This window comes from Mucilaginibacter sp. BGA-UO-ETr-C110 (assembly GCF_059567985.1).
In genome coordinates, this window is the sequence record NZ_JCAQPB010000002.1 from 6,226,873 (window position 1) to 6,457,558 (window position 230,686).

At 42.7% G+C, this 230,686-nt stretch carries 183 protein-coding genes, 3 tRNA genes, 1 pseudogene and 2 riboswitches (2 of these 189 running past the window's edge); of the genes and pseudogenes, 112 read left to right on the forward strand and 75 right to left on the reverse strand.

What is annotated here, in order from left to right; all coding sequences use genetic code 11:
* From AC57BQ_RS26875 to AC57BQ_RS26960, 18 genes are all read left to right on the forward strand, one after another.
* Positions 1-1,539, forward strand: the 3' portion of a protein-coding gene (locus AC57BQ_RS26875; protein WP_496409173.1) for a TAT-variant-translocated molybdopterin oxidoreductase. 1,524 nt of this gene lie to the left of the window's left edge; 1,539 of the gene's 3,063 nt are visible here — the last part of the coding sequence; its start codon lies off the left edge, out of view; it ends in the stop codon at positions 1,537-1,539.
* A 27-nt stretch (positions 1,540-1,566) separates the two neighbouring features.
* A complete protein-coding gene (gene nrfD / locus AC57BQ_RS26880) occupies positions 1,567-3,039 on the forward strand; it encodes an NrfD/PsrC family molybdoenzyme membrane anchor subunit (protein ID WP_090471148.1) in 1,473 nt (490 codons plus the stop codon).
* A 5-nt stretch (positions 3,040-3,044) separates the two neighbouring features.
* A complete protein-coding gene (locus AC57BQ_RS26885) occupies positions 3,045-3,581 on the forward strand; it encodes a DUF3341 domain-containing protein (protein ID WP_090471150.1) in 537 nt (178 codons plus the stop codon).
* Positions 3,565-4,149, forward strand: coding sequence for a c-type cytochrome (locus AC57BQ_RS26890; RefSeq protein ID WP_496409174.1), 585 nt, complete (start codon positions 3,565-3,567; stop codon positions 4,147-4,149). The genes AC57BQ_RS26885 and AC57BQ_RS26890 overlap by 17 nt, the downstream gene beginning before the upstream one ends.
* Positions 4,150-4,162: 13 nt before the next feature.
* Positions 4,163-5,416: a quinol:cytochrome C oxidoreductase gene (locus AC57BQ_RS26895; RefSeq protein WP_496409175.1), complete on the forward strand. Its 1,254-nt coding sequence runs from the start codon at positions 4,163-4,165 to the stop codon at positions 5,414-5,416.
* Between the two features lie 48 nt (positions 5,417-5,464).
* Positions 5,465-6,652, forward strand: a complete 1,188-nt coding sequence (locus AC57BQ_RS26900; RefSeq protein ID WP_496409176.1) for a cytochrome c oxidase subunit II — start codon at positions 5,465-5,467, stop codon at positions 6,650-6,652.
* Between the two features lie 18 nt (positions 6,653-6,670).
* Entirely contained in the window at positions 6,671-8,560 is a 1,890-nt protein-coding gene (locus AC57BQ_RS26905; protein ID WP_496409177.1) for a cytochrome c oxidase subunit I, read from the forward strand.
* 94 nt (positions 8,561-8,654) lie between these two features.
* Positions 8,655-9,716, forward strand: coding sequence for a COX15/CtaA family protein (locus AC57BQ_RS26910; protein WP_496409178.1), 1,062 nt, complete (start codon positions 8,655-8,657; stop codon positions 9,714-9,716).
* A complete protein-coding gene (cyoE, locus tag AC57BQ_RS26915) occupies positions 9,713-10,576 on the forward strand; it encodes a heme o synthase (RefSeq protein ID WP_369829187.1) in 864 nt (287 codons plus the stop codon). The genes AC57BQ_RS26910 and cyoE overlap by 4 nt, the downstream gene beginning before the upstream one ends.
* Positions 10,573-11,157 carry a cytochrome c oxidase subunit 3 gene (locus AC57BQ_RS26920; RefSeq protein ID WP_496409179.1) on the forward strand — a complete coding sequence of 195 codons (585 nt, stop codon included), beginning with the start codon at positions 10,573-10,575 and terminating at the stop codon, positions 11,155-11,157. The genes cyoE and AC57BQ_RS26920 overlap by 4 nt, the downstream gene beginning before the upstream one ends.
* A 21-nt stretch (positions 11,158-11,178) precedes the next feature.
* On the forward strand, positions 11,179-11,904 hold the full coding sequence (locus AC57BQ_RS26925; RefSeq protein ID WP_496409180.1) for a cytochrome c oxidase subunit 3: 726 nt from the start codon (positions 11,179-11,181) through the stop codon (positions 11,902-11,904).
* An 11-nt stretch (positions 11,905-11,915) separates the two neighbouring features.
* Positions 11,916-12,260 (forward strand): cytochrome C oxidase subunit IV family protein, encoded by a 345-nt coding sequence (locus tag AC57BQ_RS26930; protein ID WP_496409181.1) that lies wholly within the window; start codon positions 11,916-11,918, stop codon positions 12,258-12,260.
* Positions 12,260-12,955, forward strand: coding sequence for an SCO family protein (locus AC57BQ_RS26935; RefSeq protein ID WP_496409182.1), 696 nt, complete (start codon positions 12,260-12,262; stop codon positions 12,953-12,955). Before AC57BQ_RS26930 ends, AC57BQ_RS26935 begins: the two co-directional genes overlap by 1 nt.
* 113 nt (positions 12,956-13,068) lie before the next feature.
* On the forward strand, positions 13,069-13,644 hold the full coding sequence (locus AC57BQ_RS26940) for a DUF420 domain-containing protein (RefSeq protein ID WP_496409183.1): 576 nt from the start codon (positions 13,069-13,071) through the stop codon (positions 13,642-13,644).
* Positions 13,645-13,713: 69 nt separating this feature from the next.
* Positions 13,714-13,992: a hypothetical protein gene (locus AC57BQ_RS26945; RefSeq protein ID WP_166091289.1), complete on the forward strand. Its 279-nt coding sequence runs from the start codon at positions 13,714-13,716 to the stop codon at positions 13,990-13,992.
* A gap of 137 nt (positions 13,993-14,129) precedes the next feature.
* Positions 14,130-14,534 (forward strand): DUF983 domain-containing protein, encoded by a 405-nt coding sequence (locus AC57BQ_RS26950; RefSeq protein WP_496409184.1) that lies wholly within the window; start codon positions 14,130-14,132, stop codon positions 14,532-14,534.
* Positions 14,512-15,177, forward strand: a complete 666-nt coding sequence (locus AC57BQ_RS26955; RefSeq protein ID WP_496409185.1) for a DUF2461 domain-containing protein — start codon at positions 14,512-14,514, stop codon at positions 15,175-15,177. Before AC57BQ_RS26950 ends, AC57BQ_RS26955 begins: the two co-directional genes overlap by 23 nt.
* Before the next feature lie 106 nt (positions 15,178-15,283).
* Positions 15,284-16,093 (forward strand): OmpA/MotB family protein, encoded by an 810-nt coding sequence (locus AC57BQ_RS26960; RefSeq protein WP_496409186.1) that lies wholly within the window; start codon positions 15,284-15,286, stop codon positions 16,091-16,093.
* Between the two features lie 483 nt (positions 16,094-16,576).
* Here AC57BQ_RS26960 and AC57BQ_RS26965 read toward each other — a convergent pair whose 3' ends face one another.
* Positions 16,577-16,879: a DUF4286 family protein gene (locus tag AC57BQ_RS26965; RefSeq protein ID WP_090471174.1), complete on the reverse strand. Its 303-nt coding sequence runs from the start codon at positions 16,877-16,879 to the stop codon at positions 16,577-16,579.
* Positions 16,880-17,254: 375 nt separating this feature from the next.
* Positions 17,255-19,060, reverse strand: coding sequence for a tetratricopeptide repeat protein (locus AC57BQ_RS26970; RefSeq protein WP_496409187.1), 1,806 nt, complete (start codon positions 19,058-19,060; stop codon positions 17,255-17,257).
* Positions 19,061-19,213: 153 nt separating this feature from the next.
* Between AC57BQ_RS26970 and AC57BQ_RS26975 the strand changes: the two genes are divergently transcribed.
* The 4 genes from AC57BQ_RS26975 to AC57BQ_RS26990 all read left to right on the forward strand — a co-directional run bounded on the left by AC57BQ_RS26975 (position 19,214) and on the right by AC57BQ_RS26990 (position 23,914).
* Entirely contained in the window at positions 19,214-21,112 is a 1,899-nt protein-coding gene (locus AC57BQ_RS26975) for an alpha/beta hydrolase family protein (protein WP_496409188.1), read from the forward strand.
* Positions 21,113-21,120: 8 nt separating this feature from the next.
* Positions 21,121-22,764: a sensor histidine kinase gene (locus tag AC57BQ_RS26980; RefSeq protein ID WP_496409189.1), complete on the forward strand. Its 1,644-nt coding sequence runs from the start codon at positions 21,121-21,123 to the stop codon at positions 22,762-22,764.
* 3 nt (positions 22,765-22,767) lie between these two features.
* The gene (locus AC57BQ_RS26985; RefSeq protein WP_370997271.1) at positions 22,768-23,460 is read left to right on the forward strand and encodes a response regulator transcription factor; all 693 of its coding nucleotides are present in this window, start codon (positions 22,768-22,770) and stop codon (positions 23,458-23,460) included.
* Between the two features lie 157 nt (positions 23,461-23,617).
* Complete coding sequence (locus AC57BQ_RS26990) at positions 23,618-23,914, forward strand: GIY-YIG nuclease family protein (RefSeq protein WP_496409190.1); 297 nt, start codon at positions 23,618-23,620, stop codon at positions 23,912-23,914.
* Here AC57BQ_RS26990 and AC57BQ_RS26995 read toward each other — a convergent pair.
* The 7 genes from AC57BQ_RS26995 to AC57BQ_RS27025 form a co-directional block, all read right to left on the reverse strand.
* Positions 23,911-24,537, reverse strand: a complete 627-nt coding sequence (locus AC57BQ_RS26995; protein ID WP_496409191.1) for a class I SAM-dependent methyltransferase — start codon at positions 24,535-24,537, stop codon at positions 23,911-23,913. The two genes, AC57BQ_RS26990 and AC57BQ_RS26995, sit on opposite strands and share 4 nt — an antisense overlap.
* Positions 24,538-24,541: 4 nt before the next feature.
* Positions 24,542-25,426, reverse strand: coding sequence for a UbiA prenyltransferase family protein (locus AC57BQ_RS27000; RefSeq protein WP_496409192.1), 885 nt, complete (start codon positions 25,424-25,426; stop codon positions 24,542-24,544).
* A 32-nt stretch (positions 25,427-25,458) separates the two neighbouring features.
* Positions 25,459-26,736 (reverse strand): metallophosphoesterase, encoded by a 1,278-nt coding sequence (locus tag AC57BQ_RS27005; RefSeq protein WP_496409193.1) that lies wholly within the window; start codon positions 26,734-26,736, stop codon positions 25,459-25,461.
* 59 nt (positions 26,737-26,795) lie between these two features.
* Positions 26,796-28,304, reverse strand: coding sequence for a sigma 54-interacting transcriptional regulator (locus AC57BQ_RS27010; protein ID WP_496409194.1), 1,509 nt, complete (start codon positions 28,302-28,304; stop codon positions 26,796-26,798).
* Positions 28,305-28,316: 12 nt separating this feature from the next.
* Positions 28,317-28,694: a VOC family protein gene (locus tag AC57BQ_RS27015; protein ID WP_496409195.1), complete on the reverse strand. Its 378-nt coding sequence runs from the start codon at positions 28,692-28,694 to the stop codon at positions 28,317-28,319.
* Positions 28,695-28,776: 82 nt separating this feature from the next.
* Entirely contained in the window at positions 28,777-29,874 is a 1,098-nt protein-coding gene (locus tag AC57BQ_RS27020; protein ID WP_496409196.1) for a vWA domain-containing protein, read from the reverse strand.
* Between the two features lie 468 nt (positions 29,875-30,342).
* Complete coding sequence (locus AC57BQ_RS27025; protein ID WP_496409197.1) at positions 30,343-31,221, reverse strand: carbohydrate kinase family protein; 879 nt, start codon at positions 31,219-31,221, stop codon at positions 30,343-30,345.
* A gap of 171 nt (positions 31,222-31,392) precedes the next feature.
* Between AC57BQ_RS27025 and AC57BQ_RS27030 the strand changes: the two genes are divergently transcribed.
* Complete coding sequence (locus AC57BQ_RS27030) at positions 31,393-31,812, forward strand: YybH family protein (RefSeq protein ID WP_496409198.1); 420 nt, start codon at positions 31,393-31,395, stop codon at positions 31,810-31,812.
* A gap of 118 nt (positions 31,813-31,930) precedes the next feature.
* Here AC57BQ_RS27030 and AC57BQ_RS27035 read toward each other — a convergent pair whose 3' ends face one another.
* The 3 genes from AC57BQ_RS27035 to hemW form a co-directional block, all read right to left on the reverse strand.
* Positions 31,931-32,812, reverse strand: coding sequence for a cupin-like domain-containing protein (locus tag AC57BQ_RS27035; protein WP_496409199.1), 882 nt, complete (start codon positions 32,810-32,812; stop codon positions 31,931-31,933).
* 300 nt (positions 32,813-33,112) lie between these two features.
* Positions 33,113-33,661, reverse strand: a complete 549-nt coding sequence (locus AC57BQ_RS27040) for a fasciclin domain-containing protein (protein WP_496409200.1) — start codon at positions 33,659-33,661, stop codon at positions 33,113-33,115.
* 211 nt (positions 33,662-33,872) lie between these two features.
* A complete protein-coding gene (gene hemW / locus AC57BQ_RS27045) occupies positions 33,873-34,994 on the reverse strand; it encodes a radical SAM family heme chaperone HemW (RefSeq protein WP_496409201.1) in 1,122 nt (373 codons plus the stop codon).
* Positions 34,995-35,216: 222 nt separating this feature from the next.
* Here hemW and AC57BQ_RS27050 point away from each other — a divergent pair, with 222 nt between their 5' ends.
* Entirely contained in the window at positions 35,217-36,725 is a 1,509-nt protein-coding gene (locus tag AC57BQ_RS27050) for a M60 family metallopeptidase (RefSeq protein ID WP_496409202.1), read from the forward strand.
* Positions 36,726-36,818: 93 nt separating this feature from the next.
* Here the strand turns inward: AC57BQ_RS27050 and AC57BQ_RS27055 are convergent, their stop codons facing one another.
* The 4 genes from AC57BQ_RS27055 to AC57BQ_RS27070 are packed head-to-tail and all read right to left on the reverse strand — an operon-like array spanning position 36,819 to position 41,767.
* Positions 36,819-38,105: a cation:proton antiporter gene (locus tag AC57BQ_RS27055; RefSeq protein ID WP_496409203.1), complete on the reverse strand. Its 1,287-nt coding sequence runs from the start codon at positions 38,103-38,105 to the stop codon at positions 36,819-36,821.
* A gap of 9 nt (positions 38,106-38,114) precedes the next feature.
* Positions 38,115-38,933 (reverse strand): serine O-acetyltransferase, encoded by an 819-nt coding sequence (locus tag AC57BQ_RS27060; RefSeq protein WP_496409204.1) that lies wholly within the window; start codon positions 38,931-38,933, stop codon positions 38,115-38,117.
* 7 nt (positions 38,934-38,940) lie between these two features.
* The gene (locus tag AC57BQ_RS27065) at positions 38,941-40,863 is read right to left on the reverse strand and encodes a family 2A encapsulin nanocompartment cargo protein cysteine desulfurase (RefSeq protein WP_496409205.1); all 1,923 of its coding nucleotides are present in this window, start codon (positions 40,861-40,863) and stop codon (positions 38,941-38,943) included.
* Complete coding sequence (locus AC57BQ_RS27070; RefSeq protein ID WP_090471241.1) at positions 40,847-41,767, reverse strand: family 2A encapsulin nanocompartment shell protein; 921 nt, start codon at positions 41,765-41,767, stop codon at positions 40,847-40,849. The genes AC57BQ_RS27065 and AC57BQ_RS27070 overlap by 17 nt, the downstream gene beginning before the upstream one ends.
* 149 nt (positions 41,768-41,916) lie before the next feature.
* Positions 41,917-42,033, forward strand: a riboswitch (SAM riboswitch).
* Between the two features lie 611 nt (positions 42,034-42,644).
* Positions 42,645-42,748: riboswitch (SAM riboswitch) on the forward strand.
* Between the two features lie 228 nt (positions 42,749-42,976).
* Here AC57BQ_RS27070 and AC57BQ_RS27075 point away from each other — a divergent pair.
* From AC57BQ_RS27075 to AC57BQ_RS27160, 18 genes are all read left to right on the forward strand, one after another.
* The gene (locus AC57BQ_RS27075) at positions 42,977-44,293 is read left to right on the forward strand and encodes a peroxiredoxin family protein (protein WP_496409206.1); all 1,317 of its coding nucleotides are present in this window, start codon (positions 42,977-42,979) and stop codon (positions 44,291-44,293) included.
* A 26-nt stretch (positions 44,294-44,319) separates the two neighbouring features.
* Positions 44,320-45,642, forward strand: a complete 1,323-nt coding sequence (locus AC57BQ_RS27080) for a peroxiredoxin family protein (protein WP_496409207.1) — start codon at positions 44,320-44,322, stop codon at positions 45,640-45,642.
* Positions 45,643-45,725: 83 nt separating this feature from the next.
* Positions 45,726-46,388: a YceI family protein gene (locus AC57BQ_RS27085; protein WP_496409208.1), complete on the forward strand. Its 663-nt coding sequence runs from the start codon at positions 45,726-45,728 to the stop codon at positions 46,386-46,388.
* Between the two features lie 181 nt (positions 46,389-46,569).
* A complete protein-coding gene (locus tag AC57BQ_RS27090; protein ID WP_496409209.1) occupies positions 46,570-47,532 on the forward strand; it encodes a cytochrome-c peroxidase in 963 nt (320 codons plus the stop codon).
* A gap of 108 nt (positions 47,533-47,640) precedes the next feature.
* On the forward strand, positions 47,641-50,403 hold the full coding sequence (locus tag AC57BQ_RS27095) for a TonB-dependent receptor (RefSeq protein WP_496409210.1): 2,763 nt from the start codon (positions 47,641-47,643) through the stop codon (positions 50,401-50,403).
* 51 nt (positions 50,404-50,454) lie between these two features.
* Entirely contained in the window at positions 50,455-51,261 is an 807-nt protein-coding gene (locus AC57BQ_RS27100) for a DUF4397 domain-containing protein (protein WP_496409211.1), read from the forward strand.
* Positions 51,262-51,365: 104 nt separating this feature from the next.
* The gene (locus AC57BQ_RS27105) at positions 51,366-52,103 is read left to right on the forward strand and encodes a superoxide dismutase (RefSeq protein ID WP_496409212.1); all 738 of its coding nucleotides are present in this window, start codon (positions 51,366-51,368) and stop codon (positions 52,101-52,103) included.
* Position 52,104: 1 nt separating this feature from the next.
* Positions 52,105-53,415: a hypothetical protein gene (locus AC57BQ_RS27110; protein WP_496409213.1), complete on the forward strand. Its 1,311-nt coding sequence runs from the start codon at positions 52,105-52,107 to the stop codon at positions 53,413-53,415.
* A 549-nt stretch (positions 53,416-53,964) separates the two neighbouring features.
* Complete coding sequence (locus tag AC57BQ_RS27115; RefSeq protein ID WP_496409214.1) at positions 53,965-57,072, forward strand: SusC/RagA family TonB-linked outer membrane protein; 3,108 nt, start codon at positions 53,965-53,967, stop codon at positions 57,070-57,072.
* A 17-nt stretch (positions 57,073-57,089) separates the two neighbouring features.
* Positions 57,090-58,433 (forward strand): RagB/SusD family nutrient uptake outer membrane protein, encoded by a 1,344-nt coding sequence (locus AC57BQ_RS27120; RefSeq protein WP_496409215.1) that lies wholly within the window; start codon positions 57,090-57,092, stop codon positions 58,431-58,433.
* A gap of 18 nt (positions 58,434-58,451) precedes the next feature.
* A complete protein-coding gene (locus AC57BQ_RS27125; protein ID WP_496409216.1) occupies positions 58,452-59,342 on the forward strand; it encodes a cyanophycinase in 891 nt (296 codons plus the stop codon).
* A 12-nt stretch (positions 59,343-59,354) separates the two neighbouring features.
* Positions 59,355-59,425, forward strand: a tRNA-Cys gene (locus AC57BQ_RS27130).
* A gap of 29 nt (positions 59,426-59,454) precedes the next feature.
* Entirely contained in the window at positions 59,455-60,816 is a 1,362-nt protein-coding gene (locus tag AC57BQ_RS27135) for a DoxX family protein (RefSeq protein ID WP_496409217.1), read from the forward strand.
* 24 nt (positions 60,817-60,840) lie between these two features.
* A complete protein-coding gene (locus tag AC57BQ_RS27140; RefSeq protein WP_496409218.1) occupies positions 60,841-62,460 on the forward strand; it encodes a hypothetical protein in 1,620 nt (539 codons plus the stop codon).
* A 42-nt stretch (positions 62,461-62,502) separates the two neighbouring features.
* Positions 62,503-63,756: a YeiH family protein gene (locus AC57BQ_RS27145; RefSeq protein ID WP_496409219.1), complete on the forward strand. Its 1,254-nt coding sequence runs from the start codon at positions 62,503-62,505 to the stop codon at positions 63,754-63,756.
* A 47-nt stretch (positions 63,757-63,803) separates the two neighbouring features.
* Positions 63,804-64,388 (forward strand): c-type cytochrome, encoded by a 585-nt coding sequence (locus AC57BQ_RS27150; protein ID WP_496409220.1) that lies wholly within the window; start codon positions 63,804-63,806, stop codon positions 64,386-64,388.
* Positions 64,366-65,652: a sulfite dehydrogenase gene (gene soxC, locus AC57BQ_RS27155; protein WP_496409221.1), complete on the forward strand. Its 1,287-nt coding sequence runs from the start codon at positions 64,366-64,368 to the stop codon at positions 65,650-65,652. The genes AC57BQ_RS27150 and soxC overlap by 23 nt, the downstream gene beginning before the upstream one ends.
* 124 nt (positions 65,653-65,776) lie before the next feature.
* The gene (locus tag AC57BQ_RS27160) at positions 65,777-66,517 is read left to right on the forward strand and encodes a superoxide dismutase (RefSeq protein ID WP_496409222.1); all 741 of its coding nucleotides are present in this window, start codon (positions 65,777-65,779) and stop codon (positions 66,515-66,517) included.
* Positions 66,518-66,748: 231 nt separating this feature from the next.
* Here the strand turns inward: AC57BQ_RS27160 and AC57BQ_RS27165 are convergent, their stop codons facing one another.
* The 7 genes from AC57BQ_RS27165 to AC57BQ_RS27195 form a co-directional block, all read right to left on the reverse strand.
* Positions 66,749-68,095, reverse strand: a complete 1,347-nt coding sequence (locus AC57BQ_RS27165) for an MATE family efflux transporter (RefSeq protein WP_496409223.1) — start codon at positions 68,093-68,095, stop codon at positions 66,749-66,751.
* An 11-nt stretch (positions 68,096-68,106) separates the two neighbouring features.
* A complete protein-coding gene (locus tag AC57BQ_RS27170; protein WP_496409224.1) occupies positions 68,107-69,396 on the reverse strand; it encodes a lysine N(6)-hydroxylase/L-ornithine N(5)-oxygenase family protein in 1,290 nt (429 codons plus the stop codon).
* A gap of 111 nt (positions 69,397-69,507) precedes the next feature.
* Positions 69,508-71,949: a GNAT family N-acetyltransferase gene (locus AC57BQ_RS27175; RefSeq protein ID WP_496409225.1), complete on the reverse strand. Its 2,442-nt coding sequence runs from the start codon at positions 71,947-71,949 to the stop codon at positions 69,508-69,510.
* Positions 71,921-73,450: a pyridoxal phosphate-dependent decarboxylase family protein gene (locus AC57BQ_RS27180; protein ID WP_496409226.1), complete on the reverse strand. Its 1,530-nt coding sequence runs from the start codon at positions 73,448-73,450 to the stop codon at positions 71,921-71,923. Before AC57BQ_RS27180 ends, AC57BQ_RS27175 begins: the two co-directional genes overlap by 29 nt.
* 128 nt (positions 73,451-73,578) lie before the next feature.
* On the reverse strand, positions 73,579-76,173 hold the full coding sequence (locus AC57BQ_RS27185) for a TonB-dependent receptor (RefSeq protein ID WP_496409227.1): 2,595 nt from the start codon (positions 76,171-76,173) through the stop codon (positions 73,579-73,581).
* 126 nt (positions 76,174-76,299) lie between these two features.
* On the reverse strand, positions 76,300-77,256 hold the full coding sequence (locus tag AC57BQ_RS27190) for a FecR family protein (RefSeq protein WP_496409228.1): 957 nt from the start codon (positions 77,254-77,256) through the stop codon (positions 76,300-76,302).
* Between the two features lie 160 nt (positions 77,257-77,416).
* The gene (locus AC57BQ_RS27195) at positions 77,417-77,953 is read right to left on the reverse strand and encodes an RNA polymerase sigma-70 factor (RefSeq protein ID WP_496409229.1); all 537 of its coding nucleotides are present in this window, start codon (positions 77,951-77,953) and stop codon (positions 77,417-77,419) included.
* A 464-nt stretch (positions 77,954-78,417) separates the two neighbouring features.
* Between AC57BQ_RS27195 and katG the strand changes: the two genes are divergently transcribed.
* Positions 78,418-80,685: a catalase/peroxidase HPI gene (katG, locus tag AC57BQ_RS27200; RefSeq protein WP_496409230.1), complete on the forward strand. Its 2,268-nt coding sequence runs from the start codon at positions 78,418-78,420 to the stop codon at positions 80,683-80,685.
* A 130-nt stretch (positions 80,686-80,815) separates the two neighbouring features.
* Here the strand turns inward: katG and AC57BQ_RS27205 are convergent.
* Positions 80,816-80,903, reverse strand: a tRNA-Ser gene (locus AC57BQ_RS27205).
* A gap of 265 nt (positions 80,904-81,168) precedes the next feature.
* Between AC57BQ_RS27205 and AC57BQ_RS27210 the strand changes: the two genes are divergently transcribed.
* The 3 genes from AC57BQ_RS27210 to cdaA all read left to right on the forward strand — a co-directional run bounded on the left by AC57BQ_RS27210 (position 81,169) and on the right by cdaA (position 83,606).
* Positions 81,169-82,140 carry a polyprenyl synthetase family protein gene (locus tag AC57BQ_RS27210; protein ID WP_496409231.1) on the forward strand — a complete coding sequence of 324 codons (972 nt, stop codon included), beginning with the start codon at positions 81,169-81,171 and terminating at the stop codon, positions 82,138-82,140.
* A gap of 91 nt (positions 82,141-82,231) precedes the next feature.
* Positions 82,232-82,714, forward strand: coding sequence for a group II truncated hemoglobin (locus AC57BQ_RS27215; protein ID WP_496409232.1), 483 nt, complete (start codon positions 82,232-82,234; stop codon positions 82,712-82,714).
* A 100-nt stretch (positions 82,715-82,814) separates the two neighbouring features.
* A complete protein-coding gene (gene cdaA / locus AC57BQ_RS27220) occupies positions 82,815-83,606 on the forward strand; it encodes a diadenylate cyclase CdaA (protein WP_076375400.1) in 792 nt (263 codons plus the stop codon).
* Between the two features lie 11 nt (positions 83,607-83,617).
* Here cdaA and AC57BQ_RS27225 read toward each other — a convergent pair whose 3' ends face one another.
* Positions 83,618-83,989 carry a hypothetical protein gene (locus AC57BQ_RS27225; protein ID WP_496409233.1) on the reverse strand — a complete coding sequence of 124 codons (372 nt, stop codon included), beginning with the start codon at positions 83,987-83,989 and terminating at the stop codon, positions 83,618-83,620.
* Positions 83,990-84,750: 761 nt separating this feature from the next.
* Between AC57BQ_RS27225 and frr the strand changes: the two genes are divergently transcribed.
* A complete protein-coding gene (frr, locus tag AC57BQ_RS27230; RefSeq protein WP_496409234.1) occupies positions 84,751-85,314 on the forward strand; it encodes a ribosome recycling factor in 564 nt (187 codons plus the stop codon).
* A gap of 74 nt (positions 85,315-85,388) precedes the next feature.
* Positions 85,389-87,155, forward strand: a complete 1,767-nt coding sequence (locus tag AC57BQ_RS27235) for an ABC transporter ATP-binding protein (RefSeq protein ID WP_090471295.1) — start codon at positions 85,389-85,391, stop codon at positions 87,153-87,155.
* A 638-nt stretch (positions 87,156-87,793) separates the two neighbouring features.
* On the opposite strand, the gene AC57BQ_RS27240 is transcribed toward AC57BQ_RS27235, so the two are convergent.
* Both AC57BQ_RS27240 and AC57BQ_RS27245 read right to left on the reverse strand, forming a co-directional pair.
* On the reverse strand, positions 87,794-88,519 hold the full coding sequence (locus AC57BQ_RS27240) for a LytR/AlgR family response regulator transcription factor (RefSeq protein WP_496409235.1): 726 nt from the start codon (positions 88,517-88,519) through the stop codon (positions 87,794-87,796).
* 125 nt (positions 88,520-88,644) lie between these two features.
* Positions 88,645-89,685, reverse strand: coding sequence for a sensor histidine kinase (locus AC57BQ_RS27245; RefSeq protein WP_496409236.1), 1,041 nt, complete (start codon positions 89,683-89,685; stop codon positions 88,645-88,647).
* Positions 89,686-89,994: 309 nt separating this feature from the next.
* Between AC57BQ_RS27245 and AC57BQ_RS27250 the strand changes: the two genes are divergently transcribed.
* Genes AC57BQ_RS27250 through AC57BQ_RS27260 form a run of 3 tightly spaced genes read left to right on the forward strand, consistent with a single transcriptional unit; the run spans position 89,995 to position 91,903 of the window.
* Positions 89,995-90,204 (forward strand): hypothetical protein, encoded by a 210-nt coding sequence (locus AC57BQ_RS27250; protein WP_090471301.1) that lies wholly within the window; start codon positions 89,995-89,997, stop codon positions 90,202-90,204.
* Positions 90,198-91,097 (forward strand): ABC transporter ATP-binding protein, encoded by a 900-nt coding sequence (locus AC57BQ_RS27255; RefSeq protein WP_496409237.1) that lies wholly within the window; start codon positions 90,198-90,200, stop codon positions 91,095-91,097. The genes AC57BQ_RS27250 and AC57BQ_RS27255 overlap by 7 nt, the downstream gene beginning before the upstream one ends.
* A gap of 5 nt (positions 91,098-91,102) precedes the next feature.
* Positions 91,103-91,903 carry an ABC transporter permease gene (locus AC57BQ_RS27260; RefSeq protein ID WP_496409238.1) on the forward strand — a complete coding sequence of 267 codons (801 nt, stop codon included), beginning with the start codon at positions 91,103-91,105 and terminating at the stop codon, positions 91,901-91,903.
* A 41-nt stretch (positions 91,904-91,944) separates the two neighbouring features.
* On the opposite strand, the gene AC57BQ_RS27265 is transcribed toward AC57BQ_RS27260, so the two are convergent.
* The 3 genes from AC57BQ_RS27265 to AC57BQ_RS27275 form a co-directional block, all read right to left on the reverse strand.
* The gene (locus AC57BQ_RS27265) at positions 91,945-94,413 is read right to left on the reverse strand and encodes a TonB-dependent receptor (protein ID WP_496409239.1); all 2,469 of its coding nucleotides are present in this window, start codon (positions 94,411-94,413) and stop codon (positions 91,945-91,947) included.
* 80 nt (positions 94,414-94,493) lie between these two features.
* Positions 94,494-95,312 carry an AraC family transcriptional regulator gene (locus AC57BQ_RS27270; protein ID WP_496409240.1) on the reverse strand — a complete coding sequence of 273 codons (819 nt, stop codon included), beginning with the start codon at positions 95,310-95,312 and terminating at the stop codon, positions 94,494-94,496.
* Positions 95,313-95,458: 146 nt separating this feature from the next.
* Positions 95,459-96,829 (reverse strand): OmpA family protein, encoded by a 1,371-nt coding sequence (locus AC57BQ_RS27275; RefSeq protein WP_496409241.1) that lies wholly within the window; start codon positions 96,827-96,829, stop codon positions 95,459-95,461.
* 138 nt (positions 96,830-96,967) lie between these two features.
* On the opposite strand from AC57BQ_RS27275, the gene AC57BQ_RS27280 reads away from it, so the two are divergent.
* Entirely contained in the window at positions 96,968-98,257 is a 1,290-nt protein-coding gene (locus tag AC57BQ_RS27280) for an aminopeptidase P N-terminal domain-containing protein (RefSeq protein ID WP_496409242.1), read from the forward strand.
* An 84-nt stretch (positions 98,258-98,341) separates the two neighbouring features.
* Here AC57BQ_RS27280 and meaB read toward each other — a convergent pair whose 3' ends face one another.
* Positions 98,342-99,226 (reverse strand): methylmalonyl Co-A mutase-associated GTPase MeaB, encoded by an 885-nt coding sequence (gene meaB, locus AC57BQ_RS27285; RefSeq protein ID WP_496409243.1) that lies wholly within the window; start codon positions 99,224-99,226, stop codon positions 98,342-98,344.
* A gap of 176 nt (positions 99,227-99,402) precedes the next feature.
* Here meaB and AC57BQ_RS27290 point away from each other — a divergent pair, with 176 nt between their 5' ends.
* Together AC57BQ_RS27290 and AC57BQ_RS27295 are read left to right on the forward strand one after the other, a co-directional pair.
* Positions 99,403-100,458 carry a glycosyltransferase family 4 protein gene (locus AC57BQ_RS27290; protein WP_496409244.1) on the forward strand — a complete coding sequence of 352 codons (1,056 nt, stop codon included), beginning with the start codon at positions 99,403-99,405 and terminating at the stop codon, positions 100,456-100,458.
* Positions 100,459-100,505: 47 nt separating this feature from the next.
* Complete coding sequence (locus tag AC57BQ_RS27295) at positions 100,506-101,567, forward strand: glycosyltransferase family 4 protein (protein WP_496409245.1); 1,062 nt, start codon at positions 100,506-100,508, stop codon at positions 101,565-101,567.
* Here the strand turns inward: AC57BQ_RS27295 and AC57BQ_RS27300 are convergent, their stop codons facing one another.
* Positions 101,568-102,278 (reverse strand): glycosyltransferase family 2 protein, encoded by a 711-nt coding sequence (locus tag AC57BQ_RS27300; RefSeq protein WP_496409246.1) that lies wholly within the window; start codon positions 102,276-102,278, stop codon positions 101,568-101,570.
* Positions 102,279-102,479: 201 nt separating this feature from the next.
* On the opposite strand from AC57BQ_RS27300, the gene AC57BQ_RS27305 reads away from it, so the two are divergent.
* Positions 102,480-104,348 (forward strand): ABC transporter ATP-binding protein, encoded by a 1,869-nt coding sequence (locus AC57BQ_RS27305; RefSeq protein ID WP_496409247.1) that lies wholly within the window; start codon positions 102,480-102,482, stop codon positions 104,346-104,348.
* 40 nt (positions 104,349-104,388) lie between these two features.
* Positions 104,389-105,198: a DUF5672 family protein gene (locus tag AC57BQ_RS27310; protein ID WP_496409248.1), complete on the forward strand. Its 810-nt coding sequence runs from the start codon at positions 104,389-104,391 to the stop codon at positions 105,196-105,198.
* Here the strand turns inward: AC57BQ_RS27310 and AC57BQ_RS27315 are convergent.
* A complete protein-coding gene (locus AC57BQ_RS27315; protein ID WP_496409249.1) occupies positions 105,195-106,112 on the reverse strand; it encodes a glycosyltransferase in 918 nt (305 codons plus the stop codon). The genes AC57BQ_RS27310 and AC57BQ_RS27315 overlap by 4 nt on opposite strands.
* A gap of 361 nt (positions 106,113-106,473) precedes the next feature.
* Between AC57BQ_RS27315 and AC57BQ_RS27320 the strand changes: the two genes are divergently transcribed.
* The gene (locus AC57BQ_RS27320; protein ID WP_496409250.1) at positions 106,474-107,709 is read left to right on the forward strand and encodes a M57 family metalloprotease; all 1,236 of its coding nucleotides are present in this window, start codon (positions 106,474-106,476) and stop codon (positions 107,707-107,709) included.
* A gap of 75 nt (positions 107,710-107,784) precedes the next feature.
* Here the strand turns inward: AC57BQ_RS27320 and AC57BQ_RS27325 are convergent, their stop codons facing one another.
* Positions 107,785-108,450: a porin family protein gene (locus tag AC57BQ_RS27325; RefSeq protein WP_496409251.1), complete on the reverse strand. Its 666-nt coding sequence runs from the start codon at positions 108,448-108,450 to the stop codon at positions 107,785-107,787.
* A 232-nt stretch (positions 108,451-108,682) separates the two neighbouring features.
* Between AC57BQ_RS27325 and AC57BQ_RS27330 the strand changes: the two genes are divergently transcribed.
* The gene (locus AC57BQ_RS27330; RefSeq protein ID WP_496409252.1) at positions 108,683-110,410 is read left to right on the forward strand and encodes a glycoside hydrolase family 3 protein; all 1,728 of its coding nucleotides are present in this window, start codon (positions 108,683-108,685) and stop codon (positions 110,408-110,410) included.
* A gap of 13 nt (positions 110,411-110,423) precedes the next feature.
* Here AC57BQ_RS27330 and AC57BQ_RS27335 read toward each other — a convergent pair whose 3' ends face one another.
* On the reverse strand, positions 110,424-110,990 hold the full coding sequence (locus AC57BQ_RS27335; protein ID WP_496409253.1) for a hypothetical protein: 567 nt from the start codon (positions 110,988-110,990) through the stop codon (positions 110,424-110,426).
* An 88-nt stretch (positions 110,991-111,078) separates the two neighbouring features.
* Here AC57BQ_RS27335 and AC57BQ_RS27340 point away from each other — a divergent pair, with 88 nt between their 5' ends.
* The 9 genes from AC57BQ_RS27340 to AC57BQ_RS27380 all read left to right on the forward strand — a co-directional run bounded on the left by AC57BQ_RS27340 (position 111,079) and on the right by AC57BQ_RS27380 (position 124,923).
* Entirely contained in the window at positions 111,079-114,249 is a 3,171-nt protein-coding gene (locus tag AC57BQ_RS27340) for an ATP-dependent helicase (RefSeq protein WP_496409254.1), read from the forward strand.
* 231 nt (positions 114,250-114,480) lie between these two features.
* The gene (locus AC57BQ_RS27345; protein ID WP_496409255.1) at positions 114,481-115,827 is read left to right on the forward strand and encodes a M28 family peptidase; all 1,347 of its coding nucleotides are present in this window, start codon (positions 114,481-114,483) and stop codon (positions 115,825-115,827) included.
* A 33-nt stretch (positions 115,828-115,860) separates the two neighbouring features.
* On the forward strand, positions 115,861-116,421 hold the full coding sequence (locus AC57BQ_RS27350) for a hypothetical protein (RefSeq protein ID WP_496409256.1): 561 nt from the start codon (positions 115,861-115,863) through the stop codon (positions 116,419-116,421).
* A 113-nt stretch (positions 116,422-116,534) separates the two neighbouring features.
* Positions 116,535-116,678, forward strand: a complete 144-nt coding sequence (locus AC57BQ_RS27355) for a DUF6728 family protein (RefSeq protein ID WP_317042954.1) — start codon at positions 116,535-116,537, stop codon at positions 116,676-116,678.
* Positions 116,675-117,052, forward strand: a complete 378-nt coding sequence (locus tag AC57BQ_RS27360; RefSeq protein ID WP_496409257.1) for a RidA family protein — start codon at positions 116,675-116,677, stop codon at positions 117,050-117,052. The genes AC57BQ_RS27355 and AC57BQ_RS27360 overlap by 4 nt, the downstream gene beginning before the upstream one ends.
* Positions 117,053-117,255: 203 nt before the next feature.
* Positions 117,256-119,355 carry an ATP-dependent DNA helicase RecG gene (gene recG / locus AC57BQ_RS27365; RefSeq protein WP_496409258.1) on the forward strand — a complete coding sequence of 700 codons (2,100 nt, stop codon included), beginning with the start codon at positions 117,256-117,258 and terminating at the stop codon, positions 119,353-119,355.
* A gap of 329 nt (positions 119,356-119,684) precedes the next feature.
* Entirely contained in the window at positions 119,685-121,064 is a 1,380-nt protein-coding gene (locus tag AC57BQ_RS27370; protein ID WP_496409259.1) for a M20/M25/M40 family metallo-hydrolase, read from the forward strand.
* Between the two features lie 396 nt (positions 121,065-121,460).
* The gene (locus AC57BQ_RS27375) at positions 121,461-122,786 is read left to right on the forward strand and encodes an MFS transporter (protein WP_496409260.1); all 1,326 of its coding nucleotides are present in this window, start codon (positions 121,461-121,463) and stop codon (positions 122,784-122,786) included.
* A gap of 85 nt (positions 122,787-122,871) precedes the next feature.
* Complete coding sequence (locus tag AC57BQ_RS27380) at positions 122,872-124,923, forward strand: M13 family metallopeptidase (RefSeq protein ID WP_496409261.1); 2,052 nt, start codon at positions 122,872-122,874, stop codon at positions 124,921-124,923.
* Positions 124,924-125,291: 368 nt separating this feature from the next.
* Here the strand turns inward: AC57BQ_RS27380 and AC57BQ_RS27385 are convergent, their stop codons facing one another.
* A complete protein-coding gene (locus AC57BQ_RS27385; RefSeq protein ID WP_496409262.1) occupies positions 125,292-126,239 on the reverse strand; it encodes a tryptophan 2,3-dioxygenase family protein in 948 nt (315 codons plus the stop codon).
* 138 nt (positions 126,240-126,377) lie between these two features.
* On the opposite strand from AC57BQ_RS27385, the gene AC57BQ_RS27390 reads away from it, so the two are divergent.
* A complete protein-coding gene (locus AC57BQ_RS27390) occupies positions 126,378-126,848 on the forward strand; it encodes a universal stress protein (RefSeq protein ID WP_496409263.1) in 471 nt (156 codons plus the stop codon).
* Between the two features lie 91 nt (positions 126,849-126,939).
* On the opposite strand, the gene AC57BQ_RS27395 is transcribed toward AC57BQ_RS27390, so the two are convergent.
* Both AC57BQ_RS27395 and AC57BQ_RS27400 read right to left on the reverse strand, forming a co-directional pair.
* Positions 126,940-128,229, reverse strand: coding sequence for an HAD-IB family phosphatase (locus AC57BQ_RS27395; protein WP_496409264.1), 1,290 nt, complete (start codon positions 128,227-128,229; stop codon positions 126,940-126,942).
* 227 nt (positions 128,230-128,456) lie between these two features.
* Positions 128,457-129,422: an NAD-dependent epimerase/dehydratase family protein gene (locus tag AC57BQ_RS27400; RefSeq protein WP_496409265.1), complete on the reverse strand. Its 966-nt coding sequence runs from the start codon at positions 129,420-129,422 to the stop codon at positions 128,457-128,459.
* Positions 129,423-129,583: 161 nt separating this feature from the next.
* Here AC57BQ_RS27400 and AC57BQ_RS27405 point away from each other — a divergent pair, with 161 nt between their 5' ends.
* The 3 genes from AC57BQ_RS27405 to AC57BQ_RS27415 all read left to right on the forward strand — a co-directional run bounded on the left by AC57BQ_RS27405 (position 129,584) and on the right by AC57BQ_RS27415 (position 133,226).
* Complete coding sequence (locus tag AC57BQ_RS27405; RefSeq protein WP_496409266.1) at positions 129,584-130,765, forward strand: formimidoylglutamase; 1,182 nt, start codon at positions 129,584-129,586, stop codon at positions 130,763-130,765.
* A gap of 57 nt (positions 130,766-130,822) precedes the next feature.
* The gene (locus tag AC57BQ_RS27410) at positions 130,823-131,995 is read left to right on the forward strand and encodes a redoxin domain-containing protein (protein ID WP_496409267.1); all 1,173 of its coding nucleotides are present in this window, start codon (positions 130,823-130,825) and stop codon (positions 131,993-131,995) included.
* Positions 131,996-132,080: 85 nt separating this feature from the next.
* Positions 132,081-133,226: a redoxin domain-containing protein gene (locus AC57BQ_RS27415; RefSeq protein WP_496409268.1), complete on the forward strand. Its 1,146-nt coding sequence runs from the start codon at positions 132,081-132,083 to the stop codon at positions 133,224-133,226.
* A gap of 148 nt (positions 133,227-133,374) precedes the next feature.
* On the opposite strand, the gene purD is transcribed toward AC57BQ_RS27415, so the two are convergent.
* The 7 genes from purD to AC57BQ_RS27450 all read right to left on the reverse strand — a co-directional run bounded on the left by purD (position 133,375) and on the right by AC57BQ_RS27450 (position 140,123).
* Positions 133,375-134,649 carry a phosphoribosylamine--glycine ligase gene (gene purD / locus AC57BQ_RS27420; protein ID WP_496409269.1) on the reverse strand — a complete coding sequence of 425 codons (1,275 nt, stop codon included), beginning with the start codon at positions 134,647-134,649 and terminating at the stop codon, positions 133,375-133,377.
* Between the two features lie 105 nt (positions 134,650-134,754).
* Positions 134,755-135,171, reverse strand: a complete 417-nt coding sequence (locus tag AC57BQ_RS27425; protein WP_496409270.1) for an acyl-CoA thioesterase — start codon at positions 135,169-135,171, stop codon at positions 134,755-134,757.
* Between the two features lie 102 nt (positions 135,172-135,273).
* Positions 135,274-136,308, reverse strand: coding sequence for an alpha/beta hydrolase (locus AC57BQ_RS27430; protein ID WP_496409271.1), 1,035 nt, complete (start codon positions 136,306-136,308; stop codon positions 135,274-135,276).
* 132 nt (positions 136,309-136,440) lie between these two features.
* Positions 136,441-136,920 (reverse strand): hypothetical protein, encoded by a 480-nt coding sequence (locus tag AC57BQ_RS27435; RefSeq protein ID WP_496409272.1) that lies wholly within the window; start codon positions 136,918-136,920, stop codon positions 136,441-136,443.
* 1 nt (position 136,921) lies between these two features.
* Positions 136,922-138,190, reverse strand: coding sequence for a DUF6973 domain-containing protein (locus AC57BQ_RS27440; RefSeq protein ID WP_496409273.1), 1,269 nt, complete (start codon positions 138,188-138,190; stop codon positions 136,922-136,924).
* Between the two features lie 192 nt (positions 138,191-138,382).
* Positions 138,383-139,225, reverse strand: a complete 843-nt coding sequence (locus AC57BQ_RS27445) for a helix-turn-helix domain-containing protein (protein WP_496409274.1) — start codon at positions 139,223-139,225, stop codon at positions 138,383-138,385.
* A gap of 16 nt (positions 139,226-139,241) precedes the next feature.
* Positions 139,242-140,123, reverse strand: coding sequence for an AraC family transcriptional regulator (locus AC57BQ_RS27450; RefSeq protein ID WP_496409275.1), 882 nt, complete (start codon positions 140,121-140,123; stop codon positions 139,242-139,244).
* An 89-nt stretch (positions 140,124-140,212) separates the two neighbouring features.
* On the opposite strand from AC57BQ_RS27450, the gene AC57BQ_RS27455 reads away from it, so the two are divergent.
* On the forward strand, positions 140,213-141,163 hold the full coding sequence (locus tag AC57BQ_RS27455; RefSeq protein ID WP_496409276.1) for an NADP-dependent oxidoreductase: 951 nt from the start codon (positions 140,213-140,215) through the stop codon (positions 141,161-141,163).
* Between the two features lie 270 nt (positions 141,164-141,433).
* Positions 141,434-142,318 carry a DUF3078 domain-containing protein gene (locus AC57BQ_RS27460; RefSeq protein WP_496409277.1) on the forward strand — a complete coding sequence of 295 codons (885 nt, stop codon included), beginning with the start codon at positions 141,434-141,436 and terminating at the stop codon, positions 142,316-142,318.
* Between the two features lie 69 nt (positions 142,319-142,387).
* Here the strand turns inward: AC57BQ_RS27460 and AC57BQ_RS27465 are convergent.
* Positions 142,388-142,843, reverse strand: a pseudogene (locus AC57BQ_RS27465) (DUF1349 domain-containing protein); the annotation flags it as partial.
* 32 nt (positions 142,844-142,875) lie between these two features.
* The gene (locus AC57BQ_RS27470) at positions 142,876-143,025 is read right to left on the reverse strand and encodes a hypothetical protein (protein ID WP_496409278.1); all 150 of its coding nucleotides are present in this window, start codon (positions 143,023-143,025) and stop codon (positions 142,876-142,878) included.
* A 183-nt stretch (positions 143,026-143,208) separates the two neighbouring features.
* Between AC57BQ_RS27470 and AC57BQ_RS27475 the strand changes: the two genes are divergently transcribed.
* Entirely contained in the window at positions 143,209-144,084 is an 876-nt protein-coding gene (locus tag AC57BQ_RS27475) for an OmpA/MotB family protein (protein WP_496409279.1), read from the forward strand.
* Between the two features lie 77 nt (positions 144,085-144,161).
* On the opposite strand, the gene AC57BQ_RS27480 is transcribed toward AC57BQ_RS27475, so the two are convergent.
* A complete protein-coding gene (locus AC57BQ_RS27480) occupies positions 144,162-145,376 on the reverse strand; it encodes an NHL repeat-containing protein (RefSeq protein WP_496409280.1) in 1,215 nt (404 codons plus the stop codon).
* Positions 145,377-145,621: 245 nt separating this feature from the next.
* Here AC57BQ_RS27480 and AC57BQ_RS27485 point away from each other — a divergent pair, with 245 nt between their 5' ends.
* The 3 genes from AC57BQ_RS27485 (at position 145,622) to AC57BQ_RS27495 (ending at position 149,781) form a co-directional block, all read left to right on the forward strand.
* Positions 145,622-146,977 (forward strand): Gfo/Idh/MocA family protein, encoded by a 1,356-nt coding sequence (locus tag AC57BQ_RS27485; RefSeq protein ID WP_496409281.1) that lies wholly within the window; start codon positions 145,622-145,624, stop codon positions 146,975-146,977.
* A gap of 191 nt (positions 146,978-147,168) precedes the next feature.
* Positions 147,169-148,209 carry a DUF6807 domain-containing protein gene (locus tag AC57BQ_RS27490; protein ID WP_496409282.1) on the forward strand — a complete coding sequence of 347 codons (1,041 nt, stop codon included), beginning with the start codon at positions 147,169-147,171 and terminating at the stop codon, positions 148,207-148,209.
* Between the two features lie 117 nt (positions 148,210-148,326).
* Complete coding sequence (locus AC57BQ_RS27495; RefSeq protein WP_496409283.1) at positions 148,327-149,781, forward strand: serine hydrolase; 1,455 nt, start codon at positions 148,327-148,329, stop codon at positions 149,779-149,781.
* Positions 149,782-149,788: 7 nt separating this feature from the next.
* Here AC57BQ_RS27495 and AC57BQ_RS27500 read toward each other — a convergent pair whose 3' ends face one another.
* Positions 149,789-151,090, reverse strand: coding sequence for a hypothetical protein (locus AC57BQ_RS27500; RefSeq protein WP_496409284.1), 1,302 nt, complete (start codon positions 151,088-151,090; stop codon positions 149,789-149,791).
* Positions 151,091-151,257: 167 nt separating this feature from the next.
* Between AC57BQ_RS27500 and AC57BQ_RS27505 the strand changes: the two genes are divergently transcribed.
* Positions 151,258-152,781 (forward strand): M20/M25/M40 family metallo-hydrolase, encoded by a 1,524-nt coding sequence (locus AC57BQ_RS27505; RefSeq protein ID WP_496409285.1) that lies wholly within the window; start codon positions 151,258-151,260, stop codon positions 152,779-152,781.
* Between the two features lie 238 nt (positions 152,782-153,019).
* Here AC57BQ_RS27505 and AC57BQ_RS27510 read toward each other — a convergent pair whose 3' ends face one another.
* Both AC57BQ_RS27510 and AC57BQ_RS27515 read right to left on the reverse strand, forming a co-directional pair.
* Positions 153,020-154,576, reverse strand: coding sequence for an alginate lyase family protein (locus AC57BQ_RS27510; RefSeq protein WP_496409286.1), 1,557 nt, complete (start codon positions 154,574-154,576; stop codon positions 153,020-153,022).
* 869 nt (positions 154,577-155,445) lie between these two features.
* Positions 155,446-156,072, reverse strand: coding sequence for a LysE family translocator (locus tag AC57BQ_RS27515; protein WP_496409287.1), 627 nt, complete (start codon positions 156,070-156,072; stop codon positions 155,446-155,448).
* A gap of 160 nt (positions 156,073-156,232) precedes the next feature.
* On the opposite strand from AC57BQ_RS27515, the gene AC57BQ_RS27520 reads away from it, so the two are divergent.
* Both AC57BQ_RS27520 and AC57BQ_RS27525 read left to right on the forward strand, forming a co-directional pair.
* Positions 156,233-158,521 carry a glycosyl hydrolase family 95 catalytic domain-containing protein gene (locus tag AC57BQ_RS27520; RefSeq protein ID WP_496409288.1) on the forward strand — a complete coding sequence of 763 codons (2,289 nt, stop codon included), beginning with the start codon at positions 156,233-156,235 and terminating at the stop codon, positions 158,519-158,521.
* 383 nt (positions 158,522-158,904) lie between these two features.
* Positions 158,905-160,839 (forward strand): tetratricopeptide repeat-containing sensor histidine kinase, encoded by a 1,935-nt coding sequence (locus AC57BQ_RS27525; protein WP_496409289.1) that lies wholly within the window; start codon positions 158,905-158,907, stop codon positions 160,837-160,839.
* 391 nt (positions 160,840-161,230) lie between these two features.
* Here the strand turns inward: AC57BQ_RS27525 and AC57BQ_RS27530 are convergent, their stop codons facing one another.
* On the reverse strand, positions 161,231-163,702 hold the full coding sequence (locus AC57BQ_RS27530) for a TonB-dependent receptor (protein WP_496409496.1): 2,472 nt from the start codon (positions 163,700-163,702) through the stop codon (positions 161,231-161,233).
* A 23-nt stretch (positions 163,703-163,725) separates the two neighbouring features.
* Entirely contained in the window at positions 163,726-164,241 is a 516-nt protein-coding gene (locus AC57BQ_RS27535) for a DUF2911 domain-containing protein (RefSeq protein WP_496409290.1), read from the reverse strand.
* Between the two features lie 221 nt (positions 164,242-164,462).
* Here AC57BQ_RS27535 and AC57BQ_RS27540 point away from each other — a divergent pair, with 221 nt between their 5' ends.
* The 8 genes from AC57BQ_RS27540 (at position 164,463) to AC57BQ_RS27575 (ending at position 176,070) form a co-directional block, all read left to right on the forward strand.
* On the forward strand, positions 164,463-165,476 hold the full coding sequence (locus AC57BQ_RS27540) for a sensor histidine kinase (protein WP_496409291.1): 1,014 nt from the start codon (positions 164,463-164,465) through the stop codon (positions 165,474-165,476).
* Positions 165,473-166,183: a LytR/AlgR family response regulator transcription factor gene (locus AC57BQ_RS27545; RefSeq protein WP_496409292.1), complete on the forward strand. Its 711-nt coding sequence runs from the start codon at positions 165,473-165,475 to the stop codon at positions 166,181-166,183. Before AC57BQ_RS27540 ends, AC57BQ_RS27545 begins: the two co-directional genes overlap by 4 nt.
* A gap of 155 nt (positions 166,184-166,338) precedes the next feature.
* Positions 166,339-166,932, forward strand: coding sequence for an RNA polymerase sigma factor (locus AC57BQ_RS27550; protein ID WP_496409293.1), 594 nt, complete (start codon positions 166,339-166,341; stop codon positions 166,930-166,932).
* Positions 166,933-166,999: 67 nt separating this feature from the next.
* Positions 167,000-167,950, forward strand: coding sequence for a FecR family protein (locus tag AC57BQ_RS27555; protein WP_496409294.1), 951 nt, complete (start codon positions 167,000-167,002; stop codon positions 167,948-167,950).
* Between the two features lie 126 nt (positions 167,951-168,076).
* Positions 168,077-171,469, forward strand: a complete 3,393-nt coding sequence (locus AC57BQ_RS27560; protein WP_496409295.1) for a SusC/RagA family TonB-linked outer membrane protein — start codon at positions 168,077-168,079, stop codon at positions 171,467-171,469.
* 29 nt (positions 171,470-171,498) lie between these two features.
* The gene (locus AC57BQ_RS27565; protein ID WP_496409296.1) at positions 171,499-173,037 is read left to right on the forward strand and encodes a RagB/SusD family nutrient uptake outer membrane protein; all 1,539 of its coding nucleotides are present in this window, start codon (positions 171,499-171,501) and stop codon (positions 173,035-173,037) included.
* Between the two features lie 70 nt (positions 173,038-173,107).
* Complete coding sequence (locus AC57BQ_RS27570) at positions 173,108-174,160, forward strand: metallophosphoesterase (protein WP_496409297.1); 1,053 nt, start codon at positions 173,108-173,110, stop codon at positions 174,158-174,160.
* Positions 174,161-174,213: 53 nt separating this feature from the next.
* Positions 174,214-176,070 carry an FG-GAP-like repeat-containing protein gene (locus tag AC57BQ_RS27575; RefSeq protein ID WP_496409298.1) on the forward strand — a complete coding sequence of 619 codons (1,857 nt, stop codon included), beginning with the start codon at positions 174,214-174,216 and terminating at the stop codon, positions 176,068-176,070.
* 105 nt (positions 176,071-176,175) lie between these two features.
* Here AC57BQ_RS27575 and AC57BQ_RS27580 read toward each other — a convergent pair whose 3' ends face one another.
* The 4 genes from AC57BQ_RS27580 to AC57BQ_RS27595 all read right to left on the reverse strand — a co-directional run bounded on the left by AC57BQ_RS27580 (position 176,176) and on the right by AC57BQ_RS27595 (position 178,636).
* Positions 176,176-176,856 (reverse strand): adenylate/guanylate cyclase domain-containing protein, encoded by a 681-nt coding sequence (locus tag AC57BQ_RS27580; RefSeq protein ID WP_496409299.1) that lies wholly within the window; start codon positions 176,854-176,856, stop codon positions 176,176-176,178.
* 176 nt (positions 176,857-177,032) lie between these two features.
* Positions 177,033-177,740 (reverse strand): alpha/beta fold hydrolase, encoded by a 708-nt coding sequence (locus tag AC57BQ_RS27585; protein WP_496409300.1) that lies wholly within the window; start codon positions 177,738-177,740, stop codon positions 177,033-177,035.
* A gap of 101 nt (positions 177,741-177,841) precedes the next feature.
* Entirely contained in the window at positions 177,842-178,423 is a 582-nt protein-coding gene (locus AC57BQ_RS27590; protein ID WP_496409301.1) for a Crp/Fnr family transcriptional regulator, read from the reverse strand.
* Positions 178,424-178,562: 139 nt separating this feature from the next.
* Positions 178,563-178,636: transfer RNA gene (locus AC57BQ_RS27595), tRNA-Met, on the reverse strand.
* Between the two features lie 160 nt (positions 178,637-178,796).
* Between AC57BQ_RS27595 and AC57BQ_RS27600 the strand changes: the two genes are divergently transcribed.
* The 3 genes from AC57BQ_RS27600 (at position 178,797) to AC57BQ_RS27610 (ending at position 182,073) form a co-directional block, all read left to right on the forward strand.
* Positions 178,797-179,177 carry an START-like domain-containing protein gene (locus AC57BQ_RS27600; RefSeq protein WP_090471465.1) on the forward strand — a complete coding sequence of 127 codons (381 nt, stop codon included), beginning with the start codon at positions 178,797-178,799 and terminating at the stop codon, positions 179,175-179,177.
* A 104-nt stretch (positions 179,178-179,281) separates the two neighbouring features.
* The gene (locus AC57BQ_RS27605; protein ID WP_496409302.1) at positions 179,282-180,703 is read left to right on the forward strand and encodes an LptF/LptG family permease; all 1,422 of its coding nucleotides are present in this window, start codon (positions 179,282-179,284) and stop codon (positions 180,701-180,703) included.
* Positions 180,704-180,867: 164 nt separating this feature from the next.
* Positions 180,868-182,073 carry a bifunctional 3,4-dihydroxy-2-butanone-4-phosphate synthase/GTP cyclohydrolase II gene (locus tag AC57BQ_RS27610; protein ID WP_496409303.1) on the forward strand — a complete coding sequence of 402 codons (1,206 nt, stop codon included), beginning with the start codon at positions 180,868-180,870 and terminating at the stop codon, positions 182,071-182,073.
* Here the strand turns inward: AC57BQ_RS27610 and AC57BQ_RS27615 are convergent.
* Entirely contained in the window at positions 182,070-186,518 is a 4,449-nt protein-coding gene (locus AC57BQ_RS27615) for a translocation/assembly module TamB domain-containing protein (protein ID WP_496409304.1), read from the reverse strand. The two genes, AC57BQ_RS27610 and AC57BQ_RS27615, sit on opposite strands and share 4 nt — an antisense overlap.
* A 175-nt stretch (positions 186,519-186,693) precedes the next feature.
* Between AC57BQ_RS27615 and tsaD the strand changes: the two genes are divergently transcribed.
* Genes tsaD through AC57BQ_RS27630 form a run of 3 tightly spaced genes read left to right on the forward strand, consistent with a single transcriptional unit; the run spans position 186,694 to position 188,340 of the window.
* Positions 186,694-187,695: a tRNA (adenosine(37)-N6)-threonylcarbamoyltransferase complex transferase subunit TsaD gene (gene tsaD, locus AC57BQ_RS27620; protein ID WP_496409305.1), complete on the forward strand. Its 1,002-nt coding sequence runs from the start codon at positions 186,694-186,696 to the stop codon at positions 187,693-187,695.
* 24 nt (positions 187,696-187,719) lie between these two features.
* The gene (locus AC57BQ_RS27625) at positions 187,720-187,890 is read left to right on the forward strand and encodes a hypothetical protein (RefSeq protein WP_172337557.1); all 171 of its coding nucleotides are present in this window, start codon (positions 187,720-187,722) and stop codon (positions 187,888-187,890) included.
* Positions 187,891-187,941: 51 nt separating this feature from the next.
* On the forward strand, positions 187,942-188,340 hold the full coding sequence (locus AC57BQ_RS27630; RefSeq protein WP_496409306.1) for a contact-dependent growth inhibition system immunity protein: 399 nt from the start codon (positions 187,942-187,944) through the stop codon (positions 188,338-188,340).
* A 68-nt stretch (positions 188,341-188,408) separates the two neighbouring features.
* Here the strand turns inward: AC57BQ_RS27630 and AC57BQ_RS27635 are convergent, their stop codons facing one another.
* The 3 genes from AC57BQ_RS27635 to uvrA form a co-directional block, all read right to left on the reverse strand.
* Positions 188,409-190,475: an IPT/TIG domain-containing protein gene (locus AC57BQ_RS27635; RefSeq protein WP_496409307.1), complete on the reverse strand. Its 2,067-nt coding sequence runs from the start codon at positions 190,473-190,475 to the stop codon at positions 188,409-188,411.
* Positions 190,476-190,778: 303 nt separating this feature from the next.
* The gene (locus AC57BQ_RS27640; protein ID WP_496409308.1) at positions 190,779-191,360 is read right to left on the reverse strand and encodes a glycoside hydrolase family 19 protein; all 582 of its coding nucleotides are present in this window, start codon (positions 191,358-191,360) and stop codon (positions 190,779-190,781) included.
* Between the two features lie 417 nt (positions 191,361-191,777).
* Positions 191,778-194,690, reverse strand: a complete 2,913-nt coding sequence (uvrA, locus tag AC57BQ_RS27645) for an excinuclease ABC subunit UvrA (RefSeq protein WP_496409497.1) — start codon at positions 194,688-194,690, stop codon at positions 191,778-191,780.
* Between the two features lie 482 nt (positions 194,691-195,172).
* Between uvrA and AC57BQ_RS27650 the strand changes: the two genes are divergently transcribed.
* The 7 genes from AC57BQ_RS27650 (at position 195,173) to AC57BQ_RS27680 (ending at position 201,519) form a co-directional block, all read left to right on the forward strand.
* Positions 195,173-195,757, forward strand: coding sequence for an RNA polymerase sigma factor (locus AC57BQ_RS27650; RefSeq protein WP_496409309.1), 585 nt, complete (start codon positions 195,173-195,175; stop codon positions 195,755-195,757).
* Between the two features lie 212 nt (positions 195,758-195,969).
* Entirely contained in the window at positions 195,970-196,164 is a 195-nt protein-coding gene (locus AC57BQ_RS27655) for a hypothetical protein (RefSeq protein WP_090471482.1), read from the forward strand.
* Positions 196,165-196,371: 207 nt separating this feature from the next.
* A complete protein-coding gene (nth, locus tag AC57BQ_RS27660; RefSeq protein WP_496409310.1) occupies positions 196,372-197,133 on the forward strand; it encodes an endonuclease III in 762 nt (253 codons plus the stop codon).
* A gap of 122 nt (positions 197,134-197,255) precedes the next feature.
* On the forward strand, positions 197,256-198,275 hold the full coding sequence (gene recA / locus AC57BQ_RS27665; RefSeq protein WP_076375560.1) for a recombinase RecA: 1,020 nt from the start codon (positions 197,256-197,258) through the stop codon (positions 198,273-198,275).
* A 288-nt stretch (positions 198,276-198,563) separates the two neighbouring features.
* Entirely contained in the window at positions 198,564-200,195 is a 1,632-nt protein-coding gene (locus AC57BQ_RS27670; RefSeq protein WP_496409311.1) for an ABC transporter substrate-binding protein, read from the forward strand.
* Between the two features lie 39 nt (positions 200,196-200,234).
* On the forward strand, positions 200,235-200,723 hold the full coding sequence (locus AC57BQ_RS27675) for a cupin domain-containing protein (RefSeq protein WP_496409312.1): 489 nt from the start codon (positions 200,235-200,237) through the stop codon (positions 200,721-200,723).
* 34 nt (positions 200,724-200,757) lie between these two features.
* Positions 200,758-201,519 carry a 5'-methylthioadenosine/adenosylhomocysteine nucleosidase gene (locus AC57BQ_RS27680; protein ID WP_496409313.1) on the forward strand — a complete coding sequence of 254 codons (762 nt, stop codon included), beginning with the start codon at positions 200,758-200,760 and terminating at the stop codon, positions 201,517-201,519.
* A gap of 205 nt (positions 201,520-201,724) precedes the next feature.
* On the opposite strand, the gene AC57BQ_RS27685 is transcribed toward AC57BQ_RS27680, so the two are convergent.
* Complete coding sequence (locus tag AC57BQ_RS27685; protein WP_496409314.1) at positions 201,725-203,992, reverse strand: aconitate hydratase; 2,268 nt, start codon at positions 203,990-203,992, stop codon at positions 201,725-201,727.
* Positions 203,993-204,274: 282 nt separating this feature from the next.
* Between AC57BQ_RS27685 and AC57BQ_RS27690 the strand changes: the two genes are divergently transcribed.
* Positions 204,275-204,853 (forward strand): GrpB family protein, encoded by a 579-nt coding sequence (locus AC57BQ_RS27690; protein ID WP_496409315.1) that lies wholly within the window; start codon positions 204,275-204,277, stop codon positions 204,851-204,853.
* Positions 204,854-204,863: 10 nt separating this feature from the next.
* On the opposite strand, the gene AC57BQ_RS27695 is transcribed toward AC57BQ_RS27690, so the two are convergent.
* Together AC57BQ_RS27695 and AC57BQ_RS27700 are read right to left on the reverse strand one after the other, a co-directional pair.
* A complete protein-coding gene (locus AC57BQ_RS27695; RefSeq protein ID WP_496409316.1) occupies positions 204,864-205,142 on the reverse strand; it encodes a hypothetical protein in 279 nt (92 codons plus the stop codon).
* Between the two features lie 184 nt (positions 205,143-205,326).
* Positions 205,327-205,950: a polysaccharide deacetylase family protein gene (locus AC57BQ_RS27700; protein WP_496409317.1), complete on the reverse strand. Its 624-nt coding sequence runs from the start codon at positions 205,948-205,950 to the stop codon at positions 205,327-205,329.
* Positions 205,951-206,044: 94 nt separating this feature from the next.
* Between AC57BQ_RS27700 and AC57BQ_RS27705 the strand changes: the two genes are divergently transcribed.
* On the forward strand, positions 206,045-207,490 hold the full coding sequence (locus AC57BQ_RS27705) for a TolC family protein (protein ID WP_496409318.1): 1,446 nt from the start codon (positions 206,045-206,047) through the stop codon (positions 207,488-207,490).
* Positions 207,491-207,527: 37 nt separating this feature from the next.
* Entirely contained in the window at positions 207,528-208,865 is a 1,338-nt protein-coding gene (locus AC57BQ_RS27710) for an efflux RND transporter periplasmic adaptor subunit (protein ID WP_496409319.1), read from the forward strand.
* A 79-nt stretch (positions 208,866-208,944) separates the two neighbouring features.
* Here AC57BQ_RS27710 and AC57BQ_RS27715 read toward each other — a convergent pair whose 3' ends face one another.
* The 8 genes from AC57BQ_RS27715 to AC57BQ_RS27750 all read right to left on the reverse strand — a co-directional run bounded on the left by AC57BQ_RS27715 (position 208,945) and on the right by AC57BQ_RS27750 (position 217,076).
* Entirely contained in the window at positions 208,945-209,346 is a 402-nt protein-coding gene (locus AC57BQ_RS27715; protein ID WP_496409320.1) for a DUF1634 domain-containing protein, read from the reverse strand.
* 11 nt (positions 209,347-209,357) lie between these two features.
* Positions 209,358-210,191 (reverse strand): sulfite exporter TauE/SafE family protein, encoded by an 834-nt coding sequence (locus tag AC57BQ_RS27720; protein WP_496409321.1) that lies wholly within the window; start codon positions 210,189-210,191, stop codon positions 209,358-209,360.
* Positions 210,192-210,202: 11 nt separating this feature from the next.
* Positions 210,203-210,856 (reverse strand): FadR/GntR family transcriptional regulator, encoded by a 654-nt coding sequence (locus AC57BQ_RS27725; RefSeq protein ID WP_496409322.1) that lies wholly within the window; start codon positions 210,854-210,856, stop codon positions 210,203-210,205.
* Positions 210,857-211,099: 243 nt separating this feature from the next.
* Positions 211,100-211,933, reverse strand: a complete 834-nt coding sequence (locus tag AC57BQ_RS27730) for a type 1 glutamine amidotransferase (RefSeq protein ID WP_496409323.1) — start codon at positions 211,931-211,933, stop codon at positions 211,100-211,102.
* A 265-nt stretch (positions 211,934-212,198) separates the two neighbouring features.
* Positions 212,199-213,296 (reverse strand): carboxylate-amine ligase, encoded by a 1,098-nt coding sequence (locus AC57BQ_RS27735; protein WP_496409324.1) that lies wholly within the window; start codon positions 213,294-213,296, stop codon positions 212,199-212,201.
* A gap of 259 nt (positions 213,297-213,555) precedes the next feature.
* A complete protein-coding gene (locus AC57BQ_RS27740) occupies positions 213,556-214,716 on the reverse strand; it encodes an ATP-grasp domain-containing protein (protein ID WP_496409325.1) in 1,161 nt (386 codons plus the stop codon).
* Positions 214,717-214,986: 270 nt separating this feature from the next.
* The gene (locus tag AC57BQ_RS27745; RefSeq protein WP_496409326.1) at positions 214,987-216,270 is read right to left on the reverse strand and encodes a C10 family peptidase; all 1,284 of its coding nucleotides are present in this window, start codon (positions 216,268-216,270) and stop codon (positions 214,987-214,989) included.
* A 98-nt stretch (positions 216,271-216,368) separates the two neighbouring features.
* The gene (locus tag AC57BQ_RS27750; protein ID WP_496409327.1) at positions 216,369-217,076 is read right to left on the reverse strand and encodes an esterase family protein; all 708 of its coding nucleotides are present in this window, start codon (positions 217,074-217,076) and stop codon (positions 216,369-216,371) included.
* Between the two features lie 158 nt (positions 217,077-217,234).
* Here AC57BQ_RS27750 and AC57BQ_RS27755 point away from each other — a divergent pair, with 158 nt between their 5' ends.
* On the forward strand, positions 217,235-218,023 hold the full coding sequence (locus tag AC57BQ_RS27755; RefSeq protein WP_496409328.1) for an alpha/beta hydrolase: 789 nt from the start codon (positions 217,235-217,237) through the stop codon (positions 218,021-218,023).
* A 3-nt stretch (positions 218,024-218,026) separates the two neighbouring features.
* On the opposite strand, the gene AC57BQ_RS27760 is transcribed toward AC57BQ_RS27755, so the two are convergent.
* Positions 218,027-218,776 carry an ankyrin repeat domain-containing protein gene (locus AC57BQ_RS27760; RefSeq protein WP_496409329.1) on the reverse strand — a complete coding sequence of 250 codons (750 nt, stop codon included), beginning with the start codon at positions 218,774-218,776 and terminating at the stop codon, positions 218,027-218,029.
* 177 nt (positions 218,777-218,953) lie between these two features.
* On the opposite strand from AC57BQ_RS27760, the gene typA reads away from it, so the two are divergent.
* Together typA and AC57BQ_RS27770 are read left to right on the forward strand one after the other, a co-directional pair.
* Positions 218,954-220,765, forward strand: coding sequence for a translational GTPase TypA (gene typA / locus AC57BQ_RS27765; protein ID WP_496409330.1), 1,812 nt, complete (start codon positions 218,954-218,956; stop codon positions 220,763-220,765).
* A 320-nt stretch (positions 220,766-221,085) separates the two neighbouring features.
* Complete coding sequence (locus tag AC57BQ_RS27770; protein WP_496409331.1) at positions 221,086-222,063, forward strand: PLL family lectin; 978 nt, start codon at positions 221,086-221,088, stop codon at positions 222,061-222,063.
* A 61-nt stretch (positions 222,064-222,124) separates the two neighbouring features.
* Here the strand turns inward: AC57BQ_RS27770 and AC57BQ_RS27775 are convergent, their stop codons facing one another.
* Positions 222,125-223,621 (reverse strand): lipopolysaccharide biosynthesis protein, encoded by a 1,497-nt coding sequence (locus tag AC57BQ_RS27775; RefSeq protein WP_496409332.1) that lies wholly within the window; start codon positions 223,619-223,621, stop codon positions 222,125-222,127.
* A gap of 54 nt (positions 223,622-223,675) precedes the next feature.
* On the opposite strand from AC57BQ_RS27775, the gene AC57BQ_RS27780 reads away from it, so the two are divergent.
* The 5 genes from AC57BQ_RS27780 to AC57BQ_RS27800 all read left to right on the forward strand — a co-directional run bounded on the left by AC57BQ_RS27780 (position 223,676) and on the right by AC57BQ_RS27800 (position 229,299).
* A complete protein-coding gene (locus tag AC57BQ_RS27780; protein WP_496409333.1) occupies positions 223,676-224,686 on the forward strand; it encodes a glycosyltransferase in 1,011 nt (336 codons plus the stop codon).
* A gap of 204 nt (positions 224,687-224,890) precedes the next feature.
* Positions 224,891-225,664 carry a class I SAM-dependent methyltransferase gene (locus AC57BQ_RS27785; protein ID WP_496409334.1) on the forward strand — a complete coding sequence of 258 codons (774 nt, stop codon included), beginning with the start codon at positions 224,891-224,893 and terminating at the stop codon, positions 225,662-225,664.
* Between the two features lie 119 nt (positions 225,665-225,783).
* Positions 225,784-226,695 carry a glycosyltransferase family protein gene (locus AC57BQ_RS27790; RefSeq protein WP_496409335.1) on the forward strand — a complete coding sequence of 304 codons (912 nt, stop codon included), beginning with the start codon at positions 225,784-225,786 and terminating at the stop codon, positions 226,693-226,695.
* A 575-nt stretch (positions 226,696-227,270) separates the two neighbouring features.
* Entirely contained in the window at positions 227,271-228,554 is a 1,284-nt protein-coding gene (locus AC57BQ_RS27795; protein WP_496409336.1) for a glycosyltransferase, read from the forward strand.
* Positions 228,547-229,299, forward strand: a complete 753-nt coding sequence (locus AC57BQ_RS27800) for a glycosyltransferase family 2 protein (protein ID WP_496409337.1) — start codon at positions 228,547-228,549, stop codon at positions 229,297-229,299. The genes AC57BQ_RS27795 and AC57BQ_RS27800 overlap by 8 nt, the downstream gene beginning before the upstream one ends.
* 68 nt (positions 229,300-229,367) lie before the next feature.
* Here AC57BQ_RS27800 and AC57BQ_RS27805 read toward each other — a convergent pair whose 3' ends face one another.
* Positions 229,368-230,686 carry the 3' portion of a hypothetical protein gene (locus tag AC57BQ_RS27805; protein WP_496409338.1) on the reverse strand. The gene runs 1,159 nt beyond the window's last position, so only the last 1,319 of its 2,478 coding nucleotides appear in the window; its start codon lies beyond the right edge, outside the window; it ends in the stop codon at positions 229,368-229,370.

Sequence of the window (230,686 nt, forward strand, 5' to 3'; positions counted from 1 at the left end):
CGTAACACCTGGAACGAAAGCCTGCTTGCTAAAGGTGGTTTATCTGGCCAAAAAGGTTGGGAAACCCTGTTGCAAACCGGTATGATCAAAACTACGCCAAACACTGCAGGTACTTACACCTTTAACCGTGACCTGAACGCTGTAGCGCAAACTATTTTAACACACAGCGCTTCAATTACAGCTGGCGAAGGCAAGTTTGAATTACAAGTTTACCAGTCACCTGCAATAGGCGATGGTAAACGTGCCAACAACCCTTGGTTACAGGAATTGCCAGATCCGGTTTCGAAAGTTACCTGGGATAACTTTGTGGCTGTTTCTGTTGCCGATATCAAAAAACTGAAACTGAGCGAAGGTGACGTGATCAAAGTAACCGCCAATGGTTACACTGTTGAGCTTCCTGTACTGGCACAACCAGGTCAGGCACAAGGCACTTTATCTATAGCCGTTGGTTACGGTCGTACAAATGCGGGGCCGGTAGGTGATAACGTAGGTAAAAACGCGTTCCCTTTCTACAGCTTCCGTAACGGAACTTTCCAGACTACTGCTGTAGTTACCGGGTTTGATCCAACAGGTATCAAATCGCCACTTGCGCAAACACAAACGCACCACTCTTACGAGGGGCGTAGTGTAATCCGCGAAGCTAAATTTGCCGAATACAAAAAGAATCCTGCTGTACACAGCGGAAACGAAAAAGGCCATAAGAACTACGACGAAGAAAGCTTATGGGATGTGCCAAGCCACGATCGCCCGGTTTATGACTGGGTTATGGCTATCGACTTAAACGCTTGTACCGGTTGTGGTGCCTGTGTGGTAGCTTGTAACGCAGAAAATAACATTCCTGTAGTTGGTAAAGACGAAGTACGCCGCCGTCGCGAAATGCACTGGATCCGTATCGACCGTTATTACAGCTACGAAGAAAAAGGCGAAAGCATTACTGAAGAGTACGAAATTGATAAATTAAAGGATGATGCTTTTGATAACGTAACCGTTGTGCATCAGCCAATGCTTTGCCAGCACTGTGACCACGCTCCTTGCGAAACAGTTTGCCCGGTATTAGCAACCGTTCACTCATCAGAAGGTTTAAACCAGATGGCATACAACCGTTGTGTAGGTACCCGTTATTGCGCAAATAACTGCCCTTACAAAGTACGCCGCTTTAACTGGTTTAACTACTGGAACGATTCACGTTTTGATAACTACCTGAACAATGAGCATACTCAACTGGTGTTAAACCCGGATGTTGTTACCCGTTTCCGCGGTGTAATGGAAAAATGCTCTATGTGCGTTCAACGTATACAAGCTGGTAAACTAAAAGCTAAAATTGAAAAACGTCCGTTGAAAGATGGCGAGATCAAAATGGCTTGTCAGCAAACATGTTCTGCAAACGCTATTGTTTTTGGTAACAGGAACGATCCTAATTCAGAAGTTTCAAAAGCACTGAAGAGCGAAAGAACTTACTACGTGCTGGAAGAATTAAACGTACAACCAGGTATTGGTTACCAGGTAAAAGTTAGAAACGCAGTTGAATTAGAGGCTTAAAATTTTTATATACAGAGATTAAAATATATGGCATCTCATAGTGAATCAATAATAAGGGAACCGTTAATAACGGGTAAAGACATTACCTATGGTCAGATCACTGACGATATATTACGTCCCGTAGAAAATATGCCAAGTAAAGCTTGGTGGATCGGTTTTACGGTAGCCTCGCTCGGAGCATTACTTTGGGTTGTTTCTATCAGCTACACCTTCTGGTACGGAATTGGATCATGGGGACTAAACAAAACAGTAGGATGGGCCTGGGATATCACCGGTTTCGTGTGGTGGGTAGGTATCGGTCACGCCGGTACGCTGATCTCGGCCGTATTGTTACTGTTCCGTCAAAACTGGCGTAACTCCATTAACCGCTCGGCCGAGGCGATGACCATCTTCGCGGTAATTTGCGCGGCCACCTATATCGGCGCTCACATGGGTCGCCCGTGGATGGCTGTTTATTCATTGCCTTTACCAAACCAGTACGGCTCATTATGGGTTAACTTTAACTCACCGCTGATCTGGGACGTATTCGCGATATCAACTTACTTCTCGGTTTCACTGGTGTTCTGGTACACAGGTTTATTGCCAGATATGGCTTCTATCCGTGACCGTGCAACAGGCTTACGCCGCCGCATTTATTCGGTAGCTTCATTCGGCTGGACAGGTTCAGTTAAAACCTGGCAGCGTTTTGAAACCGTATCATTAATATTAGCAGGTTTATCAACACCATTGGTACTTTCGGTACACACCATTGTATCCATGGACTTTGCAACCTCGCTTGAACCGGGATGGCACACTACCATTTTCCCTCCTTACTTCGTTGCGGGAGCTATCTTCTCGGGTTTTGCCATGGTGCAAACACTATTGCTGGTAACCCGTAAAGTATTAGGTCTGGAAAACTACATTACCATGTTCCACATCGAATCGATGAACAAGATTATCCTGGTAACAGGTTCGGTTGTAGGTGTGGCGTACATTACAGAGTTCTTTATCGCTTACTACTCTGGTGGCGAGTACGAACAATATACCTTCTTAAACAGGTTTATCGGTCCGTACTGGTGGGCTGCCTGTATGATGTACGGCTGTAACGTATTGATGACCCAGATGATGTGGTCGAAAAAAGTTAGAACCAATATCCCAATTTCATGGGTACTATCTATCATTGTAAATATAGGTATGTGGTTTGAGCGTTTTGTGATCATCGTTGTTTCCTTACACCGCGATTACATTCCTTCAAGCTGGGCCATGTTTTACCCAACCTGGGTTGACGTAGGTGTGTTTGTTGGATCTATCGGTATATTCTTTACCATGTTCCTGTTGTTCATCAGGGTAATGCCTTCTGTAGCTATTGCCGAAGTAAAATTACTGTTGAAGAGCGCGAGTGAGCAGGCTAAGAAGAAACAAATTGCCGAAGGTCACTTTGATCCGTCTCACGTAGAGTTCTACAAAGAGAACCTGATCAAGTTTGATAGTATTGACCATTCTGAATACGAAAAAGCATAATAAAGATGAGTAGCACCAAATATATATTAGGCATTTTTGATGATCCCGATGATCTGATGCACGGGATTGACAAACTACAAAAAAATAGTGTTCCTATTTACGATGTTTACACGCCAATGCCTATCCACGGTATCGACGCTAAACTGGGTATCAAGGACTCGAGATTAGGTTACGCGGCCTTCATGTTCGGCTGTATGGGTGGTACAACCATTTTTACAATGGTTTATTATTTCCTGGTACATGACTGGCCAATGGACATCGGTGGTAAAAACTTTTTTGCCATCCCCGATTTTATCCCGGTAACTTTTGAGTGGACGGTATTATTCGCGTCATACGGTATGGCATTTACCTTCTTTTTCGCTACGCACCTTTTCCCGGGTCGTGCGCCAAGAGTAATGGACCTGAGAGCTACAAATGACAAGTTTGTGATCGCCATTGACGCCAAAGGAAATATACCACACGAGGATATCAACACAATATTAAAAGAAGCAGGGGCAAGTGAAGTTAAGCATAACGACAGAAAATATGTTAGCTATGAATAAATTTAGAATATTAGGAACAATAGTTATCATTATCGCTGCTTCGATTGTAGTAACGTCGTGCAAGGATAAAAGGAGTACCGGATGGGAGTACGCCCCTAATATGTATGAGCATATCGCATACGATCCGGATCAAAAGAACCCGAATTTTAAGGATGGCAAAACCGCGCAGGTACCACCAGCCGGAACTATACCGGTAGGTTTTACCAAGTTTGATTATCCAAACACAAAAGATGGATATGAACTGGCAAGCGTAGAGGTTAAAACCGTATTGGCTCAAACCCAGGCAAACTATAAAGAAGGCAAAATTTTGTTTGAACACTTTTGCTCTCCATGCCACGGTGTTAATGGTCAGGGTGATGGTTTGGTAACACAACATGGTTATCCGCCGCCGCCATCATATTCAAAAGGCCAGTCATCACGTGGTGGTGCCATGAAAGACTTAACAGACGGTAAAATATATCATACCATTACTTACGGTGTAAATGCAATGGGTTCATACGCTTCACAGCTGGCCCCGGAAGAACGCTGGAAAGTGATCATGTATGTTCACCATTTACAAACTTTATAAGAATTAGAACTGAATGAATACTCATAATAGTTTAGACGAGCAATTTGTTTTTACCGGTAAGGCAAAAACATGGAGTTTAGCTGCCATAGCCCTGGGAGTTCTGGCCATAGCCCTTGGTTTTTTAACTAATCAGGGTGAGCGTACATTTGCCAATTTATTGCTCATGGGTTATTATTTTACCTGTGTTTGTACGGCCGGTGTATTTTTCTGCGCTTTGCAGTATGTAGCTCAGGCGGGCTGGTCGGCTTCATTGCTGCGTGTACCTCAGGCATTTGCCAGGGTATTACCTATAGCAGCTCTTATATTACTGGTTATTATCATAGCTGGTTTAAATTTAACACATCATACCGAAATTGAGGGTAAAGATGTAGTAGCCCCATATTTATACAAAGTATGGCACCAGGCTGGTGTTACCACACCCGGCAGCGAAAATTACGATCCTGTTTTGGCAGGCAAATCGGGATTTTTGAACATGCCGTTCTTCCTGATCCGTATCATATTATTTTTAGGCGCTTATATGACATTTGGCTGGTTACTGGCTAAATATTCTGAAACTGAAGACGAACTGGGTGGATTATTCTACTACAAAAAGAGCTTTACCATTTCGGCAGCGTTCCTGGTGATCTTCGGATTTACTCAACCAGTGTTTTCTTTTGATGTGATCATGTCCTTAGAGGCGCACTGGTTCTCAACCATGTTTGGTTGGTACAACTTCGCGGCCATGTGGGTAAGCTGTTTATCAGTGATCACCTTAACCATTATACTATTAAGGTCTGCAGGTTACATGCAATGGGTTACACAAGATCACCTGCATAACCTGGGCCAGTTAATGTTTGGTTTCTCTATATTCTGGACTTACGTATGGTTTGCACAATTCCTGCTGATCTATTACGCTAACATCCCTGAGGAAAGTGTTTACTTCCTGAAAAGATGGGAGCCTGAATTTAAGCCATGGTTCTGGTTAAATATTGTGATCAACTTTTTAGCTCCTTTATTGATCATCATGGCCCGTGATTCAAAACGTAGCACAAGCATATTGAAGGCAACCTGTATCATCCTGATCCTGGGCCACTGGCTTGACTACTTTATCATGATCATGCCAGGTACCGTTGGTGATAAAGTTGGATTTTTCTATATCGAAGTAGGTGTAGCCATAGGATTTGCCGGATTGTTTACTTATTTGATGTTGAATGCTTTAAGCAAATTCAAATCGCTTATTCCTAAAAAACATCCGTTCCTGCAGGAGAGCCTTCATCATCACATATAATAATTGTTATTTTTGCAACAAAGTACAGAATACCAAACTGACATTAAAATGGGATTCAGAAAATTTATAAATTCTAAAACATTACTATCGTTTATCACAGCGTTTATGCTTTTGGGCACAAACCTGCTGATGGCGCAAACAGAAGCAGCGGCAACTACCGGTGGGCAAACTGATGCCCCCCAGGTTGATTGGACTGGTGTTGCATACTATTTGCTTTTATTTTTCCTGGTATGCCTTGGCGTAGCTGTAATAGGTAAAATTCTGAAGATATACGATCTTACACTTAAAATACAAGGTAAAAAAGGAATGAAATGGAACACAGTGATGGCAGTAGTTTGCCTGGTGTTCCTGATAGCAGGTTTATACGGCGCTTACTGGTCGTTCACAGTACAAGGTAGCATGACCTTGCCTGAGGCCGCATCTGTACATGGTGTTAAAATTGATGAGATGTTTACCGTCACTACGGTTTTAACCATGATCGTGTTTTTTATTACCCAGATATTGTTGTTTGGTTTCTTATTCCAATACAGGCATTCTGACAAGCGCAGGGCTCACTTCCTGCCGCATAACAATACTATTGAAAAGATCTGGACAATTGCTCCAGCCATCGTTTTAACTGTATTGGTTGTGTTTGGCTTTTTCACCTGGCAAACAATAATGAATACCACAGATATTAAAGGCGATATCAATATTGATATTACCGGTCACCAGTTTGCATGGGAGCTTCGCTACCCGGGTAAAGACGGTGTGTTGGGCCCTAAAGATTTCAGAATGGTATCTGCTGCTAACAAATTAGGTGTTAACTTTAAAAAACGCAGCAGCTTTGATGATTTGCAGGTTGATACCATGTACCTGCCGGTAAACAAATCGATCAGGTTAAATATCCAGGCATTAGATGTGATTCACTCTGTTTACATGCCTCACTTCAGGGTTCAGCTTAACGCGGTTCCGGGATTACCGACCTTCTTTAAATTTACCCCAACAATTACTACCGCGCAAATGCGCACCCAGCTTGACGATCCTAAATTTGAATACTTGGTTTATTGCAACAAAATATGCGGTGGCGGTCACTATAACATGCAAAAAGTTGTACGTGTGGTTTCCGAAGCCGAATACCAGGCCTGGCTGTCAAGGCAAAAACCTTACTTAAGCGATGCTTTAAGAAAGGAATTGCATTTTGCCGCTGCGGATCAGCCAAAAACAGAGTCACAAAATAGGTTAGCGTTAAATAATTAATATAGAAAGAGAAGCGATATGTCAACATTAGCAGTTCACGACCACGGAGTAGCACATCACGACGATCACGGTCACGAACATCATCATAACCAATCGTTCCTGTCTAAATACGTATTTAGTATGGATCATAAAATGATTGCCAAGCAATTCCTGATCACAGGGATCACCATGGCAGTTATTGCAATGATATTGTCTATTTTGTTCAGGATCCAATTAGCTTATCCTGATAAAACTTTCCCATTGTTAACCACATTGTTAGGTCGTTTTGCACCTAACGGTCGTATCAGTGCCGATTTTTATCTGTCGCTGGTTACCATTCACGGTACCATCATGGTATTCTTTGTGTTAACAGCCGGCTTGAGCGGTACTTTTGCCAACTTGCTCATACCTCTTCAGGTAGGTGCACGTGATATGGCATCTCCGTTCATGAACATGTTATCTTACTGGTTCTTCTTTATGGCCAGTGTGGTTATGTTATCATCATTCCTGGTTCAAAAAGGCCCTGCCAGCGGTGGCTGGACAATCTACCCGCCATTATCCGCATTGCCAAAAGCGATGCCGGGATCAGGTGAGGGTATGACCCTTTGGCTCATCAGTATGGTGATGTTCGTAGCATCCTCATTAATGGGTGGTATCAACTATGTAAGTACTGTGTTAAACATGCGTACAAAAGGTATGGACCTTTGGAAAATGCCTTTAACTATCTGGGCTTTATTCCTGACCGCTATATTAGGTATCCTGGCATTCCCTGTGTTAGTAGCAGGTGTGGTGTTATTGATATTTGACCGTAGCTTTGGTACCAGTTTCTACCTGTCAGACATCGTGTTGAACGGTGTACAACAGCCTTATGAAGGTGGTAGCCCGATCCTGTTCCAGCACTTGTTCTGGTTCCTGGGTCACCCGGAGGTGTATATCGTAATTATGCCGGCGATGGGTATCTCATCAGAAGTAATGTCTGTAAACTCACGTAAACCGATCTTCGGTTACCACGCGATGGTTTACTCCTTAATAGGTATTACCGTATTATCATTTATCGTATGGGGTCACCACATGTTTGTTACGGGTATGAATCCGTTCCTGGGTGGTGTGTTCATGATCACTACACTGATCATCGCGGTACCATCGGCGGTAAAAACATTCAACTGGCTGGCCACTTTATGGCGCGGTAACATCAGGTTTACGCCTGCTATGCTGTTCGCTATTGGTATGGTGTCATTCTTTATATCAGGTGGTTTAACAGGTATATTCCTGGGTAATGCTGCATTGGATATTAACTTGCATGATACTTACTTTGTGGTTGCTCACTTCCACCTGGTAATGGGTTCGGCAGCTATATTTGGTATGCTTGCCGGTGTTTACCACTGGTTCCCTAAAATGTTCGGAAAAATGATGGACGAGAAATTGGGCTATCTGCACTTCTGGTTAACCTTTATTGGTGCTTACCTGGTGTTTTTCCCAATGCACTTTATGGGTCTGGATGGTGTACCACGTCGTTACTATGCCTTTACCGAATTTGTAAGCATGCAACGCTGGTTAACCGTAAATACCTTTATTACATGGGCAGCTATCATGGCAGCTTGTGCTCAGGTAGCATTCCTGTATAACTTCATCTCTTCTATATTCATTGGTAAAAAAGCTACACAGAACCCATGGGAGTCAAATACCCTGGAATGGACAACACCTGTTGAACATTTACACGGTAACTGGCCTGGCGAAATACCAACTGTTTACCGTTGGCCATATGATTACAGCAAGCCAGGTGCCGAAGAGGATTACATCCCTCAAACTGTTCCTTTCTCACAAACCATGAGCTCAAACTTACCTCATGACTTTGAAGATAACCCTAAAGGTTTAGAAGAACTGAATAAGTTTAACAGTACGCTGAAAGCAAACGAACAAGTAAAGTAATTTTAAGATAAGAGTGGTGAGTGATGAGTGGTGAGTAAGTTCTCGGTTAGAAAACTTATAACTCACTGCTCATTATTCACCACTCATCATTTCAATGAGCATATCCGCATCAAAAATCCGGTTCCAGAAAGTCACTCTCATAACAATAATCATACTTTTTGTTTTGATACTGGCCGGTGGAGTTGTGCGTAGCTCAGGCTCAGGAATGGGTTGCCCCGACTGGCCCAAATGCTTCGGTAGGTATATCCCACCCACCAGCAGTGCCGATCTGCCAAAAGATTACAAGCAAAAATATGTAGACCAGCGTTTAGCCAAAAATCAGCGCTTTGCCAAAACATTGGATGTATTCGGTTATAGCGATTTGGCTAAAAGGATCCGTGAAGACAGATCCATCTTAGTTCCCGAAGAATTCAACGCCGAAAAAACCTGGACAGAATACATTAACCGTCTTATTGGCGCCATATCCGGTTTATTCTTGTTTTTATCAGCTGTATATGCTTTCAGTTACTGGAGTAGCAGCAAGCGGATAGCTCTTTTAAGCCTGTTTAATTTTGTATTGGTGGGCTTTCAGGCCTGGTTAGGCTCCATCGTGGTATCAACCAACCTGGTAGCCTGGATAGTTACCGTACATATGTTGCTGGCACTAGCCATATTAGCCATATTGATATATACTTATCACCGGGCTAAAGTGTTAGATAATGCTAAATTAAATACTGGTACGCTGATATACATTATTACGATCCTTGCTTTATTGGCCAGTATTTTCCAGATAGCTTTTGGTACCGAGGTACGTGAAGAAGTTGATGCTGTAGCTGCTCATTTTCAGGGTGGATACCGTAATAATTGGATCAGCAGTGTAGGTGAAATATTTACGCATCACCGCGATATGGCCGTATTGGTATTGGTGCTCAACATCATGCTGTATGCTTTAATACGCAAAAACTTTGGTCGTCATTCTGTACATCAGCAATTGATGAGCTTTACTTTTTTAATGATCATGCTGCAGATAGTAACCGGTATATTATTATCATACTGGGCCTTGCCTCCAGCAGCACAGGCCTCGCACATTGTGTTGGCGAGCCTTATTTTTGGGGCACAGTTTTATTTGCTTTTAAATTTATACAAACCGGTTAGTGTTAGGGGGATAAGCAAATGAACATGAAAGATTTTTCAAAGCTGATCAAAACACGGCTCACCTTCCTGGTGGTGTTTTCGGCTTCTATATCCTTTTTAATAGGAAGTAAAGTTAACGGTCATATCGACTGGCTAAACTGGGTAAAACTCATAGTAGGCGGCTTTTTGGTAACAGCTGCAGCAAATAGCTTTAATGAGATCATCGAGAAGGACCTGGATAAGCTCATGAAACGTACGATGGATCGTCCAATCCCTTCGGGGAAGATGAATACCGGTCAGGCGCTTGTTCTGGGTTTGGGTATGGGTATGGCGGGCACCTATTTATTGGGTAGCCTTAACCTGCTAACAGGCCTGCTATCCGTATTTTCGATCTTATTATACGCTTTCGCTTATACACCGTTAAAACGTAAATCGCCAGTAGCGGTATTTGTTGGCGCAATACCGGGCGCATTGCCTCCGCTTATTGGCTATGTAGCTGCTCACGAAAGGATTGACGAGATCGCTCTGATCCTGTTCGCTATACAGTTTGTATGGCAGTTCCCGCATTTTTGGGCCATTGCCTGGGTGCTGGATGATGATTATAAATTGGCTGGCTTCAGACTGCTGCCAACCGGCAATCGTAATGCAGGAAGTGCCGTAATTACCTTTATATTTACACTGATATTGCTGCCAGTAAGTTTACTGCCAACCATTTACGGTTACGGTGGTTATTATGTAGGTGGTGTATCCTTAGTTTGCAGTTTAATATTCTTATACCAGGCTTTTGGCCTGTTACGCGCACAGTCGATAGAGACAGCCCGCAAATTAATGTTCGGCTCCTTTATGTATTTGCCTGTAGTGCAGTTAATGTTTTTATTTGATTTTATAGGAAAAGTGAAATGATGGCTCAGATTCAAAAAAATAACGACAGGCTTGATCTGGCTCCCAAAAAATTCAACATGTGGATATTTATATTCACCTCGTTCATGTTTTTTGCGGCTTTAACCAGTGGGTTTATCGTTTATAGTGGTGGGAAGGGGCATGGCCTTAATGTAATTATGCCCGATGCGTTTAAATACAGCACCGCCGTAATTATTATCAGCAGTATTACCTTGTTTTTGGCCTCCAAAGCCGCCAAACAGTTACAGTTTGCCAAACAGCGACTATTTTTATGGCTTACGTTTGCGCTGGGCGTAGCGTTTTTTGCTATACAGGTTTATGCCTGGTATGTATTAACCTACAAAATGAATGTGTATCTTACAGATCCAAACGCGTCCCGCTCATTTGTTTATATATTTACAGGGATGCACTTATTGCACATAATTGCAGCTATATTGTTACTATTGAATACCCTTACAGGTACATACAAGAACATTCCGCAGGTGCGTAACCTGTTTAAAATGGAAATGACCTCTATTTTTTGGCATTTTCTCGGAATTATATGGATTTATCTGTATGTTTTTTTACTTTTGAACCAAAATTAATACACCCATATTTAAGTACAAATGAGTACAGCAGTATCACAAATTGATGAAATAAAAACAACTCCATGGTCTGGAGGGAGATCACCCTTCAATGTGGAGTACGGAAAAATAATGATGTGGTTCTTCCTCCTTTCGGATGCGTTTACCTTTTCGTCATTATTGATTTCTTATGGTGCATTACGTTTCAGCGCAAGCGTATGGCCGGCGGCTGATAAGGTTTTCCAATCGGTACCAGGTATGATAGACCATGGCGCGCCGCTGGTTTTCGTAGGTATCATGACCTTTATCCTCATCCTGAGCTCTGTTACCATGGTATTAGCTGTGGAAGCAGGTCACCGTAACGCTAAAAAAGAAGTGATCTGGTGGATGATAGCTACTGTTATAGGTGGTTTTATGTTCCTGGGTTGCCAGGCTTTAGAGTGGGCTCACTTACACCATGAAGGTTTCTGGTGGGGAAGTACGCCAAGCTTACATGAATTAAAAGAGTTTTTTGCTGAAGGTGTGGGTACAGATGCAACGCGCCATTTAACCGCGCAGGAATTTGCAAACTTATTCTTTACCATCACCGGTTTCCATGGTTTCCACGTATTTACCGGGGTTATCATCAATATCATCATTACCGTTAACGTACTGTTGGGTACTTACGAAAAACGCGGTAGCTATTTAATGGTTGAAAAAGTAGGCCTTTACTGGCACTTTGTAGACCTGGTATGGGTATTCGTATTTACATTCTTTTACTTAGTATAAAAAATATTTATATGTCATCAGATTCACAAGAAGTTCACCACGAAGAAGGCGAGCACGCAACAATGACCAGAGGGAGAATTGTTAAAGTGGCTCTTATCTTGTCGGCTATTACTGCGGTAGAGTTTATTATAGCGCTGCTACTGGTTCCACATGGTTATTTGAATATAAAATATGCAAACCCGGTATACATTGTTTTAACCTTGTTTAAAGCATTTTATATTGTTGCTTTCTTTATGCACTTAAAGTTCGAAAAGCTGGGTTTAGCCCTGTCTATCATCGTGCCGATACTATTCATTATAGGTTTGATCCTGGTATTGACTAACGAAAGCCATCACTGGATTACACTGAGGGGATAATGGCCGCAATAGCGAAAAAAATTCTAATCCTGGTGCTCATATTAGCAGTGCCAGGATTTTTGTATTATTTACTCACCGCTAAAGGTAAAAACAGGTATAAGCCATTGGCTATTTACGGCCAAAAAATAGTGGCCAAAACCGGGCATAAATTTCACGGTAAATATATACCCGATACCATCTATCATCAGCTGCCTGCCTTTAAACTTACAGCGCAGGATGGCAAAGCAGTAAGTGACTCAACCTTTAAGGGTAAAATAATGGTAACCGGATTTTTTTATACCCATTGTCCTACGGTATGTAGTACCATTAACCGTAACATGAGTTATCTGGTGGATACCTACCGCAAAAACAAGATGGTGTATTTTACATCCATTACAGTCGACCCGCAGCGCGATTCAGTATCGGTATTGAAAAAATATGCCGACAGCTTTAAGCCGGCCTCCAATCGCTGGTTGTTTTTAACCGGTGATACTACCTCTATCTATAGCCTGGCCCGCAAAGGGTTCCTGGTTAACGCCATAAAGGAGAGTGACGACGATTTTATTTACAGCGATAACCTGGTACTGATTGATTCCGAAAAACGCATCCGCGGCTATTACAAAGGCGCTAATACCAATGATATCAATCGCCTTACCGACGAGATCAAAGTACTAATTGCCGAGGAGCTGCGCAAAGTGGATAAACCGCTGTATTAGACGTAAGAAACAAGATGTAAGAATCAAGAATCTGTATAAAGGATACCTTACATTAACGATAAAATAAAAAATGAATCTTGACTCTTGTGTCTTGATTCCTGACTCTTAAAAGAATGACTGATAAATTTATATTCCGTTTTGTGACGGTTATTACCATAGTAGTGATAGGACTGGTAATTTTGCTCAACAGGCACCTGATACCAGGGCCAGCTGTCGCGCCATCGTTTACACCTTATTTACCCATGCTTAATGCCATATTGAATGGTACCTGTACCATACTGTTACTGGTGTCGCTATACTTTATCAGGCAGGGCAATATCAAGGTGCATAAAAATCTGAATATCCTTACTTTTAGCTTATCGGCATTGTTCCTGGTATCATACGTGTTGTTTCATTACCTCATGCGTAACGAGATCTTATACGGTGATATCAATGGCGATGGCTTGCTGTCCGATTCAGAAAGGCTCGCTGCCGGTGGCATGCGTACTTTGTACCTGTGTATCCTTACCCCGCACATTATACTGGCGGCAGGTGTATTGCCGCTTATTTTGCTCAGCTTTCACCGCGGCTTGCAAATGCAGGTGGCCAAACACAAAAAGCTGGTACGCTGGACATTCCCGATATGGCTTTACGTAACCGCATCCGGCGTTATTGTTTATTTAATGATACGGCCTTATTATCATTTTTGATTGGATACTAACTACTTGATACTGATAAACCACTTGCTACGACATTAATAATTAGTTAAATTTGCCCATATGAAAACAGGTTTTAAGATTATATTATTTGTATTTGCCCTGGGCCTTATGGTTTGCAGCAGGCAACCTGTAAAAGCCCAATGCGCACAATGCGCCGCCACGGTTGAAACCAATGCCAAAAGTGGTGGTAATGCTGCCAAGGGATTAAACAATGGTATTTTGTTTTTATTAGGCGCGCCTTACCTGGCAGCCGGCGTTGTTGGCTTTATCTGGTACAAAAAATATCGCCGTAAAAACGTCGATCTTAACATACGCAAAGAAAAACTTCATCTGAATTAAAAACCTTTAACAGGTTGTACGTTTGACGTGATACGTTTTACGTACAACACTGAATATCATGTTTTAAGAAAACGCAGAATACTGCGCTACCAAAAAACGTACTACGTATCACGTACAACGTAAAACATAAAATCATCATGCCGCCAACTCCCAAGTCATGGGCTATGCTTCACTGTAAATGTCCGCGTTGCCGCAGGGGGGATATGTTCCAGGGAGGTGCCTACAGCTTTTCTAATAAAATAAACCTCAATTGTCCGCATTGTAATTTACACTTTGAAATTGAGCCGGGGTATTTTTATGCCGCCATGTATGTAAGCTATGCCTTAAATGTCGGCGAAGCGCTGGGCCTGGCCTGGCTCACCTTTCTCATCACCCATAATGCCGATTCGCCCTGGTTGTATCTAAGTGTCATAATTTTGGGCTGTTTTGCTTTGGCTCCTATAAATTTCAGATATTCGCGGGTACTATTGTTATATTGGTTATCACCCAAAATACATTACCAGCTATATTTAGATACCGATGATAAACCAGGAAAGTCTTGAATTTTTAAAGGATCTCGCAGCAAACAATAACCGGGAGTGGTTTTTAGAGAACAAAGGACGTTATGAAAAAGCCCGCGAAAATGTAATTGAGTTTACAGTGGAGCTATTGAGTGAAATGCACCGGGTAGATCCGGGAATTGACGAAACACTCGATCCCAAAAAATGCGTGATGCGTATTTACCGCGACATCCGTTTCCGGAAAGATAAAACACCTTATAAAATTAACTTTGGCATAAGCCTGCCCACACAAGGTACAAAGCTTGGCGGTGCCGAATATTATTTGCAGATACAGCCCGGCGGTGACTCCTTTATCGCCGGCGGATACTGGATGCCCGAAGCCGCGCATTTAAAATCCATACGCCAGGAAATTGATTATAACGCGCATGATCTGAAACAGATCATTGATGCACCGGAATTTGTTAAGCTATTTGGCGATTTCAGGGCGCAGGAGCAATTAAAAACCGCTCCGCAGGGATATAGTCCCGATAACGAAAATATCGACCTGTTGAAGCTTAAAAGTTTTATAGCCTGGCATAAGATAAGTGATAAAGATATCGTTAAAAAGAACGCGGCGGCGCAAATTGCCCAGGACTGCAAGCTCATTTATCCGCTCAACGTATTTTTAAGGAATGCACTTGGATAATTAATTTGAAAATGTGTCAATTTGAAGATTTGAGAATGAGCGGGTTTTTATTTTCAAATTTTCAAATCACCAAATTTTCAAATGCTTTAAAATAAACATAATCACAATGAAGATCACCTACTACCTGTTGGCCCTGGCTCTGAGTCTTACCTTTTATTCCTCCTGTAAGATCATGTCGCCAAAGGCTTACAAAGCTTTGATTGCCGAGCGCGATTCCTTAACCACCCGTACCGAAACACTGGAAACCCAGGTTTTTCAGCTCAAGGCCGATACCATGCGCCTGCACCGTGAGCTGGCCAACCTGAGCAATAACAACAGCGCCTTAAACAGTAACCTGAACACCAGCTCGTCAAAATTAAAACGTTTGGCAGCTGATCTGGAAAAACGTGAGGCTCGTTTAAAAGAGGTGGAGGACATCTTACGCAAACGCGATGAAGCCGCCAACGCGCTTAAAAATAAATTGCAGCAGGCCTTACTGGGCTTTCAACAGAGTGGCTTAACAGTTGATATTCGCAACGGCAAAGTATATGTGTCGCTGGCAGATAAGCTGCTGTTCCCATCGGGTAGTATCGTTATTGACGATAAAGGTAAAGCCGCCCTGAAACAACTGGCTGTAGTGCTGAATAAAGAACCCGATATTAACATGGCTATTGAAGGTCATACCGATGATAAAAAGGTAATTAACCTGGGCCAGATCAAAGATAACTGGGACCTGAGCGTACTGCGTGCCACCTCGGTAACCCGCTACCTGACTGAAGTTGAAAAAGTTGATCCGCACCGCTTAACAGCTACAGGCAAAAGCGAGTTCCAGCCCATCGACCCGGCGCCAACCAACGAGGCCCGTGCGAAAAACCGTCGAATCGAAATTGTGCTCACCCCACGATTGGATGAGCTGTATAACCTGATCACCAAATAGCCCCTGAAGTGGGAACGAAAGTTGAAGTCTCTCAGCCTTACGAAGTTTTTAAAACTTCGTAAGGCTTGAAAATAATATTGGATCAATAAAACCATGTCATTGCGAGGAGGAACGACGAAGCAATCGCATGCTGTACAGAGACTCTGTATAGTTCGCGATTGCCACGCTTCGCTCGCAATGACATGATTTTTCATTTGATAAGGCCGCGAAAATTTCGTATATTTATAAAACAGAACAGCCCGACGCTCTAAGATAAGAGTGTCGGGCTGTTTTGTTAAGAGGAAAACTGGCCTAAAAATTGGCTATTTTTTATGTAGTTATTTGATAGTCAATAAATTAATACTTTTTAAAGTTTCAAAAACACGTTAAGAACAGCGTTGAAATTTGTTAAAAAGTGTTAAAATGAGAGTTTTTTGAGCAATTTTCGATCGATTTTACCCCATTTTCGGGCCGAAAAGTGTTAAAATTTAAGGTTTAAAAAGTTTATTCTACCTCTTTCATCAGGGTATTGAACATCACAAACTTTTCATCAAACTGCTGCTGATGGATAGCCTGGAACTTGTGCAGGTGGTTCATATAATATTGCTGAAACTGCTCGATGTTATCGGCATTGTACTGGATGCAATAGGTAACCCCTTCGTTGGGCGAATCAATAACCGTTAGTATCTTGTAGGATTGGAAACAGCCTGTAGCCATTATAGCGGGTATATGAACAGTCTTGATCCAGTTAAGCCACTCATCGTGAATGGTTTCTTCAATTATTATGGTGTCGTTGTATACAATCATGGTGCTGCAAAAGTAATTAATTGGTTCATTAGTTCATTGGTTCAATGTTCATTAGTTGAATGCGTCCTGCCCGATGAACTATTTAACGTGAGCCCTGGATAAGCAGTTCAGGTTATTTAAAGGCTCCCTGAATACTTTGCTTAAAGCTGATCAATGTAAACCCCATTATTTATGGTTTACACTGTAAACCGTTTTTTTGATATAAAATAAGTTAATTAATTGATTATCAGTAATTTGAAATGATGTAAACCATAAAAAGTGTAAACCATGTAAACCCAATTTTAACATAACGGACATCGGCATCAGGTTTGCATTTCTTATCCCGAACTCACGTTATTTACTAATAAACCCATGAACATTGAACCAATGAACTGTCTAAGAATCCGCCTTATCGCCCCGCAATAGCCTGAAACGCTTGCGGGCTTCGTTGATCCAGAGGCTGCCAGGGTAGTTTTTAACGATCTTTTCATACCAGACTTTGGCGCTGGCTTTGTCGTCGAGGCGGTTCTCATAAATATCACCCAGCATAAAAACGGCGTCGTCAGCCCACAGGTCATTTGGATGGTCGTCGGCTATTTTTTTGAGGAGGGGTACGGCAGCGGCATAATTCCTCTGCTGTATCAATATCCTTGATTTCGACATCAGAATATCATCGCTCAGGCTGTTGTTCGGAAATTTTTTGTCGATACTGTCCAGCGTCATCACGGCCTTGTCTGGCTGTTCGGCAAATATCAGGAGGTCGGCCCGGGCATATATTTTCAGGGCATTGCCTACACTGTCGGTTGCCGTATTATCGTCAATCAACAGCTGTAAGTTAAGGGCATCGTTGGCAATTAATTGTGATGTGGCGGCTTTTAACACATTAAGCTGTCCTTTGGCCCAGGTAAAATCGCCAGTGTAGTAAGCCAGTTTGGCATTCCTGAATTTGGCATCCTGGTTAATATCGGTATTAGGGAAATCTTTTTCAACCTGACTGTACAACAGGGTTGCTTCCCAGGGCTGTTTGTTGATCAGGTATATATCGCCAAGGTCAAGCTTGCAGGAAGCCAGCAACTCGGGCCTGATGTTGGGGATATTTGTTGCGTCCTCGAGCAACTTTTGGGCTTCGTTAAGTTTATGCAGTTTAAAGGCCTGGAGGTTAGCCAGTTTCTGCATAGCAAAAACGGTACTGTTATTACGACCGAACTCAGTGAGCAGATCGGTATAATCCTGCTCCAGGCCTGTCAGATCGGTCGGCAGGTATTTACCCGAGGTTACTTTTAAATTTTTAGTATTGATGAGCTCAATTTTAGCGGGGATGTACATGGGCGATGTTTTACCCTTGCTAATGATATACTCATACCCACGAATAGCGGCATCATAAGCTTCGTTGGAGTTTAGGGTACGGCAAAGCTCAAAAATGTTGGTACCATCGTCATTTTGTCTTCGGCTTAAAGCCAGGGCTTGGTTCAGGGCCTGGTCAAACTCCTTTTGCTGCATAAATTGCCAGGTAAGCAGCTCGGCATATATCGTTTGCTGCGGGTCTTTTTGTATGCGTCGCAGCAGATTCGATTTCAGCATATTATAATCGGGATCACCCTCATAAATGGTCGAGAATGCGTTTTCGGCCTGGGAAATAAAATTAGGGTTCGCCGGTAAAAAGTTCAGGTACTCTTCGGTAAGGTTTACCTTATCTCTTTTAAAACGGTAAAGATTGATAAGCTCATAGGTAAACGCCTCATTACTGTTGAGCGTTTTGCGACCCTGTTGGAATATTTTTATAGCATAATCCAAATTCGAACTCTGGTAAAACTGACCGGCCAGCATCGCTATTTCATTACGGTCGGCAGGTAAATTCTTGATCAGGTCGTCATAAATGGCGTCAGCTTTGCTTAGGTTACCTTGCTGGGTATAAACTGTACCCAGGGTAATTTGGTACTGATTTTCGTTAGGATGTTTACGTACCAGCTTTTTTACCACACTTTCGGCCTCATCAAATTTTTTGAGGCTGAGCAGGGTGTTCACATAGTAGGAGTAATAACCTTCGTTGTTCTGTTTGTATAATTTCTGGTATATTTCAAGGGCTTTTTGGGGTTCGCCATTGGTGGTATATTGTTTAGCTAATTGCAGGTCATTATCCTGTGCAAAAAGCCGGGTAGCCATCATCAAAACAATAATAACAGTATTTAATAAAGCCCTCATCTGCTCAAAAATAGTCAATTAATAATTACTACGTTTCTGGGAATTTATTTTAATATTATATAACGTTACAGGTGGGTAAAATTGTAGTGACATTTTGATAACATTAAGTTATTTAACTAATTTGACCAGAATAATAAAATTGGGGTGATTACCATGTTGGGTCGAGTAAGACATTTACTGTTAATTGTTTTTGTACTAACCTTATATTCCTGCAAGAATAAAGTAAGGCCAATTCCTATTGCCGATTTTTTTAAGGCTCCGGAAAAGATGTTTTATAAACTATCGCCCGATGGTAAGTATGTATCTTATCTGAAATCATATAAAGAGAAGAGGAATCTTTTTGTACAATCATTGAGTGATGGTAAAGAGCATATGGTGACCTCTTTTGATGATTTTTCTGTACGCCCCGATTATTTCTGGACCTATAATGATCAATTGGTTTTTAGTCATGAAGCAATTGATTTTGACACCTTTGAGATGTATGCTATCGATGTGGAATCACTTAAGCTGCGTACTGTGCTGACATTGAACAGGGTAAAGGTGGGTATGCTTAACCGCAGCAAGAGCGAACCTGATGTGATCACCATTAAAATGAACAAGCGCGATCCTGCGAACTTTGACATCTATCGTCTCAACATAAAAACAGGTGAACTGAAACCTTATCTTATCAATCCGGGTAATATAACGGAATGGTTCCCTGATGCCGATGGTAAAATACGCCTGGTTAAATCATCAGATGGTGTAAATGAAACTATATCATACCGGCCCGGTGATGATGCCCCGTTTAAGCCTATTATTGAAAATAACTTTAAAAACTCGGTGAAGCCAATCGCCTTTACGGGTGTGAAAAACTATTTCTATGCCCTGTCAAACGTTAACCGCGACAAAACAGCGCTGGTTGAGATCAATGCCGAAGATGGTAAAGAGCAGAAAACTATTTTTAGCTGCAATAGGGCCGACATATTGAATGTGGAATATTCCAGGAACAAGCACCGGGCTGAGTTTGCCTCGTGGGAGGATTCCATACCGCATAAGCATTTTCTGGCATCCGATGTAGAGCAAATATATAATAGCCTGCTGCAACGACCCGAGCTGAAGGGTAATGAAATAAGGGTAATGGATCGGGACAGCGCCGAAAACAAATTTATCCTGAATACTTATACCGATCGTAACCCCGGTTCCTTTTATCTGTATGAAAAAAATACAGATAAACTAACTAAACTGGGCGATGTTAATCCGGCTTTAACACCTGATAAGCTTTGCTCTATGCAAGCTATCTCCTACAAAGCGCATGATGGCTTGCTGTTAAACGGTTATTTAACATTACCGCAGGGTAGTAAACATACTAATTTACCTGTAGTAGTGATACCACATGACGAGCTGTGGCGTAACCGCGACTCCTGGGGATATGATGAGCGCGTGCAGTTTTTAGCTAACAGGGGATATGCTGTTTTCCAGGTGAATTATCGCGGCTCAACCGGATATGGTAAAGCTTTCAGGAGTGCCGGATTTAAGCAGGTGGGCGGTAAAATACAGGACGATATAACCGATGGTGTACACTGGCTTATAGCGCAAAAGATAGCCAACCCCAAAAAGATAGCCATTTTTGGTAATGGCTTTGGCGGTTTTTCGGCACTTTATGGTATCTCATTTCATCCGGAGCTTTATAACTGTGCCGTTGTACAAAACGGGCTCATTAACTTTTTTACTTTTATTAAGGATGCGCCGCCATTTTTAAAGCCTTATTTAAAAATGATATATGAAATGGTGGGCAATCCCGAAACAGATGCTGATCAACTCAGGGCTATTTCCCCGGTGTTTCATACGGATAAGATAAAAGCACCGTTAATTATTTTCCAGGGAGCCAAAGATCAGCGGGCGAATATCAGCGAGCTTAACCAGTTTGTGGGCGAACTACGTAAGCATAATGTTGATGTAAAATATTTTTTAAAACCCAATGAACGGGCTTTTTTCAGAAATGAGCATAACCGCATGGAAATGTACGCCGAGATAGAAAAATTCCTGGATTATAACATGCGGGTTAAACCATAATACCCCTTATGCCTGTACATAAAAATGCTTACCGCAAAAGCTTTTTGCTGATCATCATATTTTTGGTGCTCATATCGGTAACTTTTGTGGTGGCGCTTTTTGTATCCTACAACCTTACGGCAAAATATGTGGAGAATGAGTTTGGTTCAAAAAAAATTGAAGTATTGGAGCAAACTATAAAGCCGTATTATGATTTTTTTCAGAATAAAATACCTGAGATCACCTCGTATCAGGGTTTTTTAGACTCTGCTTCGGCAGCCAAATATGCAGCATCGGTTTTTCATGATTATGCATTTGTAAGAAGTATCGTTTTTTATGACGTACTGATAGGCAGTAAAGCTCCTATCACCATCCGCAGAAACAACCTGGATATATCTGTTAGAGGGATATATCAATATTGGTATAAAAGAGGGAAGGTGTTTGGAGCCAAAAGGATCAGTCCCTCTGATGAGTCTGATTTTAAAGAAATGGCGGTTAAGCTCGATAACTATATCGCTTTTTCTGATACAAGCCGGGTATCCAGCCAGGATGAGTTGTTCAAGACATTTTGGGATGTAAAACCCAATAAGATCAGTTACACTAATATATTAAGGCGTGAGGATATTAGAATATACCGTGATCTGCAGCAACGAAATACCGTTAAGGCATCGTACAAACAAAACATGATGACCTTTCATCTCGACCCGTACCGGTTAAAGATAAAAAACACAAGACATGAGCTGTACCAGAGTGTATCCATACAACCTGTTGTTTATGATCCTGTTGATAGCGAAGGTAATAAGTTGATAACCGAAGTTTCGCTCCCTATTTCATTTTCTGATTATAAATTATTTTTTAGCTCAGAGCGGGGTTACCTGGCTAACGAAATTAACCGGCGTTTTATGCCTATTGGCGCAGTGGTGCTATTGATATCGCTTTTTTTAGTACTTATTGGCTGGCTTATTTACCGCAACCTTAATGTCAACATCAAGCTGTTTAAGCTGCAGTACGACTTTATTAATAATTTTACCCATGAGTTTAAAACACCTGTAAGCGTTATAAAAATCGCGGGATCAAACCTGCGCGGCGACGGAGAGCTTACCGAAAGACAACGTAAGCATTATGGCAAAATACTGGATGAAGAAGCCGATAAGCTTAATGATCTGATGAATAAGTTGTTGTCATTTACCCAACTTGAAAATAAATCCATCACGCTTAAAAAGGAAGAAATAGTGGTAGATGATTTTGTAAGCCGGTATACCGATACGTTTAAAATAAAATATCCCGACTTTAAATTGAATTGTAAAATAAACGGTGTTGACACATTTTATACCGATCCGGTGTTATTGGGTAGTGTATTCCAGAATCTGATCGAAAACGCTTACAAATATTCCCATCCGCAAAAAAAGGAGCTGAATATAAATATTACGCACAAAAAGGGTGATATTGTATTTTCGTTTGTTGACAGGGGCATAGGTATACCTAAAGAGGAGTTAAATAATATATTTAAGAAATTTTACAGGATAGAAAATCAGTATAACCAAAACGGAAGCGTGGGCTTGGGTTTGGCTTTTTGTAAAGAACTGGTTAATTTTATGGATGGCGATATAGTTGTTCACAGTAAAGTTAATGAGGGTTCGGAATTTATAGTCACGCTTCCATATGAAAATTAAAATATGAACAAGGAAATTAAAATTGCGCTGGTTGAAGATGATGAAAACCTGCGTTTTCTGGTGGCAGAACGCTTACAGTCAGAAGGATATAAAGTATTGGAAGCTGATAACGGCGACGATGCCGAAAGCATTATACTGGATGAACAACCGGATATTGTATTGCTCGACTGGATGTTGCCCGGCAAACCGGGATCACAGGTATGCAGCAGCATTAGGGAAAAAGGGTATGATAAGCTGATCATTATGATGACGGCAAAGGCCCAGGATGTAGATAAGATTGAGGCTTATAACTTTGGTGTATCCGACTATATTACCAAGCCATTTAATATGGATGTGCTGGTAGCGATGATCGACAATAAGATCAAATTCTCGCTTAATAGCGAAAAATCAGAGTCGTATCGCTTTGCCAATATGGAGCATTTACCCAATACGCACTTACTGATCAGGGATAACCGCAAAATTGAACTGACCATATTGGAGAACCGGATATTGCTTTATTTCCTGAAGAATAAAAATAAAGTGATTAACCGCGAAGAGCTGATGATGGAGGTTTGGGGTTACAATGCCGATGTAAATACACGTACCCTGGATATGCACATTGTACGTTTGCGTAAAAAGATCGAAACTAATGCCGATTCACCGCAATACCTGCAAACGGTAAGGGGAATAGGGTATAAGTTTGTATATAACCAGTAGGGGGAATATTGACTTGATAATAAGCCATCTCACTATGTCATTGCGAGGAACGAAGCAATCTCATCAGGATAAGCAAACCTGAATAGCATGAGTAATTTGCATAATGAGATTGCCACGCTACGCTCGCAATGACAAATTTTAGATTGTTTGTCACGTTATGAAAGTTCACGAATACTATGTCTATATTATAACCAACAGATCAAATGATGTGTTATATGTAGGGGTTACAAGTGATTTGCAAAGTAGAATAAACGAGCATAAACTAAAGATATATAAAGGATTTTCTGCAAAGTATGGATGTAATAAACTGGTTTATTATGAAGAATATCAGTGGATTCAGGACGCTATTGCTAGAGAAAAACAACTAAAAGCCGGTTCACCACAAAGGAAAGTTGATTTAGTTATTGCAAGTAATCCATTATGGATTGATCTAAGTGTTGATTGGTATGATTAGGCCACATTATTCCGATATACACCTGCCACAATAAAATCATTAAAAAAGGTCTTTTCATCTACCATGGCACAGCTGTTAGCAGTGAAACGCGTCTTTATCCCGGGTAATTTACTGGCCTCGATACCACAGATCAACCTGAAAAAAACAAACATGCTTTTTAATAAAAACCGTTGCCACCACCTGCCAGTAAGTTGAAAATCTGCATTGAGCCAGAAGCCCTGTGGTTTTAGTAAAGCATGGATATGGGTAAATACTATATGTAGCGTTTGCTCCGTAAAATTATCAAACAAGAAGGGGGTGATCACTGCGTCAAAATCGGGTGTTAGGTTTACTTGTTCAATGGCACTTTGAATATAAACTACCTCGTTGCTGCCACTATCTCTTTTTTTTGATAGATCCATCATGGCTGCTGCAATTTCAACATAAGTAATGCATAGACCAGAAGGGTGTATTTTTGTAAGCTCTTCCAATATCCAGCCGGTACCGCCTCCCACAATAAGTACCCGGGAACCAGGTGCGATAAAACCAAGCAGGTATAATTGAGCATTTATCAACGCACGACCATATACCAGGCGGGAAAGACCATCATAAAACCAGGCTGAATTGTTGAAGTTAGCCGCCATTGTTCTAATGGCCAAAAAGGAACCGGAATGCCATCAGTATCACATATTGTAATATGAGCACCCCATCCATATAAAAGAAATAGTAATACTCATTCTTTTCCCAGGCCGATTTGAATATGAGCCAGCCTGTTAAAATAACGGTAGCAGTTAAGGCCCAAAAATCAGTACTAAAGCCATTAGCTCTGAACAGAAATAATAAAACAACATAGCCAGCGAGCAGAACCTGGCAAAACAGGTAGGCATTTTTTTCGCCCCATGCAACCGGGATGGTTTTTAAACCTTGTTTGCGGTCATCAAACAAGTCGCGGATATCAAAGGGAATGGTGAGGGCGCCGATAAACAGAAAGCGTTTGGCTATCAGGATGGTAATATCGTGCATGGAGATATCATTGATATGCAGATGTAATATCTCCAATACCGGGAACAGTACACAACTCAGTGTCCATACCAGCGTGATCAGGAATGGTTTTAAGCCGGGTATGTTACGAAGACCGAATTTATGATCACCAATAGTGAACAAGGGCAAGCCATAGGTAAATGATAAGCAACCCAGGAAAATGAGTAATATTTTTGATTCGGTAGTGATTAAAAAGAACAGGGGTACAAGGGATAGTAAAGACACAATAGTAAAGGTTACCATGAGCCTGTAGTGTGCAAAAAACCAGCGCACCCGTTTATATGGTGATGATTCGGGCTGTTTGGGGCGTGCAATAAGGATGCAAAAATTGTAAATGCCCAGGGTTGATGTAAATAGCAATGCTAAAACAGGAAACATCGGTTTTTCACCGACCAATTGAAAGGTGAGCAGGGCCTGGGCAACGGCGCAAAGCGACATGAAAATATTACTGAAGAGCAGAAAGTCAAAAACAGGTTGAAATATTTTTTTCATTTGTTATGAATATCCGCCTGCATTTTGATCTGTTAAGATCGGTTTCCCAAAGGGTCCTGGCCGGCTTTTAATGTAAATATCGTAATCTCCGGTAATATTCCAACCCTTCCTGCCAAACCAACAAAACCGTAGCCCACGTTCACGTATAATTGCTGTTTACCTTCCTGGTACAGGCCGGCCCACTCTTTGTAAACGTATTCAATAGGGCTCCATTGAAAGTAATCGGTACGAACGCCAAACTGCATGCCGTGGGTATGGCCCGAAAACATGGCATCTATTTGTGGGTATTGAGACAATATTTCTCCGCGCCAATGTGAGGGATCATGTGATAACAATAGTTTTACCGGGAGGTCATCCGTATTTTTGGTAGTCAGATCCATGCGGCCATATTTGGGAAACATACTCAATTCACCCCAGTTTTCAACTCCCAGTATGCCTATCTCTTCGCCATTTACTTTTAAACGTTTGTGTTCGTTAAGCAACAAATTCCAGCCCATATTTTTATGAGTGGCTATCAGATTCTCATGATCTTTCTTTTTATCGGCCAATGAATCCCATTTTCCGTAATCGCCATAATCATGATTGCCCAATGAACTATAAACACCCAACGGAGCTTTTACCTTAGAGAAAATGTCTTGATAATCGCTCATTTCATTGGCCTGCCCATTTACCAGATCACCGGTGAAAAATATGAGATCTGGTTTCTCCTTCAACAGCATCTCAACGCCGCCAAGTACTGCCTTTTTATTAAAAAAACTGCCCGAGTGTATATCTGATATTTGGCCCAGTTTAATACCATCAAAGGCTTTTGGCAAATTGGGCAGGTACATGGTTTGATATTTTACATGATAGTCATACAAACCTTTAGGCATGCTGATCTTGATGGCAGCCAGGGGTATGGCACCCGCAAGTAAGCCGGCTTTCATCAAAAATTCCGAACGGGGTATGGCGTGTTCCTGAGGGGGGATACTGATATCTTCGGGTTTTCTTTTTAACCTGTTACGTCGCAATACCAGCATCCGCCTCAGATCATCGATCATGAGAAAAGGCAAAAAGGATATTTTCCCTAAAAAGATCAGGAAAAAAGCCATCAATGCTGCTGCTCTTGGACCTACACCCAGGTTGATATAAACAGCCGATAGCAAAGAGGCTATTAAAAAAACAGAAATAAACCAGTAAAAAAAAGTAAAGTCGCCCGAGTGGGGCAACTTCCATTTTTTAAACGCGCCGCGTATACCGTGCAATACGTACAGGTCAATCAGCAGCAGTATAGTAACAATCAGTGTTATGTTGAGTGCCTGTTCCCTCATTAACTTTTATGCGTTTTCTTGGTATCAAGTAGCTACTTGATACCTAACCTTTGTTCAAATTAATAACGATCGTCGTCTAAATCAAGATCGTCTTCGTCATCGGGCTGCAAATTAAACAAACTGTTGAACATATCTGAAAACGCGAAGCCATTATCTAAGAAACCTTTGTTGAGTTGTGAAAACTCCGACAGGCCATGCAATACAAACTCCATCAGCAGTAGCTGTTGATTTTCGGTGAGGCGTGGATGTGTTTTTTTAACCAGGTCTTTTAATCCGGCCACCTCATTAAGGGCTTTTTTATAGTCCTGCAGCGGCATATCATCAACCAGTGCCAGGTTATTGCCTTCGCCAAACCAGTTTATAATGCTGGCATAAGGGTTTACACCTTTGGTCTTTTTAGCTTTTTCAGGGTCAGGGAAAAACTCTAGTAAAGAAGATTTAATGGCTTTGCCTATCAAAATGTTGGCCACTTTACCAGGGCCTTCCAGTTCGCCTTCATATACCAGTTCAATTTTGCCGGTGATGGCCGGTATCACCCCTAAAAAGTCGGTAATACGTACAAAAGTGCTGGTTTCGTTATTGATGATCATGCGGCGCTCGGCATTGCTGATCAGGTTTTCAAATGCAGAGATGGTTAAACGTGCTGATACACCCGATTTTTTATCGATATATTCAGAATTACGGGCTTCAAAAGCGATCTGCTCCACCAGGTTTTTTACCAGGCTATCGGCCTCAATATTGGCACGCTGCTCATCGGTAAGGGATGCTTCCTGCTGGGTGATCTTTCGGGAAATTTCAACCGTGCGGGGGTAATGCGTTAATATCTGACTTTCGATACGGTCTTTTAGAGGCGTAACAATGGAGCCGCGGTTGGTATAATCTTCCGGGTTGGCGGTAAATACAAACTGGATATCCAGTGGTAAACGCAGTTTAAAACCGCGAATCTGGATATCTCTTTCCTGGAGTATATTAAATAATGACACCTGGATACGGGCCTGCAGATCCGGAAGTTCATTGATCACAAAGATACCACGGTGTGCACGGGGGATCAATCCAAAGTGGATAACCCGTTCGTCTGAGTAGGTTAGTTTTAAAGTGGCAGCCTTGATAGGATCGACATCACCGATCAGGTCGGCAACGGTCACATCAGGTGTAGCCAGTTTTTCGGTATAACGCTCTGAACGGTGGATCCAGCCGATGGGGGTAGCATCACCTAATTGAGTTACCGCGTTATGGCCGTACCAGGAGATGGGGTTATACGGATCATCAAACAGGTCTGAGCCTTCAATATAAGGTATATATTCGTCCAGCAGGTTAACCAGCAGGCGCGCGATACGCGTTTTAGCCTGACCACGTAAGCCTAGCAGTAATATGTTGTGCCTTGATAGAATAGCGGTTTGCAGGTCGGGGATAACCGTGTCTTCAAAACCAACAATACCTTCAAAACCACCTTCGCGTTTTTTTAATTGAGTGATCAGGTTGGCACGTAATTCATCTTTTACCGATCGGCTTTTGTAATCCGTTTTTTTTAACTCACCAAGGGTTTTTATATCCAGTAGTTTATTCATCTAAATGCTTTGTTATAGGTAATTACTAACCTCGATCAGATTTTGATCGGGGTCGCGGAAATAGATAGATCGTATTTTGCCGGTTGCACCAGTACGTTCAAATATTCCCTGTGTTTGTATGTTCTTATTTTTGAGTTCTGCTTTAAGCTGTTCAATAGTGTCTGTTATGATAAAACAAATATCAATAGCACCGGGTGTAGGATGATCAGCTTTTGGCTCAAACTCCTTTCCTTTTTGATGCAGGTTGAGTTTTTGATTACCAAACTTCAGGGCTTTTCTATTCTCCCCAAATGTTTCAACCTCCATACCTAACACGTTTGTATAAAATGCGCAGGTTGTCTCTATATCATTTACGGTTAAAACCAGGTGATCTATACGGTCAATCTTCATTGCTTTGATTTCACTGATGCTTTTTTGATTTCACCGATTTTCTTCTGTCCTGATTCTTGACTCTAACTTCTTGTATCTGATCTTACCTTACCGATTTTCTTCTGTTTCTGGCATAATCCTCAAAAATGTACTCCCCTAAATTATTTAAAGAACTGTAAAAAGCCTTGCCGCCGTTGGTTTCCGTAAATTTACGAACAAACTGCTGCAGATAAGGGTCCTTAGCGATCATAAAGGTGGTAATAGGTATTTTTAAGCGTTTGCATTGGGCCGCCATATTCAGCGTTTTGTTTACCACTTTTCTGTCGAGCCCGATGCTGTTTTTATAGTACCGGGTGCCTTCCTTTAAGCAGGTAGGCTTACCATCGGTGATCATAAAGATCTGTTTGTTGTGTGTTTTACGCCTGCGGAGCAGGTCGGTAGCCAGTTCCAAGCCTGCATAGGTATTGGTATGGTATGGGCCAACCTGTAAATAAGGCAGGTCCTGTAAGGTAATGGGCCAGGCATCGTTACCAAAAACTACAATATCCAGGGTGTCTTTAGGGTATTTGGTGCGGATCAGTTCGGCCAAAGCCATAGCCACTTTTTTGGCAGGGGTTATCCTGTCTTCCCCATATAAGATCATGGAGTGTGAAATATCGATCATCAGCACAGTAGAAGTGAGGGTCTTATAATCCATTTCCTCTACTTCCAGGTCGCGTTCGGTCATCATAAAATCGCCAATGCCATGGTTAACCTGTGCGTTATGGATAGATTGGGTCATATCTATCTGATCCAAACTGTCGCCAAACTCAAACTCGCGGCGTTCGGCATTTTTTTCATCTCCCTGCCCTGATTGCGGACTGCGGTGATTGCCTTTACCTGATTTTTTGAGCTTGCCGAATATTTCTTCCAGTGCTGATTGCCTGATGCTTTGTTCTGTTTTGGCGGTGATGTTAAAACCACCGTTCTGACGGTCCTCGTCCAGGTAGCCTTTTTGTTTTAGTTCGTCAATAAAATCACCCATACCATAATCATCATTGGTAAGGTTGTATTGTTTATCGAGTTCATTAAGCCAGGCTAAAGCTTCGCCTGCATCGCCCGAAGTATAGTTGAGCAATTCCAGGAATAATTTTAATAATTCTTCAAATCCGCCTTTGGGGATCTGGTTTGGCTTAAATTTGGAAAATCCAAAACCGCGCATATCGTGTCCTTTCTTACATAAAGAAACGGATAATTATTCTTAAAAGTTTGGTTTGACAGGTACTAAAGCAAATTGTTAGGTAAGTATGACAATCTGATAGATGTGCAGATTTCAGATGTGCGGATTAAAAACTAAAAAACACGTCATTGCGAGCGTAGCGTGGCAATCCCCATTATACAGGGCGAGAATGTATGCCGTATAGCGCTCAATTGCCGCTAGGGCTGTTACTTTGTCTTGATACAAAGTAACCAAAAATCAAGTCAGCAGAAATGCTTCTTTGCGTTCATGGCCTTTGCCCCGCAAACCGGACAGAACCAGGGCTGCATTTATTTTGCGCTACTTCGTTCGCCCTGTCCATCGCTTCAGCAAAAACTTGCTATGTCCCGCATCTGCACAGGCCACCATTGTTCTGCCCGCTTTCGTCCGAAGCTGTTCTGCTGACTGGGGGGAGGGAAAGTTTTGAATTTTTTACAAATATGCTAAGCTATTCAGCAATTCCGATGGGTAAACTGGATTGGCACCACGCTGGCTGGCCACAAAAGCCCCTACAGAACATGCTTTATCAACAATGGTTTGCATAGGGTGATTGGCCAGTAAACCAGCTACAAAAGTAGCCAGGAAAGCATCTCCGGCACCTACTGAATCGCTTACTTTTACAGGGCAACCCGGGCTTTCATAAAATTCATGGTCGTGCCATACAATGGCACCGTTTTCGCCACGGGTTACGCAAATGGTTTGATTATGATATTTGGAACGGAACTCAGTGATCTGATCGCGCAGTGAATCGCTGCTGCCACCTATCAAAAGGGTAGCTTCCTCCTCGTTCATCTTTACAACATGGGCACGTGCCGCAAGTGTTTCGATGGTAGATAATGTATAGTGCGGCGGCCTGAGGTTTACATCAAAAATTTTCAGCGCGGGTGTTTCATCAAGCAGGTTAAGCAGTGTTTCGCGGGTGGTGGTATCGCGGCAGGCCAGGCTTCCATACACAATCGCTGATACTTTTTTGCCGGCTGCGGTTAATTCATCAGTGGTTTGGATATTATCCCAGGACACAGGGGTGGGTATAATATAGGTTGCCTGGTTGTTTTCGTCAAGCTGCACCGTTACCTCACAGGTTGGTAACTCATCATCGCGCTGTATAAGGGGGGAGTTAAGACCGCTTTTTTGTAAAAAATTGACCAGACCATCGCCACTACTATCTATACCAACTGAGCTTGCAAAAGCAACACTAACGCCCTGCTGCACCAAATGTCTTGCCACATTCATGGGAGCGCCACCGGCTTTTTTACCATCGCCAAAAGTATCCCATAAAACTTCGCCGAAGCTTAATACTTGATTGTTCATAAAGTTGATGTAAAGTTTGGTGTAGTATAGCTCAAATATAACAGGATTTTTAACAGGATTTACCGATTGGAAGGATTAAACGAATTTTTGACATTGCCCGGAAATTAAAAATCTGCAGGATCTTTTTCATCCAGATCGTATTCATCCGCTAAATCCTGTTTATATTAGGGTATGAAAAAATACATATTATCCTGTTTCCTAATCTTGATCTCCTATTTCGCGCAAGCCCAGGACAGGCAGGCCATACTCAAAGTGATGCATGACCAGGAACTGGCCTGGAACAAGGGCGACATTGATGGTTTTATGCAGGGTTACTGGAAATCAGATTCGTTGTTGTTTGTAAGTAAAGCAGTGCCCAATTATGGATGGCAAACAGCGCTTGATCATTATAAAAAAGGCTATCCGGATAAGGCAGCTATGGGGCAGCTTAAATTTACCATATTACAGGTAAAAGTGCTGGATGCCACCAATGCCTTTTTGTTTGGTGGCTGGAAATTAACGCGTGCAAAAGATGCGCCTGGTGGATTTTATACTTTATGGTTCAGAAAAATAAATGGGGAGTGGAAGATCGTGTGTGATCATACATCGTAAGGATATGAGATGTTAGATATGAGATTTGAGACGGAAAAGCTTCAACAAAAATAGCGATGAGTGAAATCATCGCTATTGCATATTTTAAACGTATAACGTAATACGTCCAACTTACAACTTAAAAAGGTTTCCCGGCAGCCAATTCGCGGTTAGCCCATTTTACGGCCAGTTCTTCGCGGAATTTGGCATATTTTTCTTTGAAGGCCATTTTCAATACGCTGTCAACTCCACCTTTGATGGCCAGGTTATACAAACTGGCAGCTTTGCGACTGATAGAAGCATCCCAGGCACGCAGGCTCAGAGAATATGATCCGTCGATATATTTCATCCAATGCCAGTAACCGGTAGGCATAAACAAGGTATCGCCATGCTCTAAAAATACTTCAATACCCTCTACGCCATCCAGCGCGGGGAATTTTTTGACATCCGGATTTGCCACATCATAGTCCTCCAAAGCGTAGGTAGCGTTCGGGATGCAGTATAAGCGACGTTTCCATTTGTTTTCAAACAGGATCACGTGCTTACGGCCGCCAAAATGCGTATGAAAAATGTGCGGCAGATCAATATCGTAATGTAAAAAAGTAACGGAATTGGAACCGCCGAAAAACATAGCGGGCATACTTTCTAAAAAACCACCCATCAGGTCTTTTGGCAATACGATGTCATCCAAAAGTTGAGGAGCTTGTTTGAAAATATTAAAGAAGAAGATCCTGAGCTCGGTAGGCTGGCTGCGAATCATATCGATATAATCATCAAAAGGCATTTCGGTTGCCGATGAGTTGATGGGTTTTGAAGGATCGGCTTTTGAATTGTCGTATAAGGGCACCACCTTTTTGCCTACAACCTGCTTTAAATATTCCGGTGTCCATTTTTCGCGGGCGGGCCAGCTTTTGGTCAAGCCTTTTATAACCAGCGGACGGCGGGGATCTAAATAGTTCTTCTTAAAATCTTCAGGAGAAATATTTTCAACAGTATCAATCGGGTGGAGGATAAAACTCATATTGTAATTGCTTTTCGGCTGTTTTATTTAAACTAATTTAACTTAAATACCGAAAAGCAAACAAAATAACGAAATAAAACCCCAAAAGGTATAAGCTTTTATGTTAAAAAATATAATTGACCCTAAGATTTGCCAGCCATTAATGCATTTTGTGCACGCTTAATAGCCAGTTTTTCTTTCCAGTCCATGTAGTCTTTTTTAAAGCGAGCCTTCATCAGGTTATCAAATTTGCGCTAACGCATAAAAAAGCCCGATGCTTTCGCATCAGGGCTTTGTATTAATTTTATTAGGATGTTTAACTTAATTTGGCATGAGTACAGTGTTAACTACATGTATTACGCCATTGCTCTGATTAACATCGGCAATGCTGATCCATGATTTGCCGCCTTTCTCATCCACCAGGTATAACTTTTTGCCTTGTTCCATAACTGTTAAAGTTCCACCACTTAGGGTACTCAGTTCGGCTTTGCCATTTCCGTCTTTTACCTTTGCCAAAAGATCGGCCGCGCTTAGTTTACCGGCGATTACGTGATAGGTTAAAATTTTTATTAAAGTAGCCTTGTTTGCGGGTTTAACCAGGTTATCGACAGTGCCGGCTGGCAATTTGTTAAATGCTTCATTAGTCGGTGCAAACACAGTGAATGGGCCTGCTGATGATAATGTAGGCACTAAACCTGCAGCTTTAACAGCAGCTACCAGTGTGGTATGATCTTTTGAGTTAACAGCATTTTGAATGATATTTTTTGTAGGGTACATGGCCGCGCCACCTACCATTTTTGTTTGGGCGTTGGCTTTAAGTGTTATTGCAGAAGTTGCCAATACTAACGCCGCTATGATCAGTTTTTTCATGATGTGATTAGTTTATCAAATTGTTTTTAAATGACACCTAAAGGTGCTGGTTTGTTTTGTTTTTCAATGTAACAAAACTATCACGAGCTCTTGATGGTTTTGTTAAGTTTTATAATAAGCGCTATTTGAAAGAAGATACGGGGAGCATTACACAACGGTTTTATTGATCCCATTAATTCTTACAACCTGCCGATCTAAATACTATAATCAATTAGAAAAATAGGCCAGCAGCAATATTATCAGCATAAAGTTTACCGGTAGGGCTAAGGTATAAAATGTTATCCTGTTGATTTATCCAGCCATTATCAAAATACTGCCGGGCAGCAATAAGCAATGGAGTTGCAGATGCTTTGGCTATCGCATTCAATTTATCCAGATTGAGGCCCCACATGGTACGTATGGAGGTCATGATATATTCATTCAGGCGATTCTCTTCCGTGAGCGTTTCGGTTTCGGCCGGGAGCTTACCGGTTTCAATGCTTTGTATGTATTTGGCATTATTGGCTATATTCCATTGCCGGGCTTCGCTGTTAAAGGAATGAGCCGATGGACCTATGCCCAGATATTTTACTCCCTGCCAGTAGTTGGAGTTATGCCTGGAATAATGCCCGGGTTTGCAAAAGTTTGATATTTCATAATGCTCAAAACCATGATCGGTCATCGCGTCCATCAATACGGTGAACTGGGCTGCACTCTGCTGATCATTCATGGGCGGTTGCTTTTTTTTGCTGATGAAGGCCGCCAGAGCGGTTTGCGGCTCAACGGTCATGGAGTAGGAAGATATATGAGGGATTGATAGATCAAATATCTTATCCAGGTTTTGCTTCCACTTGGTATCCGTCAGCAAAGGATAGCCGTAGATCAGATCGGCAGTGATATTTTCAAAGCCTGCATCCTGAACCCTTTTAACAGAAGCCTCGGCATGCCTGCTGCGATGCGCCCGGTTCATCCAAAGCAGATCTTCGTCAAAAAATGATTGGATCCCAATGCTAAAGCGGTTTACATCGGTTTGGCGAAGTGCTTTTACTTTGGCATCAATCAGGTCGTCGGGATTAGCTTCCAATGTTATCTCGGCGCCGGATGATACCGTGTGCAGTTCTGTAATCGCATTGATCAACTGGTTGATATCATCAGCTTCCAGTAGCGAGGGGGTGCCACCACCAAAGTAAATGGTTTCTACAGTTTCATTATCCAGATAGTTTTTTTGCAGTTTAATTTCTTTTACCAGCGCATGCAACAGCTCGTCTTTGTATTTAAGCGAGGTACTAAAATGAAAATCACAGTAATGACATGCCTGCTTGCAAAAAGGAATATGTATGTAGATACCCGCCATGTGGCAAAGTTCATAAATATATTTAGTAAATGATATTAAGTTAAGCGTAGTTTCAATGAAGAGAATTTAATTTAAATAACTTATCAAACGTTTGTGCGGTATTTTATTACGATTGTTATTATCCGCACTCTATATTTAGGACACCAAGATCTAATGATTATTGCTAACAAGATCAGAAATAACCTTGTACTAAAATTTATCACACACGCATACAATCAATTCATGAAGAAATTATTAGCCATTGTGTTTTTAGCCGCCGGGCTTTCTGCCTTTGCTCAAACTGCCAAAAAAGATCCGGCAACAGTTCTTATTTCTCCTCAGCAACCCCTTTCTAAAAACGATACCGATTTTAGAAAGGCAATAGCCAAATGGAGCGATGAAACATTGAAAAGTACCAATTATAAAAGCGTCAAAGCACAACCTTCATCAGCAATTTTTCCGGGCGCGGTAAAACCAGGTTATCAATTGGTAAGCCAAACTGTAAGTATCTCGCACAAAAAAATAGCTGATAGCCTGGTAGGCATTGTCTCCACTTTAGGCTATTCGGGTTATGATCATGATATTATGTATAGTACCGGCTTGTATGCCGTAGCCGGGCAATATATTGAGATAGACGTACCCAAAAATACCAATACCGATAATTTGGAAGTGCAAATTGGCGCTCATAGCGATAGGCTGAATTATTGGGTAGCAGGCACTGAGGATTGGCGCCGTATGCCCATCATTACCAAAACACAAAAATTGGTGGTTGGTGTAAACAAACTGGCTTCGCCTTTTGGTGGTTTGATCTATATTAACCTAAACCCGAAAAGCGAAAGCAGAAAAATTGATCTTAAAATTAGCCATGCCGTAGCCGCCCCGCTTTTTGTGTTGGGCAAAACCACGCAAAGCGATTGGGAGAACCAACTCAAAAATAACAAAGCGCCCTGGGGTGAAATGGCTACCGAAAATGTAATTTTAACCTTGCCCGATAGTGTTTTGCAAACCGTTAAAAATCCACAGGAAGTAATGAAGCTTTGGGACCTGATTATTGGGGGCGAAATGGACCTTGCCCAAATGCCTTTACCATTTTACAGGGCGCAACGTTTGGTTCCCGATGAGCATATTGGCGGTGGCTATATGCATAGTGGTTATCCAATAATGATACATCACTCCCCTACAAAACACATGTTATCCAACGAAATTATGGCCAACCCAGAGCTTTTGATGAAGCCCAGCGGTGGTGGGGCCAATTGGGGCTTTTTTCACGAAATAGGTCACAATATGCAAAACCTGAACTGGGTATTTGGCGGTACAACAGAGGTAAGTAACAACTTTTTTTCGGTGTACATGTTTGACAGGTTGATGGGTGGGCGAGACAACGCGCATACAGCAATTTCAAACGCCAATACACAAAAGCAGATGAAGAAATATTTTGCCGAAGGTGCTAATTACGGAAAATGGAAAAAAGACCCGTTTTTGGGTTTAATCATGTTCCGTCAAATGCAGGAAGGCTTTGGTTGGGAAAGCTTTAAAGCTTTTTTTAGAGAATACCAAAAAATTGGACCAGGCATCGGTGAGTTAAATGATCAGCAAAAACGAGATCTATGGGTGAAAACCTACTCAAACATTGTAAAAAGAAACCTGGCGCCATTTTGGAATACCTGGGGTGTAACCATCAGCGATAGTGTAAACAAAGAGCTTTCTGTTTACCCGCAATGGATGCCTTATAATTTCCCACCGCAAAACTAAAATGGTGAGGTGCTCTATCAAATAAAAACAAACGTTTGTGTGGACAATACCGAGCCCTTGACCATTTGATTCGGGAATAAAGACTATTCTGATTTATTCATCCGCGTTAACCAGATGTGTTAAAGGCGACGTAGATACTTGTAAATCTTGTTCTTTTAAAAAGTAGTATTTCATAATCGGGCCGGAGATGATCATGGTCACCACGGTCATCACCACCAAGCCCTCAAATACTGGCTCGCTGATTATCTTTGCCTGTAAGGCCAGTAAGCCCAAAACAATTTCTTGGGAGCCTCTGGCATTCATGCCGAAGGCCACCGCTATTGACTCGTTTTTGGTCATGCCGCTCAAGGCGCTGCCAATTCCGGCACCTATGAGCTTTGCAAGGCAAGCAATGATCAGGATGATGACCACAACCTCCAGATTAAAATTGGCGATAAAGTTGAGCCTTAATCCAACCGAAGCAAAGAATAATGGCGCGAGCACGTTGATGGTAAACTGGTGCAGCACATGCTTATGTTTTTCGGTAAAGTATTCCGAATCATTAATACCTACGCCAACTAAAAAAGCGCCAAAAACGCCACGAACACCAAGACCCTCTGTGATGCAGGCGCTAATGAGACATAAGCAAACGGCTACGGTAAGTACTCTGCCCGGTTTATTTTTCTTGCCCGCAAATGCCAGTAGTTTATGCATGAGCCAACGCCCTGCGGTTAACATAAAAATGGCATAAACTATAACGGTGCTCACCTTCCAAAAAGAAGCCTCCTGTTTACCGGCGTTCATGAGTTGAATGATCACCGAAAACAGTATCCAACCCAAAAAATCATCAACCATAGCGGCGGTAAGTACAATGTTGCCTATGCGGGTATTCAGAATATCCAGGTCAAGCAGGATCTTGGTTATGACCGAAAGCGCGGTAATGGATAAGGCCGTGCCAAAAAACAGCGAGGTTACCAGCTGATTGTTAAAGCCATTGGCAAAATGACTTTGGTACAGAAACCAAACGGAGGCAAACCCGATAGCAAACGGAAATATAATGCCGGTGAGACTTATACTGATAGCTTGCTTGCCATTTTGGCGGATCTGTTTCAGATCTACCTCAAAGCCGGCAATGAACATGAGCAGGATGATACCGATATTAGCTATCCCGTCAAATGCTTCAAAGGCGTGAGGGGCCGAAATGAAAATGCCTTTGAACAGATCCGGAAAAAGTAATCCCAGAAGGGTTGGTCCTACAATGATACCTGCAAAAATTTCGCCTATGATGGCCGGCAATTTATACCTGCGGCAAAGCTCGCCAAGTAAACGCGCCGGTACAAGGATGATTAAAAGTATGAGTAAAAAATGTACGATCTCTGCCGAACTGAGTTTGGAAACCATGATAAAATATTATTGCAAACTTTCTTTTACTTCTATCCTAAGCTGATGCGTGTTAAACACATGCGAGTAAGGTTGAACGCTTTTTGTTAAAAACACACTCCCGCCAATTACGCTATGGTGGCCAATCACCGTTCGGCCACCCAATATGGTGCTGCGTGCGTAAATGATCACATTATCCTCCACTGTGGGATGACGTTTGACATCTGATAATACCTTGCTAACCTGCGATGCTCCCAATGTTACCCCCTGGTAAATGGTAACATTTTTGCCTATGATACTGGTTGCTCCAATGACAATACCTGTACCATGATCAATACAAAACGGAACGCCAATAACTGCCTTGGGATGAATATCAACCCCGGTTTTACCATGTGCATGTTCGCTCAATATTCTTGGTAAAATCGGGATGGAAGCCTGCGTTAATTTATGAGCTATACGATAAACCGCTATTGCATAAAAACCTGGATAGGAAACGATAACCTCATGTACGCTGATAGCTGCCGGATCATTTTCATAGATCATAGATGCATCATGCCGCAGATCTTGGTAAATTTCATTGAGCGAATCATAAAAAAGATTTACTGCTTTTTGTATATCGATATCCCTTGGATCAAGATAGCTGAGCAGAATGTTCTCCAGATCAATCTGGTTCTTTTTCAAGTGCCCGCCATAAATGGACAGTTTGTTTGACCGGTTATTCGGGAACAGGAACTCAAACAGATCAAATAACCAGCCGACACAATCGCGGATGGATGGTGTAGCTTCCCACTCTGCTTTATGGGTTTGATAAAGCAGCTCTATGAAATTGTCGAATTTATCGTCCTTCATATAGCGGTTATCGTTTAAGGTTGTGAAGCGTGTTCACCAGTAGGTCAATTTCGGCACAGGTATTATAAAAGGCCAATGATGGTCGCACCGAGCTTTCCACACCAAAACGACGTAATATGGGTTGCGCACAATGATGACCCGAACGTACCGCTATGCCTTCTTTATTTAATGCCGCGCCAACATCTTCGGTTTTATAACCATCCAATACAAACGATATTACGCTTGCTTTGTCGGGTGCCGTACCGATCAAACGTAATCCTTTAACCTCTTTTAAAAGCTGGGTAGCGTATACAAGCAGATAATGCTCATACTTTGCTATAACAGGCATACCTATTTTAGTAACATAGTCGATAGCTGCACCAAGGCCAACGGCGTCGGCAATATTGCCGGTTCCGGCCTCAAATCTGCCGGGAGCATCATGATATTGGGTATGCTCAAAAGTTACATCCTTTATCATATTGCCGCCGCCTTGCCATGGTTGCGTCTCGTTAAGCAGATCCTCTTTGCCATACAACACCCCGATACCTGTTGGGCCAAAAACTTTATGTCCCGAAAAAACAAACCAATCGGCATCAAGTGCCTGTACATTGACTGGCATATGCGATACTGATTGAGCGCCGTCAACCAGCACTTTAGCACCGGCAAGGTGTGCCAGCTGTATGATCTGCGCGGCTGGGGTAACGGTACCCAGGGCATTTGATACCTGCGTAAATGAAACCAGTTTGGTTTTAGGGCCAAGCAGTTTCACATACTCGTCAAGCAATACCTGCCCGTCATCGTCAACCGGGATTACTTTTATTTTCAGTCCTTTCTTGGTTGCCAGTTGTTGCCAGGGCACAATGTTGGCATGGTGTTCCAGGTGGCTTACTATAATTTCATCACCGGGATGCAGGTTTTGTTCACCCCAACTTTTGGCTACCAGGTTTATAGCTTCGGTAGCTCCACGCACAAAAATGATCTCATTTATGGAACCTGCATTCAGGAAGGCCTGTACTTTTCTGCGTGCGCTTTCGTAAGCATCAGTAGCCCTTGCGGCAAGTTCGTGAGCCGCCCGATGAATGTTAGAGTTTTCGTGTTCGTAAAAATAGCTGATACGGTCAATTACCTGTTTTGGCTTTTGCGTAGTGGCAGCATTATCAAGCCATACTAATTGTTTGCCGTTAACACGCTCCTGTAATATTGGGAAATCGCGGCGGATAATATTTACGTCAAAAGGGAGATCTATAATACTACTGATCCCTGCTTTGGATGTTTTATCGGGGTTCTGTTTTACACTTGGTAAACCATGGTTGCCATTCAAAAAGTAAAATGGGATCTCGGGTGTTAATGGCGCCCCATTAAAAGGAACAGAAGTACCGGGGCTGGATGTGTTTATACCAGTAAGCACCTTTCGTAGCTCAATTTCAAAATGCTGATTCTGTTGATACGGGAGCTGTGTCAGATTATCGGGCACTACGGATAGCTGTTCAATAGGGAATTGCTGCTTTGTCGGAGTATGTGGGATCAAGTCTGTTTTCTCTAAATAAGAATCATAACTAAAGCCTTGTGGTGTAGGTAATTGTCCACCAAAAACAGGTGTACTGTACACAGATACAGGGGGCAAAGCTTGTTCGTTACTTTTTAAATTAGGATCGGCAAAGCTGGTTTGCGGATCTTTCAGATTTACGGCATTTCCCTGGTTTATGGCTGATGGCGAGATTCCGCCACCTCCAATCGTACTCGGTGGAATGGGTTGATCAGGTGCGGCGTGCGGTGTTGGCGTGTCAAATGAGCCACTACCTGGCAGTTCGCCAGGCAGTGCTGAACCCTGTTGTGTAAAAACTGGTGAATGACTAAAGAAACCCGTTGGCCCGGCTTTAAAAAGCTGATTGGCCAACTGTTCCAGTTCCTGTGCACTGGGTAGGTTGTCTGGATTAATATTTGTACTCATGATAATTACCTAAATCAACATCTTCTAAAACAGCAATAGCATCATCAACTAAAACAGCCAGGGAGCAGTAAAGCGAAACCAGGTAAGAGGCGATGGCTTTGTTGTTGATACCCATAAAGCGTACTGATAAACCAGGTGACTGTTCTCCGGGAAGACCGGGTTGATACAACCCTACCACACCCTGACGGCTTTCGCCTGTGCGTAAAAGAATGATCTTTGATTTGTTGTTTACTATAGGTAATTTATCAGAAGGAATAAGCGGGATACCTCTCCAAGTAATAAATTGCGAGCCAAAAAGTGATACTGTTGGCGGCGGTACGCCCCGGCGGGTACATTCGCGACCAAAAGCCGCAATGGCCAGCGGGTGCAGCAAGAAAAATCCAGGTTCTTTCCAAACTTTGGTTATGAGCTCATCCAGATCATCAGGGGTAGGGGGGCCGAGCCTTGTCTTAATTTTCTGAGATGGGGCGATACTGCTCAGTAAACCATATTCAGTATTGTTGATCAATTCGCTCTCCTGTCTTTCCTTAACTATTTCAATGGTAAGGCGCAGTTGCTCGCTGATTTGATTATAAGGTTTGCTGTACAGGTCAGAAACACGGGTATGTACATCCAAAACGGTGTTAACAGCGCTCAGGTTATACTCGCGTGGATTTTCTTCATAGTCAACAAAAGTAGAAGGTAGTTCGCGTTCATCGCGCGATGAGCAGTCAACTTCTACATTGTTGGCGTCAACAACTTTATTTAGTCTGTAAACACCAGATTCAACAGGGATCCAGTTTAACAAATGAGTTAACCATCGTGGTGTAATGGTTGATAATTGCGGAACAGTACGTGTTGCTACGGCTAACTGTCTGGCTGCTACATCGCCAAGGGCTGTTTGTTTTGCTTTTTGATCGGGCATTTTTTTGATAGTAAATAGTTGTTTTAAAGAGTGATTTGTGAGGAGCTGTTCAATCAATGGCTACCTGCTTTGCAATGATAAGAAATAAAATATATTAAATCTATAGGATTTATAGATTTAATTATATATTTGCCACATCAGTTCTTTAATGCTTATCGAGATAAGACGGAGGGAAAGGCCCCATGAAGTCTTGGCAACCTGTACAAATTTTATATGATGTAAAAGGTGCTAATTCCTGCTCCTGCTGAAAAGGAGAAAGATAAGAAGCTACAGGTTTATATAAATATCTCTACAGCTCTTTTCCCGGTAAGTTTTATAGAATACAAATTGATAACTGAAAGATAAAAACCAGGTACATGAAATCCTATAAAACCTTAATCACTGATCATGCAGGTATGTGTTGTTGCTAACCATTTAATTGTTCAGCAATAAAAACAGCATAATACTTTAATTAATATAGATTAACAGATCAATCGCCACCACTTGAACTGTTAAATGGATCGCAAAGCCGAAGGTCATCTAAACCGCATGCTTTGGATCCAACTTATCAACAAATACCATGAATCTGAAATTGAATTTTATCACTAAAGCCCGCATACAGAATGGTGGCATCCTTTTCTGTTGTTACCAGTATTGTTAATTCGCACAGTTCATTCCGGAAATTGATCCTGAAATAAGATCAACATCCTGGCTGTACTAAGTGCGTTGCTTTGCTATGGTGGTAAAACAGGCGTGTGCTGTACAGTCCAGGATGTTGATTATACTATAAAATATGAACTAATTATAAAATATACTACTAAATCTATAGATTTACTTGTAATTATAAATATTCTTGTTATCTTTACAGCATTCTAATTAACCCCACCATTAATTAGTTGATTTATAAAGACGAAGGGAGAGGAAGTCTCGATGATCTTCAGCAACTTTTCAGTTTGAAATAAGTGCTAAACTTTTTTCTAAATTTTTTTAGAAATATAAATTAACTATCATCATGAAAACAGTAAATTATCTACAATCTTATGTGCAGCCGGCATCGGGCTTACGATGTTGCAGCATTCAGTTTGCCTTTTGGTTTTAAGCATCAATCGCTAAAGTTTTTTGCGTATTTCTTTTTCCGGCCTTTGCAATAGGCCTAGGGAATTCTTATGCCCAAATTTCAAATCAGGCAATTATCACACTAAACTTCCAATAACTAAATTTTATAAAAATATGAACATTCACAATTATTTAACTAAAGCAAAATACCTGTCGTTAGGTTTGCTGATTAGTGGCGCAACCTTAGCTGCCGACAAAAATCCCCCCTCAAAATTTATTAAAGAAGGTGTATGGCGAGGTGTGTTTACCGTAAGTGAATCACAAGTGCCATTCAATTTTGAACTAAAAGGCAAAGATGCTGAACACGCTGTATTTACCCTGATCAATGGTTCGCGCCGTGATAACTTCCATGTAAAAGCAATAGGTAAAGATTCTGTTTACATTAAAATGAACACCTATGACGCTGCTTTGGTAGCTAAAATTGAAGATGATGGTAAAATAAGCGGCGAATACCGAAGCTTAGTACCCGGATTTAGAGGCAACTCACTCCCGTTTACCGCCGAATATGGTAAAAGCTATCGTTTTGTGGAACCAGGTAAAGACGTTGCCCCAAAAGCAGATCTTTCCGGTAAATGGGAGATCAAGACCTATAGTAAAGAAGCCGTCCCTGCATCTATCGCCATCTTAAAACAAAAAGGTAATAAACTTACCGGGGTTGTTATGACCGTAGTAGGTGACACCCGCGAACTGGAAGGTACCATTCAAGGCGACGAGTTTGCCCTGAGCGGCTTTACCGGCCCAAGTCCGTTTATCATCAAAGGAAAGATCAATGCCGATGGTTCGATCAGCGGTGAGGAGGGTTTTGGCATCTACAAAAACCTGAAATTTGATGCCGCCAAAAACGAAACAGTTGAATTGCCGGATCCTTACAAGCTTACATTTTTAAAAGAGGGTTATAAAAAACTTGATTTTTCCTTCCCTGGTATTGATGGTAAACCGGTTTCGCTGAGCGACAATAAGTACAAAGGTAAGGTGGTTATTGTAGAAATTATAGGTACCTGGTGCCCCAACTGCACCGACCAGACGGTGTTTCTTTCTCCCTGGTTCAATAAAAATCACCATCGTGGCGTAGAAGCTATTGCACTTGGTTTTGAGCAAAAAGACAGTCTTGACTATGCCAAATATACTTTAGGCAAGCTCAAAGAAAAATATGCTATCAACTATGATATAGCTTTTGGCGGCCTTGCCGATAAAAAACTGGTTGCTCAAAAACTTCCCGCACTTAATAAGTTCATTGCATTCCCTACAACTATTATTATCGACAGAAATGGCGATGTGCGCGAAATATATACCGGCTACACAGGTACGGTAACGGGTAAATATCACAAGGATTATGAAAAGAAATTTAACCAGTTGCTGGATAAATTGATAGCTGAGCCTGCACCTGAAAGTGCCGCGGTAAAAGATTTGGCCGTACACCCATCAAACTAACTATTAACCTATCTATAATTGATCAAATGAAAACACTCAATCTGATTACCTCATTCAAATGCCTGACAATAGGCCTGTTGTTTAGCGGAGCTGCCATAGCTGCAGATACGCCTCCGTCTGCAAAATTTATAAAGGAAGGCGTATGGCGTGGCGTATTTACTGTAGCCGAGTCAAAAGTACCATTCAACTTTGAGTTTAAAGGTAAAGATGCCCAACATGCCGTATTTACCTTGCTTAATGGAACCCGTCGTGATGATTTTCATGTGCAGCGGATCGGGAAAGATTCGGTATTTATAAAAATGAATACCTATGATGCTGCCCTGGTTGCCAAAATAGAAGATAACGGAACCCTGAGCGGCGAGTACCGTAGCCTGGTGCCGGGTTTCAGGGGCAATTCCTTGCCTTTTACTGCGGAGTATGGCAAAAGCTACCGCTTTGTTGAACCTGGTAAGGATGTAGCGCCCGCGGCCAACCTAACTGGTAAATGGGAGCTTAAAGTTTATTCAAAAGAACAGGTGCCTAATAAGATCGCTATACTCAAACAAACAGGTAATAAACTTACTGGTGTTATTTTGCAGGTAACCGGCGACAGCCGCGAATTGGAAGGTACTGTTCAGGGTGATGAGTTTGAGCTATCAGGTTTTACCGGACCAAGCCCTAAGATCTATAAAGGAAAGATCAATCCGGATGGTACCCTAAGCGGCGAAATAGGACAGGGTATTTATGATAATACCAAGTTTGATGCCGTGAAGGATGATAAAGCCGAATTACCCGATCCCTACAAGCTTACCTATTTGAAAGAGGGCTACAAAAAACTCGATTTTACTTTCCCTGATCTAACTGGAAAACCGGTATCATTAAGTGATGCCAAATACAAAGGTAAAGTTACCATCATTGAAATTGTAGGTACCTGGTGCCCTAATTGTACCGACCAGACTGTATTTCTATCACCTTGGTTCAACAAAAACCACAACCGTGGTGTAGAAGCCATAGCCATAGGTTTTGAGCAAAAGGACAGCCTGAAATACGCGCAGTATACCTTAGGGAAACTGAAAGAGAAATACAATATCCAGTACGATATCCTGTTTGGTGGCCTTGCCGATAAAAAGTTGGTGTCACAAAAATTACCTGCCCTGAATAAATTCATCGCTTTCCCTACCACCATTATTATTGATAGAAAAGGTGACGTAAGGGAAATATACACCGGCTACACTGGTACGGTAACAGGCAAGTACTATGCAGATTACGAACAGAAGTTCAATAAGCTTTTAGATGAACTGATCGCGGAACCGGTCCCGGCCAGCGCCTCAGCAACAGATTCAGAAAGTAATACACAAAAAGGTAAATAATCATTATACATTCCCGGTAAAGTATTGTGCTTTACCGGGTAACATTTAACATATTGAAAATAAATACAACAAAACTACCCACCATGACAACTAAATTAACCATCGCAGTTTATTCAACAGCTATTATTTCCATAGCCACTTTAGCTACAGCTTTTACCCCAAATACAATCGCAATCAATCCTCCAATAAAAACTATTGCAGCACACAAACATTATAAGGCTCAAAGTTTTAAGGTTGATAATCAGGGTAGTAAGCTTACATGGCAAGCTAAAAAAGCAACTGGCGACCATAACGGGGAAGTTAAAATAAGTAACGGCCAGTTTACAGCCGAAAATAATGTTTTAAAAAGCGGCACTTTTGATATCGACCTGAATACCATTACTGATGCCGACCTTACCGATCAAGCCTCGAACGATAAACTGGTGAGTACCCTTAAAAGTGAAACTTTTTTCAGCACCGATAAATTTCCAAAAGCAAGTTTTGCAATAGTATCTGCAACTAAAACATCTGGTAATCAGTATGATATTAAAGGTAAATTAACCATTAAAGGTATCACCAATGATGTGAGCTTCCCGGCAACCTTAGCTATTAACGGCAAGAAATTAAATGCTACTGCCAAAATTACAGTCGACCGAACCAAGTATGATATCAAATTCAGGTCGAAGAACTTTTTCGAAAACCTGGGCGACAAAGTGATCTATGATGATTTTGACCTGAATGTAAACCTGGTAGCCAACGCGCAATAAGGCCTGGCTTTTTAACAGATTTTAACAAAATACCACGCAATTAAAGCCGCTTTATGGAGCGGATGGCCATTGTTTTGACTAAAAAGACATCAAAAAATCCGAATTAGGTGGTTAGTGAACAATTAGCCGGGGTTGCTCATGTGCGCCCCGGCGAAAGTTCCCCGGAATACCTGTAATTGATATGAAAAAGAAAAGCACGTTAGTGATTTTAACTGTATTTAGTTTAATGATAAGTCTCACCGGATTTATGAGCGGCAGGGATGAAGTGCAGAACAAAGAGCAACTGGGCGAGAAGCTTTTTTTCGACCCGATATTGTCGTTGGATAAAACCATCAGTTGTTCATCCTGCCATAAGCCTGAATTTGCTTTTGCAGATACCGCAACTTTTAGCTTAGGCATCAAAGGGAACCTTACCGCCAGAAATTCACCGGGCCTTACTAATCTGTCTGGTCGGCCACATCTTTTTTGGGATGGGCGCGCTTCCTCTTTGGAAGAGCAGGCTATGGGGCCTATCACATCAGCCACAGAAATGGGCCTGTCGTTGGATGAGGCGGTTAAAAGATTAAATGATGATGTTGTTTATGCAACGGCTTTTCAAAAAGTATTTAAAGCGCCGGCCAATAAGGATAACCTGCTCAAAGCTATAGCTTCATTTGAGCGTACGCTGGAAACATCAAACAGTCCTTACGACCGGTACATTAATGGTGATGACAATGCCTTATCCGCATCTGCCGCGCGGGGCAGGCTGTTGTTTATTGGTAAAGCCAACTGTAACAATTGCCACTCTGGCGAAGATTTTACGGCCGACAGGTTTAAAAGCATTGGCCTGTACAACGGGAAGGATCTGAACGACCCGGGCCGGTCGGTGATCACCAAAAACAAAACCGAAGACGGCGAATTTAAGATCCCGAGCCTGCGCAATGTGGCTGTTACTGCGCCCTATATGCATAATGGTAAGTTTAAAACCCTGCGCAGCGTGGTGGAGTATTATAATGACCCTTCGGCGGTAGTTAAGGATGGTATTAACCGGGACCTCTCGCTTGATAAGCCTTTGAACCTCAGCAGCAGCGAAATTGATGATATTGTTGAATTTTTAAAAGCGCTCACCGACGACCGCTTTAAACAAAAGACCGCCGCTAATTGAAAATATAATCCCCTATCCAAATAATTAATTGATCCGGGCATCAGCAGGGTGCTGGCAAGTGTTTTTCGCCTTGCCCTGGCCACAGCTTTGCCTTTAAACTATTGTAAAATGAAGAAAATATTACTCCTGTTTTTATTTCTTAGCCTGTACTACGGGCAAAATGTATGGGCACAAAAACGAACGGTAAGCGGTATAGTAACCTCCGCCGATGATAAAGCACCGTTGCCCGGTGTTTCGGTGACTGTGAAAGGTCTTAACCAGGGAGCGGTGACCAAAGCCGATGGTTCCTTTGAGATCGTGATCCGTAATGGAAAATACCTGGTGTTTTCCTTTATTGGCTTTGAAAGCCAGGAGGTGGAAATTGACGGGATTAAAAATTTCAACATTAGTTTGAAACCGGCCGGAAACGCATTGAATGAAGTGCAGATCGTGGGCTCCCGTAATGCCAACCGTACCAAACTCAACTCAGCATCACCTGTTGATGTTATTGATATAAAACCCTTGCTGGAATCTGCCCCGCAAGTAAGCGTAACGCAGATATTGCAATATATATCGCCGTCTTTTCACTCGGTTAACGGCAGTAATGCGGGCGATGCGGGTTCGGCGTTGAGTTTGGCCCAGTTAAGAGGACTCGGCCCGGATCAGGTACTGGTATTAGTTAACGGAAAACGCCGGCATAAAAGTGCAAATGTAAACTATGGGGGCTTGGGTAACGGCTCAACCGGGTACGATCTTAACTCCATACCTACTGGTTCAATAGATCGTATTGAAATACTTCGTGATGGTGCCGCGGCCCAGTATGGATCAGACGCTATTGCCGGGGTGATTAACATCGTACTGAAGAAAAAAACAGATGACCTGGCGGTGAGCAGTACTGGTAGCACCCGCCGCCGTGGTGATGGCGCGGTAACACGTACCAATGTTAATTATGGGGTTGGTTTGGGCAACGGAGGGTATATCAACGTTACTACAGAGTATGCCACCCAGGCTATTTCGCTGCCGGCGGGTAAGGCCGATGCTGGTCTTTACAACGGTCCGATATACGGTGGTGGCGCCAACACTCGTGGCTACGACGCTATTTATACCAAAGATATTGACGATGCTATTCTAAAAAGCCGTGGCATCGACCGGCACTTTTTTGATCAGCGGGCCAGCGGCTCCAATGCCGGGCAGGATGCTTTATTATTTTTTAATGCAGGTCTTCCTTTAAAAAACTCGGCCGAATTGTATGCTTTTGGTGGCATCAGCAGTCGTAACTCGCAGTTTACGGCCACTTATCGCCTCCCGGGTTGGACATCCAGGAACAATAACTTTATTTATCCCGATGGCTTTTTACCGGCCATGGAAAACAACATTGTAGATGAATCATTAGCCATAGGTTTAAAAGGTAAAGTAGGCGACTGGAATGTAGATTTCTCTAACGTTTATGGTAAAAATATTTTTGGCAACCGGGTTGATAATTCATTGAATGCCAGTTTGGGTTTAAAAAGCCCTACCAGTTTTGACGCCGGTAGTTATAATGCCAGCCAAAACACAACAGCTTTAGATTTTACCCGCTATTTTGATAAAATATTAAAAGGGCTCAACATAGCCTTCGGAGCGCAGCACCGGGTAGAGACCTTCCAGATCAAAGCAGGGGAGGAAGCTTCTTACTCCAAGGCAGATCAACGAACCATTGTTGATATAGATACAACTACCGGTGGCATCCCTTACCTGTCATCGGCTGGTGTCACCTCCCTGAACGGCCTATCGGCGGGTTCACAGATCCACCTAGGTTTCAGGCCCGAGAATGCCGTTAATGTAAACCGCTCGGTAACCGCCGGTTATGCCGATGTGGAATTGAATGTAACTAAAGAGTGGCTGGTGTCTGCCGCGGGCAGGGCCGAATATTTCTCGGATTTTGGTAATGTATTTACCTGGAAGGCGGCAACCCGATACACTTTTGCACCCTGGTTAAACCTGCGCGGATCTGCCAATACAGGTTTCCGTGCGCCCGACCTGGCGCAATCATATTACACTTCGGTATCCACCACCTTTCAGCAGGGCAGGGGTGTTGATATCCTGACCGCGTCAAATCAAAGTGCTGCGGCAAGGGCTCTGGGAATTCCCAAACTATCGCCCGAAAAATCAAAAGGGTATACTATTGGGCTTACCTCGGCACCCAGCAGTAACGTGGAACTGACCGTGGATGCGTATCTCATCAATATTGATAACCGGGTGGGCAATACAGGCAACTTTACCGCTACTGATGCCAACCTGCCAGCTGATGTAAAAGCATTATTTCAACAAACCGGCGCGGCACAAGCCAATTTTTTTTATAACGAATTTAGTACGCGCACCAAAGGAATTGAGTTTACCGGCAGCTATAATGTATTGCTGAACAAAGGAAGTATCAACTTTTTATTCGGTGGTAATTTTGCCAAGAACGAAGTAACCAAAGTAAATACTCCAAAAGGCCTGGAAGCCTATAAAAATGTGATCTTAAGTCCGGGCGAACGCGCCAGGGTAACCACTAATATCCCCGGTCAAAAAATTAACCTGCAGGGTATCTACAGCATAGATAAATTTACTTTCCTGGCCCGTACGGTATACTTTGGCAGTGTTACAACAGCCACATTACTTAGTGCTGCCGATCCGCTTAACCCGGTTTATTTCTACCAAAGGCTTAAACCGATATGGGTAACCGATCTGTCGGTAGGATATAAGTTTACCGCCAAACTACAAGGCACCGTAGGGGTAAATAATGTATTCAATAGCCTGGGCGATTATTCTGATCCAACCATATCGGGCCTGCGTAATCCTACTGTTGTTGGCATTCAAAATGGCAGCGCAGGGATCCAGCCATTTGTGAGGTTATCAGCCCATTTTTAATCATTCATCATACAAAACATGAACAAAATATATTCAATAAATAAAAAGGCCATGAACAGTACAGTTTTCATTTCGCGGTCAAAGGGATTATTATTGGCAGGAGCATTGATGCTGATCATCTCATCCTGCAAAAAAACAGATTACTTGGATATTAACGCCGCCGACAGACCAGCACTTGCAGCGCATATCAGCTTTGTGAATGCCCGCCCGGTTAACGTGGGCATACAATTTTGGGCATATACCACCCAGGTGACTAAAACCGCGGTACCCATTAATGGAAAATCAGATTACCTGGACGCACAATTTGGTGATGTGCAGATCAATTTTACCGAGGGTACCAATACCTCCTACAAGGCATCGCGCCAATTTGGTAACAGCGCTACATTTACCAGCAGCGGTGGCCCCAATGGCCCTATCGCCAACTATTATCATACAGTGTTTGCTATTAAAAATACCAAGGCAACTGCCGATTCACTCATTCTGTTTTACGATGACCTGGCGGTACCTGCAGCTGGCAAGGCCAAGATCAGGTTTGTGAACCTGGCCCCGGGCAGTCCGAATGTTGATTTTGGCATAACCGGGCAAACAGCTTTATTTACTAATACCGCATATGGCAGGGCAGGTGGTTCGGTATTGTCCGGAACAGGTTTCAATACCTGGTCAATAGGTCCGTTTATTACCATCGACGCTGGTACGCTTAATTTCCAGATAAGCAAAACAAGCGATCATTCGGCAATAAGTATACTGAATAACCAGCTAAGCAACATTAGTTTACAAGCAGGGAAAATTTATACCATTTATATCAACGGAACGCCGGGTAGCGCAGCTATTGGTGCAACCATACTTACGCATAATTAAAATACAGCACATTATATAAGTGATTTAATAGCGTGTGCTTTAAAGCATGCCCGGTTCCGTTCCGGGCTGCTTTAATTTATTAACCCCTCCAAAAATATCATATCATGAAAGCAAACAGTCGCAGAAAATTTATCGAAAATACTTTAAAAGCAACGGTAATAGCTGCGGTAAGCGGCCCGGTACTTTTAAAAAGGGCATCGGCTTCGGTTACCGGCAATCACCATCTGTTTAATGCAGATGAACCCTTTAAATTTACACAGGTACCCTTAGGGTTTGATTATAAAGCGTTAGAGCCGTATATAGATGGGCTTACCATGGAAATACATTATACAAAACACCATGCCACCTATATTAAAAATGTGAATGAGGCCATTGTTGCCGAAAAGCTGACTTTTACTTCTGAAAAGGAGTTTTTTGATAATGCATCCAAACTATCGGCCAAGGCCCGCAACAATGGTGGCGGTGCCTGGAACCACAACTTCTTTTGGCAAGGTTTAAAACCAGGAACATCTGCTGGTCCGGATGGTAAAGTAAAAGAGGCTATTATCAGCTCATTTGGTTCTGTGGAGAAATTTAAAGAGTTATTTAGCCAGGCTGCTCTTACGCGTTTTGGATCGGGTTGGGCATGGTTGGTTAATGATAACGGTACTTTAAAAATAACCTCGACTGCAAACCAGGATAGCCCGCTGTTTAATAATGCCGAGGTGAAAGGCACACCTCTATTGGCTTTGGATGTTTGGGAGCATGCCTATTATTTAAAATACCAGAACAAACGCAACGAATATATTGCCGGCTGGTGGAATGTGGTAAACTGGGATGAAGTAAACAAAAGGTTGACATAATATGACAACACTAACTTACAATAACCCTGGAACCGTTTGGAAGATATACGAAAAAATAGCGGTAAGGGCTTTCCTGATATTTGCGGTAATTACTTTTATCCCATTTAATCCCGAGTTTTATAAGCAGGATTTTAACGCCGGTTTTTCGGTAACGGATTATCCCTGGCGATGGCTTGACGTGGTAAGTCAGAATAGTCCCTGGTTTTTTGAAAGTAGGGAAGGGCATAACTATACGGGTTGGTTTATTACGCTGTTCATTACTTTTTTAGCTGGTGGCATATGGGAGCTGCTGGATAAGCGCCGAACTGGTTTTGAGGATATTTATAAATGGTTCTATACGATTATCAGGTACCAGATAATTTTAAGAATGTCGTGGTTTGCTATTGCCAAGTTCTTCCCGGTGCAGATGCCATTCCCAACTATTAGTCAGCTCAACACCAACCTGGGCGATTTTACACCGGGCAAATTATACTGGCTTACTACGGGCGTGGCGCCTTTTTTTGAAGTTTTTGCCGGGATTTTTGAATTAACGGCAACAGTGCTGCTATTGTTCAGGCGTACCACCACACTCGGGGCATTAATGATGATAGCCATTTTATTACCTATATGGTTTGTAAATATTGGTTACAATGCCGGTGTGGAGCTTGCTAGTATGCATATACTGGTACTCTCGCTAGTCCTGTTAGTACGCGATCTGCCGAGGTTTTGGCAAATACTCGTTCAGCATAAAAATGCGACTTTAACCTATGTACAGCCATTTGTATTCGCAAAAAGCTGGAAACGTACAACCAGTCTGGCACTCAAGGTTATCTTTATTTTCTTGTTTTTAATTTACCGGGGATATGAATATGGCAAACTATATGCCGCCGGAAAAACATTTAAGCTGCCACTTGAAAATGGTATAAAAAACTTTACCGGATATTATAATGTAGAGGAATTCAGATTGAATAACCGGCTTATCCCGTACTCGCCGGATGATACATTGCGCTGGCAAAATGTGGTATTTGAAAAGTTTAATACCTTGAGTATAAAGCTTGCCAAAAAATTTACACTGAACACTCAAAATAAAATCCGTACAACGGAATACTACGGCAATGTCGGTCGCCTTTTTTATGGCTATGAAGCTGACACACTGAAGCAGATCCTGGTTTTAAGAAACCGCGCTGACACTGCTTCTGGGCTGAAATTAGCTTATTCAAGACCTTCATCAGACAGTTTTATTTTAAAAGGGATTGATGAACATCGTGATTCAATATATGTGGTGTTAAAGAAGATCAATAAAACCTACCCGCTTTTATCAGGAAGAAACTGATCTCAAAAACAACGGATAAATACTCCGGTACTTTGTATACTTTTCACCTCATGGTTATCAATCATGGGGTGAAAATCTTTATATCATAGGCAACCCTAATATTGCTTTGTAACAAATCTTCTACATAAATTATATTTTATCTATAGATTTTGTAGTCTTTAAATAAATTTCTATGTTTGTCGCGTCAAATTAAAAACATAAGTAATGTTAACGTCTTCAAACAGACCACTGGTACATACTTTAAACATGATGATGAACAAGCGTAAGGCGATGCTTATTACATGTTGTTGTTGCTGGTAATTACTTTTTCAACTAATACTTTTTCCTGATAAAAAACCACCAATAAATGTGCTTAAAATCCCCTGGGTTTTTGGGTGCATAACTATGAAAAAAATCCCCTGATGAAGTCATAAAACATTAAAAAACCGGCAAGGAAGCCTCGCCGGTTCATTTTTCCGGAAAAGATCAGCTACGTAACGCCAATCACTCACTGACCCTTCCGTTAAGTTTCACCTAATAATTAAATTATTAATAAAACCCGTTAAATATATGGAAATATATATCCATGCTAAATCATTTTATAAAAAGCTCTTTAAGTTACTTCTACTCATCTTCTTCCCGATTTTATCGTTTGCACAAACAGAACAGCAACCAACTATTAACTCCCATTTAAACGGTACTGTAATTGATGCCATTACCAGCGAACCACTGCCCGGCGCAGCAGTACAGATCCTGGGTACAACGCACTCTGTAGCGACAGACAGGGATGGGAAATTCTCTTTCGTAACCGGTCAGAAATTTCCATACACGCTTGTAATTACTTATATAGGTTATGATAAACAGGAAGTTACCGCCAATGGCAGCCCTGTTACTATACTTTTAAAACAATCTGTACGTGCACTGAATGATGTGGTGGTGGTGGGTTATGGTACACAAAGCCGCAAATCATTAACCGGTTCGGTATCAACCATTAATGCCGATGAGGTACGCAATAAACCTGTAGCCAGTTTTGATCAGCAATTACAGGGTAAGGCGGCAGGTGTACAGGTATCTGCCGGTACAGGTATCCCGGGTGATGGTTTGTTTTTCCGTATCCGGGGCAGTACATCCATTAATGCAGGTAACGACCCTTTGTATGTGATCGATGGGGTGTTTATTAATAGTCAATCTTTACAGAAGATCACCACCCAGGGGCAAGCCAATAATCCATTATCAGACATCAACCCTGCCGATATTGAGAGTATCAGTATATTAAAAGATGCTGATGCAACTGCTATTTATGGTGCGCGTGCGGCCAACGGAGTAGTATTGATCACCACCAAAAGAGGTAAATACAATACCGCACCCAAAGTAAGTTTTAATACTTATTTCGGTTTTGCCAAAGCCCCTAAATTGTGGGACCTGGTAACCGGGCCTGAACATGCGGAATTGGTGAATGAGCTTTATCGCAACACCGAGGCTGATGCTATTGCTGCGGGGAATACATCGGCTGCCAGTACCTATAAATACCAACCCTTCCGGGCGTTGACTGATAATCCTTCAGCTTCACCGGCGCCGCGTGGATTACCGCAGGATCAGCCAACTTATGATCGCTTGCACGATGTTTTTCGCACTGGTTTTTTGCAGAACTACGATGCCTCAGTTTCTGGTGGTAACGACAAAACACGATATTATGTAGGAGGCGGCTATAACAGTCAGCAGGCCGATCTGCGAACCAACGATTTTAATCGCGGCAGCTTTAAATTCAATCTCGATCAAAAAATAAGTAATGTGTTCAGTATTGGTACCAGTACGCTGCTTTCACAAACTTACCGTACCAATGCCCGTGTGGGTGATGGACCGCAGGGTGGTATTTTACAAGCAGCCCTGCATACGCCAACTTATTTACCCAAAGTAAATGCCGATGGTAGTCCGGCCAAATGGGCTGGTTTTGATAACCTGGACGTGCTGATCAATAATACCAACATGCACTCCAAAAGCGACCGCCTGATCAGCAATATCTACGCGGATGCCAACATTACACCTGATCTGAAATTCCGTACCAGCTGGAGCGTGGATTACAATACTTACAACGAATATCAATACTGGAACAGCCTGACCAATCTTGGCGCAGCCAACCATAACCTGGGCACATCAAGTATCAGTACCAACTCAATCTGGACAAATGAACAAACGCTTACTTATAATAAAGTTTTCGCCAACAAACACTCCTTCAGCGCGCTGATCGGTAACACGCTGCAAGGCAATGTTAATTCGCAAACCTTTGCACAGGGCACCAATTTTCCTAACGATTCATTCCAGCAGATCGCTTCGGCAGCTACTACCACAGCTTCATCTACAGAAAATAAATATAACCTGTCGTCCTTCTTCTCCAGGGTTACCTATAACTATGCCGGTAAGTATTTCATAGAAGGTAATTTCCGTGCGGATGCATCTTCCAAATTCGGCGCGGATCATCGCTGGGGATATTTCCCATCGGCAGGTGTGGCCTGGCAGGCCAAGGAGGAGGATTTTCTGAAGAACGTCAATTTCCTGAGTAACCTGAAGATCCGGGGCAGTATTGGTTTAACCGGTAACCAGAACGGCATCAGCAATTTTGCGTCGCGTGGTTTATGGCAGGCCGGTTCCAACTACCAGGATAATCCCGGTACGGTGCCTTATCAACTGGCCAATCCTGACCTGAAATGGGAGAGCACCCGCCAGATCAACGTAGGTGTAGATGCAGGCTTCTTTAACAACCGTTTAAGCCTGGAATTTAACGTGTATGATAAGTATACGACTGGTTTATTATTAAACCTACCACTGCCCCAAAGCTCGGGCTTTGCCACGATAACCAAAAATGCCGGCGAAATGAGCAATAAGGGCTTTGAGCTGGCTATCAACAGTGTCAATATTAAGAGCGAGGGATTTACCTGGCAAACCAGCTTCAATATATCGCACAATGCCAATAAGATCGAGAAACTGCCAATACCTATAGATGCTTCGTACGCGGCTATCCGAATGCAGCAGGGGCAATCCATGAACTCTTTTTATGTGTACAAGCAATTGTACGTTGATCCGCAGACAGGTAATGCCATTTACCAGCATGCTGATGGTACCAGTGGTCCAACCGTTACTGCTGCCGATAAAGTATTTGATGGTAGTGGCTTACCAAAATTCTTTGGCGGTATAAATAACACTTTTAATTATAAAGGTTTCGACCTGAGCATCTTCTTCAATTTTGAAACCGGTAACAAGGTTTATAACAACAACGCTTACTTTCTGGAAGGTGGCGGTAACCGTGATGACCGCCGGGCGATGGATACTTACCAGCTTAAACGCTGGCAAAAACCAGGTGATATTACCGATGTACCACGCTTAACGGCTCTGGGTTCCAACTACACTTTAAGTCCGGTGAGCCGCTTTATTGAGGATGGTTCATTCCTGAGGTTGAGCAATGTAAATCTGGGTTATACACTGCCCAAAACTGTAGCTGAAAAGATCAAGGCTGCATCAGTACGTATTTATTTCAGCGGATCAAACCTGTGGCTCTTAACCCACTACAAAGGGCCAGATCCGGAGATCAACGTAACGGCCGATCCTAACGTGCAGGGCTATGATCTGGGAACACCGCCAATCCCGCGTACGCTACAGGTTGGCGCTAACATCACCTTTTAATGATTAATGAATTAGACATGAAACGAATACTCTATATACTTCCAATTTTGATGATCTTTTCATCCTGCAAAAAGTTCCTGGATGTGCAGCCGCAGCAACAGGTGGATGAATCACAGGCGATCACCGATGCAGGCAGCGCAGGTACCGCAGTTAATGGCATGTACAATAGCCTGGGGACCGATAACTATTATGGCTCAAACTTTCCGGCTATCTCTTACCTGTACGGCAGCGACGTGGTGTGGACAGGTTCACAAGCCGCTCCGCAGGAGATCTCCGCGCATAAAACCACCGCTTTTAACAGCTATATCGGCAATGCTTGGGGCGCTATTTACAAAACCATATTGTCTGCTAATTATATTTTAGAAGAAGTACCCAAGGTTACCGACCCGCTGTTTACTACAACTACAAAAAATCAATACCTGGGCGAAGCCTATGCTGCGAGAGCACTCTCATACTTTGATTTGGCTCGTGGCTGGGGCGGTGTACAACTGATACTGACACCAACCCATACCGCATCAGATCATGCAGGCATTAAACGCAGTAGTTTGGCTGATACTTATGCCCAGGTTTTAAAAGATCTGGATGCAGCCGAAGGATTATTACCCGCTACTACAAACCGTAATCGTTTTACACAGAAAACCGTATGGGCTTTAAAGGCGAGATTTTACCTGTACAATAAACAATGGGATCTGGCCGAGCAATATGCCAGCAAGATCATCAGCGATAATGGTAACTATAATTTACTGAACCCTTACAGCGCGTTTTTCGCCAATAATGCCGTAGCTACTTCGGAGTCAGTTTTTGAGATCGCTTATAGCACATCATTTAAAAATGGGCATAGCGTATGGTTCCTGCCTCCGGCATTGGGCGGCAGACGCGAGTGGGCGCCGTCAAGCACGCTGGTGTCATTATTAAATGATCCAACCGTAGGCGGTGGGCGTAGCACGCTGATCGCACAGACAGCTCCTCCGGGTAATTTATGGTACGGCAAATTGTATTACCGCAACCCCTTAGGTACCGATCCGGCTTATATCATACGCGTAGCCGAAGTTTACCTGATCAGGGCAGAAGCCCGTGCGCAACAAGGGAACCTGACCGGCGCGCTGCAGGATCTGAATGCCGTGCGCGACCGCTCGGGTATAACTGCTACTACGGCAACTACACAAGCTGATATCCTGCTGGCTATTGAGGCTGAAAGAAGGGTTGAATTTCCTTTCGAGACTGATCGCTGGTTTAACCTTGTGCGTACCGGTAGAGTAGCAGCTGTATTAGGCATTACTGATCAAACCAAATATCTGTTCCCGATACCGGCAAGCGAACTACTGGCCGATCCCGATCTGACACCAAATCCAGGCTATTAATCATTAAAATATCAGCATATGAAGAAGATCATCAATTTATTTTTAGCCCTCGCTGTTCTGAGCACGGCTAATGTATCAGCACAAAACAAAACCAATTCGGTTGGTCCTGAAAAAGGCTCACTCGTTATTGTAGGCGGAGGTAATGTCGGTCCGGAGATCTGGGCCCGATTTGTGGAGTTGGCCGGAGGCGCCAATGCCAATATCATTTACGTACCCACGGCAGGCGATGATTCTACCGTTATTAAAAACGATAAGACCATCAAAAAACTTCAGGAACTGGGTGTTAAAAGCGTAATCACCCTGCATACCCGCGACCCTAAAGTGGCCAATACCGAAAAATTTGTGGAGCCCATTCGTCAGGCCACCGGTGTTTGGTTTGAAGGCGGTCGCCAATGGAAAATAGCGGATGCTTACCTGGGGACCCTTACCCAAAAAGAGTTTAAAGCCTTGTTGGATCGTGGCGGTGTTATTGGCGGCACATCAGCTGGGGCAACTATACAAGGTTCATACCTGTTCAGGGGTGATACCAAAGGAAATACCATACTGGTAGGCGATCATACCCAAGGCTTGGATTTTATCCATAATGTAGCTATCGACCAGCATATCCTGAAGCGTAACCGTCAGTTTGATCTGCTTAGCTTCATCAAAACCCGTCCAGATCTGCTGGGTATAGGAATTGATGAAAGTACGGCTATTGTAGTGCATCAGAATATTTTTGAGGTGATCGGTGTATCCTATGTGGGTATCTATGATGCCCGCAATTTTACAGGGTCGGTAAAAAATCCATCGAGCGATTCTGGTAATAACGGGCCGTTCTTTTATCTCAAAAAAGGAGAGAAGTTCGACCTGCTCAACCGCAAGGCCATATTGCCTGCGCCGGCATCAACCAAAACAGCAAACAATCAATAAAAGGACATATAAAGCCGGGTGACTGAGTGGCTAAGTGAGGGTCTGCAAAACTCTTTACGGCAGTTCGAACCTGCCCCCGGCGTCAACAAAACCACCATAGTAAATTATAACCATGAATGCATTAAAGGGGGCTTTACCCCAAACAGAATGGAAAGGATATGAAAAGTGGGCTTTTCGCATCTTTTCAATTTACTTCCTGTTGCAGGCCGTTCCGCTCGACTGGAAGTATTTTCGTAATCTTTTTTCTATTAACTGGCTGCACCTGCGTTTTAGCGATATTTTTTACATCAGCCGGTACACGCCGCAAATATTCAGCAATGGCACAACAACGGGTTGGGGCCTTAATTCTTATGCCGACTGGCTGGTGATACTGGCTATAGCTATTGCAGGAGCAGTTATCTGGAGCAATCGCGATAAAGATGTAAAAAACTATAATCGCCTTTACTACTGGGTACGTGTTATTGTGCGGTACCGCCTGGCTATTGGCATCATCGCCTACGGCTTTATTAAGTTTTTTCCTTTGCAATCTCCGTATCCTTCTATCAGTAACCTGAATACTCATTATGGTGAATTTAGTCGCTGGAAGTTGTTTTCGCTGAGCCTGGGTATTGTGCCTAATTACGAATCGTTTTTGGGTCTGGTGGAATTGCTGGCCGGGGGGCTGTTATTGTTTCGTAAAACAGCAACGATTGGTGCACTCATGGTAGTGGTATTTACGGGTAACGTGTTTATGTCAAACCTGGCCTATGAAGGTGGGGAAGCAGCGTATAGTCTTTACCTGATCACTCTGGGTTTATTCCTGCTGGCTTTTGATGTTGTAAGGGTGTTTGTGCTGATAGGTTTAGAAAGACCGGTACAAGCTAACCGTTTTAAATTAGAATTGTCACCCAGCTGGAAACGGAACAGGCTGATATTAAAAGCGGTATTCATTTTCTTTTTTGTGTTTTTATATGGCTTCAAAACCTGGTCGGCTTATCACCAGGAAGTTTACCAGTATCCGCAAACAGCCGGGTTAAAAGATGCCGCCGGGCTATATGACGTAAGCGAATTTAAAGTAAACAGCGCGGCATTACCCCCTTCTGCAACAGACACCAGCCGCTGGACGAACGTGGTTTTTGAAAAATGGGCCACGCTCAGTATCGGTACTAATAAACCGGTGAAAATTGATTCGGCTGTTACCGAGGAGATCAATGATAAAGATGCCGACAGAAGTTATGAAGAGGCTGGCTCCATTGGCAGGCAGTATTACAGTTATCAGATTGATGCAGCCAAAAAGCAGCTTATCCTCCAAAATAAAAACCACAATTATCCTGCTGATAAATTGGTATTGAACTACACCCGGCTAGATGCTTCGAGCCTCGTGCTATCGGGTGTCAACGGTCGGGATACGGTGTATGCGGTGCTGCATAAGATCGATAAAAAATACCTGTTACAGGAAGCTGCCAGTGGCCGTAACCGGGCAATTAAACTTTAATGATCATCCTTTAAAGCATTTATCATGTCAGTAGAAATTCATTCAAACGATATCAATATTCAGCAGGTGTCTGATCAGGATCATGTACCCGGATCTGCAGTTGTAAACGAGTCTTCCATTAAAACATGGAAGCCATATCAAAAAGTACTCTTCCGGATCACTTTTGTGTTTTTTGTGCTGATGAGCATCCCCATGACGGGGGAGTGGTACAAAAATCTGATCGGGATCAACTGGTTTCACCTGCATTACCGCGACCTGTATGATATTGCCCGCTTCCAACCATCATTGGTCAGGTTCCAGACTCCGGCTTATAACCTCATGGGCTATGCCGACTGGCTGGCCGTTTTGGCCATAGGTATAGTTGGTGGTTTAATATGGACGGCCGTTGACCGTGGCAAGACCAAAAACTATGAAACCCTGTATTACTGGTTACGGGTTATTGTGCGCTATCGCGCAGGCATTGGAATCATTGGTTTTGGCTTTACCAAGTTATTCCCGGTACAGTTGCCTTATCCATCCCTGGGTTTACTGAATACTAATTTCGGTGATCTAACGGCGCAAAAAATATACTGGTTATCTATAGGTATTGTGCCCTGGTACCAGGTGTTCGCGGGTGTGGTTGAGGTATTGGCAGGAGCCCTGTTGTTTTTCAGGAAAACTACCTTGCTGGGAGCTATATTGCTTTTTGGCGCTTTGGGCGATATCACTTTTGTAAACTTCTCTTATGACGGAGGCGTGCATGTTTATGCCTCTTATTTTGTGCTGTTCGCTGCATTCTTAATCATTTACGATGTACCCAAGTTATATAACCTGTTGATATTGGAGCGCGATACGGTGCCCACCAACTTTTACCCGTTTATATCTCAAAAATGGCTGAAGTACACCCGGATAGTTTTAAAGGTGGCCACCATTTGGATATTCCTGGTGGTGCTGTTTTATATCCAGTACATCAACTTCAGATACGATCCTTACAAACAGCCTGCTACAACGGGGGTAAAAGAATTAAGAGGTAACTATGAAGTAAGCACCTTTAAGATCAACAATCAGGAGATTCTGTATTCGCCCCTGGATTCGGTAAGGTGGAGCGAGGCCACGTTCGAGAACTGGTCGACCCTGACCTTTAAAGTAAACAAACCCGTTCCGCTTGACCTGTCAAACGGAGGCGGCTCACCCATGCGCGATATCAACCGCACCTTTGAACTCACGGGTGTAGCCGGCGGTCAGCGGGTGTTTTATTACGAGGCCGATACGGTAAAACATGTGCTTTATCTGCAGGATAAATATGTAGCCTCCAACCGGGGTAACCGTGGCAAAGGTAAAGGAGATAAAGAGGGGGCAAAGGGCAAAAAAGGCAAGGGCGATAAAAAAGACTGGATTCCTAAAGAAGCCAGAGCAAATATTCGCGATGAAAATACCGCCATTGATAAAATCGCGCTTTCCAGCCGCCGCACCCTGGGTATTGCCGAGGAACTAAAAGATAAGCGCAAGCGTAACCACATGATACTGAGCTACACCACTACCGACGGCAGCCATATTATTTTAAAAGGCATCAATGAACGTAAGGATTCTATTTACGTGGTGCTTGATAAAGTGAACAGACCTTATGCTTTAAAAGATAGTAAATTGCAGGCAGGCAAGTATTAAGCCGGCCAATTGATTAGCCACCAAATAACTTATAATAAATTTATGTCATCCACCACAAAATTAACCTTACACGAAGACTGGACCGTAGTAATCCTGGGTTCGCTGATTATCCTGCTCAGTGTCGGCGGCCTTACCCTGTCTGTACCCGCATTTGGCTGGACAACTACTGATCAGCTATTTAGTAACGTATTGGCGCCGGCAAACCTGGGGGTTATCGGTATCCAGTTCCTGTTTGTTTTTGTTATTGCCGCCGTTGGCGCTTTAATTATGGGCAAGCCACTCAAAAATTTTCTGATCATGTTTCCGGTAGTTTACGTGCTTACTATTATAGCGCTCATCATTGCCGGTAATAAACAGATCAAATATTACGGGTTAGAAGCCGTGATATTCAGCCTGGTGATAGGACTGCTTATCGGTAATTTTTTTAAACTGCCCGATTGGTTTAAGTCGGCTTTATCAACCGAGCTTTATGTGAAAATAGGCCTGGTGCTACTGGGAACCAGTGTTATTTTTTCGGATATTTTAAAGGCGGGCTCACTGGGGCTAATCCAGGCTTTGCTGGTAGTAACTTCGGTATGGTATTTTGCCTTTTGGGTATGTAAAAAGCTCAAGGTTGACGATGAAATAGCCATGATGATCTCCAGCGCGGTATCCATTTGCGGCGTATCCGCGGCTATAGCTACGGCAGGGGCCATCAAGGGCGATTCCAAAAAACTATCCTATGTGATCTCCATGGTGCTTATTACGGCAGTACCCATGATGATATTTATGCCGATGATTGCGCATTACTTTAAGTTTTCGCAGGAAGTAACAGGTGCCTGGTTGGGAGGTAGTATTGATACAACGGGAGCAGTTGTGGCATCGGGCTCGTTGGTTGGCGAAATAGCATTAAAAGTAAGCACCATTGTTAAATTTTCACAAAATGTGCTTTTGGGTTTGGCCGCTTTTGCCATTTCTATTTACTGGACCTACACCAAACATCCGGCCGGGACTGATCCTGATAAGAAGCCTACACTGAGGGTGATCTGGGAACGCTTCCCCAAATTTGTTTTGGGCTTTATTGGCGCGTCGCTGCTATTCTCTTTCGTTGTTTCACCGGAAACCGGTGCTCACGTTAAAGACAGTTTGAAAAACCTGCAAGGACTATGGTTTGCGCTGGCATTTACCAGCATTGGCTTAGAAACCAACTTTAAAGAATTGTTTGACCAGAATAGCAAAAAGCCCTTATACGCTTTTCTGATAGCGCAAACCTTTAACATATTTATTACGCTCGCCATCGCCTTTATTTTATTCTGATCAATATTTGAATGATGTCAAAGCGGTTTAATATACGTAACACATATTTGGCAATTGCACTGGGCGTGTGTGTTATTGTAATATTGGGGGCATATAATAATAAACCGGCGACCGCAAATGTCGCCGGTTTTAAAACTGATACTACACAGTGGCCTGTCAGTTTTGGTTTTGGTAAAACCGCCACCACGCAACAAATTGCGGCCTGGGATATCGATGTAAGGCCGGATGGATTGGGCTTGCCTCCGGGCTCGGGTAATGTAGTTCAGGGTAGGGCAATTTATAATACTAAATGTGTAGCCTGTCACGGATCGATAGAGAAAGCTCTGCCTCCGGGTGCAAAATTGCCCGCGCCTGTCTTGGTAAGCGATAGTGCTTCAAAGGTGAAAGCGATAGGCAATTATTGGCCGTATGCCAGTACCGTGTTTGATTATATCCGCCGGTCTATGCCTTATAATTTACCGGGTTCGTTAACGGATAACGAAGTTTACGGTGTGACTGCATATCTGCTCAGTGCCAACAAGATTATTAAGTCTGATGCTGTGCTTGATGCGAAAACACTGCCCATGATCGTAATGCCTGCTCAAAAATTGTTTATTAACGACGACCGCCATGGCGGCCCTGAGATACGTTGATATGGAAAATCAGGACAAAGAAGCAAAAGATGATAAACCGCTTATCCATAAAAAGATAAGTCGGCGCTTGTTATTAGGAGGAGCCGCTACTACGGCTATTGTGGCTATGCAATCCTCGTTAGGTAAATGGATCCAGGTAGCTGCACAACAACCCTTGTTAAAAATCGATGACCCTACTAAACGATTAGGACCGGGGCCAAGTATAATAGGTAAGCGCTCGCCATTTGAACATCCAGGACGAATTAAATCCGACACGTCATCCCGCACGCCCTTGCAGGATCTGTACAGTTCGTTAACTCCGTCCGATCTGCATTATGAACGTCATCATGCAGGTGTGCCGCTTATCGACCCGGAAAAGCACGAGTTGCTGATACACGGTATGGTCAATAAACCTATGGTGTTTAAACTGGCCGATCTGAAACGTTTCCCAGCTGTAACGCGTACCTGTTTCCTGGAGTGCTCTGGTAATTTCAGATCGGGTAAAGAAACCATGACCCCGCAGGAGATCTGCGGTCTGACTAGTCAAAGTGAGTGGACAGGAGTAATGCTTTCCACGCTATTTCGTGAGGTAGGCGTACAACCCAAATCTACCTGGTTTTTAGCCGAAGGATCGGACGCCGCTGTCATGACCCGCAGCATACCCGTGAGCAAAGGCTTTGATGATGCCATGATCGTTTACGCTCAAAATGGTGAGGCTATACGTCCGGAGCAGGGTTATCCCGCACGTTTATTGTTGCCGGGTTGGGAGGGTAATACCTGTATAAAATGGCTGCGTCGGATAGAGTTGTCTGATGCCCCCTTTATGACCCGCGAAGAAACCTCGAAATATACTTACCCGGTAAAAGACAGGATACGGCAGTTTAGTTTTGAGATGGACGCCCGGTCAATTATTACTTACCCGGCATACCCTAATCAATTGGAACGTGGTTGGGTGGAGATACGTGGCATAGCCTGGTCGGGCAGGGGTAAAGTGGTGCAGGTTGAAGTGAGTACCGATGCCGGCAAAACCTGGAACGCCGCCCGCTTGCAGGAGCCTGTATTGGATAAAGCTCATACGTATTTCCGTTATCTGTGGCAATGGAAAGGCGACGAAACCGAGATCATGAGCCGCGCTGTCGACGAAACCCATTATATACAGCCAACACTTCAGCAACTGATCGATGCCCGGGGTGCTGAAATTAGTGGCTATCATATGAATCCCTTAACCGCCTGGCAGATCAAACGTGATGGAAAAGTTCTCTTCAAGCCAGAAAGCTGGAAATAGATTTGAATGCAGATCATCAGTGGTTTGTAAAGTGTGTTTGATTGTATCAATTTAATCTGCAAATAGTAATATTAAGGGTAAATTAGATAAGTAATTTAATTAATGCCAATAAAATATCATCATTATGAAAACCAATAGCCGGAGAAAATTCTTAGAAGATTCGTTTAAAGTAACTGTAGCAGTTGCAGTGGGAGGTCCGATAATTTTAGATAGCGCATCGGCCTTCGCTAACCAGGATCATGATACCAACGCAAATGTGGATACTCCCTTAAAATTTGTACAAGCTCCATTAGGTTTTAATTACGCGGCTCTGGAACCCAACATAGACGCGCTGACCATGGAGATCCACTATACCAAGCATCACACGGCCTATATCAAGAACGTAAATGATGCTATTGTTGCCGAAAAACTCAATTATACCTCGGAGAAAGATTTCTTCAATAATGCCTCAAAGCTCTCTGCCAAAGCGCGAAATAATGGTGGAGGTGCCTGGAACCATAACTTCTTTTGGGCGAGCCTGAAACCTGGTACAAGCACCGGACCGGACGGAAAAGTGAAAGATGCTATAACCCATACATTTGGTAATGTAGATAAATTTAAGGAACTATTTACCCAGGCTGCATTGACCCGTTTTGGCTCGGGTTGGGCCTGGCTGGTTAATGATAACGGAACTTTAAAAATAACATCTACAGCAAATCAGGATAATCCTTTATTTGATAAGGCGGAAGTTAAAGGGACGCCATTATTGGCCCTGGATGTTTGGGAGCACGCCTACTATTTAAAATATCAGAATAAACGCAACGAATATATTGCCAACTGGTGGAATGTGGTTAACTGGGACGAAGTGAACAAGCGATTAGGGTAATATTGGTGTTTGTTATCGTACCAAGACTCTATTAAGAGTAATAGCTCCTCAAGTAGCCTATCCAAAAAGGGTGTCATACTGAGCTCCGTCGAAGTATGGTGGGTAGGCCTCTGCGCTCTACCCTTCGACGGAGCTCAGGGTGACAGCCCTTTAGCTCATCATTCATTCCTCCTGTCTTTTCATGTGCTATTATGCTATTAAGAGAGTTGTGGCGAAATTGTCTTTTCCTTCTTAGATAGGCTTTACCCTGAATTTTAGTATCGGGCTTTTTAACATCCAAAGCGTAATTAATATAACCAGGAGCTCAATACACGCGCTGCCCCAAAAAATGCTGTTAACGCCAAAAAATACAGGAAGTATTAATGTTGCCGGGAGATAAAAGAACAGTTGCCTGAGAATAGCCAGTTGACTTGCCTTTTTTGCCTGGTTAATAGCAGGGAAATAAGCCAAAGCCATTACAATGACCGGTAGAAATGGTAGCACTGATAGGTAAATGCGCAGATTTAAAATATGTACTGTTGATAAAACTACATGGGGAACCATCCATGCCCATAATACATTAGGGAAAAACAGCGCGACAATCCAAAATGGCAAGACGATCACAATGCCAGCAGCAATAGCGATCAGCAGTGATTTTTTTGCTCTTAGAATATTTCCGGCGCCATAGTTTATGCCGGCTACGGGTTGTAAGCCCCGCATTAGACCAAACAGGGGTGTTAGTAAGAGCAAATAAAAGCGGTTTACGATGGTGTAAAAAAGCAGGTCCTGCTGGGTACCGTACCTGGAAATGGCCTGTAGTATCAGCATACTTTGTATGACCGACATGATGGAAAATAGCATTTCGGGAAAGCCCAGTGTTATTATCTTTTTGGCTCCGATTTTGGTAGGTTTCAGGGAGTACCACTCACTTCGAAAGATACTTTTGTTGCGGGCAAAATAAATGAGCCCCATGGCCGAGTAAATAAACATGGCCGTATTGGTGGCCCAGGCCGCTCCGGCTACACCTCCGTGCAGCACGAGGATGAAAACAGGTTTTAATATAATGTCGATCAGGAGCCCAATGCCGATCATACAGGCGGCGGTTTTCATTTTCCCTTCGCCCCGGATAAGCATATTCACAGAAAATCCGTGGATCCAGAATACTGAACCTATCAGTGTTACCCTGAAATAACTGGCTGCTATGGTGATCAGTTCGCCTTTAGCGCCCATGAGTGCAAGCAGGTTTTCGGCAAAGAGATAAGCAGGGATGGCAAATAATGCTGCACAGATAATAGACAGTACGTTCAAATTTCCAAACAGCTGTTTAAGTTTTGCGGAATCATTAGCACCCAGCCAAATACTAAGCGCTGCCGAAGCCCCAGTGCCTATCAACCGGCCAAAGCCCATCACAATTTGCGACAAGGGGTAGGCCAAGCCAACGGCAGCCAGAGCTTGCGGACCAACTAACCGACCAACCAGCAAGGCATCCAGAAAGTTATTCAAACCATAAAGTACAATAGCCGCCACAGCAGGCCAGGAGGTTTGCCACATTACTTTTCGCAGGTTCCTGGTGAGTATGAAATCTTTCCGATTATCCATTCCCTGTCTACCTAAACACTAAACTGCTGAAAAGCGATCCGTTCTTCTACCTTATAAACTTCCCTGCCGGCAACCTGGTTAATGATACATGAATTACGGTAGGCACCCATTCCCAGGTCGGGGGTTACAAAGCCGTGGGTATGCAATTCGGCGTTTTGCACAAAGATCTCATCGCTGTTGATATCGATACTGTAGTTGCGTTTTACATCAAAAAGACCATCTTCGTTAACATCAATACGTTGTTGAATACCATTGATGAACGCCGGGGTGTTATATCTGTATCCTGTTGCCAGTATCACATAATCGGCCTGATGTGTAAAGGTTTGCAGTTGTTGTACATGGGTAAACTGCAGCTCATTTGAATCATCCTGATTTACTGTAATGCCATCCAGTTGGGAATTGGGGCGCAGCTCCACATTTAAAGGCGCATCATCAACACTCATTTCATAAAGGGTATCAAATATCTGGTTGATGAGCTCAAAGTTGATTCCCTTATACAATGGTGGTTGTTTGGCTAATACAGCCTTTCGTTTTTCAACGGGCATGTTATGAAAATAGTCTACATACTCGGGCGAGGTAAGCTCCAGCGTCAATTTTGCGTATTCCATTGGGAAAAATCGATCAGGGCGACTAAACCAGCTGAGCTGCAAACCATCCTCGGTATAAGGTAGCAGATCCTGAAAAACTTCGGCAGCACTTTGCCCGGAGCCAATTACCGCTACCGATTTACCCTGCAAAATGTCAGCCTTTTTATATAGATAATTAGAAGTATGCAGAATGTTGGGTGATTGAATATCCTTCATAAAATCGGGATAACGGGGTTCTGTACCGGTACCTAACACTATTTTTTCGGCGTAGTAAACCTCGGGTTGGTTAGTTAAACTATTAGTAACCTTAATTTTATAGTGTTTTGCAGTTTCAATGTATTCAATCGCTTCAACTGATCTGGAGAACAGGCAGCTGGATAATTGCGCGGCTACCCATTTACAATAAACATTATACTCCTTACGCAGGATAAAGAAGTTTTCGCGGATAAAAAATTTGTATAGCCGGTTGGTTTCCTTTAAAAAATTAAGGAAACTGTACCGACTGGTTGGGTCGGCCATGGTCACCAGGTCGGCCATAAAGGGTACCTGCAAAGTAGCATTGCTAAGCATTAAACCCGGATGCCAGTCAAAAGCCGGCGAACGGTCCAGGAACAGGGTAGTGAGCTCGTCTATCGGCTCTGTTAACGCGGCAAGTCCCAAATTAAATGGGCCAATACCAATGCCGATCAGATTGTATATTTTTTTAGTCTTCAATTTTTTTTAGATTAAGATTTTTGGACTATGGGATCTTAGGACTTTTGGACTATGAGATGTTTGATTTCACTTCTTACTTATAATCCCAAAGTCCAAAAAATCTCATAGTCTCTACTGTCCAGAAATCCAGATTTCCTTAGTACCCGGATTTTTTTCCCAGTACCATTCGCGATATAAAAAGGTGAGGTTGGCGCTTTTATGCGGCATATCTATCACCCTTTGTTGCTGGTAACCAATCCTGTTAGCCAGGGCACGCATCGCTCTGGACTCTACAGCTGCTTCGCCTATACATTTACCAACTTCGGGTTGAGCAAACAAATAATCTAATGCTACTTGCAGCGACTGATAGGCAAACTTTTTCTCCTTTTCTGCCGGGGCCACCAGTAAGTGGGTACCATAATCTGTGGGCAGGCATTCGTAATAGGCACCGACCAGGTCGCGGGCGGGCCAGTAAGGTTCAAAAGTAAAATTGGGTACACCGTTTACCTCACCAATAAAACTGTGGGTAGCATCACTTGGGATGATGGTTCTGTAAAACAGTTCTAATCCTCGTATCGGGCCATCCATTTTCCAAACCGGTTTGGCTTGTTCCTGGTTAAACCAGTCGTGCACCATTTCCAGGTCGCGGTCAATATCAAAGGGGCGGATACTCAGCGTTACGTCTTCTTTTGGAAAATATCGGGTGTAAACAATGTCTTTTCGTTCCGGTTTGATCAGGTTTTTGCAGAAGAAAAACTTGTTGAGAGGATTCGGATAATCCACATAAACCGCAGGATATTCTAACGATACATTAGCCTCGTTCATGTTATATAAACTGGTTAACAGGTTAGCTTTCACGCTCCAGTCGCGACTGTTGATGATGTAGCTGACCAGGCCGGTTTCGTCCAGCACTTCCAGGCTTTTCAGTTCTTTATAAACAATATCCAGCAAGCGTTTTTCATCCGCCAGGCCGTTAACACCAAACGCGTTTACCACACCCAGGAGGTTATTCACTATCAGGTAATAAGTGTATTTAGGGGCGATATATTCTTCGTCGATGATCGATTTGCTTTCATCAGCAATGCCCGGGATGGCGGCTAAAATCTCATCGGCTTTGCCCGTGCGGAAAAAGAATCCCTGGTTATCCCTGAAATAAAGCTTGGCCGGGAACAGGTTCTTGTCCAGCTCAACCATCACATTTTGCTGGTGGAACTCACAGGCCAGGCCATATTTATTCAGGATAGAAACCATCGGCCTGATGCAGATGTGCAGGTATTGTTTGAACCAATCCTCAGCCACACGGCTTACCGTTTTGTTTGATTTTTGAGCGGCGATTTTAATGATATTGGTGAGCCTTGATGGTTCGCCCAAAATGCTGTCCTGGCAAAGTGCGGCCAGCAGGGTTACATTTTTATGCTGTGCTTCGTTCTTAAACGGATTGCGACGGATGCTGATATTAAAACCATTGATCACCTGACCGTTATTATCGGTAACAGCTATAAATGCCGGGTCAACAATAAAGTCGATCTCTGGGAAATCTTTTTGCATGTTTTGACCCCAGGGGGTTTTTAACAGACGTGAAATATCATAACCGCGATGCAGTTCGGGGTACAGGTTGATTCGTTCAGAATTGGTGATCTTTACGTGTAAGGAGAATTTGAACATCCAATCGCAAGCTTCATTATAAACGGTACGGACAGAGGATGTTGGTGTAAACTCAGCTCCCCAATCACCCAGGCTAAACAGCTTGCCTTCTTGCTGTAAAGCTAAAACATCATCCTGGTGCAGTAAATAATTAGCCTCCCAGGGATGCATCGGTACTACGGTGAATGTAGGATGTGTATTTAACAATTCCATCACCCGGGCATCATTGGCAGCGAGGATCAATAGCTCATTTTTTAACTGAACCGATGGCAAAATATCATCGGCAGTTTTTTCAATTACATTTTCGGCATCTATCAAAAAATAATGCAGCTGGAAGCGTCCGGCGGTTTCAGGTGAATACTTAAACAAATCATCGTCATTAAAACCCTGTTTTGATTTGGGCACTGGGTGTACGCTGTGACCTAAAATAAGTGATTGCTCGGCCTGGATAAAATCCATCTCCACAGCGTTGGCATTAAGATCGTGTTTGATGAAATTTTCGAGGTATTTTTCCAGATTTTCTATACTGTTCAACAAGCGATTTTGGGTAATATCGGCCTCTATCTCCGGATATTGCTCTTGTGCGTATTGAACTATCAGAGTGATCAGATCGGTAGGGGTCAGTTCTGTGATCTCATCTGTTTGCAGGTCGCGTTTTACAACCGGGAAATGGAATATATGCCTGCCGCTTTCTGAATAATAGCTTAGGGGAGCATATACCTCCAGCCCGATGGAAGAAAAATCAATACGGATATGAAGATCATGCCCCGTCGACCGGAAATGAGCAGCTAATGCTTCGTCATATTTAGGGACACCCAGGTAACGGCTCCAATTGCTAAACTCACGCAGATAACTGTTGAGCATAGCGGTGTAATTTACCTGTTCAGCCTCTTCCCTAAGGTTAATTAAACTTAATGAATTCGTTTCCATGTTTTTTAATGTTTAATAGAATGTTTTTAATATGATCGGTAGTAGTTAGCGGGTTTAACAGCGTGAATTTGAGGTAGAATTCTCCATGAACCTTGGTGCCGGCCACCAGCGCGTCGCCATGTTTTAAAAGCTGTGCTTTAATATATTGGTTCATCTGGGTCAGGTTAGCGGTATGCAAAACCGAAGGGTTGTACCTGAAAACCAATGCCGATAGGTCCGAATAATTCAGCAGGTCAAAATCGCGGTCTGTGCTGATGATATGCGCCACATTTTCGGCTGTTTCAATGATCTTTTCTATATAGCCGCCCAATTTTTCTTTACCCATCATGCGTAGGGTAAACCAAAGTTTAAGGGCATCAAAACGGCGGGTGGTTTGTATAGATTTGTTTACCTGGTTCGGGATCTCGTCTGAGTGCTGATCCTTAGGGTTCAGGTAATCGGCATAATGGGTTATTAATCCAAAATATCGCTTATGGTTTACCAAAAACGCGCTGCTGCTAACCGGCTGAAAAAAGGCTTTATGATAATCGGCAGTAACAGAATTGGCCAGTTCTATGCCGTTTAACAAATACCGGTGTTTGCTGCTGAGCAATAAACCGCAACCGTAGGCGGCGTCAACATGATACCACAATTTGTATTTGGCGGCTATATGACCTATGGCTTCCAGCGGATCGAGGTTACCAAAATCGGTTGTGCCGGCTGTAGCTACAACGGCTATAGGTATGTTACCCTGTTTTAACTCACGTTGTATGGCATCTTCCAGCAAAACAGTATTCATCCGGAAGGTACGATCGGCTTTTACCTTAACTACGGCCTTTTCGCCCAGGCCCAGTATCGCAGCGTTTTTCTGGATGCTGAAATGCCCTGCTTCTGACACAAAGATCCGGAAACGGGAAGCTTCTGGCGGCAATCCATTTTGCTTGATATTGTGTTTCAGGTATTCTACCGAATAATGATCACGGGCCAATAGTAAACCCATCATATTGCTTTGCGAACCGCCGCTGGTAAACACGCCATCGGCATTCTGATCAAAGCCGATTTCGTTGCAGGTCCAGTCGATCATTTTTTGCTCTATCAGTGTTCCCCCGGCACTTTGGTCCCAGGTATCCAGCGAGGAGTTGATAGCACTGATCAATACTTCGGCAGCTATTGCCGGTATTACTACGGGGCAATTTAAATGTGCCACATATTTGGGGTGATGAAAGGTAACCGCGTGTTTGGTATATAATGATTCAACCTCGCTCATCAGGCTTTCATAATCGGGCAGGGGAGTGCTGAGGTCGACCGATTCAAACTGTGGGCGTAATTGGGCCGCTGTTACACCGCTGAACGGCTTTTTATTATCGTGCAGAAAATTAACTACCGACTGGCTGGCCAGGCTCATAGCCTTAAGGTATTCCTGGGATGAGCCTTCGTAAAATATATCTTCAAAAGAGGTACCGGCACTTAAGGCTTCTAATAGGGCCTCATCCTGATTTGGGGTATTGGATTGTGTTATCATAGGTAATGATTGATAGTTTGTTCATGGTTAATGGTTCATAGTTGATGGTTCATAGTTTGTGGGGACAGCTGCCTTTGGAGGAATATCCTTTTCTGGCTATGAACTATGAACCATCAACTATGAACCTTTTAATAACTAATGGTATAGGTTAAAGAAAATGTTCTGCCGCGACCGTAGTACTGGTACAGTTTGGCCGGGGCACCGTAAAACAATACCGAACGCTGCCCCCAGAAGGTCAGATACTGCTTATCCCAAAGATTTTGGATACCAGCAGATAGCGTACCTAATGGTAATTTTACGTTGCCCACGAGGTCAAATGTGGTAAAGCCCTTCAATTCCAGGTTTTGGTAATCTTTCAGGTCAAGCGAGCGCACAGCTTGTAACCTCAGCGAAAAACCCTGACTTTGCCAGCCCGCGAAGCTCACAAACTTGGATGGATTGGTAGAGATGATGGAATTGCGCTGATATCCTTTATCAGGCGTTTTGATATCCGAAATAATAAACTGACCGGAAACGCCAACTATTAAACCTTTTGGCTGCTTGCTATAGCTAAGTTCGCCTTCAAAACCGTAGTTGCGCACCTTTTGATCGGTAACGGATATGGTGAAATTACTGGTGTTGATGAGGATCGCTTTGTCTGATACGGAATAGAAACCAGCTATCTGTCCTTTAAATCCACTCTCATCGCTTAACCTGCCGCCAAGTTCATACTGGTTGGTTTTGATACCGCTTAAAGGAGCGTCTTTTACGTTGATGCTGTTAACCAGTTTCCAGTTATCCCCATCGCGTACATAAGAGCCGGTTCCGTAATATTTGGTTGGATCAGGTACCGAAAAGCCTTGTGAGTAATTTGCCCATATCTGCGCCTTATTGCTGAATTTGTAAATCAAACTGCCATTGAACAAGGTTACATTATAATCGTTTTTACCACCCGGAATTTTATCCGCCGAGGTACCTACACCGTAGTTTACAGATACTTGCTGCTGAAAGCGAACAAAATCATCTACGGTTACATCCATATGCTGCTGGCGTATCCCGCCTGAAAGCGTAAGCTTATCCATAATTTCCCAGCTGGCCTGCGCAAAGCCCGAGATGCCCAGGATACGATTGCCCGGATAACGTTCCAAGGTACTGGCTGTTTTATTGATCAATCCGCCGGAACTATAGCTTAAGTTGGTATCAAAGAAGGCTTGCGTTCCTACAAATTTTTCATGATCAAGATCGGCACCATAAGTTACTTTTACCTTATCCCACTGTTTGGCTAAAACTGCCTTAAAACCGTATACATCCGTATTCTGGCGTGATGCGGCCAGCGGTAAGGGTTTTACATTACCCGGTGCAACGGTAAGATCGCGGGACTGAACAATACCTTCGGGAAAAGATGGGCTGAAATCTAATTTTTCTGACCGGACAAATGCCTGAAACTGAAAACTCTGACCACCCAGTATATTACCGATACGGTATTGACCATTAATAAAAATGCGTTTACTGCGCGGCACCACATCGGCGTCAAATCCTTTGCGTACATCCAGTAGTGAAGGATCGGGAGCTACATTATTATTGGCATTGGTCGGTAATGCACCCGCCAGGTTATTCCCTAGGAATAAGCCATGATCACTGTTGTACTTGGAGTTGTAATACTGTGCATCAAGGCTGATGGACTGGTTGTGTTTCAGTTTAAAATCAACATTGCCAAACAGGTCAATACTACGGTTGTATTGCAGGTCGCCTTGTTTGGTATCGATAATGATCTGATGGCCATCGCCATCATAAGCAGCTCCATTTTGCTGATAAGCAAAGCCTAAACGGCCTTTTACAAAGCTATTGCCACCAGCGATAGATTGCGCTACGCGAAGGTCATGGTCGTCGCCATGGCCTAATCCGCTGCGCCCGCCAACTTCAGTTTGGAAAGCCAGTTTCTCCGACGTTGATTTTTTGGTCACGATGTTGATGATACCACCGGTCGCGTCCCCGCCATAAACAGAGCTCGCGCCGGATAACACTTCGATCTTCTCGATATTGAATGGATCGATAGCATCAAACTGGCGGCTGGTATTACGGGTGCTATTGATAGATACCCCATCGATCATCACCAGGATATTGCGCCCGCGGATATTTTGCGCGTAATTGGAACGTCCCTGGTTGCCAATGTCCAGGCCCGGGATCAGTATACCCAATGCTTCTTTAAGCGGTACGCCAGCTTTGATCTGGGATTGCAGTTTGGCACTGTCGATAACCCAAACGGTTCCGGGTATTTCGCTGATGTGCTGCGGCGAGCGGGACGAAACCACTACCACCTCGTTCAGGTTGTTATTTAAATTGATAGAAGTTACCGGCTTGTTGTCCGTTGTTTGAATGGTGATCACATTGCCCTGCACCTTTAATTTAAGGTTAGCGCCCATGAGGTCATGTAATATTTTTCTGATGGGTTGATGGGTAGCGTCCACATTCACGATCTTATTAGCATCGAGCCGGGTATTGCTATAGGAGATGCTTACCGATGCTTTATCACCAATGGCCAATAGTGCATCAGCCAACGTAATATTGCTTAATTTGATGGTTAGGGGTTTATCAAGTACATCCTGCTGTGCAAATAAATGTGTGGTGTTGAGAAGTGTTAAAACAATAACAATTAACACTTTAGGGGCAATATTTAGCTGTTTAATGGTAAAGCCTGAAGAATATTTAGTTAAATTTTTGAGGTAAGTATGTACCTGTTTCATATTTTCGTTTAAATGTTTAATTAATTAGGTATTAGTTGAGCAAATCCCGATGTTGTAGTTTGGCGATGAAGCATCGGGAATTTTTGTTTCTATATTTTTCTACATGGCATTAGTTGTTGCGTCTGGTTAATAAATAGTTACGATGTTTCCGGCTATTTTATAATGCAGGCCTATGGCAAATTCAAGGCTGTTGAGCACACTTTTCATATCCGGATTGTTAAACCGTCCGGTATAACGTTCGTTTCTTAATAAGCTATTGTCAATAAGTACCTCTACGTCATACCAGCGTTCCAGTGTTGATGCTATATCACTCAATTTCTGATCTTTAAATTGTAATTGATTATTACGCCAGCTATAATAAGCTGCGGCATATACAGTTTGCTGCTTTAAGGATTGGTCAGCACCATATACACCTTGCTGGTTAGCCGTAAGAATTAAAGAAGATTTTTTGATTTTTGGCGAAAACATTACGCGCCCTTCTTCAACCACCACATCAGTTTTATTTTCCTCCGGATAAGCCCTAAAATTAAAATGAGTTCCTAAAACCCGTACAACCACCTGTTTGCTATTGATAGAAAACGGGCGTTTTTTGTCTTTAGCCACAGTAAAAAAAGCTTCACCTTCAAATTCCACAACTCTTGATGTATCTGTAAATTTTTCGGGATACCGCAATTTGCTATCCGAGTTTAGCTGGATAATTGTTCCGTCGGGCAAGGTGCAAGTGGCCTTTCTTCCTTTAGGGACTTTTACTTCGTGGTAACTAATGGCAGCACTGTCCTTCTCCTGATGGTTTCCGGATACATGATAAATATAGAAAGCCAATCCTGTGATCAAAACAACACTTGCAGCTACCTTTAACAGCCAGGTCCAGTTTGTTTTGTGAGCTTTATCCTCAGTGAATACCCGGTCTGAGAGCTCTGCCCATGTTTTATCCTCAATGCCCTGTATATCTACAGGAGGGGAGATGGTGAAATCACTTTCAGCTATATTTTGAAGCCATTGTTTAATGGCGAACTGCTCATCAGTGCTGCAATTGCCCTGATGATACCGTTCCAGTAGTTCTTGTGTTATTTCTATTTTCATTTAATTAAATGCAAGCTACGGCAGCATTCATTAACATAGCTGATTAGTTCCTTATTTTTCCTAAGACTAATTCTAAATAATATATAAACAGCAGATATTCAGGCAGAAAAATTAATTAGCGGGGATAAGAAAATAATATGAATGCTCATTTCGGACTTATTTAGTCGACAGCTAAATTCTCCCGGAGAAAATTCAATGCTTTGTAGAGGTGGTATTCAACGGTTTTTTCCGATATAAGCAAAGCCGAAGCTATTGACTTTTTATCCAGGCCCTGCTGCTGGCTTAAACGGTAAACCTCCTGCGATTTGTGAGGGAGCTTATTGATCAGGCGGTTGATGGTTTTATACAGTTCGTTATAGTTTAAAGTATCTTCAGTGCAGGTTCCTTCGGTTGACTGATTTTGAATAACATTTTGAAGGTGTTTTTGCCGGTTGGATGTGGTGCGGCAATACTCAAACACTTCGAGTTTAGCCGATCTGAAAATGTATTGTTCAATAGATGCGTTTATCTGGAGTGTGTTTCTTCGTTTCCACAATGATTCAAATATATCCTGGGAAAGCTCTGCAGCTATATCTTCATCCCTCAAAGTATGATAACAAATAGTAAAAACTTTTTTCCAATACAAGCGGTAAAGTTGCTGAAAAGACTGCTCGGTTAAGTGAAAAACTACTTGGGGGTATTTGTTATTGCCTGACACTGGAAGCTAATTTGGGACAAATATAGGTAACTATTTAGAATGATTATAAATAAAAGCGATTAAATTTGATATTATATTGGAAATTTAGATTTATCATTCTCCATTAGTACACCCCGATCACCAATAATATCGACTAATGAATTTCCAACATCGAAATCATTATTCAACATATGATGTTAAATACTTAGCCCTGGGTGGGTTTACATGTAAACCCGTTATATGATGATAAAATGAAGTTAACTTATTTATTTTCAATTAAATAAATCAATGTTAACCATGAAAAGTGTAAACCATGTAAACCATCTTTTATAACAAAATGGCCTGCCTGTTTAGGGGTTATGCTTAAGCACTTAATCAATTTTAACTATTGGATATAGAATTAATCGATTGTGATTGTGTTCTTTAATGTCCTAATTTTATACCACTGTACAATCAGTAAGAGTTCAATACATAAACTTATAAATATGGAAAGCGAATCAAATGACATCAGTAAATGCCCCTTTCACAATGGCAGTATGAAAAATAATGCAGGTGGCGGCGGTACCCGGAACCACAATTGGTGGCCCAACCAGTTAAAGCTGAATATCCTGCGTCAAAATTCCTCTTTATCAAACCCCAATGGCGAAGAGTTTAATTATGCCGAAGCTTTTAAAAGCCTTGACCTGGCAGCAGTAAAACAAGACCTTCATGCATTGATGACCGACTCGCAGGACTGGTGGCCGGCAGATTTTGGTCACTATGGTGGTTTGTTCATCCGTATGGCCTGGCACAGTGCCGGAACCTATCGTGTAGGCGACGGACGTGGCGGTGCTGGTGTAGGATTGCAACGTTTTGCACCGCTTAACAGCTGGCCCGATAACGTAAGTTTGGATAAAGCCCGCAGGCTGCTTTGGCCGATCAAACAAAAATATGGCCGCAAAATTTCATGGGCCGATCTGATGATCCTTACCGGTAATATAGCACTGGAATCAATGGGTTTTAAAACCTTTGGTTTTGCCGGCGGACGTGAAGATGTATGGGAAGCAGATGAGTCCGTATATTGGGGCTCTGAAACCACCTGGCTGGGTGGCGATCTGCGTTATGCACATGGTTCACATGGTGTGCAAGAAGGACATGGTGTACTGGTATCTGACGATGATGCCAATGGCGATATCCACTCCCGCAACCTCGAAAAACCGCTTGCAGCTGTGCAAATGGGTTTGATCTACGTGAATCCGGAAGGTCCTGACGGTAATCCTGACCCCGTTGCCGCCGCGAAAGACATCCGCGATACTTTTGGTCGCATGGCCATGAACGATGAGGAAACGGTTGCATTAATAGCCGGTGGCCATAGCTTTGGCAAAACTCACGGTGCTGCATCTGCCGACAATGTAGGCAAGGAGCCCGAAGCCGCCGGCATCGAATCGCAAGGCTTCGGCTGGAACAACAGCTATGGTTCTGGTAAAGGTGCCGACGCGATTACCAGTGGACTGGAAGTAATATGGACAAAAACGCCAACCAAATGGAGCAATGATTTTTTTGAAAACCTGTTTGGTTTTGAATGGCAATTGACAAAAAGCCCGGCCGGCGCGCACCAATGGGTAGCTAAAGATGCAGAAGCTACTATTCCTGACGCATATGATAGCTCAAAAAAGCATAAGCCAGCCATGTTGACTACCGACCTGGCTTTAAGGTTTGATCCGGCTTACGAAAAAGTATCAAGACACTTTTTGGAAAATCCGGATGCATTTGCAGATGCTTTTGCACGTGCATGGTTTAAATTAACGCACCGCGATATGGGCCCTCGCGAACGCTATCTGGGTCCAGATGTACCGCAAGAAGAATTACTGTGGCAGGATCCTATCCCTGCAGTTGACCATGCATTGATAGCTGAAAGTGATATCGCTGCCTTGAAAGCAAAAGTACAGGCATCGGGTTTAAGCGTATCTGAACTGGTTTCCACAGCATGGGCCTCGGCCTCTACCTTCCGCGGTACAGACAAGCGCGGTGGCGCCAATGGTTCACGCATCCGCCTGGCTCCGCAAAAATACTGGCAGGTAAATAATCCGGCGCAATTGCAAAATGTATTGGGTAAATTGGAGGGTATTCAAAAAGAATTTAATGCAGCGCAGACCAATGGTAAAAAAGTTTCGCTGGCAGATCTGATCGTACTGGCGGGTAGTGTAGGGGTTGAAAAAGCAGCTAAAGATGCAGGCCACACCCTCACCGTTCCTTTTAAACCCGGCCGTGCAGATGCCTCGCAGGAACAAACCGATGTAGAATCATTCGGTTACCTGGAGCCTGCTGCTGACGGTTTCCGCAATTACCGCAAAACAAAAGCCCCGGTATCTACCGAAGAGTTGCTGATAGATAAGGCGCATCTGCTTACGCTTACTGCACCTGAGCTAACGGTATTGTTAGGTGGCTTGCGTGTATTGAATATTAATTTTGATGGCTCCAAACATGGTGTTTTTACATCACGTCCTGGCCAGCTCACCAACGATTTCTTTGTAAACTTGCTTGATATGGGGACTGCATGGAAAGCAGTATCAACCGACAAGGAACTTTATGAAGGTAGCAATCGTGCTACCGGCGAAGTAAAATGGACGGGTACCCGTGCCGATCTTGTGTTGGGCTCCAACTCAGAACTGAGGGCTGTTGCCGAGCTGTATGCAGGTTCCGACGCCCAGGACAAGTTTGTGAAGGATTTTATACAAGCCTGGACTAAGGTGATGAACCTGGACCGTTTTTAAATTGGTTTGATCGTAAATCACCTCTGGTTTTCTTTTGATCCATTAATGGATCAGACAGATGAACAAAGAATTAGAAGCCTGCACATTATTGATGTGCAGGCTTCTATGTGATTTTGATATTGTTTCTTCGCGGAGAGGGAGGGATTCGAACCCTCGATACACTTTTGGCGTATACACACTTTCCAGGCGTGCTCTTTCGACCACTCAGACACCTCTCCGGATTAAATGGGATTGCAAAGGTAAAATAATATTGCGTTCAAAGGGAATAAAAAAGCGAAGTCCTCTTTACAGAGGGCTCCGCCTTCACGAAAACTTTAACTCAACTTATAAAATATGGCATTTAATAGTATAGAGGGTAAATAATGTGTTTGGTTTAATTGGGGTAAAAAATATTTAGCCATAATGCAGATAAATAATTTTAGCTTATGTTTGCTCCATATTGCCGTATGGTAATTTTACACATAAAAAGCTTGTTTAGTTTCAATGCTGAGCATCAACAACATTAAAAAACCTATCGCTGCCGATATTGATGTATTTGAGGAGAAGTTTAAAGCTTCTATGCAAAGCTCTGTACCTTTGCTTGACCGGATAACTCATTATATTGTTAAGCGTAAAGGAAAGCAGATTAGACCCATGTTTGTGTTTTTTGCCGCCAGCATTTGCGGTGGCATTAACGAATCGACCCATCGTGGGGCCGCTTTGGTTGAATTGTTGCATACGGCTTCATTAGTACATGATGATGTGGTTGATAACTCTTATCAGCGCCGTGGCTTTTTCTCCATCAATGCTTTATGGAAAAATAAAATAGCCGTTTTGGTAGGGGATTATCTGCTTTCAAAAGGTCTGCTGCTATCTATTGATAATGGTGATTTTCAGCTACTTCGTATAGTATCTGACGCGGTAAAGCAAATGAGCGAGGGCGAACTGATGCAGATCGAGAAAGTACGCCGCATGGATATCGGCGAACCGGTTTATTACGAAGTGATCCGCCAAAAAACGGCGTCGCTTATAGCTTCGTGCTGCGCTTGTGGAGCCGCATCTGCCGGGGCCTCTGATGAGGTGGTAGAAAAAATGCGCTTGTTTGGCGAAAAAATAGGTATCGCTTTCCAGATCAAAGATGATATGTTTGATTTTGGTACCGATGATGTAGGCAAACCCCTGGGTATCGATATCAAGGAGAAAAAGGTTACCCTGCCATTGATCTATTCGCTGGCAAATGCTACTGATTCTGAGAAGAAAAGGATCATCAACCTGGTTAAAAATCATAATGACGATCCGGCTAAGATTGCCCAGATAGTTAAGTTTGTAAACGATACCGGCGGCCTGCAATATGCCGAAACGCAAATGAAAAAATACCAGGACGAAGCTTTTGAAATCCTCAATACTTTCCCCGACAGCGATTCGCACCGCGGATTGGAACAATTGGTAAGGTTTACTACCGAACGTAACAAATAGGCGTATTATCATATTCATCATTACCGGGTTATACTTTTAACTTTGGTTTGGCTGTGCTATCTTTATTCATCAATCAAAACACGTTTTATATATGGATGCAACAAGTAAATCCGGTGTGCCTACACTTTTTGAGTGGGCCGGTGGTACAAAAGCCTTTGAAAACCTTTTTGACAAGTTTTATGATAAAGTGCTGGCCGACGACTTGCTTGAGCCTGTATTTAAGCATATGAGCCCGCAGCACCGCCTGCACGTGGCCCATTTTGTAGCCGAGGTATTAGGAGGTCCCAAAACCTATAGTGAGCAGGAAGGTAGCCATTTTATCATGATCAGCAAGCATCTCCAAAAATATCTGACAGAGGCACACCGCAAACGCTGGATAGAACTACTGCTGCAAACTGCCGATGAATATGCGTTACCGGATGATCCGGAGTTTCGTTCGGCATTTATGGCTTACCTGGAATGGGGAACCCGTATCGCGGTTATTAACTCCAAAACAGATGAGGTAACAGAACCTACTGATGTTCCTATGCCGCAATGGGGCTGGGGCGTAGTTGGCGGGCCATATATTCCCTGAATTTTCAGAAGGATAGTCATAGCTATTTAAAAAAAGAACGTTGCTTGTTGTGCAGGGATAGCATGGCTTTAACTTCTCCTTAAACTTATTAACTTCGTAAATGCAATCCATATTCCTCAGCTTCCCCAAGATCACATTTTTTGATATCCTTGATGTGGTTCTGGTGGCTTTTATTATATACCAGCTTTATAACCTCATCCGGGGCACCATTGCGGCCAATATCTTTATCGGCTTCGCGGTGATATTTGCACTCAACTTTGTGGTGAACGCATTGCACATGAAACTGCTTACCGCCATTTTAGGCAAGTTTGTTGATGTGGGCATCATTGCGGTTATCGTGGTTTTTCAGCAGGAAGTAAGGCGCTTTTTATTACTGGTGGGCAAAAATGCTTCGCTGCAACGGAACAAAGCCTGGTGGCAATACTTTTTTGGCAAGGCCGAAGCCGAGAAAAATAACTATGCACGTATAAAACCTATTATAGATGCCTGCAAAAGCATGAAACAAACCCGCACCGGGGCCCTAATTGTATTTGCAAAATATTATGACGAGCAGTTTTATCAAAACAGCTGCGAGGTAATGGATGCCAAGATATCAAAGCGCCTGCTGGAGAGTATCTTCCAGAAAACCAGTCCGCTGCATGACGGGGCGGTGGTGATATCTGAAAATAAAATCAAATCGGCCAGTTGCATTTTACCGCTTACCGAAAAAACAGACCTGCCTGCTCAATTTGGTTTGCGTCACCGGGCTGGTATTGGTGTAACTGAAGCTAACGAGGCTACTGCCATTATCATATCCGAAGAAACCGGCGAATTATCCTATGCCAAACAAGGCCGTGTGAAAATGAATATCAGCTTTGCCGAACTGGAAAAAGTGCTGAATAAGGATTTTTAACTATCTGATAATTAAGGACGAATGGTTTTTATAACCGAATCAGGTTTCGCTTCGCCAAGTCGTTTGACTAACATGGTATAGTGCATATTAGGCTCATCTGTTTTTACAACCGGCATTTTATCGGTCGACTGTAGTTTTACAACCGGCATGCGGTCGGTTATTTCAGCTGCGATTACATTATTTAGTGTTTGCATATTCTGCAACGGTTGAAGTACGTTGGGTATAACCGGTGTTGATTTTAGTATGCCATCATCAGGTTTTACCTTAAAATACTGATAGATAGAATTATCGGGTTTTTTACCGGGCAGTGGTGTGGTTAGTTGTTGCGCTTTTAACTGGGTAACACCACCTATCATAAGTATAAATAGCCAAATTGATTTCATGCGATAAAAAGGTTTACATAAATATAAGATTATCCCGGGGAACCTAAATGTTAAAAAATGTTATTTAACATTTGATGTTTAGCCCGATATACTTTTTAAACCTCGAATTTTAACACTTTTCGGCCCGAAAAGGGGCTAAAAACACATCAAAATCGCTCAAAAAACCATCATTTTAACACTTTTTAACAAATTTTAACACAGTTTTGAGCAGTTTTTAAAACTTTAAAAAGTATTAATTGGTTGATTGTCAAATAACTATATACAAAATGGTCGGTTTTTGGTCTTGTTTTGACCTTAACTAAACAGCCCGGCTTCCTGTTTTTACAGAGAGCCGGGCCGTTGTTTGATATAAAGATACGAAAAAAACGGCGAAATTGGAAGTAGGGGAGCAAGTCAATTTGTCGTCTGTTCGACTCACCCGGTCTGCGCTTCACTGGACCACCCTCTCTCCGGCTTTGCCGCAAAGAGGGTTAAGACGACTTACTAAAAGCGCGTCATTGCGAGGTACGAAGCAATCTCTACGTAAGCAGGTTAACCATTCATGTTTGCTCTGTACAGCATAAAGATTGCTTCGTACCTCGCAATGACGCATAAAGAAAAGAAATTCCCCTCTTTCCGCCGCAGGCGAAGAGAGGGGCGACGAGCGTTAGCGATGTCGGGGTGAGTTGTCTGCGCCATACCCTATCGCCCCAACAATTTGATTTTGCAGCAAGGCTAAGGAAAATGATAGATTTTATTACTTTTGTGAAAATTTAAAACCAATGAGCGAACTCATTAAAAAACAAGTGACTGATGCAAAGGCTTTAATGGACAAAGCCATTGACCACGCCGATAATGAATTAAATAAGATACGTGCAGGTAAAGCAAACCCATCAATGCTTGATGATATTGTGGTTGACTATTATGGTAGCCCAACTCCGTTGAGCCAGGTAGGTACTGTTAACACACCAGATGCCCGTACGATTGTGGTTCAACCTTGGGAAAAATCAATGCTTGCCCCAATAGAAAAAGCTATTAAAGAAGCAAACCTGGGTGTTAATCCACAAAATGATGGTGTTATTATCCGCATTAATGTACCGCCGCTAACAGAAGAGCGTCGTCGTGACCTGGTTAAGAAAGCAAAAGCCGAAGCCGAAACCGGTAAAGTGGCTATCCGTAACATCCGCAAAGATGCTAACGAGAAGATCAAAAAATTAAAATCAGATGGTGTTTCTGAAGATGAGATAAAAGTAGGTGAGGCCGATGTTCAAAAACTGACCGACGCTTATATTATCAAGATCGACCAGCTTTCTGAAGCCAAAGAAAAAGATATCATGACGGTTTAAATATTAACCTTATGTCAAATTAAAAGGGAATGAGCTACTTAGCCATTCCCTTTTTTTATTTTTGGCGTACAAACATGAATATACTCATTTCTTACTTAAAAAAGCATCGCTGGATAGTTGTGCTGGCTTTGTTCCTGGCGGCCATGAACATTGGCTTTTCACTACTCGACCCCTGGATAACCGGGCGCATTGTTGACCGGGTTATCGAAAAACGCAGCACACTCCAGTATCAGGAATACCTGCACCAGGTGTTAATACTCATTGGCGCAGCCATTGGCGTGGCCATGGTATCGCGTATAGCAAAAAACTTCCAGGATTATTTTACCAATATTATTACCCAAAAAGTTGGTGCCGAAATGTATGCCGATGGCCTGAAACATTCGCTGGAATTACCCTACCAGGTGTTTGAAGATCAGCGCAGTGGCGAAACTTTGGGCATTTTGCAAAAAGTAAGGCTCGATTGCGAAAAATTCATCACCTCGTTTATTGGGATCCTTTTTGTATCGCTCATTGGGATGGTATTTGTTATTGTGTACTCGTTAAGTGTTAGCTACCAGGTAACGCTGGTTTATTTTGCCGCTATACCCATTATTACTTTTGTGAGTATGGCCATGAGCCGGAAAATAAAAACCATTCAAAAAAAGATAGTATCAGAAACCACCGCTTTAGCTGGTTCAACCACAGAATCATTAAGGAATATTGAGCTTGTAAAAAGTTTAGGTTTGGTTAAGCAGGAAATTGCCCGTTTAAACAATACTACCTATAAAATATTGGCCCTTGAGCTTAAAAAAGTAAAATATGTACGCAGCATGAGCTTTGTGCAGGGCACTACGGTTAACCTGGTACGGAGCGTAATGGTAGTGGTATTATTGCTGCTTATTTTTAAACAAACCATTTCGCCGGGACAATACTTTAGCTTTTTGTTCTATTCCTTCTTCCTGTTCAATCCGCTGCAGGAGTTGGGTAACGTGATCCTGTCATGGCGCGAAGCCGAGGTTTCGCTGGGTAATTTCAGAGGAATATTAAGTACCCCCATCGATAAAAAGCCAGAGAAACCGGTGCTGTTAGAAAAAGTAAATACTTTAACTTTTAGGGATGTTACTTTTAAACATTTAACCGCCAACCGCAACGCCCTTAACCATATTAGTTTTGAAACCAACACCGGCGAAACCATTGCCTTTGTTGGGCCATCTGGCTCGGGTAAAACTACCCTGGTGAAGCTATTGGTTGGCTTATATCAGCCTTTGGATGGGGATGTTTTATACAATAATATTTTAAGTCGTGACATCGATCTGGATCAGCTGCGCGAAAAAATTGGTTTCGTAACCCAGGATACCCAATTATTCTCGGGCACCATACGCGAAAACCTGCTGTTTGTGCGTCCCGATGCGACCGACGAGGAATGTATGAATGTGCTGCAGCGTGCCGCTTGTCAAACCCTGCTTGCCCGTGCCGATAAAGGCCTGAGTACCGTGATTGGCGAAGGTGGTGTAAAGGTGTCAGGCGGCGAAAAACAACGCCTCTCGATAGCTCGCGCATTGCTGCGTAGGCCTGATATCCTGGTGTTTGATGAGGCTACCTCTTCATTGGACTCCATCACCGAAGAAGAGATCACCGAAACCATCCGCAATGTATCTGAGCTGGAAAATCACATTACTATACTGATCGCTCACCGCCTATCAACCATTATGCATGCCGATTGCATTTATGTGTTGGAGAAAGGCCGTATTATTGAATCGGGCAAACACCATGATCTGTTAAGTCAGAAAGGCTTGTACTATGCCATGTGGCGTCAGCAAATTGGTGAAAAAGATACGGTTGAAGAAGTAGAGGTGAAGTAATGGCAATATCGGCAGAACTCATCCTCCATGTCATTGCGAGGAGGAACGACGAAGCAATCTCGTAGCTATTCTCATCGAAGAGGACGCGAGGAGATTGCCGCGCTATCGCTCGCAATGACATATTGTATTAAAGGGATGTTTCCCATCACGTCATTGCGAGGAAAGAAGCAATCTTTATACTATACAGGGCGAATAGTGCCTATCGTAGAGCGCTCAATTGCCGCTGGGGCTGTTACTTTGTCTTGATACAAAGTAACCAAGACCGAGCGTAGCGAGATAATGAGTACCAATAAAAAAACAAACAAAAACGAATAAATCAAGTCAGCAGAAATGCTTCTTTGCCGCACACGACCACTGCCCTGCAAAGCGGACAGAACCACGGGCTGCAATTATTTTGCCCTACTTCGTTCGCACATTTCCCTACGCTTCAGCAAAAACTTGCTATGCCCCTGCAATCGCACGGGCCACCATTGTTCTGCCCGCTTTCGTCCGAAGCTTATCTGCTGACGGGGGAAAAGAAAAAAACCATGTCATTGCGAGGAGGAACGACGTGGCAATCTCCTCGTATGTATCTACTTGCGATGAGATTGCCACGCTACGCTCGCAATGACATATTCGTAAAGAAATTTAGCGGAGGTTTAAATATTCTTATCCTCAATCATCCTGAAGAAATCATCGCGGTAAGTATCACCCACGGGGATGATCTTGTCGCCTATCTGGATGCGGCTGCGTTCGATGCTATCGATCTTATTGAGGGCCACGATGTATGATTTGTGTACGCGTATAAAATGCTTCTCGGGCAGGGCGTCTTCCATTTTCTTCATGCCTTGCAGGGTAATGATACGCTCGGCGGTGGTAAATATGGAGATGTAATCTTTCAATCCTTCAATAAACAAAATATCGTGCAGGTATACCTTTTGGATCTTATGCTCGGTTTTTACAAAAATAAAGTCGGTCGAAAAATCATCCTGCTGTACCGGCTCAGCTTGTTGAACAGTTTTAATTACCGGTTGTATAATGCTTTGTGCTTTTTGAACCGACTTAAAAAAACGGTCGAGCGCTATGGGTTTAAGCAGATAATCAACCACATCCAGTTCATAACCTTCCAGCGCGTATTGCGGATAGGCGGTGGTTAAAATCACTTTGGCTTTGCCGTTGGAGATCTTTAAAAACTGGATGCCGGTAAGCTCGGGCATTTGCACATCTAAAAACACCAGGTCCACATTGCCACCCTGTACTATGGTCAGCGCCTCGATGGGATTGGTGGTGGCTTTTACCAATTGCAAAAAAGGCATTTTGGAAATATAATCTTCCAATATATGCAGCGCTAAAGGCTCATCATCAACTACCAGGCATCGGATCATGTTGTAAAAATAAGTGTTCTAATGATTTATCGTTAATTTTTTTAGCCTCACCCTACCCTCTCCAAAGGAGAGGGTTCAAAAAATACAATTTAAAGCAATTGGAGAGGACTTTAATAATTAAATATTTATAGTACAATAGACAGTTCGCAGGTATAAGTATCAATTTCATCCCTGATGTTCAAAGTGTGTTTATATGGATAAAGCAGGTTAAGTCGTCTTTGCACATTATTTAAACCAATACCCCCAATTGTATCGCGGTTATGGGTATGCTTTTTGTTTTGTATATAAAAATGAAGCTTGCTTTCATCTACATTGATTAATAGTTTAATGGGTGATGTTACATCGCTGGCTACACCGTGTTTAAACGCGTTTTCGATAAAGGCGATCAACAGTAAGGGTACAATTTGCTGGTTGGTTACTTCACCCATCACCTTAAAATCAATAAAAGCTTTGTTGCCGAAGCGTATTTTTTGCAGGTCGATGTAGTTATGCAAATATTGCAGTTCTTTACTCAGGTCAACCTTATTATCATTACACTCATACAGCATATACCGCATAATTTCGGATAGTTTCAGGATAGCTTCTGGCGTAGTTTCCGAGCGCTGGTAAGCCAGCGAATAAATGCTGTTGAGGGAATTAAATAAAAAATGGGGGTTGATCTGCGATTTTAAGAATGCCAGTTCGGCGCTCAGGCGTTGGTTTTCCAGGTCATGCTGGATCCGTTCGTTCAAAAACCAGTCGGTGGTAAATTTGAGCACAGTGCTTAAAAAGATGAATATTAAACTGGTGAAAATGGTACTTAGGAAATAGGAGGGAAAGGTAATTACCTCGCCTTTCATACGTACCAGCACATATTGTTTAAACATCAGCCCCACACCATATTTACCCAGGCCGTAAACAATGATAGTTATAATAATAAACAAGGCATAGGCCCAGTAACGCTTTTTATCTAAAAACCTGGGGATATAAACCAGGAAGTTAATATAAAACAAGCTGATATTGATGGCAGGATAGAGCAAAAACAGGATAAGCAGCTCCTTGTTGCTAAGCTTGGTATTGCTGCGGGCCAGGGACAAAAAGAGCGATATAATACCCAGCCAAAAAAGTAAATGCCAGAATATCTGCCAGCCTGTTTTTATAATACGTGTTTGTTTATCTGATGACATTTTTTTAAAGTCTTATCAGAATCAAGAACCAAGAGTCAAGACAGTAATATGATCAGTTTGATTGCAGCTTGTCTTGATTCTTGACTCTTGGTTCTTGAGTCTCAACCCACCGTCTAATTTAATATTTTGATGGGGATATGCCGCTACATTTATATATAGTATTTCATTTTATCGATGAACGGGCATTTAAACTCGATGAACGGGTTAATGCGGTTAATTAACCGTTCATCTATAAACTCCGTGCGTTGGTCTAATACTTTTTAGCAGGTAAAATAATTAATATTCCTTTGTTGTATCAAAACACTCACGATGAAAACGCTTATCAAAAATTCGAATCCTTTTATCATGTTACTGATACCAGTAATGTTTGCCCTTATATTAGGTGTAAGCTATCAGTTTGAACAAAAAAAGGAATCGGCAATTGTTGGGGCATCAGTTCATGCCACATCATTGTTTTACAAAGGTGTTACCCTTGTTAAAACTGTTTGCTCAGTAGCCAAGGATAACCATGTATGGTAATTCGTACTGAAGGGTTATCCTTCAACTTCGGCAGTCAGCAGGTTGTTAAATCCTTAAACCTGCAGGTACCCGAAGGAAGTATATATGGTTTTCTTGGCCCCAACGGAGCCGGGAAAACCACTACTATCAAACTCCTGTTAAACCTGCTTAAAACTCAACACGGCAGCATCCACATTTTTGAACAGGAACTCCAAAAAAATCGCATCAGCATACTATCCCAGATCGGGGCGCTTATTGAGCAGCCAGCTATTTATCAGCACCTAAGCGGCAAAGAAAATTTACTGAACAGGGCATTACTATTGCAGGTACCCGTTAAGCGGGTCGACGAAATGCTCGACCTGGTGCACCTGAGCAATGCAGCAAATAAAAAAGCCGGTCAATATTCCTTAGGAATGAAACAGCGCTTGGGCATAGCACTGGCCCTGCTTACCGACCCTAAATTATTGATACTGGACGAGCCAACCAATGGCCTCGATCCGAACGGTATCATTGAAGTGCGTGAACTGTTGTTGAAACTGGTTAGCCAGCACCGTAAAACGGTGTTCATATCGAGCCATTTGCTGGCCGAGATTGAACGTATGGCTACGCATGTAGGTATTATTGATGGCGGTCAATTGCTGTTTCAGGGCAGCATTACAGAGCTGGAGGCATTAAGCCAGCCTTTAATACGTATTGAAGCCGATAATACCGTTGACGCGGCCAACCTGCTTAAACGCAAAAACTATCCGGTTGCAGATGTAACCGATGAATATGTGTACGTGCCCTATACTTCCAAAAATCAAATGGGCGATATCAACGCGCTGCTTATCCAAAACGAATATGTTGTATTTAGCATCAGCAAGCAGCAAAAAGACCTGGAGAAATTGTTTTTATCCATCACCCAAAACGCCTGATCGTTATGAAAGGATTTATTTTATCATTCCGGTCAGAGTTTTTTAAGAGCCGTAAAACGCTGGGCTTTTGGGCTGCCACATTATTGCCCTTGCTTATTTGCCTGCTGCTGTTTGTGGGTTTTTACGTTAAAAGCGAAAAGTTGGCAGGTATGACCCCTATGATGTTATGGATACAGTTTGCCGGCGCTATTCTGGCTGTAATGGGATCGCTGTTGTTACCTATGTTTGTTATTTTTATTGCTTACTCGGTAAATAGTATAGAGCATAAAGCCGATACCTGGAAAAGCTTATTTAGCCTGCCCATTTCGCGCCTGAGTGTATACGCGGCCAAATACTTTTATGCCCTGTTCCTGATATTTTTATGCCTGACCCTTTTTGTATTGTTTACCATAGGCTTTGGCAACTTACTCAGTTTGGTAAAGCCGGAACTGCGCTTTGATAATTACCATATGGAAGATACGCTGGCCAAGCTTTACTTTAAGCTTTTCTTGTCGTCGTTGGGTATATTATCTATCCAGTTTTTACTCAGCTTATTATGGTCTGATTTTTTGAAGCCGATGGGTATTGGTTTTTTTGCCACCATTGTTGGTGTTATAACCGCGTCAAAAGGCTGGGAGTATTGTTATCTGTTCCCTTATGCGCACCCCATGCTGGCTTTAAAACTAATGCCGCATAGCACCATTAAAGGCGAAACACCTCAAATAGTCATCGATCTTTTTACCAAAGACATTTTTGTTGGTATTTCAGTCTCCGCGCTTGTTTTTATAGGCGGGTACTTTATTGTACTTAAAAAGAGTGTAAAGTAAAGTTTAAAGCAAGAGTTTCAAACTGTAGTTAACAAAACAGTTTAAAATTCCCGATCACCTGTTTCGCTGGTTGGTAATTTTAATTTGCTGGTAAACCTGTTTAAGTTAAAACTAAGGTTGATCAGGAGTACATCCGTTTCAGAAATATAATTTGTTGTTGTATAAAAATTGGAACCTGCAGTAGTGATACGTTGCTTGTTGGCGCCCAATATCCCCATGTTCATGTTTTGCCACAGTATGGATGCGGATAGGCGTCCTTTCATGAATGTTTTTTTTACAGAGGTATTCGGCACAAAAAATTGTCCATCTTCTCCCTGGGCTGTCGGTCTTTTAGAAAGGTAGTTTACATTGGCTTGCAAACTAAGTGTTTTGCTGAGTTGAAAGCTGGTATTGCCATTAACCGAATAAGCCCATTTTGTATTGGAGATGATAAAAGGCTCATTTAAAATACTAATGTTGCCATAAATTTTATAATTGTACAGGTTACCGCCCAAATAAATGCTCCACCACTTAAAGGGCGATAAGTTCATTCCCGCTTCCATACCGAATAATCTGGCGCTTCCGGCATTGGTATACACCCGGTTTAGTATGGTATCGGCATACACGCTGTTAAGCCGTTGTACAGGGTTTTTAATATGCTGGTAATACAGCGTAGTAAAGAAGGAACCTTTGGTGAAATTCCGATTCACGCCCAATTCGGCCAGGTCAATAAATTCCGGCAACAAGTCAGGGTCGCCCTGTTCCAGCGTTTCAGAGTGTTCACGCTCTGGTATGGGGTTTAGCTCCAGATTACTGTTACGCTGAACCCGCTTGCTGTAGCCTGCTTTGAGATTCCAGCCCTCGTTGAGATGATACAGTAAACTGGCCGAGGGAAATAAATTGGACAGATTGAGGATATGCGGATTGGGATCATATGACAGGTTAACCGTACGTGCGGCATATTCGTAGCGTAAGCCACCAACGTATTCCAGTTTTTGTACCTTGCCGGAGTATTGGCTGTAAAATGAATTGATATCATTTTTAGCATGTGTACTCCCACTAAATTTGTCCAGATCGGGCTGCGAAGTTGCCGGTGTTACAAAATAATCAAAAATGCCGTCCTGAATTTCATGCCTGAACTGGTAACCGCTTTCCAGTTTTCCCTTACCAATATTCACGCTGTAATCCAGTTTTAAGCGGTAAGCATTAATGGGCCTTTTGTAAGGATTGTTTACATATTGTATAGTGTCTGCTGTATTCGGATATCTTAGATTTCGATTTTGAGTTGCTCCGTACAAATTATCGTGCTCATAGAGCAGCACGGCCGTCAGGGTTGACTTATCGGTAAAGGTGTGGGTATAATCAACATTACCCAGATTAAAAGTGCCTTCTTTGGTTTGTAGGTTTGAATTATAATAGGTTGTATTTTTGATAAGCGCATTAGTGCTTAGGTTTGAGGTGGTATTGTTATATAGCAGGTCGGCCAGGCGTGCCTGGTATCTTTTACCACTATAAAGCCCCACCGAAATCACATTATTCGGGTCGACAGTATAACTTACAGACGCCCTTCCTGCATAATTATGCCTGTCAAAACTTCTTTCACCATTGGATGGGAAGCGAGTGATGGTATTGTTGATGAAGTTTTTGGTATAAACATCGCCTTCCCGGTAGCCCTCATTATCATTCCGGGTATAATTGCCCCCTACAGAAATGTCCCATTTATTTTTTCTGTAGTTAATGGTGACATCACCTCCAAAGCGTTTTGGCTTTTCCAGGTTACCATAGTCAGTGGTACTGGGCAGGCCACCCTGTGCATTGGCCGTCAGGGTGAGGCCATCGGCGGCACCCTTTTTAGTAACAATATTGATGATACCGCCCCGACCATCCGGATCGTATTTGGCGGATGGCGCGGTGATCAACTCTATATTATCTATAGTATTGGCGGGTAACTGGGTTAACACCGTTTGTGCATCGGCTAAAACAGGTTTACCATTGATCAGTACCATAAAACCGGATGATCCCCGCACACTAATATCTCCCTCTGAATTGACAGCCACCGATGGAAGGTTTTTCAATACGTCAATAGCCGAGCCGCCTTTGGCCGATTCAAACTGTCCCGCTTTGTAACTTTGTTTATCAATTTTATTTACTGCTGTTATTTTTTGACCTGAAATAGCAACCTCATTAAGCATCTTGCCTGAAGGGCTTATCGGGATATTGCCCAAATCTAATTGCTGGCCATCCTCAATATTAACTTCTTTGATGTATTTGGTTTCATAGCCAATGAAGATTATTTTTATATAATAACGCCCCCGGGGCATTTTTGTGAAACGAAACTCACCATTGGCGCTTGTAACTTGTCCGGAAACCAGTGTAGAATCGGTGGTTTTGAATAGAGCAATACTCGCATATTCTACCGGATATTTGCTTTTGGCATCCGTTACCCTACCTTTAATATTAGTACTTTGTGCGAATGAACTTATATAAGAAAAGAGAAAAATAAGACAGCCAAGAGGTAAACGTACTTTCATGATAGCATGCAGATTGCAATTGTAAAAATAGAGTTTACAGTATGCTGGTCACGGTATAAAATCCACCATCTGCGGTATAATTAAATAGCTCTTTTGGTTGATGAAAATGCCAGTTCCCGGTATAGGCCAGGTGTTAAGTTAGTGTTCACCTTAAAAAATTTGACAAAATGTGATGTGTCGGAAAAGTCAAGGCTGGCCGCAATTTCCTTGATGGAGAAGGAAGTGTTTGAAAGTAGTGTTTTTGATTCTAACAGTATACGCTCATTTAACAACATAGAGGGCGTTTTACCTGAGGCGTTCCTGCATATTAAATTTAACCGGGATGTCGACACTTTTAGCAGATCGGCATAATCCTGTATCTTTTTTATCCGTTGATAATTTTCATTGATCAGGCTTTTAAATTGATAATAAACAGCGTTAAAAGTTATGTCTGTTTGGATAAAGGCACCTGACTGTTTCGGGATCTTTAGCAGGATCAGCTGTAAATAAGTTTTCAATATAGTTAGTGAAGTATCGGATTGATAATCCTGATAAAACCGTTTCACTAACTCAAAAAGGGTACCACCGTCTGTCAGGCCAATGTGTGCGGGTAACTGATAAACTACTTCTAAACTTTCGCTATTCAATAATTCCTCCCTGAACAGGATCACAAAGCCTCTGGGTATTCTTGAAAAATTCCAACAATGCGTTTGTCCGGGCTTTAAAAAATAAATATCTGGTGGATTAACATCAAATGTATAGTCATCAATAGTATGAAATCCCGAACCCTGACTTAATATGATCAACTCAAAGTAATTAGCATGTTTGTGCGGTACGGTGGGTTTGATCACCTCCTTAAACGGGCTGATTTTTAAAACCTGGTCGGCTTTAATCTTCGATTTAACAGGTATGCCATTCATAATCGATTACTAAGTTATGGTATATCTATTTATAAACAAGAAGCTGTTGTGATTATAAGAAGGTAAAGGAGAATTGAATGGAAAGTGATATAAAACAAAGAAGGCTCCGGGTTATCCGGAGCCTTCGCAATAATATTTAATTGATATTATTTTTGTTTGAATTGAACGCGACGGTTTAACACGCGGCCTTCTTCAGTTGAGTTATCAGCAATTGGGTTAGTTTCACCGTAACCTTTTACTTTAACTTTTTTAGCATCAACACCAGAGTTAACTAAGTAAGTTTTTACTGAGTTAGCACGGTCTTTTGATAAAGATAAGTTGTGAGCAGCAGTACCTTCAGATGAAGCGAAACCGTCAACTTCAACAGATTTACCAGATGAACGTAAGTCAGCTGAAGTAGCATCTAACACTGGGTAAGATGAAGTCCTTAATACTGAGCTGTCAAATTCAAACTGGATGTTTGAGTAAGCAGTAGCAGTAGGAGCAGGAGCTACAGTATCTTTAGGAAATACGATAACACAACCTGAACCGTCAACTACGCTACCAGCAGCAGTACCTGGGCATTTGTCAAATTGATCAGCAACACCGTCACCGTCAGAATCTTTTTTCAGATCATTAACAGCGTTTTCAACGTTGGTAACACGACCTTTCAAAGCTTCAACTTCCTGACGTAATGCAGCATCGTACAATTCGTCATACATTAAAGCAACTGGGTTAACCCACTCTAAGCTTGGTTTTGATTTTGAACCTAAAGTGAACTCTAAGCCTGCATAACCGTAGCTGTATTTATCTTTAGTAGGATAGCCTTTGTTAAGACCGTCAAAGTTATCACCATCAACAAATGTTTCAGTGTAACCTAAGTTTAAGGCAACAACGTCACTTAATCTGAATTTAACACCTGCACCAACAGGGATAATCAGTTCTTTAACGAATTTGTTGGTACCTTGACCTGGAGGCAAACCAGCGTGACCATCATAATCAATTACAGTACCGTCTTTGAAAGTAACTTTAGGAGAGTACATGGCTAAACCACCACCCGCTGTAACGAAGAAGTTAACTGAATTTTTGCGTCTTAAGAAGTCGATTGTAGCAACGTTTACTACACCACTTAAAGTACCTGACCAAAATTTAGTTTGGAAAGATGAAGCAGCATAGCTACTACCTGGTGCTTTAGTGTTATCGCCTTCTACTTTACCACCATGGAAATCCAATTGTAAACCAAAAGAGTGTGCAAGTTGCTCTCTGAATGAAATACCGTAACCTAATTGAATTTTATTGTGTGTGAAGTCGTTTGAACCACCAGTTGCAACTGAAGGAGCAGTAGCGCCAACATTTACACCGATGCTAAACTTTTTGTACTGACCTAAACCACCAAATACCTTGGGGGTAGTAGTTTCAGACGACGTTGTAGTTGCTGTGGTGGTTTTGGTAGAATCCGTTTGTGCATTTACGATTCCAACAACCATCAAAGAAGCAAATGACAATGCGACTGTTTTCTTTAATGTAGAATAATTCATAGTTTTTAAGATTAAACGATTTTAATTGTGATTTTTTTCAAATTTAGTAATTATGTTTGAAACCCTGACCAAACATTGTTCCAAAAATTGTAATAGTTATACAAATAAAGAAAAAAAAAAGATAATCAGCAGATAAATATGAAATATCCATTAATCGATAATAGTTTATTTATTATTAATAGAAAAAATTTCGTCTCAGGAACAAAACCTAACTCCATAGCTATTTTTCATGCGAGTGATGAATTCCCCAGGAGTGGCGATCAAGCTTTCTTGTTTAAGCAGAATCCCGATTTTTTTTATCTGTCAGGTATAGATCAGGAACAGAGTATACTGGTTTTATTTCCGGATTGTCCTAATAAAGGATACAAAGAAGTACTTTTTTTAAGACAAACCAATGAACATATCGCTATCTGGGAAGGGCATAAATATACTAAAGAAGAAGCCAGGGCAGCCTCGGGTATCGACAGCGTTTACTGGCTGAGCGAATATGAAACTATTTTGCAAAATATTATTTATTACGCGGAGCATATTTATATCAATACCAATGAAAATGACCGTTATAGCCACCAGGTGCCCTACCGCGATCTGCGGATGTACGAAGCTTTAAAAGCAAAATATCCTTTGCATAAATATGAGCGTTCGGCAGTAATCCTGCGTGACCTGCGCGTTATCAAATCGCCCATTGAAATAGCGCTCACCCAAAAGGCATGCGACATCACGAACGACGCGTTTGTACGTGTGCTGAAGTTTCTGAAACCCGGTGTTGCCGAATATGAGATAGAAGCCGAAATTACGCATGAATTTTTACGGCAACGTGCTACCGGACACGCTTATAGCCCCATTTTGGCCTCGGGTAAAAACGCTGTAGTGCTGCATTATACCGATAATAACCAGGTTTGTAATGATGGCGATGTTATACTTTTTGATTTTGGTGCCGAGTACGCCAATTACAATGCAGATATGAGCCGGTCTGTGCCTGTAAACGGGCGTTTTACTACACGGCAACGCGCTGTTTATGATGCTGTTTTAAGGGTGATGCGCGAGGCTACTAAAATGATTGTCGCCGGAACCAACTGGAACGACTATCACGAAGAGGTTGGTAAAATAATGACCGGCGAATTAATAGGTTTGGGCCTGCTGGATAAGCATGATGTGGAAAAACAAGACCCCAATACGCCCCTGTATAAAAAGTATTTTATGCACGGCACCTCGCATCATTTAGGCTTGGATGTGCATGATTTTGCAAGCCGTTACAAACCATTTGAGGTGGGTAATATACTCACCTGTGAACCGGGGATTTATATACCCGAAGAAGGTTTAGGCATCAGGATAGAGAACAATATTTTAATTACCAAAGAGGGTAACCGCGATTTGATGGCTAACATTCCTGTGGAAGCTGAGCACATTGAAGAATTGATGAACAGTTAACCGGAATTTGTGACGAATATTTTACAATGAAAAACAATTGAGCAACATGTTTCAATTGTTATTGAATTGTTAATTCATCATAAACTATACATAAGTATCTACAAAACTATACAGATTGAATTTTTCATCTTTTAAAGCTTTAGCAACATCATGCTGAAGCTTTTTTTTATCAATATGTTGCGTTAATTTTTGCTGGATCAGCTTGTATGCTTTTTCGGTCAATAGCAATTCCCTGCGGCTGTGTTGCGTTTTTACCGGTGATTTAATGAAATCCGCGATTTCCTGGATCCCTCCGGCCTGCGAAGCGATGGTTTTAAATACGGGTGGTTGTTCTCCCTGCTTTTGGCCTATTATCTTTTTTAAATTATTGGCAAATACATCCGCATCGGCCCTGTCGGCTTTGTTGATAATAAAGGCATCGGCAATTTCCATCAGGCCCGACTTAATATGCTGTATCTCGTCGCCAGCTTCGGGTACCAATACCACCAGGGTAATATCGGCAAGACCTGCTATCTCAATTTCCGACTGACCTACGCCCACTGTTTCTATCAGTACGTAATCAAAGCCTGAAGCTCGTAGTACATCGGCCATTTCAATGGTCTTGGCCGATAGGCCGCCTAAAGAGCCGCGTGTGGCCAGCGAACGGATAAAAACATCGGGACTGTTAAAATGCGAAGCCATCCTGATCCTGTCGCCCAGCAACGACCCGAAATTAAATGGCGAAGTAGGGTCGATGGCTAAAACCGCTATTTTGCTGCCATCGGTTACAAGCAGATCGATCAGGGAATTGACCAGGGTGCTTTTACCCGCCCCAGGCGGCCCGGTAATGCCTATTATAGGTGCATTTTTTTCAAAATGAAGGTTTTTTAAGAGTTTACCGGCACCGGTCAACTCATTTTCAACAATGGTTAAAGCTCGTGCAACCGCCTTGAAGTTTATAGCTGATGATTTGATATGATCTTTATGCATGAGTGTAATACAAATATAAGGCGATTTGCCGGAGTGCGCCAAGAAAGTGTATGAACACCTTATAATTCATCAAAATTGTATATTTGTTTTTTCAACATCACCTGTAAATTTTTTTGGCGCAGTTATGACAAAGCCAAGATTGTAAAATTACAGCGGTAATATAAACATACACGCATTTGAAACCCTCCATTCTCATTACTTTTGATTCCCTAAAACGTGCAACATCAGGCATGTTTTTTTTTGAAAGAAGTTTAGGCGATGAGATCCTGAAGCAGAATAAAGACCGGTTCGCGATATTTGGATACTTGTATAAAAAATCTATTCACTGGTTTCAGCAGCTTGCCGGCACCCTTTTTATATCGCCCTTGCATAAGGTATTCTTCCCGGCATATAAGCAGTTTGATCTGGTACATTTTACCAACCAGTATTGTAAGCTAAAGCCTAAGCGGGTAAAAGCAAAAAAAGTGCTTACCATTCATGACATGAACCCTGTTCATGAAAAAACGCGTTCACCTGCACGTTTTAAAAAATACCTCAATCGCCTTGGCGGTTATATAGATAGTTGCGATAGGATAGTGACTATATCAAATTTTGTAGCAGGTGATATTATTAAATATTATCCGCAGGCGGCTAATAAGTTAACGGTTATTTACAATGGCGCTGATAAGCTTGTTTTACCGCAACAGCATGAACCGCCGTACAAGCCAACCCGTAAATTTATATTTACCATAGGTAGTCTTGCTTCCAAAAAGAACTTTCATGTTTTGCCTGCCCTGCTGAATGATAATGACCTGGAACTGATCATCGCTGGTAAAATAACCGATTATCAGCAGCGAATAATGGAGGAAGCTCAAAAGCATCATTGTACCAACAGGGTGAAATTGATCGGTCTGATCAGTGACGAAGACAAGGCCTGGTATTATAAAAATTGCGAAGCTTTTGCATTTCCGTCCATAGCAGAAGGATTTGGATTGCCTGTTATTGAAGCCATGCATTTTGGTAAGCCTGTTTTTTTATCAAAATATACCTCCCTGCCAGAAGTTGGCGGCAGCGCGGCCTGGTACTTTGATAACTTTGAGCCCGAAAGCATGCAGGCAACTTTTGCCAAAGGTCTGGAAGAATATGCAACTAACAACATGGCCGAAACTATTATACAGCATGCTGCTCAATTTAATTGGGAAAAAACAGCCCAACAATATCTCGATCTGTATAGCGATTGCCTCAAAATGTAATCATTAAACAGGGTGAATTTTTAGTATGTCCGAATAAATAAACTCATATGAGTAAACCGAATGTGTTGGTAACCCTTGATTCTATGAAATATCCAAACACGGGATTATTTCATTTTGGTAAAAGCTTGGGTAAAGCGCTGATCAAGGAAAATAATAATGATTTTGACCTTAATTATTACATTGATAAAACTGCCGAAGGTTACTTTATCAATAACGGTGTTAAGTTAATTAAACGCATTCCATTGCATAAAGTAGTGTTTGTTAAACGCAACAGCTTTAACGTTATACATTTTACCGATCAGTTTTGCAGGTTAAAACCGCAAAAGTTTAGCGGTAAAAAAATACTGACCATACATGACCTTAATCAACTGTATGAGGAAAGCTGGTCGCCCCAAAAACGTAAGGAGTATATGAGCAGGCTGGGAGGGTATATTGATGCCTGTGATCATATTGTAGCTATATCCAATTTTGTTGCCGGAGAAATTTCAACTCATTTTCCACAGACCAGGGATAAGCTTAGCGTCATTTACAACGGTGCCGATAAAGTAGAAACTGTGGATGGGCATACGCCGGTTTACCAGCCGCAAAGACCATTTTTGTTTACCATTGGCATGATATCGGCAAAAAAGAATTTTCATGTTTTGCCGGCTCTTTTAAAAGATAATGACCTGGAACTGGTGATAGCCGGGATCGAGTCGCCGTATAAAAATAAGATCATGGACGAAGCTGAGAAATACGGCTGCCTTGACAGGGTTAAAATTATCGGTACGGTGAGTGATGAGGATAAAGCATGGTACTACCAGAATTGTTCGGCTTTTGTATTTCCTTCCCTGGCAGAAGGCTTTGGTTTGCCGGTTATTGAAGCCATGCATTTTGGAAAACCGGTTTTTTTATCACGACACACGTCGCTGCCTGAAGTTGGAGGCGATGCAGCCTGGTATTTTGACAGCTTTGACCCCGAAGCCATGCAAAATGTTTTATCAAAAGGGATGACTGAATTTCATGAAAAAAAGCTATCAGAAACCATAAAACAGCACGCCGGTAAATTTACCTGGGAACAAACAGCAAAACAATACCTGGCCTTATACAAAAAGGGTATTGCCGGTTAATTAACGCCCTTTCAAAGAAGCTTTCAACAGCCTGAATATATAGCGGAGCCCAATTTTGTAACCAAAGTTTTTTAATATTAAAGCTGTTTTATCTTTTTCAAATGGTTCGTCTACCTGTGTGCCTGATACACCCAGATGGTTAAATTTGGCAATGATATGATCTTTATAGATAAAATTAAAAGCTTTGTCTTTATAGCATTGCATGTTCAGTGCATAATCGGCTGCAATTTTATACTTGGTATTAAACTGGTACTTATCAAAAATAGCTTTTGGATAAATAATGGCCTGATGATAAATACCGCCTTTTGCCATATAGTACGGACTTATCTCTCCGGATCTTTTTACCCCGTTGGATAAAACATTACCATAATATATCACATGAGGGTCATTTAACTCATGGGCCATATCAGAAAATTCCGGAAGCAACTCATCATCAGCCCCTAAAAAATAAACCCAGTCGCCGGTAAGGTGTTTTATGGCCTTATTCATGGCGTCATAAATGCCGCTGTCTTTTTCACTGTTCCAGTAAGCTATTTGGTTAGTATTGTTTTGTAGTAACTGCACTGTCTCATCTGTGCTTTTACCATCAATTATAATAATGTCAATAGCGGGGTATTGCTGGCTATAAATGCTGTCGAGGCATTTTTGTAAAGTTTTAGCCGCATTATAAGTAACAATTATGACGTTAATTTTTGTGGGAATTTTTTGCACACTTTCGTTTTTATAGGAGGTACATGATACGAACAGCAAAAGTACAATTCAAATAGTTAAAATGGTAGTTTTAATGTTTGTGGACTCTTTTTTACACTACATTGCAAAAATTAACAGGTTAAAATATATGAAATCGGCATTGTAACTATTACAATAAATATTACGTGTATATAGTTACTTTTGCAAGATTAATTTTTTTTAATGAAGATCTATTTCAGGTTACTATCTTTTGCCAGGCCTATCGGGAAATTTGCTGTCCCTTATTTTATATGTACTTTGTTTTCGGTAGTATTTAATACGCTTAATATTGCTTTGCTAGCTCCACTGCTTACCACAATTTTTGATAAGCATGTTGTATCGGCAGCATCAATTAAACCCAAAACATGGTGGGATCCCATTAAGGATTTTGAATATTTTGCCCACGTAGCCAATGAGCAGTATGGCAAACTAGGCGCTTTACAATTTGTATGTATAGCTATTATAGCATCGGTATTGTTGAGTAATTTGTTCAGGTATCTATCGCAGCGCATAATGGAAAACCTGCGGATCTACACCCTGCTTAACCTTCGCCGCACGGTATTTAACAATGTAATGAACCTGCACCTGGGCTATTTTAATAATGAGCGTAAGGGCGATATCCTTTCAAAAATATCTGCGGATGTACAGGTAGTTCAGTTCTCCGTTACGGGTACCTTGCAGGTGGCCTTTAAAGAGCCCTTTCAGTTGATAGCTTACCTGGTAATGCTGTTTGTAATATCGGTTAAGTTAACCTTGTTTTCCATGCTTATTATACCTGTATCGGCATTTGTGATATCAAGGATAGTTAAACGGCTTAAAGAGCAGGCTGCTGAATCGCAGCAAACCTACAGTAATATGATCAGTAATCTTGACGAAGCGCTTTCTGGTATCAAGATCATTAAAGCCTTTAACGCCGTTTCATTTATAAAAAACAGGTTTGATCATGAAAATCAGGAATATTCAAGGATTACGCGTTCAATGGCTAAAAGGCAGCAACTGGCATCGCCGGTTTCTGAGTTTTTAGGTGTTTTAATGGTAGCGGGCATTGTATTATATGGCGGCTCGTTAATTATAAGCGGTACCGGAACATTAGTCGCCTCGGACTTTATTGTTTATATCGCCCTGTTTTCGCAGGTGATGCGCCCCGCCAAAGCCATCTCCGATTCGTTCAGTAATATCCATTCGGGCATAGCGGCCGGTGAACGTGTATTAGCCCTTATAGACGAAAAGCCGGCTATAACTGATGCGCCGGATGCAATCACCATAAACGAATTTAACGACAGTGTTAAATTCCAAAACGTATCTTTTGCTTATAAGGATAAGCCTCTTGTTAATAAAGATGGCAGCATTACCGAAAGTGTAGATAAATATGTGCTGAAAGATTTGAATATAACCATCCCCAAAGGTAAAACCGTTGCGCTTGTTGGTCCTTCGGGTGGAGGTAAATCAACACTGATGGATCTGCTGCCAAGATTTATTGAGCCACAATCGGGGTTGATCTCTATTGATGATGTAGATATTAAAGCCGTTACCTCCGAGTCGTTAAGATCATTAATGGGCGTGGTGAACCAGGAATCGATATTATTTAATGATACCATATTTAACAACATTGCCTTTGGTAAAACCGGGGTAACCAAGGAGCAGGTTGAAGCCGCGGCACGTATTGCCAACGCGCATAATTTTATCATGGAAACAGATAGAGGTTATGAAACCAATACCGGCGACAGGGGAACAAAACTTTCTGGCGGACAGCGGCAAAGGATCTGTATTGCCCGGGCTGTATTGAACAATCCACCTATTATGCTACTTGATGAGGCTACTTCGGCATTGGACACCGAATCTGAAAAACTGGTGCAGGACGCGTTGAACAATTTGATGAAAAACCGTACCTCGCTCATCATAGCGCACCGCCTGAGCACTATACAAAATGCCGATATTATTATTGTATTGGAAAAAGGCTGTGTGGTTGAACAGGGCTCACACCTCGAGCTACTGCAAAACAACGGGCTGTACAAGAAACTGATAGATATGCAAACCTTTAATGCCGATTAAATAGCAGGTAAAAGTGTTTGTATTTTAATTAATCCCTATAATGATGCATAGCGCGGTTGTTGTTATTCCGGTTTATAAGCCCGAATTATCGGAGTACGAAAAAATGGCACTTATGCAGTGCCAGGCCGTTTTATCAAAATATAACATCGTATTAGTAAAACCCAGGAGCCTGGAAATTGATTTCAAGATTGCTGCTGATGTGCAATTTTCAACCTTATCATTTGACGATCATTATTTTGAAGATATACATGGCTACAACCGCCTGATGCTATCGGCCGGTTTTTATGAAAGTTTCCGGGAGTATGAATACATGCTTATTTATCAGCTGGATGCCTTTGTATTTACCGATCAGCTTGATTATTGGTGTAGCCAGGCTTATGATTATATAGGTGCTCCCTGGTTTGCAGTTAAAGCCCCCTCCAATATTTTTGATCAACTGATAAACCAGATCAAGAATTATTTCTATGTGAGATATAATGTAAAGTATAAGGATGGTATGCCCAAAATTGGTAAGCAATTGGCCGGCAGGGTGGGCAACGGAGGGTTTTCGTTAAGAAAAACTGAGGTGTTTATTAAGTATTGCATCCAATACAAATCGCTGATAGATCATTACTGTTCATTACGGCACGCCTGGTTTAATGAGGATATTTTCTGGAGCATTGAACTAAATCGCAAAAAGCAACAGCTCAGGATACCGAAATTAAAAGAGGCCTTAAAGTTTGCCTTTGAAACCCGTCCGGAAAAAGCTTTAAAGATAAGTAATGGTCAATTGCCCTTTGGATGCCATGCCTGGGATAAAAATATTGATTTCTGGCGTCCGTTTTTTAAAGCTTATGGATATGAAATTTAACTTTCCGCAAGTTGTTTATTATTCACCCGGGTACTATCTAAAGTCAGGTACTTTTTAAGAATGTAAAAATTCAACTTCAAAAAAAGCTTTGGATCAAGCGTTAAGAATTTGTTATTCTTCCATAACATGTTAAATGCTGTAGAAATAGGATACTCAAATTTAATCAGTTGTTCTATAAAGTTTTTAAATGTTGTTTTTTCGATATGAATAACCTGTTTGGCAGTAAGTGGTTCAATATTTACCGGTAAATGCTCACTCCATTTATCATGCAGTTTTAAATTCTCCTTCATCCATGTGCTATCGTATCGCCCTTCTGAAAAATGGTCAAGTAAAATCTCAAAAGTAACAGCAACTTTATATTTTTTACCAACTGATAAGGAAAAGTCAATATCATATCCGTGGAAACCCCAAAAAGTATTTTCGTCAAACATGATTTCCCTGGCAATTTTTCTGGTGGTGCAAAGCCACACACCATCAACACAAGCTACTTCTGATATTGTTTCATTGTTAGGATTGCGATGAACATGTTTGGTTTGCTTTTTCTTATGCTTAAAAGATTGTAATAAATTGGTATAGGTTGTATCCACACCCATACCTCCCCATCCTGAAGGAGTTACTGGTTTATAGCTGCTGCCAGCTACACCAACCAAGCCTAACTCCGCATCGTTATGAAATGCTTGACTGATCTTTTGCCCCCAGTTATTGGTTTTAATCAGCACATCTTCGTGCATAAAGCATAAAATATCATATTGGGCCTTTAAAATTCCTCTATTGTAAACAGAGCAGATCCCATGTTTACCCTCACTGTTATCGGTAGCAATAATTTCATACGGAACACCAATGGTTGCTGAAATATTTTCACTTACCTGGTTAAGGAGATTTTTATTGGCCGAACAAATAATTACAGATATCATGGGGTACTGGCAAATGTAAAGTATGTTTAACAGTTAATTAAATTAAATAACTCGTTAAATGGATTTTTGTTATATAGTAAAACCATAAATACGCAAAATGCTGCAGGTTCGCTACAGCATCTTACACTATTTTCTGAAAAATTTGATTAAGACACATTCTGTTTTTCGAGTATTGCTAATCGTGCTTCCTATAAATTAATATATCATTCCTCAAACTCCAGGCAACAAGCTCAATAAGAGTCATAATTATCAAAGCTATTTTATTACTCATCCATGAGTTTAATATATATTAATATTGATTGAGTCTTGATAATATAAGCGAAATAATATTATTTTTGGTTAAACTTTATTACATAATTATATGAAAAACAAAAACCTGCTGCTCGCATTTGCGGTGTTTATTACATTGCTATCGTTTAATTCCTGCAAGAAAGGACAAAAAGATCTGACTCCTTCAGATAAAGAAAAATCAACCACCGATGTTTTATCGTACATCAAATCATTGGGATACCGCGATTCCGACATCAAAGATATTGGTAAGGATTACCTTGTTGATGGTGATATCTTATTTTCAAAAGACGTTCCTGTTGAAAAAAAGGCAAACAATTCATCAAAGCTTAGTGTAAATCAGTTTGGATCTCAAAACTATCTGGGTTTAAATACCAATGTAGTTGTGAGAGTTGACCCATCTATGAACGGTTATACGAGTGAAATTAACTCTGCCATTGCGCAATGGAATAATGTTCCGAACTGCAGGGTTAAGTTTTCGATATACAATGGAACAGGATCATATAATACTACAATATCAAGCGCCGTATTAACAGGGCCTCCTGGAACAATTGTTTGCGGGGCATCCTATTTCCCAATGAACGGGCAGCCTGGTAATACAGTTTATATCAACACCGGCGCCATCGGGGGCAATTCTTTTGATCAAAGACAACGAACAATTACACATGAATTTGGTCATATTATTGGATTAGCCCATACCAATTATAATACAATAGGTGATTTAAGCACCGGGGCAACAGGTAACGGAGCTAAATATTATGTGACAAATTTGCTTGGCACACCAACTGGCGGTGGTGACTCTAATTCATTAATGAATGGTGGCGAATGCGGATCCGGAGCAACTGTTTTATCGGCTTATGACAAAGTTGCGATACAGTTTATTTATCCGCAAAATCCGCCGGTAGCGGGAACTTCCCCTGTGTTCAGGTATCATAACATTAACAACGGTGACCACTTTTATACTACAAACTATTCGGAGTTAGGAGATGGTAATAACGATGTGTATATATTTGAAGGAGTAGGTTTCTTTGCCTACACCAGTCAGGCAGCAGGTACAGTTCCGGTATACCGTTATAACAACACCAATAATGGTGACCATTATTATAGCAGAAGCTCAACAACCCCCGGTAATTATCATTTTGAATTGATAGCTTTTTACGCTTATGCAAGTGCGCTTAACGGTTCGGTTCCGGTTTATCGGTACAATAATACCAGCAATGGCGACCACTTTTATACGAAAAATCAGAACGAGTTTTGGCTAACTATGAGCGGGTATTTTTTTGAAGATAATCCGTTTTATGTTTATTAATTGTTTATTATCATAGTAAAAAGGGCCGCCATTTATAAATGGCGGCCCTTTTTATTTACACTGTTTTATCTCTGCTTATTGGAATTTAAATCCCAATCCAATTTGCCAAACCTGGTTGCGGAAATCGGGTAGGTCAGCTTCATTAGAGCTGTTTCTGGAAAGGTCAATATTGTAACGCCCCCTGATCTCTACATTGCGGTTAATATCAAAACTAACGCCTACTACACCTGCAACATAACTTTGATCGCCTTCGTGCCCATCATAACGGGTTTCTACATTGGTGCCAAAGTCACGATAAGTATCCCTTTGCGAGGTTAAAAAGGTAAGCTGCGGGCCAATTAAAAAATTAAACCCACGTACTATCCTGAATTTTGCCAGTAAGGGTATATCAATATAGTTGGTACGTTCGGTAAAATGGGCATTTTCAAGATCGGCGCTATAGCCCTTTTGCGAAAATAATATTTCGGGCGCGAACGAAAATTGGTTTGTAACAGGAACATCCAATGTAAGCCCGACATTGAAGGCTGCAATACTGTTGGAACTAAAACGGGAATCATAAGCATCAAGTGAGTTCGCAACGTTGAGGCCGGCGGTAAAACCTACTTTGATCTGATTATCATTATACGGCCGGCGTTGTTCATGCCTTACATAGCGGCGTGGCCTGTGTGGTCCGTAATAAGTTTGTGCACTTGCCGCGCCTGCAGCAAATAAACATATTGCAAAAAAGATAAATTTTTTCATTTTTTTTATTTGTTTTTAACGGTAGCGGAACAAATTCCAGGCATTCTCTTTGTACTGCCAGCCTGCAACCGTTCCTTGATTAATTTGATTATACATGCATAGAGTAAAAATTAACGCAAAGGTTTATTTTTAATATCCAATAATTAGTATCAGTTGTATTTCTTCATGAAATCTTCAAAAATCCCGGTGCCTGATATTAATTACATAATACTATTTTGTACTACATTTGAGCATGCCAAAATTCAATAACGGTATTTGCTGCACCTTAATTGTAGCACTTAATTTTATTGTAGTTAATGCTTTTGCTCAAAAAGAAAGCTATATACAAAGCCTCAATACGAAAAACCGCTGGGTTGATTCTGTTTATAATAAACTAAATCGCAGGCAAAGGGTAGCGCAGCTGCTTTTTGTAAGGGCGCATACCAATAAGGGTAAAGCCTACGAAGATTCTGTTGCCCGGGTGATCAAGGAGCAGCAGGTAGGCGGGCTGGTGTTTTTTCAGGGGGGGCCCGGCAGGCAGGCCATTTTGGTTAACAAATATCAAAAGCTGGCAGAGGTGCCTTTGCTCATCTCCATGGACGGCGAATGGGGCCTGGGCATGCGCCTGGATTCCACCATATCATACCCTTACCAGATGACGCTGGGCGCTATACAGGATAATAACCTGATATACAAAATGGGGCAGCAGGTGGCTTATGATTTTAAGCGGCTGGGTATCCAGATAAACTTTGGACCCGATATGGATATCAATAATAACCCCAACAACCCGGTGATCAATTACCGCTCCTTTGGCGATAATATGTATAATGTGGCCAAAAAAGGAATAGCCTATTTTAAGGGTATGCAGGATGCCGGTTTACTAACCACAGCCAAACACTTTCCGGGACATGGCGATACCAATGTTGATTCGCACCTGGATCTGCCTTTGTTACCCTACAGTCGTGCCCGCCTGGATTCGCTCGAAGAGTACCCTTTTCGGGAGGCCATTAACGCGGGTATCAGCGGTATCATGATAGCGCATATGAACATTCCCGCGCTGGATAGCACCAAACATTTACCCTCAACCTTGTCGCGCCCCATTGTAACGGGTATTTTGAAAGATTCGCTGCGGTTTAAGGGCCTGGTAGTATCCGATGCGATGGAGATGAAAGGGGTTACCAAATATTTCCCCAATGGCGAGGCTGATGTGAAGGCTTTTTTGGCCGGTAATGATATTATTGAACTGTCAGAAAATTCAGACCGGGCCATTAAACTGATCCGCAGAGCGATACGCAAAGGTCTAATCAGCCCAGAAGAATTTCAAACCAAAGTGAAGAAAGTACTGACTGCCAAATACTGGGCCGGCCTTAACCGCCGTCAAAGCATTTCGCCGGTAAATTTAAATGAAGATCTGAACCGCCAGACCGCTAAAGATTTGGTGCAGCAGCTAAGTGATGCCGCGGTAACTTTGTTAAAAGGCAATTCTGCCGCGTTGAAACTGAACCCATTTTTGAAAACAGCCATCGTGAGTATTGGGGTTGATGCGCCTACCGTTTTTCAGCAGGAAATGGCCAAAAGCTTCCCTAACTGCCGCATATTTATGGTAGCTAAAAATGCCCCGGCCATAGAGGTCAGGAATATCATGAACTGGTTAAAACAGTACAAGCAGGTAATAGTGGGTGTGCATGATACCCGCCCGCGCCCGCAAAGTAAGCTGGATTACAGCAGCGATGTGCGCCAGATGATAAGCGACCTGGCCGCACGCAAAGGAACGGTGATGAGCGTTTTTGCCAATGCCTATACCATAGCGGGTTTACCTGGTATCGAAAAAAGCAATGCCTTGCTGGTATGCTATCAAATGAGTGCTGAGTTGCAAAAGTCGGCAGCTAAGGTAATTGCCGGTACGTTAAAGCCAACTGGTAAATTGCCGGTGAGTGTTAATGCCTCTTTCACAACGGGAACGGGCCTTGGCTTACAGTAAGGATAACAAAATGTTAGGCCAGATTCTTATCGGTGAGGATCTTTTTTTGGATTAACAAGTTTAACAGGTATTTGCCTTCCGCTTCATCAACATTTTCGCCAAACCGGATGGTTTTCATGCCATAATCAAATGCAATGGTGCCGATAGTGTTGCGCCCATTAAATGACCAATTATACCTGCCAAAGCCTGTGTTTATTTGATCGTCCTGTATGCGGAAACTCTCGCATGAGTTAAGATCATAAAATGTAGTTTTGCTTAAGGGATCGCCCTGCCTTTTCATGATCAGGACACCTTTACCAATTTCAATACATTCCTTGCCCAATAATTGCCAGTAAATTGTTTTGAGAACAAATATGCCTCCCAGGGTCCATCCAGTCAGCCAAACTATCATGAACATATCAGCACCTTTGTTGGTTGAATCAAGTATGGTCCTGATAGCGGTTGTTTCGCCAAAGAACCAGCCGCAAAGCCAAACACACATAAAAAGTGTAATAAAATAATTTCTTTTTGAAGGTATAGTGATTCTTACGGAGTCAAAATTATCCTCGATAATTGCTCTGCCTTGATAAGGTAATTCCATATTTAATATGCCCCTTAAAGATCATATAAATTATGATGTTTGCAAATTATATTAATGTATCGGGCCTTTCCTATCTTTACTAAACAATATGCAATCTAACTTAAATAAGTATAACGATAAATTTCAGGCGGCATTAGCCGGGTTAAACCCCGAGCAACTGGCCGCTGTTAATAAAATGGATGGGCCGGTGCTGGTAGTAGCCGGTCCGGGAACGGGCAAAACACAGATATTGGCCGCCAGGATAGGTAAAATATTAACCGATACCGATGCCTTGGCCAGTGAAATACTATGCCTTACCTATACAGATGCCGGCGCGGTGGCCATGCGCAAACGGCTCTTTGAGTTCATAGGTCCAGATGCCTATCGTATCAACATATATACTTTTCATGCTTTTTGTAATGAGATCATCCAGGAAAACCTCGAATATTTTGGTAAACTGAACCTGGAATCATTGTCTGACCTGGAATCGGCTATGCTGTTCCGCGAACTGGTTGACGAGTTTGGTAATGATCATTTACTCAAACGCTTTACTGGCGATATCTACTACGATACCAAACGCCTCAAAGATCTGTTCTCGACTATGAAACGCGAGAACTGGGACATCGATCTGATAACCAGGGCCGTTCAGGAATACCTGGACGATATCCCTAACCGCGAGGAGTTTATATATAAACGCGCCAATGCCAAAACAGGTATCAAAGTTGGCGACCCTAAACAAAAGGATATCGACGCCGCCCATGAAACCATGAGCAAATTGCTGGCAGCGGTAGGCGAATACAAAAACTACGATGCCAAAATGAAGGCCCGCGGCCGGTATGATTATGACGATATGATCATTTGGGTGCTCAAAGCTTTCCGGGATAATGAAGAGATTTTGCGTAAATACCAGGAGCGTTATCAGTATATCCTGGTGGATGAGTTTCAGGATACCAGTGGTTCCCAAAATGAATTGCTTCGATTTTTACTGAGCTACTGGGATGTACCCAACGTTTTTGTAGTGGGCGACGACGACCAGTCGATCTTTAAATTTCAGGGTGCCAACATGAAAAACATCCTGGATTTTGCGACAGATTATGTGGATACCCTGCACACGGTAGTGCTCAAGCATAACTATCGCTCCAACCAGCATATTCTGGATATTTCAAAGGCGCTCATCAATAATAACTTTGAACGCTTAACCAGTCAGCTCAAACTGGATAAGGATTTGCGCGCGTCGCATGGTCGTTTTGCGGAGTTGACCGTGGAGCCCGTAATCAACGAATACGAAAACCCCGACCAGGAGCTGGTGGATGTATCGGCACAAATAAAAGCGTTGATCGACAAGGACACACCACCGGGTGAAATCGCGGTGATCTACCGTAATCACAGCCAGGTAGAGGAAATGATCAAATACCTCGACATTCAAAAAATAGCGGTAAACACCAAGCGCAAGATCGATATCCTGACCCAACCCTTTGGCGAAAAGATCATCAACATCCTGCGCTACCTGGTTATGGAACTGGACTCGCCGTATAGCGGTGATGAGCTGCTGTTTGAGATCATGCATTATGATTTCTTTAACATCGCACCTATTGAAATTGCCAAGGCCAGCATCGCTGTAGCAAAAGAAAATTACGGCGCGGTTACGGGCAATAAGCCCAAAACATCTATCCGCCGTTATGTGAGCGAGCTGCGCACTCCATCGCAAACTGATCTTTTTACCCCGGATAGGGTTACCGCGATGAAGTATCTCATTAATGATATCGATGAATTGCTGCAATCGGCAGTGAGCAAAACCTTGCAGTCACTTTTTCAGGATGTGATAGCCAAAATGGGGATCCTGCGTTACATTATGCAGCAAACTGATAAGGGCGGCCACATGCAAATGCTCACCAGCTTTTTTGATTTCCTGAAGGACGAAAGCCGCAAGAATCCCGAAATTAAGCTGGACGAACTGATAGCCACTATTGAACTGATGAAGAAGAACAGCATCCGGCTTGATCTGAACCAGGTGATCTTTTCTGATAATGGGGTTAATTTTTTAACCGCTCACGGCTCTAAAGGCCTGGAGTTTGAACATGTGTTTTTTATTGGTTGCGACAAGCGTACCTGGGATGGCAAAGGTCGCAATACCGGCTTCAGTTACCCCGATACGCTAACCCAGGCAGCCTCCGATGATATCGCCCAAAAAGAAGAAGGCCGGCGGTTGTTTTATGTAGCGATAACCCGGGCTAAGCAGCATCTTCATATCTCATACGCCAATAAGGATAAAAAAGCAAAAGACCAGGAAGCAAGCCAGTTTGTAGGCGAAATATTGGCCAGTACCGATTTGCAGGTACATTATCCAAAAGTGACGGAAGAAGCCATGCTCGGTTTTTACGTGACCCAGTTTAGCGAGGCCGAAAAACCAAAGGTTGAACTGCTGGATAAAAATTACATCAACCTGCTGCTGCAAAACTATACGCTGTCAGTAACCCATTTGAGCAGTTACCTGGATTGCCCGCTGCGGTTCTACTTCCAGTGTTTGATCAGGGTGCCATCGGGCAAAAGTCCGTCGGCTACGTTTGGACAGGCGGTGCACTGGGCGCTTAACAAAACTTATAAATTGTTGAAGGACAATGACGATGAGTTTCTGTCGACCGAGCAGTTTATGAACGAGTTTCGCTGGTATATGGCCCGCAATAAAGATTCGTTCACCAAGGATGAGTATAAATTACGCGTAGCCTACGGCGAAAAGATATTACCGCCTTATTATGAAGAAAATGTAAACCATTGGAATAAAGTGGCCATTACGGAGCGTACCATCAAAAACATCGAAATAGGTGGTGTACCTATAAAAGGTAACCTGGATAAAATGGAGTTTGATGGCAAGCACGTAACGGTAGTGGATTATAAAACAGGTAAGCTCAAAAATGCCAAAGATAAGTTGCTGCGCCCTACCAATGATTTCCCGAACGGTGGCGACTACTGGCGACAAGGTGTATTTTATAAAATATTGGTAGACCACGACCGTACCAACGATTGGGAAGTGGTAAGCACTGTGTTTGATTTTGTAGAGCCGGTAAGTGAAGGCGAATATCACCGTGAAAAATTTGTGATCAGCCCAGATGATATGGACGTAGTGACCGAGCAGATCAAAGATACCTATACCAAAATATTGGCCCACGATTTTAATACCGGCTGCGGTAAAAAAGAGTGTGACTGGTGCCATTTTGTAAAAAGCAATTTCAAACAGGTAGACGAAATGTTACAAACCGCAAGTGAGGAAGAAGAGGAATAATAGGTATTTTCGATTTCGCTATGACGAGTAACAGCCGATGAGAAAACATCGTTAGATTTAAAAGTGCTGGACTGGTGCGATTCCCTCCCAACGGGAGGGGGAGGGAGGGGTTTATTCGCGATGCATGTTGAATAAACCCCTCCCTGCCACAACACAAAGCATCGCACCCCTCCCGTGGGGAGGGAATTGAATTGGCCAAATAAAATAAATGATACAAAGCATCAAAAACGCATGAAACACCTAAAACTATTCATTCTTCTCTTATTATCCCTGCCCGCCGCGGCTCAAACCATCATCAAACCAGATGCGGGCATTAAACAAATGGTTGATGAAGTATCTTCTAAAAATATCGAGGCTACTATTCGCAAATTGGTAACCTTTAAAAGCAGGCATACGCTGAGTGATACCACCAGTAAAACTACCGGTAGCGGGGCTGCGCGTAACTGGATCAAGGCCGAAATGGAAAAATACGCGGCCCTATCCGGCGGAAGGATGACCGTTCAGTTCGACACTTTTACCCAGCCAAAAGGTACACGTATTGATAAGCCCGTAAAGCTTAAAAATGTATTGGCTATACTAAAAGGCACCGACCCTACAGATACCCGGGTATATATCGTATCGGGTCATTATGATTCGCGCATCAATGATGTGATGGATGCCAATGGGGTTGAACCCGGCGCTAACGATGATGCTTCGGGTACAGCCTTGTCGATGGAATTGGCCAGGGTGATGGCTAAACGGTCGTTCCCGGCTACCATTATTTTTGCAACAGTGGTGGGCGAGGAGCAGGGTTTGTATGGATCGGCTAACCTCGCTAAACGCGCCAAAGCCGAAAACTGGAATGTAGATGCTATGCTGAATAATGATATTGTAGGCAATACGCACGGCATGGAAACCGACCTGAAAGATAACCGCAGCGTGCGTGTTTTTAGCGATGGTATACCGACCAACGCTACGGATAAACAGGTGGCCGCACTGAAATCATTAGGTGGCGAAAACGATAGCCCCTCGCGCGAGCTGGCCCGTTATGCCAAAGAAACCGGTGAGCGTTATGTTGATCAGCTGGATGTAAAACTCATCTACCGCCGCGACCGTTATCTGCGTGGCGGCGATCATTTGCCTTTCCTGGAGCAAGGCTTTAGCGCGGTACGCTTCACCGAAATGAACGAAGACTTTAACCGTCAGCACCAAAACATCCGCACAGAAAATGGCGTGGATTATGGCGACCTGCCCGACTTTGTTGATTTTAACTATGTACAAAAAGTAGCACGCATGAACTTGTCGGTATTGGCTAACCTGGCTTCGGCCCCGGCCCGCCCGCAAAATGTAGGCATCATCACCAGCGACCTTACCAATAAAACAAAACTAACCTGGGAAGCTCCGGCTACCGGAAAAAAACCGGCCGGCTACTATGTGCTCATGCGCGAAACCACCAGCGCCTTTTGGGAGCGTAAATTTTATGTAACCGATACCACGGCTACGCTGGCTTACTCTAAAGATAATTACTTTTTCGCCGTACAATCTGTTGATGCCGATGGCCATGAGAGTTTGCCGGTGTTTCCTAAACCGGTGAGGTAGGCCTCAAAACTATTTAGAAAAATGGGTATAAGCATGGTAGCTAATTTCATATCAGATTCTGTGTTTGGGGGTACATTAATTATGGTGCCCTGCCTGCTTATTATTCACCTTGGCAAAATAAAACTTTTCAAGATCGATAAACCGGTGTTGGTTATGGCTGTAAACTGGGTGTTGCTTTTCGCTTCGGTATTATATGCGCTGATGTTATTTATAGAAGTATTTAAGGCATATTTCTTCGCAGGGGAATATGAACAGTTTGCGTTTTCCAATCGGTTCATCGGCCCATTTTGGTTATATGAATTAATGGCCATTGTTAATTATATATTACTACCTCAAATATTATGGTTTCAGAGATTCCGAAAATCTGTTGTGTGTTCAGCGATAATAGTAGGTTGCTGGATCATCTTCCGTTTTACAAATGCTTTATTTATACTGTTTACAACATTCTCATTAACACCATCACAAGGTGATAAGACCTGGATCAATTTTAAGGTGGATTACTCTTTACAAGAGTTTTTAACATACATAGGGATGGTGATAATTACTTACTTTATTTTAGGAAGAAGAAGTACACAACTTGTTAAACCCACCTGACTATTTTGTCATCCTGAGCGCAGCGAAGGATCTGTTAATGAACTATGCATGTCGGCAAATAGATGCTTTACTATCGTTCAGCATGACAAAAAGAATTTTATTAGTTTTGTGATATGTATTTTTTCAGAAAGAAAGATCCTAACAGGCCCAACAACATCAACCTACGCATTATGCATTTCATTAATGCGCTGGCTATTATTATGTTTTTGGCTGGGATCATCTACAAACTGATACAAGTGTTCATACTCAAAAAATGATGACAATAATAAACACCAATAATGCGCCGGCTCCTATCGGGCCATATAGCCAGGCTACTGTAGCCGGAAACTTTGTATTTGTATCGGGCCAGATCCCCCTTAACCCGGTTACCGGCGAGTTAATAACCACCGGCATTACCGACGAGGCGGTGATGGTGATGGAAAACATCAAAGCCATTTTAATTGAGGCTGGTATCGGTTTTGAGAACATTGTAAAAACCAGCATATTTTTAACCGATCTGGGCAATTTTGGCCAGGTGAACGAGGTGTACGGAAAATATTTCAGCGCCAATTTCCCTGCACGTGAAACCGTACAGGTATCTGCATTACCCAAAGGTGTAAATGTAGAGATCTCGGTTATTGCTGTAAAGTAAGAGCCTCACCCAACACTTTCCGTCAACTGGCGGAAAGTGTTGGTAATAAAACAAACATAAACTACACGTCATTGCGAGGAACGAAGCAATCTCTATGCTGTACAGAGCAAACAGAAAAGTTTAGAACCCTGATGACCGACCTGCCTGTGTAGAGATTGCTTCGTTCCTCGCAATGACGGTGGGTAAAATATTGAACTCTATCTATGGATCCTTTTCAAACACCGCTTGTATATTTAAAAGGAGTGGGCCAGTCCCGCGCCGAGGTGTTGAAGAAAGAATTGGCGCTCGCTAATTTCGAGGATCTTTTACGGCATTTCCCGTTCCGGTATATCGACCGTACCCGTTTCTACAAGATCAAAGATATCCTGTCCGATCTGCCTTATGTGCAGGTGTTGGCCCGTATTCTGAACAAGCAGGTGGTTGGCGAAAAGCACACCAAGCGCCTGGTAGTTATGGCTAAAGATGATACCGGTCTGTTGGAATTGGTATGGTTCAAAGGCATCAACTGGATCGAAAAGACTATTGTGCCCGGGCAGGTATATGTTGTTTTTGGTAAACCCGGATTTTTTAACGGACAGGCCCAGATGGCGCATCCCGAAATGGAGGTATACTCGCCTGGTGCGCAACGGCAAGGTAATGCCAGTCTGCAACCCGTATATAACTCCACCGAAAAACTCAAGCAGTTTCAGCTGGACAGCAAAGGCATCCAGAAAATCACCTCCACTTTGCTGGAGCTGCATGCGCGGGACATCCGCGAAAACTTGCCGCTGTACATTATCCAGAAGTTTAAACTTATCAGTCGCACCGAGGCTTACCGCAATATCCATTTCCCGGCCGATGCGCGTTTACTGAATGAGGCCATCCTGCGTTTAAAGTTCGAAGAACTGTTTTTGCTGCAGCTTAAATTATTACGCAATAAATTGTTGCATACGCAGAAATTCAAAGGCAATGTTTTTGGTACGGTTGGGCATTATTTTAATGATTTTTATCACCATAAGCTGCCATTTGAGTTAACCACTCCGCAAAAACGGGTACTTAAAGAGATCCGGCAGGATACCCAGCGCGGCATACAGATGAACCGCCTGTTGCAAGGCGATGTGGGGAGCGGCAAAACCGTGGTTGCCCTCATGAGCATGCTAATTGCGGTTGATAACGGTTTCCAGACCTGTATCATGGCGCCTACCGAAATTTTGGCTACCCAGCATTATCAAACTGTACAAAATTTGGTTGGCGACGATTTTATTGAGGTGGCCCTGCTTACCGGCTCCACCAAACAAAAGAACAGGAAAATATTACACGAAAGGCTGGAGAGCGGTGAGCTTAAAATACTCATTGGTACCCATGCCCTCATCGAGGATAAAGTACAGTTTAAAAACCTGGGTTTTGTGGTGATTGACGAGCAGCACCGTTTTGGTGTGGAGCAAAGGGCCAAGCTATGGCGTAAAAACATCATACCGCCGCATGTACTGGTGATGACGGCCACACCCATTCCCCGCACATTGGCGATGACGCTGTATGGCGACCTGGATGTATCTGTTATTGACGAATTGCCCGCTGGTCGTAAACCCATTCAAACGCTTCATTTTTATGAGAACCAGCGCCTGCGGGTGTTTGGTTTTATGAAAAGGGAGATAGCCCTGGGTCGGCAGATCTATGTAGTATACCCGCTGATACAGGAAAGTGAAAAGCTGGATCTGAAAAACCTGGAAGACGGCATCGCGGTAATGTCGCGGGAGTTTCCGCTGCCCGATTACCGTGTTAGCATTGTGCATGGTAAATTGAAAGCTGCCGACAAGGAATTTGAAATGCAGCGTTTTATTAAAGGTGAGACGCAGATCATGGTGGCTACTACCGTAATTGAGGTAGGGGTTAACGTACCTAATGCCTCGGTGATGATCATTGAAAATGCGGAGCGCTTTGGTCTGTCGCAATTGCATCAGCTGCGTGGCAGGGTAGGGCGCGGGGCCGAGCAATCGTATTGTATTTTGATGAGTAGCCACAAGCTGAGTCACGATGGTAAGATCAGGCTGGATACTATGGTGAAAACCAATAACGGTTTTGAAATATCCGAGATCGATCTGCAACTGCGTGGTCCCGGCAACCTGGAAGGTACCCAGCAAAGCGGCGTGCTCGATCTTAAATTGGCTAACCTGGCGACAGATCAGGAATTATTATTTAAGGTACGTAAAGCCGTGGAACAGATCTTTGAAAAAGATCCACAGCTGGCCCTGCCCGAAAACCAGGTGCTGCATCATGCCTTCGAAACCAAAAACGCGGGTTTAAGCTGGGATAAGATCTCGTGATAATAACATGAGCCCAATAACTCCTTGAGCTCATTTGCAAACCACAAATGTTGGGAAGACTAAAATGCTATAAAACTGATTAATGTAAACCCAACTAATTATGGTTTACAGTGTAAACCCACTTACGACAAGAAAATTAATGTAATTATCTTATTCTCAAATATATACAAAAGTGTAAACCATAAAAAGTGTAAACCATGTAAACCCACTTTTTAACAAAAATGACCCGCCTGTTCAGCGTAATAGGCTATGACTAAATAAATCTATTAACTCCAAATGCTCCTTTTCCTGTAAAATATTACATTTGTTAAAACTGATCTTAATATCCCATGAAGAAATTTTCCCTGGTACTGGCTGCACTTTTTACAGCCTCCCTGCTCCATGCGCAGGACTCCTTAACTATTCGTAAAATTTATGATGAGGCCCTGGTAAACGGCAAGGCTTATGAAAGTCTGCATTACCTGTGTAAAAATATTGGTGGACGCCTAAGCGGTTCGGCCAACGCGCAAAAAGCGGTGGAGTGGAGCAAAAAGCTGATGGAAAGTTATGGCTTTGATAAAGTGTATCTACAGGAGGTAATGGTACCACATTGGGTGCGTGGTGCAAAGGAGACCGCTTTTATTATTGATGGTAAAAACCGTATCCCGGTTCCTATCGCTGCACTGGGTATGACCATAGCTACTCCCAAAGAAGGTATCACCGCTAATGTAGTGGAGGTACGTAGCCTGAAAGAACTGGAAACCCTGGGCGAAAGCGTGATTAAAGGCAAGATAGTTTTCTTTAACCGAGCGTTCGATCCACGTTTTATTGAAACCGGGCATGCCTATGGTACTGCCGGCGATCAGCGTTTTATGGGACCTGCCGTGGCAGCCAAATATGGCGCTGTGGGTGTTATTGTACGTTCCCTAACCGAAAGTATTGACGATTATCCGCATACCGGTGCTACTCTATCCGGTCCGGGTACGCAGCAGATACCTGCTGCCGCCATATCAACCAAAGCTGCTGATAAGCTGAGCAATATGCTGCGTTTGCGCAAGCTGCCACTAATAAAATTTTACTTTAAACAAAGCTGCCAGTTATTGCCCGATGTATTATCCTACAACGTGATCGGCGAGTTGACCGGTACCGAAAACCCGAATAAATTTATCAGCGTAGGCGGTCACCTGGATTCATGGGACCTGGCCGAAGGCGCGCATGATGATGGCACGGGCGTAATGCAATCGGCCGAGGTGCTGCGTATATTTAAAGGGATAGGCTATCGCCCCAAAAACTCTGTACGTGCCGTATTTTTTATGAACGAAGAGAACGGGCATAAAGGCGGCACCAAATACGCCGAGCTGGCCGCGCAAAATAAAGAACAGCATATTGCAGCTATCGAAACTGACGAGGGTGGCTTCACTCCGCGCGGATTTAGCTTCGATGGTGTATCCAAAGATTTTATCAAAAACATTAACGATAAGTATAAAGCCATCCTGGAGCCTTACGAGGTTGACAAACTAACCATTGGCGGCAGCGGTACAGATATTGAACCGATGAAAGAAAAATTGCCAGGCGTGGTACTGATCGGTTATCGCCCAGATTCACAGCGTTATTTTGATATTCACCATACCCCGAATGATGTGTTTGAGAACGTAAACAAACGCGAGCTGGAACTGGGCGCTGCCGGTATGGCCGCGTTTATTTACCTGATAGATCAGCATGGGTTGTAGATGTGTAAATGTGCGGATATGTAGATGTGCAGATGGTTTTAATTAAACAAAATGAAAACTTTATCCGCCGGCTGTGTCCCCACAGCCGGCTTTTTAATTATTATGGTTTGCGTTAAGGATAGCAGCGGATACCGGCCTGTGGCTAAAGCCCGTGCAGTATGAGCGGATAGCCTGACCCGACGGCAGGAGGGAAACGCCATGGAAAAAACAGGTCTGTCAGTCTGAGCCTGTCGAAGACTCGTGCGCAGAGGCCAACTCACTATGCTTCGACGGAGCTCAGCATGACAGCCACAGACACACCAACAATTACCCTAATTTGTCCAATAAAAAACCTTCAATCGCATTTAATATTCCCAAAATGGTATTGTAAATTTGCGGTACATCTAAAACAACACTGTGACCGAAGACGGAGATAGTAAACCCCAAAAAGTAGATTCCTTTGCAGCATTGCGATACAAAGATTTCAGATCTTATGTTGGCATGCGCTTTTGTTTCACCTTTGCTTATCAAATGCAGGCCGTTGTTATCGGCTTTTATATTTACCAGGTCACCAAGAGTGTTTTTGCCCTGGGCCTGGTAGGTTTGTGCGAGGCTATACCAGCCATAGGCATAGCGCTGTACGGCGGCTATATTGCCGATAAATCTGAAAAGCGAAAAATGCTGCTCATTATATTTGCTATGGTTATCCTCACCTCGCTGGTGATGTTTACCGTTACGCTCAACAACATGAGCGGTATCATCCATAAAGACTGGATTGTGCCTATTATTTTTGCCATGATATTTTGTAATGGTATAGCCCGTGCGTTTTACGGCCCGGCTACCTTTACAGTTTACGCGCACAGCATACCCAAAGAGGTTTACCCTAACGGTAGTACCTGGAGCAGCTCGAGCTGGCAGGTGGCTTCTATTGTTGGTCCGGCTGCGGGTGGATTGATTTATGGTTATGCCGGTAAAATAATGCCCGGTTTAAGTGGTATTACCGCCACGTTCTCGGTTATTATATTTTTCCTGCTGATATCATTGGTGCTGGTTTTTTTCCTGCGCAAGTATCCGCCGGTTTTTGTGCCGAAAGAAAGCATCTGGAAAAGTCTTTCAGAAGGGATCCACTTTGTGTTCCATAACAAAATGATGATCGGTGCCATGAGCCTGGATCTGTTCTCGGTGTTTTTTGGAGGTGCGGTAGCTCTGTTGCCCGTATTTGCCAACGAGATACTCAAAGTAGGTGCCGAAGGTTTGGGTATTATGCGTGCCACAGCATCACTGGGCGCGGTACTCACCATGCTGGTGATGACACGTTTTTCGCCCATGGGCAAACCCTGGCGTAACCTGTTGATAGCGGTTACCGGCTTTGGTTTAAGTATCATTTGCTTTGGCTTGTCGCGCAGTTTTTATCTGTCGCTCTTCTTTATATTTACCGAGGGTGCTTTTGACAGCATCAGCGTAATTATCCGCGGTACCATTATGCAGCTGCTAACGCCCGATCATATGCGCGGCCGGGTATCTGCCGTAAACCAGATGTTCATCGGTTCATCCAACGAGATCGGCGCATTTGAATCTGGAACCGCTGCCCGCCTATTAGGTACGGTGCCTGCCGTAATATTTGGCGGCAGCATGACTATGCTTATTGTAGGCATTACTTATCTCAAAACCAAAAAACTCATTCCATTGTCGCTTAACCAGATCCAACCTCCTGTTGAGGTCGAAGTTAAGCCTGTTGTGTAACAGATATATGTCAGTTGCGTCTTAGTTATTATCAATTCAACTTTATAACTTAGATTTTTTAGGACTGACATTTAAAAAACAATTTATGAGAATCACAAAATGGGCTTTGGCGGCTATCCCTGTCGCCATTTTAGCGTCATGCGGCCAAAAAAAGGAATCGTCATCCACCGATGATGTTCCAAAACGCACCGTATTTTTTGATAAAACAGGTATGGACACCACGGTAAAACCCGGCGACAATTTTTATTTGTACGCCAGCGGCGCCTGGTTAAAGAAAACCGAGATCCCTGCATCGCAGCGCGGATGGGGTTCGTTTTATACGCTGTATGATGATAACCAGAAAAACCTGCACAAAATACTGGAAGAAATTACCAAACAGGATAACGCTGCAGGGAGCAAGGAGCAAAAAGTAGCCGATCTGTACACCAGCGGTATGGATACCGTAGGTATCGAAAAACTGGGCTATGAACCTGTTAAACCCGTACTGGCTAAAATTAGCGCGGTAAAGGATTATAAAGGTCTGGTAAGCCTGGCTGCCGATAGCTATAAAGAAGGCGGCGGCTTTTTGTTAGGATTTTCTGTTGGTCCGGACGACCGTATCAGCACCCAAAACATTGCTCATTTTGACCAGGCCGGTTTAGGTTTACCAAACCGCGATTATTATTTCAACAGCGACTCGGCTACGGTTAAAATACGTGCCGCCTATGTAAAGTATATCGCCAAATTGTTTACGCTGACTGGTGTTGACGAAGCTACGGCAACTAAAAAAGCTGATGGTATCCTGAAACTGGAAACATTGATAGCCAAATCGCACCTGACACCAACTGAGCTGCGCGACCCGGTTAAGAATTACAATAAATTCGCCGTTGCTGATCTGCAAAAACAGATCCCGGATATCGACCTGAAAGACGCCTTTAAACGTATGGAGCTAAGTGCAGATACCGTTTTGGTGGGTCAGCCTGCTTATTTAAAAGCATTGGATGGCTTGCTAAAATCTGAGCCTATTGAGGTTTGGAAAGATAAAGCCACCTTTACTGCTTTGGATAATGCTTCAACAGCACTGAGCAAAGCTTTCAGAGATGCTAATTTTGAGTTTAATGGCAAAACCCTGAGCGGTCAAAAACAACAGCAGGAGCGTTGGAAAACCGTTATTGAAACCGTTGATGGTGGCATTGGTGAATTGTTAGGCCAGCTTTATGTAGAGAAATATTTTACGCCCGAGGCTAAAGAGCGTATGCTTACTCTGGTAAATAACCTGCAAAGCGTATATAAAGACCGTATTGAAAAGCTGGATTGGATGAGCCCCGAAACCAAAACAAAAGCTTTAGCCAAATTGGCTGCCTTCACCAAAAAGATAGGTTACCCTGATAAATGGAAAACTTATGATGATGTGACGATTAGCAAGGATGCTTATTACAAAAACCAGGAATCCGTTGCCCGTCACCACTATAACGAAATGATCAAAAAGGCTGGCAAACCGGTTGATAAAACCGAGTGGGGTATGACACCGCCAACGGTTAATGCTTACTATAACCCAACCTTTAACGAGATCGTTTTCCCGGCTGGTATATTACAGTTCCCTTTCTTTGATAAGGATGCGGATGATGCCATTAACTACGGCGCTATTGGCGCGGTTATCGGTCACGAAATGACCCATGGCTTTGATGATCAGGGTCGCCAGTATGACAAAGATGGTAACCTGAAAGACTGGTGGACAAAAACCGATGCTGATAAGTTTAAAAGCCGTGTGGGGTTGATGATTGAACAGTACAATAAATTTACGGTGCTGAACAATCTGCATGTAAACGGAAGCCTTACCCAAGGCGAAAACCTGGCCGATATTGGCGGGGTAGCTATAGCTTACGAAGCCTTTAAAAGAACCGAGCAAGGCAAAGGCGATGCAAAGATTGACGGTTTTACACCTGATCAGCGTTTCTTCCTGTCGTTTGGCCAGGTATGGCGCATCAAAACCCGCGACGAAACTATGCGTATGCGTATCAGTGTTGATCCTCACTCACCAGAGATGTACCGTGTAAATGGTCCACTGTCAAACACCCCGGCATTTTACAAAGCATTTGACGTAAAACCCGGCGACAAACTTTACCGCCCCGAAAATGAGCGTGTAAAAGTTTGGTAGATATAATTGCCTGTGAAGACACAGGCAATGAGAAAAATAAAAAATGCCACCTGATTTCAGGTGGCATTTTTTATTTTTAAATATTTTGTCATTCTAAGTTTTTAAAATCCGGGGATTATGAAGATGAAATGACGTGTTAATTTATGTATGATACTCAATCATGTATAAAATATGTCATTGCGAGCGCAGCGTGGCAATCGCGAACTATACTGGGCGGCTCTGTATAGCATGCGATTGCTTCGTCGTTCCTCCTCGCAATGACATGAGGGGATGTCACGCGGGTAGCGTAGTGAAAAATCTGTTCTACAGGTTGCATGTTCAAGAATAGATTCTTCGTTCCTCAGAATGACAAATGTTATTAAGATATTTTAGCCCAACACGCTCTCCACCCAGGCCTTGCCCCAATTCTCAAGCTCATCGGCGGTCCATAGCGTTGGGTAAAATATCCGTTTCTGGAAACGTGGGGGCAGGTACTTTTGCCAGTTGGTGCCGCCGGTAGCTTTGATCTCCTCGGGTTCACGGTTCAGGTATCGTACTGCCGATTTATAGTGCGATAGCGGCCAGTTGATGTTCACGTTTACATCCAGTTGTTTGAGCTCCAGTTTAAGTTCGGGCGTTAATTGTCCGGCGGTTTCAAACTGATGGGCCAGGGCATTAAAATTGTGGTTAACACTGGCCTTGCCCAGCTCAATAAATGTTTTGGAATATTTCTTCTCAAACTGTTTGAGCGTGAGTGTTTTTTTGCCGGTGGATAGTTCGGTCGCACCAAATTTCCAGTAGAGGTATTCAAATTGGTCCTCGATGGAGGCCTTGCCGAGCTCCTGGCGTTTATCTTTATCAACCAGGTTGATAAAATCGGTAGCGTATATCTCGATCATGCGGTATTGGCCCGACTGGAAACCGCTGGCTGGTAATAATGACATCCGGAATTTCAGGAACTGTTCTTTTTCCATCCCATCAACCATGATCTCGAATGATTGGGTAAGGGCGCCAAAATAGCGGTTGATGCGTTTTAATCGTGCGGTAAAAAACTCAACAGTAAGCGGTTGTGCTTCGGCAATTTGCCGGCACTCATGCAATGCCAATTTAAAATACAGTTCTGTGATCTGGTGATAGATGATAAATATCTCTTCATCAGGGAAGGGGGTTTTAGGGCTCTGTAAACTCAGTAGGGTATCCAGGTGGATATAATCCCAGTAGGTTAAAAAATCGGCATGCAGCAGGCCGTCAAGGTAGGAGGTCATGTCCTGCCCCATGGCTTCATATTTTTCCTGCAAACGTGCCAGGCGATCTTCAATTTCAGGATGGAAATGCATGATCAAAGGTAGTAAAAATGAGATATCAGCAAATTGATGTGATATCTGCAAAAAGCAGAAACATTTTTGCGGTGTAAATGTCTTTATAGCAACATACCCGATCAAAATTTTAACGCTGAAAATTTAAGCTTAAACCTCATGAAGATCAGTAAAATACTTATAGGTATTGACGATAGCGCTTATGCACGCAATGCAGCTGCCTATGGCTTTGATATGGCCCGCGATTATAAAGCCGTTGTGGGTTTGGTGCATATTATCGAACCCATTGTAATGCCTTCAACACCGGCAGATAATTTAACCGGGATACCCATGGATAGCACCTTTGGTATTCAGGATGTGGAGTTAAGCGAGGTGCAAACCAACCAAACAGAAACACTTATTGCTAATACCATCAAAGAGTTTGGGGATGGACTGGAGATAACGGCTTTTAAACAATATGGCTCCCGGGCCGAGGGGATAATTGACTGCTGCAAAGAGTTTAATGCGGATATTATTGTAATTGGCACGCACAAACGTTCGGGCTTCGACCGCCTGCTCATCGGCAGTGTAGCCGAGCATGTGGTACGCCATTCTGCTGTTCCCGTGCTGGTGGTGCCGTTCACGGAGTAAGGCTGTTTAGGTTTTACGTGGTACGTTTTACATTATACGATTTTTTTGAGTCTTTTAAACGTACTACGTAAAACGTATAACTCACAACGTATTAATACAGCAACCTGAACTTAATAGTATGTTCAATAGCTTTTAGCTCGTTGAGTACCTGCGGATCATAACCGGTGTTTACGTCTGTAATTACATAGCCTATGAGGGCGTTGGTCACCAGGAATTCGCCTACTATATTGATGTTGTGACGGGCAAATACCTCGTTTATTTTCGCCAGTATACCAGGTATGTTTTTATGAATGTGTATGAGCCTGTGAGCATTATTGATGCGGGGTGGCTGCAGATCTGGAAAATTGCAGCTGGTATGCGTTTTACCCTCGTTCATAAAAGCCATTACCCGGCGGGGTATAAAATCGTTATTATGGGGGTTATGTTTAGGATCGTCAAATATGATGATACCGCTTTCTGTAGCTGCATCGGCCAGTTTACGGTTGCATTTGCCAAAAATACCGATCACTTTTAGTCTGCCCGCGTTTTGTACTTGTTCCGGACTGGGCTGATTGGCTTCGTCGCAAAATAAAACACCGGCTTCTTCCAGGTATTTTTCTTCAATACTTTCACGATGGCGCAGGTTATAACCCTCTTTTTTCATTTGCGCCAGTGCGTCGTCATCCACATTGCCAACTATGAGGCATTTGATGCGGTTTTTTGGGTATGATATGGCACGTGGCAGTTTGTTGAGGTATAAAAACTCATCAAAACTGGGGGTAATATGGTCGGCTTTTTCAGCTACCGATTTACGCTCGATGTTTTCGGTAAAGGCGAAAAACTTCTTGATCATGCCCGATTCTTTCAACTGGAAATCCGAGTAACCATCACCAATGCCGTAAATATCACCGGGCAGTTGCAGCTCTTTCAGTAATTTAACCTTGCCGCCCTCCTGCGATAGCGGATTTTCACGATCGTAACCGATGATCTTGCCATCTTCGTCAAACACAAAGGTATTGGCGTAGATATTTTCTTTTTTGATATGATATTCGGTAACTACCGGGGTAATAAACTCTTTAAAGCCGCCGGACACGATCAATACCTCGTCCTGGTGGTTTTTAAAAAATATGGTATTGCGCGAAAAAGAAGTGGATACTTTTTTCTTAAGATGGGTGATGAGTTGCTTTAAATGATCGCGGTTAGCCTCTAACAGTTTAACGCGGTTTTCCAGACTTTCAGTGAACGACAAACGACCTTCCATCGAGGCGTTGGTCAGATCTTCGATCTGCTTATAAATAGCTTCCCGGTTGGGGTGATTTTTGAGGGAAATGCGGGCCAGTTCGTCAAGGGCCTCTACCTGTGTAAACGTGCTGTCGAAATCAATAATAAAGTACTGCTCCATCTTGGGTGCAAATGTGCGAAATTTTTTGCTGATGAGGCGGAATAATATACAGAATCCATAGGGGTTATCATGATTGATTAGGACAAGGTTGTAGTAGGATAGGGCTTCAGGTATAATCATCACGTCATTGCGAGCGCAGCGTGGCAATCCCTAACTATACAGAGCGGCCCTGCTCATTGGGGATTGCTTCGTACCTCGCAATGACACACGGAGAGCGAAGTGCAGCTTCAGACCAAGGCCTTACAAACCTCCGCGATAGTTTCGCTCACCCGTTTAAACTCAATGCTGATAGCTTCCCTGATCTTGGAATTATCAAAATTCCGGACCTCCGAAGCTGCCCGGGCCGAGACTTTATCAATAGCTGGCGACTTGCCGGTTAAGGCGGCAATGATGGCTGAGCCGCGCCAAGCCAGGCCCATCATCCAGGGTTTGGCAAATTTGGCTGGTGGTTTTATGCCGAAATTGTGGGCAATTTCGGTGGTCATAGCTTGATAAGTATAGTTTTCGGCGCTGATGATATAACGTTCGGCAGTGATATCGCTATTCATGAGGGCCACCATACATTTGGCCACATCCTCCACATCAACAAAACCGCCACTACCACCGGTATAATATTTAAGTCCCTTTTGTACGGTCTTAAATAATGATCCCGTACCGGATGTACCCGCGCTTGCTCCTAAAATGAGGGAGGGGTTAACAATCACGGCATCCAGCCCCTCGGCAATACCCCGCCACACCTCCATTTCGCTTTCCAACTTGGATATTGCATAACCATCATTTTCGGTGGATTGTTCCAGGTGATGGTTCTCGGTGATCAGTTCGCCTGGCTTGGCTATACCAATGGCGGCTATGGAGCTCACATGAACCATGCGTATGCCACGTTCGGCACACAGGTTAACCACATTGGCCGTACCCGTAACATTAGTATTGATCATAGGATCTTTGTCCGCCTGCTTTAATGATACCCAGGCCGCGCAATGGTAAACCTGTGTAACACCTTCCAACGCATCGGCAATAGCGAATATATCCAGCATATCGGCATCAACCCATTCTATTTGCGTTTGATGGGGTGCTAACAGAGCGGGTATCCTGGAATTACTCCTTTTTGTGCAACGGATGTGTTGGCCTGAATTCACCAGCAGTTTTGCCAGTTCAGCTCCTAAAAAACCTGTTGCGCCGGTAACTAATATCATATGTGCAAATGTGCAGATTATTTTAGATGTGCAGATGTGCAAATTTTAGATGTGCAGATTATTTTAGATGTCACTAAGTTTAATTCTGATAATTCATAAATTCCGGTTCAGACAAAAAATCTGCACATTTGCACATCTGAAATTCGCACATCTGTAACATTATGTCCTTAGCTGATTTTTTTACACCCATTGATCTTAAAAAGATCGCTCCTAAAAAGGGGTATTATACCAGCCAGCTTGGCGATAAAATTGTGCATTATTCTGTCGATTTTCCCGATCTGGAAGAGAAAACTGACCTGGCCATCATTGGTGTTATGGATGATCGTAATGCTACCGATAACCCGGGTTGTGCACTCGGGCCCGATTATATCCGCGAAAAACTTTACCAGCTTTATGAAGGCGGTTACAGCGTAAAAATTGCCGATCTGGGTAATATACGTGCTGGCGCCACGGTTACCGATACTTATTTCGCGCTTAAAACCGTAGTTGCAGAGCTTATCAAAAAAGATATCATCCCTATTATATTAGGCGGCGGCCAGGATTTGACCTATGCCCAATACCTGGGTTATGAGGACCTGGAACAAAAAGTTGACCTGGTAGTTGTTGATTCGCATTTTGATCTGGATGAAGACGATACGCAGGGTGGTATTGAAACCACCTCCACATCATATCTTAATAAAATATTTTTGCACGAGCCTAATTTCCTCTTCAATTACAGCAACTTGGGCTATCAAACTTATTTTGTAAGCCAGGAAAGCCTGCGGGTAATGGAGAAGCTTTATTTTGATGTACACCGCCTGGGCGAGCTTACCGGCAATGTGGCGGTTACAGAGCCGGCTATCCGTAATGCCAGCATGATCAGTTTTGATGTGGGGGCCATTCGCTCGGCCGATGCTATGGGCAATGCTAATGCCACACCAAACGGTTTTTACGGTGAAGAAGCCTGTCAGCTTTGCCGCTATGCAGGTTTTAATGATAAGCTAACCTCCATTGGTTTTTATGAATTTAACCCGGCTTATGACAGCAATGGGCAAACTGCTACGCAGTTGGCACAAATGATATGGTATTTTATTGAAGGGGTTTATAACCGTAAGCGTGATTTTCCACTTAATCCTAAAAGTCAATACCTCATATATAAAACCAGCTTGAAACACGAAGATCAGGAAGTGGTGTTTGTGAAAAGCAAAAAATCCGACCGCTGGTGGATGCAGGTACCTTATCCTACAGGCGGGTCACGGAACGAGCGTTTTCACCTGGTGCCCTGCAGTTATGCCGACTATAAAATGGCAGCTTCCGGCGAATTGCCCGACCTTTGGTGGCGCACTTATCAAAAATTAAACTAATAATTATAATTCAACCGGCATTCTTACGTTAAGAGTGCTTATAGTTCTGATATTCTGATGAAGAAACTAATTTTCTCTGTGGCAGCTATGTTGCCTATAATGGCATTTGCCCAAACCCCCGACACCTTTACCATTAACGGAAAAGTAGGCACTATTGGCGCTCCTGCTAAAGTGTACCTGATATACCAGTTGGGCTCCAATAACGTGGTAGATTCGTCCAACGTAACAGCTGGTAGTTTTAGCTTTAAGGGCAACCTATTAAACCCGGTTAATGCAACCTTGTCGTTAGATTATAAAGGTATCGGCCTGAACAAATTTATACAACAAAATTATCCGGATGGTGGTCCCTCAAGTACAGCGGATGATCTGAACCTTTTCCTGGAAAAAGGCACGATAGGCATCAATAGTAAAGACTCCCTTTCCAAATCCCTGATCACCGGTTCGGTTTTAAATGATGATAACCGCCGGCTTACCGGACAACTGGCCGCAATCAATAAAAAAGCGCAGGCATTAATGGCCGAAGCAAAAGTCGCTACGCCAGAGCAACAAAAGGCGCCTGATTTTCAAAGCAGGATGCAGGCCCGCTATAAAAACATCCAGGCCGAACAAAAGGCGGTGCTCAAAAACTTTATTACCAATAACCCCAATAGCTATTTGAGCTTGCTGGCCATTAACTCCGTGGCTGGTCCTGCGCCTGATCCTACGGAGATTGAACCTTTGTTTAATGGTTTATCCCAAAGTCTGCGGGATTCAGAGAGCGGTAAAAATCTGAAACATGGAATTGACGCTTTAAAAGTAACCGCCATAGGAGCCGTAGCGCCAGATTTTATACAGAACGATGTCAATGGTACGCCGGTTAAGCTGTCATCATTTCGGGGTAAATATGTGCTGATCGATTTCTGGGCTTCATGGTGTGGCCCTTGCCGCCAGGAAAACCCGAATGTGGTACGTAACTACAATAAATATAAAACCAAAAATTTCACGGTATTAGGTGTATCGCTGGATAAGCCGGAAGGCAAATCGGCCTGGCTGGAAGCGATTAAGAATGACGGGTTGACCTGGACCCAGGTATCCGACCTTAAATTTTGGAACAATGAAGCAGCTGGTCTTTACCAGGTAAGCTCTATCCCTCAAAATTTCCTGATCGACCCAGACGGAAAGATCATAGCCAAAAACCTACGTGGGGAAGACCTCGACGCCAAACTGCAGGAACTGTTTGGTAAAATATAGCATTACTGAGTATTAAGCACCGGTATTTTTTGTAATATTTTAATTAATAAGTATTTATATAATTGAAATATTACTATTTTGCCGTATGAATATTACCGCACTAAAGAAAATAACTTTACTGGCATTAGCAGGGATGCCGGCCATTGGTTTTGCACAGGATGCAAAATATACCGTTCAGGGAAAAATAGGTGACAATAACGCACCTGCTAAAGTATACCTGGAGTATCGTAAACAAGGTAAAACTATTATTGACTCAGCAACTTTAACCGGTGGTAAGTTCCAGTTTAGTGGTGTAACGGGTAATGATCCTGTTAGCGCGTATCTGTTATTCAATAACAAAGGTAACGGTGCTAATAATTCCGAAGATTACCGTTCCATTTATATTGAGCCTGGAACCGTTAATGTTACTACCGCCGATCTGCTGGCCAAAGCCACAGTCGACGGGCCAAAAACCAATAAGGATAACGAAAAATACAAACTGGCTCAAAAGCCAATAAACGACGCGTACGAAGCTCTTGCTGCGAAACGCAAAGCTGCAACTCCCGAGCAACAAGCAGATCCGGCGTTTGGCAAACAGCTATCGGCCGAAGAAAAAGCTATTGATGATAAAAGCGTATTGGTTGATAAACAATTTATTAAAGACAATCCCGATTCATATATCAGTCTGAGCGCGTTGGAAGGTTATGCCTACAGTGCCGACTATGTAGATATCGCGCCATTATTTAACGCTTTAACTCCTGCGGTAAAGGAAACCGAAACCGGTAAAAAATTCGCTGAGCGTTTACCCAAACTTAAAGCGGTGGCTTTGGGCGCTACAGCTCCTGAATTTGCAGAGGCTGATACCAGTGGTAAGGAGATCAGCTTGTCATCATTCCGTGGTAAGTATGTGCTGATTGATTTTTGGGCTTCATGGTGCGGCCCGTGCCGCAGGGAAAACCCAAATGTGGTTGTGGCTTACAATAAATATAAAAACAAAAAATTTACTATCCTGGGTGTGTCTTTAGACAGACCAAATGCTAAAGATAAATGGCTGGCAGCTATTCATAAAGACGGCCTGACCTGGAACCATGTATCCGACCTGAAATTCTGGGATAGTAAGGCTGCCGCCTTATACGCGGTGCGCGGTATTCCTCAAAACTTTTTATTGGATCCCAACGGCAAGATCATCGCCAAAAACCTGAGAGGTGAAGACCTGGAAAATAAACTGGCCGAAATTTTCGGGAAGATTTAAATGGTTCATTAGCTCATTGGTTCACTGGTTCATTGGTGAACATGTACAAAAAAGCCAGATTGCCATTTAGACGATCTGGCTTTTTTATGAGATGATGGTTTTATAGAACTATGCTACCAATGAACTAATGAACTAGTGAACCAATGAACTACAAAAGATCAAAGCCAATATCTCTTCTGAAATACATGCCGTCGTAATAAATACGGCTGGCATCGGCGGTAGCCTGTTGCAGGGCATTAAACATATTGTCCTGCAGTGTGGTAATAGCCAAAACGCGGCCTCCGGTGGTGATCACATTATCGCCATCGGTTGAGGTACCTGCATGAAAAACGATAGATTCATGGATGTTCTCGGTTCCGGTTATCACTTTGTTTTTGAGGTATTCGCCGGGATATCCACCTGCTACCATTACTACGGTAGCAGCAGTTTTAGGGCTGATAATTAACTCTTTCTGATCAAGGTTTACTTCGGCAACGCCTTGCAGCAAATCAACAAAATCCGAGTCGATACGACGCATTACGCTTTCTGTTTCCGGATCGCCCATACGGCAGTTATATTCAATTACCCAAGGCTCGCCTTCGCTGTTCATCAAACCAATAAAAATAAAGCCTTTATAAGGGATACCATCTTTTTTTAAACCTTCAATAGTCGGGATGATCACTTTCTCCTCTACCTTTTTCATATAAGCAGCATCTGCAAATGGCACCGGCGAAACAGAGCCCATGCCGCCGGTATTCAGTCCGGTGTCGCCTTCGCCAATACGTTTATAATCCTTGGCTTCGGGCAATATTTTATAGCTGTTACCATCGGTCATTACAAAAACCGAAAGCTCAATACCTGTTAAAAATTGTTCTATGACCACGCGTGAACTGGCTTCGCCAAATTTGGCTTCGGCAAGCATCTCGGTAAGCTCCTGCTGGGCCTCTTCAAGGGTGGTACATATCAATACGCCTTTGCCGGCTGCCAGTCCATCAGCTTTCAATACCACAGGTAAACCCGCAGTGGCCAGGTAGGTTAAACCTTCCTGTAAAGTATCTTTAGTGAAAGTTTTGTAAGCTGCTGTAGGGATGTTATGCTTTTCCATAAACTGTTTAGAAAAATCCTTGCTGCCTTCCAGTTGAGCGGCTTCCTGTTGCGGACCTACAACCGGGATGTTTTTCAGCTGCTCGTCGTTCAGGAAAAAATCATGAACGCCTTTTACCAGCGGTTCTTCGGGGCCAACCAGTACCAGGTTAATGCCATTGCCGAGCACAAAAGTTTTGATACCTTCAAAGTCGGTAACTTTAAGGTTAACATTGGTGCCATACTGCGTGGTGCCGGCATTACCGGGCGCAATAAAAAGGTTTTGACACTTTGGGCTTTGAGCAATTTTCCAGGCGAAGGCACTTTCCCTTCCGCCCGAACCGAGGATCAGGATATTCATGGCGGCAAAGATAGTTATTTGACATTAAGTTTCGGACGATACTCTACCTCATAAAAAAGACCTTTAGCCATGCAGGCTAAAGGTCTTTTCTTAATCAATCCTAGGCTAAGCTTCCAAAACCGGCGCGTCTTTTATTTTTTCCAATACCGATGCCGGTAAATACGGTCTGCCGCCGGTAGCCGGTACGCAGGTGCCGGTAAAAACAGCCTTGGTCATCACCTTATTATTCAGGATGATGGATTGTTTAAAGTGCAGCTTGGGTGCTCCACCTTTATCAGCAAAAAGTTCGCAGGTAACGGTGAAATTATCTCCTTTTTTCAGCGATCTTAAAAAACTGATGCTGTAATTTGACAGTACCATGTATACACCGTTTTTGGCTTCAATTTCAAAATCGAAACCCAGTATTTCCCGAATATAGTCATGCCGGCAGTACTCCATGTAAAAAGGGTAATACAGGCCATCCATAATTTCCTGAACATCGATGTGTTCTTCTTTAGCAACGTAATTTTTAGAATATTCCATAAGTATGTATTTCAATAGGGTAATGCGGCAAATATATAAACTAAAAAATCCCGGCTATATTACAGTCGGGATTTTTATTATAGTCTTTTATAATGACTAAGCTTATTTGGCAAAGGCATTTTTTAACTCGGTACCAGCCTGCAGTGTGGCTGCTTTTGTACCGGGAACATGAGCTAATGGGTTAAGCAAGCCCCAATCGTGGATCATGCCGTTAAAGCGTACAGATTTTACCGGTACACCCGCTTCGTCCAGTTTGCGGGCATAGGCTTCGCCTTCATCACGCAATACATCATTTTCAGCAACCTGAACTATGGCAGGAGGGAGGTCTTTCAATTGTTCAAGCGTAGCTTGTAATGGTGAGGCGTATATTTCCTTACGTTGATTGGCATCGGTAGTATAATTATCCCAGAACCATTTCATCATATTTTTGGTCAGGAAACGGCCTGTGGCATACTGATTATAAGATCCGGTTTCAAAATTGGCATCGGTAACCGGCCATAACAGCACCTGCAATTTAATTTTAGGGCCGTTGTTGTTTTTAGCCATCAGCGAAACCACAGCGGCCATATTACCGCCAACGCTGTTACCGGCAACGGCCAGGTTTTTACCATCTACACCAATCTCGGCGCCATTTTCGGCTACCCATTTGGTAGCGGCATAAGCCTGGTTAATGGCGGTAGGGTATTGGGCCTCTGGTGATGGGGTATAATTTACAAATACGGCTGCCGCACCTGATGCTACTACCAGGTCGCGAACCAGGCGTTTGTGTGTAGGAAAATCGCCCAGTACCCAGCCACCGCCATGGAAAAACATAAACACCGGCAGTACACCTGTTGCACCGGCAGGTTTTACAATATCTAATTTAATAGGCTGTCCATCGGCAGCAATTGTTTTTTCGGTAACGGTGATATCTGAGTAATCAAACTTTACGGATTCCTGTGCGCCGGTGAGTACCGCACGGGCATCAACAGGCGAAAGTTCTTCTACCGGTTTACCATCGCCGGAGTTAAGCACATTTAAAAAGGCTTTAACATTACTTTCAATGTGTGGATCTTGTGCCGGATCAATAGGTTGAGCTCCTGTAGTTAAGGTAAGGATAATTGAAGCCGGTTTGTTGGTGTTGGGTTGTGTTTTCATGATGTTATGTTTTAATGTTTTGTATTTTTCTTTTGACATAACAAAGGTATAGCGCCAATGAAGGCCACTCAATGCACAGATGTAGACACGTATAGGACGTTTTTCCCCAGGCTTGATTATTATAAAAAATCTTTAATTATTGACCTGAAAAATAAAAGAAGACTTATTTGTCTTTTTTAAATAAATGGAATTACACTCTGCCCTCTTTATATTATAAACAGGCTCATTGTTTTTAGCAAAATCAACAGGTGAGCGGTTTACAACACTGTAGGCAATGGCCTTGTCATTTCTGATATATACCAAAACACATTTCCCTTCATCAAGACTGGCTGATAGGATGGAGTGTTTAACCTCCTGGAAATTCTGAATTTTTAAAGTTTTAAAACTTTCCTCATTACTATAAGGTCCAATTACAATAATATTATCCCAGTCCTTATTCGGAATTAATTCGCAAAAGGAAAATTTAGTTAGTTCAACGTCACTTTTTAAAGCTGTTTCTATTACTGGATATAATAACTGATCAATATTGATTTTTGTTATTGTTTCAGCATGATGGCATGCTGAAACAATAAACATTATTATTATTAAATATAACTTATTTGAAATTTTCATACTACCAATTTGTTGGAACCAGTTCCCCATCACTATTTATATACTCCAGTTTACCAGACTCAACCAGATCTTTTACAATGGCTATATCATTCATGCCTGTACGCCCCTCTGAGGAAGCAGCCCTTCTGCCAACATCATTATTGTACAGGTCCATTAGTTTTTCAATTTGTGGTTGGCCATCAACCTCTTCATGGGCATTGCCTAAAGAGGTGGCTAATGAAAGGCCCAGTTTAGAGGCATTTTCAAGGCTAAAATAGGCATGTCTAAAGGCGTCTGCAACTGTATTGTGTTGATCGCCGGGATATGTGCTGGCTGCAAGCTCTAACGACTGTTGTGCATTGGTCAAATATACAACCTGATTAAACCTACCCATGCTATTATATATTTGGAGTTCGGATGTTGACATATGAGTTTTATAATCATTCTCAAATTCGCGCAATGCAGGTGTATCACCGGCAATCTCATTACTGCCATTGTCACTACCATCATCGCCGCTGCCATCATCATCATCTCCATCACCAGGCGGATTTCCTCCGTCGTCACCTTCACATGATGTGTATAAATACTCTATACTAATAATTCTACCAGTACCCAGTTCGTATGTTACCCAATAAATATCCTCACAAGATCCTGTTGATGCCGTACGTAATTTGGTCTTCTGTTGATCGTTAAGTACTAAATGTGTTGTTTTACCATTTACTTTAATTTCTTTTAACTGCCCGTTTTTAATTCTTTTTATAGCCGTAGTTGTACCGGTATTTTCCACTCCGTTTTCTATAATATGCGTACTTTGAACTTTATATTGCATATCATAAAGAATAAATGCTCCTTTAGTAAAATCCGGAATAGTTTTGTCCTGATACTTCTCTGTAAATTGCAGGCTCTGAGTTTTAATAAATGCAGATTCTCCAATAACCTCAATCATCTTTGCAGATGTTATGGTTCCTTTTGTATAGGTAAAAACAAGTGATGAAATGGTTGCCAGATCGGGATTGGTAATTTCACGCCCCTTAGTTTTTACATAAATCAAATATTCTTGTGGGGCGGTTTCTTTGACCTGGTAATCATTCCAGGAAGGTGAGGCGTAATTAGGAACAACAAAAGATTTATTGGATTGCTTATTTATCTCTATTTGCTTGTTATACCAAAGTTGGGCATTGGCCACCAATTGGGTATTCTGCAAAACCGGTTCATGTAACTGGTCCTTTTTACATCCTCCTAAAATAAGCATGGTTAGTAATGATACGAGCAAGGCGTATTTTTTTTTCATAATAATTTGATAAGGTTAAATGTTTTTAATAATTGCCCGAAAGTAGATGTTTGCTTCTGGAAATCTACTTATGAATAGATAGAATAATATTTTAATAATATTTTCTTAACAGGTCTATAAGATGCCTAAAACGGAAGGGCGGATTCTTTACTGAAAACCGTTTATGGAATTTAATCGATATAAAATGCCTTTTTAATGTGCCGGAGCATAAAGCTGCCTAAAGCTTTGCGGCGAGGCATTGGCCTGCTTGGTAAACAGGCGGATAAAGTATGACGGATCATCATAACCCAGTTTGTAACCGATCTCTTTTACGCTCAGGTTGGTATGTGCCAACAATCTTTTGGCCTCCATAATGATGCGATTTTTGATGAGATCATTTGGCGAGGTATTGCTGTAACGGGTGATGCGTTTATTGAGTGCCTTTGGTGTTATGTTCAGCAGATCGGCATAATCGGCTACGGTGTGATGCCTGGTATAATGCCACTCCACCAGCTGACTAAAAGTTCGGGTAAATTCCGCCTCGGCAACGGCGTCTTCACCGGCCTGCTGATGATTTTGTTTCCAAAGCCGCGTTGCTTTAATGATGAGTTGTTTTAACAGGATCCGCAGCATCTCTTCCATGGAACTATCGTCGCGCTCAAATTCGCTTTTTATTTCACCAATGATTTGCTGCGCAGTAAGCGACGATTGAGCGCTCAATAAAACAACAGGTATTTCATATACATTGTGAAACAGGATGCCATCGCAGGCCACTTCCTTGTCATGTATCTCCACACAATAAAAGTCGCGGTTATAATAGATCATCGTACCCTCACAATTTTCCGAAAACTGGTGATATTGTCCTACATTGATAAAAAATAAGGCGTCCTGTTCCAGCTGGTAATCAGTAAAATCGATCACCACCTTGCCGCCGGCTTTTACAAAAACTATCTTGATGAAGCCGCTATAGTCAACCTGCTGAAGCTTTTGCAGAATATCCTGCTGAAAATCAAAAAAGCCAAATTTTTTAAAAGCGAACTGCTTGAAATGAGCCATAGTAAAAGTTACAGGTTTAAGCTACTTTAAATTTTATGGGTTGATCATTTCCCCGGACGTTTTTCCGGAATTGCGCCGGCGACTCGCCCTTGTATTTTTTGAATGTTTTGGTAAGATGACTTTCATCGGTAAACCCAAGCTCAAAGGCAATTTCATTCAACCGCATATTGCTGTGCCGTAGCCTGGTTTCGGCCAGTGACAATTTGTAATTGATGATAAACTGCTGCAGGTTTTCGCCGGTTTGTTTTTTGAAATACTCGCTGATATAGTTGGTGGAGATATTGAACTTTTCGGCAATATTTTCGGCCTTTAGTTTTTCTGCATCATAAATATTCAGGTGTACATGGTTGATGATTTGCAGGGCAATGGTATCACCTCCTGTTTTCGCGTCGCATCTGATGGTGATGTTGCGGGTTACTATCGTGACCAGCGTATTGATCAGTTGCTGTACCAGCTCCTTTTGCATGTTCGGGCCTTGCTCATACTCGGTTACAATTCCGGCAATAATAGATGCTACCAGTGGTTGGTCGCGCTCATTCCTGATGATCTCGCCCTGGTCTTGTTTACTCTGGAAAATATATTCCAGTTTTTGCATCCAGTTTTCTGCGCTATGCTGTTCTTCGTTGCCGGCGGTTATCCCCTTCAGGTAAATATTATTAAAGCAAACAAATACAAAAGAGGTGGTCTTTTCCACCGTAAAATGATGCGTCATGAACGGGCCCAGCATGTAAAGGTTGCCGGGTTTGTACCGGAAATCGTTACCATTAATATTATGCATACCCTCACCCTCCATAATGTATACCAGTTCAAAAAAGGTATGCTTATGGGTGCGCATCGGGCACTCATCCGACCGGAGAAGCCTGATTTCGAAAGGGTCAAATAGGTGTTGGGTCTGCATATCCTTAAATACTACTTTTTTATCCCAAAAATGTACAGGAATTGGGGCCTTGCCTAACCCGATCTTTGGGGTATACAAAAAGTAAAGATATGAAAGCTATAATATTAAGTGAAAACGGTGGTACCGATAAACTCATTTTAAAAGAGATAAGCAAACCTCTAATTGCGCCAAATGAGGTGCTGATAGCAACAAAAGCCATTAGTATTAACCCTGTTGATGGCTTTGTACGAAAAAATGAAATCTACACAAAAAAGAAACTGTTGCCGCTGCCCGGCGAAGAAATGATACTGGGCTGGGATGTTTCGGGCACAGTGGTAGAAACCGGCAGCGAGGTAAGGGATTTTAAAAATGGCGACGAGGTATTTGGTATGGTTAAATTTCCGGGCCATGCCAAAGGTTATGCCGAATACGTGGCAGCTCCGGCGGATCATCTGGCCAAAAAACCTGCCAATACATCATTTAATGATGCCGCCGCCGCTACCCTGGCTGCTTTAACCGCCTGGCAAGGATTGGTTACTTATGCCAAAGTACAACCCGGCGATAAAGTGCTTATCCACGCGGCCGCAGGTGGTGTTGGGCATTATGCTATTCAAATAGCCAAACATTTTGGGGCTTATGTAATTGGTACAGGTTCGGTAGCAAGTAAAGATTTTATACTGAGCCAGGGTGCCGATGAATTTATTGACTACAACCTGGAAAAATTTGAAGACAAAGTAAAAGATGCCGATATCGTGCTCGATTCTATTTACGGCGACCATATCCTGCGCTCAATTAATGCTGTGAAACGCGGTGGCCGCTTAGTAAGTCTGCTCGCCTTTTTTGAGGGTGAAATTGCCGAAAAGGCTAAAGCTAAAGATCTGCTTACTTACCGCATAGCTGTAGAATCAAATGGTGACGATATGAAACAGATCGCGAAACTCATGGCCGATGGGGAGTTAAAATCATACATTTCTGAAGTTTACAGATTTGAGGATATCCCTAAAGCGCAGGATAAAGTTGATGGCGGCAAAACCCGGGGTAAAGTAGTGATCGGGTTATAATTTTAATTATTTATATAATACCCTGATAAACAATAAGAGAGCCGACCTGAAGTCGGCTCTCTTATTGTTTTAATATAACCGGAAGTTAGAGGTTATATTAATTAAAAAGTAATAATAAATAATAAATGCGATATTTGTCATACATCTGTCAGGCTGCTGGTAAAAATATCGCATCCAAAAAGAACGGATAATTATTGGGGGAAACCTCATTATGGCGGGTAGGATGAATGGCAGATATAATTTTTTAAACCATTAAACATTTTACCTTCTATGAAAAAGCTTTCCCTATTATTAGCCGCACTATGCATGGCTGCTATCAGTTATGCTCAAACCCCCGCAACAACGCCCGATACCGCCAAAAGATGGAAGATACACGGTGAAAACACTTTTCTGATCAGCCAAAGTTCGTACAAAAACTGGTCGGCAGGTGGTGTAAATGCTTTTGCCGGTAACCTGATCTTCAATTACGATTTTAACTATAAAAAGGATATATGGAGTTGGGACAATAAAGTGATCCTGGGGTATGGTTTAAGCAAACAGCAGGATGCAGGTTGGCGCAAAAACGACGACAGGATAATCCTGAACAGCTTACTGGGCCGCCAGCTATCAAAATACTGGCTGTACACTTTTTACATGAACTTCCAGAGCCAGTTTACCAAAGGATACGACTATAATACAACACCCAGAACACTCATCTCAGATTTCCTGGCACCGGCTTATCTTACTTTTGGTCCGGGCTTTGCCTATAAACGCTCAGACAATTTCAGGATCAATATTTCGCCTGCCGCTGCACGTATCATTATAGTGAGGAATGATTCATTGTCGCATGTGGGGGCTTTTGGTGTGACACCCGATCATAAAAGTCTGTTCCAGTTTGGTGCCTCGTTTGATGCCTATTACAAAGTTAATCTGGTACAGAACATCAGCCTGGAAAATATCCTGAAACTATACTCAGATTACCTGCACAAACCCGGTGATATCTATACCGATTATACCGCCAACCTGTTTATGAAAGTAAATAAGTTTGTAACGGTTAATGCCGGCGCGCAATTGATTTATGATGGTAAAACCCGGATACCTAATGGAGACGGGACTTCCAAAATAGCCCTGCAGGTTAAACAGATATTTGGCGCTGGTTTAACGTATAAGTTTTAACTACTCCAATAATACTTTACAAAAAGCCCCTTAACCATAAAGTTAAGGGGCTTTTTATTAAAAGGGGTTTTACTTTACAGCTTCAACCTTAAAATTTTCGAAAGTTACCGGGAAGCTCAGTTTGCCCGGAGCGGCGGCTACCATGCCTATTTGTACCTTTTTATCAGGCGGGAAATAAGCCAGACGCAGCATATCAAATTTCTGCCCGTCAAAAGAGTATTTGATCTCTACATAATCGCCCTTGCGCAATAGTTTTAACCATACCGATTTAGGGCTATCATGGCGCGGCACTACCGACCAGTCTGATACTTCGCGGGTTACCACGGCGCTTACATTCTGCACGCCCTCCACATATTCAATACCGGTTTTAATCCAGTTTTTTTCGTCGATGCGCACCATCAGACCTGCCTGGTGAAACAGCTCGTGATAGCTGCCGGTAATTTTTACGCTGGCCTCAAAGTTACCGGCCATTTCCTGGTAATAAAACGGACCGTTATCGCGCTTAAAGCCATAGTGCGTAACCTGCCAGTAATCGGTGCCCGGATCAACGGTAAAGGTTAAGCTGGCAGCATCACCTGCCCATTTAGAGGTTGGTTAAACCATTTCATGGCGGGGTTGCTTTGAGCAAAAACGCCGGTTATTGCAAGCAGGCAGATCATAGCGGTTAATTTGATTTTTTTGTTCAGAATGTAGCAGAATGTTCTCATTTTTTGATGGATAAGTGTGCTGCCAAGATAGGAAATAAGTTTGGGGCCATATATCAGACCATGTACTTTCCCGCATAAATCAGCGTTAACAAGCTGTCGTCATTTATGTGTAAACAAAACTTTATGGCGGTTGAGTAGTTGTTCTTTATTGTACTATATTTAAGCATAAAAAAAATCAAAAACATGAGATATCGAATATCCATTTTAGCCCTGCTTGTAGTAGCAGTGCTAAGTCAAAGTTGCGTAAGCACAAAGAAATATAAAGAGCTGGATGCCAATTACACGCAGCTCCAAAACAGTACCCGCGATCTGAGCGTTAAATACCAAACCAGCGAACAGGCACTCGCCGTAGCCAATGGCCGGGTAAGCAGCCTGGAAGATCAGTTAAAGTCTGAACGGTCAAACGTGAAAGCCTTGCAGGACGCGTTGGATAAATGTTTGAATTCCAGCAACCAGGGCAGTGTAAATATTTCTAAACTGGTTGATGAGATCAACAGCTCAAACCGTTATATTCAACAATTGATAAATGCCAAAAGCAAAAGCGATTCGCTTAATATGGTGTTAACCAACAACCTTACCCGTTCATTAAGTCCTCAGGAAACACAGGATGTTGATGTGAAGGTATTAAAAGGTGTGGTTTACATTTCGCTTTCTGATAATATGCTGTACAAATCTGGCAGCTATGAAATATCTGACAAAGCAGGTGCAACCCTGAGCAAAATTGCCAAGATCATTACCGATTACAGCAATTATGATGTGCTTATAGAAGGTAACACCGATAATGTGCCGATCTCGCAGAAAAACATCCGCAATAACTGGGATCTGAGCGCATTGCGTGCATCGTCAGTAGTGCAGGCCCTGCAAAACAATTACCAGGTTGATCCTAAACGTTTAACAGCCGGCGGTCGTGGTGAATACAACCCGATTGCTGATAACAATACCCCAACCGGTAAAACACAAAACAGGCGTACACAAATTATTATCACGCCAAAACTCGATCAGTTTATGGACCTGATAGGCAAAGCGCCAGCGCCACAGCCACTAGCACCACAGAAATAATAATAACAAGTAATTATATAAAAGGGGCGGTCATGAAAATGACCGCCCCTTTTTGGTTGGATAGCTAACACAAATAATTACAAATGTTTGAAACTAACTATTCGCGCTCTGTATACATCGCTTACAATTATTTCGCCTTCGCTGTTTACAGCTATACCTGATATTATGCTGGTAAATTCCCCTACACCTATTTTTTCCTGAACAGAGCCGGTTTCATCAGTTTTTACGATATAGGTACTGCAAGCAATATATAAATTATTGCCTTTTGCTTTGATCGCCTGTGAAGGACTTCCTGCATCCCATGAACTCAGATATTTGCCACTTTTATCAAATACCCGAACCAGGCTATTTCTTGGTGAGGTGACAAAAATTTTATTATTCAAATAGCATATTCCCGTTGGATAAGCGTCCTGAACCTGGTCGGCTGTTTTAATTGCTCCGGTGAAAGATAGCAATAAATTGCCCTTCTGATCATATTTCCTGACCTTATTACTGATGCCATCCACAATGTAAATGTTCTGGTCATCATCAACAGTGATCTCTTCTATATTCTGAAACTGATTATCCTGTGTTCCATAACTACCCCACTGGGCAACAACATTATTTTGTGGATCACGGATTATAATATACGGATTAGTTGATTGTGTAAGCGTTGTTAATACAACATTGCCATTTTGCAAAAATGCAATAGCCCTTGTTGACCTGCCAGAAAAGAACACCCCCTGGTAATTCCCCGATTTATCAAATTTCTGTACGCGGCCATTTCCCTCATCACTCGTATAAATATTATCATTTTTATCAACCTCCACATGTAGTGCAAAGTCAAACTGGCCGGGACCTCCACCCTGTGAGCCAAATGACAGATTTTTACTATAATTTTGGCCCGTAGTATAACCGTATGTTATATCGCTGAATTTACTATAGGCTGTGCTGCTGTTGTAAACCATTACTTTATAATACACTTTCGCTAATGGCGTAGTAATCGATTGGTCGGTATAGGTGGTATCGGCAAGTTCCTTTAGTAATTGATAATCCTGTTTACTATCGTCAAATTTAAACAACCGGTAATTCTTCGCTTTCGGAATAGGTGTCCAGGCAATAATAACCCGGTTGCCATACAATCCTTTTGAAGCAGTTAAACCAACAGGTCTGTCAAGTTCATCAACATTTACCTTTACTGTATCATTAACTTTTATAGTATCAATAATTGTTTTGTGCGATGAGCTCTCTTTTTTACAAGCAGAGAATGCCAACATATAGGCTGCTGCAATAAGGAGGAAATATTTATTCATATGTTTGATAAGGTTTTCAGCCGCTAAAGTAAGGATAAATTTTTGCTGATACCAAAGGCATTCCTGGCTATGTAGATATATCTGTTAAAGGCTCAATGCTTTTTAACAAGTTTGTTACGCAATCGTTTCCGTATATTATTGTGGCAATAACAGTTAAAACTATTGGCTTTTCAGGCTATTTCTTCGATATTTGGTTGGGCCGGTTAAACGGACCTGCTATATTTAACCAATTTACCTAATTCTTCATGGAAAAATCACGCCGTACTTTTATCAGGCAGGCCGCGCTGGCGGGTGCCGGTGTAATGCTTGCTCAGAAAAGCTGGAGCGCCCAAAGTTATAAACGCATCATCGGTGCTAACGACCGCGTGCGGGTTGGCGTAGTAGGCTTTTCAGACAGGCATCGCAGCTCACATATTCCCAGCTTTATGAACCACTACAAGGAACTCAATTTTGAAGTAGTAGGCGTATCTGATATCTGGAAACGGCGTCGTGAGGAAGGGGCGGCCATCTGGAAAGAGAAGATGCAGCATGATGTAAAGGCGTATCGCAATAACGAAGAAATGTATGATAGTAAAGCGGTCGACGCGGTATTTATCAGCACGGCCGATTTTCAGCATGCTCGCCACACCATCGAAGCAGTTAAAGCTGGTTGCGACGCCTATGTAGAAAAGCCTTTTGCTGAAACTATGGAGGATAACCGCGCTGCACTCAAAGCGGTAAAGGAATCGGGCAAAATTGTACAGATAGGCTCACAACGCCGCAGCGGTGCCAATTACCATGCGGCTAATGATTTTATACGCTCGGGCAAGTTTGGCCCCATCACCATGGTGGAGCTTACCTGGAACGTGAACCAACCGGGACGCTGGCGCAGGCCGGAGCTATTGGGTTTGCTCAAAGAAGAAGATACTGATTGGAAACGATTTATCATGAACCGCCCTTATGAAGCCTTTGATCCTCGTAAATATTTGGAGTACCGCTTGTTTTGGCCATATTCATCTGGTTTGGCCGGTCAATGGATGAGCCACCAGATTGATACCGTACACTGGTTCAGTGGGTTGAAACATCCGCGCAGTGTGGTAGCTAACGGTGGTATATATGTATGGAAAGACGGTCGCAGAAACTGGGATACCATTTTGGCCGCCTTTGATTACGGTCCGCTGGACGATTCATCAACAGGCTTCCAGGTAACTTTTGGCTCGCGCATGCACAATGGCGATGAGCACCCGGCCGAGATCTACTACTCCAACGGCGGCGAACTCAATCTTAATACTAATAAAGTTTCGCCAGAAGGCGGCCTGACCCAAAAAATGGCCGATGCCATGCACATGCAGGCTAACTTATTGCCTGAGATCAGCCTGGCCAATACCGAAAAAGTGGTAGCATCTGCCAATACAGGCGGCGACGTGCTTACCTCAAACCATGTACGTAACTGGATGGAATGCGTACGCAGTCGTAAAGAACCACATGCACCGGTTGACGCCGGCTACAGCCATTCCATAGCCAATATCATGACCAATGCTGCCGTGCATACCGGCTATAAAGCCACCTTTGACGAGGCTACGCAGGAAGTAATGGCCAATGGGAAGGTGTTTAAATATTAAAAGCCTCACCCCACCCTCTCCAAAGGAGAGGGCTTTAAAACTTTTGGGAAAGAAATTTATCTCCGATACGTCATTGCGAGGTACGAAGCAATCTCTACATAGGCCGATCAGCCATGCAAGGGCGCTCTGTACAGCATAGAGATTGCTTCGTACCTCGCAATGACGTGTTTATTTAACTTTATATCAATAGTATGAGAACTATAAAAACTTTAAGCATCGTCGCTATGCTTACGGCCTTATCTTCCTTAGCACAGGCTCAAAAAGCAGAGCCAGTAAAGATCGTTAAAACGTCAAAGGATAAAATAGATATTTCAATCGGCGGTAAGGCTTTCACCAGTTTTCTTTTTCCGGATACGCTGGAAAAGCCCGTGTTGTATCCTTTGTACACCGCCGGTGGTACGGTGGTAACCCGTGGCTTCCCACTGGCGCCACGGCCCGGCGACCCGGTTGATCATCCACATCATATCGGGATTTGGTTTAACTTCGAAAACCTCAACGGGCTCGATTTCTGGAACAATTCGTACGCTATCCCCCAAAGTAAAAAGCACGCTTACGGTTGGATCCGTACCGATAAGATATTGGAAACCAAAAGCGGCAGTACAGGGATACTTTCTTATCATGCCAACTGGACCAATCAGCAAAAGGAGGTGATCTTGGAAGAAACAACCCGCTTTGAATTTAGTGGGGATGCCAGCCAGCGCATTATCGACAGGTACACCACCCTGAAAGCCGATATGGATGCTGTTTTTAAAGATGCCAAGGATGGCCTGCTGGGCCTGCGTTTTGCGCATGAATTGCAAATTCCCGATACGGCAGATCAGAAATATACCGACGACAAAGGCAATGTAACCGTTGTAAAAGGCGGGAAGGATAATATCGCCAACGGAACCTACCTCACGAGTGCAGGCAAAACCGGTAACGACGCCTGGAGCACCCGGGGCGTATGGTGCAAAGTCTATGGTAAAATGGGCACCGACTCGGTAAGCATAGCTATTATTGATCATCCGCGGAATCCTAACTATCCAACCTTCTGGCATGCCCGTGGTTACGGACTGTTCGCGGCCAACCCGCTTGGCGAAAAGATATTTACCAATGGCAAATCAGAAAAGAACCTGACATTGAAAAAAGGGGAATCGGTAACCTTCCGTTATCGCATCGTGATCAGCAACGGTGCGCAAACCATTAGTGCGGCAAAGCTTAATGAACTGGCTGGTAGCTTTGGGAAAAAGTAAGGTATAAGAAAGTCTATCTCAATTTAGGCCGATCTTATTTTGATATTATATTCTGTTTTATTTTTTATTTCAAAATTATATTTTGTATAATTGTTTAATTCGAAATATAAATCTAATATGAAGACATTACGTCAACTACTCATTCTGCCTTTGCTGCTCTTGGTGCAGCTATCGGCTTTTGCGCAAAGCGATACAAAAGACAAAATACAGCAGGTAGAAACCAACCTGGTGGGTTCCCTACAAATAGCAGGTGAAAAACCGGGCACCTTGCAGGAGCGCATGACTTTTTATAAAGTGAACGGCCTGAGTATAGCGGTGATCCAGAATTACCATATTGCCTGGGCCAAAGGTTATGGCCTGGCCGACGACAGTTTAAAAATTGAGGTAACACCGCAAACACTTTTCCAGGCAGCATCTATCAGCAAATCATTAAATGGGGTTGGGGTACTTAAGCTGATGCAGACGAAAAAGCTTGACCTGTATACCGATATCAACACCTACTTAACCAGCTGGAAATTTCCTTATGATAGTCTGAGTAAAGGTAAAAAGATTACTGTGGCTAACTTACTGAGCCATACAGGGGGCTTAGGCATACATGGCTTTCCGGGCTATCGGCAAGGCAAGCCCTTGCCAACCATTGTACAAATACTTGATGGACAAAAGCCGGCAAATACGTCTGCCGTCCGCTCTATGTATGCACCGGGGGTAAAGTCGGAATACTCGGGTGGTGGCATCACCATTTCGCAAATGATCGTGATGGATATTACCCACGAACCTTATGCTGACTATATGAAAAAAGAAGTACTGCAACCTTTGGGTATGACCAGCAGTACTTACAGCCAACCTCCCATAGGTATTAAACCAGCCTTGCTAGCCACAGCGTACTACGCCAACGGTAAACAAATACCCGGTAAATATCATATTTACCCGGAACAGGGAGCCGCTGGTTTATGGACAACACCTACCGATTTGGCCAAATACATTATTGAAACACAATTGGCTTACGAAGGAAAGTCGGCAAAGGTGCTCAACCAGGCTACAACTCAGCTGCGGCTTACACCTTACCTGGATAAAACCGCCGCCTTGGGTGTATTTACCGAAGATATGGACGGGACGAAATATTTTGAACATGGCGGCTCTAACGCCGGCTTCCGCAGCCAGTATTATGGTAGTTTGGAAGGTGGCAACGGTGTAGTGGTAATGGTTAATTCAGACCGGGGCGATATTATACCGGAGCTGATCAACAGCGTAGCCAAAGTTTACGGTTTTAAAGGCTTGTACCGTTCGGTAGTTAAAACCATCGTTAGCGTACCGGATGCTGTGATGCAAACCTATGTTGGTAAATATGCCATAACACCTACTGTTACATTAACCATTACGTACGAAGAGGGCAAGTTGAAAGGCCAGCCGACTGGTCAATCAAAATTGATCCTTTATCCTGAAAGCCAAACTAAATTTTTCCCCAGGGAAGCCCCTGTAAATTTAGAATTTGTAAAAGACGCCGCCGGTAAGGTTAACGAAGTGGTGGTATTAGAGAACGGTCACCGGACCGAAGCCAAAAGGATCGAATAATATAATGCTACAATCTTTTTGGTTCAGCCGATAAGCCAACCTCTTTACGCAAACGGGCCATAGCCCAGCACCACCAGGCACATTGTTCGCCATTACCCGCATCTTTGATTTTCCATACGGCATTAGTCATGGCAGCCAGATCCTTGTCGCTTAGTTTATCTGATTGGTGATATCCGCTGCCTTCCAGCCAGCCACCCTCCATGTAAACCGGTTTCGGGACGTTAACAATTTTAATTAGGTCAAGGATCTGTTTGATGCGGTTGTAATCTTTTTCTGATCGGGCAAATTCCATTTCCCAGGCCTGCCCCTTGCCAATAACCTCGTTAGAAACTGTTCCATCTGGATAGCTGTCCGTAGGCATCCAGGCTAAGCCATTGGTGGTTTTAAGCATAATATGGCGCATGGCTTTTACTGTATTGCGCATCACCTCATGGTCTGGTCCTTCCCAACCGGCGGCGATGGGCGAAAGCGTAACCCAACCCATACCCAGGAATGGCACGCCGCCATTGGAGTCGGGTAGCCGCATTTCAAGATAAGTAGTATCGCCACCCCTTACGGTGGTCAGGTTTTTACTGATACCTTCGGTAAGGATACCCAGATCTTTATGCCAGTTGTCGGCCAGTTTGATTTCGCCTCTTCTTGCTGCAACAGCTGCCATATCATGTAGTGCCGCGCCAACAAAACTTTGAGTGAGCAGGTCCCAGGTATCCCAACGGCGGCCCTCGCGCGAATGTTCAAAAGATATATTGCGTACCAATCCGGTCTCTACCGACCAGCGGCCATGCTGAAAAAAGGTACGATCGCAGGTACGCTTCATGATGGCGCTCACCAGTGGCCAGGTATCATCCTCAAATTTGGTGTGGCCGCGTTTTAGTGCCAGTCGCGCCCAGGCCATCAGTACATGTGCCTGTCCGTCTATCTGGTGCTCATCGCTGATGATGGTATATTGGTTATCTTTTATGCCTACCACATGCGGTATGCGCTCCATGTTATATTGCGTAGTTGCATTTAAAACGGATTGAATGTTAAGCTCCGCTTCCTTTAATCGACCGGTTTCTAAAAACAGGGACACCAGTGCGCCCGTAGTGCGGCAGTACATTCCTTCATAAGCGCCGGTGAGCGATTCAGGCAAAAAGCCATCTTTCCCCATCCTGTCCAGCAAGCTATAATAGGTATTGGCATACAGTTTTTCAAAGTAAGGCGATTGCAGTATTACCTTGATGTTATTTGCATTGGTTTGGGCACGTATTGATGAGCACAGCAACAGGCAGGCAGTAAGGAGGGATAGGGAAATTTTTTTCATCAGCATCAGTAGCGGGGCTTTTAACAAATATATAAATGTAATCTAACCCGGTATCAACCCGAAGGCTTTTTTGCATTTTGATAATGCCCGTAGTTTGGAACTTCGGTATAAATAAAAATACAACATACTTAAAGGTTAAGTATATTGTACACATTAACCATATCTGGCTATCTATGAAACTGACCTCGTGCTTACTCACTTCCGTTTTATTGCTTGGCGCCTATTCGCTATCGGCACAAAACAACCTTCAAAAAATAACCGATTTCCGTAAAGCCAATGAACAGGAGATCATCGGCGAATACCTTAAACTGGTTGCCATACCCGACGAAACTAATGATTCTGTAAACATTCGCCTAAACGCATCGTACATCAAAGATATGTTGATTAAGCGAGGTGTTAAAGCCGAACTATGGAGCACTGCCGAAAGCAATCCTGTTGTTTTTGGTGAGGTTAATGTTCCGGGAGCCACCAAAACAATTATTTTTTATGCTCATTATGATGGGCAACCCGTAAATCCAAAGCAATGGGCACCGGGTTTAAAGCCTTTTGAGCCGGTTTTTATTACTGCTCCTGTTGAACAGGGCGGGCATATTGTTAATTATAAACCGGGTGATCAAATAGACCCAACCTGGCGGTTAAGTGGGCGTGCCAGTGCAGACGATAAAGCAGGTGTAATGTGCATTATTAACGCTTATGATGCCCTTATTAAAAGCAAAGTAAAGCCGGGCTGCAACATCAAGTTCTTTTTTGAGGGAGAGGAAGAAAAAGGATCACCCCGGCTGGCCGAAATATTCAGAAAGTATAAAAGCAGACTGGCTTCTGATCTATGGGTGATATGTGATGGACCGCGGCATGCTTCCGGTAAAAAATCAATTATGTTTGGTGTAAGGGGCGATGTGAATTTATGGCTTACTGTTTATGGCCCTAAACGCCCCTTGCATAGCGGCAACTACGGAAATTGGGCTCCTAATCCCGGTTTGATGCTGGCACAACTGCTTGCCGGTATGAAAGATGATAAAGGCCATGTAAATGTTAAAGGTTTTTATGACGATGTATTGCCCCTCAGCAAAAGCGAAAAAGAAGCCCTTAGTAAAGTGCCGCCCATTGAGCCCGGACTAAAAAAAGAATTAGGTATAGCCGAACCCGAAGGCGGATCGCGCCCATTGGTTGAAGCTTTTATGTTGCCAACCCTCAATATAAATGGTATGGCCAGCGGTAACGTTGGTGCCCAGGCCGCTAATGTGATACCCACCAAAGCCGAAGCCGTGCTTGACCTGCGCCTGGTGCTGGGTAATGATATGGACCGCCAGATCGCTAAAGTAACAGAACACATTAAAGCGCAGGGCTATTTTGTTACCGACAAAGAACCTACCGACGAAGAAAGGGCCAAATATGATAAGATCATAAAAGTTACGCATGATGCCGGTTATAATGCGCAGCGTACACCAATGGATCTGCCCATAGCCCAATCAGTAGTTAAAGCCATACAATCAACGGTTAACTATCCCTTAGTGCTTGTACCCAGTGGTGGCGGCAGCCTGCCCTTATTTATTTTTGAGAAAGAACTGGGTGCTAAGGTAATTACTGTGCCCCTGGTAAACTATGATAATAATCAGCATGCCGAAAATGAAAATGTAAAGATCAGCTTTTTGTGGGAAGGGATTGAAACAATAGCTGCCGTAATGCAGATGAAATAAAGGTGAGTTTTACTTTTTAAACTTTTTAAAACACGTCAAAAATTTATTTAAAAGTGTTAAAATCGATGGTTTGGAATGAGTTTAAGGCAGTTTTACCCCGTTTTTGACAACTTTTGATGCCTAAAAGTGTTAAAATAGAGCTTTAAAAAGTTTTGCAGGCTGCAGTCAGAACATCAATCTTAAAAATATCACCCCCGATTTATTAACCAGGGGTGATACTATTCGGTAATAAAATTTATTAATTCCCAACAGTAAATGATTCCCAGCCAGAAGCTGTAGCCCGGGTACAGGTCATGGCCTGCGTGCCGTTTTCGCTGCTGATAAATAAACCATTATTACCACGCAGGGTTACTTTGCCATCGGGGGTGGTTATCCAGTCGAACTTTTCCCAATCGCCGGCGGTTGCACGGTTACAGGTAATGGCCATAGTACCATTTTCGGATGATACAAATTTGGCTTTGCTGCGCAGGGATATTTTGCCGCCACCGGCATCAATCACGGTAAAATGCTCAGTATCGCCGGCAGTAGTGCGGGTACAGGTCATGGCTGTAGTACCGTTCTCACCACTTACATAGGCATTATTAAAGCCTTTAAGCGATATTACCGAACCAATTGGCGGATTTGAGCCTGTTGGAGGAGGTGTAGTGCCGCCGCCTACATTAAAGTGGGTATAAGAGGTAAAGCCTAAAAAGGTATTATCATTCGGTACACCCAACGGATCTTGCTGGTTACGTAATGATAACATATTAGCGGTACCATAATGATGATAAGCCACCTCAACACCCGGAAAAATAGGGCTCGAAGTTGAACAATAGTTACAGCCGGTGCTTTGGTTATAAGCGCTGCGCTCAAAATCATAGCCTGCGCTGATGCGGCTTGAAAGCGCGGTATAAAGCGAACCGTCACCTTGCATGTTTGCGATTTCGGCAGCATAGGTTAGGCCGGTTAGGGAATACTGGTAGTGCACGCAGTCCTGGCGGTCGCAAAGCTCGGGCATGGTGCCGTTGCTCTGTATCACTTGTGGCATTGCCGCGTTGACCGCGTCTTCGCCTGCCTGGAAAACACTGGCGCTGTTCAGGAAAACCCCGATAGCCATTTTGGCATAACCGGCAGATACGTTCCAGTTGTTATTATAGGCAGGTACGTTGTTGATGTAGTTGTTCTTTACATTGTTGAGGTAGTCGTTAAACTTATTGATATCCGTGGTCGACCAGTTGGCCGATACACCATTGGGTTTATAATACCTGATAATTTCGGCGGCTGCTACAAAGCTGGGTGTGGTCCAGGAAGCTTCAAGCGCGGGTTGATTAGGGTTGTCAGAGGCATCAATAGGGGCGTAGTTCTGGAAGGTGTATGACCAACCGTTTAGTATCGCGATACATTGGTTGGCATAGGTAACATCGGCTGTTTTGGCAAAACGCAGGGCCAAGGCGTAAGCAAGTTCGGCGTCCTTCCTGATCTGGCTTTTTGAGGGACTGGTATGCCCGTTTGATCCCACATAAACCGTTGTGTAAAATTGGGTCGGCAAAGCGTTATTGCTGATAAAATCGAGCACTTTTTGGTAGGCAGCTGTCCGGGTGGCGTCGCCGCTGTTCACCTGCGAGGCGATCAGGTCGAGATTAGCCTGTGTGTTGATTACGCCGGGATGGATAAAAGTGGTTACCGCACGCGGGCTGGTTTGTGGTGTGGCATCTGGTGTGCCACTTTTAATAGTTGATTTTTTACACTGGCACAAAAAAGCGCACAGGGTAAACAGGCAGGCAAAGGCCAGCCAATAGGAGATTTTCTTTCTCATAGCTTAAGAAATTTGGTTTATTGGTTTGGTTAGTTAATTCTTTGATCTGTACATCGATCTTAAACACCTTAACGAAAGTGTAGCTTCAGCACTCCGAAGTGCGTGGCCTTTTGTATCGATATACGCTATGTGCAATAGCAATATGATCAGCCGGATGTTAATGCAGGGTTTCTCATCATTTTAAATTGGTTTATGTTATAAAATTGGTTTATAGGATGCACAGGAAATAACAACAAAAGCCCTGAGCTTGTCTCGAAAAGAATTAGGTTTATAAAGTATAGGTTAATTAGTGGTTAACTCAAATTTATTTATTAGCTTTTATAAAAAGCTTATTTTCAGGTATTTATTTACGATAACGTTTTCGTTATGGCATACTATTATTACTTATAGCTGTAGTTGGCGTTGTGTTACTGATGAATAGAGGTTTAACCTGTAGCCTTCAACTAAGGGGGCAATTAAAAGGCACCTTGGCTGGAGGCCAATGGCTTTTCAAAGATAAATTTTTTACCGTATCTTTCCATAAGATAAGTAGTCATATAATGGGTAGACCACGCAAATATCCGAGATTCGAGGATCACTCACCCGGAGAGCAAACAATTATAGTTATATTAGCTATAATTGTTGTTATTGTAGTGATAGCTAAATTTTTAAGCAACCATTAAAAACACTTGTCACAACTGCTATATAATTATCAAAAAAGTGGGTTTACACTTTTTATATCAAAAATAAGTATAATAAATTGATATACAGTTGTTTAAGTGCTAATTTGCATTGAAAAGTGTAAACCATGTAAACCATGATTTTGCCTGGTTTATGGGGCCAACCTATGCTACATGTCAGTTGATGATCGACACGATATGGGGCCTATATTATCTTTTGGTAAAAGCTATTTTAATACCCATCAGCACAAAAGCTATAGCCGAGAATTTATTGAGCCAGGCGCCTATAAACGGGCTGTTTTTTAGCTTGACCGAAAATGAACCCGCGAAAAAAGTTAATATCAGGAGCCATAAAAATCCCATAATCGCATAAGTTATCCCCAGGAAAATAAAAGGCCGGGCATTATGGATATATGCCGGCTGTATGAACTGCGGGAAAAAAGCCAGGAAGAATATGGCCACCTTAGGGTTAAGCACATTGGTGAAAACCGCGGACACATAAGTTTTCCGGGTGGAAACCAATGGTGTCTTTCCGTCTTGTTTGATCATATTTCCGCCGGCGAATAATTTGGCGATACCCATGCCGATCAGATAGGCAGCTCCTGCATATTTGATGATACTAAAGGCCATAGCTGATTGCGCCAGGATGAGCGATAAGCCAAACGCGGCCAAAGTAGTATGTACCAGCACACCGGTAGTAATACCCAGGGTAGCGTATATGCCTGATTTTCGCCCCTGTGCAATGGATTTGTTCAGAATAAATACCGTGTCTATCCCCGGCGAAATAATAAACAAAAAGGAAGCGACAATAAAAGTAGCGTAGTTAATGATACCCATATTTCAAAGATAATGATTCAGGGAGAGTTAAGCAGGACGACAAGTATTTTATGAATGATTTGTGTCTGTTGAGGGATATTAGTAACATCGTAGAATCAAAACCATAAATTGCCAAAGAATGGTTTTAACCAATTCTTAATATCCTGGAACTATACCAATTATGAAAAAAGTAATCCTGATCATCGCTGGTCTTTTATTTTATAACGGCGTATCGGCACAAAATGAAACAAACCACGACTTAAAATTTGATACCCTGGCCAGGCATTGGGATGAGGCCATTCCCTTGGGTAACGGTATGCTAGGAGCGTTGGTATGGCAGAAGGGCGATCATTTACGCTTCTCCTTAGACAGGGCCGATCTTTGGGATCTGCGCCCGATGAAAGGGCTTCATCGTAAAGAATTTAGCTATCAGTGGGTAATTAATCAGGTCAACAAAAAAGATTATGCGCCGGTACAAAAGTATCTGGACGAACCTTATGACCATGAACCGGCTCCCTCCAAAATTCCCGGTGGCGCCTTAGAGTTTGATACTAAGGACTGGGGCAAAGTAAAGTCTGTCAATCTGCATCTACCCAACGCATTATGTACCGTTAAATGGGCAAATGGAGTTGTGCTGAAAACCTTTGTACATGCCACAGCGCCGGTAGGCTGGTTCAGGTTTGAAAATATCAAAACCGGTTTTGAACCTAAACTGATAGCCCCTAAATACCAGGGAGAAGTAAAGGTATCAGGCGATCCGGTTGGCGGGGATGATCTGTCACGCTTAGGCTACCCTGCCGGAACCGTTAGCCAGCAAGGCAATAGCATTACCTACAAACAAAAGGGCTGGGGTGGTTTTACTTACCAGATCAATGTAAGCTGGCATAAGGTAAATGCAAATGCTATAGAGGGCGTGTGGACGATCTCGTCACAGTATCCCGCTAAAAAAATAAACTCTACGGCTGCTGTAGTATCCGCGAACGCGTTAAAACGAGGCCTTCAAGCTGATTTCGATTCGCATGAAAACTGGTGGGATAATTTCTGGAGTAAATCGGCCATTCATATACCAGATGCCCTGTTGGAGAAACAGTGGTACCTGGAACAATACAAATTTGGTTCGGCATCAAGAGTAGGAGCTCCACCGATTTCGCTGCAAGCGGTGTGGACGGCAGACAATGGCCGCCTGCCACCCTGGAAAGGCGATTTTCACCACGATCTGAATACTCAGCTAAGTTATTGGCCCAGCTATAGCGCCAATCACCTGGATGAAGGCATAGCATACCTGAACCACCTGGATGCCAACAAAGCCAATTACGAACGGTATACAAAAATGTATTTTGGAAAAAATGGATTAGCTGTTCCGGGTGTTACTACCATGAATGGTACAGAAATGGGAGGGTGGATACAGTACTCGCTTTCACCAACGGTATCTTCCTGGCTGGGACAGCATTACTATTTGCAATGGCGCTATAGTATGGATAAAAACTTTTTGCGCACCCGGGCCTATCCATGGATAAAAGCAACCGCAACATTCATTGAAAGCCTGACAAGTTTGGATAGCAAAGGTTACCGTAAATTACCTATTAGTTCAAGTCCGGAGATCAATGATAACGATATTACTGCCTGGTTCCATCAAAATACCAACTACGATCTGGCTTTGATGAAATTTACATTTAAAGCCGCGGCAGAGCTGGCCACGGAGCTGGATCATCAGGCCGAAGCTGCACACTGGAAAAAGATATATGATGAGTTTGATGATTTCGCGATAACACCAGCCAATGAATTGATGTTTGCTCCTTCCATGGCATATAACCAGTCGCACAGACATTTTTCTAACATGCTGTGCATTTATCCGCTGGGATTGCTGAAATGGGAAGATGGCGAAAAGGCACAATCAGTGATCAAAAACTCCATTCATTTGCTGGATAGTGTGGGGCCTGCTTATTGGTGTGGCTACTCTTATTCATGGTTGGCCAATATGAAAGCCCGGGCAAAAGACGGTCAGGGCGCGGCTAAGGATCTGACCATTTTTGCTAAGGCGTTTTGCTCTATCAATAGTTTCCACTTAAACGGCGACCAAACCAAGTCGGGTTATTCTAAGTTTCAATATCGCCCATTTACATTGGAGGGTAACTTCGCATTTGCTTCGGGTTTGCAGGAAATGCTGCTGCAAAGTTATGCCGGCTTTATCGAGATAACACCAGCAGTACCCGCCGCATGGAAAAACCTTTCGTTTGAAAATTTACGGGCCGAAGGGGCTTTCCTGGTCAGTATAAAAAAAGAGGGTGGGCAGATTGATGAAGTGAAAATTGTATCGGAAAAAGGAGGGAAAACCAAATTGAAACTTCCTTTCAAAACATGGTTTGCCCAAAGCCAAACGGATGTCGAAATAGGAGCTATTAAAGACGGTCTGATTGATCTTGATTTTAAACCCGGTGCTGTGCTCGTTTTAAAAAACGGATATGAATGATCAGATCTTATCCAACATAAAGGAATACAACAGGAAAGCTGCTTTTTTGAGTGGCTTTCTTAAAAATTAGTTATAGATTGGCATCTCCCTTATGCAATAGTCTATTTTAATTTTCCCGGCAAAAAAGCAATTGAGTAATTTGATTGTTTATAAATACAAATTTTAACTTTACTAAAACCTTGTCCGTATACCTTTTATAAATGCTATCAAATGCTTAGCTTATGCCTTTGCCTTTATGCTTATATCTTACTAAATTAATAAAATGGAGTTGTTGGGGCCTCCTGTTAACTTGTGTTCTGTTTTTATCTGCCTGTAAACAGGTATCTACAAAAAATATCAATCACCCAGCTCTTGCAGATTCCATTATTGATAAAACCAATACTTTGCTCAATAGCGGGCAGCTGGAACGTTCTATTATCTATCTCGATTCTGCATACCGCGTTTTCCCCAACCCCGGGGTTACTGATCTCTGGAAAAAGTATAATCAGAAGGCTAATTATTATTTATACTACGATAAGAACCTGGTTAAAGAAAAGTTATATGCAGACAGCATGTTACTGATATTGAAAGGTAAGGAGCTGCAATATAAAAAAGAATATGCAGGCGCCATATTTGCCAAAGGAGACGTTTTGATAGTTGAAAAAAGATATGCTGAAGCATTTAAATGTTACTATGATGGTAAGACCTTTGGCGAAAAAAACCTGGATAGCTGTAGCTATTGCCAGCTCACTTATCAATTAGGAATGGTGAGGTATATACAGGGTAACTATTTAAGGGCCATTCCGTATTTTAAACAAGCGTTTGCCGAAAACAGCCATTGTAAGGCTGGCGCGGGTTTTAGTAATTTGTTTATTTATCCGCAATCACATCTCAATACCATTGCACTGTGTTTTGAAAGGGCCAACATGCCCGATAGTGCCATTTATTATTATAAACGCGCGCTAACCTTTATTAACCGGAACGCGGGGCGTTTTCCGGAAAAAAAGCAGTTTGCAGAGATGGCCCGGGCGGTAGTATATGGCAATTTGGGCGGTGTTTATGCTTTGATGAATAACTATACCGAAGCAGAAAAATATTTACAGGAAAGCATCCATATCAATAATCGACCAGGTTATGCTGTAGAAGACGCACAAACGGCGCAACTCAAACTGGCAGGCTTGTATGTTCAGTTTTCCAGGTTTACAGCAGCCGATTCCTTATTAAAACAAATTGAGCTTGACCTGCTTGCCGGGCGTGGAAAAAGCCAAAGCAATGCGGATAATCGCTTAAAGTGGAAAAAATTAAAATGGAAATATTATGATAAAACCCATCAGGTTGCACTGGCGTACCAGTATATTCAGCAATATGATAACATGCGCGATTCGCTTGATGAGGTCAGTAAGGGCTTAAAAATTGCTGATATAGACCAGGGTTTTAAGAACATCGAACAACAATATCGGCTAACCTTACTAAGCAAAAATGATCAGTTAAAAACCACCTACCTGGTTGCGATCGTTGTTTTTGCGGTGATGACGATCATTATTTTATTATTAGTATGGTATAACCTGAAGCGTTACCGGAATAGTGTTAATGAACTTACCAAACTGAACCAAAAGATCAGCGAGTACAATACGCAGATGCAAAAAACGCTTACCGCCCTGGAGCAAAGCCAGGAGGAAAATACCCGTATGATGAAAATGGTAGCACATGACCTGCGTAACCCGGTAGGTGCCATGATGACTGTTGCCACAATGATGTTGGATAACAAACGCGGACCCGGTGATGACCGTACCATGCTGGAGCTGATCAAAACTTCCGGAAAGAATTCACTGAACCTGATTGATGATCTTTTGCAAATTCATACCCGCCTCGAAGAACTTAAAATGGAGCCGGTTGATATGTTTACCCTGCTGCATTATTGTGTAGAACTTTTATATTTTAAAGCCGAAGCAAAGGGTCAGCAGATCCAACTGACAGCGGATCATCTCACCATTAGCGTTAACCGGGAAAAAATGTGGCGTGTGATCAGCAACCTGATCGCCAACGCCATTAAATTCAGTCCCAGCGGCGCTATTGTTAATGTACAGATGATCAGTAAGGAAGATAGCGTACTGATAACCATTGAAGATCATGGCATAGGTATACCAGCGGAAATGCACGATAAAGTATTTGATATGTTCACTGAAGCCAAAAGACCCGGAACAGCCGGTGAACAACCCTTTGGTATGGGATTGGCCATTTCTAAACAAATAGTAGAAGCACATGGAGGGCATATCTGGTTTGAAAGCAAACAAAACAACGGGACATTTTTCTATGTGGAGTTGCCGCTCAATAATTGAAGGTTTTTTGCCCGTCAAGTAGCAGTATAAGGCAATAAATTAACTTGAGCCCAGGATAAGCAGTTCAGGTTATTTAAAGACACCCTGAATACATTGCTTAAAGCGGATCAATGTAAACCCTATTATTTATGGTTTACACTGTAAACCGTTTTTTTTAATGTAAAATAAAGTAATTAATTGATTATCAATTATATGTATTAATGTAAACCATGAAAAGTGTAAACCATGTAAACCCAATTTTAACATAGCGGGCATCGGGATCAGGTTTGCATTCCTTATCCCGAACTTACATTAAATTAGGCATTTTCTTCTGAATGCCTAATTTCTACTAACTGATCTAAAGAACGTTGAAGAATTTTAGTATTGACCGAAAACATAAACTTTTTTATAACTAAGAAGCATCATCAATCCGCTTATCCGGATTATCTTCTTTTTTCTTGGGTTGTTTGTGGGCTCCTGTGCTTTTGCCAAAATGATAAGTGAAGCTTAAAGTGGCCCTTGAACCCAATGTACGGCGCTGAAAATCCAAAAGCAATGCATCGCTGCTTCTTAAGAATGCCCATTTACGGGTATTTAAAATATCAACGCTATTGAAACTTAAAGAAGCCTGGTTGCCCGGAAAATCGTATTTGGCACCCGCATCGAGGCCAAATGCCGGGCGGTTCCTGTCCTGGATTATAAAATCAGCCGCGCGGTAATCTGCCCGGATCTGTATAGCCAGGCTTTTTACGATAGCTATATTATTGGTAATGTTCGCGTTCCAGCTTAAACCACTGTTTGCCGCTATCCCAAATTGAGGGGAAGCATCATTTTGCCGTTCAAAAATGTTGGCATTGGCGGTAAAATCCCAGGCTTTGATCAAATCAAAATGCCCTATCAGCTCCAGTCCGGTGGTAGTAGAGTGCTTTAAATTCTGAGCCGTTGTGATGATAAGCCCATTGACCGGTGAGCTCTCGATATGCTTAATGACGTTATTAAGCCGACTATAGTAAAGGCTTGATGTAAATGAAATATTTTTCCAGTTTTTGTTGTACCCCAGTTCCAAAGAGTTGATACTTTCGGGTATCAAATGCGGATTGCCGGTTTCATAATTTGTTGGATCAGAAAAATCTGTTGATGGGTTAAGCTCTCTTGGAGTAGGCCTTGTTACCCGCTTGGTAAAGCTAAACTGTAGTTGCTGATCACCTTTAAATTTCTGCGTTAAAAACACACTGGGATACAAACCTTTGCTGGGAACTCTTATAGGTGTACTATATAGCAAGTTGTTGGCGTCATACCCTGTAAAAGTCGCGTTTAAGTGGGAGTCCTCAGCTCGTAAACCTACTTCATAACTAAAATTCCTGATCTGGTTTTGGTAGTTTAAATAAACAGCGTGAATCTGTTTATTGCTGTTGAAAAGATTGGTATAAGTATAGATAGGAGAGGGGATCCCATTGTTTAGATCATACGCGTACTGATTATTGTTACCCAAACTGATCTGGCTGTGATAACCGGCAGATATTTGTCCGGTTTTGCCCGTAGGCAATATATAATCGGCCTGTATATTGTAATTATTGCCATTGTTCCATATATCACTTTCTAAAGGAGCAGGGTCTGGTGGCGTAGGCCCTCGCTGGCTCGGCATATTTAAATGGTTTTGATAGACCTGAAGATTCCGGGAAGTGCCATGCGAATAAGAGAAATTGAAGGTTAGCTCCTCTTTGGGGTTTTTAAAGTGCTGGCTGTAATCCAGATCCAGCTCATAGCTCTTTCCATTGCTATTAGTGGTATTGTTTTGATGGCTTAACGATATGGGTAGGCTGCTGGCATCCAGGTTATTTATTTCTAAAAGCTCATCCCGGTGGGTATTGCGTAAATTGAGACTGCCGGAAATACTCAATATGCTTTTGGGGGCTAACGAATAATCAACGCCCGCTTTTACATTTTGTATCTTGTTATGGGTGGTAGAAGGGAAGGTTTCATTTGAAAAAACGGTTGCATCGGTTGGCTGTAAAAAGGTGAGGTATTGGAAACCGTTGCTGTAGGTATCGCCATCGCGCAGGCTGTAATTTCCATAAAGATTTACCTTGTCTGTTTGATAACTTAAAGCTCCACTGCCATTATAATTATTGCGGGCACCTGCGGCCACGGTTACCGAACCATTGAAACCTATTTTACTATTCTTTTTTAAAATGATATTGATAATGCCCTGGCCTTCGGCATCATATTTAGCCGATGGATTGGCAATCACTTCCACATTTTCAATAGAACTAGCCGGGATGGATTGAAGAATTTGTGTAACATCGCCGCCTGCAATAAGTGATGGTTTACCGTCGACCAGAACTTTTACCCCGGTTGAACCGCGTAAGCTCACATTTCCATTTACGTCAATTTGAAGCGTGGGTACGTTCTGTAACAGATCGGCAGCAGTACCCCCCTGGCTTACCAGGCTCTGATTTACAGCGAAAACTTTTTTCCCGTCTTTGTTTTGTATAGTAGGTTTTTTCGCTGTAACGGTTACCTCATTTAATACTTTATTGGGGGATGGATTCATTTGAATTTCGCTCAGATTTAAAGCACCATCGGGTGGATTGATGATGATGTTTTCTTTAACAACCGCGTTATAACCCAAATAGCTTAACCGGAGAGTAAATGTGCCCTGGGGTAAATTGTCCAGGGAAAAATTGCCGCTGATATCTGTTTGCGTCGCCTGAATATTAGTTTTAGTGGCGGGATTTATTAAAGTCACAGTGGCAAATGAAATGGCGTCATGGGTTTGGGCGTCCTTTACACGGCCGATTATCTTTCCGTTGTTTTGGGCATATAGTTTGTTGCTAATGCCCGAATGCATGAGTAGGATTATGACTAATTTCAACTTAAACACTTTCATCTGTATGGAGTTTGGGTTTATTTTACCGGAATGAAAATGGATCGCTTTTCCCAGTTTAATAAAACTCCTTTTGGAGTGATCTTATAAATGAGCATTTCCTGGTCATCAGGTAGGGAAGTTGTTTTTATATCAACGCGAAGCTGATCTTTGCTTTCATCATATTTGAAGGCGCCCCACTGGTTAGGTACTTTATTAAAAACAGCTATCCATTTACCTTTTTCTTTCGGTACCAGGAAAAATCCATATTTACCTGCCGGCAATTGTTGATGCGCTATTTTAATGCCTTTGTCGGTTTCAAACGTAGTGGCTTCATTAGCACCTGCACGCCAAACTGTATCATAAGGAACTAATCCGCCCCAGATCTTTCTACCTTTTACCGATGGGCTGCTGTAATGGATAGTGATGGTAGCATCACCTATTTTCCCGGTTACAGATTCCGCCGGGCTTACCCGTGGTTTAGGGCTTTGCGCATAGGCCGGGGCCGATAGAGTTACTGCGATTAAAAGCAGATAAATGTTTTTGAATGTTTTCATGACTTTGATTTTTGATGATCAAAGCTGCTTTTTACAAATCACCTTCAAGAATCTTTTCGACCCACTTGATTCGATCTTTAACGAAAAGGGGTATTTATTCGACAACATGGCTTTTGATGTCCTTTTGGCCAATCATCTGAATTTTTGGGGCAATTGCAGAAAATAATAGCCCAATGATGTAAAACAATACCTTAAAACATAAAAGGCTGGTATTTTTGAACATGAAAATAAAAAGACCCAGTACTACCCTGCTTCAACTGCTCATCTGGGTTGCTGTATTATTGTTGATCTTTTTTTCAGCATTACCGATGGATGGCGTCCGGAAGTCTGTAATATCTACCCTAATCAGTACACTTTCCTATGCGATTATTATTTATGGAAATATCCTGGTCTTGTACCCCATGTTTTATCAAAAAAAGAAGTTTGTTTGGTACGGTATCCTGGTGGTACTTTTTCTTGTGGTTGTCGGGATGTTGCGCGGGTATACATCCATCGTGGCTTATCAGTATTTTTCAATCATAAAACCAGTTCACATCAAATTCTTGAATTTGCTCTATTATGTTCCAAGCGGGATCCTGATCTATATTCTCAGTCTTATTTTTCGTATTTCAATTGCTTACTTTACGTTAAAACAGCAAACAGAGGAGATCATGCTTCAAAAAAGCCAGGCCGAGCTCAATTTACTCAAATCGCAGGTACAACCGCATTTTCTGTTTAACACATTGAATAATATTTACTATAAGGTTTATAAAGTTGACCCTCCCTCGGCCAACCTGATAGAGCGTTTGTCAGATATCATGCGTTATTTTGTTGACGAAAGCCCGAAGGACGTAGTTCCATTGACAACCGAAGTCGCGTTTATTGAAAACTATATGGCGTTGGAAAGAATTCGTATCAGGTACGGTGTTACCATTAACTTCGAGAAAGCGTATCAGGCGGAACTACGTATCCCTCCAATGTTACTGATGACCTTTGTAGAAAATATATTTAAACATGGGATCAATAAGTCGAGCAAACAAAACCAGATAGATATCTCGTTAATCCAAAAAGATGGCTATCTGCTTTTCAAGACCAGCAATCGCCGGTTTAACCCGACGGTACCGACTGATTCAAACGGATTTGGGATTGCGAACTTGACAAAAAGACTATCGATGCTGTATGGCTCAAATTTTGAGTTAACTACTAAGAAGGACGGGGAACTATACCACGCTTTTTTAAAAATACCGCTTGTATGAATTTAAGCTGCATAATTATTGATGATGAGCCTGATGCAGTTGATCTGCTGGAGTTGTTGATAAAACAAAGCACAGAATGGCAGCTCAAGGCCAAGTGTTATGATGCATTGGAGGCGTTAGCGTTTTTAAAGAAAAATCGCGTCGATTTTATTTTTTTAGATATCAACATGCCCCAGCTTACGGGTATGGAACTGGCTACTTTATTGCCGCCTCAAACCAAAATTGTTTTTACCACTGCTTATTCAGAATATGCAGCAGAAAGTTATACTTTTCAAACGATTGACTATCTGCTAAAGCCCATCACCTTAAAGCGTTTCCTGTCATCAGTGCAAAAAATAGAACCTTATTTTTTGAAACGCGAGCCGGAAAGACTTGCAAATACCGAACCAGACAGGGATTACTTTTTTGTGAAATCGGGGAAAGCTTTTAGAAAAATATCACTGAAGGATATTCTGTATTTTGAAGGAGAGAAGGACTATGTAAGATTAGTTACCTCACAGGAGCAGTTATTAATTTACCGCAGGTTAAAGGACATTGAGCAACAACTTTTGCTGCCATTTATCAGGGTACATAATTCTTATATTGTCAATTCCGAACAATTAGTTAAAATAGAAGATAACCATATTTTTATCGGCGACAAGCGCCTCCCTGTAAGCGAAAAATTCAGGAGTAGTTTTATGGAGATCATCGACAAAAAGAAATTTTGACCCTTCATTGCTTCCAGCGCTAATCTATTAATCTCAATCCTTTTAATTTTCCAGATAATCGCCTGAGTTCAAAAATACAGTCATGACAACCATAGGGTGGTTGTTTTCTTAAAGTTTAGTTAACATTAGTAGTGTAGGTTTGTGGCAAACAAGTCATGGAAATTGCCGACGCTATTTTACTCTCACGTATCCGGGAAGACGATCATTCGGCTTTTGACCTGATGTTTGAGCGTTATTGGGAACGGCTATACCGGGCAGCCTTGTCCAGGCTTGATGATGAAGCGCAGGCACAGGACCTTGTGCAGGAGATTTTTATTAAACTCTGGCAGCGCAGGCATACTTTAGCCATCCAAACCACTTTGGAGCAATATTTAATGAGCGCTGTACGATTTAGTGTGATCAGTTATTTCAGATCTCAAAAAGTTGCGCATGTTCGTCTTGAAGATGCCTTGCAGCGAGTGGAGTTGCTTGAGAATTCAATACATGATCATGCCGGGTATCTTGAGCTGGAGCAGACACTTGAACAAGCTGTTAAACATATGCCTGAAATGCTGCAAAAGGTTTATCAATTGCGCAGTGAAAACCATTCTGTAAAAGCAATTGCCAGTGAGCTGGGACTGGCCGAACAAACGGTAAAAAATTATATCTCCGAATTGTTACGAAGGCTACGCATCGTTGTTTCTGAAAAACACCCCGAACAAAGTGCCGCTTATATCGCCTTGATCTTATTGTGCTTCACAATTAATTAACAAAATGTTGATGTAAATTATAAGTACCTGAGGGGCTTTTTGACGACTTACTGTTGAAAACCCCATCATGGAGCTACGTAAATTTATAAAACAACTTCGCCGGTACCAGAAAGGTACAACTAATGAAACTGAAAAAGCCATCATTGAAGCCTGGTATGATTCGTACGAGGGCGAAAATGAAAAGCAGGCCTTATCTGCGGAGGAGCGGGAGCGGGTCAGAAATGCCATACACGCAAACATTAGTGAATCTATCCATATCAATAAATCAACACCTCCATTATGGTTCAATTACCGCATTGCTGCAAGTGTTTTGTTGCTATGCTCTTTGTCTTCGCTAATTTATTTCCTGCTCAGGCCCGCGACTCCGGTTCCGGAAACCTACACTACTTTACGTACGGTTAACGGAGAGGTTAGGAAATTAACGCTGCCCGATAGTTCGGTGATATGGTTAAACGCGCAAAGCCAGGTGCGTGTACCTTCCAATTTTGATAAAAACATACGCCAGGTTTATTTAGATGAAGGTGAAGCCTTTTTTGAAGTAAAACACAATACTCATAAGCCATTCAGGGTTGTTACTGCCCCGCTGCAGGTACAGGTTTTAGGAACCTCGTTCAATATCAATGCCTATCATAGTTTGCCCCATGTTAAAATTACGGTGCTTACTGGTAAAGTAGGGGTAAGCAAGGGGGCAAAAATGCTATCATTCCTTACGCCAGGGCACGAGCTCACTTATCTGACCAGTAAGGGAACTTTTGAACAGAAAGAAGTAGACGCCAATCAGAGCCAAAGCTGGAAAGACGGTGATATCTATTTAAATCATGTAAAATTTGAGGAACTATCTCTTGTTTTTAAAAACCTGTATGGCCTTACTTTAAAAGCGGGTAACCAGCGTGTACATGACTATCTGTTCAGTTTACGTATCAAACGCGATACGCCTGCTTCAGAAACACTAAAACTCATCAGCGCGATACATAATGCACATTTCAGAAAGGAGGGCACTAACGTAATTATTTATTAGCCCTAATTAATAAAGAAACCGGTCCCTGTTTCAGCAGGAGCCGGCTTTAGTTTCAGCGGGTGAAGGTTTGCAGACCCACCTGCCATGCTCAGCAACTATTTGACTCATTACAAAGCAATCAAAAATATGAATTTCCATACACAGTTATGCAGACAGTTTATGCGTATCTCTTTTTTACTTATTTCCATATCAATAACCATAGGCCTGGTATCGGTGCGGGCCACTGAGTTAGCAGCACAGGGCGTGAATACCCGGGTGGATATCAGCTTCGGCAACGAGGACCTTTCTTCGGTTATCAAAAAACTGGAGCAAAAGGCCAATGTGGTATTTGCCTATGACGACGTATTTTTAAAACTCGCCAGCAAATATACTGACGCAGCGGATTATAAAAATGAAAGCCTGAAAAACATCCTTATGGCCTTGTTCAAAGGGCAGGAGATCGGTTTTAAAGAACAGGCCGGTAATATCATCCTCTACAGGCAACTCGCGGGGCGGATAAGCGGGAGGGTCACGGATGAAAACGGTGAGCCCATGCCAGGCGCCTCGGTCAGTATCGTAGGCACCTCGTACGGTATGATAACCGATCTCGATGGCAAATATAACCTCAGTCTGCCAGAGGGCATTTACACGGTAGCCGTTACGTTTGTAGGCTATAACCGGGTGGAATCTACCAATGTTAAAGTTACCGGCAACCAGGCCACGGTGTTAAATATCCGTCTGATGGCGGATAATCAGCTTAAAGAGGTGACCGTAAGTTATGGTAAACAACGCGCCCGCGAAATTACAGGTTCAATAGCACAGCTTAATGCCGCGCCATTGCAGGATATGCCGGTAATACAGTTTGCGCAACAGCTGGAGGGTAAGGTAGCCGGTGTATCGGTTGTGCAAAGCAGCGGTCAGCCGGGTAGAGGAATAGATTTCCGTATTCGTGGTGCTGCATCTTTTTTTACAGATAACCAGCCTCTTTTTGTAATTGATGGGATGCCTATAACCGGTAGTATCAACAATATTAATCCTGATGAAATTGAGAGTTTTAGTATCCTGAAAGATGCGTCTGCCACGGCTTTGTACGGTTCAAGGGCATCTAACGGGGTAGTACTTATCACTACCCGACACGCTAAACCGGGAGGGGGGACTTCAGTGGAGTTTAATGCTAACTATGGCGTGCAGGCAATTCCCGGTAACCGGGTTCCGAAAGTGATGAATGCCGAGCAGTTTGCCGAATTTATGAAAGAGCGGGCACAGGATGGTTTGTTATATGAAAAAAATTATACCATTGCCAATGATTATAAGGCCGCTTACCTCGATGTCGACCCTTCAAGCTATGGTACCGGAACCAACTGGTATAAACTGCTTACGCGTACCGCGCCTATTCAGAATTACGATGTAACGATACAGTCGGCAACCGAAAAATCATCTTCTACTGCCATAGTAAGTTACCAGGATCAGCAAGGTGTTTTAATTAACACGGGGACACGTTTATTTTCTGCACGTTTCAATAAAGATCTGTCTGTAGCCAATGGCAAACTAAAAGTAGGGGTTAATTTGGCACCAAGCTACCGTTTGGATCATAATAACCGGTTAACAACAGATGGTGTGGGCGGCTTATTTGAGCGCATCTTCGAAGCCAGCCCGCTGATTTCTCCTTTCAATACCGATGGATCTTATCAGCGCAATGTGAGTTCACCAGGTATGGTAGCCTATGTTAATCCATTGGCCCAGTTTAATCTTACTAATGACAATTACAAAACTACACGCATACTTGGAAATGCTTACCTCAATTATGAGGTTATAAAAGATCTGCTTTTAAAAGTAAACGTAGGCGTTGATAAAGGTGGCGAAACACGTAACTATTACCAGTCGGGTATTGTAACTTCTACAGCCAATAACCCAACGGGTACCAGCAGTTCGGTCGATAATGGTTCATATACAGCAGAGGGCTATCTGAACTATACTAAAACTTTTCATCAGGATCATCATTTCGAAATATTAGGTGGATATTCTGTTCAAAGGTATTCATCAACTTCAAATACGCTAACCGGCCTGGGGTTCCCGAACGATGATATTCCGTACCTGACTGCGGCCACCAGCGTAACCGGTAATAGCTCCTACACAGCTTATTCATTATTATCGGTTATCGGGCGTATTAACTATAATTATAAAGGCAAGTATCTGTTGCAGGGAGCATTCCGTAACGACGGGTCTTCCCGCTTTGGTGCAAATTCCAAGTACGGTAATTTTCCTTCTGTATCGGCTGGTTGGGTAGCAAGTGACGAGAAATTTATGGAACGTTTAAAAGTCGTTGACCTGTTTAAAATTCGCGCCAGTTATGGGGTAACAGGTAATAACTTCTTTTCTAATAATTATGTAGCGCAATCTACTACTTCAAATTACTATTACAATTACAATAATACCATTACTCAGGGTACTACGCTTAGTAATTTGGGTAATCCTAATTTGCAATGGGAGCGGAGTTTACAACTTGATTTAGGGTTTGATCTGAGTTTGTTGAAAAATCGTATCAGTTTGACTTATGATTATTATCACAAAATTTCTGACCATCTGATACAAGCAAGGCCATTACCAACTTCATCGGGTTATACAACAGTTTATGATAACGTAGGTAAGCTGGCGTTCTGGGGGCATGAGATTACCATCAACACGGTTAATATTAATAGGCGCGATTTTAAATGGAACAGCTCTTTCAATATTTCATTTGATCGTAACATGATCAAGAGTCTGGTATCGCCAGGGTATATCCGCCGCAATAACACGGTATCATCCGATTACTTCAGGCAACAGGTTGGCCATCATTTGGGTGAGTTTTACGGCTTTGTTTTTGAAGGCTTGTATAAAGACGCGGCCGATCTGGCCAACTCTCCAAAATACCTTGCTACAGCTACTTCGCCTAATGGTTCATCAGATATAGGAACTATTAAGGTTAAGGACATTAATGGCGACGGCGTGATTGATGACGTGAACGACCGTACCTTTATCGGCGACCCTACGCCAACGTTTACTGGCGGTTTCACCAACAACTTTGTTTACAAGAGGTTCGACCTTAATATACATACGTCATTTTCAGTAGGAGGGCAAATCCTGAATGCAGCAAAATGGGCTTATCAAACCAATATGGATGGTTCGCGCGTGCCGCTGGCTGCCGCGCTTGATCACTGGCGTTCTGTTGATAACCCGGGTTCGGGTATTTATCCGCGCACTAAAACAGGTACCACAGCAATAGGCCGTGAAGTAAATACACAATGGATTGAGAATGGCTCGTACTTTGCCATCAAAAATATTTCGCTGGGTTATACCATACCGTTTAAAAATAATATTGCCTTTAAATCGCTTCGTGTTTATGCCTCGGTGCAGCAGGCTTTTGTATTTACCGGTTACTCGGGCATGAACCCTGAAATTAACTTGAGCGGGCAGGACCCAACCCAGGGTATTGGTGTTGATGAAAATGCCTATCCAATCCCGAGGACTTTCTCATTAGGTATTTCAGCTTCAATAAAATAATCAAACTGCAAAACTTTAAAAAGAGCACAATGAAAAAAACATATATTTTAATGGGGCTATTACTACTAACAGCTGCTTCATGTAAAAAAAGCTTTATTGATTTAGCACCCCAATCATCATACAGCGATCAAAATTATTATAAAACCGATGCACAGTTTGGACAGGCGGTTACAGCTGCTTATGCAGGCCTGCGCGATGTAGTAACAACAGATTACCTGTTTTCTGAAATGCGCTCAGATAACACCATTTATCAATCGTTTTTAAATAACCGGGGTACAGCATATACAGATCGTGAAAAACTTTCTGATTTTATGGATGCCTCAACCGATAGTTATACCGCTACCGAATGGCAAAACGCCTATCTGGTAATATCCAGGGCAAATATTGTGATCTCGAGGCTTAAAACGGCATCGGGTATTGCCGATGCTTCTGTGAAAAGTTATGACGGGCAAAGTAAATTTCTGCGTGCGCTGATGTACTTTAAACTGGTGAGGCTGTTTGGCGGCGTTCCGCTTTTTGTTAAGGAAGTGACTACGCCCGATGACGCATTCCTGCCGCGCTCGTCTTCCGATGATGTGTACAAGCAGATCATTGCCGATGCCACCGATGCCTTGAACGAACTGGCGCCACCGGCAAAGTTTCCGCAAACAGGGATTGCTACCAAAGGTTCGGCAGCCGTGCTGCTGGCCGATGTGTATGTAACGTTAAAACGCTGGGCTGATGCAGAAGCGCAACTAAACACTTTAGCGGCCATGGGCTACGGTTTGAACACCAATTATGCCGACGCTTTTTTACCTGCCAATAAAAACAACAAAGAGTCGCTGTTTGAAGTACAGTTTTTGGATGGAACGCTTACCGGCGCCACACCCAATCCATTGTGCTTTCATTTCCTGCCCCGAAGTAAAAATACATCGTTAATTACTACGCTGGCTATTGACAATACGACTACCGGTGGCTGGAATACACCAACACAGGACCTGATCAGTAATTATGAAACCGGCGACAAGCGCCTTGATGCCTCTATTGGTATTGCCGAGGGTGCATATGATGGCAGTAGCTATTTTACTTATTCGGCTGTAAAGAGCATTGTAAATTACAGCGGGCCCCCAAGTGGAAAAACAGCAGTGCCTTATATCAAAAAATATGAGCACACACCAGCCGCCATAACCGGCTCTGCCGATGATTTTCCGATCTACCGTTATTCAGAGGCTTTACTATTACTGGCCGAAGCCCAAAACGAGCAGGGTAAATCACCGCTGTTGGCTTTAAATACGGTTAGGGCCCGCGCAGGCCTGGCGCCGGTTGCCGGTGCTGATCAGACAACGTTGCGCAATACTATTTTGCATGAACGCCGTGTTGAGCTGGCATTCGAAAACAAGCGCTGGCATGATCTGGTGCGCACTGGTAACGCAGTTAATGTAATGAATGCTTTTGGTGTTAAGCTAAAAACCCAGATCAGCTACATCTCGCCTGATTCATACATTGTTAATAGTAATAAACTGTTATATCCTTTACCTGAGGCTGAAATAGGCTTGAATACATTGCTTACACAAAATCCCGGTTATTGATCTAATATTTTTTACATCCCCTCGTGCACATAAGGCAGGAGGGGATACTATTTAATCTTTAAACAAAAATATGATGTTGAATTACAGAAAAACATTCGCAGCCGGGGTTTGCCTTGGCCTGTTGTTACTGAATTATAATGCGCAAGCCAAAAATAGTTTACCCCTAACGGATACGGTTTTAAATACTCCCGGCCCCGATGCGGTGGTTAAATCCGGTGATTTTTCCATTGCGGTATTGCCTGATACACAATATTACCTGGCCCAGGCCCAGCTTGGCGGAACCTTTGATATGTTCAAAGCGCAGATAGAATGGATAAAAAAGAACCAGGTTAAAGAGAACATCGCTTATGTAGCGCACATGGGCGATATTACCGAGCATGGCGATAACCCGGCTACAGCAAGGAGCGAATGGTACCTGGCCAAAACCGCGCTTTACGGCCTGGAAAACCCGGTAAGTATTCCTTACGGCCTGGCTGTTGGTAACCATGATCAGTTCCCGTCGCAATACCCGGTTAAGGGCACCACCAACGGGTATAATCAATATTTTGGGGTAAAACATTTTGAAGGCCGTTCTTACTATGGTGGTCATTACGGTAATAATAACGATAGCCACTATGATCTGTTTACCGTTGGCGACGTTGATTTCATTGTGTTGTTTCTGGAGTTTGATGCCTTTAATGAAGACCAGGCAGGTATGTACGGCTGGGCCAACCAGATCTTAGCCAAATATGCAACCCGCAAGGCAATTGTGGTGAGCCATTCCATTTTGCATTTTAACCCGGTAACCGGTTCCAATACGCCACAAGCTCCTTTTAACGCCCAGGGCAAAGCCATTTATGAAAGCTTGAAAGGCAATCCAAACCTGTTTATGATGCTTTGCGGTCACGTAGGTGATAATGGCGAGGGTTATCGTACAGAAACCTTTAACGGACATACGATTATGACTTTCCTTAACGATTATCAAAGCCGGCCAAACGGTGGCAATGGTTTGATGCGCCTGTATAAATTTTCCGTTAAGAATAATGAGTTATCGGTCAAAACATTTTCGCCTTATGCCAATACAACCGAAACCGATGCCGATAGCCAGTTCACCGTTCCATTGTTTGATAAACCTATAAAGTAAAGTCCAACTAATAATAAATGTAAAACTCTTCTGTCGAAATATATCAACCTATCATGAAAAACAACAACACAAATTTTATCAAAGCAACAGCCTGTTTTTTAGGTGGCCTGCTATTTTTTTCCAGTTGCCAAAAATCACAGCTTGGTGAGTCAAAAACAGTAAATAACGGCAAGCTGCCGGCTGTTAACGAAGTGTCGGCGTCAGCAATAAGTCCCGAGTTCAGGGTTTTGTCCTTCAACATAAGACATAATGATCCTTCCGACGCACAATCTATTACGGAGCGCCAGGGCAATATCCGTCAGATCATTGTTGATAATAACCCCGATATTTTCGGGATGCAGGAATTTTCGGATAATTCATTCGAAAATTGGTTTATGCCGCAGATGGCAACCCTGGGTTATGGGGTATATTTTGACGAATCGGCAGGTATGGGTACACCGAAAGTTATTTTTTATAAAACCAACCGCTTTACGCTGCAAAGCAGCGGTACGGTTGTGCTTGGGCCAACCAATACCGGTACCTGGGCTAAATTATTGGATAATTCTACAGGTCTCAGGTACTTTGTAAGTAACAGCCACTGGCAATTTGATTCGCAGCCGGTGAGGTTGCAAAACTCACAGGCACTGGTAGCAGCCGTTAAGCAGTACAATACCGAAAACCTGCCCGAAATTGTTTTTGGCGACTTTAATGCAAAACCGGGTACCGAAGAGATCAATAACCTGAAGGATGGGCTGGATCTGGTGGATGCTCTTGGTGATACCGATGGCGACCTCACCTTTCACGGCTGGACAGCTACCGGCACCGGTAAGATAGATTGGATCATGAGTGACCGGAGTATGTCCTTCACCTCATGGAAAGTAATCACCACCAGCTATAATGGTTTCTGGCCTTCAGATCACTGGCCGGTGATGGCAAACTTTGTGCCTGGCATTTTTGGCGGTGCACACGCCGATGCCAACGGGAAAAGCGCAAACGCGAATACCAGCTTCTATTTTGCCGATATCAACGGGGACGGTAAAGCAGATAAAGTATACTGGAACGCTACCTACGATAGTGGTCGCCCACAAATATTCCTTTCCAATGGCGATGGTACCTTCGTGGCAACGGCGGTTGTGCATACAGCAGGTGCTTCTACATCAACTACCACACGTTATTATTATGCCGATGTGAATGGCGATGGCAAGGCCGATGAGATACTCTGGGATCCAACCTTAAACTCCGGCCATACGCGTGTTTATTTGGCTACCACCAATGGTAATTTCAGCTCGACAGTGATCGACAACCCGGAAGGTACCAGCGCTGGAACTACCACTATCTATAATTTTGCTGATGTAAACGGTGATGGCAAGGCAGATAAGATCTATTGGAATGGCACTTTTGATTCAGGCCATACCCGTGTTTATTTGGCTACTTCAAATGGTAATTTCAGCGGTACAGTGGTATCAGGCGCCGAAGGGGCAAGTACTACAGGTGGTTCTGCATTTTATTATGCCGATGTGAACGGCGACGGAAAGGCAGATAAGATCCTTTGGCAGCCAACATTTAACTCCGGTAAACCATCGGTTTTCCTGTCAGATGGTGATGGTACCTTTACTGCTTCAACTTCATTTACAGATGCCGGTGCTTCAAGTGCTTCGGCTGCAACCGTATTTTATTTTACCGATGTAAATGGCGATGGCCGCGCCGATAAGATCTACTGGAACCCTGGTAATTATTTAGGTAAGCTCAAGATTTATTATGCTACCACTGCTAATACATTTGATGGCCCGTATTATTCATTGCGAGGTACTTCACAAAGCGGAGATACCGATTTCTTTTTTGCTGATATCAATGGTGACGGAAAGAATGACCAGATCAGATGGAACTACGCTGAAAATAGCGGCGAATTAAGAAATTATTTAGCCAAATAGAGCTTCGGGTGATACAGGGCTTTGATCGTATAAAGAATTACACGATAAGATAAGAAGACCACTCAAAAAATATAAAACCAACTATCCGGAGAGGGATAGTTGGTTTTAACCAGAGATCGCTAACAAATAATCCAAATTTGTTTTCGGGCTGGTTAAATAATGTAAATTATAATAGGACTTCCCCGCCAAACGTATCTGCTGACTTTGGCGGATCCCTTGCAGCTCAATAGTGTGTAAACTGGAGTAATCATCGGTAGGTATTAACGATTGATAAGCATATTCGGAAATAAGGAAATCATTGTTCAGCTCCTTTGTTTTAGCTTGAAGTCTGGCAGCGATATTCACCGGCAGGCCCATTACTGACAATTGCGGCGTGTTGTCTAGCCCAAATTCGCCCACAAATACTTTACCTGCGTGTAGGCCGACCCCAATTTCTAATGGCCCACCATCATAAGGCTCCGTGTAAGCATCGTTAAACATCCTGACGGTTTGAAACATCATTTTGGCGGCCTGGTAAGCATTGTTTACGGATTCCTTCAACTCGGTTTGCAAGCCAAACACCGCGTACAAACTGTCACCGGCAACCTCAACTACTTTACCCTCGAATTTCTTTATGATCTGGTTAAAGGTGGTGAATAAGCGGCGAACCACCTGGATAACTGTTTCCTCCGGTTGCGATTCCATCAGACCAGTAAAATTGCGAATATCCAGGAACAAGATAGCGAGCTCCTGCTCTTTGTTGGGCGCAGCAGGTGTTGGGTTCGGTATGATGTAGTTATTTTCCATATTGATATAGACGATTAACCTGGTAAAACATTTTAAACAAGACGATTAATCATTGCTGTAAAACTAAACCCGGGAAAGGCCTATGACAAGCCCAAACTGGTTAAGCCTTTGAGATGATCGGTAAGGACGGGTATTTAGCCGGTAAAAAAGAATTGGCGTTACTGGTGTAGCCGTTTTTAGGTTTGACTATATTTATCTTCCAGTCTGTATAAAATATCAACCAATTTATCCGGACGCTCTTTCATCACATTGTGCCCGCAATGTATTGTTTCGACATGCCAATCAGGAGAGTTTTTTAAGTTCTCATATTGTTTGACAAAGGGAGACTGTTCCCAACCACTGAGATAAATGAATGTGCGGTTAAGAATTCGTTCATAATTTCCATTCAAGTTTAAGCTTTGCATGAATGTTGCCAGCGGGTGCGGTCTTCTTCGATCGTCTAAACCCGGCCGGTCTGCTACAGTGAAACCATTATTGCCAGCTCCGGCTACAAAACGTTGTCGGTATACTTCACTCGTCAAGCTCCAACAGGAATCCCCATCTTTGGGAATGTAGGCATCAATGTAAACAAGTGCATGTATCCTTTCCGGAATTTTATCTGCAACACCTGTGATAACCAGGCCGGCATAGCTATGACCGCATAAGATCACATCCGTGAGGTTTTCTTTTAAGAAGACATCTATGATGAACTGGATATGTGTATCTAAATTTATGATCCTGTTTGATATCGCAGATTGTATTTCAAGACCTGGCAATGTTAATGAAATACACTTTTTTCCTAACTGTTTCAGACTTGCAGTTATCGGGTCATAAGCCCAGCTACCATGCCATCCGCCCGGAATAAACACATAAGTTTTTTCATTTAGCTTTTGTATCTCGTTCATTTTTTTTATTAATTGATGACGAGACAAAGATGATCGCTAATAGCTCAAACAACATATAAGGTAACTTAAGAAATACCGTTAAGATAGATTAAGGGTAACTCTTATTTTTTGAGGAGATCTTTACGGACTTTACTCAAGAACTCAGGAGTAATCCCTAAGTATGAGGCAATTTGTGTGTTTGGAAGCCTTGATAGCAAGTGTGGGTATTGCTTAATGAAAGCGAGGTAGCGCTCTTCGGCTGTCGAACTGATCGCCTGTAAAACCCTGTTTTCTGTTTCAACTAAACGGTTTTCTACAATAACCCTGAAATTTCTGTCGAATTTAGGATTATTATCATACAAATAATAAAGATCAGGCTTGGAGATCTGAAATATAACCGATGGCTCGATGGCTTCAATATAAACACGGCTTGGCTTTTCGAAGTAAAAGCTAACGATCTCCATAAGCCAGTCGCCCTCGGCAGCAAACTGTAGATTATGTTCAGTACCCTTATCATCCACCTGGAATTTTTTGAAACAACCTTCAGCCACAAAGGTATAATGCTTGCAAACATCATTTTCCTGTAATATGAACTGCCTCCGCTTAATCTTTCGCTGGATAACCCGCCCCGCCAGATCGTGCTTTTCCGCTGAATTAAGTGGCAGATAATTATCGAAATTTGAAAATAGTTTGTCTATAATCACAGGTTTTTATGCAATATTTTTGTGGGTCAATATAGTGAAAAATTAAGGCCTTAAACCGAGTGAATGTGTTTGCGAATTGGATCACAGCATTTTATTGGCATAAAAAAAGGAAACAACCACAAAGTGGTGTTTCCTTAAGTAGCGGGGAGCAGGATCGAACTGCCGACCTTAGGGTTATGAATCCTACGCTCTAACCATCTGAGCTACCCCGCCTTTTTGTGTATCTTGCTCTTTTATAATGGTTTTATAAAAGAGTGGCCCTTAATAAATCAATGGCCTTCCTTAAAAAGGTTTGCAAATATAGCAGAAATTCGTTTTCTTTAGAAAAAATGTTAACATTTACAGCTTTTAGAGCTTACAAGTATAAACCCCAATGTCCGAAAAAAAGAAATTTACCATTGAATATGAGATAAAATCGTCTCCACGTATACTGTTTTCCTTTCTGAGTGAGCCCAATGGATTAGCGCAATGGTTTGCCGACGACGTGAACATCAAGGATCAGGTTTATACATTTACCTGGGATGGCGACGCGCAAAAAGCAAAGCTACTTACTGTAAAAGAAAACAAGCTGGTTAGATTTAAATGGGTAGACGACGATCCGCAATTTTATTTTGAAATGGAAATTCTACAGGATGAGTTAACCAATGATGTTGCCCTCAGTGTTACCGATTTCGCAACAGAAGATGCCATTGCCGAGCGCAAATTGATATGGGATAACCAGATCGAATACCTCATCAGCGTATTGGGTGCTTAAAGAAACTTAATTTTAGCTAATTTTGTATTGTGAAATGCTATTTGTGCGTTAATGAAAATTAACAGGCATTTGCTGCGTTATATCCTGTTGTACAAATTGCGTTAATGAAAAAGATACATCTTTTACTCCTTAAATCGTTTATAAGACCGTTTGTAAGTACGCTTTTCATTGTGATGTTTGTTTTGTTGATGTTGTTTTTGTTCAAATACATCGACGATCTGATAGGTAAAGGTTTTGCCTGGTATACGATTCTTGAGTTGATGTTGTACAACTCGGCCACCAATGTGTCTATGGCACTCCCTTTATCGGTACTGTTGTCAACCATTATGACCTACGGCTCGCTTGGCGAAAATTACGAACTGGTGGCTATTAAGGCAGCAGGTATATCCCTTCGCCGGGCCATGTACCCCATGATAGTGGTGGTTACCATTCTGAGTGTGGCCGCCTTCTTCTTTTCAGACTATATGTTGCCCGTGGCCAACCTGAAGTATTTCTCATTACTGTATGATGCCCGTAAACAAAAATCGGCAGATCTGTTGCCCCAAATGGTTTTCAGCAATAGCTTTACAGGTTATACCATCCGTGTAAAAAGTAAAGATCCTGATGGGCAAAGGTTATATGGTATCATGATATACCAAAAAAGTGCCGATAACAATAATACAACTGTTACTATAGCCCGTGAGGGGACTATGTTCCGGACCATGGGCGATAAATTTCTGGTGCTGAAATTAAAAGATGGTGTGCGGTATGAAGAATCGGCTCCTGATAATGCTACTTATAATTTCAGGCAGCGCCTTTCGCGCTTTCGCTTTAAGGAAACCGAACAAAAGTTTAGTTTAGACGGCCTTAAATTGACACGTACTAATGAAAATGAATTTAAGTCAGCATCGCAAATGATGAACTTAAAACAGCTGCGGTCTTATGTAGATTCTGTACAACACCAGGTTGATGGTAGTATTGCACAGAATTATAAGCTTATTACACCCTATATGAAATTTTTTAACATGCCGGCAAAACCCGCAGTTAAATATATAGCGGCCGATAAAGCAGGGGTGCTGAAAAGTATGAAACTGGCCGATCAGGTGGTAGCCCTTTCAAGCGCGTCCTCAGAGGTTCGTTCTATAAAAGATATATTAAAGAATCGTACCGATCGTTACAATGATGACACCCTCAACATCCGGCGTTATGCATCGGAAGTACAAAAAAAATTCACACTTTCGGCGGCATGCCTGGCCTTATTCCTCATTGGTGCCCCCCTGGGTGCTATTATCCGTAAAGGAGGATTAGGACTGCCGGTAGTAATTTCTGTGATTTTTTTCCTGATATACTATATTATTTCTACCATAGGCGAAAAATCAGTTAGGGCAGGTAGTGTTTCTATCGTTTTTGGTATGTGGGTAGCTATTATCATACTCACACCCATCGGACTTTTCCTGTCATATAAAGCCGCTACCGACTCGGTGATATTTGATATGGAGTCATATAAAAGATTTTTTAATAAATTAATTAAGCGCAAAAGCAACTAATTAGCCCTAATTTACCGTAATCATTTATAGTAAGCCTAATCCCCTGTTGCCGAAAGGGATTTTACACAGTACCGACTTGAAACATTTTTATATATCATAAATTTGTTTAATTTTTAAAATACTTTGTGGCTTATTTTATTCAAGCCCTATCAAATACTCATATAATGCTAAATACGATACAAGAAGCAATTGAAGATATAAAAGCCGGGAAAATGATCATCGTTGTTGATGACGAAGACCGGGAAAATGAAGGCGATTTTTTAACAGCGGCTCGTAATGCCACACCCGAAGCCATTAATTTTATGGTGCGCTACGGAAGGGGCCTGGTATGTGCACCTATTACACAACAACGTGCCCGCGAACTGGAGTTGGAGCCTATGGTAAGCCATAACACTACCTCTCATGAAACCAACTTTACGGTTTCTGTTGATCTGTTGGGACATGGCTGTACAACAGGTATCTCCGCATCAGACAGGTCAAAAACCTCTATGGCATTAATTGATCCGGCTACAAAACCCGAGGATCTGGGCAGACCCGGGCACATTTTCCCGCTAATTGCCAAAGATGGTGGCGTATTGCGTAGAACCGGACATACCGAAGCTGCTATTGACCTGGCTGTTTTGGCTGGGTTTGAACCTGCTGGTGTAATATGCGAGATCATGAAGGAAGATGGCGATATGGCTCGCCTGCCTGATCTGTTGGTAATGGCAAAGGAGTTCAATCTGAAGATCGTATCTATAAAAGACCTCATAGCATACCGCTTAAATGCCGAAACCTTAGTTAGAAAAGAGGTATCAGTAAAAATGCCAACTGAATGGGGGGATTTTGAAATGATAGGCTATACCCAATTAGATACAGGTGAAAATCATTTGGCCCTTATCAAAGGCAGTTGGGAGCCGGATGAGCCGGTTTTGGTACGAGTACACAGCTCATGTGTTACCGGCGATATTTTTGGTTCCTGCCGGTGTGATTGCGGCCCGCAGTTACATAAAGCCATGGAGATGATCAGTAACGAAGGTAAGGGTGTTGTGGTATACATGAACCAGGAGGGACGGGGTATTGGGCTCATCAACAAGTTAAAAGCGTATCATCTGCAGGAAAATGGCCTGGATACAGTAGAGGCCAACATTAAGTTAGGCTTTAAAATGGATCAGCGCGATTATGGTATTGGCGCGCAGATATTGCGTAGTCTGGGTATTTCTAAAATGCGTTTGATGACCAACAACCCAAAGAAACGTGCTGGTTTGATAGGTTATGGCTTGGAGGTTGTGGAGAATGTACCTATCGAAATAGCGTCAAACCCACATAACGAATCATATTTACGTACTAAAAGAGATAAGATGGATCACGCTATTATGCGCGACCATTAATTCTCATCATCTGGTTTAGTAGCAGGTGTTCCGCCTGTTGTAGTAGTAGGAACCGCCGGTGTTGATGTTGCGGGGGTTCTGTCGCGCCTGCTGCGCCTGAATATGTTTCTGATGAACTCTCCAAAGGTGTCAAAATCGCGGTTGTACACTAAGCCGATACCATTTACGTATTGAAACTCGAGGTTATTTAATGGATTAAGGGTGGTATTGTTTAGTAACCGGTAAGAATATCTTGCTGTCAGATTTCCATCTTTTCTGATCTGGTATAATGCTTCAAAGTCTTTGGTTAAACTACTGAAATTTTGATTGAAGAGACTGGCATTACTGTTGAACAGGTCATTTGAGCCATTATTGGTAAATAAGCTGCCATTGAATGAAAGCCTGCTATTAAAAAACCTTAAAGAAGCACTGGCTTCACCGAACGACCTGATATTTAAATCAAAATCAAAGTTTTTGATATGCGATTGTGATATAAGGCTATTGAGTTTGTTGAAAGCAAATTCACTCACCATCTGGCCAGCTGTCCCAAAAATCAAATTGTTGTTGTTGTTTGCTGTGAAACTGCGACGGACAATGATACTGATCGCCTGCTGATTGCGGTTATTGTTATCAGCAAGATAGGTAGCCAAATCGTCCTTTACCGATGGGTCGGTAGGGAAGTTGAAGTCAAAATCAATATTTGGTTGTAACAACGATTTGGTCAGTATCAACTGTGCCTGTACCAGTGTTTGCTGGGATGAGGTAGGCGTTTGCAAGCCCGCGGCCGCGTACAACGGGGCTTTACTGGTACGCACCTCATAAAGGGCTTTCAGGTTTATTTCGGCATTTGAAGGGTTGCCCGTCCACCTGATGGTTCCGCCCTGGTTTACCGTAAAGTTTTTACTGATAAAGTTTTTAGCCGTAAACTCAAACTTACCTGTCGATATCAGAAAGTCGCCGTACATTTCAAAATCACCCAGGCTGTTTATGTTCAGCTTTAAGTTATTTGCCACCCCACTGCCTTCGAGCACGCCGTAATCGGTGGTTATTTTAACTATGGTTTTTTCGTCAGCACTTAAGTCAAAATTTAATGTTACACCATTAAAGGCGCGTGTTTTATTTGCAACTTTAGCAGTATCCTTATGACCCACAAATCTGATAAAATCATATTCGCTGGCTGTTGATGAGGTGTTGAGGGGGATATTGAAAACTGTACCAGCCTCGGTATTGGCTTTGATATCGATCTTCATATTATCAACCGGGCCTTTAAAGCTAAATGTACCGCTACCAAATGCGGTTCCATAATAAAGGTGATTGTCCTTAAATGTAGTGTTTAAAGCCATCAGGTTACGCGCTAATACAGATACCTCGATATCGGGGTTTGACAGATTATTCAGATCAACCGTCCCGTTAGCTGTGCCCGTACCCCCACGTATATCCTTCAATACCATGTTGTTTAAATTGATGACACTGTTGTTCACACTTAGTTTGTTATTAACAGTATAGGCAGTTTTAAGATAATTAACCGTAACGCCGGTGTTTTCAAGTGTTAACGTGCCATTAAACTGTGGATTTGATGGTTTTCCAGAAAGTTTCAGATCGGTAGAAATGTGCCCTTTTACATTAGAAACCAGATCCTTGATAAAAGGGGTAAAGATGATGGCCTCGGTTTGGTTCATTTTAACATCAAAGTCCAAATTATCGTCAGTATTCTGTCCAAAGTAATAAGTGCCACCAATATTCATGGTCTCGAGTCCGCGGTTAAGGATATTTAGCTTCATATCAGCCTGTTTACGGTCATTACCCAAGGTTGATACCAGCTTTAGATCGCCGATCAATGTTCTGTTCATGGTTAGCGAGTCGATATTCAGATGCGCGTCAACTCCTGGCGATTTGATAATGGATGTAAAATTAACATCGCCGTTCAGGTAGCCTCTCAGGTATATACCCGATGTTCGGGTTAGCTGATTGAGCGTCCGCATATTGAATTTTTCGAACGAGAGTTTCAATTCGTCGGCGGGGTTTTCGGATATAAAGCCGTTAATACGTACCTTTTGGGGGCCATTGGATAGCTCAAAACCTGATACCTGGGTTTTGCCATCCAATAAACGAATGCGTACCTGCTCCTGGATATGCCATTTTTGTTTTTCCAGGATAACATCAGAAGGCAGTAGTTTTAGTTTGGCTGTAGTATCGCGCCCAAACTCAACCAGGCCGTAAAGGTCGAGCTGGTTGACCGCGTTTTTATCAGACAGTTTAACGTTGAAGTTAAGGCTGTCGTTTTTCAGGAAATTGGTAATGTTGATGTCTTTAATAAACAGACTATCAGTCAAGTCAACCTTTCTTAACGATAAGTTGAGGCCCAGCATATCTTCAGAGGTATTTTCATCGATGATGAAATCGTGAAATACAATTTTGCCATATTTAAATGTTTTAATATAGCCAGATAGGGTAGCTGTTTTCTTTTCCGAATCAAATTGTCCCATTAAGGTGCCCTGATCGGGTATTTTCAGGTCGGGTACGAATATAGCGGTAAGAGGGTCTGTATTTTTAAGCGTAAGGTTAAACGCAAACTGCTCGGGTTTTGGCGTAACAATGGTTGTTTTTAACGAAGGAATATACTTTTTGGCAATGGTTTTAAAATACGAAGGTAGGGTTGCCAAATCAAAAGTACCCTTGATGCTACCATCAGCAAAATCAGACCGCAGATCTATCTCCCGATTGTTTCCTCTCCCTGTAGATGATAAGTATAAAGAATCAACTACATAATTATTACGCGGATCAACAACTCTGGCCGGCGAAAGTAAAATATTACCTTCAATATTAGCCAGGCTATTACCCGAGAATTTGGTTTTTAGCTGAGTACTTATCGTTATGGTATCCGTGATGAGCTTAAGCTTGTTCAGGTTGGCATCTTTAATGCTGGCCACCAGATCATAGGCTGGTAATGCAGGGTTTAAATTTACACTGCCCTTCAGGTCAAGCTTAACATTTTTATCATTGATGGTGATATGCCCATTAGCCAGCTTTTTAATGAACGATCCGTTTACAGTAAGGTTGTTATAAGTATAGTTGTTATAGCTTATGTTATTAATGTGGGCGTCAACCTTTTCAGTCAGGTTTTTTAGCTCATCACCGCTGCCTTGTATATCGGCATTAAAGGTAGTTCGGCCAAGTGATTTTTCATCAAGCAGGGTACCCAGGTCAAAGTTGAAAGCATTTAGTTTTCCGCTATAACTGGGGATGTTTTTTTTATCGATTTTGAGGTTAATATCTGAATCAAACCTACCTAGCCCGGTTTTAAAAATACCATAGGCAACAAAATCATTCTGCAAGCCACTAAACCTGCCGGTAAAATTGATATTGCCAAATTTACCTATGATGGCCGGCGCCTGCATGGTAGCATTGCCCGAAAAATGACTAAGCAGGTAATCCAGGTCTTTTTTATTAGAGGCAACCTGCTCAAACTTCAGATCAAGGAAAGTATTATCCCAGTCGGGTAAGCCGCGTAAATTAAAATCACCCTTGATAAAGGTAGCCTGGCCTCCGCTAATGGTAACATTTTTGGCCTTCAGGTTATTTACCAATCCTTTAACGCGCCCTTCGATACCCAGGTCAAATGTGGTTTTACCCATGCCGCTGGTGAAATAGGCAATATCCGTTGATGATATCCGCGATGATTTAAAGTCGGCATCCATGTTCACCCGGTTCTCGAAATTGTCAAAATCATCAAATGATTTAAACCTCATTCGGAAATAATCTTTCAGATCAGAGTGTTTGGTTTGAATAGAAAGGTGCTGCAATAAGATCTGGTTGGTATCAATAGTAGTGTGAGCGGTAAAGTTCTTTACGTAAAAACCACTTTTTTCCTGTAATGTAAGGTGTTGGACATTGCCTTTAAACAGATGGTTTTTGATATCCATGCCGGTTACCACTGTGCTAAAATGACTTACATCAATATCATCAAAATTCACCTTGTTCTCTACGGTATCAATCAACTGGTTCTTGTACCGGAAATGAAAATTATTGATGGTTATTTTATCAAAATTAAGCGTCCATGGTTTGCTTGGAGCTTTTTTAGTGGTATCGCCAGAACTAAAATAATCGATAATAAATTTGAGGTTGGTAGTACTGTCTTTTTGTTTTTTGAGATAAAAGGAACCGTTATCCAGTTCGATGGATTCAAAATTGATGGTACGCTGTTTGAGGCTATAGAGGAGCGAAAAACCTTCGATATCTACAGCCAGTTTTGGGGTATTTAACAGGGTATCCCGTTTTTTATCAAGCACATATAAACCCTCCAATACTACAGAAGTAAAGGGCCTGATGTACAGGCTCTTGATGCTAACTGTAGTATGCAGTTCGCCCGAAAGGTAACCCGCGACTTTTTTAGCGGCCCAGGTTTGTACAGGTTTATATTGAAACGCCAGTAAAAGTATGCTCAGTGTCAATAAAATGAACAACACTATCCCTAACGCTATATTGAGTACTTTTTTAATAACTTTGTCTTTTTAATAATTGATTTACTGAATTATTGATTTATTGAATAACTAAAACCATGTTACAATTAAAAAGGGTGATAGTTTGCTAAATCTTAATAAATCGCTAATTCATTAATTCAACAATTCAATAATTAATATTGTGCCTGTAATTTTAGGAATCGAATCTTCATGTGATGAAACCTCTGCATCTGTTTGTGTTGATGGAGAGATACTGAGCAATGTAATTGCCAATCAAACCATTCACGAAGCGTACGGAGGCGTTGTCCCCGAGCTTGCCTCAAGGGTTCATCAGCAAAATATTGTTCCTGCTGTACAACAAGCATTATTGAACGCAAAAGTAAACAAAAATGATATTGATGCAGTAGCTTTTACGCGCGGACCGGGACTTTTAGGCTCACTTTTAGTAGGTGTATCATTTGCCAAGGCATTTGCGCTGGCTAAAAGCCTGCCACTTATTGATATAAATCATATGCAGGCCCATATACTGGCCCATTTTATTGGCGATCATAAACCTTCATTTCCGTTTTTGTGTCTTACTGTTTCAGGCGGCCATACGCAGATAGTTTTGGTTAAGGACTATTTCGATATGCAGGTGATAGGTCAAACGCTGGATGATGCCGCCGGCGAAGCGATGGATAAAACCAGTAAGATATTGGGTTTGCCTTATCCGGGTGGTCCGTTGATTGACAAGTATGCACGCCAGGGTAATCCCGATGCCTACAAATTTCCCGAACCGCAGATTCCCGGCCTGGATTTTAGCTTTAGCGGACTGAAAACATCTATTTTGTATTTTATCCGGGATAATGTGGCTAAAAACCCGGATTTCATCAGTCAGAACCTGCCTGATATTTGCGCGTCGGTTGAAAAACGTATCGCTACTATATTGCTTAATAAACTGCAAAAAGCAGCGCAAACCCATGGCATAAAACAAATTGCTTTGGCCGGTGGTGTATCGGCAAATACAGGTTTGCGCCTGGGACTGCAAGAACTTTGTGCTAAAAACGGCTGGGAAAGCTTTATACCAAAAATGGAGTATTGTACCGATAACGCGGCCATGATAGCCATTGCCGGTTACTATAAATATTTAAAAGGCGAATTTGCCGGACAGGAGATCGCTCCATTAGCAAGAATGCCATTTTAATTTTGAACTATTGAACTGGAACTTATGAATATTCCTTCACTTATTTTCTGGGCGGTTTTTGTACTGCCATTGGTTGCTTTTTTAATATGGCTGATGCGTCAGGACAAAAAGAAAGGTGTTACCGGGCTTATTGTATTAGCCATTATTGTAGTTGGCGGCATAGTTTATATGTACGTTAAAACGGGTGGGCAGTAAGCAGCCGATTTTTGGATTCCTGGACTTTTAGGATTAAGAGATTGGATTGCTATGATACCCGAAAATAACTGGAAGTACAAATCGCTTTTCAATCTGGAGAAAACCCATCCGGATAATCCGGGTGAAGTACCAACAAGACTGGTTGCCCGTTGTGCTGAATTGATAAAAATCCCGCTCAATGAATATTCTATTGAGGATTTGAGATTGATGATAGGGCAGGGGTTGGGTTTGCCTTACTTGATACCTCTCGCCATTGAAAAACTTACTAAGGATCTATTTGCTGAGGGTGATATGTATGAAGGTGATCTGCTGGCTAATGTTCTGCGGGTATCATCATTTTTTTGGAAACAGAATCCTGGGTTATGGAAGAAAATGGATGAACTTATTGCTGAAAGAAGGGGCGTAATAACAGATATGAATATTTCAATGACAGAATTTGACAGACAGTAAATAAAATAAGAATATAATAAAAAAGCTCCTGTAAATTCAGGAGCTTTTTTTATTATAAATACTATGAGTTACCTCGCTGCCCGGAATATTTTACGATCACCGGCTGTATTAAAGCCCATGATATAGTAATAGGTATTGGTAAATTCAATGCCACCTAAAGTGTAGCCTGCAGGCATAGGATAGCTTTTGAAATCCACCCCATCATTGTTGGATAGGTTAAAGGTTTGGCTGCCATAAGCGACGGTTGCGCTATCAGCTTTAATCACGTTGCAGGCTTCTGTGCCCACCTGAGTCCAGGAGTCGCCTTTATTAGTTGATCTGTAAAGGTGCTGACTGCCTTCGGTTTGAGCAGCCCCTTTATAGCTAAACGCACAAAATACGCTATAGCTGGCCGCAGCCAGAAAATCCTTATAGCCCAAGTTATAATAATAAATGCCGGTATAACCTTTAGTAGCTTCCCAGGTAGCACCATTATCTGCCGAGCGATAAAATAATTTTTCTTCTTTAGATGTGTAGTTTTTACTGGTATCTACTGCAAAAAAATTGTTGCTGCTGTAACTGTCAGTAATGGCTGTTGTGTAGTTGAGCGAAGCGCCGGGCACACTGATATTGGTGCGGGTCCAGTTGTTGCCGCCGTTGGTTGACCGGTAAAGTCTGTTACCGCTTACCACTGCAACGTAATTGTTGGTAATTGTAATACCTGTAAAGCCCGTATCAGGCGCGGTAGTTTCGGGCGTAAGCTTAGTCCAGTAAATACCATTGGTTGATTTGGCAATACCAAGGTTAGTGGAGATATAGTAAGCGCTTTTATAGGCTTTTAAAATATTGATGGTCAGTTTTTTTGATTTGTTAAAGGGCAGGTTAGATGCTACATCTGAGTATGTTTTTCCGTCTGCGCTGTAATACAGAAAGCTGGCATTGTTGCCTCCGGTAATGAGCAACGTTGAGCCCATATGTATCATTTGATTGATCTTTTGTAACCGTGGAATGGACGTCAGGCTTTCCCAGTTCAGCGTGGGGTGGGGTGCATCAATCAGGTAGGTGCTTACTGAGGCCGATTTAATACTCTTAATGCTGATGGTAAGGCGCACAAAGGCCCCGGCTTTTAAACCCGCCGGAACTTTCACGGTAACCTGAGTGGTGGTTGCTGTTACAATAGTTCCTATGGCATTATCGAAGTTAACCACAATATCGGCCGGGTTGCTGCTAAAATTAATGCCGGTTATGGTTACTATATCCCCCGCTCTGCCTTCGGTAGGTTTAACGTCGGTGAGGTTTGGCAGAGCAACATAAGTAAATACAGGGCCGTTAACGGTTTCGCTGTTTTTTACCTTGAGACTGATGTTGCCGGTAGTGCCTGTTAAAGGTACAAGCACCCTAAGCCGCGTCGGGGTAGCTGTTTTTACCGCGGCATCCACACCGTTAAATTTAACTATGTTGTCAGTTAAAACCGAACTATAATTAACCCCGGTTATGGTAACTGTATCATTGTATTTGCCTTGCTGCGGACTGATACTTTCAATAGTAGGTTTAGCAGAAACAGGGGTAGGGTCAACTATCTGCGTTTTGGGTTTGGTATTATTAGCGAAGTTGGCCGCAGTATAAGAACCATTTGACACAAAATCCTTGCCTGCCGCATCTTTAAATACGATATTCCAACTTACCGTAGCTGTATTGGCATTGATGGTAACCGTAATGCTGCCCGAATTGGCGAAATAGATATTACCACCATTAATATACTGTACATAGGTTTGTACAGGTGGAGCTGTGGCTGTCGTGGCGTTTACTTTTAGCGTTGGATTGCCTGGGTTTAAAGAGGTGCCGGCCTTTTTACTAAGGTTAACCGAGCCGCTTTTAAGGTCACTAATGAAGAATACCAGCTTGCTGCCGCCGGCATCCAGGTTGGCGGTGGTTTGCAGGGCTTTTACATTGTCGCCATCTGCAGTGTAATAGGTGGAGGTAAAATCTGTAGCCGCCAGGTTATAGTCGGTGCCATTGATTTTTGTGGTTAGGGCCGGTTTCGGTTTGTCGGGTGTTACATCAGGATCTTTCTGGCTTTTTGAACAAGAAAAAAAAGTGATGATAAGCAGCATAAAGCCTGCTGCTTTAAAAGTGTTTTGTAATGGTATAATCATATTCAATTAGGGGGTATATGCAATAAAGTTCAAGGCGGGGCAAAGGTAACGGAAATACACACCGTTTTAAATACTATTTGAACTTAACTATAAGGCAATCAGGATGAAATCCGCCGGTCTTTAAATAGCGAGCGTATGGGCTTATTATCAATAAAGCGGGAAACGTATTATCTATGTCTCCCGCTCAAACAAATTAGCTCACTTAATCGACGGTTAAAAGCGTTCCTTCTAATAATGGACCTTGTGTAATTTTTTCTTTTTGATCAGATCTTTGGGTATGCTTTCAAATACTACTTTTGATAGCTACTCTGTTAACCCTTTATAAAAAGTTTGAGCATAACCTGCAATGGTTTTGGCCATATCAAGGCCGTTAATGATTTTGCGGGCATTTACCCAGTTTGTACTGTCGCTGGTAAAATACTTATCTAAACCCACACCTGTAAATGAACCTTTGGTCATGCCTTTTATGAGGATGGCGGCAGCTATAGCGGGTTGTAAAGCCAGATCCGGATCATTAAGCAGATCGATGTGCAGGAGTTTGCCCATGCTTTCATAATTCTCGTACCAGGTGAGCTGCACATAACCTCGACCATAATATAATTCATCGGGAGTAGTGTAGGGGATACGTTTACCCGGACCTCCACCCATTTTTAACTTTTTGCCATAGTCGTGTCCGGCGCCTTTGCCAAATTCATTGATGGGCTGCATGGTTTTAGCGGTTTCATGAAAAACAGTGGCCAGTATATAGGCTGTTTTACGGTCGTCTGTAATGCCGGCATCTGTTGTGGCTTTGAGTATGGCTTGTATACCATCAACCTGGCTTTGTGTTAGGTGGCCGCCAAACAGCGGACGGATTTCTGCGTAGAATTCTTTTGTATCAGGCATAATGTTAAGATTTAGGTGTTAATAATAAGCCTGTTGAACAGGCCGATAACAAAAGATTAGGGCTTTATAAAGTAAATATAAATATTTAGGTGAGTAAAATAAAGGGGATTTGATAGCTATACATCTTTATTGGTGAGCCGCTACGCTGAACAGGTGGGGAAGTTGCTTATAAAAATGGGTTTACATGGTTTACACTTTTTATGGTTTACGTAAATTTATGTAATTGATAATCAATTAATTGCGTAAAAATACATACAAAAAGTGGGTTTACAGTGTAAACCATAATTAGTTGGGTTTACACTGATAAGTTTGCGCTCATATGCAATGACGCGTGGAAGCGCGATGCACCTAAGAATAGGATTGAGGAGGTTAAAAGAGTTTTAAGCCCTCTCCCTTGGAGAGGGTTGGGTGAGGCATTTACTTACCGAATCGCTCTTTTAAATAATGGCCGGTGTGTGATTTTTTCTCTTTGATCAGATCTTCGGGTATGCCCTCAAATACTACTTTTCCGCCGCGGTCGCCACCTTCGGGGCCAATGTCAATGATCCAGTCGGCACATTTAATCACATCCATGTTGTGTTCAATTACAATAATGGTGTTGCCATGTTCCAGCAGGGCGTCAAATGATTTGAGCAGCTTTTTAATATCGGCGAAATGCAAACCGGTAGTAGGCTCATCAAAAACAAACAATGTTTTATGGGTATTATTACCTTTTACCAGGAATGACGCCAGCTTAATACGCTGTGCCTCACCACCAGACAGGGTATTTGACGATTGCCCTAACTGTACATAACCCAAACCTACATCAACCAAAGGTTTTATTTTGGCGATGATCTTTGGCTCTTTGGCAAAAAATACAAGCGCTTCATCAATGGTCATGTGCAGCACTTCGGCTACATTTTTTTCATTGTAGGTGATATCCAGGATATGCTGTTTAAAACGGTTACCACCACAAGTTTCGCAAGTCAGGAAGATGTCGGCCATAAACTGCATCTCTATCTTCACCTCACCCTCGCCCTGGCAAACATCGCAGCGGCCGCCCTCTACGTTAAAGGAGAATGCCGATGGTTTTAAACCGGCTGCTTTGGCTGCCGGTTGGGAAGCATATAGGTTGCGAATCTCGTCCCAAGCTTTTACATATGTAACCGGGTTGGAGCGTGACGAACGACCTATAGGGTTTTGATCAACCAGTTCCACCTGTTCTATTTTGGCGTAGTCACCATCAATGCTATCGTATGAGCCGGTTTGTTCGCCCGAGTAATTGCCCAGTACTTTTTGCAGGGCAGGTGCCAGGATGCGTTTTACTAAGCTGGTTTTACCCGAGCCGGATACACCCGTTACTACCGTAAGCACGCCTAAAGGAAATTTAGCCGTAACATGCTGCAGGTTATTTTCTCTCGCCCCTTTTATCTCAATAAAGTCGTTCCATTTACGGCGGCTTTTTGGGATGGCGATCTCTTCCTTACCACTCAGGTAACGGCCTGTTAAACTATTATCGTCTTTAATAATTTCGTTGTAGGTACCGGTAAAGATCAGTTCGCCGCCGTGTGTACCGGCTTCGGGGCCAATATCAATAATATGATCTGCCGCTTTCATGATCTCCTCTTCGTGCTCCACTACCAATACGGTATTACCTACATCGCGCAGCGATTTAAGCACGCTGATGAGGCGCTGGGTATCACGCGGGTGCAGGCCGATGCTGGGCTCATCCAGCACATATACAGAGCCCACCAGGCTACTCCCTAACGAGGTAGCCAGGTTGATACGCTGCGACTCACCACCCGATAAGGTATTTGACAGTCGGTTGAGCGTTAAATAGCTCAATCCTACATCGTTTAAAAACGACAGGCGGTTAGTGATCTCCATCAGCAGGCGCTTACCTACTTTGGCATCCGTTTCGTTTAACTGTAAACCTTTAAAAAACTCAAGGGCTTTATCCAATGGCATCAATACCACATCGGTAATGGAGCGCTCGCTGATCTTTACGTATGAGGCATCACGACGCAGACGACTGCCCTTACACTCCGGACAGGTAGTTTTGCCACGATAACGTGACAGCATAACCCGGTACTGAATTTTGTAGGTCTGCGCTTCCATCTCCTGGAAAAACTCGTCCAGGCCACGGAAATATTTATTACCTGTCCATAACAGGCGTTGTTGTTTTTCGGTGAGTTGGTTGTATTGACGATGTATCGGGAAGTCAAATTGCAACGCATGTTTGATCAGCATATCGTTCCACTCGCGCATTTTTTCGCCGCGCCATGGGGCAATAGCACCTTCATATATACTTTTACTTTTGTCCGGGATCACCAGGTCTTCGTCAATACCGATCACTTTACCATAGCCTTCGCATTTTTTGCAGGCGCCATAAGGATTGTTAAAGCTGAAAAAATTGGGTGAAGGTTCTTCGAATTTAATACCATCGAGTTCAAAGCGATCGCAAAAAAAACGTTCCTGCTCACCATCGGCATCAGGCTCCTGATAGCGTACATAGCAATCCCCCTTACCTTCAAAAAAAGCGGTCTGTACCGAATCGCCCAGGCGGCTGATGGTTTCATCCTCTTCATTTTTTGATATACGGTCAATTACGATACGAACACCAGGATAATGAGTTGGAGTTTCTTCTTCGGTAGTTACCGGTTCATCGCTTTCGGCTTTAAGCTTTTTGCCTTTAGCTTTCTTTTCACCGTGAACCTCAGCTACCAATGAAGTATTATCGATAGATTCATCCTCCAATAAAGCTTCAATTTTTGATAGCTTGTTCAGGTACTCAACCCTTACAAACCCTTTTTGCATTAAAACGGCCAGCTCTTCTTTTAAGCTGCGGTTGTTATGCGGATATAACGGTGCTAAAACAGTTACCTGGCTTTCATTAGGTAGCGATAGTATAAAGTTTACCACATCGGTAACGGAATCTTTCTTTACGATTTGACCGGATACCGGGGAAATAGTTTTGCCAATGCGCGAGAACAGCAGTTTTAAATAATCATATATCTCGGTTGATGTACCCACCGTTGAACGCGGGTTTGAGGTAATTACCTTTTGCTCAATAGCTATGGCGGGTGCTATACCTTTTATATAATCAACATCGGGCTTGTTCATGCGCCCCAGGAACTGGCGTGCGTAGGAAGAAAGGCTTTCTACATAACGGCGCTGACCTTCGGCATACAAAGTATCAAAAGCAAGCGACGATTTGCCAGAGCCTGACATCCCAGTAACTACAACCAGCTTGTTTTTGGGGATGGCCACATCCATGTTTTTAAGATTGTGTACCCGGGCCCCTTTAATAATGATATGTTTCTGCGGATCTTTTTCTGCTTCTTTGGTCATGATTGTTGATAGTCGATGGTCCATAGACCATAGTTATACTTCAAATTACGATGGTCTATGGACTATTGACCATGGTCTTTTTTCCGGAATGCAAAAATCCTAAAATATTTAGCAGAATCCAAATCGGTTTTACTTTGTTTTGGGCTTTAAGCCAAATAAATTTCTGAGTTTACAGTTTGCTGACTTTTAAATACTTAATGGCACGGAACGGATATGGTTTGCAAACTTTTTGAATTAACAATTAAACCATTGCCAACCGTTATAGTCAAACCCCCGGATAGGTATCAGAATTGTGAATGGTGAAGCCGTTCATGAGCCCAATGAACCTGATTAACAGAAGTAAGTAAAAAATATAATTTGTTTTTTAGCTGGGAATTTGTTTTATTTGAAGTAACAATTTCTTAACCCCTAAGGAGCACGCTATAGAATATACTCTACTTTATAAGTTTTTAACTAAAAATTAAGTTTAAGTAGTACTTTCTATGGATTTTCAATTGAAAAGTGATCAGGATCTAATCCATCTATACATTGCCGGTGATGAAGCTGGGCTAGTGGAGTTGATCAGACGATATCAGACTAAAATATATACCTCTATTTACCTGCTTGTAAAAGACGAGTATCTGGCCGAGGATATTTTTCAGGATACCTTTATAAAAGTTATCAATACACTGAAAGCTGGAAAGTATAACGAAGAAGGTAAGTTTTTACCTTGGGTAACCCGTATTGCCCATAATTTGGTTATTGACCACTTCCGTCGTGAAAAACGCGCCCCTATGATCAGTAATGGCGACGATTTTGATATTTTTGAGGTACTGGGTAATTATGATGAAAGCACGGAGGACCGTATGGTGCGTGAACAAACACATAAGGACCTTAAATCACTGATACAACTATTACCTTCGGAGCAAAAAGAAGTATTGATCATGCGCCACTTTGGCGATATGAGCTTTAAAGAAATTGCCGATATTACCGAAGTAAGCATCAATACGGCCCTGGGCCGTATGCGTTATGCCCTCAATAATCTCCGCAAAATGATGCAGAGTAAAGAGTTAAGTTTAAAAAATTAATCAGAAACCATTGGGTTATTGGGTAGGGGATTGTTAGTTAAATAGCAAAGCTTATCAATAACCCAATGGTTTTTATGATCAATACTTAACTTATTCACTTAAATGTGATAAAAATTAACCCATAAAAAAAATTTCATTTAATTTTCATTTAGTAAAATATTATCTTTAAGTCGCCGTTATAAATCATATAAAATTTACAACAAAATAAGCTTATGGATGAAACTTTTACAACAACGTTAAATGGAATTGCTAACCAGGCTCTGATGGACGAGAATGCACAAGAAAATCTGGGTGCCGACGATTTGATATTTTACAATTCAATTCGTGCTGATTTGGATCTTTTGAACAAAAAACCCAAGGTACAAACTATACACCAGATACTTGACTACTCTAAAAGCTTGCGTTAAGTATTCCGAACTTGCTGGTTCATAGATCATAATTGTTGATTGAAGTAGATGTTTTGAAAAAACAGAGACTAAAATCCAGCATGATTTATGAACCTTTCTATTTTATATAGACCGTGTAACTAATAATATAGTTTAATACATATTATAATATATGTATTATCTACAAGAGCATGATCTTTACCCATAAAAATTTTCTTAATTTTAAAAATGCTTAAGGCCGAACGTTACCGCCATTTTGTTGAATATTTTTCAAAAAACCAACCCAATCCCGTTACCGAGCTGCATTACGATAATCCTTTTCAATTATTGGTGGCAGTGATCCTGTCGGCACAATGTACCGATAAGCGTATTAACCAGGTTACCCCAAAGCTATTTGAACGCTTTCCGACGCCTGAGGATCTGGCAGCATCAACCCCCGAAGAGGTTTTTACTTACATCCGCAGTGTGAGCTATCCCAATAACAAAGCCAAACATTTAGTAGGTATGGGTAAAATGCTGGTAGATGTTTTTAACAGTGAAGTGCCGGCGGGTATCGAAAACCTGCAAAAAATGCCTGGCGTAGGACGAAAAACCGCCAATGTTATCGCATCCGTGATTTTTGAAGAACCGGCCATGGCTGTAGACACGCATGTGTTTAGAGTGGCTAACCGTATTGGCCTTACCCATAATGCAACCACACCCCTGGCTGTTGAAAAACAATTGATCAAACACATCCCGAAAGAATATATAGGTGTTGCCCATCACTGGCTTATACTGCATGGCCGGTATATTTGCCTGGCCCGGAGCCCTAAGTGCGAGATATGCCCGTTAACCTGGTTCTGTAAGTATTATGAGCATAACAATACCGAAACAGCCCTGCTAAAAGCCGAAGCGGCCAAAATTAAAAAAGCTAAAGAAGCCAAAAAGAAAAAAGCATTGAATACCATTAGTAAAGAGCTTAAGAAGCGAAGTGTGGATAAAGATATTTGATTGGTATTGGCAGGTTGATTAAGTTTATCAATAAGTAAACCCAAGAGTCATAGTAAATAAATTACTAAAAAAATTAGTATTTTAAAATAAAACATTTTATATTTGTTGAAGAAAATTTTAAGATGAGCACAGATAAAAATAATTCAGATAAATTGAAGGCACTACAGCTTACTTTAGATAAGCTGGAAAAATCATACGGAAAAGGTACCATCATGAAGTTGGGTGATTCCGTTATTGAACCTACAGAGGTAATATCAACAGGCTCTTTAGGGCTGGATATCGCTTTAGGAGTTGGCGGCTTACCCAAAGGAAGAGTTATTGAAATATACGGACCTGAATCGTCAGGTAAAACCACGTTGGCTATACATGCCATTGCGGAATCGCAGAAAAAAGGCGGTATTGCCGCGTTTATTGATGCGGAGCACGCCTTTGATCGTTTCTATGCTAAAAAATTAGGTGTTGATGTAGAGAACCTGCTGATCTCTCAACCAGACAATGGTGAGCAGGCATTGGAAATTGCCGATAACCTGATCCGCTCTGGCGCTATTGATATCCTGGTAATTGACTCTGTAGCTGCGTTGGTTCCCAAAGCAGAAATTGAAGGCGAAATGGGCGACTCGAAAATGGGTCTGCACGCACGTTTAATGTCACAGGCTTTACGTAAATTAACCGGTACCATCAGCAAAACCGGGTGCTGCTGTATATTTATCAACCAGTTGCGCGATAAGATCGGCGTAATGTTTGGTAACCCCGAAACTACTACCGGTGGTAATGCCTTGAAATTTTACGCTTCGGTACGTTTGGATGTACGCCGTATATCACAAATTAAAGATACCGACGAAGTTTCAGGTAACCGTGTTAAAGTGAAGATCGTTAAAAATAAAGTTGCCCCTCCGTTCCGTATAGCAGAGTTTGATATTATGTTTGGTGAAGGTATTTCAAAAGCCGGCGAGATCATTGACCTGGGTGTTGAATACAACATCATCAAAAAAGCAGGTTCATGGTTTAGCTATGGCGAAACACGCCTGGGCCAGGGCCGCGATGCCGTTAAACAATTGATTTTGGATAACCCTGAACTACAAGAAGAACTGGAAACCAAAATTAAAGAAACCGTTACCGGCGAAAGTTTGGTTGAAGAATAAGATTGATTTCGGATTTCGGAATTTCGATTTCGGATTTTGAATTTTTGATATTAGAAAGCCTCCCATTTGGGAGGCTTTTTTTGTTTGTACTAAAACACTTTTGTCATGCTGAACGGAGTGAAGCATCTATTATATAATATGCAAATTGATGAATAGATCCTTCGCTGCGCTCAGGATGACAAACTTATCAAGTACCTATTGACAAGAAGGTTAATTATCTTCATCCACAAGTAATAAATCATTAATTCACTAAATCACTAATTCAATAATTAATATATTTAGCTCTACATGAATAAATGGGGCTTACTATTATTTTCTGTGCTGTTAATTCAGTTGAGTGCCTGCCATACTACGGCTCCTGATTCGGGTAAAACCGTGTTTAACATTAACCTGGAGGAAGGCCTTACTTCGCTTGATCCGGCTTTTTGTCGTAACCACTATACCATTTGGATGGATAACCAGGTTTTTAATGGTCTGGTACAAATTAATGATAGTTTGAAGGTAATTCCTTGCGTAGCCAAAAACTGGGATATATCTGCCGATGGCCTTTTGTATACCTTTCATTTGCGTAATGATGTGTATTTTCATGATGATCCGCATTTCGCAGGTGGTGTTGGCCGCAAGGCTGTAGCATCAGACTTTGTTTACAGTTTTGGGCGATTGATCGATCCAAAAGTAGCTTCATCCGGTTCCTGGATATTTAGTGACAAAGTAGAGGGCAAAGATTCTTTTACCGCGCCTAACGACAGCACATTCAATATCAGGCTTAAGCAGCCGTTCGCACCCTTTTTAAGTATGCTTACCGCCCAGTATTGTTCGGTTGTACCCAAAGAAGTGGTGGAGTTTTATGGGAAAGATTTCAGGAGCCACCCCATAGGTACAGGTCCTTTCAAGTTTAAATATTGGAAAGAGGGGGAGGTGCTGGTTCTACTCAAAAATGAAAAGTATTGGGAGAAAGACAGTAAAGGTAACCGCTTGCCTTACCTCGATGCGGTTAAAGCTAGCTTTATTGCTGATAAACAAACCTCGTTCCTGGAGTTCATCAAAAAGGACCTCGATTTTTTAAATGATATCGACGGCAGCTACCGCGATGATATCCTGACCAAATCTGGTAAGGTAACACAAAAATATAAAGGCAAATTTGTTTTAAATACCGCGCCGTATCTCAATACCATGTATTTGGGTATACTGGTAGATACCAATCTGGCTATAGTCAAAAAATCGCCACTTAAGATATTGAAGGTAAGGCAGGCCATTAATTATGCTATTGATAGGCAGAAGATGATGAAATACCTGCGTAACAGCATGGGTACACCTGGGTATGCCGGTTTTATCCCGGAAGGTATGCCCGGTTTTAGCAAAAATGTAAAAGGGTATACTTATGACCCTGAGAAGGCGAGGCAACTATTGGCCGAAGCTGGTTTTCCTGACGGTAAAAATCTACCCGAAATTTCATTAGCTACTACAGTAGGTTACCGTAGTTTGATAGAATATGTGCAGGGACAATTGGATAGGATCGGCATCAAAACCAATGTGGAGATCACTCAAGGCGCCAGTCTGCGCGAGTTGGTATCAAAAAATGGGATCAACTTTTTTTACGGTCAATGGATAGCCGATTATCCAGATGGCGAAAATTATCTGTCGGTATTTTACTCTAAAAACAAGATCCCTTTTGGGCCTAATTATACCGGCTTTAACAATAAAAAATTTGATGCTTTGTTTGAGCAAACCTATCATGAAAAAAATGATGCCGCCCGCTATGCCCTATATCAGCAAATGGATAATTTGGTAATGGTACAATCGCCGGTGGTGGTGCTATATTATGATAAACTGGTGAACCTGTATCAGAATAATATTAGTGGTTATAGCCTAAACGGGCAAAACCTATTGGTACTTAAACGAGTGAGGAAAGCCCCCTAATCTCATGAAAGGGGAATTGTATAACATATCATCTACTACATGAATACACAAAATGCAGCTTATTGGGTTGAACGACTAACGTTGCAACCCCATCCCGAAGGAGGATATTATAAAGAAGTTTTCCGGTCAGAACAACAAATAAACCGGATCGGCGAAACAGCAATTAAACAAGCCTGTACATCCATCTATTATTTGTTGGAAGGGGAAGATTTTTCAGGTTTTCACCGCTTGGTATCAGACGAGCTTTGGTATTTTCACGCCGGCTCGCCACTCTATATCCATATGATCGATGCTTCCGGAAATTATTTTCTGCAGGAACTTTCGGCATCAGATACGGGGAGCCTTTCTGTGATCATACCGGGCGGGGCCTGGTTTGCATCCGAAATACCATCCAAAGAAGGCTTTAGTTTGGTAAGTTGTGCCGTGGCCCCAGGATTTGATTTCAGTGAGTTTGAAATGGCAGTTAAAGAAAACCTAACCGCTGCATATCCTCAGTTTGACGAGTTATTTAGCCGTCTTTGCAGATAGGTCAATTTTAACTATAAACTCTACATCTACACATATGAATGAAAGAATAATAGGCATCATGGGTGCCATGCACGAGGAAATTAACAGCATCCTTCATCTTATGACGGGGATCGAGGAAGTCTCTTACGGCAGAAGAACGTACTATACCGGAACTATCAATAACATTAAAACTGTGGTGGTTTTTTCAAGATGGGGCAAGGTAGCGGCAGCAACTACGGTAACCAGTCTGATCACTAAGTTTAGCATCACCGGGCTGATATTTATTGGTGTAGCAGGAGCTATCAACACCGAATTGAAAATAGGTGATGTAGTTATTGCCGACCGCCTGATTCAGCATGATATGGATGCCAGGCCATTGATGCCGCGGCATGAAATCCCGTTGTTAGGAGTAACTTATTTCGAAAGTGACCCTGATTATATCACCATAGCGAGGAAGGCCATTGATGCCATTATAGGCAATAATATCAACTCATTTATTGATGAGCATGAAATAGAACAATTTTCACTGCACAATACCCGGGTATTTAAAGGAACTATAGCCAGTGGTGATAAATTCTTTGCCGATCAGGTCGACAAGGAACAGTTGCATGCTGCACTACCTGACACCCTTTGTGTGGAAATGGAAGGTGCTGCCGTAGCCCAGGTTTGTTATGAATATGAGATTCCCTTTGTGGTTTTAAGAATAATTTCAGATGAATGCAATGAAAATTCCTCCATTGATTTTCCTGATTTTATACAAAACGTTTCCAGCAAGTATGCGCATGAGATTATTAGGAATATGCTTGCGTTGCTATAAAGGATAAAGAACCTTTTCTAAACCCGGATTATTCCGCACCGTCATTGCGAGCGCTAGCGTGGCAATCCCTAACTATACAGAGCGGCTCTGCAAATCGGGGATTGCCACGCTAGCGCTCGCAATGACGATGTGAGAAACAAAAAAAGCCTCCCGAAAAGGGAGGCTTTTTATATTAGCTTTCAGCTTTAACCTTTCGGCCCTCAGCTTACGATGCCATTTGCTTGCGGATGATGTTCAGTGCGCCACCAGCTTTAAACCATTCGATTTGCTGATCATTATAGGTATGATTTACCGGGAACGAATCAACAGAACCATCTTTATGGTGTAATACTACGGTTAACTGTTTGCCAGGGGCAAAAGTTGTTAAACCGTCGATATCGATGGTATCGTCTTCCTGTATCTTATCATAGTCGTTAGTATCAGCAAAAGTGATACCTAACATACCTTGTTTTTTAAGGTTGGTTTCGTGGATACGGGCAAATGATTTTACCAGTATGGCACGTACACCCAGGTGACGTGGCTCCATGGCCGCGTGCTCACGTGATGAACCTTCGCCATAGTTTTCGTCGCCTACTACTACAGTGCCTATATTATGCGCTTTGTAATCGCGCTGAGTAGCCGGTACCGGACCGTACTCGCCGGTCAGTTCATTTTTAACGCTATCGGCAGTATTGTTAAAGTAGTTGATAGCACCGATCAGCATATTGTTTGATATGTTATCCAGGTGACCACGGAACTTTAACCACGGACCAGCCATAGAGATATGGTCGGTAGTACATTTACCTTTGGCTTTGATCAGTAATTTCAAGCCTTTCAGGTCGGTACCTTCCCATGCTTTAAACGGCTCCAGCAATTGCAGACGTGATGATTTTGGATCAACAATAACAGATACTTTGCTGCCGTCTTCGGCTGGTGCCTGGTAGCCTGCATCTTCAACTGCATAGCCTTTTACCGGCATTTCAATACCTTGTGGTTCATCAAATTTTACCTGCTCACCGTTTTCGTTGGTCAGGGTATCGGTTAATGGGTTGAAGGTTAAGTCGCCTGCGATAGCAAACGCGGTAACGATCTCTGGTGAAGCTACGAAAGCGTGGGTGTTGGGGTTGCCATCCTGGCGTTTAGCGAAGTTACGGTTAAACGAAGTGATGATAGAGTTTTTGCGTGTAGGATCGTCGGTATGACGGGCCCACTGACCAATACACGGACCGCAGGCATTAGCCAATACCACACCGCCCATTTGAGCAAAGGTATCCAGGTAACCATCACGGTCAACCGTGTAACGTACCAGTTCAGATCCTGGGGTAATGGTAAACTCAGCCTTGGTTTTTAATTTTTTATCGATAGCCTGTTTTGCGATAGAGGCAGAACGGGTGATATCTTCATAAGATGAGTTGGTGCAGGAACCGATCAAACCAACTTCTAATTTGGTAGGCCAGTTGTTTTCTTTAACCGCGGTAGCAAATTTAGAGATAGGCCAAGCCAGATCCGGAGTGAACGGACCATTTACATGTGGTTCCAATTCGCTCAGGTTGATCTCGATAACCTGGTCAAAATATTGCTCTGGGTTAGCGTAAACTTCCTCGTCGCCGGTTAAGTGCTCAGCAATAGCATCAGCCAGCTCAGCAATGTCGGCACGTTTGGTGCCTTTCAGGTAAGCAGCAGATTTTTCGTCATATCCGAAGATAGACGTAGTAGCGCCAATTTCGGCACCCATGTTACAAATAGTACCTTTACCTGTGGCAGACAGTGAACGTGCACCTTCGCCAAAATATTCAACAATAGCACCAGTACCACCTTTTACAGTCAGGATACCAGCAACTTTTAATATTACGTCTTTTGCTGATGTCCAGCCAGAAAGTTTTCCGGTTAATTTAACACCTATCAGTTTAGGGAATTTAAGCTCCCATGGTAAACCTGCCATTACATCACAAGCATCAGCACCACCAACACCTATAGCAATCATACCCAAACCACCCGCGTTAGGCGTGTGTGAATCGGTACCGATCATCATACCACCCGGGAAAGCGTAGTTTTCTAAAACAACCTGGTGAATAATACCAGCGCCTGCTTTCCAGAAACCAATACCATACTTATCAGAAACAGAAGCCAGGAAATCATAAACCTCGCGGTTTACATCAACGGCAGTATTTAAATCGGCAACGGCGCCAACTTTTGCTTGTATCAGGTGATCGCAATGTACAGTAGAGGGAACAGCTACCTGCGGACGGCCAGCCTGCATAAACTGCAAAAGGGCCATTTGGGCAGTAGCATCCTGCATAGCTACACGGTCTGGTGCAAAATCAACATAATCCACTCCGCGGCCAAATGCTTTTTGAGCATCGCCTTCAGAAAGGTGGGCATATAAAATTTTCTCGGTTAAGGTTAGATGTTTACCGGTCGCTTTACGGGCAGCATCCACACGGGTGCTGTAGCGATCGTAAACTTTTTTGATCATATCTAAATCAAAAGCCATTTGTATTTGATTTTTAGGTGAAAAGTAAACGAATTGATACCAAACCCAGTACCTGGGCACAGTGCGGCGAATTTACAAAAATTACTACTAAAAGCTGTCAGTCAATTGTGTAAATGTTATTTGGAGATATTCTAAATAGGGGGCAGGTGGGGGAGTTTGCAGTTACCGGTTGGCAGTTTGCAGGGGCGTAGGTGTGTTGCTATGAAGGTACGTTGGGATGAGATATATTTGCCATTCCATGATGAAAAGCAAAAGCATCTATCGGATTAAGACAGCTAAATTATGAAAATAGCAATAACTGATTATCAGGATAACTGGGCAACCTTATTTGCTGAGGAAAAGGAAAAGATCAATGATATATTGGGCTTTTTAAACCCGGTTATTGTGCACATAGGCAGTACATCAATACCCGGGCTTTGTGCCAAGCCGGTAATTGATATACAAGTGGGATTAAAAAACGCCGATGATCTGGACAAAACCATTGGGCCGATGCAGCGGGATTACACCTATGTTAAGATGTATGAACCCGATTGGCCATCGAGACGATATTTCTGCAGATATAAAAGTGAAACGGGAGGTGATATACCATCGCTCATTGATGTAAATGATGTGCCATCTGTTAAACGGGGTTTAATCTCTTTGACCCATATCCATATTTTTGTAAAGGATACTGAGGATTGGATCAGACATATCGCTTTCCGGGACTACCTGGCCGCTCATCCCAACGAACGTGATGCCTACTGCCGTCTTAAAAAAGAATTATCGAAAAGTGATTTTGAACATATGATAGCCTATAACGATGCCAAGAACGATTTTGTGAAAGATGTTCAGCAAAAGGCGGTGGAGTGGTATAAAGTATAATATCAACCGTTTAATACTTTAACAAAAAAAGCAGTAAAATAAAAACAATCAACCAGATAAGCAGGCCGATAGTAACGAACTTCCAGTGCTGTTTCCATTTTTTAAGATTTCCTGCCGATATTTGCCTGTTTGCTAAAATTGCCTGTAAAGGTATAATAAATGGGAAGGCCATGATACCGACCTTCTCCCAAACAGTATAACTACTATTTATAACCAGAATAATTTCTTCATATTCCAGAGCCAATTGATCAATACGCTCCGGCAAGATTCCCCTGGCTTTAAATTCCATCAAAGCTTGTACTTTCAGATCATACCGTAGGTCTCGGTTAATTGTAAGGGCATATAATTGAAAATCAGAGAGCTTCTCCATGAAGATACGATATCTTAATCTTACAATTTTAAGAAAACTAATATGAATTATCCCATATAATTAAGTATCAGGAAAGGAGACAACAACCTCGCTACATTCCCCTTCAGAGGGTTAGGGTGCGAAACTCATAACCTGCTTCACTCCAAACTTCTAGGGCTCTGGGCAACGTATATTGTACCCGGTCATATGCTTTCAGGCTGTCATGAAATACAATGATGGATCCGGCTTCGGTATGTTTCAGTACATTTTGCAGGCAGGCCTCGGGGTTGAGGTTGATATCGAAATCGCCGCTTAGTACATCCCACATGATAATTTTGATATCTGGGCGGGCAGTCTGCAAATTACGGATCTGTTGTTTTTTGATCCTGCCATATGGCGGGCGAAAAAGGGGAGTATCTAATATTTTATCGGCTTGTAAAAAATTATCGAGATAAGTTTTGTTGTCCGTTTTCCATCCTTTAAGGTGATTGTAGGTATGGTTGCCAACGGCATGACCATCATCGGTCACCTGCTTGAAAATATCAGGATGTTTTGCTACATTATCCCCGATACAGAAAAAGGTGGCTTTAGCATTATACTGTTTTAAAATATTTAGTATATGTGTTGTAACAATTGGTATAGGCCCATCGTCAAAAGTGAGATAAATGCAACGATTAGGTTGGTTTTTATTCCAAATGAGTTCGGGGTATAGCTTTTTGAGCAACCAGGGTGTTTTAATCAAATACATATACAAAACAGGCCTTATATGTTTTATTTAAAAAATAAACAAAAATGAACATGCAAGGTAAGCATCCGTTGCTTACAATTGCATATAAAAACTTATGAAACCAACATTGTCACTACCCATTAAAACAACTCTTATAGGTGCTATTATATTTTCGGCACTTGGTTTTCAAGCTAAAGCGCAGGAAGTAATTACTTTACAAAAAGCGATTGACCTTACCCTTGAGCGAAATTTAACCATTAAACAATCGCAGTTTACCGAGGCAATATCTGAAGAGGATCTGAAACAGTCGAAATTTAATCAATTACCCAATCTTACGGCAGCGCCACAAGGCGGATTCAACTTTGGCCGTAATATCGACCAATCAACCTATCAGTTCATTAATCAGCGTATTTTGCAGGTTTATGGCCAGTTCTCAACACAGGTTACCTTATTCCAGGGTGGGCAGTTGCGTAACCAGATCATCCAGAACCGGATATTGGTTGATGCCAATAAAACCTCCACGGCAAAAGTTAAAAACGATCTGATACTAAATGTGGTTACTACTTTTTTACAGGTATTAACTAATCAGGATCTGGTAAAAGCGTCGAAACAGCAAATTGAAATATCAAAGCTAACGCTGGATAGAGCGCAACAAAATTATAATGTAGGTAATCAAACGCTGGCCGATCTTTCACAGGCCAAAGCGCAGCTTTCAACCTCGGAGCTTGACAATACCAACGCTCAAAACCAGTTGGAGTCATCAATGCTTACCCTAAAGCAATATATGGAGATGAACCCGGCTACCGAGATTGAGGTACAAAAACCGGATATTGGAAAGCTTAGTGATATTAAAACCATATATGACCCGCAGGATATATTAAAAACCGCGTTAAACGTAAACCCGGATGTATTGCTTGCCGAGGTTCAGCAAAAATCATACGAACAGGCCATAAAAGTAGCTAAAGGCAATTATTACCCTACCGTTACCCTGGTTGGGCAGGCCGGTTCTAACTATTCAAATGCAAAAAATACACTTGACCAGGTCATATCTACCGGTACGTTTACACCTATAGGTATTGTGCAAAATACGCAACAAGTTGTTGTGCAGCCGGGCTTTACTCAAACGTATAAAAGCAACCCGTTTTTTAACCAATTAAGTAACAACTTTAACCAGGCTATAGCCATAAGCTTGCAGATACCTATTTTTAACCGGTTCTCAGCACGCACTTCCGTACGCAAAGCAAAGATCCAGGCTCAAAATGCCGAAGTGACTTCTCAATTGGCCCGTAATAACCTGAGCAAAGTTATTTATCAGGCGGTTTGGGACCTGCGCGCTGCCGAAAAGAAATTTATGTCAACCTCGCAAACTTACAAGGCCAATAAAGATGCCTTTAATATTACACAGCAACGGTATACAGTTGGTTTAGTAAACTCGCTGGATTATAATACCTCCCTGACTAATCTTAATAAATCACAATTTGATATGATCGAGGCGCAGTACCAGCTCATTTTCAGGAGCAAGGTGATCGATTATTATCTGGGCAACCCTATAACGCTTTAATCTTAAAACACATAAAAAAATATCCAAACGCATAGTCATGGGAAAAACTACTAAATATATTTTGATAGCTCTGGGGGCAATAATTGTATTGCTTATTTTAGCGAAGGTGACCGGCATCATCGGTAAGCCGCCTTTAACCCAGGTAGCCACCGAAAAAGCTGACGTGCGTGAAATCAACGAAACGGTATCTGCCAGCGGGAAAATAAAACCGCACGTTGAAGTAAAGATAACCTCAGAAGTATCTGGTGAAATTGTTGAACTGCCGGTTAAAGAAGGCGACGTGGTTAAAAAGGGTCAGCTGGTTTGCCGTGTGCGTCCGGATATATTAAAATCAGGATATGACAGGGCAGTGGCAAGCTACAGTACCCAAAAAGCAACTATAGGCAATATGGCACAACTGCTTAAACAGGCAGAAGCTACTTTTGTAAACCAGGAAGCTATTTTCAAACGCAGTAAAACGCTTTATGAAAGTAAAGTACTTACCGTATCTGAATATGATAACGCGAAAGCCAGTTATGATGGAGCGAAAGCCAGTTTAGAGGCGGCCAAACAAAACCTGGTTGGTGCGCAATTTGGCCTTCAGCAACAATCGGCCTCTGTTAAAGAAGCACAGGATAACTTGGCTAAAACCAGTCTTTATTCGCCGGTTGACGGGGTGATCTCCAAATTGGTGATTCAAAAAGGCGAACGCGTTTTGGGTACCCAGCAGTTTGCCGGTACCGAGATCATGACCATATCTGATCTGAGCAAAATGGATGTGAATGTTGACGTGAACGAAAATGATATTAACCGCATAACCATAAATGATCCTGCAAATATTGAGATCGACGCGTTTTCCGGTAAAAAGTTTACAGGCTCGGTAATTGAAATTGGAAGCTCAGCAAATGTGGTAGGTACTACTGCCGATCAGGTAACCAACTTTACCGTTAAAGTACGTATTGATGCAGGCTCCTACCAGGCTTTGCTTAAAAAAACAGTGGATAACCCATCACCTTTCCGTCCGGGATTAACCGCCACGGTTGACATCAATACCAACCACGTAAAATTCCTGTCGGTTCCTATCCAATCGGTAACCACCCGTGAAGAGAAAAAGGATGCAAGTGCTACACCGGCAGCATCAAAAGATGATAATAAGCCGCAGATCAGTGCTCCGGCCAAGGAGTATGTGTTTGTTTATTCAGCCCCGGGCAAGTTAAAACAAGTGCAGGTAACTACCGGCATCCAGAATGATACGTTTATCCAGATCCTGTCTGGCCTGAAAGGCGGCGAAGAAGTGGTATCGGCACCATATGCAGCCATCTCAAAAACATTAGCAGACGGCATGACCGTTCAAAAGGTTGATAAATCAAAACTATTTAATACCGATAACAAGTAATTCCGGTCAGGAATAAAATCATAAAAAAGGGCTCCTTCAAATTTTTGAAGGAGCCCTTTTTGTTAAATGTCGATGGAGCTTAAACTTTTAAACCACCAAAAATGCTGAACATCATCACGCTCAGCACCACAAAGGTGATGAGGATATAAAGCCTGTCTTTTTCCAATATGAAACCTATCAACGAAAAAAAGATGCGTAAAATAGGCGTGGCGATCAAAACCAGTACACCCAGTTGTATGATCCCTTTGGCATTAAAGGAACCAACCCCGCCGATGATCTGACTAATGGTGGTAAAGCCTGCCCGCTCACCCACAAATGTGTGATAGGCTGGTATGCTGCTGTGTTGATACTGGTGCAGATAGATAATGCCCCCCACAAAAACAATTAGACTTGCAGTAATAACCCCATATCTTAATAAATAACCAATCAGTTTTTCTATATCCTGATCAGCGTTAAAGCTTTTTGAAAGTATCTTTTTCATGATCTTGTTCTTTAGAATTTGTGGTTATAGCCATTAAATATCATTTCGGCGGCAACAAAGGTGATAGCCACACAGAAGATGTATTTCAGCACTTTGGGATCCATACGGGTAAGTAATTTGGAGCCGGTAAACGCGCCGCCTAATACGCCCAGCATCACCGGAAAAGCGATACCCGGATCCATGTAACCCCTTTGCAGATACACTACCGCGCTGGCAGCAGCAGTAACGCCGATCATGAAATTACTGGTTGTGGTACTTACCTTAAATGGTATATGCATGGTCGAATCCATAGCCAAAACTTTTAAGGCTCCAGAGCCGATACCTAATAGCCCTGATAAAACACCGGCCAGGGTCATGATAGAGAAGCCTGCGCCCACGTTTTTTAATTTGTATTCCACTTCGCCATCTTTGGTGGGATAACTGTTGTTGAGCTTTAGTTTATAGGATAGTGCGCTGCCCTCGGTCAGGGCTGCCATGTTTTTTTTTCGGAGGGTCATCGCTGCGGAAAATAACAGGATGGCGCCAAAAAGAATAGCGATGGTATTAGTCGGCGTATATACCGCGATGATAGCGCCGCCTACCGCACCTATCGTAGTGGCTATTTCCAGGAACATCCCTAAACGGATATTGGTGATACCTTCTTTTATATAAGCGCTTGCCGCGCCCGATGAGTTAGCGATAGAAGCTAGTAAAGCCGCGCCGATAGCGTAGCGGATATCTACATGAAATACGAGTGTGAGCAATGGGATTACTACTACGCCGCCGCCTAAGCCGGTGAGCGATCCAACCAGGCCGGCCAGGTAGGCTCCTGCCAATAAGATCAGGGTGAATGTTATGATGGTCATGATATATGGTATTAATAATTATTATTTAAAATTTGCTGTATCAGTTGCTCGGCTTGTTTAACCTTTTGGGCTTTGATGGCCTTAAACAGCTGCTCATGTAAGTGATGACTCATGGCGAAATGACTGATGCCTTGTGCTTCGCGTTTGGAAAAAAAGTCACGGATAATGAGGGTGAAGCTTTGATAAAGATCGGCCAGTACGTTATTGAGCGAGGCCTGGGCTATGGCCATGTGGAAAGCGATATCGGCATCAACACATGCCTGGCGTTGCTCCGATTGGATAGCTTGCTTCCGCTTTTCCAGGCATTGCTCAATTTTGTCTATGTGTGCTTCAGAGCGGTTTTGGGCCGCCAGTCGCACTATTTCTCCTTCCAGTAGTACCCGTACCGCATTGATCTGATCGAAGTCGGCATTTTTTAAACGCTGTTCGATGGTTTGCTCACTTACAAAGGAGTTTACAAATGTTCCGGAACCTTGCTGAACTTTGAGTATGCCGGCGGTGGCCAGGGTTTTAATAGCTTCCCTGATGGTGGAGCGACCAACACCGTATAGTTGCATCAATTCAGGCTCGGCGGGTATTTTTTCATTGAGCTTGAATTTGCCTTGCGCTATATCATTCCTGATCTGGCTGATCACGCGGCTGCCGAGGGTTTCTTTCTTATCCATATCGCTGATGATTTGATATGTAAAGGTATGATGATTTTATTAAAACATCAGATGTTTAAAATATTTTATGACATTGGTATGATAGGGATGGGGGAGGGTTTTGCTTAAGATTATAAAAATTACGTCATTGCGAGGTACGAAGCAATCTCTACTTAGGCAGATTAACCATGTATGTTCGCTCTGTACAGGATAGAGATTGCTTCGTACCTCGCAATGACGTTGAGGGATTTGGAGATGCGTTTTTTACACTACGCCCTGCAAACTCATCACCGCCTGATCAAGGAAATTGGGGATCAGCGTACGCTGGGTATGGGTTATTTTGTCGGGATCATCCAGGCGGTCGAGCATTTCGCGGTATTTTACTTCACCATGCTCATTGATTACTTCCTGCTTTTTCTCTTCCCGTAACAGCATAGCCTTCATGCCGCCAGCATCAGCTTCTGGGTGAAACTGGGTGGCGAAAAAGTAATCGTTATAACGGATGGCCATCATAGCCCGTGGAAACTCCACATGCGGGCGCTCTTTTTCAATGGCTACCAGTTGCATGCCCAAGTCCTGCAAGCGTTTTTCATTGGGGTTGATCACCTGCCAGCTACGGGAGTCGACGGCATAAAAGGGATCGCCTAAACCTTCAAAAATAGGTTCATGGGCACCGGCGGGTGTTTGATTTACCGGCAGTACACCAAATGATGGCGAACGGCGCATATTGATATCGCCCAGTTTGTAATGACGGCACATCAATTGAAAAGAGTGGCATACAAACAGGGTATGCTTTTTATCAGTAGTGTTGGATAGGTTATGATCTTCCAGCTTTTCTATCAGTCGGAAATATTTTTTCTCCCACTCGGTACCTTCTGATATCAGCGGATCGCCGGGGCCACCGCTGGAGATATAGATGTCGAAATTGGTGCCCGGCATTTCGCAGCGCCGGCGCACATCAAATATCTGGTAGTTTAAGTTAAGCTCGTGCTGAGCTTTATACCTGTTCAAAATCTCCTGGAAACCACGCATTCCTTCATTCGCTAGCCCATCATACAAGTCAAGTATCGCTACTTTGATTTCCGGTTTTGTTGTCATTTTATTCTTTTAATAATTTGTTAAGTTCTCTCCTCAGAGTAATGGGCCATCAAGTAGCAGGTAACATAAATTGCGGCATCGACTCACCCCGACGTCGCTACGCTCGTCACCCCTCTCTTCGCCTGCGGCGGAAAGAGGGGTTTCTATTTCTTTTTTCTTTACCCTCTTTGCGGTGAAGCCGAAGAGAGGGTGGTCCAGCGTAGCGTAGACCGGGTGAGTCGGCTATGCGCCATGCTATAATAGTTTGATTTATGCTTTTATGGGGTTACAATCCCTTTAAAGTTTGCGAGGTAATATAATCCACCACGTCTACAAAGCTACTGTTTTGTTGGTAAACGGCTAACTGCCTGTCGGCACCGGTGCCGTGTTCCAGTATTTTATGCACGTACTGCAGATCATCGCGCGAACCCAGCTCGTCTACCACATCATCCACAAAATCCAGCAGTTCCAATACCAGCGAACGGGTATTTACTTCCATTTCTTTACCAAAGTCTATCATTTTTCCGTCGATGCCATAGCGGGCCGCGCGCCATTTATTTTCGTTGATGAGGGCGCGCGAATAGGTGATGAACGTCATATTCTGCTGCCTCAGCTTATATAGTTTGGCGCATAGGGCCTGGAACAAGGCGGTAAAAGCGATGGTTTCATCCACCAGCATAGGGCAATCGCAAATGCGGAATTCGATGGTCTCGAAAAAAGGGTGTACGCGGATGTCCCACCAGATCTTTTTGGCATTATCAATGCAATTGGTTTTTACCAGTAGCTTGATATAGCTATCATACTCCTCAATACTGCTGAAAGAATCAGGTATGCCCGTACGCGGAAACTTGTCAAACACTTTGGTGCGGAAGGATCTGAACCCGGTATTACGTCCCTCCCAAAAAGGGGAATTGGTTGATAAGGCGAAAACGTGAGGCAGAAAGTACCTTACCTGGTTGGCTATGTGAATAGCCATATCCCGCGATTGGATGCCCACATGCACATGCAAGCCAAAAATAAGGTTAGAGCGGGCAGCTTCCTGCATTTCGTCCACGATCTCAAAATACCGGGGATGATCGGTGATCAACTGGTGCTGCCAGTGCGAAAAAGGATGCGTGCCAGCGGCACCGATGCGTAAGCCAATGTCGCCGGCCAATTGGGCCACCGTAGTGCGCAGCTTGCTTACCTCCTCACGCGCTTCCTGGGTGTTATGGCAAATATGCGTTCCCACTTCCACTACGGCCTGGTGCATTTCGGCCTTTACCTGATCCTCATGGATCTTTTGGGCACTATCCACAATTCTCTGCTCATGTGATTTTAATTCTCTGGTCACGGGATCAATCACCATAAATTCTTCTTCAACGCCTAAGGTAAACTCGTTCATAATTGGTTAGGTTATTATATTTAAGCAGTTGTCATTTCGAACGAGGTACGAGGAGAAATCTTTTACGCGGGATATGCCAGGCGTAAAAGATTTTTCACTTCGTTCAAGAGATAGTTTCTCACTCCGTTCGAAATGACATTTACTTTTTACTATTCTGTCATGCTGAACTTGTTTCAGCATCTCACAAGCAAGGGTATACATCATGCAAGCTGTCTACTCAGCATGTGGGATCCCGAAATAAATTCGGGATGACTTCTTTTTATTTTTTGGCAGCAGGTTTTTTGGCTACTTTCTTTACCTCTTTTTCTTTCTTTACTTTTGCTTCAGGCTTAGCCTTAACAGGTTGGGCGACTTCTTTAACAGGAGCGGCCGCTTTCACTACTTTCGGTTTCTTTACTTTGCTCTCCGTTTCAACAGGAGGAGTCACCTTGCCTATATAAATTTCCTTTTTTACCGGTTTAGGGCTTACCAGCGGTGTTTTGGCCGCCGATGTTTTTACATATTCGCCCCAGGTAAGGTTATCCAGACCGGCCTTTTGTTTTTTGGCGCGTTCAATGGCGTAATCGGCAGCGGTTTCCACTACCCAGTCAAAGTTTTCCTGGCCCACGCTGGTTACTTCGGCATCCGGAGCGGGGTTGCAAAAATCAATGGCGTAGGGGACACCATCACGAACCGCAAATTCAACCGTGTTAAAATCGTAACCCAGGTATTGGTTCAGTTTGATCACGTAATCCTTAACCGTATCCAGCAGTTTTTTAGCTGCCGGGGCTTTGCCATGTTCATAACGCAGATGATGCGGATTGCGTGGTTCGTATTGCATAATGCGTACATGTTTACCGCCAATGCAGTAGCAACGGAAATAATCGTCAAATACTACCTCTTCCTGCAGCATCATCACGTATTGCTTGGTCTGGTCGTATTTGTTGAAAAAATCATCGCGGTTTTGCAGCTGGTAAACTTCTTTCCAGCCGCCGCCGTCAAAAGGTTTCATATAAGCCGGGAAACCTACATAGTTGAAAATGCCATCCCAATCCAAAGGATAAGCCAGGTTGCGGAATGACCGGTCGGTAGTATCATCGGGCAGTTCTTTAGAAGGTAGTATCACCGTTTTTGGCACAGGTACACCCAACTTAACGGCCAGGGCATTATTGAAAAATTTTTCGTCGGCGCTCCACCAGAACGGGTTGTTGATCACCGCTGTACCGCAAATAGCCGCGTTTTTGAGGGCAGCCCGGTAAAAGGGGGCGTCCTGCGAGATACGATCGACGATCACCGCATAATCCAATGGTTCGGCCTGTAAAACCTTATCTATACGTACAAACTCCGCCGAAATATTTTTTTCGGCCTTTTGATTGATGCGGTCAACAAATGCCTGTGGGAATGAATTTTCCTGTCCGAATAAGATGCCTATTTTTTTCATGGTAGTAATTTGTTTTTCAAGGTAATGAAGCTATCATGAGCTATTGTATTTATTTTATTTGATGCTCATGATGGTTTCATGGTAGTTGATGGGTTTCCGGTTGACGATTTTCTGCTGATACTATAAATCTACTTATTAACAATTAAAATATGTTCATGTTTAACAATAAACGGCCCCGACAATGTCGCGGCCGTTTAAATATATTCAACTTTTGTGGGATAAAATAGAGCCTTTTACTACTTCATCAATATAAAAACCTTTTTGTTGAAATTATGGATGGATGTTGTAGGTCATGTTCATTTGATAAGAGAAATTCTCAAGGGTTGAACCGTTGTATACACTCCAGGTATTAAAGCTGTAATAGCCATTTGCGCCGGAACTGCCACTATAGGTTTCGTCCCAACCCCAATTCATATGAAACATGAGGTAGGTTACCCCTGCAATTGGATCAGGGGGGCAATAGATAAAAGTTGTTTCCTCATAACCGTCACAAACCCACTCATGCCCTTCGGTACTTGTAGCGCCACTTAGTATTACGGGCTGATGAGCGTTGATATTGTTCTGAACGGTTTCATAACTTGATGTGGAGTTCCAACTTGCTTCTGTGGCAGAAGAGTAATGAAATAGGGAACTTTTGAACCCGTTGGCCGTAACATGAGGGTCGCTATTTGCCGGGGCTGATCCATCATTGCCATAAACCATACCAACTGATCGGCCAATATCATACATTAAACCCGAAACTGCGGTTAAGCCTGCGCTGGTATAATTATCTGATGTTAAAGGCATCGCCGTCCAGTTGTAATTGGTTGGATATTTCCAGTAATACATGACCTGGCCCATGGCTGTAGCAACACAACCCACCGGATCGCGGCCACCACCATAATAATAGGTCCCGGTAGGGATGCGACTATCCTGGTTATAAGGTACGCCTTGAGCCCAATCTGTTTGTAATAGAGGGCCAACAATATATTGGGTAGAGCCGGGCTGGCATGTTGGCGGCGGAACATTATTAATGGAAAGGCCATTATTATTTTTAACTGCCGGTGCTATTTGCGACCAAAGTTTTAACACCAGTTTAGGTGTAGTAAGCTGGGTGCTTTTACGTAACGCCTGCATTTTTTTATGGTTAGTGCTTAGCCAGTTTGATAAACCAACGGGCATGTTAGCTGACACGGCAAAATGACCAGTATTGGAGTATGCGAGTATCGGCTCCACGCGTTTATCTGCGGGCATCACTATAAAACCGCCGCCCTCGTAGTTAAAAATGTAAAGCGATGGGTTTGTGCTGTCGGGGTATATGGTGTAATCCAGAATTTTCTTTTCTGAAGCCAGCATAATGCCGTTAACCTTGGTTTTCAGGGCATTGCCAACAATGTCGCTGGTGGCTGCCTGCTTAGCGGCCAGTGTGGCCGCGTTAATGGATACAAAATTGGAATCGGTAAGCGCGGCAGAAGTAAGCGGTTTTTTAACGCTGGCTTCTTTCTTACACGAAAACGCAATCATTAATAGTGCAACCAGCAAAACGTGGTTCGCACGGAAAAGTGCTTTTTTCATAGCTGTGAAAGATTTAGATTAATAAATTATGTTTGATGTAATTTATAATTAAAAATAAAGCAACTATGTAAAAAATATGATACAAAAAAGAGATAATACTATTTAATAGTTGACAAATAATGCGGGAACATTTCGCGCCAAATGGGCCAGTCGTGATGGGCAAATGGGCGGATATCCAGCCAATGTTTAATATTTTTTTGTTTTAAAATGTTTGATAATTGCAGGTTATATTCTTTGCAGATATCGTATTCCGACGTACCTAAAATGATATTCATGTTCCACAAGTCGCCCGCATTGTCGCCGGGTAAAAAATCAACCGGGTTGTTGTAAAATACATCGTCATTATAAAAACCATCGGTAAACATTTTGATATCAAACGCGCCGCCCATGGTAAACAGGTTGCTTACCTTTTCGGGGTGTTTAAACGCAAAGTTGGCCGCGTGGTAACCACCAAAACTGCAGCCGGCCATGGCTACTTTACCTACACCGGTTTCGTGCATGGCCCAGGGCACCAGTTCGTCTAATAGCATTTTATCATACCAGGTATAGTTACGGGCGCGGTCGGCAGGGGAGATGCCTTTATCGTACCAGCTGCGGTCGTCGATAGTATCTGGGCAATAAATTTTTACTAATCCCTGGTCAATAAACCATCGTACACTTTCTATTAGCCCAAAATCCTTATTCTGATAATAACGCCCCTTGGTTGTGGGGAACAGGATCACGGGATAACCGCGGTCGCCAAACACCAGCATCTCCAGGTCGGCACTTAGATTCGGCGAATGCCAGCGGTGATATTTTTCGGTCAAAATAATAGATTTTTGGTTTCAGACGGTAAGTTAAGTGGTTTGACTGAAAAAGGCAACAGTCTGATAAATTAAAGGTTACCTCAAAAAACGAAAAGTATTTTTACTTTTGCACCCTTAAAATTTGAATAAAGATGTATTGGGGCTGGGCTGAAACTGAAATGACGATCACCGAAAAAAACATAACTATAAACTCCGCATTGCTTAACCGCGAGGTTACCTGCACACTGGTTATGCCCGATGAGCAGGAGCTTACCGAACCCTTGAATCTGTTGTTATTGAACGACGGGCAGGAACTGGAAAATCTGCAACTATTGGCAACGCTGGAGCAACTGTATAACACCAACCGCATAAAACCGGTATTGATGGTGGCTATACATGCAGGCGATGATCGTATACAGGAATACGGTGTGGCCGGCAAACCCGACTTTAAAAAACGGGGCTCCAAAGCAGCTATTTATACCGAATTTATAAAAGCCGAACTGTTACCGCAGATCATGGAGCAAACCGGTGTAAGTGATTTTGAAACGACAGCATTTGCCGGCTTTTCTTTAGGCGGCCTTTCGGCTTTTGATATTGCCTGGAACAATGACGATGTGTTTGATAAAGTGGGGGTGTTTTCCGGATCATTCTGGTGGCGGAGCAAGGACCTGGCTAAAGGCTATACCGATGCCGACCGCATTATGCATTCAGTTATCAAGAACACTACCGACAAACCCGATCTTCAATTCTGGCTGCAAACCGGCACCAAGGATGAAACTACCGATCGCAACAAAAACGGAATTATAGATGCTATTGATGACACCATTGATCTGGTTAAAGAGCTGGAGAATAAAGGTTATACCCGCCCTGCCGATATTCAATACGTGGAAATAGTTGGCGGCACTCATGACACAGCCACCTGGGGCAAAGCCTTGCCTAAGTTTCTGGTTTGGGCTTTCGGGCGGTAAAGATCAATGCCCTAAATAAGCATTCGGTACATTAACCGGCGTATAGTCAATCCCATATGCATGCTTCATCAACAGCGAAACCACTTCGGTAATGACTTTTTCCTTCCGGTGCATTTGAGGTAGCAGGCCCATCATCGCATAGCTGATGGGGTTTACCGCAGGTATAAAAGTTTCCCATTCATATCCCTTACCCCAGATCAGGCCTTTCACGGTATGGGTCAGATCGGCTTTATTTTCCAATAAAAAATGCAGCATATCTGCCGAGTTATTGCCGTTTTGATTAACGGTGTGAAAAATAGGCGTGTGCCCGCCAAAGCCGCGCTCGTCAACACCGGCTTTTGCGTTTACATCGGCGCCATATTGTACCAGTAACCTGGCACATGCAACGCTATTGTATTCGGCGCAAAAATGCAGTAAGGTTGCTTCCGTGAGTGGGGTATAGGTGTTGTTAACCAGGTTATAGGTTTTATTGATGACTAATGCCGGATCAGTCTCCAGGCTGGGTTTTAACTTTTCAGCGTCATCAGTTAAAACGGACAACAGGGTTTTGTCTTCAAAATCAAGACCAGCGTCAACAAAAGCCTGTACACAATGCTTAAACCGCGGGCTGCGGGTATACATCTCCAGCAGGGTTATAAAAACCGGAACTTCGTTATACACATCATTGGGGTTGCCGCCTTCATCAAAATACCGGCGTATACCGGCAACAGAATGAATTTCTATATCATAAAGTAGCTGTGTGTGGTTAGGCATAAGTGTTGTAAAAGCTGATTAAAGATATGTAAAATTTAGTTAATCAGCCTGTTAACGACCCGCCCGGTTATCGTTATTTGGTAATTTAATTGTATAAATCTTTCTCCTTTAGCTTATAAAGCTTTAAAATCTCATATATTAACTGTACCTTTGCGCCAAATTTATAGGGCATATTTCATGCAAAAAATAAGAAACATTGCGATCATCGCACACGTTGACCACGGTAAAACCACTTTGGTTGACAAAATTTTACACAGTTGCGCCATTTTTCGCGAAGGCCAAGAAACTGGTGAATTGATATTGGATAATAACGACCTGGAACGTGAACGTGGTATCACCATCGTATCAAAAAACGTTTCGGTAATGTATAAAGACGTTAAGATCAATATTATTGATACTCCTGGTCACGCCGACTTTGGCGGCGAGGTTGAACGCGTATTGAAAATGGCCGATGGTGTATTATTACTTTGCGATGCGTTTGAAGGTGCTATGCCTCAAACCCGCTTTGTAACCCAAAAGGCTTTGGCTTTAGGCTTAAAACCAATTGTGGTTGTAAACAAGGTAGATAAAGAAAACTGTCGCCCGGAAGAAGTTTACGAGCAAATTTTTGAATTGTTCTTCAACTTGGAAGCGACTGAAGATCAGCTGGATTTTCCGGTTATCTACGGTTCATCAAAACAAGGCTGGATGAGCACCGACTGGAAAGTACCTACTGATAATATTTTCCCGTTAATGGATGCTATCCTGGAAAACATTCCACCAGCTCCTATAGCCGAAGGTACATTACAAATGCAGATCACCTCGTTAGATTATTCATCTTTCGTAGGCCGTATCGCTATTGGTCGTGTTGCCCGTGGTACTATCAAAGAAAACATGCCGGTATCGTTGGTAAAACGCGATGGTACTATCCAAAAATCAAGGATAAAAGAATTATATACCTTTGAAGGTTTGGGTAAAGTACGCGCTACAGAAGTAGCTTCCGGCGATATCTGTGCGGTAGTTGGTATTGAAGGTTTTGATATTGGCGATACCATTGCCGATTTTGAAAAACCAGAACAACTGGCGGTTATCCATATTGATGAGCCTACCATGAACATGTTGTTCACCATCAATACTTCACCTTTCTTTGGTAAAGAAGGTAAATTTGTTACTTCCCGTCACTTACGTGACCGTTTATACAAAGAGATGGAAAAAAACCTGGCGCTTAAGGTTGTTGAAACCGAATCGCCTGATTCATACCTGGTGTATGGTCGTGGTATTCTCCATTTATCTGTATTGATTGAAACCATGCGTCGCGAAGGTTACGAGTTACAGGTTGGTCAGCCACAGGTAATTGTAAAAGAAATTGACGGTGTTAAATGTGAGCCGGTTGAAACATTAATTGTTGATGTACCGGGTGATGTTGCAGGTAAAGTTATTGAGTTGGTAACACAGCGCAAAGGCGACCTGTTGATCATGGAGCCAAAAGGCGACTTACAGCACTTAGAGTTTGATATCCCTGCACGTGGTATTATCGGTTTGCGTAACAACGTATTAACCGCTACCGGTGGCGAGGCTATCATGGCTCACCGCTTTAAAGCATACGAACCATGGAAAGGTACCATCCCGGGCCGTTTAAATGGTGTATTGGTATCTATGGATACTGGTAAAACCACTGCTTTCGCTATTGATAAATTACAGGATCGTGGTCGTTTCCACATTGATCCGGGAGTTGATGTTTACGAAGGACAGGTTTTAGGCGAGCACATCCGCGATAATGATTTGGTGATTAACTTAACCAAAGGCAAGCAGTTAACCAACATGCGTGCATCTGGTAGCGATACCAACGTACGTATTGCACCTGCTATTAAATTCTCGTTAGAAGAGTCAATGGAGTACATTCAGGCCGACGAATACATTGAGGTAACACCACAAAGCATCCGTTTACGCAAGATCTTCCTGAACGAAAACGAAAGAAGAATTAACGCTAAAAGGTTTACTAATCAATAATTAGTAGATCTTCTATTTATACAAAAGCCTTCAGGATTTCCCTGGAGGCTTTTTTTATGCTTTAAGTAAATGTATTTATGGAATTGGGATAATAATATTTTTATTGTTGTTTTTTGTTGTGTAAATATGTGAATTATCAAAATAGTGTCATATAATAATTGTATTTGATATGTTGTTGTGTATTGTTTAAGTGGTTTTTACCTGTTTTTTAATTATTTATGATTTTTTATTAAAGCGAATGTATATTTATTTAATATAAAAAATATATAAATTAAATACAATAATTGTAGATTGCCGTCATAAAAACCTATAACAACACAATGAAAACCTTCACAAAAAATCTTACACATGCTGTAGTATGCATGCTGTTAACAGGCGCGCTCGCCTCATGCCAAAAAAGTAACGACAAAATTGTTGACCCCGCTTCAAAGAAAGTATCGGCGGCAAACAAAAGTGTAAATGATGTAACTTCTATCGCTGTAGAAGTTGGTGCTGTTACCAAAAAAAGCAGCGGTACTCTTGATCTGTTTGGCAGAAGCACCACCAACACGCTGTTACACAAAACCTGGACAAGCGCCAGCGGCTGGACCGCGTGGGAAGATCTGGGCGGTAACATCGTTTCGGCTCCATGCGCTTCTTCAAGACAGTCAAACGCCATCAACGTATTTGCACAAGGGCCAACCGGTCACCTGATGCAGATCTATTATGTAGATGGTCAGGGCTGGTCGCCTTGGGTGGATCTGGGTGGAAACATCACTTCTGCACCTTCATCGGCATCACAAACCGTTAATGACCTTTCTGTTTTCGCAAAGGGTGTTAACAATACGCTGGTTGTGCTTACCTGGAATGCCGGACCAGGCTGGGGCTCATGGGTTGATCTTGGTGGCAGCATCACTTCGGCTCCTGCTGCTATATCCAGAAGCTCATCAACTATTAATGTTTTTGCAAAAGGCACCAGCAACAACCTGTTGCAGATCTATTCAACATCGGGCAGCTGGTCGTCATGGATCAATCTGGGCGGTACTATCGCATCCGCGCCTGCAGCAATTACCCGTTCGGCTAATGACATTAATGTTTATGCCAAAGGTACATCAAACACCCTGCAACAAATTTACTGGACAGCAAGCGCTGGCTGGGCATCACAGATCGACCTTGGTGGCAGCATCACTTCTGCTCCGGCAGCAGTTGCAAGGGATGCTAATAACATTAACATTTTTGCATTAAACAATACCGATCTGATGCAGATCTATTGGACCGCAGCCGGTGGCTGGGTTAACTGGTTTATTATGCCTCAATAAGGAATAAATTAACTGATCAATTTACACGGGCGGTGCTTTTATAGTACCGCCTTTTTTGTTCCTATCGTTTCAATTTCAAAATAGCACCATCAATAATGCTGTTGATATCCTCAGACAGTTTCAAAAAGTAAACGGCCGGCAAATAAAGCGCCGTGATAAAAGCGGTGCGTACAATGGTATCAACATAATAATTACCAATGTGCGGCAGTATCCAAACCGATAAATAATAAGCAAGGATGCCAGCTGCTAAAGCCAGTACACACTGCATCGTAAATGGTTGCATACCAAATTTAACCCAGATAAATATATACCTGAACAGGTTGAAAATTAAATAAGTAGCAGCTGAGGCTATGCCAGATCCGGTAATGCCATAAATGGGGATGAGGATAAGATTGCCTCCTATGATCAAACCTACCAGTAACAAATTAAACAAAGCCTCATATCTGAAATATTTTGACGAGGCCATAATTACACCATTGATGCCGGTTGATGCTTCTATCAAAAAACCCAGACTTACAAAAAACACGGCGTATTTACCTGCGCTGTATACGGGAGGAAGCAAGCCAAAAATATTGTCGATACTGGCCCACATCAATATAAACAGGAATAAGGAACTGATCAGCTGCGTTACACAGCTCTTTTCATATACGGTACTGATATTTTTAAGGTCGTTGCTTTTCCATGATTCAGATACAATGGTATAGGCAATGTTATATAAGGAGCGTGTGGGTAAGGAGATAATCAAACCGAAGTTGAAGGCCAGCATATATACACCGGCATAGCTCAGGTCGAGTTTTTTGAATACCAGGTAGTTATCAATATTCTGGATGATCGACGGGGCCATGCCTGTTAATATGGTAAAAAAGCAAATACCCACCAGTTTATTAACCATATCGCGGGTTAAAAAATCAAGGTCGGGTTTAAGCGAAAACTGGCCGTCGCGTATTAAACGGGCTATAATGAAAAATGTGGGGATCAAATTGGCCACCAGCCACAGCCACATAAAAAGCTCAAAGCTAATGAGCCGCAGGTACATGAGTATAATGGGTACCAGTATCAGTAACCGTTTGGTAAATTCACGCAGTATTAGCCCGGTGGTCATGTTATAAAGCATGCGGGCGTACAGATCAAATACGTTAAAAAACGATGTGAAAATGGTAAGCGGAATAAGGTACCAGTAATACGAATTGAACAGGGCCGATGATTGGGAAGCTTTCCCCGTTGCTTGATGACTCACGATCTGGTCTTTAAAAAGCAACGCTATCAGTACAAATAAAACGGTACCCAGTAATGATACCATACAAGCCAGGAACAGGTAGCCATGATGTTTTTTTTCTTCGTTACGGAAATAAGGGAAATACCTGGCGGTACCATTAAAACCAAGTATCGAAAATTGGGAGAACATCAACGGGGCCGATGTTAGTATACCTATTAAACCAATCTGGGCTGGGGTTAGGGAAGACTGGGGCATCAGGTAATTGGTAGACAAGAAACCGATAAGTACACCCAGGTAAGAATATATGGTACCTTTAATGGTTTGTTTTTTTATTATGCCCATTCAGTTTTTAGCCGCTGTATTGTATGAAGTAAAATGATAATTTTGGAGCATTCCATGGCAAATATAAAATATAAAGTGTGTGTGTTAACGCTTACCTATGCAAATAGGTGGCAATTCTTAGAACAGGTATTAAAACGTGTGCTGTCTTTTGCCCCCATAACACAGGTAGTTGTAGTGAATAACGCCGCGCTTTATAATGTGGAAGAATATGCAGGCCGGTTAAACGATAGCCGTGTGCAGGTGTTAAACAATGCCGAAAACCTGGGCTCGGCCGGTGGTTATAAACAAGCTATCGAGTACGCATATCAGCAAACGGATGCTGATATGGTTTGGCTGTTGGATGATGATAATTTGCCTGATGCGAATGCGCTGGATATCCTGCTCAAAAACTGGGATGAAACAGCAGGCGCCAATGATCAAAAAGCGCTGTATTGCCTGCGCGAAGACAGGCCTCCCCACGTAAAAATAGCCCGGGGGCAGGATCCCGGCAGGTATTACCTGGTGCCTAACAACTTTATGGGCTTCAGTATATTCAACATCTTAAAAAATCGTTTATCTAAAGCACGTGATCAATTTTCAGGCACTTCAGCATACCTGGATAAAGTGACTATGCCCTATGTTCCTTACGGCGGCTTGCTGATGCACCGCGCCATGATCGGGCTGATCGGGTTTCCCGACGAAAAGTTCTATCTATATGTAGATGACTCGGAATATACCTACCGCATCACCAAAAACGGCGGAACAATATGGCTGATACCGGAATGCAAGGTGGTTGATATCGACCAGTCGCAGGGCTTAACTTATCAACCCAAAGCTTTTCACTCGCACTTGCTCGATCAATGGAGCTTCCGCACCTATTACGCCGTCAGGAACCGGATGTACTTTTACTCGCGGAATGCCGTTAGTTCGACTCTGATCTTTGGGATCAACAAAAACTTATACCTGGCTTATTTGTGGGTAATAAGCATCCTGAGTTCCAAACAGCCGGAGTACCGAAAGTTTTTAACTGCCGTGAATGATGGACTTAAAGGAGTAATAGGTAAGGCGGAGCCTGATAAATGGTGATGGATTAAAATGTTTTTTTTGTAGAGACGCATATTTGCGTCTTAAGCTATGCAGAGAGAACAGATCAGAGTTATATGTTTCCGGGATATTGCAATCAGGAGACGCAAATATGCGTCTCTACATAAAACAGATTTTAATTAGCGCAAAAATTTTACCTGTTTAAAAACATAAACATTAAAGCTATAGTTTTACATTCGTAAACTCATGCAGGAATCAATTATTGGCGGAAACTATAAAACCGCGTACGATCAGTTTTATCAAAAGCACGACGAGGCCTGGCGTATGCTCAGCGCTAAATACAAGGCGCAGCACATCATAGAGGTTTGTCGTGGATTAACTTTTACCAAAGTGCTCGAAGTAGGCGCAGGTGATGGCAGTATCCTCAAAATACTATCAGACAATAACTTCGCGACCGAATACCACGCTGTTGAAATATCAGGCAGCGGAGTGGAATATATCCAATCGCGGGGTATTAAAGATCTGCGGTCGGCGCAGGTGTTTGATGGCTATAAGCTGCCTTTTGATGATGACAGCTTCGACCTGGTGATCCTGTCGCACGTACTGGAACATGTGGAACATGAACGCCTGCTACTACGCGAATTAAGACGGGTGGGCAAACAGTGCGTTATTGAAGTGCCCCGTGATTATAAAACCGGTGTTGATGCCCGTATCAAACATTTTTTGGCTTACGGTCACATCAATGTGTATACGCCAACATCGCTGCGCTACCTGCTGCGTACCGAAGGTTTTGAGATCGAGAACGACCTGACATCGATGATTGAGCCCGAGGTGACCCGCTTTAACGCTTACGTAAACCAGAAAAAAGCGAAAAGCTTTATAAAAGATTTGAAGATAGCGGCGGAGTTTACGGTTAAACAAAGCCTGGGAAAAATTTTCGGAAAAAAAGTAACTGAACAATTTGCCAACGCTTATACCGTTTTGTGTAAGAAAGCCACTAACCAACCCGAACTATTCTGATAAATAATAGTATCAAGTAGCTAGTATCAAGTATCAAGATTTTTAAAACCATTAGCTCTGTTTTACGAAGCTGTCTTGATACTTGATACTCGCTACTTGATACCCAGAAAAAAATAACTATGCAGCAACTTGCTCCTATAGCCTTATTTGTTTATAACCGGCCCGGTCATACGCGCCGTACGCTGATCCATTTGCAAAAAAACGTATTGGCAGATGAGTCAAGATTATATATTTTTTGTGATGCTGCCAAAACCGAAGCCGACCGCGATAAGGTGGAACAGGTAAGGCAGATAGCCCGCGAAACTACCGGCTTTAAATCGGTAAGGGTTATTGAGCGCGACCATAACCTGGGACTGGCCGAATCCATTATCAGCGGGGTAACACAGCTGGTGTATGAGTATGGCAAGGTGATCGTTTTTGAGGATGACCTGCTGTCGTCGCCCTATACGCTCGAATATTTTAATGAAGCGCTCACCTATTATGCCAGCCAGGAAAAGGTGATGCATATAGGCGCCTACATGTATAACCTGAAGGATAAGGACCTGCCTGAGTCATTTTTTTACCGTGCAGCCAGCAGCTGGGGCTGGGCAACCTGGGCCCGTGCCTGGAACCATTTTGAACCCGATATTGACAAGCTGATAGCCCAGTTTGATACGCTCAGCATTATCCGTTTTTCGATAGAAGGCAAGATGAATTTTTGGCGGCAGGTGCAGGAATTTAAAGCGGGCAAAAATAATTCCTGGGCCATCCGCTGGTACGCCTCCATTTTTTTACGGGGCGGACTTACGCTCAACCCTTCACGCTCGCTCATTAACAACATCGGGCACGATGGCAGCGGCGTACACTCCAACCGCGAAAACATGTACGATGTGCACATCTCGCAGCAACCCGTCAAAGAGTTCCCCGATGTGATCGAGGAAAACGAAAAGGCCTACCAGGCCATCAAACATTTCCTGGCCCACCGCAAAGGCAACCTGTTTAAGAGGATGGTGCGGTTTGTAAGGCAACGGGTGAGCCCCCCGGCCCCCTGAAGGGGGAGTGTGCGATTCTGTTAATAGCAAATCAGGTCATGCCGAATTTATTTCGGCATCCCACATGCAAGATGTACAACGCAGGAGGTAACTTGTCCTGTGGGATCCTGAAACAAGTTTAGGATGACAAATAGGATACCACCCAGAGGCTTTTATCCCATCAAAAAAATCAGTATATTTGTATATACCACAGCCCGGTTATCCGATCAAAAAGGATAACCGGGCTGTTTTGTTAAGAGGAAAAAGGGAACAAAAATCAACCTTTTAGCATGTAGTTATTTGACAATCAGTTAATTAATACTTTTTAAAGTTTTTAAAACACGTTAAAACGGTGTTAAAATTTGTTAAAAAGTGTTAAAATCGATGGTTTTGAATGAATTTTTAACTGTTTTACCCCGTTTTTGAGCAGAAAAGTGTTAAAATTTAAGGTTTAAAAAGTTTTTGGCGAGGGTAATCGAGACGAAAATGTTAAAAGGCCCACCAGCCGGCATCGCCAGAAAATTTCACCAAAAACAAAACGAGTTTTTAGGATCGGCCGGTATTTGGGTTCGGCCGAATAAATGTATTTTTGGGACATGTTAAAAGTAGTGCATCTGAATACCTATGATGGCAATGGCGGCGCGGGCCGGGCCTGTATGCGGCTAAACCGGGCACTGCTCAGCCAAAATGTCGATTCAAAGATCATCGTTCACTATAAGTTCGGGAAAAACCCGCAGGTGGGCACTTTTAACAAAAATCCGGTGCAAAAAGCCTATACTGCCGCTACCATTATCCTGGAGCGGATCCTGGCCAAAAGATACCTGAAACCCTTATCGCGCACCCCTTTTTCATTTACCTGGTTCGGACGGTCGGTCATCCGCCACCCCGAGGTGAAAAATGCCGATATTATACACCTACACTGGATAAATCACGGTTTTCTGGACCCTAAGCATATAGCCGAGATAGCCAGACTCAACAAACCCGTGGTATGGACCTTCCATGACAGTAACGCCTTTACCGGCGGCTGCCATGTACGCTATACCTGTGATCATTATATGCAACAATGTGGTAATTGCCCACTGTTGATTCATGAGGGTGACAACGATATTTCGCACAAAATATGGCAGCAAAAGCACAAGGCTTATGATGTGCTTGATTTTGCCGTCGCTGCTCCGAGTACCTGGATGCAGACATCGGTAAAAAATAGCAGTCTGATGCAGGGGAAAGCAGTAAATCATATCCCCAATACCCTGGAAACCGATATTTTTAAACCTACCGATAAAAAACAGGCTAAACAGAAAGCCGGGCTACCTGCGGATAAGTTTATTTTCATGAGTGGTTTTATGCCCTCGCGGAAAGATCTGCATAAGGGCACCCAATATCTACTGGATAGCCTGGAACTGCTTAAGCAACGTTTGGGTGCTGATGCAGACCAGGTAGAGCTGGTGATATTTGGCAACCGCGGAACAGAAGGGGTACCCGATTTTCCGTTCAAGACCAGCTTTTTAGGCACTATCAGTAACGATGAGCAACTGGCGCAATACTATGCCGCCGCTGATGCTTTCCTGATACCATCGCTGGAGGATAACCTGCCCTATACCGTGATGGAAAGCCTGGCCTGCGGAACGCCTGTAATAGCCTTTACAACCGGCGGGATACCTGATATGGTACAGCATGAATACAATGGCTACCTGGCTACTTATCGTTCGGCAGAGAGCTTTACGGATGGTATGGAGTGGATCATCAAACACCCTGACCAGGAACTGATACAACAACAGGCCCGGCAAACGATCATGGATAGATTCTCTGAAGAAGTTATCGCCAAAAAGCATATCCGGCTTTACCAGAGTTTGTTGCAAAAGGAGGGTGCCGATGTTTGAGCCAAAACTAAGCGTGATCACCATAGTGTATAATAATGTACGTGATATTGAGCGTACTATACTTTCGGTTTTAGGGCAAACCTATACCAATATTGAATATATTATTGTTGATGGCTTATCAACCGATGGTACGCAGGACGTGATCAGTAAATACCGCGACCGCATAAGTAAACTCATCAGTGAAAAAGACAAAGGCATTTATGATGCCATGAACAAAGGATTGGCCATAGCTACCGGCGATTATGTGATCTTCATGAACTCAGGCGATGAGTTTTATGCTCCGGATACGGCGGCTACTGTCTTCGCGTCTGCTGATGATGCAGACATCTATTACGGCGAAACAGAGATGATAGATGATAACGGCCAAAGTTTAGGACAACGCAGGCACCAGGCCCCCGCGGCATTTACCTGGCGAAGTTTTAAATATGGCATGAGTATTAGTCATCAGGCTATCTATATCAGGCGTAGTTTAACGGAGCCTTACGATAACCAGTATCAGCTTAGTGCCGATATTGACTGGATCATCCGTGCCGCTAAAAAGGCCAAAAAAATAGTGAATGTGAACGGATACGTGGCCAAATACCTGGTAGGAGGGATGTCGAAAAATAGACACCGCCAAAGCCTACAGGAGCGTTTTGACATTATGAAACGATACTACGGATTGATCCCGACTGTTTTCAATCATTTTGTAATAGCCTTTAACCTGGGCTGGTACTGGCTCAAAAACAGGCGTACGAACGACTAATCACTTTTTGATCCATAAAAAAAGCGATGGATTTTAAACCCATCGCTTTTCATTAATATAGTTAAGTCTTATGCTTTTTTGGCGGCAGGCTTAACTGCAGGTTTCTTTTTGGTTTCGGTGTAAATAGCACCGCCCAAGGCCAGCACCAACAGGATTGATCCTGCCAGAGAAATATTTTCACCGGCATAATAGGATGTTGGGTGGAATATAAATTCGATCTTGTGATTGCCAACCGGTATCTGTGCGGCACGTAAAAGGTAATTGGCACGGAAGTATGGTTTTTCAACCCCGTCAATCAGCATTTTCCAGCCTTTGTCATAATATATTTCCGAGAAAACCGCGATCTGTGAAGCTGTTGAGCCACTTTGGTATATCATATGATCGGGATTGTAACTCACCAGGTCTATTTTGCCTGCAGGATCGTTCCCTAATGTTTTTTCGTCTATATCACTTTTGTATTGCTTATCAATGATAGCTTCATTTTTAGGATCAAAGCTGCTGATAGCCTGCATTTCCTGATCGGCATTGTCTGCATATTTGATGCTTTTTACAAACCAGGCATGTCCACATGCGGTTTGATTAACCTGCATACCCAGGTTTTGGTTTTTGGGATCCTGTGAAATAATATACTTGGTGTTCAGCATATCCAACACTTCGTGATTGATGCTTTTGGTTAACTGTTCATCAACAACTTCTTCAAAACGTTTTAATCTCGCAGCTGAATATCCGCCTATCGATTTGTAGAAGAATGGCGTAATGCCATCACCCTTGATAGATTGAGTAAGATCAATCACCCGGAAATCAGGGTCTTTGTCTTTCGAAATAAATTGGTCAACCTCGCGTGGTTGAGGCGTATTATTATCTTGTTTAGGAACAAAGCTATCGTTATTCAAGTAGCGTTTATCCACCGTCCACATATCTGCCAGTATCAGGGCTAAAAAGCCTACGGATAATATGGTAACATTGATTTTCTTTTTAATAAAGGCCCAGGCAATAGCAAATGTTAATGCAACAAAAATAAGTGAGCGCAAAGCATCGGCTTGTGCAACCGAAGCCCTGTCTTCAACCAAAGCCTGAGCAAATGAACTTGCCGTAGCGTTATCAATTTTCAGCATTTGTGACAGCTGATCGATGTAAGCCAGTTGATTGCTGGGTTTTAATGACAGGAAGAGTGAAGGCAATACAGCTATAATTAAAGAAATGCCCCCGATAATGTAAAATGCGATTTTTAATTTTTTAAACAGATCGGCCTTGTTCTCATTTACAATAACTTCATTAACGGCCAGTAAAGCGAGTATTGGGAAACACAAGCCTGTCACCGCTAAAATGGAATCAACGGCCCTGAACTTATTATAAAGCGGGAAGTAGTTAAAGAAAAGGTCAGATA

Excerpts from the sequence above, each read along its gene's own strand:
- AC57BQ_RS27755 (WP_496409328.1), top strand. The coding sequence starts at position 217,235 with ATGACGATCACCGAAAAAAACATAACTATAAACTCCGCATTGCTTAAC.
- AC57BQ_RS27215 (WP_496409232.1), top strand. The coding sequence starts at position 82,232 with ATGGATGCAACAAGTAAATCCGGTGTGCCTACACTTTTTGAGTGGGCC.
- recG (WP_496409258.1), top strand. The coding sequence starts at position 117,256 with ATGGATCCTTTTCAAACACCGCTTGTATATTTAAAAGGAGTGGGCCAG.
- AC57BQ_RS27780 (WP_496409333.1), top strand. The coding sequence starts at position 223,676 with ATGGCAAATATAAAATATAAAGTGTGTGTGTTAACGCTTACCTATGCA.
- AC57BQ_RS27160 (WP_496409222.1), top strand. The coding sequence starts at position 65,777 with ATGAAAACCAATAGCCGGAGAAAATTCTTAGAAGATTCGTTTAAAGTA.
- AC57BQ_RS27400 (WP_496409265.1), bottom strand. The coding sequence starts at position 129,422 with ATGATATTAGTTACCGGCGCAACAGGTTTTTTAGGAGCTGAACTGGCA.
- AC57BQ_RS26885 (WP_090471150.1), top strand. The coding sequence starts at position 3,045 with ATGAGTAGCACCAAATATATATTAGGCATTTTTGATGATCCCGATGAT.
- AC57BQ_RS27125 (WP_496409216.1), top strand. The coding sequence starts at position 58,452 with ATGAAGAAGATCATCAATTTATTTTTAGCCCTCGCTGTTCTGAGCACG.
- AC57BQ_RS27095 (WP_496409210.1), top strand. The coding sequence starts at position 47,641 with ATGAAGAAAATATTACTCCTGTTTTTATTTCTTAGCCTGTACTACGGG.
- AC57BQ_RS27535 (WP_496409290.1), bottom strand. The coding sequence starts at position 164,241 with ATGAAAACATTCAAAAACATTTATCTGCTTTTAATCGCAGTAACTCTA.
- AC57BQ_RS27770 (WP_496409331.1), top strand. The coding sequence starts at position 221,086 with ATGAAAACCTTCACAAAAAATCTTACACATGCTGTAGTATGCATGCTG.
- AC57BQ_RS27655 (WP_090471482.1), top strand. The coding sequence starts at position 195,970 with ATGGATGAAACTTTTACAACAACGTTAAATGGAATTGCTAACCAGGCT.
- AC57BQ_RS27025 (WP_496409197.1), bottom strand. The coding sequence starts at position 31,221 with ATGAACAATCAAGTATTAAGCTTCGGCGAAGTTTTATGGGATACTTTT.
- AC57BQ_RS27355 (WP_317042954.1), top strand. The coding sequence starts at position 116,535 with ATGTATTTTTTCAGAAAGAAAGATCCTAACAGGCCCAACAACATCAAC.
- cdaA (WP_076375400.1), top strand. The coding sequence starts at position 82,815 with ATGCAATCCATATTCCTCAGCTTCCCCAAGATCACATTTTTTGATATC.
- AC57BQ_RS27175 (WP_496409225.1), bottom strand. The coding sequence starts at position 71,949 with ATGGAAACGAATTCATTAAGTTTAATTAACCTTAGGGAAGAGGCTGAA.
- AC57BQ_RS27785 (WP_496409334.1), top strand. The coding sequence starts at position 224,891 with ATGCAGGAATCAATTATTGGCGGAAACTATAAAACCGCGTACGATCAG.
- AC57BQ_RS27165 (WP_496409223.1), bottom strand. The coding sequence starts at position 68,095 with ATGGATAATCGGAAAGATTTCATACTCACCAGGAACCTGCGAAAAGTA.
- AC57BQ_RS27210 (WP_496409231.1), top strand. The coding sequence starts at position 81,169 with ATGCTGAGCATCAACAACATTAAAAAACCTATCGCTGCCGATATTGAT.
- AC57BQ_RS27080 (WP_496409207.1), top strand. The coding sequence starts at position 44,320 with ATGAAAACACTCAATCTGATTACCTCATTCAAATGCCTGACAATAGGC.
- AC57BQ_RS27795 (WP_496409336.1), top strand. The coding sequence starts at position 227,271 with ATGTTAAAAGTAGTGCATCTGAATACCTATGATGGCAATGGCGGCGCG.
- AC57BQ_RS27715 (WP_496409320.1), bottom strand. The coding sequence starts at position 209,346 with ATGAAAAAGATACTTTCAAAAAGCTTTAACGCTGATCAGGATATAGAA.
- AC57BQ_RS27745 (WP_496409326.1), bottom strand. The coding sequence starts at position 216,270 with ATGAAAAAAGCACTTTTCCGTGCGAACCACGTTTTGCTGGTTGCACTA.
- AC57BQ_RS27540 (WP_496409291.1), top strand. The coding sequence starts at position 164,463 with ATGAAAATAAAAAGACCCAGTACTACCCTGCTTCAACTGCTCATCTGG.
- AC57BQ_RS27370 (WP_496409259.1), top strand. The coding sequence starts at position 119,685 with ATGAAGAAATTTTCCCTGGTACTGGCTGCACTTTTTACAGCCTCCCTG.
- AC57BQ_RS27250 (WP_090471301.1), top strand. The coding sequence starts at position 89,995 with ATGAAAACGCTTATCAAAAATTCGAATCCTTTTATCATGTTACTGATA.
- AC57BQ_RS27305 (WP_496409247.1), top strand. The coding sequence starts at position 102,480 with ATGAAGATCTATTTCAGGTTACTATCTTTTGCCAGGCCTATCGGGAAA.
- AC57BQ_RS27245 (WP_496409236.1), bottom strand. The coding sequence starts at position 89,685 with ATGTCATCAGATAAACAAACACGTATTATAAAAACAGGCTGGCAGATA.
- AC57BQ_RS27495 (WP_496409283.1), top strand. The coding sequence starts at position 148,327 with ATGAAGACATTACGTCAACTACTCATTCTGCCTTTGCTGCTCTTGGTG.
- uvrA (WP_496409497.1), bottom strand. The coding sequence starts at position 194,690 with ATGACCAAAGAAGCAGAAAAAGATCCGCAGAAACATATCATTATTAAA.
- AC57BQ_RS27140 (WP_496409218.1), top strand. The coding sequence starts at position 60,841 with ATGTCAGTAGAAATTCATTCAAACGATATCAATATTCAGCAGGTGTCT.
- AC57BQ_RS27585 (WP_496409300.1), bottom strand. The coding sequence starts at position 177,740 with ATGAACGAGATACAAAAGCTAAATGAAAAAACTTATGTGTTTATTCCG.
- AC57BQ_RS27265 (WP_496409239.1), bottom strand. The coding sequence starts at position 94,413 with ATGAAAGTACGTTTACCTCTTGGCTGTCTTATTTTTCTCTTTTCTTAT.
- AC57BQ_RS27625 (WP_172337557.1), top strand. The coding sequence starts at position 187,720 with ATGAATATTCCTTCACTTATTTTCTGGGCGGTTTTTGTACTGCCATTG.
- AC57BQ_RS27030 (WP_496409198.1), top strand. The coding sequence starts at position 31,393 with ATGAAAAAATACATATTATCCTGTTTCCTAATCTTGATCTCCTATTTC.
- AC57BQ_RS27550 (WP_496409293.1), top strand. The coding sequence starts at position 166,339 with ATGGAAATTGCCGACGCTATTTTACTCTCACGTATCCGGGAAGACGAT.
- AC57BQ_RS26980 (WP_496409189.1), top strand. The coding sequence starts at position 21,121 with ATGCCTGTACATAAAAATGCTTACCGCAAAAGCTTTTTGCTGATCATC.
- AC57BQ_RS27010 (WP_496409194.1), bottom strand. The coding sequence starts at position 28,304 with ATGAATAAACTACTGGATATAAAAACCCTTGGTGAGTTAAAAAAAACG.
- AC57BQ_RS27730 (WP_496409323.1), bottom strand. The coding sequence starts at position 211,933 with ATGACAACAAAACCGGAAATCAAAGTAGCGATACTTGACTTGTATGAT.
- AC57BQ_RS27000 (WP_496409192.1), bottom strand. The coding sequence starts at position 25,426 with ATGAAAAAAATATTTCAACCTGTTTTTGACTTTCTGCTCTTCAGTAAT.
- AC57BQ_RS27315 (WP_496409249.1), bottom strand. The coding sequence starts at position 106,112 with ATGATATCTGTAATTATTTGTTCGGCCAATAAAAATCTCCTTAACCAG.
- AC57BQ_RS27455 (WP_496409276.1), top strand. The coding sequence starts at position 140,213 with ATGAAAGCTATAATATTAAGTGAAAACGGTGGTACCGATAAACTCATT.
- AC57BQ_RS27740 (WP_496409325.1), bottom strand. The coding sequence starts at position 214,716 with ATGAAAAAAATAGGCATCTTATTCGGACAGGAAAATTCATTCCCACAG.
- AC57BQ_RS27260 (WP_496409238.1), top strand. The coding sequence starts at position 91,103 with ATGAAAGGATTTATTTTATCATTCCGGTCAGAGTTTTTTAAGAGCCGT.
- typA (WP_496409330.1), top strand. The coding sequence starts at position 218,954 with ATGCAAAAAATAAGAAACATTGCGATCATCGCACACGTTGACCACGGT.
- AC57BQ_RS27015 (WP_496409195.1), bottom strand. The coding sequence starts at position 28,694 with ATGAAGATTGACCGTATAGATCACCTGGTTTTAACCGTAAATGATATA.
- AC57BQ_RS27390 (WP_496409263.1), top strand. The coding sequence starts at position 126,378 with ATGAAGATCAGTAAAATACTTATAGGTATTGACGATAGCGCTTATGCA.
- meaB (WP_496409243.1), bottom strand. The coding sequence starts at position 99,226 with ATGCATAAAGATCATATCAAATCATCAGCTATAAACTTCAAGGCGGTT.
- AC57BQ_RS27700 (WP_496409317.1), bottom strand. The coding sequence starts at position 205,950 with ATGTATTTGATTAAAACACCCTGGTTGCTCAAAAAGCTATACCCCGAA.
- AC57BQ_RS27240 (WP_496409235.1), bottom strand. The coding sequence starts at position 88,519 with ATGATCCGATGCCTGGTAGTTGATGATGAGCCTTTAGCGCTGCATATA.
- AC57BQ_RS27445 (WP_496409274.1), bottom strand. The coding sequence starts at position 139,225 with ATGGCTCATTTCAAGCAGTTCGCTTTTAAAAAATTTGGCTTTTTTGAT.
- AC57BQ_RS27695 (WP_496409316.1), bottom strand. The coding sequence starts at position 205,142 with ATGGAATTTAAAGCCAGGGGAATCTTGCCGGAGCGTATTGATCAATTG.
- AC57BQ_RS27555 (WP_496409294.1), top strand. The coding sequence starts at position 167,000 with ATGGAGCTACGTAAATTTATAAAACAACTTCGCCGGTACCAGAAAGGT.
- AC57BQ_RS26910 (WP_496409178.1), top strand. The coding sequence starts at position 8,655 with ATGAGCATATCCGCATCAAAAATCCGGTTCCAGAAAGTCACTCTCATA.
- AC57BQ_RS27090 (WP_496409209.1), top strand. The coding sequence starts at position 46,570 with ATGAAAAAGAAAAGCACGTTAGTGATTTTAACTGTATTTAGTTTAATG.
- AC57BQ_RS27100 (WP_496409211.1), top strand. The coding sequence starts at position 50,455 with ATGAACAGTACAGTTTTCATTTCGCGGTCAAAGGGATTATTATTGGCA.
- frr (WP_496409234.1), top strand. The coding sequence starts at position 84,751 with ATGAGCGAACTCATTAAAAAACAAGTGACTGATGCAAAGGCTTTAATG.
- AC57BQ_RS26945 (WP_166091289.1), top strand. The coding sequence starts at position 13,714 with ATGAAAACAGGTTTTAAGATTATATTATTTGTATTTGCCCTGGGCCTT.
- AC57BQ_RS27735 (WP_496409324.1), bottom strand. The coding sequence starts at position 213,296 with ATGAACGAGTTTACCTTAGGCGTTGAAGAAGAATTTATGGTGATTGAT.
- AC57BQ_RS27640 (WP_496409308.1), bottom strand. The coding sequence starts at position 191,360 with ATGCCTGATACAAAAGAATTCTACGCAGAAATCCGTCCGCTGTTTGGC.
- AC57BQ_RS27075 (WP_496409206.1), top strand. The coding sequence starts at position 42,977 with ATGAACATTCACAATTATTTAACTAAAGCAAAATACCTGTCGTTAGGT.
- purD (WP_496409269.1), bottom strand. The coding sequence starts at position 134,649 with ATGAATATCCTGATCCTCGGTTCGGGCGGAAGGGAAAGTGCCTTCGCC.
- AC57BQ_RS27035 (WP_496409199.1), bottom strand. The coding sequence starts at position 32,812 with ATGAGTTTTATCCTCCACCCGATTGATACTGTTGAAAATATTTCTCCT.
- AC57BQ_RS27280 (WP_496409242.1), top strand. The coding sequence starts at position 96,968 with ATGAAATATCCATTAATCGATAATAGTTTATTTATTATTAATAGAAAA.
- AC57BQ_RS27800 (WP_496409337.1), top strand. The coding sequence starts at position 228,547 with ATGTTTGAGCCAAAACTAAGCGTGATCACCATAGTGTATAATAATGTA.
- nth (WP_496409310.1), top strand. The coding sequence starts at position 196,372 with ATGCTTAAGGCCGAACGTTACCGCCATTTTGTTGAATATTTTTCAAAA.
- AC57BQ_RS26925 (WP_496409180.1), top strand. The coding sequence starts at position 11,179 with ATGAGTACAGCAGTATCACAAATTGATGAAATAAAAACAACTCCATGG.
- AC57BQ_RS27395 (WP_496409264.1), bottom strand. The coding sequence starts at position 128,229 with ATGGAGCAGTACTTTATTATTGATTTCGACAGCACGTTTACACAGGTA.
- AC57BQ_RS27650 (WP_496409309.1), top strand. The coding sequence starts at position 195,173 with ATGGATTTTCAATTGAAAAGTGATCAGGATCTAATCCATCTATACATT.
- cyoE (WP_369829187.1), top strand. The coding sequence starts at position 9,713 with ATGAACATGAAAGATTTTTCAAAGCTGATCAAAACACGGCTCACCTTC.
- AC57BQ_RS26975 (WP_496409188.1), top strand. The coding sequence starts at position 19,214 with ATGTTGGGTCGAGTAAGACATTTACTGTTAATTGTTTTTGTACTAACC.
- AC57BQ_RS27600 (WP_090471465.1), top strand. The coding sequence starts at position 178,797 with ATGTCCGAAAAAAAGAAATTTACCATTGAATATGAGATAAAATCGTCT.
- AC57BQ_RS27545 (WP_496409292.1), top strand. The coding sequence starts at position 165,473 with ATGAATTTAAGCTGCATAATTATTGATGATGAGCCTGATGCAGTTGAT.
- AC57BQ_RS27710 (WP_496409319.1), top strand. The coding sequence starts at position 207,528 with ATGGGAAAAACTACTAAATATATTTTGATAGCTCTGGGGGCAATAATT.
- AC57BQ_RS26930 (WP_496409181.1), top strand. The coding sequence starts at position 11,916 with ATGTCATCAGATTCACAAGAAGTTCACCACGAAGAAGGCGAGCACGCA.
- AC57BQ_RS27510 (WP_496409286.1), bottom strand. The coding sequence starts at position 154,576 with ATGAGAAAGAAAATCTCCTATTGGCTGGCCTTTGCCTGCCTGTTTACC.
- AC57BQ_RS27110 (WP_496409213.1), top strand. The coding sequence starts at position 52,105 with ATGACAACACTAACTTACAATAACCCTGGAACCGTTTGGAAGATATAC.
- AC57BQ_RS27350 (WP_496409256.1), top strand. The coding sequence starts at position 115,861 with ATGGTAGCTAATTTCATATCAGATTCTGTGTTTGGGGGTACATTAATT.
- AC57BQ_RS27570 (WP_496409297.1), top strand. The coding sequence starts at position 173,108 with ATGATGTTGAATTACAGAAAAACATTCGCAGCCGGGGTTTGCCTTGGC.
- AC57BQ_RS27235 (WP_090471295.1), top strand. The coding sequence starts at position 85,389 with ATGAATATACTCATTTCTTACTTAAAAAAGCATCGCTGGATAGTTGTG.
- AC57BQ_RS27515 (WP_496409287.1), bottom strand. The coding sequence starts at position 156,072 with ATGGGTATCATTAACTACGCTACTTTTATTGTCGCTTCCTTTTTGTTT.
- AC57BQ_RS27610 (WP_496409303.1), top strand. The coding sequence starts at position 180,868 with ATGCTAAATACGATACAAGAAGCAATTGAAGATATAAAAGCCGGGAAA.
- AC57BQ_RS27115 (WP_496409214.1), top strand. The coding sequence starts at position 53,965 with ATGGAAATATATATCCATGCTAAATCATTTTATAAAAAGCTCTTTAAG.
- AC57BQ_RS27135 (WP_496409217.1), top strand. The coding sequence starts at position 59,455 with ATGAATGCATTAAAGGGGGCTTTACCCCAAACAGAATGGAAAGGATAT.
- AC57BQ_RS27055 (WP_496409203.1), bottom strand. The coding sequence starts at position 38,105 with ATGGTTTCCAAACTCAGTTCGGCAGAGATCGTACATTTTTTACTCATA.
- AC57BQ_RS26890 (WP_496409174.1), top strand. The coding sequence starts at position 3,565 with ATGTTAGCTATGAATAAATTTAGAATATTAGGAACAATAGTTATCATT.
- AC57BQ_RS27725 (WP_496409322.1), bottom strand. The coding sequence starts at position 210,856 with ATGGATAAGAAAGAAACCCTCGGCAGCCGCGTGATCAGCCAGATCAGG.
- AC57BQ_RS27480 (WP_496409280.1), bottom strand. The coding sequence starts at position 145,376 with ATGAATAAATATTTCCTCCTTATTGCAGCAGCCTATATGTTGGCATTC.
- AC57BQ_RS26985 (WP_370997271.1), top strand. The coding sequence starts at position 22,768 with ATGAACAAGGAAATTAAAATTGCGCTGGTTGAAGATGATGAAAACCTG.
- AC57BQ_RS27325 (WP_496409251.1), bottom strand. The coding sequence starts at position 108,450 with ATGAAAAAATTTATCTTTTTTGCAATATGTTTATTTGCTGCAGGCGCG.
- AC57BQ_RS27145 (WP_496409219.1), top strand. The coding sequence starts at position 62,503 with ATGTCATCCACCACAAAATTAACCTTACACGAAGACTGGACCGTAGTA.
- AC57BQ_RS27760 (WP_496409329.1), bottom strand. The coding sequence starts at position 218,776 with ATGCCTAACCACACACAGCTACTTTATGATATAGAAATTCATTCTGTT.
- AC57BQ_RS27405 (WP_496409266.1), top strand. The coding sequence starts at position 129,584 with ATGTCCTTAGCTGATTTTTTTACACCCATTGATCTTAAAAAGATCGCT.
- AC57BQ_RS27685 (WP_496409314.1), bottom strand. The coding sequence starts at position 203,992 with ATGGCTTTTGATTTAGATATGATCAAAAAAGTTTACGATCGCTACAGC.
- AC57BQ_RS27460 (WP_496409277.1), top strand. The coding sequence starts at position 141,434 with ATGAAAAAGCTTTCCCTATTATTAGCCGCACTATGCATGGCTGCTATC.
- AC57BQ_RS27005 (WP_496409193.1), bottom strand. The coding sequence starts at position 26,736 with ATGAGGGAACAGGCACTCAACATAACACTGATTGTTACTATACTGCTG.
- AC57BQ_RS27040 (WP_496409200.1), bottom strand. The coding sequence starts at position 33,661 with ATGAAAAAACTGATCATAGCGGCGTTAGTATTGGCAACTTCTGCAATA.
- AC57BQ_RS27425 (WP_496409270.1), bottom strand. The coding sequence starts at position 135,171 with ATGGAATATTCTAAAAATTACGTTGCTAAAGAAGAACACATCGATGTT.
- AC57BQ_RS27065 (WP_496409205.1), bottom strand. The coding sequence starts at position 40,863 with ATGAGTACAAATATTAATCCAGACAACCTACCCAGTGCACAGGAACTG.
- AC57BQ_RS27430 (WP_496409271.1), bottom strand. The coding sequence starts at position 136,308 with ATGAAAACACAACCCAACACCAACAAACCGGCTTCAATTATCCTTACC.
- AC57BQ_RS27520 (WP_496409288.1), top strand. The coding sequence starts at position 156,233 with ATGAAAAAAGTAATCCTGATCATCGCTGGTCTTTTATTTTATAACGGC.
- AC57BQ_RS27675 (WP_496409312.1), top strand. The coding sequence starts at position 200,235 with ATGAATACACAAAATGCAGCTTATTGGGTTGAACGACTAACGTTGCAA.
- soxC (WP_496409221.1), top strand. The coding sequence starts at position 64,366 with ATGGCGGCCCTGAGATACGTTGATATGGAAAATCAGGACAAAGAAGCA.
- AC57BQ_RS27560 (WP_496409295.1), top strand. The coding sequence starts at position 168,077 with ATGAATTTCCATACACAGTTATGCAGACAGTTTATGCGTATCTCTTTT.
- AC57BQ_RS27470 (WP_496409278.1), bottom strand. The coding sequence starts at position 143,025 with ATGAGAACATTCTGCTACATTCTGAACAAAAAAATCAAATTAACCGCT.
- AC57BQ_RS27565 (WP_496409296.1), top strand. The coding sequence starts at position 171,499 with ATGAAAAAAACATATATTTTAATGGGGCTATTACTACTAACAGCTGCT.
- AC57BQ_RS27580 (WP_496409299.1), bottom strand. The coding sequence starts at position 176,856 with ATGGAAAATAACTACATCATACCGAACCCAACACCTGCTGCGCCCAAC.
- AC57BQ_RS27330 (WP_496409252.1), top strand. The coding sequence starts at position 108,683 with ATGCCAAAATTCAATAACGGTATTTGCTGCACCTTAATTGTAGCACTT.
- AC57BQ_RS27435 (WP_496409272.1), bottom strand. The coding sequence starts at position 136,920 with ATGAAAATTTCAAATAAGTTATATTTAATAATAATAATGTTTATTGTT.
- AC57BQ_RS27190 (WP_496409228.1), bottom strand. The coding sequence starts at position 77,256 with ATGAAAATAGAAATAACACAAGAACTACTGGAACGGTATCATCAGGGC.
- AC57BQ_RS27085 (WP_496409208.1), top strand. The coding sequence starts at position 45,726 with ATGACAACTAAATTAACCATCGCAGTTTATTCAACAGCTATTATTTCC.
- AC57BQ_RS26960 (WP_496409186.1), top strand. The coding sequence starts at position 15,284 with ATGAAGATCACCTACTACCTGTTGGCCCTGGCTCTGAGTCTTACCTTT.
- AC57BQ_RS27255 (WP_496409237.1), top strand. The coding sequence starts at position 90,198 with ATGGTAATTCGTACTGAAGGGTTATCCTTCAACTTCGGCAGTCAGCAG.
- AC57BQ_RS27270 (WP_496409240.1), bottom strand. The coding sequence starts at position 95,312 with ATGAATGGCATACCTGTTAAATCGAAGATTAAAGCCGACCAGGTTTTA.
- AC57BQ_RS27105 (WP_496409212.1), top strand. The coding sequence starts at position 51,366 with ATGAAAGCAAACAGTCGCAGAAAATTTATCGAAAATACTTTAAAAGCA.
- AC57BQ_RS27275 (WP_496409241.1), bottom strand. The coding sequence starts at position 96,829 with ATGAATTATTCTACATTAAAGAAAACAGTCGCATTGTCATTTGCTTCT.
- AC57BQ_RS27790 (WP_496409335.1), top strand. The coding sequence starts at position 225,784 with ATGCAGCAACTTGCTCCTATAGCCTTATTTGTTTATAACCGGCCCGGT.
- AC57BQ_RS27485 (WP_496409281.1), top strand. The coding sequence starts at position 145,622 with ATGGAAAAATCACGCCGTACTTTTATCAGGCAGGCCGCGCTGGCGGGT.
- AC57BQ_RS27505 (WP_496409285.1), top strand. The coding sequence starts at position 151,258 with ATGAAACTGACCTCGTGCTTACTCACTTCCGTTTTATTGCTTGGCGCC.
- AC57BQ_RS27185 (WP_496409227.1), bottom strand. The coding sequence starts at position 76,173 with ATGAAACAGGTACATACTTACCTCAAAAATTTAACTAAATATTCTTCA.
- AC57BQ_RS27490 (WP_496409282.1), top strand. The coding sequence starts at position 147,169 with ATGAGAACTATAAAAACTTTAAGCATCGTCGCTATGCTTACGGCCTTA.
- AC57BQ_RS27070 (WP_090471241.1), bottom strand. The coding sequence starts at position 41,767 with ATGCCCGATCAAAAAGCAAAACAAACAGCCCTTGGCGATGTAGCAGCC.
- AC57BQ_RS27575 (WP_496409298.1), top strand. The coding sequence starts at position 174,214 with ATGAAAAACAACAACACAAATTTTATCAAAGCAACAGCCTGTTTTTTA.
- nrfD (WP_090471148.1), top strand. The coding sequence starts at position 1,567 with ATGGCATCTCATAGTGAATCAATAATAAGGGAACCGTTAATAACGGGT.
- AC57BQ_RS27670 (WP_496409311.1), top strand. The coding sequence starts at position 198,564 with ATGAATAAATGGGGCTTACTATTATTTTCTGTGCTGTTAATTCAGTTG.
- AC57BQ_RS27320 (WP_496409250.1), top strand. The coding sequence starts at position 106,474 with ATGAAAAACAAAAACCTGCTGCTCGCATTTGCGGTGTTTATTACATTG.
- AC57BQ_RS26940 (WP_496409183.1), top strand. The coding sequence starts at position 13,069 with ATGACTGATAAATTTATATTCCGTTTTGTGACGGTTATTACCATAGTA.
- AC57BQ_RS26995 (WP_496409191.1), bottom strand. The coding sequence starts at position 24,537 with ATGGCGGCTAACTTCAACAATTCAGCCTGGTTTTATGATGGTCTTTCC.
- AC57BQ_RS27385 (WP_496409262.1), bottom strand. The coding sequence starts at position 126,239 with ATGCATTTCCATCCTGAAATTGAAGATCGCCTGGCACGTTTGCAGGAA.
- AC57BQ_RS27020 (WP_496409196.1), bottom strand. The coding sequence starts at position 29,874 with ATGCGCGGTTTTGGATTTTCCAAATTTAAGCCAAACCAGATCCCCAAA.
- AC57BQ_RS27380 (WP_496409261.1), top strand. The coding sequence starts at position 122,872 with ATGAGAATCACAAAATGGGCTTTGGCGGCTATCCCTGTCGCCATTTTA.
- AC57BQ_RS27120 (WP_496409215.1), top strand. The coding sequence starts at position 57,090 with ATGAAACGAATACTCTATATACTTCCAATTTTGATGATCTTTTCATCC.
- AC57BQ_RS27310 (WP_496409248.1), top strand. The coding sequence starts at position 104,389 with ATGATGCATAGCGCGGTTGTTGTTATTCCGGTTTATAAGCCCGAATTA.
- AC57BQ_RS27225 (WP_496409233.1), bottom strand. The coding sequence starts at position 83,989 with ATGAAATCAATTTGGCTATTTATACTTATGATAGGTGGTGTTACCCAG.
- AC57BQ_RS27475 (WP_496409279.1), top strand. The coding sequence starts at position 143,209 with ATGAGATATCGAATATCCATTTTAGCCCTGCTTGTAGTAGCAGTGCTA.
- AC57BQ_RS26955 (WP_496409185.1), top strand. The coding sequence starts at position 14,512 with ATGATAAACCAGGAAAGTCTTGAATTTTTAAAGGATCTCGCAGCAAAC.
- AC57BQ_RS27360 (WP_496409257.1), top strand. The coding sequence starts at position 116,675 with ATGATGACAATAATAAACACCAATAATGCGCCGGCTCCTATCGGGCCA.
- AC57BQ_RS27720 (WP_496409321.1), bottom strand. The coding sequence starts at position 210,191 with ATGACCATCATAACATTCACCCTGATCTTATTGGCAGGAGCCTACCTG.
- AC57BQ_RS26900 (WP_496409176.1), top strand. The coding sequence starts at position 5,465 with ATGGGATTCAGAAAATTTATAAATTCTAAAACATTACTATCGTTTATC.
- AC57BQ_RS26970 (WP_496409187.1), bottom strand. The coding sequence starts at position 19,060 with ATGAGGGCTTTATTAAATACTGTTATTATTGTTTTGATGATGGCTACC.
- AC57BQ_RS27630 (WP_496409306.1), top strand. The coding sequence starts at position 187,942 with ATGATACCCGAAAATAACTGGAAGTACAAATCGCTTTTCAATCTGGAG.
- AC57BQ_RS27340 (WP_496409254.1), top strand. The coding sequence starts at position 111,079 with ATGCAATCTAACTTAAATAAGTATAACGATAAATTTCAGGCGGCATTA.
- AC57BQ_RS26905 (WP_496409177.1), top strand. The coding sequence starts at position 6,671 with ATGTCAACATTAGCAGTTCACGACCACGGAGTAGCACATCACGACGAT.
- AC57BQ_RS27410 (WP_496409267.1), top strand. The coding sequence starts at position 130,823 with ATGAAGAAACTAATTTTCTCTGTGGCAGCTATGTTGCCTATAATGGCA.
- AC57BQ_RS27050 (WP_496409202.1), top strand. The coding sequence starts at position 35,217 with ATGAAGAAATTATTAGCCATTGTGTTTTTAGCCGCCGGGCTTTCTGCC.
- AC57BQ_RS27705 (WP_496409318.1), top strand. The coding sequence starts at position 206,045 with ATGAAACCAACATTGTCACTACCCATTAAAACAACTCTTATAGGTGCT.
- AC57BQ_RS27605 (WP_496409302.1), top strand. The coding sequence starts at position 179,282 with ATGAAAAAGATACATCTTTTACTCCTTAAATCGTTTATAAGACCGTTT.
- katG (WP_496409230.1), top strand. The coding sequence starts at position 78,418 with ATGGAAAGCGAATCAAATGACATCAGTAAATGCCCCTTTCACAATGGC.
- AC57BQ_RS26895 (WP_496409175.1), top strand. The coding sequence starts at position 4,163 with ATGAATACTCATAATAGTTTAGACGAGCAATTTGTTTTTACCGGTAAG.
- AC57BQ_RS26965 (WP_090471174.1), bottom strand. The coding sequence starts at position 16,879 with ATGATTGTATACAACGACACCATAATAATTGAAGAAACCATTCACGAT.
- AC57BQ_RS26920 (WP_496409179.1), top strand. The coding sequence starts at position 10,573 with ATGATGGCTCAGATTCAAAAAAATAACGACAGGCTTGATCTGGCTCCC.
- AC57BQ_RS27450 (WP_496409275.1), bottom strand. The coding sequence starts at position 140,123 with ATGCAGACCCAACACCTATTTGACCCTTTCGAAATCAGGCTTCTCCGG.
- AC57BQ_RS26935 (WP_496409182.1), top strand. The coding sequence starts at position 12,260 with ATGGCCGCAATAGCGAAAAAAATTCTAATCCTGGTGCTCATATTAGCA.
- AC57BQ_RS27690 (WP_496409315.1), top strand. The coding sequence starts at position 204,275 with ATGAAAATAGCAATAACTGATTATCAGGATAACTGGGCAACCTTATTT.
- AC57BQ_RS27180 (WP_496409226.1), bottom strand. The coding sequence starts at position 73,450 with ATGATAACACAATCCAATACCCCAAATCAGGATGAGGCCCTATTAGAA.
- recA (WP_076375560.1), top strand. The coding sequence starts at position 197,256 with ATGAGCACAGATAAAAATAATTCAGATAAATTGAAGGCACTACAGCTT.
- AC57BQ_RS27680 (WP_496409313.1), top strand. The coding sequence starts at position 200,758 with ATGAATGAAAGAATAATAGGCATCATGGGTGCCATGCACGAGGAAATT.
- AC57BQ_RS27500 (WP_496409284.1), bottom strand. The coding sequence starts at position 151,090 with ATGCTGATGAAAAAAATTTCCCTATCCCTCCTTACTGCCTGCCTGTTG.
- hemW (WP_496409201.1), bottom strand. The coding sequence starts at position 34,994 with ATGGCGGGTATCTACATACATATTCCTTTTTGCAAGCAGGCATGTCAT.
- AC57BQ_RS27440 (WP_496409273.1), bottom strand. The coding sequence starts at position 138,190 with ATGAAAAAAAAATACGCCTTGCTCGTATCATTACTAACCATGCTTATT.
- AC57BQ_RS27335 (WP_496409253.1), bottom strand. The coding sequence starts at position 110,990 with ATGGAATTACCTTATCAAGGCAGAGCAATTATCGAGGATAATTTTGAC.
- AC57BQ_RS27415 (WP_496409268.1), top strand. The coding sequence starts at position 132,081 with ATGAATATTACCGCACTAAAGAAAATAACTTTACTGGCATTAGCAGGG.
- AC57BQ_RS26990 (WP_496409190.1), top strand. The coding sequence starts at position 23,618 with ATGAAAGTTCACGAATACTATGTCTATATTATAACCAACAGATCAAAT.
- AC57BQ_RS27295 (WP_496409245.1), top strand. The coding sequence starts at position 100,506 with ATGAGTAAACCGAATGTGTTGGTAACCCTTGATTCTATGAAATATCCA.
- AC57BQ_RS26950 (WP_496409184.1), top strand. The coding sequence starts at position 14,130 with ATGCCGCCAACTCCCAAGTCATGGGCTATGCTTCACTGTAAATGTCCG.
- AC57BQ_RS27345 (WP_496409255.1), top strand. The coding sequence starts at position 114,481 with ATGAAACACCTAAAACTATTCATTCTTCTCTTATTATCCCTGCCCGCC.
- AC57BQ_RS27775 (WP_496409332.1), bottom strand. The coding sequence starts at position 223,621 with ATGGGCATAATAAAAAAACAAACCATTAAAGGTACCATATATTCTTAC.
- AC57BQ_RS27635 (WP_496409307.1), bottom strand. The coding sequence starts at position 190,475 with ATGATTATACCATTACAAAACACTTTTAAAGCAGCAGGCTTTATGCTG.
- AC57BQ_RS27060 (WP_496409204.1), bottom strand. The coding sequence starts at position 38,933 with ATGAAGGACGATAAATTCGACAATTTCATAGAGCTGCTTTATCAAACC.